Raw genomic sequence first — 229,886 nt, 5'->3', positions numbered from 1 at the left:
CTCCGACATCGAGCTGTTGACGCTCTACGTTGTCAAGGGCGTCGGTCTGCCTGAGAATTTGCCCGAGCACGACGTTGCCATCGTGGTCGCCTCCGATTCCGAGGAATGCCGCGAGGCGCTCGCCTCGATCGAGCAGGCCGCGCCGCACTGGCCGCGGCCGCTGCTCAATCGTCCCGATCGCATCGGCAACCTCGATCGCGACAAGCTGCATCGGCTGCTGGCCGGCGTGCCGGGTCTCGATATTCCCGCGACCATTCACGCGACGCGCGCGCAATTGTCAGATCTTTCGCGAGGGCAGATCGCCTGCCGGGACATCGCGGGTGAATTGCGCTTTCCGATGATCGCGCGGCCGCGCGGCTCGCATGCCGGCGTCGGACTCGCCAAGCTCGACGATGCGGCCGCGCTCGCAGCCTATCTTGCCGAGCGTGATGAGCAGGATTTTTTCGTCGCGCGCTTCGTCGACTATGTGAATCCCGACGGGCTCTACCGCAAATATCGTCTCGCGATGGTCGACGGCAAACCTTACGCCTGCCACATGGCGATCGCCGACCGCTGGGACATCTGGTATCTCAACGCCTACATGGCGTTCAGCGAGGAGAAGCGGGCAGAAGAAGCGATCTTCATGCGCGACTTCGATCACGCCTTCGCCGCGCGCCACAAAAGCGCGCTCGACGAGATGAGCAGGCGCGTCGGCCTCGATTATTTCATCGTCGATTGCGCCGAGAACCAGGGCGGCGAGCTCCTGGTGTTCGAGGCCGACAACACCGCTGTCGTGCACAACATGGATTCGCCGGCCGTGTTTCCCTACAAGCCGCCACAGATGCGCAAGATCTTTGCGGCGTTCTCGGCGATGTTGTCGCGGCATGCAAGAGCAGGCGAGGGGAGTGCAGCATGAACGAGATCATCCGCAACGCGCAAAGCTCCGTTGCGCACGCCTCGCTCGACCCGCAGGACTGGAGCGAATTTCGCGCTCTCGCCCATCGCATGCTCGACGATGCGATCGACGGCATCGCCAACGTCCGGGCGCGCCCGGTCTGGCAGTCGATCCCTGATAGCGCCCGCGCGGCCTTCAGGGCCGACGTGCCGCGCGAGGCGAGCGACCTCGCCGAGGTCTATCGCGAATTCGCCGATCACGTCGCGCCGTATGCGACCGGCAACGTCCATCCCGGCTTCATGGGCTGGGTGCATGGCGGCGGCACCGCGGTCGGCATGGTCGCGGACATGCTCGCGGCCGGCCTCAACGCCAATCTCGGCGGACGCGACCACATGCCGATCGAGGTCGAACGCCAGATCGTCGACTGGATGCGCCACCTGTTCGCGTTTCCGGACAGTGCGAGCGGCATTTTCGTCACGGGCACGTCGATGGCCAATCTGATGGCGGTGCTGGTGGCGCGGACGGCTGCACTCGGCACGCTGGCGCGGCAATACGGCATCGGCAATGACGGTGCGGTGCTGACGGCCTATACGTCGCAGGCCGCGCATGGCTGCGTCTCCAGGGCGATGGACATCGCCGGGCTCGGCACCGATGCGCTGCGCAAGGTCGGCGTCGATGCCGATCATCGCATCGACGTAGCCGCGCTGCGTGCGCAAATCACTGTTGATCGCGAGGTCGGCTTCAAGCCGTTCCTGGTCGTGGCGTCTGCCGGCACGGTCGACATTGGTGCGATCGACGACCTCAAGGCGATCGCAGAGCTGTGCCGCGAGGAGGGCATCTGGTTTCACGTCGATGGTGCTTTCGGTGCGCTTGCGATCTTCTCGCCCGAGCTCGCGCCGCTGCTCGGCGGCATTGAGCTCGCCGATTCCATTGCGCTCGACTTCCACAAATGGGGGCAAGTGCCTTACGACGCCGGCTTCCTCCTGGTGCGCGATGGCGAGCAGCATCGGCAGGCTTTCGCACAGCCCGCGGCCTATCTGCGCCGCGAGGCGAGGGGGCTTGCGGCGGGCGCGGTCTGGCCCTGCGATCTCGGTCCCGATCTGTCGCGCGGCTTCCGTGCGCTGAAGACGTGGTTCACGCTGAAGACATTCGGTACCGATCGGCTTGGTGCGACGATCACGAGAAGCTGCGCGCTGGCAAGATATCTGGAGGCCCGCGTAATGGCCGAACCGCGGCTGGAATTGCTGGCGCCGGTCAACCTCAACATCGTCTGCTTCCGCTATCGTGCCGATGATGCGGTCAATCGCGAGATTGTCGCCGACATCCAGGAGTCCGGAATAGCAGCTCCCTCGAGCACGACGCTGGACGGCAGGTTTGCGATCCGCGCCGCGATCGTCAATCACCGCACCGAGGAGGCGGATATCGACGCGCTGGTCGCGGCCGTGCTGGAGTTCGGCAGCCGGCGGTTCGCCGACGGAATGATCGAGGTCGAGGCACCGCCGCTCGCGGCGCAATAGCACTGGTGCATGGCTGAAACGACAACGGCCCCGGAGACGATCCGGGGCCGTTGTCGTTTGCGTCGATGGTCAGGCGGCGGAGCTCACGTCCTTGGCCGCTTCCGTCTGGGGATGGGTGGCCTCGAATTGGCTCCGCAGCTTCTCTTCATAGGCGATCAGCTTGCGGGCATCCTTCAGCGCCCGGTAGAGGTCGCCGTTCAGGATGTTGTTGTTGATGCCCTCGATGATCGGCCAGGCGCTCGGCACCGCGGTGACGATATCGCGCACCAGGTTGAAATAGGTGCCGTGCTGGCTCTGCGGATCCGGCGAGATGTACATGAGCTGGACCGCCAGATAGACGAGCTTCGCCGGCGAATCCGCGGTCTCCGGCGTGAGGATGTCGCGCTCGCGCAGGATCGGCACGTTGTCGCCGTCGATCAGGAGGCGCGCACGCTGGTCCGTGTTGGTAATCACGCAGTTGCCGACGATGATGCGTTCGTGCGGTCTGAGCTCGACCTTGAGGGCCATTGCCTGTTCTCCATCAACGCTTTCGTAACCGAGCGCTCGTTGCGGCCTATTAAGACGTGATTCTCGCTCGGAATTAGTTAACGAGCTGTAAATTCCAGCCGTTCACGCGGGAAACCGCAATATTTTCAAGGTCGTACCCTTGCGGCTGCGCGGCGATCTTGCGCGGCGTCCCCGGCCGAATCACGCGAAACCCGGCAAAGGCACGGATTTCATTTCATGTTTCGTTAGAGGTCTCGGCGCCACGGTCCGCCGGTCGCTGGGTCACTCTCGATCCAAGCAGACGAGTAACAGTTGCGTCGTTTACCAGAAAGGTAACAGAGTTATGTCAGGCATCGTCCTCTCCGCGTCGGTTCGCCAGAACCTCCTCTCCCTCCAGTCCACTGCTGATCTTCTCGCCACCACGCAGAACCGTCTGTCGACCGGCAAGAGCGTCAATTCGGCCCTGGACAATCCCACCAACTTCTTCACGGCACAGTCGCTCGACAACCGCGCCAGCGACATCAACAACCTGCTCGATGGCATCGCCAACGGCGTGCAGGTGCTGCAGGCTGCCAACACCGGCATCACCTCGCTGCAGAAGCTGATCGACTCTGCGAAGTCGATCGCCAACCAGGCGCTGCAGACCACGGTCGGCTACTCCACCAAGTCGAACGTCTCCGCCACCATCTCCGGTGCGACGGCCGCCGACCTGCGCGGCACGACCTCGTTCGCCAGCGCCACCGCATCCAGCAACGTGCTCTATAGCGGCGCGGCGGGCGGCACCACGGCGGCGACCGGCACCACGACGCTCGGCGCCAGCATCGGCGTCTTCGCGAGCACTGGCGCAACGACCGGCGCCGGCGGTACCACGACCCTGGAAGGCACCATCACCCTGATCGCCACCAACGGCACGAGCGCCAGCGGCCTGGCCGGCAACGCCCAGCCCGCCGACGGCGACACCCTGACCGTGAACGGCAAGACCATCACCTTCCGCGCCGGCGTCGCGCCGGCGGCGAGCGGTGTCCCCTCCGGTTCGGGCGTCAGCGGCCATCTCGTCACCGACGGCAGCGGCAATACCACCGTCTATCTCGGTAGCACCGGCACGCCTGCGACGCTTGCGACCGTCGACGATCTGTTGAGCGCGATCGATCTGGCCAGCGGCGTCAAGACAGTTGCCATCAGCTCGGGTGCTGCGACGATCGCCACCAGTGTCGGCCAGACCGCCTCGACCGTTGCCGGCGGCGCCGTCACGCTGAGGAGCTCGACAGGCGCGGATCTGAGCGTCACCGGCAAGGCCGACCTGCTCAAGGCGCTCGCCCTGACGACGTCCGTGGGCGGCGGCAACGCCACGGTCAACGTCAACCGGACCACGAGCTCGGCCTCGCTCGGTGCGACCATCGCGGACGGCTCGACGCTGAACGTCGACGGCCACGTCATCACCTTCAAGAACGCGCCGGTCCCGGGCTCGACCGGTGCTCCGAGCGTTCCGAGCGGTTATGGTGCGAGCGGCAACGTCCTCACCGACGGCAACGGCAACTCGACGGTCTACCTGCAGGCCGGCACGGTCAACGATGTCTTGAAGGCGATCGACCTTGCCACCGGCGTGCAGACCGCGACGATCAATGCCAACGGCACCGCGACCCTTGCGACCGCCACCGGCCAGACCAACTCGTCGATCAACGCTTCCGGCGCGCTGAAGCTCTCGACCGGCGTCAATGCCGATCTGTCGATCACCGGCACCGGCAACGCGTTGAACGTGCTTGGTCTTGCCGGCAACACCGGCACCTCGACCGCGTTCACCGCGGCTCGTACCTCCGGCATCGGCGGCATCGCCGGCAAGACCTTGACCTTCTCCTCCTTCAACGGCGGCACGGCGGTTGACGTCACCTTCGGCGACGGCACCAACGGCACGGTCAAGACGCTCGATCAGCTCAACACCAAGCTGCAGGCCAACAACCTGACGGCGACGATCGACGCCAACGGCCTGCTGACGGTCTCCACCACCAACGACTACGCGTCCTCGACCATCGGTTCGAGCGCCGCAGGTGGTGCGATCGGCGGCACGCTGACCTCGTCACTGACGTTCTCGACGGCTTCCAGCCCCGTCCAGGACACCGTTGCCCAGACCTCGCGTGCGAACCTGGTGTCTCAGTACAACAACATCCTGAACCAGATCGACACGACCGCGCAGGACTCCTCGTTCAACGGCGTCAACCTGTTGAACGGCGACCAGCTCAAGCTGGTGTTCGACGAGACCGGCAAGTCGAACCTGAGCATCACCGGCGTGACCTACAACTCCAAGGGCCTGGGCCTCGCTGCCCTGACCAGCGGCGTCGACTTCATCGACAACTCCGCGACCAACAAGGTGCTGGCTAACCTGAACGCGGCGTCGAGCACGCTGCGCTCGGAAGCCTCGAGCCTCGGTTCGAACCTCTCGGTGGTGCAGGTTCGTCAGGACTTCAACAAGAGCCTGATCAACGTGCTGCAGACCGGCTCGTCCAACCTGACGCTGGCCGACACCAACACCGAAGCGGCGAACAGCCAGGCGCTGTCGACCCGCCAGTCGATCGCGGTCTCCGCGCTGTCGCTGGCCAACCAGTCGCAGCAGAGCGTGCTGCAGCTGCTCCGCTAAGTCGCGGACGACATCGCAAGCAAGATCCGGCGGCGGGGCTTCGGCCCCGCCGCTTTCTTTTTTGCGCCGGCATCAGGTGCCGCATAACGAACCGGGAATGATGCATTCGAATGCAGCCAATTGCTCACTCTGAGTTATGGTTGACAAGTGGCAAATGGCTCGTCGCTGTACCAAAAAGCGTCATCCTATCATGACGATATGGGGGGAGCGGATCAGGCTCCGAACGTGCGTATGGTGAATCCGCGCAAGGACTGGTGCGACACGCTTCATGCTTTGTTAGCCGTCTGCGTTCACCGTCCCGGCATCGATTAATCCTAATCGAAGTTTGTTTGTTGCGTTGCGTACCAGAAGGGTAACACTCAATGTCCGGTATCGTCCTCTCTTCGTCGGTTCGTCAGAACCTGCTCTCCCTCCAGTCCACCGCTGATCTTCTCGCCACCACACAGAGCCGTCTGTCGACCGGCAAGAGCGTCAACTCGGCCCTGGATAATCCCACCAACTTCTTCACCGCACAGTCGCTCGACAATCGCGCCAGCGACATCAACAATCTGCTCGACGGCATCGCCAACGGCGTGCAGGTGCTGCAGGCTGCCAACACCGGCATCACCTCGCTGCAGAAGTTGATCGACAGCGCCAAGTCGATCGCCAACCAGGCGCTGCAGACCACGGTGGGTTACTCCACCAAGTCGAACGTCTCGACCACCATCTCCGGTGCGACCGCGGCCGACCTCCGCGGCACGACCTCGTTCGCGAGCGCCACCGCATCCAGCAACGTGCTCTATAGCGGCGCGGCGGGCGGCACCACGGCGGCGACCGGCACCACGACGCTCGGCGCCAGCATCGGCGTCTTCGCGAGCACTGGCGCAACGACCGGCGCCGGCGGTACCACGACCCTGGAAGGCACCATCACCCTGATCGCCACCAACGGCACGAGCGCCAGCGGCCTGGCCGGCAACGCCCAGCCCGCCGACGGCGACACCCTGACCGTGAACGGCAAGACCATCACCTTCCGCAGCGGCGTCGCGCCGGCGGCGACCGGTGTCCCCTCCGGTTCGGGCGTCAGCGGCCATCTCGTCACCGACGGCAGCGGCAATACCACCGTCTATCTCGGTAGCACCGGCACGCCTGCGACGCTTGCGACCGTCGACGATCTGTTGAGCGCGATCGATCTGGCCAGCGGCGTCAAGACAGTTGCCATCAGCTCGGGGGCTGCGACGATCGCCACGAGCGTCGGCCAGACCGCCTCGACCGTTGCCGGCGGTGCCGTCACGCTGAGGAGCTCGACAGGTGCGGATCTGAGCGTCACCGGCAAGGCCGACCTGCTCAAGGCCCTCGCCCTGACGACGGCCGTGGGCGGCGGCAACGCCACGGTCAACGTCAACCGGACCACGAGCTCGGCCTCGCTGGGGGCGGAGATCGCGGACGGCTCGACGCTGAACGTCGACGGTCACGTCATCACCTTCAAGAACGCGCCGGTCCCGGGCTCGACCGGTGCTCCGAGCGTTCCGAGCGGTTTTGGTGCGAGCGGCAACGTCCTCACCGACGGCAACGGCAACTCGACGGTCTACCTGCAGGCCGGCACGGTCAACGACGTGCTGAAGGCGATTGACCTTGCCACCGGCGTGCAGACCGCGACGATCAATGCCAACGGCACCGCGACCCTTGCGACCGCCACCGGCCAGACCAACTCGTCGATCAACGCCTCCGGCCAGCTCAAGATCTCGACCGGCGTCAACGCCGATCTGTCGATCACCGGCACCGGCAATGCGTTGAACGTGCTCGGCTTCGCCGGTAACACGGGGACCTCGACCGCCTTCACCGCGGCGCGGACCTCCGGCGTTGGCGGCCTCACGGGCAAGACCTTGACCTTCTCCTCCTTCAACGGCGGTACGGCGGTCAACGTCACCTTCGGCGACGGCACCAACGGCACCGTCAAGACGCTCGATCAGCTCAACACCAAGCTGCAGGCCAACAACCTGACGGCGACGATCGACGCCAACGGCCTGCTGACGGTCTCGACCACCAACGACTACGCGTCCTCGACCATCGGATCGACGGCGGCGGGTGGTGCGATCGGCGGTACGCTGACATCGGCACTGACGTTCTCGACGGCTTCCACCCCCGTCCAGGATACGGTTGCCCAGACCTCGCGTGCGAACCTGGTGTCTCAGTACAACAACATCCTGAACCAGATAGACTCGACGGCACAGGACTCCTCGTTCAACGGCGTCAACCTGTTGAACGGCGACCAGCTCAAGCTGGTGTTCGACGAGACCGGCAAGTCGAACCTCAGCATCACCGGCGTGACCTACAACTCCAAGGGTCTCGGCCTTGCTGCGCTGACCGGCGGCGTCGACTTCATCGACAACGCCGCCACCAACAAGGTGCTGACCAACCTGAACGCCGCGTCGAGCACGCTGCGCTCGGAAGCTTCGAGCCTCGGTTCGAACCTGACGATCGTGCAGGTCCGTCAGGACTTCAACAAGAACCTGATCAACGTGCTGCAGACCGGCTCGTCCAACCTGACCCTGGCCGACACCAACGTCGAGGCGGCCAACAGCCAGGCGCTGTCGACCCGCCAGTCGATCGCGGTCTCCGCGCTGTCGCTGGCCAACCAGTCGCAGCAGAGCGTGCTCCAGCTGCTCCGCTAAGTCGCGGACGACATCGCAAGCAAGATCTGGCGGCGGGGCTTCGGCCCCGCCGCTTTTCGTTTATCGCTCGAGGTTTTGAGAGGGCAGGCGATACTCCGAAAAGTAACCAGCGGTTATGGTTAATGGAGCGTAAGCGCAAAGAATTGCCAATGATTTCAGGCTGATTGCCATCTCGCTCCGCGTTTCCCACCCGCTTATGGTGAACCGGCGCTTATGCGGGCGATGTTCGTTTCACCCTTTGTTAGCCATGTCGCGGCACGCTGGCCCCGTCACTCGATCCGAAGCGATCGAACGAAGACGCGTAAGCCAGAAGGGTAAGAGTCATGTCAGGTATTGTTCTCTCTGCGTCGGTTCGCCAGAACCTCCTCTCTCTCCAGTCCACTGCTGATCTCCTCGCCACCACACAGAACCGTCTGTCGACCGGCAAGAGCGTCAATTCGGCCCTGGACAATCCCACCAACTTCTTCACGGCACAGTCGCTCGACAATCGCGCCAGCGACATCAACAACCTGCTCGACAGCATCGCCAACGGCGTGCAGGTGCTGCAGGCTGCCAACACCGGCCTGACCTCGCTGCAGAAGCTGATCGACAGCGCCAAGTCGATCGCCAACCAGGCGCTGCAGACCACGGTCGGCTACTCCACCAAGTCCAACGTCTCGACCACCATCTCCGGTGCGACGGCGGCAGACCTCCGCGGCACGACGAGCTTCGCCAGCGCCACCGCATCCAGCAACGTGCTCTATAGCGGCGCGGCCGGCGGCACCACGGCGGCGACCGGCACCACGACGCTCGGCGCCAGCATCGGCGTCTTCGCGAGCACTGGCGCAACGACCGGCGCCGGCGGTACCACGACCCTGGAAGGCACCATCACCCTGATCGCCACCAACGGCACGAGCGCCAGCGGCCTGGCCGGCAACGCCCAGCCCGCCGACGGCGACACCCTGACCGTGAACGGCAAGACCATCACCTTCCGCGCCGGCGTCGCGCCGGCGGCGAGCGGTGTTCCCGCCGGTTCGGGCGTCAGCGGCCATCTCGTCACCGACGGCAGCGGCAATACCACCGTCTATCTCGGTAGCACCGGCACGCCTGCGACGCTTGCAACCGTCGACGATCTATTGAGCGCGATCGATCTGGCCAGCGGCGTCAAGACAGTTGCCATCAGCGCGGGTGCTGCGACGATCGCCACGAGTGTCGGCCAGACCGCCTCGACCGTTGCCGGCGGTGCCGTCACGCTGAGGAGCTCGACAGGCGCGGATCTGAGCGTCACCGGCAAGGCCGACCTGCTCAAGGCACTCGCCCTGACGACCTCGACAGGTGCAGGCAATGCCACCGTGAACGTCAACCGCACCACGAGCGCGGCCTCGCTGGGTGCGGAGATCGCGGACGGCTCGACGCTGAACGTCGATGGTCACGTCATCACCTTCAAGAACGCGCCGGTTCCGGGCTCGACCGGGGCTCCGAGCGTTCCGAGCGGCTTCGGTGTCAGCGGCAACGTCGTCACCGACGGCAACGGCAACTCGACGGTCTACCTGCAGGCCGGCACGGTCAACGACGTCTTGAAGGCGATCGACCTTGCCACCGGCGTGCAGACCGCGACGATCAACGCCAACGGCACCGCGACGCTTGGGACCGCCACCGGTCAGTCGAATTCGACGATCAATACGTCCGGTCAGCTCAAGATCTCGACCGGCGTCAACGCCGACCTCTCGATCACCGGCACCGGCAATGCGCTGAACGTGTTCGGCCTGGCCGGCAATACCGGCAACGCGACCGCGTTCACCGCGGCCCGCACCTCCGGCATCGGCGGCATCGCCGGCAAGACCTTGACCTTCTCCTCCTTCAACGGCGGCACGGCGGTCAACGTCACCTTCGGCGACGGCACCAACGGCACGGTCAAGACGCTCGACCAGCTCAACACCAAGCTGCAGGCCAACAACCTGTCTGCGACGATCGACGCCAACGGCCTGCTGACCATCACCGCGTCCAACGACTACGCGTCCTCGACGCTGGGCTCGACGGCTGCCGGCGGCGCGATCGGCGGAACGCTCACCTCGGCGCTGACCTTCTCGACGGCCTCCAACCCCGTCCAGGATGGCGTTGCCCAGACGGCGCGTGCCAATCTGGTGTCCCAGTACAACAACATCCTGAACCAGATCGACACGACCTCGCAGGACTCCTCGTTCAACGGCGTCAACCTCTTGAACGGCGATCAGCTCAAGCTGGTGTTCGACGAGACCGGCAAGTCGAGCCTGAACATCACCGGCGTGACCTACAACTCCAAGGGTCTTGGTCTTGCTGCCCTGACCGTCGGCGTCGACTTCATCGACAACGCAGCCGCCAACAGGGTGCTGACCAATCTGAACGCCGCGTCGAGCACGCTGCGCTCGGAAGCCTCGAGCCTCGGTTCGAACCTCTCGGTCGTGCAGATCCGTCAGGACTTCAACAAGAACCTGATCAACGTGCTGCAGACCGGCTCGTCCAACCTGACCCTGGCCGACACCAACGTCGAGGCGGCCAACAGCCAGGCGCTGTCGACCCGCCAGTCGATCGCGGTCTCCGCGCTGTCGCTGGCCAACACCTCGCAGCAGAGCGTGCTCCAGCTGCTCCGCTAATAAGCAGCTGAAATTACTAAATAAAATCGGGCGGCGGGGTCATTTGCCCCGCCGCTCTTTTTTGCGTCCGGCGGCGGGCAGGGGCGTTCACCGGCGGTTAACCCTATCGATTAAACCGGCGTTAACCATACTTTAAAGGACACCTCCTAAAACTGGACAAAAGCCCGCTTTCGAGACCGCGCGGCCGATTCGTATCCGGTTCAAGAGGAAGACTCGCCAATGTCCAACATCGTTCTCTCGGCGTCCGTTCGCCAGAACCTGTTGTCGCTGCAGTCGACGGCCGACTTGCTGGCCACGACGCAGGAGCGGCTGTCGACCGGCAAGAAGGTCAATACCGCGCTCGACAATCCCACCAACTTCTTCACGGCGCAGGGGTTGGACAACCGGGCAAGCGACATCAGCAACCTGCTCGATGGCATCAATAATGGTGTCCAGGTGCTGCAAGCCGCCAACACCGGCATCACCTCGCTGCAGAAGCTGATCGACAGCGCCAAGTCGATCGCCAACCAGGCGCTACAGACTACGGTCGGCTACTCCACCAAGTCGAACGTCTCCACCACCATTCCCGGTGCGACGCCGGCCGACTTGCGCGGGACGACCTCCTATGCAAGCGCGACCGCCAAGAGCAACGTGCTCTATACCGGTGCTGCCGGTGGCACGACCCCGGTCACCGGAACCGCCGCACTTGGCGCCTCGCTGGGCTCGAGCGCCGGCACATTGGTCGGATTTGCGGCGACCGCGGCCGACGGCACCACCGTGCTCAGCGGCACCGCCACGCTGGTCGGCACCACCGCTTCCACTACCTTCGGCGCCGCGCCCGCGGATGGCGACACCATCACGGTGAACGGCAAGTCCATCACCTTCCGCACCGGCGTCGCTCCGGCCACGCAGCCGACCGGCTGGGGCCTCGACGCCAGCGGGCACATCGCCACCGACGGCAACGGCAATTCGATCGTCTATGAGGGAACGGCGGCGGCGCCCGCGGCGACCATCAACGACGTCCTCACCGCGATCGACCTCGCCAGCGGCGTCAAGACAGCTACAATCAGTGCGGGTGCGGCGACCATCGCGGTCAGCGGTTCGGCGGGTCCCGTCGGCACGCTTCAAGTCGCATCGTCCATCACCGGCGGCCAGGTCACGCTGAAGAGCTCGACCGGCGCCGATCTGAGCGTGACGGGCAAGGCCGACTTCCTCAACAAGCTCGGTCTGACCGCGGCGACCGGCGCAGGCAATGCAAGCGTGACCGCGAACCGGTCGACAACCGCCGGCTCGCTCGGCTCTCTCGTTCAGGACGGCTCGACGCTGAACATCGATGGTCACACCATCACGTTCAAGAACGCGCAGACGCCGCAATCGGCGGCGAGCGTCACGTCGGGTGGCGTCAGCGGCAACATCGTCACCGACGGCAACGGCAACTCGACGGTCTATCTCCAGAGCGCGACGTTGACCGACCTGCTCAACGCGGTCGACCTTGCCACCGGCGTCAAGACCGCGAGCCTCTTTAACGGCGCGGCGACCCTGTCGACCACTGCGGGCCAGATCCCGTCGTCCGTCAACAGCAGCGGTCAGCTTGCGCTCTCCACCGGCATCAACTCCGATCTTTCGATCACCGGCACCGGCAACGCCCTTAGCGCGTTCGGCCTCAGCGGCAACACGGGAACGGCGACCGCCTTTACCGCGGCGCGAACCTCCGGTGTTGGCGGTGTCAGCGGCAAGACCCTCACCTTCTCCTCCTTCAACGGCGGTACGCCGGTGAACGTCACCTTCGGCGACGGCACCAACGGCACCGTCAAGACGCTCGATCAGCTCAATGTGCAGCTTCAGGCCAACCACCTGACGGCGACGATCGACGCCAACGGCGTGCTGACGGTCACCACCGTCAACGAATACGCCTCCTCGACCCTTGGTTCGACGGCGGCGGGCGGCGCGGTCGGTGGTACGCTCACCGGCGTGCTCGCCTTTACCACTGCACAGCCGCCGGTTCAGGATCCCGTCGCGCAGACGGCGCGTTCGAGCCTGGTCAGCCAGTTCAACAACATCCTGGCGCAGATCGATACGACGTCGCAGGACTCGTCCTTCAACGGCATCAACCTGCTCAACGGCGACACGCTGAAGCTGGTCTTCAACGAAACCGGCAGCTCCACGCTCGGCATCAACGGCGTCGTGTTCAACGCGGCCGGCCTCGGCCTCAGCAATCTCGTTCCCGGCACGGACTTCATCGACAACGGCGCCACCAACAAGGTGCTGGCCAGCCTGAATGCCGCCTCGAGCAGACTGCGCTCGGAAGGCTCCTCGCTCGGTTCGAACCTCTCGATCGTGCAGGTGCGCCAGGACTTCTCCAAGAACCTGATCAACGTGCTGCAGACCGGCTCGTCCAACCTGACGCTCGCCGATACCAACGAGGAAGCGGCCAACAGCCAGGCGCTGTCGACCCGCCAGTCGATCGCGGTGTCCGCACTGTCGCTGGCCAACCAGTCGCAGCAGAGCGTGTTGCAGCTGCTCCGCTAATTTCGAGGCGCAAGATCGCCACACGATATATCGCGGCGGGGCTAACGCTCCGCCGTTCTTTTGAGGGAGATCGCTAAGACAAGATTAGCTGAGATCGACACGCATCACGCGAAGCGAATTTACATCGTGCGTGCGTGGATCTAGCGTTGCGCCGACGAAGAGCTCCGTGACCCGTAATTATCCGGAGGGCTTCCAAGCACAACACGTAAGCAAATCTTAAGCGGTGCTGCCTAGGGTTGGGAAAGAAATCCTTAAGCGCGTCCAACGCGCTAGGTAACCTCCAGGGTGTGATTGATGTCGAATTCCGCTGCCTCGGCTTATGCGCGTGTTGCAACAACCACCGCATCTCCTCGCGACATCGAGGCGCAGACCCTGCTCAAGGCCGCGAACAAACTCCAGGATGCGGTGAACAACGCCGATCCGCTCAGCGAGCAGACCATGCAGGCCCTGATGTTCAACCGCAAGCTCTGGACCATCTTCCTGAGCGAGGCGATGCGCGACAACAATCCGCAGCCGATCGACGTCCGGCAGAAGATCGCCAACATCAGCGTGTTCGTGCTGAGCCAGACCGCCGCGCTGCAGATGAGCCCGCAGTTCGATCACTTCCGTCCGCTGATCGAGATCAACCGCAATATCGCTGCGGGCCTGTCCGGACGGCCGTGACGAGGACACGTGATGGCCGGCATCGCGAGCATTTGCCAGCGATTGCCTCGGCCAGCTCAATACGCGATCGTCAGGCGCTGACGTCGGTGCTGAGCGGACGCGAGGGCTCGGACTTCATATCCATTGCATGGAAATAGGCCCGCCGGCGCAGCATCGCTTCGTCGGGGAACTGGTTGACCACCGCGTCGGTCCTCTCGTTGACGACCTGGAAGACGAAGGATGCGGCCGCCTGGTCGAACACGACCTGGCGCGAGACGTTCTCGTGGTTCGGCAGATCGTTGCGCACGGGCGCGCCCGTATCCGCCGCGGCGACCGTCTGGCGCACCGGAAGATCAGTCTGCACAGCCTCGTTCGCCGCCGCATTGGACGTCGTGACGATCTGCACGGGGGCCGGGATCCCCACCGGCCTGATGCTGAAATCTGTACTCATGGCAGCCTCCTGGTTGCCTAATGTGAGTCAAATCCCAACCCCTCTAATAACGCAACCATGGAACACCAGGACTGAAGACCCGGTAAGGAAACGTGACTAACCGCGCGACGATTTCGCCGCGCGGTTTTTCGTAAAATTGTCGCTTGTTCTTGTGGCGCTCAGCTCAGAGCGAGCGGCTGACCGCCAACGGCGTGATGTGGCGCGGACCTGGAGCTGCGCGGCGACCAGCGGCCGTATAGGTGTTCGGCACGTTGCGCTTCTGGAGCTCGGCATTGACGCCGCGCACGACGCTTTCGGAGACCGCGTGCGCGGTCGCGAGCACGGTGAGATTGACCTGGAGCATCGCGCGGAACGCATCGTGGTGGCGGTGCAGTGTCGAGAGCAGCTCCGGCGCGGATTTCGCAAGCTGCGCCTGGTTCGCCTTCAACTGGCTGACGGCGCCGACATAGTTTCGCCACAGCTCCTGCTTCTTGCTCTCGAGCGTCATCGCCTCGCGGACCTTGCCGGCGCGAACGAGCTCGGTCTCGCGCTCGATCAGTCCGAGCAGCGCGCTCATCGCATCCATCAGGTCTTCGGCGAGCTTGCGCGCCTCGGCGCTGCCGGGCGCGGTGTTCGGGCGCTGTTGCATCGGCTGACGTGAGGCGTTGAAATGGTTCATCTCGTTTGACCTTATGCCGTGCGGATCGTTTTCGCCTGCTGCATGATGAGGGTGCGGTAGACTTCGGTGGCGATGCCGACGCCGCCGGCCTTGGCGAAGTTCTTGGAATATTGCTCGGTCAGCATCGAGCGCCACACGCCGGTGCCGGGCGTGTCGCCGAACGGGCCTTCGCCTTTGAGGCCCGATGTCATCTGCGAGAACATGCTGTTGAGGAACATCGCCTCGAAGTCGGTGGCGGTCTTCTGCGCCCTGGCCTGCTGCTTCGGCGAGACCTTTTGTAGGGCTGCGGCGAGCTCGAAATCGGGCCGGCCGTTGCGGCTCTCGACCGAGAAAGCCGAGGAGGTGGCGAGGCGCGGTGTGCTGATCGTGCTCGCCTGCATCACATCACCTCGATGTCGGCTTCGATCGCACCGGCGGCCTTGATTGCCTGGAGGATGCTGATCATGTCGCGCGGACCGATGCCGAGACCGTTGAGGCCGTCGACGAGCTGCTGCAGCGAGACGCCGTCCTTGACGACGGCCAGCTTCTTGCCGTCCTCGGTGACGGTGACGCTGCTGCGCGGCGCGACCACCGTGCGGCCGCGCGACAGTGGGTTGGGCTGACTCACCTGTGGGCTCTCGGAGATGGTGACGGTGAGGTTGCCCTGCGCCACCGCGACGGTGGCGACGCGGACGTCGCGCCCCATCACGATGATGCCGCTGCGTTCGTCGATGATGATCTTGGCGGCAAGATCCGGGTCGACCTGGAGTTGCTCGATCTCGGTGAGAAAGGCGACGACGTTGCCCTTGAACTCGGGCGGGACCGAAAGCTGCACCGTGGAGGGATCGATCGGTTCGGCGGTCTTGACGCCGAGATAGTCGTTGACCGCGGCCGCGATCCGTTTGGCCGTGGTGAAGTCGGCGTTGCGCAGCGCCAGGCGCACGTTCGGCAGCCGATTGAGCGCGAACTCGATCTCGCGCTCGATGATGGCGCCGTTGGCGATGCGTCCCACGGTCGGAACGCCGCGCACGATCTTGGCCGCCTCGCCCTCGGCCTGGAATCCGGAGATCGCGAGCGAGCCCTGCGCCACCGCGTAGACATTGCCGTCGGCACCTAACAGGGGGGTGACGAGCAGGGTGCCGCCCTGGAGGTTCTTGGCGTCGCCGAGCGCGGAGACGGTGACGTCCATGCGCGTGCCTTGCGTGGCGAAGGCCGGCAGGTTGCCGGTGACCATCACGGCGGCGACGTTGCCGGTACGGATGGTGGCGCCGCGGATGTTGACGCCCATGCGCTCGAGCATCGCCTGCAGCGACTGCTTGGTGAAGGGGATGTTGTTGAGCGTGTCGCCCGTGCCGTTGAGGCCGACGACGAGACCGTAACCGATGAGCTGGTTCTGCCGCACGCCTTCGATATTGGCGAGGTCCTTGATGCGCGAGGTCGCAGCCGCCGGCGCGAGCGACAGCACCAGCGCTGACAGCGCCGCGCAGGCCACCCCAACAATCCTCACCCAACGAACGCTTGGCATCCTCTGCTCCCCAAGGATCCTCAAAGGGCTCCTCAAATCGGAAGGACCTGCACGACACTCCCATGACGAGCTGGTCCGGCGCTGTCCTTGCGAGCGCTGTGCCAACCCGGGGCGGCGGGGATAGGCCGCTGAATAGGTTGAATAAATCTGTTTCGACCGGTGTCAGCCGGCGTTGTCCCTGAGGAGCGAAACTGCCGCCTGTCGGCAGATTTTGCCGGGCCGTTTACGCGCCGTTAACCATAAGACGGCGAAGGTGACCGCATCGATCACCCGGATTCCCTCCGATGCGCATCTACGGACCGAACGGCACGACGCTTGGAACGCCGGCCAACCAGGCCAGGCGGACCGGCTCCGGCACCTTCGTGTTGCCCGACACCTCGTCGGCGCAGGAGACCCGGAGCGCTGCCGCACCGAAGGCGGCGGCCAACATCGACGGGCTGCTTGCGCTGCAAGGCGTCGAGGAGGACCCGGTCGAGCGCCGCAAGCGCTCGGTCACCCGCGGCAGGACCGCGCTCGACGTGCTCGACGATCTCAAGATGGGCCTCCTGGCCGGCAATCTCGACGCCTCGACCGTGATGCGCTTGCGCGATGCTGCGACGAACCTGAAATCGTCCTCCGGCGATCCCGGTCTCGATGCGGTGCTCTCCGAGATCGAGCTGCGCGTCGAGGTTGAGCTCGCCAAGGCCGGACGGGCTTAATCGTCATCCGTCACCCTGAGGTGCGCGCCCTGCAATGCAATTGCAGGGCAAGCCTCGAAGGGCGACGGCCCCGCTGAAGCATCTCGGCCGTGCATCCTTCGAGGCTCCCCATGGGACGCGTTGCGTCCCATGCCTCGCGCCTCAGCATGACGGGACTGCTATTGGATCTTCGCCGCACCCCTTACGCCGCTTCCTCCTTCTGCTGCGCGTCGTAGCGGCGCTGGGCGGCGAGAACGTCTTTCAGATTCTGCTCGGCCCAATCGCGCAGCGGATCGACTGCGCCGGCGAGCGTCAGCCCGAGCTGGGTGATCGAATATTCCACCGTGACTGGCACGGTCGCGATGGCATGGCGCTTGATCAGCCCGTCGCGTTCGAGCGATTTGAGAACCTGGCTCAGCATCTTCTGCGAAATGCCTTCGATCGTGCGGCGCAAATGATTGAAGCGCATCGGCTCCTCGCGCAGCAGCAGCAGGATCAGCACCGCCCATTTGTCGCCGATGCGATCAAGGATCTGGCGCGTGGGGCAGTTCGCTGCATAGACGTCGGGTTTCATCGTCGGTCCTCGGAATCCATGTTCGTCGCTTGCGCCACGCGTGGCGGTTACCCTTGCGTAATCAGGTAAGCACAAAGTGCTCTCTTAACACCAGCATTCTTTGCGATATCTAGTCACTGCTAGTTACCATAGAAGCAAAGGAGCCTTCCATGAAAATCGCAGTTGCCGGCGCCTCGGGTCGGGCCGGGTCGGAAATCACCAAGGAACTGTCCCGACGCGGCCATGCCGTTACGGCCATCGCCCGGAACCCCGAGAAGATCGCGGCCTTGCCGAACGTCACGCCGACCAAGGGGGACGTGCTCGACCAGGCGGGTCTTGCCAAGCTGTGGGCTGGGCACGACGTCGCCGTGAGTTCCGTGCACTTCCTGGCCAGCGACGCGCGGAAGTTGATCGGTGCGGCGAAGGACGCCGGGGTTGGTCGTTACCTCGTCGTCGGCGGCGCCGGCAGCCTCGAGGTCGCGCCGGGCGTGAAACTGGTCACGACTCCCAATTTCCCGGCCCAATATAAGGCGGAAGCGGAGGCAGGCTCGGCCTTTCTCGACCTCTTGCGGCAGGAAAAGGATTTGAACTGGACCTTCATTTCGCCGTCGGCCCTGTTCGTCGAAGGGGAACGCACGGCCAAGTTCCGCCTCGGCACCGATCAGCTTCTCGCAGATGCGAACGGAAAAAGCTGGATCACCTTCGCCGACTACGCCATTGCGCTCGCCGATGAGATCGAGCGGCCAGCCCATCTGCGGCAGCGTTTCACGGTCGGTTACTAGGCTTTCGGCGGTCCCCCGGGCCCTCCAGGATAAACCTTCCTGTGCAAGGGCTTGGGGGCGCCAGCCGGGGCTTCAGGGAAATATTGTCTGTCACAGGAGGCCACTATATAAGGCCCGGCTCAACGGACCCTGTTTCCGTTGCGAGTCGTTGATTAGACAGATAGGCCGCCCTTGGAAAAGTTGAAAAACTACCGACCGACCGAAAAAGAGCCTTTCATGAACGACCGGCAGAAGGAGTACTTCCGTTTGAAGCTCCTCGCCTGGAAGGATGAGATCCTCAAAGAGTCCAAGCTCACCCTGCAAGCCCTGCAGGAGGAGAACGTGAACCACCCCGATCTCGCCGATCGGGCATCGTCCGAAACCGACCGTGCCATCGAGCTCCGTGCCCGCGACCGCCAGCGCAAGTTGATCGCCAAGATCGACGCCGCGCTCCAGCGTATCGAGGACAACACCTACGGGTATTGCGAGGACACCGGCGAGCCGATCTCGTTGAAGCGGCTCGAGGCCCGGCCCATCGCGACGCTCTCGGTGGAGGCGCAGGAGCGCCACGAGAAGCGCGAGAAGGTCTATCGCGACGAATAGAGCCCGAGCCGCCGCGTGCGGCTCTTTTGTTTTTGGCTCACGGCGTCGCTTGAACGCCGCTGGTCCGGCGCGTAGATTCGCGCCGCCATGATGATTTGCACTCTCAACATCGCATCGGTCTTCTTCCTGGGCTGAGCGCAGGCGCCTCCGCCGCGGAGGCATTGCGTCCCGCAAGTTCGACTTGCGGCTTCCCAACCGATTGAGCCAGCCGGTTCCGCAGCGAGCGGGCGATGAGGGCTGGCGAGCCTTTGAGAGATCATCATGACTGCCAATCAACGCGCGTTGGACGACGCGCAAATAGCCCAATTCATCCGCGACGGCTTTGTCCGGATCGACAATGCTTTCCCAAGTGAGCTCGCCGAGGCCGCCCGCGCCATCATCTGGCGCGATCTGCCATGCAGCGAGCACGACCCAGCGAGCTGGACCCGGCCCGTGGTGCGGCTGCCCTATTATGGCGGCCCGCCGTTCGGGGATGCCATCAACACCGCCGTGCTCCATGCCGCCTTCGACCAGATCGTCGGGCAGGGGCGGTGGCGGCCGCGACGCGACGTCGGCACCTTTCCGGTGCGTTTTCCGCACCCGGACGATCCGGGCGACGACGGCTGGCATGTCGATCTCAGCTTTCCCGGCGAGGCCAGCAACCCGAACGTGACGCAGGATTTCTCGGCCTGGCGCGTCAACATCACCTCGCGGGGGCGGGCGCTGCTGCTGCTGTTCCTGTTCTCCGATGTCGGTGACGACGATGCGCCGACGCGGATCCGGGTCGGCTCGCATTTGCCGATGGCGCGCTACCTGGCGCCAGCCGGCGATGTGGGGCGGGCGCACATGATGCTGGAGCAGATGGGAGCTGATTGTCCGGTGGCGCTCGCGACCGGTGCGGCCGGCACGGTCTATCTCTGTCATCCCTTCCTGGTTCATGCCGCGCAGAAGCATCGGGGAACGCGACCGCGCTTCCTGGCGCAACCACCGCTGCATCTCGCCGAACCGTACCGGCTGGAGCGGAGCGAGGGCGACTACTCGCCGGTCGAGGTCGCCATCCGCCTCGCGCTTGGACGCATTTGACGGAAGCGATGGCATTGCACGCGGCGTTGTGGCGGGTTCCTGCGCCACAGCGCCGCTGTCGTCCGATGCCAATTGCCGGAATCGCGAAAAATGAATCGCGATCAATGGGCTAGAGTCGAATCCTGCATGCTCACGTGAGTTAGCATGAGAAAAAGCCTTCACTTCAGGTGCGGGAAGTTTTGCGAGTCGCATCAAGGAGATCGACCGGCATCTTGAGACGGCGGCGCAGCGGCTTCACGCATCGCTGCAATCAGCGTCTCGTTCCGCGCGGGGCGGGTGGGCCTGGCGCGCGGCTCCATAAAGACCGGACCAGCTCAATATTTCCTTAAGCGGCGGGAGCCCCCCGTATTCGGCCCGGCTGAGCGCCGACCAGCGCTTGTCAGGCGCGGACGGGGATGCTGAACTGAGCGGCAATGTTGCGTAGCGTGGGAGGCGGCGCCGATGGATAAGATTCTCGAAGCCGCAAAGGCGATCGCGCTGGCGCGTCGCAATCATGCGCCGCTCGCGGCGCTGGAGCGTCCCCCCATTGATGAGGCCGAGGGCTACCAGGTCCAGCGTGCGGTGCACGATCTGCTGCTGCCGCATCTCGGGCCGCTGGTCGGCTACAAGATCGGCTGCACCAGCCAGGTGATGCAGGACTACATCGGCATCCCGCATCCCTGCGGCGGCGGCGTGTTCCAGAAGGGCGTGCACGACACCGGCGCCAAGCTCGCCGCCTCCAACTATGTCCGGGTCGGGGTCGAATGCGAGATTGCGGTGCGGCTGAAGCGCGACCTTGCCGCCGGCGAGGCGCCGTTCACGGCCGAATGGGTCGGCGAGGCGGTCGAGGCCTATCATCCCGCCATCGAGATCGTCGATGACCGCTACGTGAAGTGGGAGGCGATGGGCGCCCCGACGCTGATCGCCGACGATTTCTTCGCCGCCGGCTGCGTGCTCGCCCCGGCGGTTCCGCGCTCGTCGGTGCCGGACCTGAAGGCGGTCAAGGGCCGCGCCATCCTCAACGGCGAGGAGGTCAGCCACGGCACCGGCGCCGACGTTCTCGGTCATCCGCACAACGCGCTAGCCTGGCTCGCCAATCATCTCGCCGCCGAAGGCAAGGGTCTTCACGCGGGACAGCTCGTGCTGACGGGCAGCCTGGTCAAGACGCTGTGGCTGAAGGCCGGCGACAAGGTGCGGATGGAACTGGACGGGCTGGGAGCGGTGGACGTGAAGTTTACCTGAGGGGCACCGGTAGTCCCCGTAGTCATTCCCCGCGAGGGCGGGGAATCCAGTACGCCGCGCTGCACCAGTACAATCACGAATATCTCGGAGTACTGGATCGTCCACCTTCGCGGACGATGACAGAGGGGTGGCTTGAATGCTGTACCCTCATCCACGTCATTGCGAGCGAAGCGAAGCAATCCAGAACCCCTTGGCGGAGCAATTCTGGATTGCTTCGCTTCCGCCTTCGCTCTTTGAGCTTCGGCGGACGAGCCGCTGGCAAAGACCGCGTGCGGCGACAGCGTTGCCAAAATGTCGCGAGCCTCTCTGATGATGTGCAGTTTCTGTCTCCATCCGACAGAGATATCTTGCGCCCGCCGGCGATCGGGTCTATGAGCCCCGTCCCATTCAACCTGTGCGTTCAACAATGAGGAGACCAGCCGTGAACAGTCTGTGGCGATCGACACGCTCCGTGCCGACGCTCCCACTGCGTCCGGCTGACAGTCATCCAATCATGTTGAACGACAATGGCACATTCATTGATTCAGCGCCGGCGGGAGGCCGAGCGCGCGCGGGTTGAAGCCTACGAGCTGTCGCTGCGGCATGTGTCGCAGCGGACGCGTCCTCCACCGGATTTCGAGACCGCGATCTACGAGGCCAGGCGTGGCTTCGAGGCCGACATCGTGCGCGATGCCGAGGCCTGGAAGCCGCGGATGAAGACTCGCGATGCCGCGCGTCTTCGTCTTGCCGCGGCTCGCTATCTCTTCGCGCGCTATCCTGTCGCAGAACATCTGGAGCAGATCTGGATCGACGGCGCGGGACTGGGCGCCGGCGAGATCCATTTGCGCAAGCGCTGGTATATCGCGGCGGCCGGCGGCGGTTCGCTCTACACTGCCGGTGCGGCCGAATGGCTGTCTCGCAAGGAGGTCCATGCGTTCCTCAATCCGTTGGGGAGCGTTGGCTTCGAGGCTGCGATCTGGCAGGCGATCGCGCGATCCTATGCGAACGATCCCGCCATTGCGATGCGGATCGCACGCACCAGAATCACGCAGACGCCGCGCGCTCAGAATCGCTTCTGGCGCGAGGTGGTGCGCTTCTTCTGCGCGCATCCCACCACGGTCGAGGACATGGATGACTTCCACGATTACCTCGCCGATTGCCACCGGCGTGATCCGGAGTACACCCTCAAGGGGCGTTCACTGATCTCGCTTGCTCGGCAGATGCGCGAATGGCATCGCGATCTCGATGCGATCGCTCGTATCGAGGCCGCACGCCGTCGCGCCGAGGCTGCGCGAAACCGTGCGCGTGGGCTGGCAGCAAGCCCCGAGCAGATCGAGGACCGTTGGCTCGGTGCAGCGATCGCGGACTGGTCATGGACCAAGTCGTCCAAGGACCGGGCCAAGCGTGAAGAGTATGTTGTGGTCCAATTGCGGACCGCAGCCGATCTCGTGGCCGAGACGCGGGGTATGCGCCACTGCGTTGCCACTTACGCGACAAAGTGCATTGCCGGGCATGCGTCGATCTGGTCGCTCCGTCGCCGTGCCTCGGGCGACGTCCAGCGGCTGCTGACCATCGAGCTGGATTCCCGTTCCCGGGCGGTTCAGGTTCGCGGGTTTGCAAACCGTCCGCCGCTCGCGGAGGAGAGCAAGATCCTGGAGCGGTGGGCGCAAGCACGCGGGATCATGCTGCTGTGAGAGTTGCCTGCGCCGCTTTTGCGGCGCAGGCAAAATACATGCGGCCCTCGCCAGGGGAGCTAGCGAGGGCCGCGTAGTACATCGTCGTTCGCGCCTAGGTTCACGAACACGATGTGGGAGCTCGGGAGAGACTTAGAAGGGCAGCAGCACGTCCATGACTTGCTGGCCGTAGCGCGGCTGCTGCACGTCCGTGATCTGGCCGCGGCCGCCATAGGCGATTCGGGCCTGCGCGATCTTGCTGGAATCGATGGTGTTGTCGCTCTGGATGTCTTCGGGGCGGACGATGCCGGCGACCACGAGCTCGCGGATCTCGTAATTGACACGGATCTCCTGCTTGCCCTCGACCACGAGGTTGCCGTTCGGCAGCACCTGGGTGACGACCGCGGCGACGTTGGTCTGCAAGGCTTCCGTGCGGTTGACCGAGCCCTTGCCGTCGCTGGAGGCGGTGGAGCCGGCGGTGAGGAGGCTGCCGGGCAGGATCTTGTTGGCCTGCGTGATCGTCTTCGCGCCGAGGAAGTCGGTGACCTGAGAGTTTTCCGAGTTGGTGCGGCTGCGCTGGGTCTCGTTGGCGATGTTGGCCTTGTCGGTGAAGTTGACGGTCACCGTGAGGAGGTCGCCGACCTGGCGGGCGCGCTGGTCCTTGAAGAAGGCGCGGCTGCCGTTGCGCCACAGCGAGTTCGGATTGTAGGAGGCGACTTCCGGCTTTGGCATCGGCATCTGCACCGGCTTGTAGCCCGGCTGCGCCGTCGGATTGTCGATCGCGGACAATTTCGGCTGCTCACCGATCTGCGACAGGCGGTCGATCGAGGAGCAACCGCCCAGCGCGCAACTGGCCAGCAGCAGCGCAGAGATCGCGATGCGACGAAGACGGTAAGCCGAACTGAAAGCGGACATGACGAACTCTTACTTGGCTTGAGCTTGCGAGACGCGAGCTTGCGGGATCTGGGCTTGTGCGATCTGGGCCGGCGAGGCGGGGGCCTGCACTAGGTTCCGGACGAGGGCTGCGGTGTCGACGGGGGCGGGCGCCTCATCGCGCTTGAGCGAGGAAGTCTGCTCGACCGCGGGCGCCATCGGTGCCGACTGGCTCGCGCCCTGGATCGTCACCTGGCCGCGGCCGGTGACGACGCCGGTCAGCGTCCGCTTGGATTGCACATTGAGCACGCTGACGGTGTCGCCCTCGGCGCCGCTCTCGATCGCCTTGCCGCGCGAGGTGAGATAGAGGCCGGGCACCTGGTAGATGATGGTGACGTTCTGATCGCGCACCACGAAATCGGGCTTGACGATGTCGGCGGCACGGAGCGGGGTGCCTGCGCGCATCGGCCGGCGCAACTGCATGCCGATGCTGCGGTCGCGCGAGGCGGGCTCGCCGGTGACCTCGGCCTTCGGCCGGCGTTCCAGCGTGACATCGGAGGACTTCAGCAGATCGAGACGCTCGATGTCGCGCGTCAGCACGGCCACTTCCACCGTCTCGATCGCGGTCCCGGTGAAGCGCAGCTTGGTCGGGGTCGGATTGCTGTCGTTGGCAATCTCGAAGGCGATGTCGAACCGGCCGCTGCGGGCGTCGTAGCGGGTTGCGACTGGCTGCAGCGTGCCGGAGTTGGAGGCATCCAGCCGCATCTCGGCGACGCCGCGGTCGAAGGTGACGGTGATATTGGCGGCGTCCCCGAGGCCGAAGCGGCGCTCGAGCGCCGAGGCGACGGCGGTTTCGAGATCCTTGTTCGCCAGCGTGCGGGCGAGGCGGGTGACCTGGACCTCCTTGAGGTCGCCGGTCATCACGCCGATCACCTGCTTTGCGCGGAGCACCGACAGCACTTGCGCGACCGTCAACGTGCCGGTGGTGCCGAGATCGGGCGAGCGGTAGACCGGGATCAGCGCGGCCGAACCGGCATTGTCGATGAGATCGCCGACCCGCACCACGTCCGAGGTCACGGTGACGCTCGCGCGCAGCGTCGGCGAGGCGATGAAGTCGTCCGCGGCCGCTGCCGGCAGGGCCAGCGCGAGCAGGGCGGAGATGGTGGCGAGGGTGGTGCGGATCATCGTCATTGCTTCAGTCTTGGCCTCAGCGGAACAGCGCTGTGGTCGATTGCATCATCTGGTCGGCGGCGCTGATCACCTTGGCGTTCATCTCGTAGGCGCGCTGGGCGGCGATCAGGTCGCTCATCTCCGAGACGACGTCGACATTGGCCTGCTCGAGGCTGCCCTGGGTGATCTTGCCGTAGCCCTCGGAGTTCGCGGTGCCGTCCTGCGGCGGGCCGGACGACGGGGTCTCGGTGAACTGGTTGCTGCCGACCGGCTGCAGGCCCGCCTTGTTGATGAAGCGGGTCACGCCGATCTGGCCGACGATCGTAGAAGTCGACGAGCCCGGCAGCGTCACCGAGACCTGGCCCTGCTCGCTCACGCTGATGCCGGAGGCGTTGTTCGGGATCGTGATGCTCGGCTGCACCGGGTTGCCCTGGGCGGTGACGACGCGGCCCTGATTGTCCATCTGGAAGGTGCCGTCGCGGGTGTACTGGTAGGTGCCGTCGGGCATCAGGATCTTGAAGAAGCCCTCGCCGGACATCGCGAGGTCGAGATCGTTGCCGGTCTGCGACAGCGTGCCCTGCGTCATGCTGCGCGGCGTGCCGACGGTCTTGACGCCGCCGCCGATGTCGACGCCGACGGGCAGGATGGTGCCCTGGTCCGAGGCCTGCGCGCCGACGCGGCGCACGTGCTCGTAGATCAGGTCCTGGAACGCCGCGGTCTGCTTCTTGAAGCCGGTGGTGCGCAGGTTGGCGATGTTGTTGGAGATCACCTGAACGTTGAGTTCCTGTGCCGCCATTCCGGTCGCTGCGGTGTGAAGCGCCTGCATGTCAGTTCTCCCTCAATCAGGCCGGAACGTCGGCGAGCTTCTCGATCGCCGATTTGTGGAGGTCGCTCTGCTGCTGGAGCAAGTTGGCGATGGCGGTGTAGCTGCGCATGACTTCGACCATGCGGGTCATCTCGCCGACCGAATTCACGTTCGACTTCTCGACATAGCCCTGGCGCACGCTGCTGGATTTGGCGTCGGGCTGCAGGGTGGCGGAGCCGGCGGCATAGAGATTGGCGCCGAGCTTGGTCAGCTTGGTCGGATCGTCGAACGAGGCCATGCGGATCTTGCCGCGGATCGAGTCGGTCTTGGCGGTGCCCTCGAGCACCGTGATGGTGCCGTCGGGCGCGACGTTGATGTCGTGATCGGTCGGCTGGAAGGTGATCGGGCCGCCGGTGCCGAGCACCAGATTGCCGTCGGGGGTGACAAGCTGGCCGGTCGAGTTGAGCGAGAACTTGCCGTCGCGGGTGAACATCTCGCCGCCATTGGCCTGCACCGCGAAATAGGCGTTGCCGTCGATCGCCATGTCGAGCGGGTTGTTGGTCGGCTCCATCGGCCCCTGGCCGATGTCGCGATAGGTGCCGCGGTCCTGCACATAGGAGACACGGCGGTCCGCGCCGATGAAATTGTCCTCACGCGCGTTCGAGTTGAGGTACTCCTCGAACAGCGAATGGTCGGCCTTGAAGCCGTTGGTGTTGGCATTGGCGACGTTGTTGGCGATGACATCCATCTGCCGTTCCAACGTCATCTGCCGTGACAAGCCGATCAGAAGCGCGTTCTGCATCGGAAATCTCCCCTGAGCGGATCTGCCATTTCGCTCTCCCAAGCGCCTTGGCGGACCCCGTGAACGAGACCGTCGGGTTCTCCCAAACCGTCGGGTCTCGGCCCTTTCTCAGCGAAAGCCGTGCCAACCTGGAAAACTTCGTAATTTCAGTGGCTTGCCAATTTCGAAGGGGCGCAGGAGGGCGGCAGAAAGGTTCTGTTAGCCATGTCTGCCCGGCAGATTTTTCCTAGTGGAGGCCCAATTGAAAGATTCCGTTAACCATTATTACCGTAGCGTTTGCCATGAAGAGGAGCGCATTGCGCCGGGGCATTTGTATCGCGTCCTTGTCTTAAGGCTTCGCTCTTTCGACCCCTTTGAGAGATCCGGGCGCGGCGACCATGGCAGAGAATGAAGCGGAAGGCGGCGCAGCTGCCGAAGGCGCGGAAGCCGTTCCGCCGAAGAACAAGCTCAAGCTCATCATCATGGCCGTCGGCCTGCTCGCCGTGCTCGGCGGCGGTGCTGCGACCTGGTTCTTCTTCTTCCGGCACGGCGACGACGAGCATCATGCCGAGGCCGCGCCTCCGCCGAAGCCGCCCTCCTTCGTCGACGTCCCCGACATCATGGTCAACCTCGCCGGCGCGCCCGGCGAGCGCGTGCAATATCTGCGGCTGAAGATCGTGCTGGAGCTGAAGGAAGAGAAGCAGATCGAGGCGATCAAGCCGACGATGCCGCGCGTCACCGACATCTTCCAGACCTATGTGCGCGAGCTGCGGCCCTCCGACCTCAACGGTTCCGCCGGCATCTTCCGCCTCAAGGAGGAGCTGACCAAGCGCGTCAACGCGGCGGTTGCCCCGGTCCAGGTCAGCGCGGTGCTGTTCAAGGAAGTCGTGATCCAGTGAGGACGCTGCGGAAGGTGATGGGCTAGCGTCATGGCCGGCAACGAGCAAATGGACCAGGATGCGATTGCCGCCCAATGGGAGGCGTCGCTCGATTCCGAGGATCCCGCCGAGGCCGCGAAGGCTGCGGCCGAGAACGAGCTGTCGGAGACCATGGCCCTGCAATGGGCAGCCATGGTCGAGGACGGCAGCCGCGATCTCGGCAGCGGCAAGAATTCCGGCGAGCGGGTGCTGTCGCAGGAGGAGATCGACAATCTCCTCGGCTTCACCGTCGGCGACGTCACCCTCGACGACCATTCCGGCATCCGCGCGATCATCGATTCGGCGATGGTCTCCTACGAGCGTCTGCCGATGCTCGAAATCGTCTTCGACCGCCTGGTGCGGCTGATGACGACGTCCCTGCGCAATTTCACCTCCGACAACGTCGAAGTCTCGCTCGACCGCATCACCTCGGTGCGCTTCGGCGACTACATGAACTCGATCCCGCTGCCCGCCGTCCTCACCGTCTTCAAGGCCGAGGAGTGGGAAAACTTCGGCATGGCGACGGTCGATTCCAACCTGATCTATTCGATGATCGACGTGCTGCTCGGCGGCCGCCGCGGCACCAGCCAGCTCCGCATCGAGGGCCGGCCCTACACCACGATCGAGACCGAGCTGGTCAAGCGGCTGGTCGAGGTGGTGCTGGCCGACGCCGAGCAGGCGTTCCGGCCGCTGTCGCCGGTGACCTTCACGATCGACCGGCTCGAGACCAACCCGCGTTTTGCCGCGATCAGCCGTCCCGCCAATGCCGCGATCCTGGTGCGCCTGCGCATCGACATGGAGGACCGGGGCGGCAACATCGAGCTGCTGCTGCCCTATGCCACCATCGAGCCGATCCGGGGCGTCCTGCTCCAGATGTTCATGGGCGAAAAGTTCGGCCGCGACCCGGTCTGGGAAGGCCATTTCGCCACCGAGATCGTCCAGGCCGAGATCGCCGTCGATGCCGTGCTCTACGAGGCTGACATCCCGCTCAAGCAGCTGATGCGGCTGAAGGTCGGCGACACCCTGCCGCTGGACATGCGCGCCGACGCCAACGTCACCGTGCGCTGCGGCGACGTCACGCTGACCGAGGGGCGGATGGGCCGGGTCGGCGACCGCGTCGCGATCCGCGTGACGAAACCCTTGCGCAAGCCAAGTACGACACTTGCGATGTTCGAGAAGGTTGACGAGCAGAACAAGATGATGGAGGCCCCATGAACCACTCCCTGGGAATGGCGATCGAGACGCTGGTGGCTATCCTGCTGATGCTGACGATCGTGTATTGCGTCATGCTCAACAAGCGGCTGACGCGGCTGAAGGCGGACGAGCACTCGCTGAAGGCGGTGATCGGCGAGCTGATCACCGCGACCGAGATCGCCGAGCGCGCGATCGGCGGGCTGAAGCTGGCGGTGCGCGACGTCAACGAGAACCTTGGCAGCCAGCTCGCCGCGGCGACGCAGATGTCGGACCAGCTCTACAAGCAGCTCGGCGAGGCCGACAACGTGGTGCGGCGGCTGTCCAAGATCGCGATCGCGGCGCGCCCTCCGGAAACGGTCGTTGCGCCCGCAGCCAAGCCGTCGACGGCGAAGGCGGTGGCGGCTGCGGCCGAAGCCTTCTCCGAGCGCCGACGATCCAATGGCCTTGCCGCATGAAGTCAGGGGTATGAAGTCCTTTCGTAACATCCGCGTCATCCCGGTCGTCCTGGTTGCCGTCGCAGGCCTCGCCACGCTGAAGGTGGCGGGCCTCGTGATCAATGGCGGCTATGTGTTCGACTACAAGCCAAACCAGGCCAAAAAATCCTGGGCGCAGGAGAATCTGAACTTCCCGACCGGCCGCGAGGAGCCGGAGATCATCACCGGCTCGACCCATGGCGCGCCGAAGGAGGCGCCCAAACCCGCCGCGCCCGAGACCAAGCCGGAAGGCACCGTGGTCAAGGTCGACGAAGCCCAGCCGCAGGTCTCGGCCTCCGAGCGCGCGATCCTCGAGCGGTTGCAGGCGCGCCGCCAGGAGATCGAGGCCCGCCAGCGCGAGATCGACATCCGCGAGAGTCTGTTGAAGTCGGCCGAGAAGCGCATCGAAGGCAAGGTCGAGGAGATGAAGGCGGTGGAAACCCGCATCTCCGCGACGCAGGCCGAGCAGAAGGCCGCCGAAGCCCAGCGCATGAAGGGCCTCGTGACCATGTATGAGGGCATGAAGCCCAAGGACGCCGCACGGGTGTTCGACCGGCTCGAGATGGGCGTGCTGATCGAGATCGCCTCGGCGATCGCGCCGCGAAAGATGTCGGACATCATGGGACTGATGTCGCCGGAGGCCGCCGAGAAGCTGACGGTCGAGATGGCCCGCCGTGCCAATGGCGGCGGCGATCAGTCGGCTTCGGCGGCGGAGCTGCCCAAGATCGACGGCAAGCCGACGCAAAAGCCGAATTGAGGGCGCGAGGCGAAGCGCGCTTTCGCGACCCGGCGCGTTGTCGCGTGGTCGTTCGACTGGCGCCCCGCGAGAGGCCTTGCGGGGTCTAGCTCGCGAAGACCTGTTGCACCCTGCGAACAGGCGGGCGCAACTGCTTCTCTACCTGAGGAAGAGTATCGGCCTGCTGCTTGATCAGCGCTGCCTTCGTGACGCGAGTCACGAGCTGCAGGGTGCTATGGCAACAGGAGCACTCGTATATTTTCAGGGCATATCCTCTGGCGATCGGAACGATCGCTACGACCGCTCTTGCCCTGCTACACACAATGCAACCGGCTTCTCCGCTCATTGATTACCCCCAAAGCTAACCAATGCGATTCGCATCGCCGAGGTCACATCTGAGTCAGAGTCGCGCGCGAACTGCAACGCCCCGAAGGTTGTGAGTGGGCGCGCTCAGCAACTCCTCAATGCGGCAGATCAAGCTCCCGTGGCGGATGCAGTCGAAGCTGGCGGCATCTTCTGAGACTGCGATGAGTTGACGCGCGCAGGTGTGAAGTGGCGTACAGTGGCGCTCAAGGCCCGGTCCTACGCTTTGGCTAGTCGCAATCGGCAGCGCAGGAGGAGGCCATGAACTACTCGTCCGCAGCAGAACGCGTCATCGAGGCCCTCAACCGGCTGCTCATCGCGGCGATGACATCGGCGTGGACATCCGCCCTCAGCCATCAGCATGCAGAGCCGCCAGAAGGCGACGACGGCAACGATGATGAATCTTCTCTCGACGAAGACAGCTCCTCGGCACCGGAAGGCGCCGGCAAGCAACATTGACGCCGCAATCGGCTTGAGGCCGTCACACGATCAGATCGTGCGACACATGGCCGTGAACGGTACCTGCCGGGAAAGGTGGATCAACATCGGACGGCGATGCTTCAGGCATGAATGCCGGCTCGGATCCATGGAATTCCCCAGCGTGCTCGTGATGACCGACGAAGTCTGAGAGATGATCCAACACTGCGCCGTGCAGTGAGCCTTGCGACGCGTCATCCCTGAACCGAAACGAGTCGCCGAGCTGAAGCGGATTGGCAGGCTTTGATCCAGACGCTTCCAGGGAGGGGTTGTGCTGGTCCGCCCCGCTTGAGAACGAATGGTTGGCACCGCCGGTCGATGACTTCAGGAGGCTTGGGTTCAGCAGGCTTGGGTTGAACGTCGTGTCTGCCGTTTCACCGCTGGTATAACCATGGGCATGAGCCGCCTGGGCGGCGCCTCTTGATGACGCGACGCCGTCATTCCCTGCATCGTGTCCGAGCGCAAGCCCGCTACCGGCGTGCTGTCCGGCGGCGTCGTGGGCAAAATTCAGCATGGCGACGTCAGGCATCTGGCCGCTTGCGACAACCGCGCCATTTTTGAACCCGGTCGGGTTGTTGAAGACAAAGCTGGCCTCGGTGAGTGGGATCACGTGCTGCACGATCAAAGACAGTCCGCTGGCTGAGGGAGCTGCCGTGTCGCTGCGGAGCGTTTCGGTCGCGAGCGTTTGCGTTTCGTCTGAACTGGACAAGCTGGAATATTCGGCCTGTCCGATCTGGTCCCAGTTCGAATCGAGGCTGTAGGTCGCCTCGGTCGATTGGATGGTCGAACTCTCTGCAGCGAGAAGCGTGCCGTCGGCGCTGCCGGAGTCGGACAAGCCTTCGGAAGTGATCGTCATCACGGCGGTCGCGTCACCCTGCGAGGTTGCGATGAGGTCGAGCAGATCGCCGGCAACCGCCGTCGCAGGTGCCGCTGCCGGCGCCGTGATGAAGTCCGACGCGTCGATGGTGGCGATGCCCTGCAAATGGATTTCGAGCAGACTGGAATCGCCGACGTGCAGGGTCTGGTCCGTTGAATTGACGTACACGATCGTTTCATTCGCCGCACTGTCATAGAGCCAGGCGATCGTATGTGCCGGCACGGCCGTGCTGGTTGAGCTCAATGCCAATATGGCGAACCCAAGCGCGCCCATGGCGGTCAAGTCGATCTTGTCCGCTCCCGATGCAAAGTCGGTGATGGTGTCGAACTGGCTTGCGTTGGAATCGGCTACGAACAAGTAAGCGAAACGGTCGTTCCCATTGCTGCCGGTGAGCTGGTCCGCACCAAATCCACCGGTTATGGTGTCGGCGCCGTTGTTGCCGTTGATGGTATCGCTGCCCGAGCCGCCGTAGATGGTGTCATCCCCATCATTGCCTTTGATCGTGTCATTGCCTGATCCGCTGTAGAGAACGTCGGCTTTACCAGTGCCGTTGACGGTATCGCTGCCGGCTCCCGCGTAGATGATCTGACCTGTGTCGCCGCCGCCGGCAATGGTTTCGCTCCCCGGCGTTCCATACACGTTGGGGGGATCGGAGATCACGGCAGATCCGGTGGCCAAATTATCAAAATCGTTCGGGTCTGCGTCGCTGGCGCCATGAATGGCGACGGTCACCGTCTGTGACGTACCGTCGATGGCAGTTATCGAGAAGGTGTCCGTCAAGGTGTCGCCGACATCGAGCGCCTGAACCACGGTGTTGTTGTTATCGAGGGTGTAAGTCCATACGCCGGCTGCGGTCATCGTGAAGGTGCCGTATCCGCCGTCACTCGCAGCCGGCGAGGAGACTGCGGTGAACGTGTTCGGAGCGTTGTCGACGTCCGTATCGGTGAGCGTGCCGGTCGCGATGGGAACGCCGGGTGAGAAAGTTCCCGCCTCCGTCACTGAGCCGGTCGTGGTGCCGGAAATGAGCGCGGCGTCGTTGCTGCCCTGAATGGTGATCGTCACCACCTGCGGCGTACCGTCGAGGGTCGTGACAGTGAAGCTGTCGGTGAGCGTGCCGCCGACATTGAGCGCCTGCACCGCGCCGCCGGCGTTGTCGAGCGTGTAGGTCCACACGCCGGCGGCGGTTATCGTAAAGGTGCCGAAACCGCTGATGCTTGCCTTCGGCGAGGTCACTGCCGTGAATGTATTGGATGGATTGTCGACGTCAGCCGCAAGCAGCGTGCCGGTTGCGCTCGGAGTGCCGGGCGCCGCGTTGGCAAGGCCTCCAGCCTCGGTCACCGAGCCGGTCGTCATGCCGGAAATGACGGCAGCATCGTTGGTGCCATGGATGGTGACCGTTACCACCTGAGCGGTTCCGTCCAGCGTGGTCACCGCAAAACTGTCAGTCAGCGTCTCGCCTGAATTGAGCGCCTGCACTGCCCCGTTGGCGTTGTCGAGCGTATAGGTCCACACGCCCGCTGCCGTCATGGTGAAGGTGCCGTAGCCCGCCTCGCTTGCCTTGGGCAAGCTGACGGGCGTAAAGGCGTTTGCGGTGGTGTCGACGTCGACGTCGGTGAGCGTGCCGGTCGCGATGGGTGTGCCGGGGTTTGCATTGGCGGTGCCGCCGGCTTCGATAACTGCACCGGTCGTCTCACCGGAGATGATCGCCGCGTCACTGGTCCCGTGGATGGTGATCGTCACCACCTGTGGGGTGCCTCCGATCGAGGTCACCGTAAAGCTGTCGGTCAGCGTCTCGCCGGCATTGAGTGCCTGCACTGCGCGGTTGGCATTGTCCAAGGTGTAGGTCCACACGCCGGCGGCCGTCATCGTGAAGGTGCCGTAGCCACCGGTGCTCGATGTTGGCGAGCTTACGGTCGTGAACGTATTGGGCGGATCGTCGACGTCGGTATCGGAAAGGGTGCCGGTCGCAATCGGCGTGCCGGGCGTTCCATTGGCGATGCCGCCAGCCTCGATGATCGAACCGGTCGTGGTGCCGGAGATGTTTGCGGCGTCGTTGACACCGTTGATGGTGATCGTGAAGGTCTGGGTGACGGAGGTGAGTCCATCGGAGACGGTGATAACGAAACCGTCGGTCGTAGGCGCCTTCAGCGCGTTGATTGCGGCATTGTCGGGCACGAACGTATAAGCGCCGCTCGTGCTGTTGACGTAGAGAATCCCGTAGGAACTTGTCTTCGACAGATCGTACGTCACTCCATCCAGAACCGTACTGCCGGCGCTGGCCCCGACGATGCCGAAGGTCAGATTGCCACCGCCGCTGGTGCTACTGGCACTGAAGGTTCCCGTCGTCGCCGTGAATGTGTCAAACACGACCGTATCGAGCTCGATTGGCCCAGCCCCGGTGCTGAGAGTCGGCGGTACAGGGTCCACCAGCGCGAAAGTGATGGGTGGCAACGTGGTCGGCAAGATCTGCAGCGTGGGCGCATCCGGCTGAATGAAATTGATCGGCTGCAGTGGCTGGGGTTTGACGAAGAAAGGCGTGCTCGAGCCACGGGGCCCTTGTTCTCCTAGATTGGCGAGCACATCCTGTTGGGCGGCGCGCAATTCCTCCATGCGAGCCGCCGTATTCGCAACCTGATTGACGCTGATGGTGGATCCCACCTTCTTGATGACGATCGTCTCGCCGGGATCTTCGACGATGATGTGTCGCGGGACCCGCTCCTTGGTCACGAGCTCAAATGCGCCGTGCGCAAGGTCCTTGTAGGTAATGGAGTCGTCATCCAGGAATGTGACATCCGGATCCGCGGCCTCGGCATTCTGCGCGGCCGAGAAAGTCAATGCTGCAAGTGTCAGCATCCCGAAACCGCCCGCGTGGCCCCGGGCGCGAATGCCTGCAATGGGCGTATTCAGCCGGAGCGCTCCGGTTTCCGCCAGCCGGCCCGGTACGAAACCGAAGCTCCCTCGGGTCACGTCGAACAAGGCTGCAGATGGCATGCCTTCGACGTCGAAGACGAACTCGCTCAGCACGACATGAGTGCCGCAGGCGATGTTGAAAAAAGTACCGTCGATGAAGCCAATTGTGATCCGCCCGTCGGCGTCGGTTTCCAGCACGTCGCCCCGGTAGATAGGCGCACCAGCTACCGCCTGTGTAGCGACACCGCTCGCTCGCGTAAGCGCACAGTAACCGACCGCAGTATGAATGTGGCCGATGAGCTCGACGGGCAGGGCCATGGTGGCCCCGTTATCAGCGTGGATGCCGGATGCAACTAACATGGCTCGACCTCGCCTGGGTGATCGATTCAGGCTCGGCGTGCTGCCATAATCCTGCTCGGGCCCTCGCCAAGGGACAAAATTTCCTGGGCGCTGGCAGCCCGAAGGCTTGCCCGCCGAAATAATCAAGTCTGATCGAGAGAGACGCATTGCGCGGGGGGACGGCGACGCGTACCGCCATTCCCGCCGTGCCCCCTCCCGCCAATGTGATTAAATTGACAAACGGAACGCATTTAATTTGTGGCGCTTGCGTAGCGCCGGAGATAAATTAGGCTGGTTAATAGAATTAAACAACAATTATATTTGCTATGGCTGCGCTACGCGGTTCAAGAAATGGGCCACCGATAGCGACAAGATCTTCTCAGAAAGGGGGGATCATGTGCAGACCTACGATAGCTGCTTTGGCGATTGGTCTTGTTTTGGCGCTTGCCAATTTCTCGCCGAGCGCGGCTCAAGCGCAGAGCGATTCCGCCAAGCCCGCCGTCGCGGCCTCATCGCCGAAACCGATTGGGAAGGTGGTGGTGGTCTCAGGCTCGGTCACGATCGAACATGCGGGCGCAGTGATTGTTCAGGCGAATGTGTCGAGTGACCCTGGCCGCACCAACACGGGTGATCCCGTATATCTTGGTGACGTGGTGTACACCGGCGCCGACGGCCGCGTCGGCATCAACTTTACCGACGGCAGCTCGTTCAATCTATCGAGCAACGCCCGTATGGTGCTGGATCATTATGTGTATGAGCCGGCCGGCAAGTCCAATGCGACTCTGTTCAATCTCGCCAAGGGAACGTTCACTTTTGTTGCGGGCGGGGTCGCAAAGACCGGCGACATGAAGGTCGATACTCCCGTCGCCACGCTGGGGATTCGAGGCACGACGCCGCATGTCGAGATTTCGGACGATGGGTCAGTCAAAATTTCGACCCTGATCGAAGAGGGCAAGAGCAAGCTCTTGAAGAAGCCGTCGACATCCGCGGCGCCGGAGCCCGATCGAAGCCTCAATCGGAGGCTCAACATCTGTCGGGGGTGCTGAGAAACTTGCTTGGCCCGAAGCCGCCGTGACGCCGCAGTGCCGGCCGGCACTGAGATCAGGATTGGCGCTTCGTTCGCCGTCGGTGTCGGACACTTGGTGTGGAAATGACCGCAAGAGCCAGTTTCATCAAGGCCGTGATGCTCATTCTTGTCCTTGGGCTGTCCAGTTCGTCGGGCTGGGCACAGAAGAAGAGCAGCTCCCTCAAGAATGTTGAACTGTGCAACGGCTCAGACCGCGTGTCACCCGAAGCTCGGATCGATGGCTGCACGGCGTTTATCGATGCGGGCGAGGGAGCCGTGAACGGCTTCGTTATCGCCTACAACAACAGGGGAAATGCCTATAGCGCCAAAGCCGACTACGAACGCGCGATCAAGGATTTCGTCGAAGCGACCAGGCTTGACCCGACTTATGCGAAAGCGTTCAACAACCTCGGCGTGGCCTATCTGAGAACGGGGGCGCGCGATCTGGCGATCGGCGCCTTTGAGGAGGCGCTCAAGCTCAACCCGAACTATGGCGCGGCTTTTGCCAACCGTGCGGCGGCCTACCTGCAGGGGAACGCGTACGACCGCGCAGCGCGGGACTATGACGAGGCAATTCGCCTTGATCCGAAGCTGGAGGCTGCGCGGAGCGGACGCTGTTGGACCCGAGCCGTCCTTGGCGCTCTGCAGGCTGCGCTGGAAGATTGCGATATCGCGCTTCGATCGGGAGCAAACAGCGCGGCAACATACGACTCGCGCGCTCTCATTAATCTGAAAATGGGGCAATTCTCCGCGGCGGTGGACGACTACAACTCAGCGCTGCGGTTGGCGCCCAAGCTTGCGAGCGCGCTCTACGGCCGAGGGATTGCCAGATTCAAGCTCGGCGACGCAGTTGGTGGCCAAAGCGATATCTCGGCGGCCAGAAAAATCGACGCTGGGATCGACGAAGCCTTTGTCCGCTATGGGGTGCCCGTGAAGGGACTGGCCGACCGCGACAGCACCGTCTTGCAGGTGTTAACGAAACCTTAACCATCGGCGTCTCAAATTCAGACCCGGCGGATCCGCCCACGCTCGATGCGGCACGGCGTGCTGCCTCCAAAGCAAATCAAGATATAGCATTAACAAGTCCTTAATTGGCGGGACCTACAGTCGACGGCATGGGCCGGCCTTGATGCCGGCATGGACCGCCGAACCGGAAGAAATGCCGCCAATGGCGCGAAAGGCTGCCGCTGGATTTGTGTCGCGAGCCCGCGCCTTGGCGCCGGGGCTGTCGCGTCATGTCCGAACGGCGGGCGCGCTGGCGGCCTGCCTGCTGATCGGTCTCGGTGCGCCTGCCCGGGCGGCCGATCCGATCAGGGGCGAGGCGAGCTTTTCGGCCGGCGGCGGCTTTGCTCGTCTCGTCATCAAGCTCGGCGAGGACGTCCCCTCCGAGGTGACGACGGCAGGCTCCATCCTCATCATCCGCTTCGACCGCGCGGTTGACGTTCCCGTCGACCGCGTTCCCGAAGGCGCGCCCGATTACGTCAACTCCGCGCGCCGCGATCCTGATGGCGGCGCCATCCGCCTGTCGCTGGCGCGGCGCGTCACCGTCAACACCATGAATGCCGGCGAGCGCACCTTCGTCGACCTGTTGCCGGAGGGCTGGAAGGGACCGCCGCCGAGCCTGCCGATGGACGTGGTCAAGGAGCTCGCCGAGCGCGCCCGCGTCGCCGAGCGCGCGCTGCGTGCCCAGCGCGCCGCGGCCGAGACCAAGAAGCGTCCGCAGATCCGCGTGCGGGCCTCGGTGCAGCCGACCTTCGTGCGCTTCGTGTTCGAGATGCCCGACGGCGTCGGCGTGTCCTCCGTGCTCAACGAGCAGAAGCTCACGCTTGCCTTCAACGCCAACCTCAATTTCGATCTGGCGGACGCGGTCGTCGCGGCGCCGCCGAACGTCGCCTCGATCAAGCAGAAGGCCGACATCGATCAGACCAATGTCGAGATCGCGCTGATCGGCGATTCCGACGTGCATTCGTTCCGCGACGAGAAGAACTACGTCGTCGACGTCTCTTTCCAGCCCGACAAGGGCAAGACCGCCGCGACGCCCGAGGCGGCGATCGCGCAGATGAAGCCTGCCGGTCACGGACCGGCGCCCGCGCCCGACAAGCCCGCGGCCGAGAAGCCGAAGGAGGCCCATCGCGAGATCGCGCCGCCGACCTCCGAGACGATCGCGCGCGACGCCAAAATCGACGTCAAGCCCGAGGTGAGGCCGGAAGCGCCCGCCGCGATGCCGCCCGCTGAAGCGCCGAAACCGGCGCCGGCTGCCGCCACTGAGGCTGTGCACGCTCCGGAAGCGCCCAAGGAAATGGCGAAGGAAGCTGCGAAGCCCGCGCCGCCGGTTTCCGAGGCTGCAGCCGCGCCGGCCAAGCCGGTGCCTGCCGAAGCGCCGAAAGAGGCCGTGAAGGAAGCCGCCAAGGCTGCGCCTGCCGAGGCGCCGGCCGCGCCGCAGCCCACCGTCGCCAGCGTCGATGCGCGCCGCGACAGCGACGGCTTGCGCGTGACGTTCCCGATTCAGGTCGCAACACCGGCGGCGGCCTTCCGCCGCGGCGACACGGTGTGGCTGGTGTTCGATACGCCGAAGCCGATCGACGTCGAGGCGATCCGCGCCAGGGGCGGGGCGATGATCGGCGAAGTCGGCCGCATCCCGCTCGACAAGGGGCAGGCGGTGCGTATCCGTCTCACCCGCCCGCTGGTCTACTCGCTGGCGAGCGAGGAGGTCGGCAAGAAGACCAACTGGCTCCTGACGCTCGCCGACAAGATCCAGTCGACGCCGCTGCCGCTGATGATGTCGCGCAACATCACCGACCCCGCGCTCGCCAACATCGCAATCCCCTTCGCCAATCCGGGCCTGCTGCACAGATTCACCGACCCCGACGCCGGCGACGCGCTCTATGTCGTCACCGCGCAGCGGCCGGTGCGCGGCTTCATCAAGCGGCAGGACCTCGTCGATCTCTCGCTGCTGGAATCCGCGCACGGCATCGCGATCCGGCCGAACTCCGACGAGGTCGGCGTCGAGGTCGGCGCCGACAAGGTGATCCTGGGCAAGAAGGGCGGGCTGACGCTGTCGCCGGTCGACATCTCGGCCGAGCGGGCGCCGACCGCAGTGCGCCCGATCTTCAGCCCCGAAGGCTGGCGCAAGGGTCAGTCGGACAACTTCATGACGCGTCAGAGCGACCTGATCACGGCGATCTCCAACGTCGAACCGGCACTGCGCTCGCTGCCGCGGCTCGATCTCGCGCAGTTCTACATGTCGCGCGCGATGTATCACGAAGCCAAGGCCGTGACCGAATTGATGCTGAGCGATCCGCTCAACAAGGAGGAGAGCGGCGCGCTGATCATGCATGCGATCGCCAGCATCCTGATCGGCCGGCCGGCGCAGGGCCTGAAGGACCTCGCCAATCCCGTGATCGGCAACAGCCACGATTCCCAGCTCTGGAAGGCGCTCGCCTATGCGCGCCAGGGCAAATGGGCCGATGCGCGCGAAAAATTCAAGAACGTCGAATTCGCCATCGCCTCGCTGCCGCTCGACATCCAGCGCATCGTGACGATGGACGCGATGCGCGCCTCGCTCGAGGTCAAGGACTATGCCGGCGCCTCCAAGCGCCGCAGCGAGCTCGAGGTGGTCGGCGTCTCGCCCGAGGCCGCACCCGGCTTCGCAGTGTTGCGCGGCCGGCTCGCCGAGGCGCTCGGCCACGACAAGGACGCGCTCGACGACTACAAGTTCGCGGCCGCCTCGGCCGATCGGCCGGCTGCGGCCGAGGCCAAGCAGCTCGAGGTCGCGCTGCGGCAGAAGCGCGACGAGATCAGCAAGGAAGACGCGCTGCGCGAGCTCGAGACCCTGTCCATGACCTGGCGCGGCGACGCGATCGAGGTCAAGACGCTCCAGATGCTGTCGCAGATGTTTGCCGAGAACGGGCGCTACCGCGACGCGCTCACCGCGGCGCGCACCGCGACCAGGCTGCAGCCGAACGCCGAAGCCTCGCGCCAGGCGCAGGATCTCGCCTCGGACCTGTTCACCAAGATCTTCCTGGGACCGAAGGGCGACGAGCTGCCGCCGGTCGAGGCGCTCGGGATGTTCTACGAATTCCGTGAGCTGACGCCGATCGGCCGGCGCGGCGACGAGCTGATCCGCCGTCTCGCCGACCGTCTCGCCTCGATCGACCTGCTCGATCAGGCCGCCGAGCTGCTGCAATATCAGGTCGATCACCGCCTCGAAGGTGCTGCGCGCGCCCAGGTCGCCGCGCGCCTGTCCATGATCTATCTCGCCAACCGCAAGCCCGACATGGCGATCACCGCGCTGCGCGCGAGCCGCATCAGCGATCTCTCCGGCGAGCTCAGGCAGCAGCGCCTGCTGCTGGAAGCGCGCGCGCAGAGCGACGTCGGCCGCCACGATCTCGCGCTCGACATCGTCTCCAACGTCTCCGGGCGCGAGGTGCTGCGCCTGCGTTCCGACATCTTCTGGGCGGGGCGGCGCTGGCGCGAGTCTGCCGAGCAGATCGAGCTCTATTACGGCGAGCGCTTCCGCGACTTCAAGCCGCTCAACGCGGTGGAGAAGAGCGACATCATCCGCGCCGCCGTCGGCTATGCGCTCGCCGACGACTCGATCGGCCTGTCGCGCTTCCGCGAGAAATACGCGCCGCTGATGAGCGAGAGCGCCGACCGTCTCGCCTTCGACATCGCCAGCAAGCCGGCCGCGGCCTCCAGCGCCGAATTCGCCGAGATCGCCAAGTTGGCTGCCAGCGTCGACACGCTCGACGGCTTCCTGCGCGAGATGAAGCAGCGCTTCCCCGACGCCACCGCCCGCGCCCCTGGCTCACCGCAGGCCAAGGAACAAGCCGACCACACCGGCTCGCTGCCGACGATCCCCGTCGTGCGGCAGATCAAGATGACGCGGTAGGACTGCTGCCCGCGCGAAGCGCGGCCCGCAACTCCGTCTCACCCCCCGTAACTCTGCACCAGGCTTCCGGCCACCAGCGACCAGCCGTCGACCAACACGAAGAAGATCAGCTTGAACGGCAGCGAGATCGTTGCCGGGGGCAGCATCATCATGCCCATCGACATCAGCACCGAGGCGACGACGAGGTCGATGATCAGGAAGGGCAGGAACAGCAGGAAGCCGATCTCGAAGGCGCGCTTCAGCTCGGAGATCATGAAGGCGGGGACCAGGATGCGCAGTGCGAGGTCATCGGGGGTGGCCGGCGGTGCCTCGCCCGAGAGATCCAGGAACAGCTTGAGGTCCTTTTCGCGCACGTTCTTCTGCATGAAGCCGCGCAAGGGAACGGAGGCGCGCTGCAGTGCGTCCTCGACGCCGATCTGGTTGGCGACGAGCGGGCGGATGCCGTCGTCGTAGGATTTTTGCAGGACCGGCCCCATCACGAAGAAGGTGAGGAACATCGCCAGCGCGATGATCACCGAGTTCGGTGGCGCGGTCGCCGTGCCCAACGCCGTGCGCAGCAGCGACAGCACGACCACGATGCGCGTGAACGACGTCATCATGATCAGGATCGACGGCGCGATCGACAGCACGGTGAGCAGCGCGATCAGCTGAATCGCGCGCTCGGTGACGCCGCCGCCGCCAGCGCCGCCGCCGAGATTGATGCTGATGTCCTGCGCATGCGCCGGCATCGCTGCCGATGCCGCGCCGATCAGGACAGAAAGAAAAAATACTCTACGCGGAAGGGACGGCAGCCTCACGAAGACGGCTTCGGACGGCCAAGCAGGGAGGCCATCTCGTCTTCGAGATTTTCAAAGCTGGTCTTTTCCGTGGCCGGCTTTGCGGGCGGGGCCGGTGGTGCCGGCGGCTCGCTGCGTGCGGCGCGGGGCGGCGGCGCAGGAGGTTCGGGCGCAACCGGAGGCGCGACCGTCTCGCCGGCCGGGCGACGCAAGGCTGCCTCCAGCCGCTGCGCCATCTCGGCGAGATTCTGCTCGGCGCTGGAGGGGGACGCGGCGGGAGCCGGCGGCGGAACAGGCGGAGCCTGCGGCACCGGCGGAGGAGGCGGCGGGGCAGGTGCGCGCTCGGCGCGCACCGGCGGCATCTTCGGCGGCTCACTCTGGCGCGGCGGCCGCGGCATCAGTGGCGGCTCGCTGCGCGGAACGCGCGGCGGCAGCGGCTCGGGCCGCGGTTCGCGCTCGGGGCGCGGCATCGGCTCGGCCGTGAAGCCGGCGAGGGGATCGCTGCGGCGTTCGGCCAGCGCGGGAGCGGGCCGGCGCACCTCGTCGGCGAAGGACGGGCGCGCGGGCCGCGGCGGCGGCTCGGGCATTTGCGGCTCGGGATGGTCGAGCAGTTCGGGCCGCGGTGCTTCGTCGGCCCAGCTGCTGGTATCCGGCATGGGCGCAAGCCGCGGCGGTTCCGCGGCGTTCGGACGCTGCGGAAGCTGGTCGCGGCCGGGCGCGGCGCGAACGATATTGGGTTCGACGACGATATCGGTGGGCCCACCGATCATCAGGAGATGCTCGACATTGTCACGCCGGACCAGCACCAGGCGGCGCCGACCGTCGACCGCGGCAGCGTCGATCACCGCGAGCCTGGGCATCCTGCCGCGCTGGGTGTTGGCGCCGACCCGGCTGCCGGCGAATCGGCGAACCAGCCAGGCAGCGACGCCGATCAACGCCAGAACGACGATGAACGCGACGATGAAGGTGATAGGGCTGCCTTGCATACTTGTCCCCGACAAATGGCGCTGTTCTCGTGCCCATGGTCAGACGCGCCAACCACCGGCTTAACGATGCCCCAAACTGCGATCTCTTAACGTCCCACGGCAAGTTTTGCCGTCCCCAACTCTTAATAACCTATGAATCGTCCGATCCAAAACGACTTCTTGGTCCGTGCATGCGCCGCCAAATGGTTGGGTTAATGCCATTTTTGGACGCGTAGAATCACGGGGCGCAAAATAGTGTCCCGCCCAGGGACACGCCGCGAGGGCGTCCTTAACCAGCTGTTAACCATACACGCGGCAAATTCTGCCTAGTTGCGGACCTCAAGGTTCGCAAGAGGCGCAAGGAGCCGCGACGATGTCCATCAACGACCTCCCGGTACTGTCGGCGCTTCGCACCAAGATGCAGTGGCACCAGGAGCGCCAGCGCGTCCTGTCCGAGAACGTCTCCAATTCCGACACGCCCAAATTCCGGCCGCGCGACCTGGTCGAGCCGAAGCTCGACAAGTCCGGGGCGGTCACCGGCTCGATGGGCCCCCTCGCGCTCGCCCGCACCAGCGGTTCTCACATGACGCCGTCGGGAGCCCCTTCCGGATTCGACCAGAACAGGAACGCGGGGTTCGAGACCCGCCCCGCGGGCAACGCCGTCAATCTCGAAGAGGAGATGATGAAGGCGGCCAGCAACCAGATGGACTACGCGGCGGCGACCTCGCTCTATTCGAAGAGCCTGCATCTGCTCAAGACCGCGATCGGCAAGGGCTAGCCGCATGATCCGGGAACAGAACAGCTAGAGGAGGCGCATCATGGCCAATGACAGCAGCGACTTTGCCCGCTCGATGGCGATCGCGACCTCCGGTCTGCGGGCGCAAGCCGGCCGCATGCGGGTGATCTCGGAGAACATCGCGAACGCGGATTCGACCTCCCAGACCGCGGGCGGCGATCCCTACCGGCGCAAGGTTCCGACCTTCTCCTCCGCGCTCGACCGCACGCTCGACGCGCAAGTCGTCACCCTCGGCAGGATCAAGCCCGACCAGTCGAACTTCCGCGTCAAATACGAGCCGAACAATCCGGTCGCGGACGCCAGCGGCAACGTCAAATATCCCAACGTGAACTCGGTGGTCGAGATGACCGACATGCGCGACGCGCAGCGGTCCTACGAGGCCAATCTCAACATCATCAGTGCGACGCGCCGGATGATCCAGCGCACGCTCGACATCCTCAAGAGCTGAACAGGACAATTGAGCCATGGCATCACCGACAATCGCGGCCAACGCTTATGCCAACCTCGCCCGGGTGCTGGAGAACAGCGGTGCCGGCAAAGCCACCGAGGCCGGCGGGCAATCCTTTGCCTCGATGCTGAAGGACGCCGTCGGCAGCGTCATGGAGTCCGGCCGCAAGTCGGATGCGCAGACCGTGGCGATGGCCTCCGGCAAGGCCAACGTGATGGACGTGGTGACGGCGGTGGCGGACACCGACGTCGCGGTGTCCACCCTGGTCTCGGTCCGCGACCGCGTGATCGCGGCGTATGAAGACATCATGAAGATGCCGATCTGATTTTGGCGAATGGTGAGTAGCGAATGGGGACGTCTCCGATTCGCCATTCGCATTTCCCGGCACGTCAGACAACCAATAGCGAGTATCAAACAATGACCGGACCCGAGACCCTCGACGTTGCGCGCGATGCGATCTGGACGATCGTGATCGTGTCCTCTCCCCTGATGGTGGTCGGTCTGGTGGTCGGCGTCATCGTGTCGCTGTTCCAGGCGCTGACGCAGATCCAGGAGCAGACGCTGATCTACGTGCCGAAGATCCTCGCCATCTTTGCCACGATGCTGCTGGCGCTGCCGTTCATGGCCGACGCGCTCCACGCCCACATGCTGCGGATCTCGTCGCGAATCATCGGCGGCTGAGGCAAGATGCGTCAATTATGCGCATCGACGTCTCGCTGCTGCCGGCGCTCGCCGCTTCCTTCATGCTCGCCTTCGCCCGGGTCGGTGCGATGGTGATGCTGTTGCCGGGGCTGGGCGAGACCAATATTCCGACGCGGATCAAGCTGTCGATCGCACTGCTGCTCACGCTGATCATCCTGCCGCTGCATCGCAACGCCTACCAGGTCGACATGGGCTCGCTCGCGCCGCTCCTGGTCCTGATGCTGCATGAGATCGCGATCGGAATCGTGCTGGGCGCGACCGCGCGCGTGACGCTCTCGGCGCTCCAGGTTGCGGGATCGGTGATCGCGCAGCAGATGGGGCTCGGTTTCGTCACCTCGGTCGACCCGACGCAGGGCCAGCAAGGCGTGCTGGTCGGCAACTTCCTGACCATCCTCGGGGTGACGCTGCTGTTCGCCACCGACAGCCATCATCTGGTGATCGCGGCGCTGAACGACAGCTACACGATCTTCTCGCCGGGTGAGACCATATCAAGCGGCGATGTGGCCTCGCTCGCGACGCGCGCCTTCGCCGCCGCGTTCCGCCTGGGCCTGCAGCTCTCGGGGCCGTTTCTGGTGTTCGGCCTGGTCTTCAACATCGGCCTTGGCGTGCTGGCGCGGCTGATGCCGCAGATGCAGGTCTATTTCGTCGGTGTGCCGCTCTCGATCTTCGCGGGCTTCCTGGTGCTCGCCGTGGTGCTCACGGCGATGATGGGGACGTATCTGGATTACTTCATCGGTGTCATGCACCAGTTGATGCCGCTGAGGTCACGGTAGATCGATGGCAGAAGACAAGGACCCAGAGAGTCAAACAGAAGATCCGACGCAAAAGCGTCTGGACGACGCGCTCGAACGCGGCGACGTCGCCAAGAGCCAGGAGATCAACACCTGGTTCATGATGGCGGGCGGCACGCTCGTGGTCTCGACCTTTTCGGGCTCGGTGGGCAGCGGGCTGCTGACGCCGATGCGCAACCTGCTCGCCAATTCCTGGATGATCAAGACCGACGGCAAGGCCCTGCTCGCGCTGATGCAGCAGATCGAGTTCGCCCTGCTCGCGGCGATCGGCGTGCCTCTCTTCTTGCTGATGCTGGCGGCGATTGCCGGCAACATGCTGCAGCACCGCTTGGTCTGGTCGACCGAATCCCTGACGCCGAAGTTCAGCAAGATCTCGCCCGGCGCCGGCTTCCAGCGCATCTTCGGCAAGCAGGCGGCGGCCAATTTTCTCAAGGGCATCGGCAAGCTGGTGCTGCTCGGCGTGGTCATGACCATGATCCTGTGGCCGGAGCGGCATCGCATGGAGGCGATGGTCAGGCTCGATCCGGCCGCCATGCTCGGCGCCAGCACCAGCATGACGATCCATCTGCTCGGTGCGGTGGTCGCCGCACTCGCGATCGTCGCCATCGCCGACTATTTTTTCCAGTACAGAAGCTGGTTCCAGCGGCAGAAGATGTCGCTCCAGGAGATCAAGGAAGAGTTCAAGCAGTCCGAAGGCGATCCGCACATCAAGGGCAAGATCAGGCAGTTGCGGCAGCAGCGCGCCAAGAAGCGCATGATGGCGGCGGTTCCCAAGGCTGCGGTGATCATCACCAACCCGACCCACTATTCGGTGGCGCTGTCCTACGAGCGCGGCATGACGGCTCCGATCTGCGTCGCCAAGGGCGTCGACAATCTCGCCTTCAAGATCCGGGAGATCGCGCGCGAGCACGACATCCCGATCGTGGAGAACGTGCCGCTGGCACGCGCGCTCTACGCCACCGTCGAGATCGACCAGGAAATCCCGACCGAGCACTACCATGCGGTCGCCGAAGTCATCGGCTACGTCATGCGGCTGAAGCGCGGATTCAGCGCCGGGCGAGGATAAAACACCCGAAAAGTACCGGAAATGGCCGTAATCTGGGAATCAGCGTACCTTTCGCCCCTGCTGCCCTTGCGCCTCAGGGTCCGATTCAGGCAGGGAGGACCCCACGCGCCCCGTAGCGCGTTGATTCTCTGCCGACAGGCTGCGCCAGCTCGAGAATGACCGCCGAGACCGACCACGACCTCACCCGCGAGCCCGTTGCGACGCACGAGCCGTCGCCGCGCTCGGGCAGCATTGCGCTGGTGCTGCTGGTGGCCGCCGGCCTCGTCGCCGTCGCCGTCGGGCTGATGACGCTCGGGCGCGCGCAGGCGCAGCCCTATATCCTCGGCATCCTCGCCGTGCTGGCGATGGTCGGCTTGTTCAACCTGTTCGCCTTCGCCGCCGGGATCATCCGTTTCGCCGACCGCAGTCTTGATGACCCGGTCGTGGGCCGCATCGCCGATCACGGGTTCGACGGCCTCGCCGTGACCGATGCGCGCGGCCACGTGGTCTATTCCAACGCCGCCTATCTGACGCTGACCGGCGCGACCGGTCCGCAAGACGTGCGCCCGGTCGAGCGTGTCTTCATCGGCAACCCCGACGTCTCCGAAGCCGTGTTCCGCCTGCTCAAGGCCGCGCGCGAAGGCAAACGGCAGCAGGAAGAGGTCCGCATCTCCGGCCAGGACGGCAGCCAGGGCCGCTGGCTGCGCATGCGGGTGCGCCCGCTCGGCACCGGCAAGCGCGAGGCGAAATACGCGGTGTGGTCGATTGCCGACATCACCCGCGACCGCGAGCGCCAGGAGGACGTGTTCCAGGAGCTCCAGCACGCCATCGAATATCTCGATCACGCGCCGTGCGGCTTCTTCTCGGTCAATCCGGCCGGCGAGCTCGCTTACGTCAACGCGACGCTGGCGAACTGGCTCGACTACGACCTCGCCGAGATCGGCTCGGGCGGCCTGAAGCTGACCGACATCGTCTCCGGCGATGGCGCCTCGCTACTCACCGCGATCGTGGCGGTGCCGGGCGAGGTGAAGACCGAGGTCTTCGACATCGACCTGCGGATGCGCACCGGCAAGACCATGCCGGTGCGGCTCTATCACAAGCTCGCCTTCGGCGCCGACGGCGCGCCGGGGCCGTCGCGCACGCTCGTCATCAGCCGCGCCCGCGACGAGCGCAGCGATCCTGATCGCGCTGCCGAAGTGCGCTTCATGCGCTTCTTCGACCACACGCCGATGGCGATCGCGACCGTTGACCGCGGCGGCAACGTGGTGCGGGCCAATGCGCGCTACGCCAAGCTCGGCCAAGCGCTCGGGCTCGACAGCGCCTCCAAGTCGATCTTCCGCGCGGTCAATTCGCGCGACCGGCACCTCCTGATCGCGGCCATCAACCAGGCCGCCGACGGCCAGGCCGACATCGCCCCGGTCGAGGTGGCGCTGGAAGGGACCAAGGAGCGCTGGGGCCAGTTCTTCGTCACGCCGGTCGATGCGGCCGAGAACGAGGCGGAAGCCGCCATCGTGCACATGCTCGAGACCACCGAGCGGCGCGCGCTGGAGAACCAGATCAACCAGTCGCAGAAGATGGAGACGGTCGGCCAACTCGCCGGCGGCATCGCCCACGACTTCAACAACGTGCTCTCCGCCATCATGATGGCGAACGACTTCCTGCTGAACGCCCACAAGCCGACCGACCCGTCGTTCCAGGACATCATGCAGATCAAGCAGAACGCCACGCGGGCCGCGACCCTGGTGCGGCAGTTGCTGGCGTTCTCGCGGCGGCAGACGCTGCGGCCGCAGGTGCTCGATCTCGGCGATGCGCTGTCCGATCTCGCCATGCTGCTGCGCCGCCTGATCGGTGAGAAGGTCAAGCACGAGACCATCCACGGCCGCGACCTCTGGCCGGTCAAGGTCGACGTTTCCCAGTTCGAGCAGGTGATCGTCAACCTCGCTGTGAACGCGCGCGATGCCATGCCCGACGGCGGCAAGCTGATCATCCGCACCGCCAACGTCACCGCGGAACAAGCGGCCAAGCTCGCCTACAAGGGCATGCCGGCCGCGGATTATGTCCGGATCGAGGTCGCCGATACCGGCACCGGCATTCCCGCCGACATCCGCGACAAGATTTTCGAGCCGTTCTTCTCGACCAAGGAAGTCGGCAAAGGCACCGGTCTCGGCCTTTCCACGGTCTACGGCATCGTCAAGCAGACCGGCGGCTTCATCTACGTCGATTCGGAGCCGGGCCAGGGCACCTCGTTCCATATCTTCCTGCCGCGTCACCATGCCGAGCCTGAAGCGCAGGTCGAGCTGCCGGCGGCTGTGGTCAGCGCGACCAGCGGCGCCGGCAAGGACGCCGCGGCGGCCGAGGCCAAGCCGCGCACCGATCTCACGGGGCAGGGCACCATCCTGCTGGTCGAGGACGAAGAGGGCCTGCGCGCGCTGAACGCACGCGGATTGCGCTCGCGCGGCTACACCGTGGTCGAGGCCGAGAACGGCGTCGAGGCCATGGAAGTGCTGGAGGAGCAGAGCGGCGCGATCGATCTCGTCGTCTCCGACGTCGTCATGCCCGAAATGGACGGCCCGACCTTGCTCAAGGCGATGCGGGAGAAGAACCCCGACATCAAGTTCATCTTCGTCTCCGGCTATGCCGAGGATGCGTTCGAGAAGAGCCTGCCCGAAGGCCAGCAGTTCGACTTCCTGCCGAAGCCGTTCACGCTCAGCCAGCTCGTGGCGGCGGTCAAGGAGACGATGGCGAAGCAGGGGTGAGGGTCGGCGGCGCACGCCGTTCGCCCCCTCCGTCATTGCGAGGAGCCCGCGACAAAATTGCGGAGCAATTTTGCGCTGGGGCGACGAAGCAATCCAGGGTCCTTCCGCGGAGGCAGTCTGGATTGCTTCGCTACGCTCGCAATGACGGGGAAAGAGCGGAAATCTCGGCCCAAAACCGCCGGTATCCCGCGACCACGGTTCCCCGACGCACCCGGCCAAGCCCCCGCCAAATATGGGCTTTTGCCACATCCCCGCGACTGAGGGCCGCAGCCATAGGTTCCGAAACCGGCTTCACTTTTCGGGAAGTCTGCCCATCTTAGGCGCACGTCCCCATGCCGGGGATTTGGGAAACGCACATGAATTTCTCGCTACGCTCCCGCAGTCTCTTCAAGACGATCGCTGTCGTGCTGGCGCTTGCGCTGCCGACTGCGCTGGCGATCTCGTCTGCCGACGCGCGTGTCGGCGGCGGTGGCTCGTCCGGTTCGCGCGGCTCGCGCACCTATTCGGCCCCGCCCCCGACCACGACGGCGCCCGGCTCGACCTCGCAGTTCAACCGCACCTATACCCAGCCGGGTGCAGGCATGAACTCGGCTGCTTCCGCGCCCGCGCGCGGCGGCCTGTTCGGCCGCGCCGGCGGCTTTATGGGCGGCCTCGCGGCCGGCTTCCTCGGCGCCGGCCTGCTCGGCATGCTGTTCGGCGGCGGCCTGTTCGGCGGCCTCGGCGGCCTGTCCTCGATCCTGGGCCTGATCATCCAGATCGCCCTCGTGGTGCTGGTGGTGCGGCTGGCGATGTCCTGGTGGCAGCGCCGTCACACGCCGCAGGCGGCCTATGCCAATGCCGACGCGGGCGCAGGTTCCGGACCGCAGCCGAACCAGCGCAGCGGCCTCGGTGGTGGTCTTGGCGGCTTCGGCTTCGGCGCGAACGCCAATAACGCGCCGCTTGAGATCAAGCCGGACGATTACGAGGCGTTCGAGCGCCTGCTCGGCGATGTCCAGACCGCATGGTCGAACGAGGACGTGGCCAAGCTGCACACGCTCGCGACGCCGGAGATGGTCTCCTATTTCGAGCAGGACCTCGCCCAGAACCGCGCGCGCAACGTCGTCAACAAGGTGACTGGCGTCAAGCTGCTGCAGGGCGACCTCGCGGAAGCCTGGCGCGAAGGCGAGACCGACTACGCCACGGTGGCGCTGCGCTTCGCGCTCACCGACAAGACGCTCGACCGCAACAGCGGCACGATCGTCGCCGGCAGCGAGCAGCCGGGCGAAGTCACCGAAGTCTGGACCTTTGCCCGACGGCCCGGCAGCGGCTGGGAATTGTCGGCGATCCAGCAGACCAACTGATTGCAAAGCGATTGAAGACAAGGGCGTCGTGCTTCCCGCACGGCGCCCTTTTCTTTTGTACCCCTTTCATCGCGGCATCGGAATAAGTGGGGGCGCATCGGGTTGAAATCAGGCGGCCAACGACAAACACAACGGGAGGACAAGATGATCCGTATCAAGAGATCCGTGACGATTTCAGCGCTCGCTGCGGCCTCGCTTGCATGCCTTGCGGCGCCAGCCGTGCAGGCACAGTCGGCCGACATGACGTTCTTCGTGACCTCCAATGGCCCGGGCAAGGGTGCCGATCTCGGCGGCCTGGAGGGAGCCGATGCGCAGTGCGCGAGGCTCGCTCAGACCGCCGGCGCCGGTGCCAAGACCTGGCGCGCCTATCTCTCGACGCAGGCCGCCGACGGCAAGCCGGCCGTCAACGCGCGCGATCGCATCGGCAAGGGACCGTGGCAGAACGCCAAGGGCGCGGTCATTGCCAAGGATGTTGCCGAACTGCACGGCCCCGCCAACAACCTCACCAAGCAGACCGCGCTCAGCGAGAAGGGCGAGGGGATCAACGGTATGGGTGACCAGCCGAACCGGCACGACGTCCTCACGGGATCGCAACCAGACGGCACCGCGTTTGCCGGTCCGGACGATCGCACCTGCAAGAACTGGACGTCGAGCACGCAAGGCACCGCGATGGTCGGCCATTTCGATCGCCGCGGCCTGCGCGACGACGAACCGTCAAAGTCCTGGAACAGCTCGCACCCCTCGCGCGGTCCCGATGGTGGCTGCTCGCAGGCTGATCTGAAGAGCACCGGCGGCGACGGGCTGCTGTATTGTTTCGCTGCGAATTGAGTTTGGACGCAACTCTCTCCACCCGTCATTGCGAGCGCAGCGAAGCAATCCAGAATCTTTCCGCGAAGGCGGTCTGGATTGCTTCGTCGCTTCGCTCCTCGCAATGACGGAGTGTTTGGTGGCGCCGTTCCGTCTCACCCTGCCGGAACTCCGAGCCACATGCTACATTGGTCCGTACGTGTTCACGCTCACGGACCTCTCTCATGAAATACGAGCTCTACTACTGGCCCGAGATCCAGGGCCGCGGCGAATATGTGCGGTTGGCGCTGGAGGAGGCGGGGGCCGCTTACGTCGATGTCGCGCGCGGGCCGCGCGGCACGGCTGCGATGATGAAGATGATGGACGCACACAAGGATACGCCACCCTTTGCGCCGCCGTTCCTGAAAGCCGGCAAGCTCGTCATCGGCCAGACCGCCAATCTCCTGCTCTATCTCGGCGCCCGCCATGCGCTCGCGCCGAAGACGGAAGCCGGCAGGCTCTGGGTGCACCAGCTTCAGCTCACCATCACCGACCTCGTGGTCGAGATCCACGACACCCATCATCCGCTCGGACCCTCGCTCTATTACGAGGACCAGAAGCCGCCGGCGAAGAAACGCACGGCCGATTTCTGGGAGGAGCGGGTGCCGAAATATCTCGGCTATTTCGAGCAGCTTCTCACCGAGAATGGCGGCGCCTATGTCACCGGCCGGCGGCTGACCTATGTCGATCTCTCGCTATTCCAGATCGTCGCGGGGCTGCGCTATGCCTTTCCCAAGCGCATGAAGGCGTTCGAGACAGACATTTCGGGCCTCGTTGCCCTGCACGACCGCATCGCGGCGCGGCCGAACATCAAGGCCTATCTGGCAAGCGAGCGCCGCATTCCCTTCAACGAGCAGGGCATCTTCCGCCGCTATCGCGAACTGGATGGCTAAAGCGTTTTCGAGCGAAGTGGACACCGGTTCGTGTCAAGAAAACGCGTCAAAAAAGAAACTTTAGCCGGTCCGGAGGGAGGCTGGCGGCAGCCCCCGTTCCGGACCGGCCGCTTCGGGCGCGATCAATCGCCCGAACGCGTCGTGGCCGGTGGGCGTCTGTAGACGCTGCGGCCCAGAGCGGTCGTCTGAATCATCGGGCAGAGGCGAGAGGTCATGCTCGTCGGGGCAGGGCGGCTTGCAGAACATCGTCGCGTCTTTCGTTGCGTTGCGTACCGCCGCTGTCTAGCGAAGTCCGCATTCCCAGGCGTCAGCCGTTCGGAGGAGGCAGCGCGATGCGCGCTCACCAAACGCCCGGCATCAGGCGATAGCGCACCCGCGCCGCGTAATCGTCATAGCCCGGCAGGCCCTCGCGCAAGGTGCGTTCCTCTATGCCGATGCGGATCGCGAACAGGAGGACCAGAATCGGGACCATCACCAGTCCCCACCACGAGCCCAGCAGCAACGGCACGCCGGCGAAGAACAGGACCATGCCGCTATACATGGGATGACGCACATGGGCGTAGGGGCCGGTCGAGATCACGCGTTGCGCGCGCTCGGCTTGCAGCTTGACCACGGGAGCAGCGAACGAGTTTTCGCGGAACACCCACATCGTGAACAATGTCGAGGCCAGAAACAGCGCGAGGCCGAACGCCTGAAGCGCGACCGGCATGTCAGACGATTGAAGGCGCCGGTCGACGCCTATCAGCACCAGCCAGGCCAGCATCGCGACGACGAAGACGCTCATGAACAATTTGTCGGCGGCGGGCTGATCCTTCTGCAGCACCGGCCGCAGCCGCTCGGCGAGCAGCGCCGGATCGATCCGGTAGAGCCACCAGCCGCAGAGCGGGCCGAGCAGGGTGCAGGTCGCGAGGAACACCCAGGCCGAGGGCCAGCGCAGCGTCCCTGCGGAGGCGAACAGCAGCGCGCCCATCGCGGCGGTGGTGATCGTGTTCTGCAGCAGCAGTCTGGCGATCATGCGCGGCTCCCCCGGCAATCTCGCACGATGTTGGCTTTGCTATCCGGCAAAGATAGGGCCAGACGTACGAAAGGCCCGATCGACCGGATCGGGCGCTTCAGCCTAGGCAAACCTGATCAGGCGAGCTGATCGATCCGCGTGCCCTGACCCGGCGGCAGCGGCGCGGGCGGCTGCGGCTTGTAGGTGGGGTCGGCGTCCTTGGTCTTGGTCTGATCGTCCTGCTGCTTGGTCGTATCGTAGCTCGGAACCACGATCGCGATCGGCGGCGGCGCAACGGTGGAAACCTTCATCCGCAAATCCTCACACACATGGAAGCAACTGACCCTGCGCTGCGAGGAGCGAAAATTCCTTCAAGGCAATCGTTAAAATGCGAGGGATTGGCGTGGCGGGAGCGCCGTGCTTGCGTCTCATCCGCGCGCTGCCAAAGGAGGCGACGAACCTCTCCCCGTCATTGCGAGGAGCCCTTGCGACGAAGCAATCCAGAATTTTTCCGCGGAGGGATTCTGGATTGCTTCCGCCTTCGCCAAGGCTTCGGCGGACAAGTCGCTACGCTCGCAATGACGGAGTATGTGGCCAAGTGCGTCGAACCAGATGTGTACCGTGTCCGCAGCAGTTACGAAGGAGGGCAACCCCGCCTATTCGTCCTTGCCGCGCGTGATCGCGATGGACGCATCCTTCTTGGTGCGGGTGCATTCCATGTTGAGTCGCCGATAGCGCATGCTGATCTTGTCGCCGCGCAGCAGACCCATCCGCTTGAGGCAGCGGGTCGCGCCCGTCGTGGTGTCGTCCTTGGTCACGGTGAAGACGATCGCCGCCATCGATCCCACCAGCGCATAGAATTCCGGCGTCGGCTTGCGATCGCCCTTGGCATAGAGCTCGATCGAATATTTGTCGCCGCGGCAACCCACGGACAGCTCCTTGGCCGCCGGGTGCGTCAGGTAAACAACGTTGGCCGCCCGGAAATTCACCTTGAGGCGATCGACCTGGTTCGCCAGCTCCTTGGCACTGTCGTCGCAGCGGTCGGCGCGTGCGGGCGAAATGAGGGTCACAAGGCCGGTGATGGCGGCGGCGACCAGGATCGCGCCGCGGACGTTCAAGTTCAATGTCATGATGAAAAGCCCCTTAGGGCGCGCATTCAAGCGTCGTCGGGCGCGAAGTGCAAGGGTGGGAACGGGCATTTCCACGTGCTGCGCCAATGCCTTCCCGAGCCCTGGCCGCGCGCTCTCATGCGTATCGGTCCCTTCCTTTTCCGTCCAAAATGGGCTTAGAACGCTTCTACGCGAGGGCCCGCGCGTGGCCCCAAACCCCGAGATTCGCCCATGAACGCTCCGACCGCCTTCCCCGACCCGTCAAAGCCCGTTCCGCCCTACAAGCACACCCCGCTGTTCCCGCTGGGCAAGGACGAGACGCCCTACAACAAGATCACGGCCGAGGGCGTCAGGGTCGAGAAGGTTCTGGGCAAGGACATGCTGGTGGTGTCGCGCGAGGCGCTGCGGGCGCTGTCGGAGGCGGCTTTCGGCGACATCAACCATTACCTGCGCCCCGGCCATCTGAAGCAGCTTCGCGCCATCCTGGAGGACGGCGAGGCCAGCCCGAACGATAAGTTCGTCGCGCTGGACTTTTTGAAAAACGCCAACATCGCCGCGGGCGGCGTGCTGCCGATGTGCCAGGACACCGGCACCGCGATCATCATGGGCAAAAAGGGTTGCAACGTCATCACTGACGGCGACGACGAGGCGGCGCTGTCGGAAGGCGCGCGCGATGCGTACCTGCGCCGCAATCTGCGCTACTCGCAGGTCGCGCCGCTCTCGATGTACGAGGAGAAGAATACCGCCAACAACATGCCGGCGCAGTGCGAGATCTACGCCGAAGGCGATGACGCCTACAAGTTCATGTTCATGGCGAAGGGCGGCGGCAGCGCCAACAAGAGCTTTCTGTTCCAGGCGACGCCCTCGGTGCTGACCAAGGACCGGCTGCTGGCTTTCCTGAAGGAGAAGATCCTCACCCTCGGCACCGCGGCGTGCCCGCCCTATCATCTTGCGATCGTGATCGGCGGCACCTCGGCCGAGCTCTGCATGAAGACGGTGAAGCTCGCCTCCGCCCGCTATCTTGACGCGCTGCCGACCCACGGCTCGCCCGACGGCAACGCCTTCCGCGACGTCGAGATGGAGAAGGAAATCCACAAGATGACGCAGAGCCTCGGCGTCGGCGCGCAGTTCGGCGGCAAGTACTTCTGCCACGACGTCCGTGTGATCCGCATGCCGCGTCACGGCGCATCGCTGCCGATCGGGCTTGGCGTGTCATGCTCGGCCGATCGACAGGTGCTCGGCAAGATCACCAGGGACGGCGTCTATCTCGAGGAGCTCGAGCACAACCCGGCGCAATATTTGCCGCAGGTCGAGCAGGCGCTCGGCGGCGAGGTCGTCAAGATCGACCTCAACCAGCCGATGAAGGACATTCTGGCGACGTTCTCGAAGTATCCGATCAAGACCCGGGTCTCGATGACTGGCACCATGATCGTCGCGCGCGATAGCGCCCACGCCAAGCTGCGCGAGCGGCTGGAGAAGGGCGAGCCGCTGCCGGACTACTTCAAGAACCATCCGGTCTACTACGCCGGCCCCGCCAAGACTCCCGAGGGCTACGCCTCCGGCGCGTTCGGTCCGACCACCGCCGGCCGCATGGATTCCTTCGTCGACCAGTTCCAGGCCGCCGGCGGCTCGATGGTGATGGTGGCCAAGGGCAACCGCGCCCCCGCCGTGCGTGAGGCCTGCAAGAAGTACGGCGGGTTCTATCTCGGCTCGATCGGCGGCGCCGCGGCGAACCTTGCCGAGCACTGCATCAAGAAGGTCGAGGTGCTCGAATATCCCGAGCTCGGCATGGAAGCGATCTGGCGCATCGAAGTCGTCGACTTCCCGGCGTTCATCATCATCGACGACAAGGGTAACGACTTCTTCAAGGAGTTGAATTTGGGCTGAAGCCGCGTTCCCCGGAGGCTGCGCAGCACCATAAGCGCGTTAACGCGCGTGTTCGACGCGCTATGGTGATGCGCTGCTGATCCGGGGTCCATCGGCGAAAGATGGGTCCCGGCTCTGCGGAGCAGCGCTATGCGCTGCACCGCGTCCGGGACACGAGAGCGGTGCTTGGTCGCTCTATTTCACTAACTGCAGTTCGTTACCTGATTGGAGCACAGCGCGCGCCACCAGCCGCGGACGCCGTCGTGGCTCTCGACCAGACCCCAGAAGCCGCTGCAGGCGAACAGGCGCTTCGGGCCGCCGTCACCATCGATCGGGCCGCCGAGCTCGCGCTGGGCCGGCATCCATTTCGCATCGACGAAGGGAGCCTGGAACAGCCCGCCCGCGCGCGTGTAGCCGTTGGCGTAGCTCGCGCCGACCTTGTTGGAGGCGACCCAGCCGCGCCCGGCATAGGGTTTGGGCGCGTTCCGCGGATATATCTTCTCGTCCTCGTAGTCCTTGCCCGGCGGCTTGGCGCCTTCGATCAGAAACCAGCCGTTCTTGAAGCCGATGATACGGAATTCGGTGAGCCAGCCGCCGTCGGGCGTGTTCTCGGCGCCGCCTAACTTCAAGCGGTAGGGCGGCGGCAGCGTGCCGAGCACGCGAGCCGTCGCTGACGGCTCGGCGCGCACGTTGAGGCCAGCAGGATCCTTGTCGACGGACCAGGCGCCGAGACTGCAGGGCTCGGTGCCCTCGGGCAGCTTTGCACGTCCGGCGGCGAGATCGGCGTGCAGCTTTGCGAAATCGGTCTCGTCATTGTCGGGATCGGGCTCCGCGCGCGGCTTCAACTCGGCTGACACGGCGCGTGTTGCATCCGGCGTCAGCGTGACCACGAGGGCCTGGCGCGCAGCGAACACACTTGCCGGTGTTTTCGGATCGTTCGACGTCGCCGGATAGACCGCGAGATATCCCATCGAGCCATCGGTTCGATAAGCGGCGCCGGCGACATAGCCTGCCGGGAGCAGGGCGAGCGCGCTTGCGCGCCACGCCGGTTCGGTGTCATCCGCGCGCGCCGCTTGTGTCGCGACGCACAGCATCGTCGCCGCGATGAGACGAAGCACGCGCATGATGTTGCGCGGCCTTAGGCGCGGGCGCCGGTGAACGGGAAGCTGCCCATCGGGCCGATGCCCATCTCGCCGTTGATGCTGTCGCCGGAGACGGTCCCGGTGAATTCGAGCGTGAGCGGCATCGGTTTGTCGATCGAGACCTTCCAGGAGACGTTGTCGCCGGAGACGGTGCCGTCGAAAATTTCGGTGGTATTACCTTCCGCCTGCTGCGTGCCGGTGAGCGTGCCGCCGGCGGCCTTCAGGCTCAGCGTGGTCTGGCGCTCGCCCATCGGCGTCGTCATGGTCAGATTCCAGTTGCCGTCTACGGCCATTCCCGTCTCCCGAACAAATCCCGGCGGACCGCGACGATCCGCGGCCAGTCCTTAAGCGAGCCTATAACCCAACTCGCAGCTCCTGCCTAACCCTGCGATAGGGCATTTAAGCGCGGGCTGCAGCGCGCCGGCGGCTGGTGACGATGAGCCTTAGAACGACATACTGCACGGCAAAGGCGAGGATCTTGGCACCGCCGGCCACCACCGTGAGATAGAAGGCCCACAGCTTCAGATCGCCCGTGGAAGCGACCACGATCATGCCGACGCCGATGACGAACATCAGCAGCGCCCAGGCATAGCCCGCAGCCGTCACATATTCCGGAACGGTCTCGACGACGATCGGCGGCATGTAGCGCAGCATCCAGCCGCGCTTGAGCATGATCGCGCCGATGGCGAAATGCGCAATCGAAGGCTTTGCCATCATGAAGCGGGGATCATTGGTCAGCAGAGTGATCCCGCCCAGTCCGACGACGAGCGCGAGGCTCGCATACGTCATGTAGTTGAGTTGCTGGCCCTTGATGCGGGCGTGGATCACCTGCGCGATCGCGCCGGCGATCGCCACCGACGTCGCCAGGATGACGTTGTCGGTGACGAGATAAATGACGAGGAAGAGGATGGCGGAGAAGAGATCGGAGCCGAGGCGGGCGAATACGTCCTTCATCGTCAATCCTGTTCAGCGGGTGTTGGGCAATGCGCGGGCAGGCGTACCGTACTTGATCTGGCGATACTCGGGATACCATTTTGTGAAGTAAATGGCGCTGTTGCGGGCGGCGAAGGCGACTGCAAGGCTCGACCAGAGCGGCAGGCCGGGGACGTAGAGCAGCACGAGATTGCCAGCCGCCATCAACAGCGCGGCCACGGTCCAGGCGCCGGTGATGACGTAATTGGCATAGAGAAAGCCGGGCATCGCCGCGGTCTCGGCCGGCACTGCTTCAAGCGCATATTGCAACGTGAAGGGACGGCGGACCAGCAGCGAGCCGAGCGAGATGACGAAGATGCCGATATCGACCGACAGCTTGACGCCGAGCGTTCCGAGCTGCGGGTCGAGCAGCACGAGGTAGAGGCCGATTGCGGCGAACACGATCGCCGAGCCTGCGGCCAGGGTCTTCACCGAGCGCCCGCGCGCCACATCGATTGCGACGGTGCCGAGGCAGATCGCGGAGGCCACGAACACGCTCATCGCGGCCGACGTCACCAGCATCAGGAGGCTGTAAGCGCCGTAGGGCGCAAGGATCAGGAAAATCGCCATTGCCTACCTCGGTCGGGCCGATCTTTACGATGTAAAGATCAATAATTCAGAGGCGAGGTCGGGTCAAGGGGAATCTTTACAGTGTCAAAATAACGTAGGCAACCTCCAAAAGATGAAGGGCGGCAACGGCCTGGTCGGACGCCTCGTCGGCCAATTCCGCCCAGGGCAGGCGCGACAGAATGGGGAGCGCGCAGGCGATCGCGAGGCCAAGGGCGAGCAGGATGCCGCCGTTGAAGATGCCGCCGTTGAAGATGACTTGGCCGCTCCGCCGCAGATGGATCACTTCGAATGTGAGCGCGACGCAGACCAGGGCGAGGATGGCGAGGAAGCCTGCGGTGATTGAGGGCATCTGGATACGGGCCTCTTTGGTGACACGTCCGTGCTGTGGCTCCGGGCGCGCGCCAAGTGGCGCGCCCCAGAAGGACGGGAGTTACTGCGCTCCCACCCAATTGCCGTGAAAGCCGTCGGGCACGCGGTGGCCGAGCTGCACCAGCGCGACGGGACCCGCTTCGACATCGGTGGCATTGAACACGGCGAGGTCGCTGCGGTTCTCCCGCGCCCGCCAGACCACGGCGAGCAGCCAGCCATCGCCCTCAGCCGCATCCTTCGATCGCTCGACGAACACTGGCTCGGAGATGGTGTCGCCGGCGGGCAGCAGATAATGGCCGAGACGCCTTCCGTTGCCGTCGACATGGACGACGCCGGAGAGCGCGCCGAACATCGGCTGGCGCGGATTGGCGCATGCGTACCAGCCGTGGCGATTTTTCAACCCGGCGTGGCGGTCGTCGATGCGCGGGAATTCGCCGGTGAGATCGTCGAGATAGGTCTGCTGGAAGCGATCGGTATTCCCTGAGAGATCGAAGGTCCAGCGGCAGTGCCGGGCGCGCGACTTCTCCGGATCGGTCGGCCGGCCGTCGGGATGCGGAAACAACGGCGCTTCCTCGAACTGCATGACGTCGGCGATGATGCGGTTGTCGTCCTCCCACGCGTTCATGATGTGGAAGACGTAGCAGGCTTCACCGCGAAACCAGACGATGTCCTTTGCCGCGCCGCTCCGCTTCATCACGCCGACATAGGCGCCCTTGTCCGGCTCCCAGGCATAGGGCGGCTGCCCGCGCATCGCGCGCTCCATGCTGCCGGTGATCGGCAGGATCGGAAACAGCACATGGTTCGCGGTGACGATGAAGTCGTGCACCATGCTGGCATAGGGCGCCTCGAACCGCTCGAAGCGAGTCGCCTTGCCGGCGGCATCGATCGAGCCGTAGGAGAGGGCAGGCGTCAGCGGCCCCGCCGCGTTGTAGCCGAAGAACACGAGCTCGCCGGTCACAGGATCGATCTTCGGGTGCGCCGTGAAGCTGCCGGCGACGCGGCCCTGGTAGTTGTGATAGCCGCGCGTCGCCAGCGTGCCCGGCTCGATCTCGGTCGGCAGATGCGCTTCTTCCAGCGCCAGCAGCTTGCCGGCATGGAAGATGATGTTGGTGTTGGCGACGCCGCCATCGGTGAGATCAGCCGGCGCGTCCGGCAGCTTGCGGCCGAAGCCGCCGAACAAAGCGCGGCCGGCATCGTGCTCGGCGAGCCATTTCGGCGTGCGGACCCAGCGGTTGCGATAGCTGGCGCGGCCGTTCTCGAGATGGAAGGCGTGCAGCATGCCGTCGCCGACGAACCAATGCGCGCCGGGGGAATCGAATTGCGGATTGGGACCGTTGCGATAGAGCACGCCGTGCAGCTCGCGCGGCAATTCGCCGATGATCTTCAGGAATGGCGCGTCCGCTTCAAACGGGATCGGCGCGATGTTGTTGCGGCGCTCGGCGACGGCGTCGTGCTGCACGGCGTATCCCTCCTAATCTTTACATCGTAAAGATCAGATAGCGCCGATTGCCGCATCGGTCAAGCGAAATCTTTACACTGTCAATATTGCGTCATATAGCTTGCAAATGGCCAAGACTGATCCCAAGAGCGAAACGGCGCGAAGCGCGCGTGCCCCCAGCAAGACAACGTCGAGTGCGGCATCGCGCCCAAGGCGCGGCTCGGCGAGCGCGAAGACCGAGTCGCCGTATCATCACGGCGCCCTGCGCGAGGCGCTGCTCCAAGCCGCCGAACGGGTGCTGGAACGCGACGGGCTCGCCGGTCTCACATTGCGCGCGGTGGCGCGCGAGGCGGGCGTCTCGCATGCCGCGCCGACCCATCATTTCGGCGATCTCACCGGCCTGCTCAGCGAACTCGCGGCCGTGGGCTTCCGCCAGTTCAACGCCGCGATGGCCTCGTCGTCCGACGCCGCCACCACGCCGCTCGCGCGCGCGCTGGCGCGGCCGAAGGCCTATGTCGCCTATGCGCAGGCGCATCCCGGCATGTACGGCATCATGTTCCGCACCGAGCGGCTGGATTATTCGAGACCCTCGCTGCACGAGGCCGCCGAAGCCTCCTTCGCGGGCCTTGCCAACGCCATCGGCATGATGCGGCAGGAGCAGATCAGCGAAGACGCGCTGACGCTGAACCAGGGCGCCGCGATCGCGCGCGCCTGGTCGATGGTGCACGGTTTCACCATGCTGCTGCTCGATGGACGGCTCGAGGACATCCTCGGGCGGCTGCCCGAGGGGACGACGGCCGAACGCCTGCTGGAGGCGATGCTGACGGCGCCCATCGCGGCGAAGCCGCCCGGCACCTGATCGCCACCGCGAAACGCAACCCTTGCCGTGGTCAGGCGTTGACGCCGCATGGCAAGAACACCGCGCGCGCCCTGGAAACGCTCGAATCCCCGCAAGCGGGCAGGCAAGGCCTCCAAGCATCTCAGTCCCGCGCAGAAATCGGCGGCGAAGGCGCGCGCCCGCCGCGCCGGCCGCCGCTATCCCAACCTCGTGGACAACATGCGCATGGCAGCGAAGAAGACTTCAAAGAAGAAGACCGCGAAGAAGAGCTCAAAGTCCAAAGCGTCAAAAGCAAAGTCGAAGGCTTCGGCGAAGAAGACGCGCAAGCGCACAGCGAAGAAGGCCAAGTCCCGGAAGCGCAGCGTATCCAGCCGCGAAAAAGATCCGCGCGGCGGCCTGACCGCGACGGGCCGCAAGGCGTTTGCGCGCAAGCAGGGCGCCCATTTGCGGCCCGGCGTCACGAAGAAAGAGTCGGAGATGACGCCACAGGAGATGCGGCGGAAAGGGAGCTGGGCCGTGCGCTTCTATGGTCGCACGAAACTGCCGCCGCTGGTCGATGCCAAGGGGCAGCCGACCAGGCACGCGCTGTCAGCGCATGCCTGGGGCGAGCCGGTTCCGAAGACGGTGGCGGCGGCACGGCGCATCGCGGCGAAGGGAGAGCGGCTGCTGGCGCGCTATCGGCATGCCAAGGCGAGAGGCTAGCGCATCGTCGCCAGCTCGACGGCGCGGCCGCGCGTGCCGATGATCTTCACCTCGTCCTTGCCGCAGGTAAAGCCTTGGGCGAAATCGTCCGCAGCCTTGCGCGCAAGCTCGTTGGCGGTGGGATTGGCGATCGCATCGACATAGGCGACGTGACAGACCGGGCTCGGCGGCAGCCGGGTCACGACCAGCATGGCCTTGGTGTTGGGCCGGCCCTGCTTGTCGGGATCGGCGTTATCGGCGATGTGCCAGCGCTGGATGATCGCAAACGGCTTTGGGCCCACGGTACGCCATTCGATCGTGGTCTCCGACGAATTGAACGGGGCGAACCAGACCTTGGCCGCCGGTTCCTCGGCCGCAGCCCTGCGATTGCGGCCGACCGAGACGATTTCGCGAAGATCGTCCTCGGCAATCAGCACCAGGAGGCCGTCCTTGCCCGGACAGACGCGCGTCGTGCTGCCGTCGAGATCGCTGGGCTTGCCGATCTGACGGCAATCCTTGGGCGCGGTCGAGGTGTATGTGCTGCCCACGGATTGGGCGGCGGCGCTGTTCAGGCCGATGCAGATCATCACGACAGCCAGGCCGATGCAGGTGACGTGGTTCATCATGAGGGCTTCGAGCGCAGGGAACTCCGTAGCATCAGACGTCTTCATTGTGGGCAAGGTTCAAACAGGTGTGCGATAGACCTGACAGCGGCGCGGAATCGTTCTAGAAGAGCGGCTTCGCTTGGGCTCTTCCAGCCTCGTTCGCGTCCTCCTTTACTTGATCATGTCAGCCATCTCCTCGCAAAAACCCTATCGCGTCGGCCGCTCCAAGACCGGGCTCGGCCTCTTCGCCACCAAGCCGATCAAGAAGGGCACCCGGATCATCCGCTATTTCGGACCGATCCTGGATTCGCGGATCCCCGAGCAGGACGACATCGAGAATAAGTACCTGTTCGAGCTCAATGGCCGCTGGACCATCGACGGTTCGGTGCGCAAGAACCTCGCCCGCTACATCAACCACTCCTGCCGGCCCAACGCCGAGTCCGACGTCCGGCCGCGCGAGCGCAAGGTCTTCATCCGCGCCATCAAGAACATCGAGCCGGGCGACGAGATCAATTACGATTACGGCACCGACTATTTCAAAGCCTATCTGAAGCCGATCGGTTGCAAGTGCGAGTCTTGCGAGAAGAAACGCAAGAAGCTGCGCGCCGAGGCGCGGGCCGAGCGCGCCAAGGTGAAGGCGCGCACGGAGCGCAAGGCGCAGAAGGCGGGCGCGAAAACCGCGTCCGTGAAAAAGAAGAAGCTGAACGGCAAGCACTTTGCCGGCAAGGTCGGCCGCGCCAAGGCGTAGCCGAGGCGCGATGGCCGCGACTGATGCGCGGCCAAGCCCGGGCCTCAAGCCGCCACAACGCTCGCACTTCTCCGCAATCCCACATATTGCAGCTCGGCGAACACGCCGGTGGCGATCGCCTGCGCGACGACCATGAGCGCGCCGGCAAGATTCGGCGACACCGCGCCGGAGAGCAGCAGCGCAATGCTGCCGACGGTCCAGGCCGCATTGCCGATCACGACCAGCAGCACGAGCGCCTTCGCCACCGAGGCCCGTGATGTCAGCCAGCCGACCAGCGCGGCGTAGGCGATCAGGAACAGGCCGGCCTCGCGCAGCAGCACTTCGGGCAGGTTGAACAGAGCAGCGAACGCGCTCGCGCCGAAAGTGAAGCCGAGGGCGGCAACGCCGCTGAAGATGGCGTCGGCCAACAGGGCGCGGCGCAGGAAGGTGGAAGCGTCGATCATCAGAAGTCTCCATGGTTGGGGTGGGCTCGGGGTGAAACTCAGTGCCATGCGCGCCACCAGGCGCGGAGCAGGCGGGCGATGCGGAACGGACAAAGGCTCCTGCCGACGCCGTGCTCGAAGGCTGTAACCTGCGCGAGCACGTAGTCGCCGGTCGAATGCACCAGCGGCTCCGGCATGTTGAGGCTGCGCGCCAGCATCCGCGTTGCGAAGGCCGTGGCCCAGGGAACAAGGTGGTCTGCGACGGTCCGGTAGAGCAGCAGCGCGATCATGGTCATCTCCTGTCGCCACTGAAGATGCGCCGGCCCGCGGGCCAATTCGATTACCTCGTGGGTAAGAAAGGCGCCTATTCAAGACGGTTCTAAATTGTTCGACGCTATTCGCGAGGTGCACAAAATCCCTTGAAAAACAATTGCTTCTACGTACATCGGTGTTCGTCACTGTTTGTTCTCATACGCCCCTAGTCATCCGATTTGTTGGCACTTTTGTTGGTATCTGTTGGTACGGGAAGAACAAACGTTCTTGGCAACTTTCGATATTCCGAATAAAAGGAAATCCAAAGCAGATGGCACGCAACAAGGAGGAGCACGCCGCTCCCGAACAGATCAGGACCGATGTCGACTGCCGCGTCGCCCGACCGAAGTTTGAGAACGGCGCGTGGAGAGCCACCAAGATTTCGGACGTGACTGGCGGCGGTCTCTATCTCTTGATCACGCCAGACCCGAACAGGCCGGGCAAGGCCGGCTCCAAGCTCTGGCGGATGGCCTATCGCTTTCACGGCAGGCAGAAGACCTACTCCATCGGGTCTTACGGAAACGGCAACGATGGCACCGTCTCGCTCGCCACAGCCCGCCAGAAACGTGACACCGCAAAGGCCCTGCTCGCACAAGACAGGCCGGTCGATCCCTCAATCGAAAAGCAATTCGAACGGCATCGCCAGGCAGCTGAACGCCCATTCGGCGCGTGGATCGACGAATGGCTTGCCGAGAAGAAAACCGAGAAGATCAAACGTGGCAGGCTTGTCACCGTGCGCAGTCCCGAAACCATCGCGCTACTCGAAAGATGGGCCGGCTACCTGAAGGATCGTTTCGGCAAGCTCTACCGGCCGGACATCAAGCGTCCTGACGTGCTTGCCTTCTTTCGGGCGATGCAGGCTGAGGGTAGGTTAGAGACCCGTGACCGGGTCCACAGTATCGGTGAGCAAGTCTGCGACTACGCCGACCTCGAAGGCGACGGCTACAATCCGTTCCGTGCCTGCAAGAAGCAACTCAGTGTCCACGTCTCGACACCACGCCCTGGCGTCACTGAGCCGCAGGATGTGGTTCGTCTCTTCAGGCTAATCATGCCGCCTTGGGAGAAGACGAGATTTGGCGATGTGGTCGGTGATGCCCTCCGGGTCGATGCGTTGACGGTCCCTCGACCCGGCATGATCAACGACATGGAATGGACCGAAATCGATTGGGATGCCAAGCGCTGGACCATCCCGGCGGCAAAGATGAAAACCGGATGGGACCATGTCGTGCCGCTGTCGCGGCAAGCCTTCACGATCCTACAGCGCGTGCAGCAGATCACCGGCAGTCGGCGCTACGTTTTCGCTTGTGCCAAAGACATACCGCTGTCCAGCAGAACGCTCTGTCATCGGCTGCGAACGCTCGGCATCGACACCAAGACCGAACATTGCGCCCATGGCTTCCGCACCACGTTCTCGACCCTTTGCCATCATGAGGAGGTCAATGAAGCCAAGGCGTGGGACAGCGATGTCATCGAACTACAGTTGGCGCATCTCGAAAGCGACTCTGTAAAGGCGACTTACAAACGGCATGGACCGCTGGCATTGATCGGTCCACGCACCAAGCTGATGCAGCATTGGGCGGACCGGATCGACAGCTTTGCTGATCCAAAAAAGATTGTACCGATCGAGGGAACCCATGAAAGATTGGCGAACTAGCTAGGTTAGAGCGCATCTCTTCATCCGCTCGGCTCGATGCGAGGGAGGCTCATATGATAGGCCTCGATCGAAGCGGCATCAACCATGGTCTGGCCCTCCATTTTGTAGGCGATGATTTTTCCCTTCTTGATGAGCTCGTAGGCCTTGGTCCGACCGAAACCGCCGCGCTCCAACGCCTTCTTCAACGGAATTAGAGTCCTTTTCTGAGGGGGCCCGTCTGTCGTTGTCATTGAAACCTTCCTCGTGTTCGACTGTTCATCCTTGTCCGCCGCCCAAGTCGGGACCGACATCGCGGTTCGCGCAAAAGCAAGCCGTCATCGTGCTTTGGAGCAGCGCGCCTGTCATCCGCCTCTGTGAACTTGGTTTCGACAGCCAGGTTCGCGATCGCAAGAGATGACGAATCCAACGGAAGAAGGCTCTGCGTCAATTCATGCAATCACAGCGTTGGCTCGTCATTCTAGTGAAAGTAAAGAAAGCTTCGAGCATTATGAGGTAACTGAAGGGGCCGAGCCTCATTGTGAGCCAGTGAGAATAGGAGAAGAAGAGAGGGATCATTTTCCGGTGACTGGCTTTTTGCGTCATCTATTGGTGTGACCAATTTAGTTGAACGCGCATCAAATCGCCCCTTTGTTGCTTTAAGTTGCTCAAGCTTGGCCAATGATGGATCGGGCTGGTGGACAATCGATCACGTTGTGCGATGTGTAACTAAGTATGCATATTTGGCTCAGCACGCCGGTCGCCTGTCCGTATTCTCAAGCGAACGTTGCGGCAGTATCGCGAAACTCGGATCTAGAACGGGTTTGGTAGCGAAGAGCATGATCGAGATTTCGTCGATGTCCGTGCAAGGCCTTGAAACATCGAGAGCCAGACCGCCAGCGGCCGCGCGATGCAGGCTGCCGCCCGAATGCTCTTCGTAAATGATCGGGCAGGATTTACGCAACGAATCTTCATGCGCAGCTTTGAGAAATCGCCCTGAATGGGTTTTTCAACCGATAGCCGTGCACGCATCTTGGAGACCGTTACATACGATGGGCTTTGAGTTGGTCGACGCCGTGCCATTCTCCCCGGAGAGCGCATCATTGCATTTTAGAGCGCAGTTCCGGCTTTGCCTATCGCTGCGAGGTTGGCGGAGAAAACGCAATCGCCCTTGCGTGCGCGCTCCGCGGTGATTCGATGCTCCAAATGATTTTGATAATGTTCCGGGTCGGGACCATGCTGGTCGGCAGCATTGTCCTTATATTCGAGTGGCGCGCACTGGTAGGTTATTGGCGCTTGAAGAGGCGATAACCCGCAAATTTCCCAATGGACGTGAAGTATGCCGCCTGAGTTACCTCCTCTCTTTGATCTAGCTCAAAGGGTATCGGCGTCCGCGGCGGTCCATCGGACCATGACTGAGCCCGACAAACAGACCGAGGGTAAGGAAGCCAAGCCGTCACGGTTCGGCGCGTCATCGAGGAGTACGCCGCCAACCTCCGCGAGATCATCAGGAAGCTACGCCAGAAGATGAACTAGGGCTTCGAGCCCTTGAGGGAGTAGGAACAACTGGATCAAATGGGGAAGCCGAATTGATTTTCTATTAGGAGCAACCCTTCGGCCCGTCGAACGTCGGGAACCATTACCGCACGGATCGTGGCTTTTATCGGTGATGAGAGCGCCGGTTTGCGCTCCCGCCTTCCTCTCATGGAAAGGAGCAGCGCCGTGCAGAAGGACGTCGTTTCAAACAAACCAAATCCCTCGAAGAGTGCCTTGCTGAAGAAGCAACCGAGCTGCGCAAGGTGGCGGCAACCCTTGCCCCTGGTCCCGAGCGCGATAGCGTGCTGCGGAAGGCCCGCCAGGACGTAACCGCCGCGCACGTGACCGAGTGGCTCAATTCGCCCGGCCTCAAGCCGCCGACTTAAGCGCTGCCGTTGTGCGGAAAGAGCTGATCGAGAGATGCCGCAAGAGAGCGAAAGATCGCCGCTCAAACGCTAGGTACGCCCGATGCGACTTTGATGAAGCTGCGTGGCTGGACCTCGCTGACGACTGGACCAGACTGGCGGAAGCCCTCGAGCACGAGGACGATCCCAAGTGGACCAACTGAACGACGGCTAATCGGACTTCCGACAGCCAGTGGAGCACGGTTATGCCGATCTTGCGTCTGATCGCGAACACCAATTTCACTCCCAAGCAACAACCCATCTTCAACTGGCCTTCAATCATGCCTTGAGGAAGCTCGGCCTGATAGATCGTAACGATCCCGTTTGTGAACTTGTCGCCAGGAGAATGATTGAACTTCACAAGCGCGGCGTCACTAGCGCCCCTGCGTTAGCCGAACTGACAGTCCGAGAAGTCGGGCCGGGTGGAGAGTGACACTCTAATCGTCCCACACGCGCTCTCCACAACTGCAGCTAAACAGGCGAACGGACCGGCCCTTGCTAGGATCGAGGACCGTTTGGACTAGCGTAGGGATGGTCCGGCACTTAGCGCACTTTGGTTCTGGGATATTCTTTTCAGATTCTGGGTGATTATTTTCAGCTTCTGACATCGGCGGTGTGTAGCACGATCGATCCCCTGAGGGGAGTGGACGGTCGCCCTTTGAGGCTAGGCTTCGGAACCTTTCAGGAAAGCACAATGCAACCTTTTCCATCGTCTTCTTCGGTTGGCTCGGCGGTCTGGCTGCCTTCATTGTCCTCGAAGGTTGCCTGCTTGCGGTCGATTGGTTGGTACCGAGCAAGGACGATGCTGCGGCCGTTGTCCGCTGACTTGACGAAACCGAACATGCAGCACAGAGGGAGTGAACATGTCGTTTTTGCTCCCCTTTCGGTGGAGGCCTGATTGGTCCGTTTCTAGCCCTTAGCTGACTTTCGCTCTTGGTCTCGCACTGTCCGCTTTCGAGAGTTGAGCCGATATTGGCGATGCGAGCTGCCGAGGGCGGCTTGTGGCCTTCAGCGACATTGGAAGATTGCTGCTTCTCCCCCGCTGATCGGGCTTGAGCGGACATCAGGCGGCGGCCGAGTACGCGGCCTAGTCATCCAGTTTTTCGGACGTGATCGCGCCGGTCTTGGCGTCGGCGTGAAATTCCATTCTCTGGCCATTCTTGACGCCTTCACCTTCCCATCGGCCGTCGTCGGCTTCTAATTTGGTCACCTGCGTATAGCCTGACTTGAGAGCCTTCTCGATCAATTCCTGAGCTGGCATCCAGTCCGGTCCCGGCTGATCGGCTCTCGCGAAATCCACCGCACCGAATGAAAGGGTGATGGCGAAAATAGCAGCCGCTCTATTCATGACAAAACTCCTGTTGTCTTACCGAGCCTCACTTCTTGTTCGATTTTTTCTTGGCTTTCGACTTTTCCTTAGCCTTGAGCACGTCCGCTTGGCTGCGATAAGCCTTGGCCATATTTAGGAAGTTCTGCGAGAGTTCGGCATCAGAGTAGGCCAGCGCCATGCGCTCAGCCGTTTTTGCCTGTTTCCGGAAAAACTTGGCTTGCTTCACCATCGCGCGCTCCGCCCCTCGCAGGAGTTCGAGAAAGCTTGTTGAGGCCGGGATCAATGGCATGATACCGCAGAAATCATAACACCAGGACGGGCCGAATGGGATTGGGATTATTTTCCGGAGGTGTAGCCTGCCCATTTTGTCAGCTTTGGCAAGACGAGGGCGGGCAGCAATCCGAGTATCGGATGACGATCAAAAGCCGCAACAGCTGCAATGCCGAACGACTCGCTAGTCATTTGCGTGGCCTGCCGGAGGTTGTTGAGTTTCGCATTACGCCCACCTGCGACTAGGACCCTTGATACGTTCCGGCGGTCTGGATGTCAGCTATTAGCCCCATGGCCATGCATTGTCCGCTTCCGGGCGGTGAGTGGAATAGCATCGTGGAGTTGCCCAGGGTCAGCCTTTGACCCGTAGCGGAACTCGCGTTTCCTGTGTTCGCCGAGCCTGTTGTGCTCACCAATAGGCGCGTTGTGACGCAAGCTCGCATCTGACGCGTACGGCGACGGATTGCTGCTCAACCACATCCTCGCTCTGGGCAGCGATGCAAGAAACAGCACGATGCAGACACACAACAGGACGATATCCTTGAACAGGAATTCGCCCGCCAAATTCCAAGCCATCGGATCGGACGACAGGCTCCACGTTACCACGCCGGGTGTCGTGAAGAAGAATGACCACGTGATGGCAAACGTAACAATGCCAAAAAACGAGCCAACAGCCGAGAGCATTGGATTGAATGCACCTGCCACGAGCAGCGCCGCAATCACAAACTCCGTTACGCCAAAGAAATAAGCCTCACCTCTCAAGCCGAGCACGGATAGCCAGGAGATGAAAGGACTGTTGATGATGAATTCGGCGATACCTTCTGCTGACTGAGGTGTAAACTTCTGCATTCCAAACGAAACGAAGATGACCACCATGACCCATCGCAAGAGGGCCAGCACCTTGTATGGTCCCGAACCGGTCTCGGCAACATTGAACGCTTCCTTCATCTATCCCTCGCATTCGATCAACGCGCTGTGTTCTTCCTCGTCACAGGCTACTGGCTAATACCCAGGCTCGATTGGCTCGTTACGCGCGGGTCCTTCGACGAAGGGTCACGATTTTGTGCGGATCAGGTGGGAATAGAAGTACGCCACGACCCGTAGAGCGGACCGCTTCTGGCCCTTAGCCGAACCATGGTAATCACGTCGTGATGTCCGTTATCGTCGGTAGAGCAGACGTGGGGCCGCTCTCGCCCGACGACCGCTTGTGACCCATATCGGACTTACTGCCGTTCTCAATTTGTATATCCGATGGACTAGGCTTACCCGGTAGGGGAACCGATCTTACCTTCCGGCGAGGTCAACCAATCGCTTAGATGCGCGCCGGTCTCAGCAATCCTGGCTCGCTTAAGCAAGCCCTCACGTTCCGCACCAGCGGGCAAGTGGCTGGGCCCGCTCTTTGACAGCCACCCAAGTAAGGGTGTCGGGAAAACCGTCCAATTTGATACTTAGCGGCATTGACAGAGCACGCGGTGTTTCGATGCTCCAAATGATTTTGATAATGTTCGGGGTCAGGACCGTGCTGGTCGGCAGCATAGTCCTCACATTCGAGTGGCGCGCGCTGGTAGGTTATTGGCGCTAACCCGCAAATCTCCCAATGGACGTGAAGTAAGACCGGACAGAGGCCGCCGAGCTAAGCTTGACCTGTGCGCGCGAGGGCGGCAGAGCGCGCAGGCAGAACGCTTTCATACATTTCCTTTCCAGATCAGCCATCGGTAGACGCCGAACACGTTGATAAGTGTCACCACCACGTTTTGCACCATCAGCGCATATTCCGCCGTTAGATAGCCGACGAGGATCCAGATCACCGATGCACCGCTCAGTACGACGAAGGCCCAGCCGGTAATGAGTGGCCGCGCCCGGGCAGCTAGGATCAGCCCGGCGCCGATCGTGCCGACTGTCGCCACCCAACGCAGGATTTCATCCATGACGCGTGTGCTCCCCGAAAGCCGACGTCGGAGCGTCGCTCCGCGATTTGCCTATACGGACGCAGTCACAGGCAGGCCGCCGGAGTGGAACTTTCCGTCTCGTGCGCCGACCACCATGCGAACCCCGCCCGAGCGACTTGGCCCCACAGTGGCGGCGGAAGGTCAGGGTACCACTGTGGTGATCCCGTGCGGTATCAACTCCGCTGCGCCGAGTTTCCATCAACCGGCGTGCTGGCACATTGCCCCGGGCTGCCGAAATGAAATCTGAGCCAAGGACTTATCTGCGCAACGAGATGATCGAATGAGCGCGGCTTCCGCTGTTAACCCCAAGCGGACCTTCACGGTGATGGCCGTTGAGGGCCGCTTGTGACCCAAAGCGGACATCGCCCTAGTCGGGAGGCGCTCAACATGCTTTGATGACCCCCAAAGCGAACGCCGGGGCAAGCAAATGCGGTACCTAGTGTTGGGCGCTGGAGGCACCGGTGGCTATTTCGGCGGCCGCCTCGCCGAGAGTGGGGCTGATGTTACGTTTCTCGTCCGCGATGGACGTCGCAAGAGCCTTTCTGAGCAAGGGTTGCGGATCGAGAGCCAATTCGGGGACGCACAAATAGCAGTCAAAACGGTGGTCGCGGCGGAGGTGGCGCCGGTTTATGACGCGGTGATCCTGACCTGCAAGGCATATGATCTCGATACTGCAGTCGCGGCAATCGCGCCCGCCGTAGCATCTAACGGCTATGTCCTTCCATTCTTGAACGGCATTGCGCATATCGACGTGCTGAATAAGAAATTTGGCCGGCACCGAGTGCTTGGTGGCACGGCAAAAATACAGGCGACGATCTTGCCTGATGGTGCGATCCGGCAGTTCAACGACTGGCGAACGCTTACCTTTGGCGAGCAATCGGGGGAGATGACGGAACGCGTGAGAGAATTGGCCACGCTGTTCGAGACTGCGAAGGGCGTGGAGGTCCTCGCGGTCGCCGATATCGTTCAACGAATGTGGGAAAAGCTGGTCCATCTCTCGACTGCAGCCGCCATGACCTGCCTCATGCGGGCAAATGTCGGCGAGATTATTCGCACCCCATATGGCCGGGACCTTTTTTTCGACCAGCTTCATTGCGGCGCTGCCATCGCTGCGGCCAACGGGCACGCGCCCAGCGCGGCCTTCATGAAATCGTGGGAGGACACGTTCTCCCAGCAGGACTCTATGTACTCCACGTCGATGTTGCGCGACATCGAACGTGGCGGGCAGACCGAGGTGGAGCACATCCTCGGCTTCATGCTTGGCAAGGCGGAGAAGGCGAAGATACCGTGCAACACGCTGTTGCTCGCCTACACCAACGTCAAGGCTTTCGAGCAACGGCGCGCCGCAGGGCGCTTGTCCTGATTGCTTTACCGATGTCCGGTTCTGGCCCTTACCCGAACCAAGGTAATCCCGTCGTGATGTCCGTTATCGTCGGCAGCAGACGCGGGGCCGCGCTCGCCGACGACCGCTTGTGACCTAAAGCGGTCGTTTTGATTTAAATCAACGCCCATCAACCGGCATCTCCTTTCTTGCTCCTGATGACGCAGTCACACAAGAGATTCAACGTCACGCTTGCGGTTCGTCGCGCGATGATCGCGACGAATGACCAGAAAGTGTTTCGCACTTATGGGCCGAACGGTAGCGCCTGGAAGTGCGAGCGCAATGGCGTCTCACCGCGCATGCTCTGGAAACTGCTCGCGAACGAACTGATAGAGGACGAGCCACAGAGGACAGTCACGACAGCCGCACCCGCAACCATCCGCATGCGCCTGACTAAGGTTGGGCTAGATATTTTAAAAGCGAGCTTAGACAGGAAAGCATGAGGCAATTACTGCCAAAGGGCTCAAATGATCTTCGACACGTGCGAGTCGGACTGCCGCAGGTGCCGGTATTAGCTGCAGACCATTTTCGCGTTTCGGTCGTGTCAGGCTGTTGTCAGCTTTCTAAGATTGAAAATTGGCTTCAGCTGCAGAGTGTTAGCTAGTTCATAATTTTGTGGTGCCCGCGAGCTTAAGCTTTTCGAGACAAACGCTCGGGAGGCAACGATGACATCCGGCTGGCTCATTGTCCTTGTGACGATCGCCTCTATCTCCTTTCTGACCGTTGTGACTTGATCATTCTTGGTGCTTGGTAGGCAGCTGAAGAGTATCGTCGAGAGCGCTCTGAAGGGGCGCCCACGGACCGACGCGACCTCATATTGGTCGAAGCTCGATTGGGTGCGGCATGGATTGCCCGAAGTGCGGCAGATTCAACCCAGAGGGAAAGAAGGTCTGCGGCGATTGCGGCGCGGCGCTATCCTTTCGCTGCCCCGCGTGCGGAGCCGACAATCCGAAAGGAAAGAACTTCTGTGGTGACTGCGGTGCGGCGCTCACGCCAACAATACTGCCGCAAGTCACGGCGGCTGCCGGCGCATCGACCTCGATAACGTCACGGGTCACCGAGCGTTCGAGCTTATCACCCGTACCAAGTTCTTCCGCCGAGCGCCGCCAGCTCACAGTTATGTTCTGCGACCTTGTCGGCTCGACAGCGCTTGCGACGAAGCTCGACCCAGAAGATCTACGGGACATAATCGCCAAGTACCGCGATAGCGTAGCGGCGGTCGTCCGCAAATACGGAGGAACCATCAGCCGCTACATCGGAGATGGCATGCTCATCCTCTTCGGCCATCCCTCAGCGCATGAGGACGATGCCGAACGCAGCGTGCGCGCTGCGCTTGAGATCGCCGCGACCAGGCATGTGCCTGGAGGGCCGCCGGAGTTCGAGCTGCGGGTTCGTCTTGGACTCGCGACTGGTCTCGTCATCGTAGGTGATCTTATCGGCAGCGAGGCTGCAGAAACACAGGCGGTCCTTGGCGAGACGCCGAACCTTGCTGCTAGGCTGCAGGCGCTCGCTGAACCAGATGGCGTGGTCATCGCTGAGGACACGCGACGGCTCATCGGCGGGCTTTTTGACTATGAAAACCTCGGCGCGGTGACTCTGAAAGGCTTTGCCGCCCCGGTGCAAGCCTGGCGGGTGCTTCATGAGGGAACGGCAGAAAGCCGCTTCGAGGCGTTGCACCCTTCGATGCTCGCTCCGCTGATAGGGCGTGAGGAAGAACTCGCGCGACTGGAGCGGGGCTGGGACCTTGCGAAGGCGGATAGCGGCCAAGTAATGCTGCTCGTCGGCGAGGCTGGCATTGGCAAGTCGCGCCTCGTTGCGGCTCTCCAAGAGCGTATCGAGCGCGAGCCGCACACCTTCTTGCGATATTTCTGCTCGCCTCATCATCAGGAAAGTGCGCTCTATCCCTTCACCGCTCAACTCCAGCGAGCTGCTGGTTTCGATCGTGAGGACGCGCCAACAGTGAAGCTCAAAAAGCTCCGGCTGCTACTATCCCCAGCATTGCCGTCCGACGAGGACGTGGCGATCCTGGCCGAGTTGCTGTCGATTCCCAGCGGTGACCTGTATCTGCCGGTTGCTGCTACGCCGCAACAAAAGAAAGAGAGAAGCTTCGCCGCTCTGGTCCGCCAGCTTGAAGTTCTTGCAGAAAAACACCCAGTCATGGTCGTGTTCGAGGACATGCAGTGGATCGATCCGAGCTCGCGCGAGCTGCTGGACCGGACGGTCGATCGCGTAGCAAGCTTACCAGTTTTGGTCCTGATCACCTACCGCCCCGAGCTCCAGCTGGTATGGAGCGGAAAGCCGCACGTCAGTTTGCTTGTGATGAACCGGCTGGACCAGAAAGCGGGTGCCACGCTGATCCGAAGCGTGGCCGGTAGCCGGACGTTGCCGACCGAAATTGTTAATGAGATTGCTGAACGAACGGATGGCGTGCCGTTGTTCGTTGAGGAATTGACCAAAGCGGTACTCGAGACAAGCAACGAGGGGATCCCGCGAGCCATCTCCTTCGCGCCGCTACCCGGACTTGCTGTGCCGGCCACGCTCCATGCTTCATTGATGGCGCGGCTCGACCGGATCGGCCCGATAGCCAAGGAAGTGGCGCAGATCGGGGCGGCCATCGGCCGCGAGTTCTCCTACGACCTGCTTGCCGCCGTTGTACAGCGATGCGACAATGAGCTGCAGGCTGCACTTGATCGGCTAATCAATGCCGAGCTCATGTTTGGGCGCGGCGAACCGCCTGACGCCAATTTCTTGTTCAAACACGCACTGATCCAAGATGCGGCGTACGGTACGCTGTTGCGCAGCCAACGCCGCGAGCTGCACGCCCGAATCGTGGGCGCGCTTGAGGAGAGGCTCTATAAGGGCATTCAAGAGCGACCGGAGATCCTAGCCCATCATTGCACGCATGCAGGTCTGATCGAAAAGGCGGTGTCGTATTGGCAGGAAGCCGGTGAGCGCTCAAAAGCTCGATCGGCAATGACAGAAGCAATCGCGCAGATGCGAAAAGCGCTCGATCTGCTATCCCATCTGCCCGATACCGCCGGACGCCAAGGCATCGAAGCCGACCTCCAGCTCGCTCTCGGCGGCGCACTGATCGCTGCGAAGGGACATGCGGCCGAAGAGACCGGCAAGGCTTATGCCCGGGCTCGCCGCCTTTGCGAGTTACTGAACGATAGGCCGAACCTGCTCAAGACGCTTTGGGGGCAGTTCGTGCACTATCATGTGCGGGGCGAAACGGACCGATCGCATCGCATCGCTGAGGAACTGCTAGATTTGGCCGGACGACAGAACGATGCGGCCATTCTTGTCGCCGGTCATCGGGCTGTCGGCGACAGCTGCCTTCATCGCGGGCAATTGGCCTTGGCGCGCGTCCATCTCGAGCGGGGGCTTGCCCTTTACGATCCGTCGCAGCAGCGCTCTTTGACGGCACTGTTCGCAGAAAACGCCCGCGTGGCGATGCTTTCGTTCCTCTCGCTAACCTATGGCCTTCTTGGATTTCCCGATCAGGCGCTTGTTCAGAGCAGTGAGGCAATCTCGGAGGCGCGCGGGTCGTCCCATCCAATCAGCCTTGCCTTCGCGCTGAGCGTCGCTTGCCGGTTGCATTTCGTCCTCGATGACGCGGGTATGGTCGCGCAACTGGCAGAGGAGCTAGTTGCGCTAACCTCGGAGCAGCGATTTGCCTTCTTTCTCGCGATGGGGACCGCCTATCGCGGTTGGACGATGGCCGAAGCCGGCGACGCCGAGGCCGGGGTGGATTTACTGCGACACGGCATCGAGGGGTTCCAGGCGTCCGGCGCAGCATGGACTCTTCCGTTCTACCTTGCGCAGCTCGCGGCAGCCGAGGCAAAGAGAGCACGATTTGAAACCGGCCTCGATCAACTCTCCGACGCCTTAGTACTAACCCAGAAATTGGGGGTGCGATGGTTCGAGGCCGAGCTGCATCGGCGACGAGGCGACTTGATGCTGACGGCTCGGCCGGACGCCGCGGCCGAGGCTGAGACCGAGTTTCGACGCGCCATTGCTATTGCTCGCCAACAGGAGGCGAAACTCTGGGAGGTCCGCTCTGCCGTCACTATCGCCCGACTCTGGCGCCGCCAGGGCAAGGGTGATGAAGCACGCGACCTTCTCGCCCCGGTCTACGATTGGTTCGACGAGGGCTTCGATGTTCGCGACTTGAAGAACAGCAAGGCACTCTTAGAAGAACTCTGCACCTAGCACGAAGCTATCTCCGAGCTCGCAGGCACGGCATCTCAATACCTTCACTCCTCACACGCAAGGTTGTGCATCGAGCTGCCCGGAGCAGGGGCAAGTGGTGAAATGCTCCATGAACGAGTCTGCGCGCTCACCAGCCGCGAAAATCGTGCTGCAGTAGCTAGGCGGCTATCTGGGGTATAGCGGACGTCGCGCCAACCTATTCGCAAAGGCAACTTGTGAACCCATCTGCGAAGTTGAGCATCGGCGGACGAAGGTCCGGTCATTACATTACAGCGCGCCCTGAGCTCAACCTGAGTTCTTCGCAGTTTGACCTTCAACGGACGTTTACCTGGGGTCGTTTCCCGCCAATTAACTTAAGGATATAATCTGGCCAGCCTCCAGTCGGACTGCTGCCAGGTTCAGACCAATGAAGCGGTGGCGCTCAGTCAGAATTATCTGCACGGTTGTCACTGCGGGCCTGCTGGGTGCCGGGGCCCTTGTCGTCGGCCAGTCACGCGTGCCGGCAGAAGCCATTGCATTCTCGGTAACACGTACACCGGAGCTTATGGAACGCGCGTGGGACCTGCCGGTGGCCTCCACATTCCACAGGAACGTGAACTGGCAATCGAATAGCTCTCGTTGCGGACCTGCGGCTGTTGCGAATGCGTATGGGGCACTCGGCGAGACGGCAAACACGGAGGGTAAGGTGTTGGCCGGCACCGGGCGGTGCTGGACGGGCTTATGCATCCTGGGTCTCACGCTTGACGAACTGGCCGAGGTGGCGCGGACCAACACGAGCCGCAAAGTCATGGTCTTGCGCAATCTCAGCGAGGACCAGTTTCTGGAACATTTGCGTCGCTCCAACGATCCTGGCCGACGCTACATCGTGAATTTCAATCGCGCGCAAATTTTTGGTGCTGGTGTTGGACACCATTCGCCCATTGGCGGCTATCTGGAAGCCGAAGATCTAGTTTTCGTGCTCGATGTCAATTCCAATTACCAGCCATGGCTAGTCGAGCGAAAGCGGCTGTTCGCAGCTGTGAATACGTATGATGGCGATAAGAAGCGCGGGCTGCTGCTGATCGAGTAATTGAAAATTCCTGCGACCCTGTCACGTACAACCCTGGGCTGAAGAAGGCGAACGAGGCGGTGGAGGACCAGGCGCGCCCATTAAAGTGTGCACGCCGAGCGTTGCTGCCCCTGCGGCGGCCAGCTGACTCCTTTGTCGCGCGAAATACTCAAGCGCAACATCGCGGCGGTCGCGTTCGGAAACAACTTCGAACCCTGCCGTGTTAAGCGCATTCCGATAATGCACGGAGGATGCGATCGCCTTGGTAGCCGAAGTGCCTGCCCATGGATGCGGATAGGACAGCTCGCCGTCGCCGGTTAACATCACGTCGTAGATGGCGAAGCGCGCACCTGGGCGCAGCACCCGTGCTATCTCTTCGAAGAGCGCCCTCTTGTCGGTGACATTCATTCCGACATGCAACATATATGCGGCAGAGAAAGACCCGTTTGAAAACGGGAGCGACAAAGCATTACCTTGTTGCAATGACACACGATCATGGAGATGAAGCCATCCGGACATTCCGGTTTCGATATAGTCGCGCATGCCAGTCACACGGCAGTCATAGCGGGCGGCGATTTGGTGGGTCCGCCAAGCCGACTGAACGTCGGCTGTTGGCCCACTTGGACCTCCCGTTAGGTCCGGTATTCCGCTGCTATCAGGGGCACAGCGGACCTCACGCGCCCGATTCCGACGAGGGCTGATGAGCAAATCTGGTTCACTGCGATTTTACGCAAGCGGCCTCGGCCAAGTAGCGGCGACCGAAAACCTCACCAGTGGCCGTTTACGGCCGAGGCCGTTGAAAGTCCGCCTCATCGAGCGACAAGGTCGGAGAGCCTTGATACCCTCGCGCCATCGGCGACGCGGGCATGCTGCCGCACCACAACCTCGCGTTCTCGGCCATAAGCGTCGCGGAGCATAATCAGAAACCGAGCCCGATCGGCTCGCGAAAGCGCTTGCCATCCTCGCCAAACCTGCTCCAGCGCGGTCATGGGCGTCTATCCTACTGAACTCCCAACCATATCTCACCGAACAAAATCGAAAAAGCCGCAGCCAGATATGCGGAAAGCAGAGAGGTTTATCGGAGCTGTTCATCCTTCGAGCGATGGGCCCCGAAGATCCAATTGAGAGCCTCGGGCGGCCGGACATCTTGACGGTACAAGTCCAGACGCAGGTCATCGTGCGTACCGTCTAGGCTAATCGTTCCTTCCCTAAGGCGGATCACGATTTGCACGTCCGCACCATCGGCTTGGAGACAGGCAACATTAGGCATCGACGCGCTGCTGATCCATGTGGAGCTTTGCCTCGTCTAACCACGGTCCTATTGCGGCAATTAGGTTTTCGGTTGCAGTCATGCCCGTTCTCTCCCCGATGAGGGTGCGGCCGTTGCAGCCCGCGGCACGCGATGCAACGCCTGACCTTAGACTTCGAAACGTAGGCCTTCGTTCCAAGCTCGCAGGGCCGTTTTCGGCTCGAAGTCTACCGATAGGCCAGAGGGTATTTCTTAATGGATCATCGCCGCCGCACGGCGCGACACGCTGGCTGCGGCCCGCGCGCGTTTGCTAGGCGATCTTCGTGGCCCCGTAGTTGCCCAGGTAAACCGCGTCTCAAGCTGCGCTTCGGAGGACCCGCCAAAGCGCCAACACAAATTTCCAGAGTGGCCGGGACGGCGCACCGTCCTGGCGATCCGGCGCGGCCGAGGGTACGTCGCCGTCCAATTCGGTCAGGCGCCCCACCATGCCTTCCAGCCGCGATGGTAGCGGGGTGAGATCGTCCGTGAGGGTGCCGCGAAGTCGCTCACCAATTTCGTTGCAGATCGCCCGACGATGCTCCACGGGCGCGGTCGAAGGGGTATCTGTCATGGCTGCCACCGGTGGCCTTGACGTGCACCGCCTCCTTGCCGTGCACGGATATCCTGCCGCCACCGTAGTAACGAGCGACATGCCACCTTGATCCCGGCTTCGCACTAATACCGCTGCTCCGAACGTCCAAAGTTCTCCGATCGGCAATCGGGCTCCCGTGCTATCATGCTCGCCCGCGTGGGCTTAGGGCAAGAAATGTCTACCTACCTGCGATTACAAACCGTCGATTTAAAGCCGGAAATGGTCAGCCGCATCACGGCAGCTTACGAGCAGGCGCTCCATACGCTTTGTGTCCAGGATCGCGACGACCCGCTCACGGAAATGGTCGCAAGCAAGATCATCAAGATCGCGCAAACGGAGGTCCTCGCCCCGGCACAAATTGCGACTTTGGCGATCAAGGAACTCGAAATGCGTTAGGCATCTTTGCCTAACGCGCTTGGAACTGAAACATTCCCGACTTCGGCAGGTTGGCTATTGGGCTTCGGGGCTTCGCAATATGCGAGGCACGCTATGACGCCTCTACCACCGGGCGAAGCAATTCTCACTGTCGGCATCATGAGCCTCACTGTCCTAATCGAGGTTGCGCTTTTCGCCTCGATCGGGATGTTCTGATAGACGCGCGCGGCGGTTTGGTCGGGAGGACGACTCAATCCCGGCCAACATTTTTGCATCGTTCGCAACCACGGACCTGCCCGCAACGGAACCAATTTTCAGCGAACACAATTGTCTTGTCGTCAGCGATGGGAGGATCATCGCCATGAGGATCAAATATCTCTCCGCGATTGTAATAGCTGTTCTTGCCGCTGGTACCTGGCTGGCCGTCAATTCTCTCGGCTCGCTGCCTACCGAAACGCAGTCCACGCCGAACACGCAAGTGGCAGACCGACTAGCTGCCTCGGTTGATCCATTCTTGCTTCGGTACGGTGGCTAACAGGCGGCGTTGCAGCCAACGGTGCTTGCATCCAGTGGTAATTCATTTCGCGCTGTGGTTGGATTTTTATTCGCGCAGCAGCGATCTTGAGTTGTTTGACGAAGTTTTGCTGAAACAGAAGGCTGCTATGCTAGATTTTAGGTAACTAGCCCTGTTCCGTTTTTGCACCGACAAGCAGGTCAGCTGATCATGCGTTGAAGATTGGCGCAGCCTGTGGATGGACTCACATCGGACAGCCATCGCTGGGGCTTAGATTATCCGAAAACCGGAATATCTCATAGCGATACTCAAACGATGGGGGCCCCCATGCCCGCCATAATCGACCTGCTCTATCGCGAATACTGCCGCGCCCGCCTGGCTGAAATGCGGAAACAGCTTCTGATTGCCAGACAAAGTCCTGAAGGCCTGCAAGCCGATTACGATCGTGCTGATCAGGATAGCGTTGGCAGGACAGACACGCAGCATGAAATCAATTACGGCGCGCCGAATTGAAGCGGCCGCGAGACATTGGACTTTCCTTGACGCCGTTGCGCTCGTCCCTGACCATTTTCGTTTGATGGCTCTCGGGGTTTGGTAGGCGGCGCACGGGTGCGGCGCTTGCGTCATGGCTACGCTGGCTGCGCTTGGGCACAGGCAAATGCGGCAGCCGTGAATTTCAAGTATGTCCTAATTCCCGCAGAGGCGCGGAGACGATCCGCTGGCATGGAAAGCACTTGTAGACCCGTACAGCCTGCCGATCCACGATTGCGTGCAACGCTCCTACCGGTACCATTTCACGGGTGCAATTCTCGCAGGCAGGAGGTGGCGGGGCGTTGCTGTCGTCTCGATTCAGCGACAAAGCGCATACCCAAAGCCGGGACCGGCGAACACTTGGGAAAAATACGGGTGGCAGAAGCCGCGGTTGGCACTTCAGGCATTGAAGGGAAACCGGACGGCGGACGCTGCTTGCTTTTGCCGCCGCTTTTTGACCCCAAGCGGACCTTGCTCGCCGCCGCCCCGCAAATGCAGCTTTGCCGCTCAAACAGTCTTATGACAAAGTGCTAGATTGTTCGCGCTCCGGCATGATCCTTGGAGGCACATGCGACGGCGGGAGTTCATCGCGGGTACGGCGATCACCGCAGCCCTGAGCTTCGCAAAGCCTGCTTACGCTCAGACCGATGCTCGGTCGCCGGGCATAAAACGGATCGCGATTGTCCATACCGCCGAAAAGCCCGAGGGAATGACTATCAACGGTCGCCTGACGTTCAAAGCCTATTTTGGGGAGTTGAAGAGGCTTGGCTATGTTGAAGGACAAAACCTGCTCGTGGACCGGTATTCGGCGCTCGGACAGTCCGAACACTATGGAGACTTGGCTCGCACAATCGTTGCCAGTCATCCTGATTTGATCATCTCGCTTTCCGGCCCGATTGCACGCCAGTTGAAGCCCCTGACCACTACAATTCCAATATTAGTTAGCAGCGGTGACCCGGTCGCCGGCGGAGTTGTGACGAACCTGGCCAGACCGGATGGAAATATCACTGGAGTGAGTGTTGATGCGGGATTGGGAGTATACGACAAGCGTCTGCAATTCCTTAGCGAGACGGTGCGAAACCTACGCAATGTGCGGGTGCTCATTCCTTCATCTGCGACGATGTTTTGGGAAACGGGTCTCGCACCGCTCCGAGAAGCCGCAGGCCGGGTTGGTATTCGGATTGCCGCTGTATTGCTCAGCGAGAAGCTCGACGGAGCAGCGTATGAGCGGGTGTTCGATGAAATGGAAACAGACCGCGTTGACGGTCTCATGGTTGCGCATCAGGGCGAACACCTTACGAACCGTCAACTAATCGCTGATCTAGCTGCCAAACACCGTCTGCCTGCTGTCTACCCTCATCGTGAATTCGTCGATGTGGGCGGTCTGCTGAGTTACGGCACTGACCTTGGGGACGCCATGCTTCGCCTTGCCGATATGACCGATCAAGTGATGAAAGGCGCAAAACCGGCTGGCATCCCGTTTTACCAGCAAATCAAATTCGAGCTGGTGCTCAATCGAACAACGGCAAAGTCGCTTGGGCTGGAATTTCCGGTGAGTTTGTTGGCTGTCGCCGACGAGGTGATCGAATAGCGCTTCATATCTGCTGCAGCGGCACTGGAGGCGGGCTTAGCGAGCGCTGCAAGTTTCAAGGATTGGGCGCAAGCCGGTTTGCTTTTAGCATACGGCGCTGACACCCGAGATCTCTTTCGCAGACCAGCTAGTTTCGTTGACAAGACATCAAAGGAGCAAAGCCCGCCGAACCGCCCGTCGAACAACCAATCAAGTTTGAATTGGTCGTCAATTGCCAAACTGCCGGAGCGCTCGGTCTGACCGTGCCACCGTCCGTGCTCGCCCGTGCCGACGAGATAATCGAATGAGCTCTGCGTGCATGAGTCAGTTGAGACACCTGAGTTCCGCTTAGCGGGTCGGTACGGACCTTGATTGCTCAGGCCAAGTTTTCGCCTTTTGACCCTAAGCCGACTTGGGCGACGGTCAGTGGCCCGCCTTAGATTTGCGAGTGGCTCAGTTTGAGTAAGTTACTCAAAGAATAATTACTTCTCGCTGCGTATCAAAAGATACAGAACCAAATCCAGGCTGTGTCATTATCCCTTCATCACGGACCGGACCTCGGCTTTTATCCGTGACGAGAACGCCGATTGCGCTCCCGCCTTCCTCCAATGGAAAGGAGCGCGTTATGACGGTCATTCGTCGGCGTCGTTTCAAGCAAACTAAGGCACTTAAAGAACGGCTTCTCGAAGAGGCTCACAAACTCTTGGAAGAGGCTAGGTTGCTGCCGCACGGACCGGTGCGCGACGCGGCATTAAGAAGAGCGAGGCAAGCAGAGACAGCCGCTCACATGGACGATTGGCTTAACTCGCCCGGCCTACAGCCGCCGAAGAAGGACGATCTCCCGGGGCCGACGTAAGGCCTCCGACCACGACGCTTTTTCAATCCAGCGGCGGCCGTTCTTGTAGTGTGGTAGCGGATGGACCGCGGCATGCTTCAAGAGCACTTAGCGATAGCGGAGCGCCACATTGCCCTTGGCGTGAAGCTTCTTGCCAAACAGGAAGCGCTGATCGCCGAGCTGGAACGGCATAGCCATGATACCAAGGGCGCAAGGGACGTGCTGGCCACAATGGTGGAAAACGCAGTCCCTCCATATAGACGACCGGGACCGCATCTTGAGGGAATTGGGACAGTAGGCCCCTTGATCTAGATCAAGGGCCACCAACGTCTCCGGTCAAGCTTGAGGCATGGATGACCCTAAACCAGAGGCACATGCCGCCCCCAAGCCGACGCGATTGGAAAAGGCCCGGCGCATCATCGAGGAGTACGCGGCCGAACTCGGCGAGATGATCAAGAAGCTCCGCCAAAAGCTGAATTAAGCCGCTTAGGTCGGAGCCAAGGCCCGCGCGAACTTCCGCTCATGGCCCGATGGCGAAGTTCGGTTTGGCTCAGATATGGTCTGCTGATCGGGGCACACCCGAAGTGACACGGCGCCGTTCAAACCGGCGCTTTTGACCCTAACCAGACGTCAGCTCGGCTAATACCTTCTTGCCCGCCCCTAAGCTAACCTCCGCTCCGTTTCGGCCGCGCCTCTTTGCGTCGGCCTCCATTTGCAAATGGCTGATCTCCCGACGTTCGAGAGTCCAATGCGGACGCAGAGTCTTTGCGCCTCGATTAAATGTGCGGTAGTAGGGAATGCAATCTATCGAAATTGAAAAAGGCCGCCGGTATATAGCCGGCGGCCTCCGCGCTAACGTGGTTTGCTGGGCGACGCGCAACTACAGATCGATGCTAACTGCGATATTGCGGCCCGTTAGTTCGGCAATCTTCATTCCGTCAGCCTGGATCTGCGCAAACTCCGGGTCCTTTGCCACGGCTTCCTGCACTCTGCCGTAGACTTCCCAATTGGCGTAGCGTGTCGAGACCAGCAACTCGCCTGCCCAAGGGCCAGTGTGGAAACGAGACAGCCGAAGAAACTCGGCACCGTGTTTCTCGAAGATTTTCTTCGCCTGCCGTACAATCCTGGTCATTCCTCGGCCTTGTCGGTTTTGAAGCGAGTGAATTGAACGATCGGCATTGGCTACCTCCATCGTGGTGTAAAATGTAAGAGGCATGTATCGAGCTAGGTTTGAGGAGCGAACCTCATCGCAATCTCGATGAGAGTTAGTCTTCATCACTTGATCTTGGTTCAAGCTCCATAAGCGACAACAATTCTGCCCCTTCCTTGACGGGTGGGCTCGCATCCATGCAGCCTGAGGCAGGTGAGCTGAAATCAGATCTGCCGCTCAGCCTAACTATTTGCCGGGATGGCGCAGGCGTTTGTTGAGGTTCGCCGCTTGACGAAGTCATCCTCGCAGGGAAGAAGGCCCAATGTCAGTATGCCTCCACCGAGCCTGACAGCGCAAAACGCACGAGCGGCTCTTAAAAATCGAGCTCGACGGCGGCGAGGACTTTTTCAACAGAATCGGCCCGTAGCTGACCTTTCACGCGAACCACAGTCGCGGCCGCTATTCGGCGTAGACCGGACCAGTCCTGAAAGAGGGTTGAAGTCGCAGCTTGACCCGTAGCGGGCACTGTCGAACAAAATTCGTCCCTCCGCTTCCTAGTTCGTTTCTAATAGACTCCGGTCGCTCGTAAGAGTTCTAATAGCGCGTTGCTCTACTTCACAATGGGAGGAACTCACATGAGAGAACTCTTGGTGATAGCGGGCTTGATTGCATTCTCATTGCCGGCGTCGGCGCAAGACACGCCGACGCGGGTTACGCCAGATGCGCTTACGTGGGCGGAGAACCCGGCCTTTCCGAAGGGCGTCCAGATTGCAACTCTTGTGGGCGACCCGACGAAAGCAGGGGATGTGGTCGTCTTGCGGATCAAGTTTCCCCCCAACTTTCAAATGCCGCCGCACACTCATCCCTATTCCGAAGTTGTGACGATCATCAGCGGCAACGTCGGGACCAGCCATGGCGAAAAATTCGAGAAGAAAGGCGAGCTGTTAAAGCCCGGCTCGTTGTGGGTTTATCCGGCAAAACACGCTCACTACGCCTGGACCGGAAATGAGGAGGGGATTCTCCAAGTTCAGTTCGTCGGTCCTGGAGGCATCGATTACATCAACCCAGCAGACGATCCGCGCAAGAAGTAGTCGCAGACCCAGCGTCTGATGCGACCCGGCGCTTCCGAAATCGAGGATGCGCACAGCTGACTCATGCCGACTCGTGGCCCGACCGGGAAGTTCGGTGCGCCTCTAAGAAGGTCGGCTTGTCAGGCAGACAGGAAATCGGCGGCCCCCGGTCCGACCGACGCAAATGACCCATAACGGAACTGGGAATCGCACTACGGATCGGATGACCATCGGCGCGTCGTCGGCTAGACTGGTTTCCCAGTTACCGAACCGGAACGGGTGTGGGCATGGCCCGGACGCTCGCCGCCATCGTCGCCGCCGACGTTGTCGGCTATAGCCGACTGATGGGTGACGACGAGGCGAAGACTTTGGCGGCGCTCAAGACGCATCGACGAGAATTGATCGATCCCAAGATTGCCGAGCACCAGGGCCGCATCGTCAAGACTACGGGCGATGGCCTTCTGATCGAATTCCAGAGCGTGGTCGAAGCCGTGCAATGCGCCGTCGAAGTTCAGAGCGCAATGCAGGATCGCAATAAGGACTTGCCGGATGACGGTCGCATCGAATTTCGCGTCGGCATCAAGCTCGGGGACATTATCATCGACGGCGACGATATTTATGGCGATGGCGTCAACGTCGCGGCAAGGCTCGAAGCGCTCGCATTAACGTATCCCTCCGGCGGCGACCGCCTTGTGTAGCTTGAGAGGCGGCCCGAGGATTTGACCTTAAGTCTAGCTTTAAGGTCACGTGGCGAATGCAGGTCAATGTGTTGGGCGCCGAGCGCCGGCGGCGATGGAGTTCCGACGAGAAGGTTCGCCTTGTCGAAGAGACCTTGCAGCCTGGCGAGACGGTCTGCGGCGTCGCGCGCCGGCACGGGGTGGCTCATAGCCTGCTGTTCACCTGGCGTCGACAAGCACGCCAGGGGCGACTGGGCGGAGATGCCGTGCCAGCTCTTGTTCCTGTCGAGATCACGTCTGTGGCGGCTCCGATCTCGAACGGCGCGCCACAACCAGCATCTTCACCGCCTGCGCAGCGTGCAAGGGCTGGAATCATCGAGATCGAGCTTGGCGGCTGTCGTGTTCGCGTTGACCGCGACGTGGACGTTGAGGCGCTGCAGCGAGTTCTTGAACTCCTGCGGCGACGATGATCCCGATTCCGAGCGGCGTCAGGGTCTGGATCGCGACCGGCCACACCGACATGCGGCGCGGCATGCAGAGCTTGGCTCTTACGGTTCAGGAGAACTTGAAGCGCGATCCCCATGCTGGCGATCTCTACATCTTCCGTGGTCGCCGCGGCGATCTGGTCAAGATTCTTTGGCATGATGGGTTGGGCATGTCGCTCTACGCCAAGCGCCTGGATCGCGGTAAGTTCATCTGGCCTTCGGCGTCAAACGGCGCGGTGTCGATCTCTGCGGCACAGATGGCTTACATGCTCGAGGGCATCGACTGGCGGAATCCGCAACTGAGTTGGCGACCGCAAAGCGCGGGCTGAGCGAAGAAATCTGCGGTTGCCGCCATTTTGGGGAGTCACATCGCTTCTAATCTGTGATTCACTGCGTCACATGGATGCCGACCGCAACGCTGTTCCGGATGACATTGCCGCCCTGAAGAAGGCGCTGGCAGTCGAGCGCGCCAAGGGTTTGGAGATCGCAGCTGAACTCGCGGTCGCCCGCGCGAAAGCGTCGGAAGACGAGGCGCTGATTGCACAGCAGAAGCTGCAGATCGCCAAGCTGAAGCATCAGATCTACGGCCAACGGTCAGAGCGTTCAGCGCGGCTAATCGAGCAGTTGGCATTGGCACTCGAAGAGCTGGAAGCCGACGCCACCGAGGACGAGCTTGCGGCAGAACGGGCGGTGGCCAAGACGACGACGGTGCGGGGATTTATACGCAAGCGCGCCGAGCGCCAGACCTTCCCCGAGCACCTTCCCCGGGAGCGGGTGGTGATTGATGGGCCTACGGCTTGTGAATGCTGCGGCAGCAGTCGCCTGCGCAAGCTCGGCGAGGACGTGACGCTGACGCTGGAAGTGGTGCCGCGCCAGTGGAAGGTGATCGAGACGGTCCGGGAGAAGCTCTCCTGTCGCGACTGCGAGAAGATCAGCCAGGCGCCGGCACCGTTCCATGCCATTCCCCGGGGATGGGCTGGCCCGAGCCTCCTGGCCATGATCATGTTCGAGAAGTTCGGCCAGCATCAGCCGCTAAACCGCCAGGCCGACCGCTACGCGCTGGAAGGCGTGCCGCTCGCACTGTCGACCATGGCAGATGCCGTTGGGGCGGTCTGCGCCTCGCTGGATCCCCTGCTGCGCCTGCTGGAAGCCCATGTCATGGCGGCCGAGCGCCTTCATGCCGATGATACGACCGTGCCGGTGCTGGCCAAGGGAAAGACCGATACGGGCCGGTGCTGGATCTACGTCCGGGACGACCGACCGTTTGGGGGCACGGACCCGCCGGCGGCGATGTTCTACTACTCGCGCGACCGCAAGGGCGAGCATCCCCAGGTGCATCTGGCCCGGTATGCCGGCATCCTGCAGGCCGACGCCTACGACGGGTACAACCAGCTCTATCTGGCCGGGCGCCAGCCCGGACCAATCCGGGAAGCTGCCTGCTGGTCGCATGGAAGGCGCCCGTTCTTTGCTATGGCCGACATCGAAGAGAACGCTCGGCGCAAGGCCGCCAGCAAAAAGGAAATCCCGCTGTCTCCGATCGCGATCGAAATGGTGCGCCGGATCGACGCGTTGTTCGAGATCGAGCGTTCCGTCAACGGCAAGAGCGCCGAAGAGCGCCTTCAGGTGCGGCAGACGCTGAGCCGGCCTCTGGTCGAGGATCTTCAGATCTATATGCGGGAGCAGCTCGCCAAGCTGGCCCGGGGGCATGACTTGGCCAAGGCGTTCAACTACATCCTGAAACGATGGGCGAGCTTCACGCTGTTCCTGGAGGACGGACGCGCGTGCCTCTCCAACAATGCCGCCGAACGAGGCTTGCGAGGCATCGCTCTTGGACGAAAATCCTGGCTGTTCTGCGGGTCTGATCGCGGAGGGCAGCGCGCCGCAGCCATGTACAGCTTGATCGTCACAGCCAAAATGAACGGCGTCGATCCGCAAGCTTGGCTGGCCGATGTCCTTGCCCGGATCGCTGCCCACCCAGCTCATCGGCTGGACGAGCTTCTGCCCTGGAATTGGCATCCGGCATCAGCGCTCTCCGCTCGAGCGGCATGACCACGCACGTCAACAAGGCTCATCCGTGCATTATCTCGACGGCGGAGCTTGGCTCACTTGTTACTTTATGGTGTTGAACATGAATCATCCCTCCAAGCTAAGCGCCGCCTTCTCGGGAGCGTTACGTACCTTCAGCTATTGGATTGCTGCTGGCTCCGTCGGGCATCCTCTTCTCGAAGGGATCGAATACCGCCAGGTAATGTTAGCAGAGCCGAGCTTGATGGAGCAGGCCTATGCGATCTTTGCGAACATCATCGAGTTGGATCAGCAGGGTATGCCCGTTAACGCGAAGTATGCGGAGCACCGTGCCGCCCAATGGATCCGGAGCTATTGCGACCGAGGGTTCCAAGTGATGCCGCCATTTGAGTCCTGGGAGCTCGAACTCAATGAACCACCACCGAGAGAAGACCCAAAGCCTTGGCCGACGGCGTGCGCACGGAAGTGAGGCAAATTGCACCCCGTCTGAATTAGCCGACTACGGCCTTCTCGGCGGGTAGGCATACTGAGAAGGGATCCAAATCTGCGGCGTTCAACGGATGGGTACGCATTAACGTATGTAGCTCGCGATCTCGGAGGAGGCGCGGCCTTAATCGATCGCGCGCTAGTGCTCAATTCCAATTTGGCCCAGGCGTGGTTTTGGGGTGGTTGGGTGAAAATCTGGCTAGGTGAGCCCGAGGCAGCGATCTCTCGCTTATCCGACGCGAGCCGCGCTCGGCGGCGCACTCCGCCGCCTCCGCGCCGCCGCAGTACAGCTCGCCGACGCCAGCGACCACGGCGGTACGAAGGCCCTTTATCTCCGCGATCCCGACGGCAACGGCGTCGAACTCTACTGGGATCGACCAGAAAAGGAATGGCCGCGCAATCCTGGCGGCTCGTTGAAGATCGTCAGCAAGCCGCTCGATGTCGAAAATTTGGCCGCGACCGGAGCGTCCGGCACCGATGTTCAGCAAGGATAGTCTGCGTCTGGACGAGAGAGGCGCTTGGCTGATCTGTCACTCTGAGGATTTGGTCGTCCCGTCAGCTTTGGGCCATAGCGGAATCACAAGCCGGCGATCCTCGGTCTATCGCCTCACCCCCCATCGCATCAGAACGTACGGGACAGCGAAACTGAGCACGACCAGAGCCGTTCCGAGGTTCTTCCATTCCCGAGGGCTATAGCCCCAGAGTACATACTCGACGTGAGACGCATAGTAGACAAGAGGGCATACAACGGCGAAGCCAATTACGCCGGCTAAGACTGCCTCGCGCGGCTCCAATACCTCATACCACTCTGGCTCTTTCATCGCCGGCCCTGGTAACGAGTACTTCTTGCGTCAATTACGATACGATATTCGCATGAATGTAGGCCAAATATGCTTGCCTTCAGGGTGAGCAGATCTAGTCCGTTATGCCTCACAGAGCGGAAGTCACTCCGACGAGGCGTCACTTCGCTGATGGGCCCATATGAGGAGTCATCAGTTGGAGAAAGCGAGGGAGTGGCGAAAATGAAACAAAAGCGCAAACTGCCGCCGCAGCCAGAGCACACGCTGCTCGCGACTGTGAAATCGGTCACGGTAAGTTACTACGTGGGAAACCACGGCGATGGTGTCTCCGACGAAGCCATCACCGATGTGCTTTGCGACATCCTTGCGATGACGCCAAATATGCCCGACAATCTCCGCAAGGAAGTGACCTGCTCGCTCATGTGCTCGCGCCAATATGGTCGCGCATGATCCTGACGAAAAGGGCTGGCCGAGCATTGGCAAAGGGCAGACCGTTCCGGAAATGCCTTTCTTACTCAACATGCGGCTCGGCAAGGAAGGAGGATTGTTCTCCGCCTACCTGCCCGAGGCTGCATACTGGGCGTTGCAAGCCGACTTGAAGAGCGGGCGGTTGAAGTTCATTGAGGCGAATTTCATCAGGCCGCGGCATGGCTATGGTGAACTGACGAGTATCTACTTCTCGGAAACCCCGCCGGAGAAACCGTGAGCAGCATCCGCAAGCATGGCCGTGCGGCCGCCACTTGCTCTTCGCCCCGGTAAATGGGTGCGAGCCGTTTACCGGCCAATACGCGAGCCTGCGGGGTCCTCCAATTGGCCTCGCTGACAGCGCACAGGCGGCGCTCCTATCAAATCAAACCGGAAAATCACCCGGGCGAAATATCCTCGAAGGGAGCGGTCGCGCGTCCCCGCCTCTCAAGGGCCGTGTCGGAGGACCCGCCAAAACGCGGATACGAAATTCCGGAATAGTGGGGGTCGCGCATCGGGCACGGCCGACGGTGCGTCACCATCCAATTCGGTTAGGCGTTTTAACATGCCTTCCAGATGCGATGGTAGCGGGTTGAGATCGTCCGTGAGGGTGCCGCGAAGGTGCTCACCAATCTCATTGCAGATCGCCCGGCGATGCTCCGGATGATCTAAATCGGGGGAATGGACCAGGGGCGCGGTCGGAGGGGAGTCCACCATGTCTGCCACCGTTGGCCTTGACGTGCACCGCCTCCTTTGCCGTGCACGGATATCCTGCCGCCGTGGTAACGCGCGACATGCCCCCCTTGATCCGGGCTTTGCACTGACACCGCCGGGCGTCCGAAGTTCTCCGATCGGCAATCGGGTTCCCATGCTATCATGTTCGCCCGCGTGGGCTTAGGAGGCAAGAAATGTCTACCTACCTGCGATTACAAACCGCCGATTTAAACCCGGAAATGGTCAGCCGCATCACGGCAGCTTACGAGCAGGCGCTCCATACGCTTTGTGTCCAGGATCGCGACGACCCACTCACGGAAATGGTCGCAAGTAAGATCATCAAGATCGCGCAAACGGAGGTCCTCCCCCCGGCACAAATTGCGGCTTTAGCGATCAAGGAACTCGAAATGCGTTAGGCGTCTTTGCCTAACGCGCCTGGAACTGAAACATTCCCGACTTCGGCAGGTTGGCTATTGGGCTTCGGGGCTTCGCAATATAGGCCGCAAACCGGACGCAGGGCTGCGCTTGCCACGACCACCGCCGCTTGTGACCCACAGCCGTCGCTCCCCGGTTGCCGGCACCTGTTCCGATGGCTTTGCGGTACTGGCTGCCCCAGTGCTAATTTGAATTTCGGCAGTGGCCTAAATCACTTAGGGAACAACTTATGATACATTGTCGCCTAATCTATGAAGGCAATTGCTAGGTGCGGAAGGTGCGATCAGCTGGACGAGAAGCTCCAGCACTACCGCAGGATTGCGAACGGGTAGGCGACAAGCTTACTACTGCAGCCCTCGAAAATCTGGCCGAGCAATACGCGGCCCAAAAACTGGCGATGCGCCCGAAGGCCGAGGAAGCGATCTATCGTCCCTAGCTAGGAGGGCGGAACACTTGGATTGAATGTACATTAATTAGCATGAACGGACCAATTCAGGGGATTGGCGTAATGGGTATCGAGCGTATGCACCCGCCGAGCTACTGGCAGATGCGAGCGGAGGAGTTTCGAACCAAGGCCGACAATTGCGAGCATCCTGAGACAAGGAAGAGCTTACGCAATGCCGCCAAGACCTACGAGGAACTCGCCCGCCGTGCCGAGCAGATCCGCACCGTCCAAGACGCAGCGGAGTAGGCGGTTAGGAACAGGGACGACTAACCTGTGTTAATCGGCAATGCCGAGATACTTTTTCAACGTTCATAGCGCAGAGCCGAGCTCCGATGACACAGGAGAGGATTTGCCGGACGACGAAGCGGCGTGGCACGAGGCTACGGCCTTTGTTGCTGAAGTCTTGAAGGACATCTACGGGAGGTTTCGCCCCGTGGCAAGAATGGTCGCTTGAGGTGACGGACGAAGCCGGGAGGCCGATCTTCTTCATCAACATTGGATCTAGGAAAATAAATTAAGGCTGCGTCAGCTTAACGGCCTCGCCGTTTTTAGAGGAATTCCGCTCGTGGCCCATCTGCGAAGTTGCGCCGCGGAGGTCCGCTCATCGCGCCAGAGCGGACCAGATTTGCTCACCTGAGTTCTTCGCATTTTGACCCATGGCGGACGTTCGCTCCCCGGAGCATCGCCCAGCCTCGAAGCATGTGGAATGTGACGGATATCACAGAGCCTCTGCTTGCCTTTCGGTAGGGTTATGCTAGGCTGCGCACATATTATCGGGGACTGTAATGGGCGCTCTTCGTTGGTTGTCTTTGTTCGTTTCCATCTGGCTCGTGTGCGGTTCAGCCAACGCCGAGCGTCGTATAGCGCTGGTGATGGGCAACTCGGCCTATAAAAGCGTACCAAAGCTCTCCAACCCGGCGAACGATGCCGCCTTGGTCGGCGGCATGCTCAAGAAGGCCGGGTTCGACTGGATCGACATCAGAACCGATCTCAATGCGGCCGAGATGCGCAAAGCCCTGCGTGACTTCGGCGGGCGAGCGCGAGATGCAGAAGTTGCCGTCATCTACTACGCTGGTCATGGCATCGAGCTAGACGGAACAAACTACCTCATTCCGACTGATGCGGCTCTTGAGACCGACAGTGACGTTTCTCGATGAGACGGTAGCGCTTGACCGAGCGCTGTTCGCCGTCGAGCCTGCCAAACAGCTTCGGCTCATCGTTCTGGACGCTTGCCGCGACAATCCCTTTGCCAAGTCCATGAAGCGCACGGTTGCTGCCCGTGCCATTGGTCGCGGTCTCGCCAAGGTAGAGCCGACCAGCCCAAATACAATGATAGCGTTCGCCGCGAAGGCCGGGTCTACGGCTTCTGATGGCGATTCCAAGAACAGTCCGTTTGCGGCAGCGCTTGTCGAGCGACTGCCAACACCGGGTCTCGACCTGCGCAAGGCGTTCGGCTTCGTCCGAGACGATGTTTTGAAGAACACCAGCTATAAGCAGGAGCCGTATGTCTACGGCTCGCTTGGCGGCGATGATGTGCCGCTAGTTGCAGCGAAACCGACAGCTACCGGGCCGCAGGCAAGCCCGGATGACGCTATTCGCCGGAACTACGAGCTTGCCCTGCAAACTCGGCACCCGTGACGGCTGGAACGTTTTCCTCGTTCAATACCCGGAGGGCTTCTATGCGGGGCTTGCCAAGGGTCAACTCAACAAGATCGCGGCGGAGGAGGCCCGCGCAGCGGCGGTCGAGAAGGCTCGGCAGCCCGTCACTACTCCGCAGCAGCAACCTCCTGCTACATCGTCCCAGCAGCCTGCTACGTCACCACAGCAGCCAACGCCACGAACGTAGTGGCAGCGATGTCAGCCTTTGGCCCTATGGCGAAGTTTGGCCTGGATCCGAAGTGGTCTGCTGATCGGGAGAGAGCCGACCGGTCCGGATCTTGCCTTGGCCAGGACCGGCACTGTGGTGTCATCTGCGTGGGTGCGCGCGGCTGCGAAGACGTGGCTCCGGATCGCATCGACCAGAGGCATCAGGGTTGCCGCGGAGGCACCTACCCAGTCCGCGAGCGTCGATACGTCAAGGTCGATGCCTTCACGCTGGTAGACGTTGCTCTGACGATGAAGCGGCAGGTGCAGGCCGTACTTGGCGAACAGAACATGGGCCAGCAGTTTAGGCCCTGCACGCCCGCGTGCAATCGGATGCGAGGGAGCTGGCGGCTGGATGATCGCTTCGCAGGCCCGGCAGACAAGCTCGCGCACGTGCTGGATCACCATCTTCCGCAATCGGCTGTCGCCGCAGCTCGTGCGGTTGAGGTATTATTAGAATAGCGTCGGAATGTCTGAACTGGCCCCTCGCGTCTCGCTGCAAGGCTTATGATCGTTCGGCCCTCGGAGGAGATGGAAGCGGCCCGCGTGGTCTTGCGACGTGAAACCAGATCACAACTTGCGTTCTCAATGTTGAAGCTGTGGCGGAGCCGGTTCCAGTGAGTCGCAAGCGAAATTCCGAAATCGCCTACGCCAAGGTCCGTTACGGTAGAGTTGCAGCTCTGTTATGCCCGAAGTGCGGTGCCACATTGCGACAAACACTTGAGTATTCTCACCGTCAGCGTGCTGCGAAATTTGGTAGCGGACGAGGCTCGGTTCCACTGTGTGCGTAGAGACGAAAAATTTGTCGGTAGCGAAGCAGCGGATGACTCTATCGTCCCCTTCGACGTCTCGGCCGTACTGCCGGAGTAAGTTGTCGGCGAGCTTAATAAGCTCCGCGACGGACGCCCGGTCGAGCACCGTGCTACTAGCAGAGCGTCGTCTAACCAGCCTTCTCGATGGCTCGATCACTGGGGACTGGGCGTAGCCCAACAGCGCGGCGATCTGTCGCGCGATGTACGTTGTCGCCCGCATCTTAGGCTCCCCGGAGCGATGACCAGACCCATACAACGTGTAACTGTGTTTGCTGTTCCGCCACCTTGAGATAGTATACTATTCTTAGTTGTGCGCCTTAAGAAGCAGTCCGACGTGGCTTGGGGCGTTGGTCTTTTCGTACTGCCGCCGGAGCGCCAATCTTCATTTCTACCGCAAATCTGACGCAGACGCTGGCAGTCCAGACGGCGCACGATGGCAAGGTTCACGGTGAGCAACGCTTAGCGCGAGGCGAGATACTGTTTACGGTCGTGCAAGCAGTAGGAGCTGTCCTGGCCCGAGGCGGTCGTTTTGATTTAAATCAACGCAAGCCAATTGGCATCGCCTTTCTTGCTATTGATGAGGCATTCGGAGCCCAAGAGATTCAACGTTACGCCTGCGGTTCGCCGCGCGATGATTGCGACGAATGACCCAGAAAGTGTTTCGCATTTATGGACCGAACGGCAGCTCATGGAAGGGCGAGCGAAACGGCGTCTCGCCGCGCGTGCTCTGGAAACTGCTCGCGAACGAACTGATAGAAGACGAGCCAATGCCCCGCCGGTCGTAGCCGCAACCATCCGCATGCGCCTGAGTAAGCTTGGGCTCGACACTCTAAAAGCGAGTTTAGACGGGAAAAATGAGGGGAGTACTGCGAAAAAGCTGATAACGCTCTTCGCCATGAGAGTCACTTTTGCAGCCGATCTATGCTTCAGTTCATATGCCCGCTCGTGGCCAATCAGCGAAGTTGCGCGTGGTCTAACGGAGATCCGCTCATTGCGGCAGAGCGGACGAGATTTGCTCAAGACAGTCTGAGCCTGCACTCAAACCCCTCAACCGCCCGGGTCGAAATCATTCTTGCGGTCGCCAGCGCCTGAGGCGGGGATGTGAGCACCGTCGGCGTCTGTGATCTCCTCAAGCATCGACGTGGTCAGCAACCACGGCAGAACGAAATGTGTAGCAGTAATGCTGTCGCAATTTGGCTTGCCATTTGGAATTTTACGAGCGAGATCAAAGTGTTTCTCGCTTCGTGGAGCTGGGGGGGCAGGCAGAAGTCTGTCGCGGATGGCGGATGCAACACTTTTGATCTAGCCACTTTCAATGAGCCCGACTGAACCGCTACGATGCCTTCACCAGAGAGCTTAGGAGCGCACATGAGACGGCGGGAGTTCATCACGCTTCTTGCCGGCGCGGCACCTCTGTGGCCGCTTGCGGCGAGCGCGCAACGTTCAGCGGCACCTGTTATTGGTGTGCTGTCGGTGGGTTCCCCTGACGTAGCGAGTCCCTATGACGCAGCATTCGAAAGAGGTCTTGCGGAGAGGGGGTACGTAGTTGGAAGAAACGTTACGATAGAGCGTAGGTGGGCACGAGGAAACCACAGTAGGCTTCTGGAGCTCGCTCAGGAGCTCTTGCATTTCAACCCAGCGCTGATCATCGGAGGGGGCAATGTGGTTGCGCTCGCGGCAAGGAAGGTAACTTCAACCACTCCGATCGTATTCATAATCGCGTCAGACCCCGTGAAGCTCGGACTCGCAAAGAGCTTCGCTCATCCCGGCGGCAACGCCACGGGCATATCTATGATGACAGCGAGACTTGTCCTCAAGCGTCTCGAACTGATCCAGGAGATGCTCCAACAAAAGGCTACCGTCGGATTTTTGGTAAACCCTGACAATCAAGACTTGCTTCAGGAAATTGACGAAATTGCCCGCTCGACCGGGCGGACCTTGAAAGTAGCCAAGGCGCGCAACCAAGATGAACTAGAACCCGCTTTCCGGCACCTTGTTAGTGCTCAAGTCGGGGCGGTCCTCGTCGGCAACGATGCGATATTTTTCAACCTGCGTGCGCAACTTGTCGCATTGGCTGATCGTCATTCGCTTCCGGCGTCCTATGAATTCCGCGAATTTCCGGCCGCCGGTGGCCTGATGAGCTACGGGCCGAGCCTTGTCGCAACTTTTGAAAAAGCCGGCACTTACGCCGCGCGAATCTTAGGAGGCGCTCGGCCGGAGGATTTGCCCATTCAGCAGCCCACGGAGTTCAGTTTGGTTCTCAACTCAGCAACCGCGCGCTCCCTAGGTATCAAAATCCCGCCATCACTGCTCGCCCGTGCAGACGAGGTGATCGAATAAGGCTCTACGTCCGATGTCGGCCTGCAGCGATCTTGTCGCGCGTCCGCCGACCTTCTGCTTTTGACCTTGGCTGTGTGAAAACGCCGAGATAGATGAGAGCGATAGAAGAAGTTGTTCGTCCAAGGCCGATCTAGCGCTCATGTTCGCAAGCGACTTCGAGTTAGACGGCGAACTGAAGAACGCTATTCTATCCGTCTTTCGCATTCTCGCGTTTTTACACAGCCAGGACCCAAAGCAGAACAGCTCCTCATCTTAGCGGCTTACGACGGGCAGTGTGACCTCGAGCGTCGAACCCCGAGGCCCTGATTTGGCAAGAACGAGGCGGCCCTCATACCTCCGATGATCGTGCGGCAGATCGCCAATCCCAATCCCATGCCCTCCGGCTTGGTCGTGAAGAATGGATCGAAGATGCGGTCCTCGTTCTGTGGGGCCACTCCGGTGCCGGTATCCTGAATGGACAAGAGAACGGTCCCGTTTCGCACAACCCGCGTGCCGATGTTCAATCGGCGGCCGTCGCGAAGGGTGGATGCCATCGCCTCGATGGCATTCTTGAGTAAGTTCAGAATGACCTGCTGCAACTGTACCGGATCGGCATTGACGAAGGATTCTTCGACCTCAAACTCCGTCATGACGATCACCTCGTTGGCTCGCAAGTCGTGTTGCAAAAGCCGCAGCACCTGGCCTACGACGTTGTCGATGCTGATCAGGGCGGGCTTGTCGATCGCATCCTTGAACAAGCTGCGAACGCTTGTGATAGTCTCGTTGACCCTTAGTCCGGCTTCTACGATTTCCCTGAGGATCGCTCTGACCTCTTCCAGCCAGGGACGGTGCGCGTCCAGCTCCCGCTGAGCGGTTTCTGCATTCAGTGGATCCAAGCGGCGAATTGATCTCATGAGCAATCGCGGCAGTGGCAGCATCGATGCTCACGAAGCGGTTTCCGCGCTCGCGGCGCTGCATCACCAAGGCACTGGCCAGCCGCGAATAGAGCACTGTCATTTCCGTGACCAGGACGGACAGCAGCAGGCAGCTTGCAACCAGGGCAAATCCACGAGCGGTGTACCAACCTACGGAAAATCGAGCAGCGCCCGCGTAAGCCGCAACCAAAAAGTTAGGAATCGCCGCGAACACTGTCATCATCAACCAGAGATCGAGCACCGTGCGCCTGCGGATGAAAAGCACCAGGAGTACGGTGCTCCCCAGTATCGTGAGGCCGATGTTGATTTGATTGCTAAGTCGCGTCTGCAGCATGAGACCCGTGGTGAAGAACTGCGGCAGATGCTGGACTTCGTCTATCGCCAGCCATGACAACAGAGCTATCGTTCCTAACACACATGCGAGCGTGATCGCGATGTCGGCCATTCTCCATTCTAACGACAGATTGCCTCTTTCCTTGAGCAGCGCATAGGCAAGAATGCTGAGGGGAAATGTTGTGTGCCAAAGCACGAAAAACCAAGCCGGCGTGGTGTAGGTGTCGCCGATAAGCCCGTTGGGTGCATAGCTGCCTGTAAAACTCAGTGTTTGCCGAAAGGCAAACGAGCTGGCGAAAATGTATCCGCTAGCAATGAGCAACAAAGCGCGCCGCGGCCGCACCCAATATTGAGCGAACAGGAGGGTTGCAGTCAGCAGATCTGCTGCACTCATGACCGTCTGAACAAGGGGAAGAAAACTATCTATCCGACCAATTTGTACATTCGCCAAGGGAGTGACAAACACCCAGACGATCAGCATGGCGGCCACGACAGCCAAGGCCACCGCTCGATGTCGTGGGGTATATGGCATCAAAGCGACCACCAGCGGCAGCTCGTGGTCTCCGGCTATCGTAAGTTGGCGCGGATTCGCGTTCACATCTCACCTTCGTGACGGATGTTCGCACCTATCGGATGTTTGAGAGGTGGCCAAATGTCTACAACGCCGCCGCTTCTGACCCATCGCGAACGACAAGCAGCAAAGCGCCGCGACGAAAAAGTTCGACTGCAGCTCTATCATTTGTTAAGGCTCGGGATAAAGTAGTAAGAGTCGCCGGTAGAGGCCGCTATGCAGGTGATCTGGTAATGATCCGCGTTCGTTTCCTGCGTAATGCGCAGGAAAAAACACAATGAATACGTCAGATGAGTGTCGGGCGCTGGCTGCGAATTATCGGCTGCGGGCCGCCGGCGACGCGGTGTCTCTGAGGAGAGCCGCTGTGTTGAGGAATATTGCAAAAAGCCTTGCGGCGCTCGCGAGCCAATACGAGATATTAGAGAGCATCATCGCGGAGGAGAAGCCTTAGAGAGGAGCAACGGGCTCTTCTGCTTATGGCCCAACTGCGAAGTTGCGCCGCATCTGCCGGACGTCCGCTCACCGCTCCTCAATGGACATCGCGCGATAGCACAGGGCGCTGGGCTCCGTTGCTTTTGGCACTCTCACGGGATTGACTGCCAAGCCAATGAGGAACAGGCTGTATTACGTCATCACCCGCCACCTGCCTTCAATGTTACCGCGAGAAGAACATCTCAAACTGAGCAAGGAAGCCGCGCTCGCGCTTCTGAGCGCAGGCCGTATGCGCGAGGCGGTTTCTTCGATGATGACGAATATCGTCAAGAGCCCGAGCAGCGCATTGCCTCATGAAATCCATGCATTCGGCATCTGTGCTGCTGCGGCTGGCGACACAAGGGCGGTGCGAGAATACATCGAAGGCTTTATCTGATATCTCTCAGCTCTATGTCAGCATTTGATCCGAAGCGACAAACTCGGTCGGGCGCTTTGATGTCGGCAATGAGGGGTAAGCCGGACGCGGCTTTGATCGCGCAGAACCGTCGCGATTGACCCATAGCAGACAGCCGACCAAGCCGACAAAGGCCTACGTGGCTGCTTTCGCATCCGGGCGCCTCGCAACGAGAATGTCGCCGATGGCCTGCAATACGATTTCGCGTCTTTGATTACGCAAACGGACCTGGTTGCGCACGATGCCCCGATCTGGCTTCGACTCCGAATCCCGTTTCTCCAAAGCGGTCACTTCAAGATCGAGCTCGTCTCCTGGGCGTACCGGATTCGGCAGCCGCAGCTCGTCCCAGCCCATTCCGGCAAGGATACGGCGCGGAGGCTGCAACTTGTTGGTTAACGATATGAAAATCGCGAACGTGTGTGCAGCGGATGCCGACAGTCCCGCAAAAACCGAACGAGCAGCAGCTTCCTCATCGAGGTGGAACGGCCGTGGATCGAACTGCTTTGCGAACTGTATTGTTTCGTCCTTGGAGACAAAATATGGGCCAGCCTTGAAGCTGTCGCCAACTTCGATTTCTTCAAAATACCTGCTGGTCATTGGTCAATCCTCCTGCACCATGGCCGCAATCCAACACCACGGTAGATTGTAAGACGGTTCAGGCGGCGGCACCAAATGGACTTTGGCAAGGAGGCCCGGGATGTCGCTTATTGGCCCGTGCTGACCTTAGCCTGAAGCGCAAGGGTGTCCGCTTCCGACAGGTGACCCGACCAAGTTCATGCTGGTCAACGAGGGCTGCCTTTGACCCGGAGCAGAAGTCAGCCTCCACATAGGTCAATTGTTGAACCAACACCTAATCGGCTCGCTTCCTACAATTAGCTCGGACAGAGCGGATGGAAAGGAGCGCTGAAATGCAAGTTCTCTTTGGCACTTCCGTTCAAGCAAGTACGCAAAGGATAGCGCTAAGATGATTGATGCAACGCCGGCAAAGTACGGCCACCGTTCGCCACTCATTGAGCACTCCGTAGCAGAAGCGTTGGCAATCGTCGAACGGGGCTGATCCGCTCTGTCAGCCCGTGCTCGTCGATCCAGGCTCCAATGCCAGTATCGCCGTTCGGGCGTGAATTATTCCCCGGCCTTGGTTCTGATAATGTACCGCTTTGATACTGCCGCCGGCCGGCCTCGTCAGATGTGAATTGGTTCACGTCCTGGCAAATGTTTTTGCTCGCCTCGCTCAACCTGAGCGGTCGCTTCTGCGACGGCGCAAGTGGCCTGTGTCGGCCTTGCACCGGCAGACCTCCTTCATGAAGCTGCCAAGGGTCGCCTTTGCCCCAGCGGTCCCTCTCAGGTTGGATCCGGAGCAAAATTGAACTAAGCTAACGGCCCCTTTGGGGACACCGCATGAAACGCCGACATTTCATGACGCTTGTGGGAGGAGCGGCATTGATTTGGCCGGCGCTGTCGCTTGGACAGCAATCGCCAAGGGTTTGGAAGATCGGGTATCTGGGATTTGGCGAAGCATCGAGCTGGGCGAGCGAAGTGAAGGCTTTCCGCGCCGGTCTTCGCGATCTAGGATACGTCGAGGGCAGGAATCTCAGAATTGATTTTCAATGGGCTGATCGAGTCGATCAAACCTTTGATCTCGCAAAGCAACTCGTCGACAGGAAGGTCGACATCATTTTCGCGCCTGCGTCCACCCAGGTAGGGCCCGCCCGGCGCGCAACTGCCACTATTCCCATCGTTTTCGCTCAGCACGCAGACCCGGTCGGGCTTGGAGACGTAACGAGCCTCCCGCGGCCCGGTGGCAATATAACGGGCATGTCCATGCTTCTCACAGAAGTGTCCGTGAAAGAACTCGAGATCTTGAAGGAAATACTTCCCGGTGCCAAGCGCGTCGGCTTGCTCTGGAATCCAACCACACCTTCGCATCCGACCGCTGTTGAGGCGGTCGATCGCGCAGCACGAACGCTCGGAGTGGAGCTCGTGCCTGCTTCAGCCAGCACCGTCTCAGAAGTTCAGGACGGATTTCAAGCCATGGCGCACAATCAATGCAACGGCGTTCTAGTCCTGTCATCGCCTCTATACACCGTGCAAGCTGAGCTGGTGGCCGAACTTCAAATGAAGCATCGGTTGCCTGCCATATTCGCAAATAGGGCCAACGTGAAGGCGGGCGGCCTGGCCAGCTACGGGGCGGATCTAGACGATCTCTATAAGCGTGCCGCCTTCTACATCGACAAAATCTTTAAGGGAGCTACGCCTGCTGAATTGCCGGTGGAGCAAGCTTCGAAATATTTCATGGTTCTCAACTCAAAGACGGCGAGGGCTCTGGGCGTCAATGTTTCCCCTATGCTGTTGGCCCGCGTAGATGAAGTAATCGAATGAGTCGCAAAGTTGCGATGCACGAGTCTGCTTGTGGCCCTTAGCCGAACGATGGTAATCCCGTCGTGATGTCCGTTATCGTCGGTAGAGCAGACGCGGGGCCGCGCTCGCCGGACGACCGCTTATGACCCCGTTGCAGAAGAAAGTCGGAGTTCTCTAAGCTCATGGCAGAGGCATTATTTGATTTAGATCAATTGGCCAATCGGTACCCGTCGAACTGTCGAGCCATGACGCCAACCGACGAACGAGGCCCAAACAGGGAGACACCTCCCGAACCTACGCGCCTTCAGGAGGCACGACGGGTCATCGAGGAATACATGGAAAGTCTGCGGGAGGTCATCAAGAAGCTCCGCCGCAAAATGAATTGAGGTGCTGTCCGTCCTAAGCCAATGGCCCAAGCGTCATTTGGTGCGGCGCAGTCAAGTCGCTCAATGACTTTGAAGATCAAATGCGTGCAGCTTTTTCCGGTTTAGAATGTTGATTTCGCGTTGGTTGATCTCAGTAAACTCGAGTACGCCGGCCCGACGCAGTCGCGACAATGCACGGGAAACAGTTTCAATGGTCAGCCCAAGGTAGTCCGCAATATCACGGCGCGTCATTGGCAAGGCCATCACGCCGGTAGGGATGCTTCGCTGATCCATTTCTATTAAGAATGCCGCGACGCGCTCGACGGCATCCTTGCGACCCAGAAGAAGCATGTGATCTTCAGCATGTTGCAGATTTTTCGTGGTTAGGCCGAGTAGCTCTCGCGCGAGTACGCTGTCACTCTGAGCAGCATCATCAAGCCTGTGGCGCTTCAGGAGCCGTACGGTGGTCTGAACTATGGCTTCTGCTGTGAACCGGTGGAAATCACCGTTCACCAATCCAAAGATGTCCCCAGAGAGATGAAATGCGCCTATTTGTCGCCGCCCATCATTGAGCATTTTGTAGCTCCGAGCGGCTCCTAGCTTGATCTGGTATATATACTCGGCAGGCTCTCCCTCGCCGAAGATTTCAGTGCCTTTTTGGTAGGTGAACTCGCTCAGGCAAACGAGCTGGTTCGAACTGCTCGATATACCGAGATCACTGAGCGTGGTTGGCCGATTAGTCCCATCGGTTGAAGTGCGCACAAACATCGGCCCCCCAAACGTGCATGCTCTATACATTTCAGAGGCTAGTTCACGCCTGTCCTTATAGTCATTGTACTAAAGGACAAGACCCGATTGCTGCGCTGTTTGAGAGAAGTCCGAGAACTCTCGTAGCTAAAGTTTGGGATCATACCTTCGCGGCTTTCGGCACAAGGCAGAAGATGGCGGCCGAGGGGATGGAAGACGTCTGGTCATTGATGAGGGGCCCGACGGTCGCGTTACTTTGAGCCTCGAAAACTTACGATACGCGCTCAAAGACGTCGTCCAGCCAAGCCAGTCCGAACGCAGTGATGCCACCTCTAACAAGCCCAACTGACGGACGGCGGACGTCTGCAATTGGCCCGATGGCGAAGTTCGGTTTGGCTCAGATATGGTCTTCTGATCGGGGCACACCGGAAGTGACATGGCGCCGGACGCGGCGGCGAGGTCAATATTATGATCAGTGGATTTCCATGTCCGCACTTCCGGCGTCGGCTGGGGCCCGCGAAATCCGCAATCGGCTTGGCCACGATTTTGGCCCGACGCAGTTGGACCATATCCGGCAACACGCGCCGCAACTGATACCGATCATGATCAAGTTCATCCATAACGATATCACCCCCGTGCTGGAGCAGCTGCGCATCCTCTGGACGACATCCAACGCGCGTCCATAATTTTACGCTGCCGCCGCGCGATCCTCTTTGTTGGCCCCGCGCATAGTCCAGATACCAGCGAAGGCGAACAGCGGACGATCCCCGCTAAGCGCGGACCAGACAACGGCCCTTCTTCTTGGTTTCGGGGTTCGGCTCCGAAAGTATGGGTCGGGAACTCTACTACTAGCAGCAGGGCATTGGGGCGTAGGCGCTACGAGCATCAAGCGTGGCGCGGCCGGCTTGTCAGAGTAGCCTATGCTCGGGGCTGCGCAGCGGTGAATGCCCATGAATCGCATTTTCCTCGCCATCATCGCTTTGACGTTGATATTACTTCTCGGCGCAATCAGCCGTCGTTGATCAAGTATGCTGACCTGTCTCACGACCGCACCGTTGGTTTCGTCGGCTCACGACAGAATAGCCGGCGAGAGCCCTCTGCTGCTCTTCTTGAGCAACATACGTTGCGGCGGGAACGAGGTGCAGTAAACCCTCGCTTATAATTCCTAGCGAGATCGGCCAATCTGGAAGATTGGGAAGTCTCAGGAACGGTCTCATCAGGGTGGCGTTTCTGCACAATAGGCTGAGGGAGTCATCGACACAAACGTTGGAGAACCAAAGATGGCAAACCCGCGTCCGGAAGAGAGATCGACGCAAAACATGGAAGAAGCAGCCCGCCGTACAGGCGAGAGGGCTGCGGAGCAGACTACGCGCATCGGGCAAGCGCGGCTGAAGCCGGCGAAGAAGTGGCACGGGCCAGTGCTGATATGCTCAAGCAAAATGTTGAGACGTTACAGCAGACCTGGCGCTCCAGCCTCGAGGCGGCGACCTCACAAATGGGACGGTCAAGCCAGCAATTTAGCCGCACGCTTGGCTTATCTGAAGAAGATGCGCAAAAGGAAACGGCGGCAACCGAACGGTCAGCTCGCAACGCGCAGACGCTCCTTTACAGTGGTACAGCCGCCGCCAAATTGATGGGGGAATGTCCCAAGAGTACCTCCAGATGGTTCGTCAACAATTTGAGAAGCACATCGAGCACTTGAACAGGTTGTGGACCTGCCGAACTCCACAGGACTTTGCGGCGGTGCAGAGTGACATGGTACGGGAGACAGTGGAGACCGCTCTGGAAAGCAGCCGTCGTATTGCCGACTTGTCGCTCAAAATGGCTGACGATACCGGGAAGCAGATTAAAAAAACTATGGATCAGATCCCACGCTAAGCAGGGCGGACTTGTTCAACGGAGAGAGCGGCAGGGGGCAAGCCGCTCTTGCCGCCCCGGCGAATTCAGCGCGATTTTCGTTTGCGCGTTCGCTTGCGACTGAGGCGTTTGGCACGACGCCGGGTGGAAGCTGCGGCTTCAGCGCGATCTCTGCCGGGGCGAACTCGGCGTCGGCGATGGACATTCCGGGGCTTCCAATACTCAAGGCCCGCAGTGATTGCGGACGTACCGGGTCACACCCTACCGCGCAGGGGTCGCCATCTCCAGTATTTAGTTAAAAAAGAGTTAAGATTGATCGGGCCGGCTTCAGGCCGACTGCAGCAAGGGCGTGCGGACGATCAGGCGGACGAGATCATCGCGTGACGGATCTCGACCTCGGCGGCTCATTGATTTGACTCCAGGTAAGATTGCCGGCGTTTGCCGCGGCCTTCCTTCGGTATTGCTCAACAATCTTGTCTCCCGATGCGCCAGCCATCAGGCTTGTACCGGCCTTCGCTGCCGCCAGCACTTTTTCACTTACCATGCGCTGGGCTTCACGTTGGGCCGCTTTGCCACCGCGCATCAACTTCGCTAGGCGCAGTCCGATCACGCGATTGCTTTCTAGCCCCAGCATCATCCAGTTCCACATGCTGCGATATTCCTAGCAAGGCGAATAACTTCGGATCACATCAACGACCACGGTGTGCGCGGTGTTCAAAGCCGGGTGGCTTGCTACGGCGATGGTTCTAGGTTTCCTCGAGGGCGCGTGCGGGGCCCCGGTTATTTTCGTCCTCGAACTGATTAGGAGAAGGCGAGAAGCGCCCTCGCGCCGGACAACTGCGCGCTCAGGATCATCAACGCGATAGGGAGCAGCGGCCTCTGCCGAAAGGAATAAACATTCCAAATCTTCTGAAATTCGCACTCCTTTTGCGGGTTCGCTCCACGTCCCGCTCATATTTGAACCGTTAAAGTGCTCGCGACGTTCTCCACAACTGGAGGAAGCGAGCACGTGCAAATGAGGACCAGATCGAAATGCGGGTACTAATCGTCGACGACCATCCCGTTGTCCTGACCGGCTGCCGGGCCTTGTTCGCTTCGGACCCTTCCGTCACGATCCTGGAGGCTTCCGATGCAAAGGAGGGCCACCGTGTGTACTTGCAGAAGCATCCCGACGTCACCGTGGTTGACGTGTGGCTTCCCGACCTTACCGGCTTCGAGTTGACCCGGCGAATCCGCTGGGATGATCCTGCCGCCAAAATAGTCATGCTCAGCGAGAGTGAGGATCCGGCGTTCGTGATGCGCGCTGTGGAGATGGACATTCAGGGATATGTCTCAAAGAGCGATGATCTCCGGCTCCTGGCCAAGGCCATTCGGAAGGTTGCAGCCGGGGAGCGCTTCGTCTCACCGCGTCTGGCGGAAGCGACGACGTTCGCGGGCGCGGCGATCAAGGCCAGTCCCTTGACGCAGATGAGCCCACGCGAACTTGAGATCCTGCGGCATTTGGGGCGTGGCGACCGCATTTCAGAAGTCGCGTCCGAACTCGGCATCTCCTATAAAACCGTTGCCAACACGACCTCCATGCTGAAGTCCAAGCTCGGCGCTAGAAATCACTCCGACCTGGTCCGGATCGCAGTCGAGATCGATTTGCACCGGTGACTGGGATTCTGCTTTTGGCAGTTTTCACGCAGCAGCGACATCGGAGAGAGTCCTGCTCACTGTTGGCACTTGAGCGGCACGACCTCTGACGCGCGCGCGCGACGGCGAAGAGGGCGAGCCATATGAAGTTATCCCCACGAACTGATTGAACTCATCGTCAGAAGCGTCCGCACGACCCCCATTAGACAATTTGGAACCCAATCGGCCGAGCGGAGTTAAGTCGCCGCTTCTCATGTTGTGTTGCGAGGCCGAGCGAGGGAAGCCCATGCGTCGCATTCGACTTGTAATAGCAGATCGACGTCCCATTGTTCTGCAGGGTTTTGCATCGCTACTCGGAGCGCAGCCCGATTTCGAAGTAGTTGCGTGCTGTCTTGATGGAGCTAGTTGCCTTGCGGCGATTCGTAGCTTGACGCCCGACGTGGTGTTACTGGAGGACGGGTTCACCGATGTAACCGCGTCCGATATCCTCGCTGTCGTGGACGACGAAGCCCTTTCCTCCCGGCTGGTGTTCTTCACTGCGACTGTCGCCTGCGGCAATCTTGCCAGGGCACTGGCGACCGGTACTTGCGGTGCGATTTCGATGAACGCCAAGCCAGAAGCGCTGGTGCAGTTCCTGAGGCTGGAAAAACCGGGGTCAGACCTGGCGAGTGTCGGCAACGAAGCTAATGGTATCGCCTCGTTCGGCAATAATGTTCTGGCGCTTCTGACCGTCAACGAGCGGACGATCATGGATCTCATCGCCGAAGGTTTGTCGGACAGTGAAATTGCTCGGGTGTTCGGTGTCTCTTTGGGGATCGTTAGGACTCACATCGACCACGCGCGCCAAAAGCTTGGAATCAACAGCCGGCACGAGCTCGCCGCGCTGGCACTGTCGCGCCGTTATGGCGCGATGAGTATTCTGACAGCTGCGATCCTGGCAGCGTTGGATGTTCGCCCGGTCACGCCGCAACCGAAAGTTCCACGATCAAGGTCGCAAATGGCGGCGCGGAGATCGTCACCTTTAAAATCAGCCGCAAGGAAGCTGTATCAGGTGGCACCCCGGCCAGAGGCGCGAGCAAGGACCGCGCCGGCGCCGCAACTGGGACGTCATCGTCGACCGGCAAACTCGTCGACCCCGTGGCCGAGGTTGCCGCGAGCCAATTTGCGCAGGCAGCACTCAACGCGCCGAGGCCGGGTTCGAGCAGCTACAGCATCTTCATGGTTGCAGCTTTCGCCGCCTTGATCTACGAGCTCGATGGTGTCAGCCACGCCGCGCAGGCGTTCGATTTCGGCGATGACATTGTCACTTCATCTACCGCAAGCGACGCCAACGGACTGACATCCGCACTTCCCGGCTTCGCAAATTCCGGCGGCACGGCCGTGTACGATAGGGCATTCGAGTTCGCCCAAGGCGATACAATCGCCACAGACGGCAGCGAGCTTTATGTCGGCAATGCCCATGGGGAGGATAGCGGCAGTGCCCGAGAAATTCCTATTCCCCGAGGTTCCGGAACCGTTGATGTTGTTGCGGCGGCCGCGAGCGAAGCCTCGCAAAGTGACCCAACGCAGACAGGCCGGGATAACGGATCAAATCAGGGAACCGATTTGCGCGCTTCCGACAACAGCTCCGAAGCCGCTAAGCGTGAGGCCCCGGGAGACGATTTAAATCACGGTCAATCGCAGAAGGCCCTGCATGAATCCGACAACGCCTCCGGAGCCGCCAAGGGGCACGCCAAGCATGAGGCCCCGGGAGAAGATTCGAATCGCGGACAGGCGTACGGCGATTTGCAGACTTTTGAAGATGGCTCCACGGCCGGCAAGCAACACGCACAGCATCCACAGGCAAGTGATTTAGATACTGGCAAACCGCAGCAGAATATACCAACGGCGTTGGTAAATTCTGCCAACGACGCACATTCGGCCTTGAAGATTAAGACTGAAGGAAGGGGCGGGCCTTCTTCCGAAAACGCAGATCAGGCCAAATCAGCCGTTGGGACCGAGCTTGGCGATTCCTTTCGTTTTAAGAGTGGCGCCGACAATACGTCTTCAGAAATGTATGACCTTCAACAACTGAGCCACGGAAATCGCAAAGCCTATGGAGATGGTCAGCATTCCGTTGCACGCGAGGGGCCGGAGCTGGTCCAGGATGCTGACGGAATTGTTATTGCAGATGCGCACCACGATCACTCATGGCACGCCAATCTCCATGCGGCTCACGATCTGATTGTTTAGCAATTCACTAATCCCACGGCCGGGTCGTGGTTCAAACGCTTTTTTGCCCTGCTGACATCGCAATGCGCAGTTGACGCGATCATCCCCGAGACGCTCAAGTGCTACGATGATGGAGGAATCGAACAGTAGGAAATCGCTGCATTCTGTCTAGTGCTCGACCTGTTCAATCATGCCGCCGCCGAAAGGCGAGCCGGCGCTGCAGAGCGGCACCTCCGATCAAGCGCCGACGGAAGTCCCAACCCCAAGCTTAGAGGGGCCCAGAAAACTTGACCTGGACGTGACAGAAAAGAAAAAGCCGCCCTGCGGCGGCCAGTTTCAGAAACTTCCTTCTTCTATTTATTTCTTGAGGGCGTCAGCGGCATCCCGCGCGGCGTCCTTCACGTCTCCTGCAGCGTTGTGGGCGGATCCCTTGGCCTTATCCATCTTGCTTTCGGCCTCCAGGTCCTTGTCGCCAGTAAGCTTGCCTGCACCCTCTTTGATCGCGCCTTTTGCCTTGTCGGCGGCGCCCTTTACATGTTCACGGTCCATGATCGTTATCCTTTCTTGCCCGAAGACGAACACAACGAAACCGTTGCGCGGTCGTTCCTGCGAGACGCGCACCTCTCGTGCACATCAAGATTTGGCCGTGCCGGCGGGCGAAGAACATAGATTGCGTTCGATCCTGCAAGCTTCTGCGTGAAATGTGTCAACGCTGCGGTCGCAAGTGTTCACCAGTGCGGAAATGTTCGGGATGCGCACGTTGATGAAGCGGCGGGGCCTGGGAGAAACAGCCACGCGATACCTATCTCTGGTATTGCTCATCGTACTGCCAGTTATATCGATACCTGCTGCCGCCCAGCAGAAAACCGAGGCGACGTCACAATCCGGTGTTGCTCAAAATGTGCAAACTGAAGCTGATAAAGGCGTAAAAGCCCGCAATTCCGGCAAATCCGGCTATGTTGGCGATCAGGACCTGCCTGGCGCGGCTTCTCATGCAGCGGGCGAGACAACCAACACGGGCGGACTACAACGGGTAGCAGTGCGCCAGTTAGTCAATCAAACATCATAGCTCGCAGGCCGACTACAACGCTTCCTTGAAGGATGGCTCTGCGCCAAAGAAATAGCCGCCTTTGACGACCGCCTTGGAAGAGAGATCGCCGGCCATCTGTCAGCGGCACCATGAACCAGCTATGAGCGAAGATATAGCGGGGAGAGAGGCGAAATGCTTCTTTGAAGTGGGCTTCAGTCTCAGCCCTGCGACCCATATACAGCTTGGCGCCGCCAATTTGCGCCTCGGCCAAATTGCAATCCAGCGCCAACGCTCTTTCAAACTCAGCGATGCCCTGAACCACGCGGTTGGTGCAGACTAGCACGCACCCCAAGGCCAGGCATAGGCACGCAAACTTTCGGACTACTTTCTATCCTGGTTCGAGCCCAGGCCTGGTCTCCAGTCGCTTGGGGCGTGTTCATCCCTTCTGGAGCACAGCCGACAAGCCTGGACCATCGTTCAAGATCGAAAAAACTTCCCGCGGCGACAGATGGGCAGCCGCCTTCTCGAAGCTATCGCTCGCATCGATCTTAGCGCGGCCGACCGCCAGGTTGGCGTCGATCATGTCGGGACGGGCGGCGCGAGGAGGCGGCAACTGCGCGAGGTGGAAGGCTAAGAGCGCGGCGCTTTCGCGCAGCTCCACCAAAGCGGGTTTGATGCCGATCTCCGCCACCGCGCCCAATTCGTTGGCCCGGAGCAGCACCGCAGGCGGCTCTCGGTCTTCAGGAGTGACAAACAGCTGGCTGGACGCGGGCTTGGCCGTCAGCGCTCCGATGGGAACGGCGAACAGCAGTCCAATGATGACTGGCGACATCCACAGCAGAAGGGGCAGCGAAACGGCGTATGCGCTTGCCGCCATCGCAATGCCGCACAAGGTCGGGATGCCGTACCTCCGATAGAGCTCGCGGCGCTCCACCGTGCCGTCGTCCCGCCTTTGCGTCTGCCAGCCGGCGTCGCGGCCGGCCAGAATCTCTACGACCGCGATCGATTGAAAGATCATCATCACTGGCGCCATCAATGCGGAGACGATCACCTCCGCGAAAACTCCGGCCGAGGCACGCAACGCGCCGCCGAATTGACGTCTCACCGAGCCTCGCATCCAAACGAGTGCAAGGCTGAGCAGCTTCGGCAAGAGCAGAAGTCCCATCGTTGCGACGAACACCCAAATGGCGAGCACGGGATCCTGGGCGGGCCAAGTCGGAAACAACGAGAAACCCTTCGGAAAATACTCCGGACGCACGAAGCGAGCCTGCAACGAGGTCAGCATCCCTAGCAGCAGGAACAGCAGCCACAGAGGTGCTGTCAAATATGCCCCGATCCCCACCATAAAATGCAGGCGCGACACCCAGTGGAGACCGCGAGCAGGCACGACAGCGAGATGCTGAAGATTGCCCTGACACCAGCGTCGGTCCCGCGCCGCGAAGTCGAGCAGCGAGGGTGGTACCTCTTCGTAGCTTCCGCCGAGCGTCGGCTGCATGTAGATGCCCCATCCGGCCCGCCGCATCAGCGCAGCCTCGACGAAATCATGGCTTAGGATGTGCCCACCGAACGGCTTGCGCCCGCGCAGCTGTGGCAGCGCCGCCGCTTCGGCGAACGCCTTCACCCGGATGATCGCGTTGTGACCCCAGTAGTTGCCTTCGGAGCCGTGCCACCAGGCGACGCCGGCGGCGATCATCGGCCCGTACAGCCGGCCCGCGAATTGCTGGACGCGGCTGAACAGACTTCGCGCGTTGACGATCATCGGGAGTGTCTGGACGAGCCCGGCGCTCGGATTGCTCTCGATGGCATGGACCAATCGGACAATGGTCTGCCCGTTCATGAGACTATCAGCGTCGAGCACGATCATGAAGTCGTAGACGCCGCCGAACCGCGTGATCCACTCGGAGATGTTGCCGGCCTTCCGGGCCGTGTTGTCGGCGCGGTGACGATAGTATAGCCGCGTTCCCACGGCCTGACGCAGCGCGAGCAGAGCTTTCTCTTCCGCGACCCAGATATCCGGATCAGTGCTGTCGCTCAGAACGTACCAGTCGAACAGCTTTCCGTGCGAGGTCGTCTCCAAGGATTCAAAGATCGCACGAAGCCGCGCGGCCAATCGATGCGGGTCTTCGTTATAGGTGGGAAGCAGCATGGCGGTGCGGCTTGTGATGGTCAGCAGTTCCGCGCCGGGCACCAAGGCGCCTTCGTCCCGACGATGGGCCAGCAGCACAAAAAAGCCGGCGAGTGAGGAGGCGAACGAAAACGCAACCCAAGCGAGCAAGACCAGGAAGATCGCCAGCACCATGGCTTCGAGGACCGTGACGCCGCCGACCTCCAGCACGCGATACATCTCGTACCCGCCCGCGCCCGTGAGCACGGCCGTCGAGAGCAGAATCAGGCCGCGCCGCCCAGCCATCGTGGTGGCAATCGGCGCAGGAGCACGGTCCGAGGCCGGGTTCTTTCCGAGGTCGCCAGGAGCCATCGGAAGCGGCGACTCGCGCGGCAGCAGGCGTTGGTTCGTGATATCGCCCCCTGTCGATCGCGTGGCTCGGCTCAGGGTGCCCATCGGTAGACCCAGACTTCGGACAAGGGCTTGTCGCCCTCGGTCAGAAACGCCCGCAGTTCGATCGGCTCTCCTTTCACTTGGCACTGGAAGCTCAGCCGCCATCCACCCGTATAGGGGTTGGGCTGCGTGACGATGTTCTTCACCTCGGACTTATCAGCCTTCACCACGCCTTTGACGCCGGCAGGATCGATGCCCTTCAGATTCTCACCGACCAGGTCGAGGACGAAGAGGCGCGTGTCCTCGCCCCTCGCGCCTATCCCGCTTCGCGTGAAGCGGGCGAGCGAATGCGCCTTCGGGCTATCCGGCCCCCAATGCAGTCGATAGGTGTAGTTGTGTTCGCCCTTGGCCTGAAGCGGGTTCTTTGGCCACCAGAATGCGGCGATGTTGTCGTGGACCTCTTCCTTGGTCGGGATCTCGAACAGCATGACGCCGCCCTCGCCCCAATCCCCGATCGGCTCCATCCAGAGACTCGGGCGTTTTTCGAAGCTGGACTCGATGTCCTGATAAGCGAAGAAATTTCGCTCTCGCTGCATCAGCCCGAATCCGCGGGGATTGAGATCCTTAAAGGTGCTGATCTGCAGATCGCGGGGGTTGCTTAGCGGCCGCCAGAGGCTTTCGCCCTTCCCATTGAAGATCGCAAGGCCGTCGGAATCGTGGACCGATGGCCGGAAGTCGTCGATGTCGTTGCGGTCGTTCGGACCGTAGAAGAACATGCTGGTCATGGGCGCGAGCCCGGCCCGCTGAACTTCGACGCGCGGGTAGACCGACATTTCGACGTCGAACACAGTGGTTTCGCCCGGCCGCACGGTGAAGCGGTAGCTCGCCGCGCAACTTTTGCTATCGAGCAAGGCATGGACGACCATCGAGGTCGCGCCCGGCGCCGGCCGCTCGAGCCAGAACGCCTTGAACAGTGGAAATTCCTCCCCCTTGGCTTCGCCGGTATCGATCGAAAGTCCTCGGGCGGAGAGCCCGTACGTCTGCCCCTTGGCCACGGCTCGGAAATAGCTCGCGCCCAGGAAGACGCAAACCTCGTCGTAATAGTCGGCGCGATTCAAGGGCACGTGGATGCGGAAGCCGGCGAACCCGAGGTCAGCCTCCTCGAACGCCGGGACCTTCTCGCCAAATGAAAAGTCTTCCTTGCGGTACTTGAGTTCGGTGGCCCTTCCGTCCACGACCTCGAAGATGGTCACCCGGTTTTTGTAGAAGAAGCCGCGATGGAAGAACTGCGCTTCGAACGGAAGTTTCTTACCGCGCCATAGCGCGCGTTCGGGCAGGAAACGGATGGAACGGTACTGATCGTAATCGAGATCCTTCAAGCCGCTCGGCAGCTTCTCGTCCGGCGCCTCGTGGGGTTTGCCCGCCAGCATACGGGCGAGGTCCCTCACGGTGGAGGGACCGAACGCGCCCTCCGGCAGGCCAGCAGCAGCGAAACTGCTCCGCGAAGCGAGCAACAACGCCGGCAGCAACGCCGACCCTCGAACAAGCTGGCGTCGGTTCACGGGTTCTCCTACTCGCTACTGCTGTTGCGGCCAAGCAACGGCCACCGCGCCCGCGAGTTCCACCCGACCGGCCATCCCTGGCGGGAAGCTGCCCAATCACGGGCGTCCGCCGGAAGCCGGGGTTCCGGGTGCCTCAAAACGAGCTCCTTGATCAAGTTCAACGGCTGCGCGCCGCGATCAATGCGGCAGGCGCCGCGATCGCGCGGGGTCAATTACCGCCAGAAACGGGACTCGCGCATGCGTTCGCGATTTGCCCGGTCTCTTGCTATCAACGTCCTTGACTTCCGACGCGGTCGCGCAGTCTGGCGTGAGGGCTGTCCACGGTAACAATGGCTGATGGCAGCCCCAACGGTAAGAGGGACAGAGGCCGTTGAGCCTGTAGTGGATCGATAACGGGCGCGGAACTGGCCGATTGCCAAGTTTCCAGTGCCATTCATCAACGTCTGATCAAGCTGCCTTGGCCCCCCTGCCAGCGGCCCCAGCTCCACGCACCTCTGGAGTTGGGGCTTTTTTTAACCGAGACTAGCGCGCACCTGTTCGAATGGATCCCTTCGCCAAGCTTGCAGGCACCAAAGTTAGGTCAACCGCGATCCTGAGCGGACATGTCGTTTCTGCTCCCCTTTCGGCGAACGCCTCTGACCTTCACGGATGCCCGCTGAGCGCCGCTTGACCCATTGCAGACATGCTCCCCTATCATCCTAAGGGAGTGGACGATGTGTACACTTTAGCACACTTTAAGTCAGCGGCCCATTCGGAGGAGTAGGCTCTTCTCATGGAAAGAGAACTTCGCCGCCTCGAACGGAACGCCCGTCATCAAGCAGCTATGTCTGCTGACGAGCGCACAAGGGCTGCACTACTAGAAATCGCTGAAGAATACCGTTTGCGCGCGGAATTCTTGGAATCGGGGAACCGCCAGCCGGGTTGACTCCCCCGCGCCTGAACAACACTATCTGCCATCATCGCCCGGTCCGTGGCTTCAATCGGTGACTGAGAGACCCGTTGTGCTCCCTCCTATTCAGATAGGGAGCAGAGGGTCATGCCGATTTCACGCATGGTTACGAACATCGATCTCACCGGCGAACAACAACACGTTCTTGAACTGGCCTTCAACCACGCCCTCCGCAAGTTGGAATTGGTAGATCGAAGCGATCCGCTCTGTGATCTCCTCGCCAAGAGGATGATCGAAATTCATATGCGCGGCGTTACTGATGCGGTAGCATTGGCCGAAATCACCGTTCGAGAAATCAGAGCGTCGAAACCGTAGGAACTCTTGGCCCGCGGCTCAGATTGGCCGCCTCCCTGGGGCCAAGCGCACGTCAGTCAACGTATCTCGTCTCGGTTAGATCGGTTTTGTAACGTGACGCCCCGCATTAGCGCGGGTAACCTCGCTCTATGAGCGAAACATGAGCAACCTCCTCGAACGAGCCGACGAAGCCATTGCTGAGAGCCGAAGGCTGCAAAGGCAGAACCAGTCCCTCATTGCAGAGAGCCGTTACTGGTTTCAGCACCGAGCGGGTGAAGGTCCACCCCCCAAGTAGTCCTGAGAGGACCGAGTGAAGGTCCGCTTGTGGCCCTGAGCCGAACAACGAACGCGCCGTCGCCACGTCGGCTGTTTAAGGGAGACCTGACCTTGCGCGAGTGCTGAGCAGCTTTTGACCCCAGCCGTCCTGCGCCACGCTCCGCATTTGCGACGCAGCATTTGCACACGCTGTGGGTACAACCATCGAAACGTGATACTCTGCGGAACCGGCGGGAGTTCATAGCGGGCACCGCGGCAATACTCGTTTCGCCAAGGCGTTCGGGGGCGCAGGGGATACCTCGGCGAATTGGTTTCCTCGGCGCTTGGGCGGATGAGCCGGCTAGCGATCCAGCTCACGCCGCATGGCTCAGGGGCTTGCGCGAGAAGGGCTGGATCGAGGGCAAGAACCTGCTTGTCGAATATCGTTATGCCCGGGATCGACTGCCAGCTTTAGCCGCCGAATTGATCGCTCTAGCTCCCTATCTGCGCGAACTGGTCCCTGGCGCCTCGAAGGTTGCGATCCTAGTCAATCCGGATAACCCCATACACCGGTTGGCATTAGCCGAGGAGATACCCCGCACAGCGCGAGGGTTAAGCATGGCTCTGCCGATTGTCGAGGCAACCAAGGCCGAAGAACTCGACACCGCCTTTGCCTCGGCCTCCGCCCAGCGCGCCGTTGCAATCATTGTCCTTGGCGATTATTTGACTGTTTTCGAGTCTCCGCGAGTGATCGCACTTGCGGCCGAACCTCAACTGCCCGCGATTCATCTCTTTCGGCAATTCGCCAATTTGGTCGTCTACGGTCCTGATTTAGCCGACATCTGGCGTCGTGCAGGCAGCTATCTCGATAAGATCCTCAAAGGCACCAAGCCTGCCGATCTGCCGGTAGAGCAGCCAACCAAACTCGAACTCGTAAGAAGACTGCCAAGGCGCTTGGCCTCACTGTGCCGCCCTCGCTGCTGAGCCGTGCTGACGATGACGAGGTGATCGAATGAAGCGCGGTTTGCTGCGATGCGTGAGTCCGGAAGTGGCCCATCGGCGAAGTTGCGTAACTTGCACGACAACAGCGCCCGTTACAGCGCTAAAATTTTTCGTCACCCTCCTGAAACTTTTTTGCTCGTGGCAGATTTTTTGATCGCCGCAGACATGGCGGCGGGGGCGCCTTCGGGGCCCCGCAATCAAGGCGGGCGCCGGAAGGTGTCCGGGGCCAGCTCGTATCCAACTTGCTCTTTGGAGGACTTGGCTATGAGGTATGATTGGACTCCCCTGTGGAGGTCGACCATTGGGTTCGACCACCTGTTTGACGTTCTCGACGAGGTCCAGCGGACCGCCGAAGAGACTTATCCCCCTTATAACATCGAGCGGCTCGACGAGAACCGCTTCCAAATCTCGGTGGCGCTCGCCGGCTTCTCACCGGACGAGGTGGGCCTTACGATGGAGCGGAATGTCCTGACGTTGGAAGGCCATAAGGCCGAGAAGGACGAGAAGACCTTTCTGCATCGCGGAATGTCGACACGATCGTTCAAGCGCCAGTTCACCCTGGCTGACCACGTCGAGGTCAAAGGCGCGCACTTCGAGAACGGTCTGTTGGTCATCGAGCTTCAACGCGAGATTCCCGAGGCCATGAAGCCGCGGCGCATCGCCATCGCTGGCGCAAGCGCCGGGCAAGTCAAGCAGATCGAGGGCAAGGCCGCCTGACCTACCCGCGGCTGGGTTCCGACCGTCGCCGCGCGGGTGCGCGGCCACCTTAATGCGTCTTATGATGGGAGGTTAGCCATGCGGACGACGCCCGCACGCGACAACGTCTTCGATTTCAATGCTCTTCTTCACCCCGGCGCGGTGTTCTCGCATCCGGGCGAGGTCGTCGCTGACCCGAATTTGAGTCTGGCCGAGAAGCGCGCCATCCTTGCGTCATGGGCCTCTGATGCCTCGGCGATCGCGTCCTGTCCAGCGTTACGCTCGCCGGACGGACTAACGGAGCCGGTTCATATCGACGAGATTCTGGAAGCGCTACGCGCGCTAGACGGAAACGGACCGCGCAACCCAAACCCGCCGGGGGTAAGCCGATGCGTCTGCGCTCGACCGAACGTTGCGCAGCGGCGTGAGCGAGGGTCTGCAAATGATTCCATGATTGACGTCACACAGTTGCTTCCAGGTCGCTTCTATTGGGTCCTTGTGCGCTCAAGCACGAAAACTCCCGAGTGGCAGCCGGCACGCTTCACCGGCGCTACTTGCCAAGGCGACGGCGCCACGTGGGACTTCATCGGCTTCAATCGCGACGTCGGTCATCATTTCGTCGAGGTCGTCGACATCGGCGCAGAACTACTGTCCCAAACGGTCGCGTTAAGATGCCTACGAAGCCTAGCGACAGCGCAGCTATCGATCCGCTGCGCGGATTCCCTATGTCTGTACAATCGCTGCGGCCCTGGCCTTTCTGCGGCGGTTCGGAGGTTTGAATCAACGGCGACATCGATCCAAAATTCGTAGTATGTAAGGAATGTTCAGCTTTCGGGCCCAATGCGCCGACCGTTAGGCAGGCGGCCGAGCGCTGGAACAAACGCATCAGCCCCTAAGGCGAAGTCAACCCTCCGGCTATCTAGCTCTCAATCAGCGGCCGAACAACCAGGCTTAGAGCGTGGCGGTCGCCGCTGCCGCGCGCTGTGCCAAGAGATCATCTCGTCCATCACCTGTTTGCCACGCGCAAATCCGCCAACGTGCCTGCTCCGCGCCGCTCAATCTCCGCATACGGGATTCAGCCGCAGCGATGTCCGCTCGTGGCCCGTGGCTGACCTTCGATTACGGCCCAGAGACGTCCGGTTTTGGTAGATGCCGAACTTCGTCGAGCGAGCTGCCGAGAGCTGGATTTGCCGCAAAGGCGACGTGATGCGTCGCAGTTTGACTGCGCCAACTTGCGCAACATCTTCTGCGCTTCGGCGACGAGCTTGGCGCAGGTCCAATGTCAGGACAGCTGACGTGCCACGCCGGCCAGGTCCGTCTCTGGTTTTTTCCGAGACGGAATTCCATAGTTGGCCTGAGTGAACAGGTCTAGAATGCGCGCCTCGCAAGGTTAGTTCTCGCGTGGAGGCAGGTCATGATGAAGACGCCATTCGCACTCGTGGCTACGGCTGTGTTGGGCTTTTCGTTTGCGCAACCTTCGTTGGCAGAATCGGACAGCGATCAGCTCGGCACGGTGCATTTCGAAACGTCGTGCAAGCCAGAGGCGCAGAAGCTTTTCGACCGCGGGATGCTGTACCAGCACTCGTTCTGGTACCGCGCGTCGCAGCACGCGTTCGGAGATGCTCTGAAGGCCGATCCGGAGTGCGGCATCGCCTATTGGGGCATTGCCCTCAGCCTCTTGTGGAATCCTCACGTTCCCACCCCCGCGAAAAACCTCGCCGAGGGCGCTGACGCGATCGCAAAAGGGAAGCTCATGGGCGCGAAGACCCAGCGCGAACGTGACTACCTCGATGCGCTCAGCGCCATGTACGCCGACCACGACAAGGTCGATCATCGTACGCGCATGCTGGCTTACGCCAAGGCCATGGAGCAACTTGCGCAGCGCTATCAAGACGATGACGAAGCGCAGATCTACTATGCGCTGGCCCTAAACACCTCGGCGTCGCCGGCCGACAAAGCCTATACCAACCAGCTCAAGGGTGCGGCAATCCTTGAGCCGATCGCAATACGTCAGCCCCAACATCCCGGCGTGGCGCACTATTTGATCCATCTTTACGATTATCCGCCAATTGCCGAGAAAGGGCTCGAGGCTGCGCGACGCTACGCCAAGGTCGCACCAGCGGCCGCACACGCCCAGCATATGCCGTCCCACATCTTTACCCGCGTCGGTTACTGGAAGGAGTCGATTGCTTCCAATATCGAATCGTCGCGTGTGGCGAGAGCGGACAAAGAGGGCCACGATCAGCTGCATGCAATGGACTACCTGGTCTACGCCTATCTGCAACTCGGGCAGGACGAGAAGGCAGCAGCCGTTGTCGAGGAGATGAAGGGGGTCACGGGCTTCACCGAGACTTTTATCGCCGGGCCATACGCGCTGGCCGCCTCGCCGGCACGCTATGCAGTGGAGCGCGGCGATTGGAAGGCTGCTGCGGCGCTTGAGGTTCGTCCCAGCCCGCTGCCTCACGTGCAGGCGGTAACCTATTTCGTGCGGGCGCTGGGCGCCGCCCGTGCGGGCGAACCAGAAGCCGCCAAGGCCGATATCGCCAAACTCGCCGAACTGCGCGACAAGTTGCGTGCCTCCAGGGACACCTATTGGGCGGAACAAGTCGAAATTGAGCGGCAGGTTGCGACGGCCTGGCAGCTTTACGCCGAAGACAAACGTGACGCTGCGCTGAACGCGATGAGTGCCGCCGCCGCTGCCGAGGACAAGACGGAGAAGCATCCGGTCACGCCGGGAGTGCCTAAACCGGCGCGCGAACTCTATGGAGAAATGCTGCTTGAGAGCGGCAAGGCCAATGAAGCACTTGGGGCATTTGAAGCAACGCTGGGGAAGGAGCCAAACCGGCTCGGCGCTTACGTAGGCGCAGCCAGGGCGGCGGAAAAGTCCGGCGAATCCAACAAGGCTCAGCAATACTATAACAAGGTCATAGCGATCGCTGATGCAGCCGATAGTACCCGAACCGAAGTTGCCGAGGCGCGGGCATTTGTGATGAAGCGCTGAGAAACGGGCACGTGAGGCATGGGAGCACACGTGAAATCAATATTGCTGGCGATCATTCTGGGCGCTCTTGCGAGTGCGGGACACGCTCAATCGCTCCAGCTTGTCGGATATTCCGGCCACCTCGGCGAATGGGAGTTGACAGCCACCGTCACGGAAGCGGGCTCCGACCACGTCATAAAGGAATACTCCGGACCATTGACGATGAAGCACGTCGGATTGTGCACTCAGGATGGTCCGGAGGAGAGGGTCGGCGAAATACGCCTTCGCATGTCAGTGTTGACATCGCAATTGAACGCGACGTTTTCGTTTTCTGGTGTCGAATGCACCTATAGCGGACGGCTGTCAGATTACTACACAGGCACAATGAATTGCCCTGATCAGCAGCCGGTTCCGCTCAAGCTCTGGGTAAAATAGTTGCGTCGGGAAATAGCCTGGTTCTTGGGGGAAGGAACGGGCACTGCGCTGATCGCGAGTTAAGAGAAGTCACACCTCGGCAGTTGCAGAACGGCGCGTCGGAGCGCTGACGAACGATTTTGCGATCGCATGTGCCCGGTCGATGAAAAGCTGAACAACCGGGCTGACGGTGCGGTTCTTCAAACGAAAGATGGCGATCGGCATTGGTTGGATAAGCAGATCGATCGGCAGCACCTTGAGCGAGCGATGCTGGGTGGTAAACCACAGCACCGAGTCATGGAGAATTGTCAAAAACCGTCCGGTCCCCAGCAAATGCAAGCGCAGCTGCGTCGAGAATGAGGTGATGCTCGGCTTGGGTAATTCCAAACCATGTGCGCAGAAGCCTTTCTCAATATATGAGTTGACGACACTGTTCGTGGGGAAAGATATCCAGGGGTTCGTTCATCAATTCGGTTAGCGTGATCTTGCGGCGGCGAGCCCATCGACTATCTGCACTTGCCACAAGGCGGAAGGCGTCCTGGCAGAGAACGTCCACGGCCACGTCCTCCTCGGACACTGGCTTGAAGAGGCGCCCCAGCAGCAGATCAACGCTGCGCTCCCGCAACTCTCGAAACTCCTGTTCGCCGGGCTGCGCTGCGATTACAGACACGGACACTTTGGGATATCGCCGGGACAGCTCATCGAGAACGGCAGGCACAAATCCGGCCATCAATGACTCTGGAACGCCGATCCGGACTTCTCCGGCTGTCGGATCGGCCAAAAATTCGATGTCTTTAATTCCTTGCTTCAGCTCATCGAAGATTACGTCCCCGCGCTTAAGTAATGCCCGAGCGTAAATCGTAGGCTCGACACCTCTTCGGCTTCGATCAAGAAGGCGTACTCCCAACGTGCCCTCCAGGCTAGCGATCGCCTCTGATACTGCAGGCTGAGACATTCCGAGATAAGCCGCACCCTTGGCCATACTGCCTCGGTGAACCACGGTAAAAAGGATGTGCAGGTCCCGCAATTTGAGCCGACGACTGAGGCGGCTCTCCCAGTTCAGGATCGGGCTGGCCATCGACCTTCCCTATACCGATAGAGGAAAATTCCCGGTTCTCTTTATATCAAATCGCGCGGACTATGCAGCCGCACTCTCGCGTGCCCCCGTTCAGCGAGGAGGAAAGCGCCATGAGCCGGCTTGGCACATTCGCATTGACCGCTATCGCGCTTCTATGGCTTGTCTTGCCCTCGGGCGATGCGGCCGGACAGCACGAAGCGTTAAAAGAGCAACTCGTCGGCACTTGGGCCTACGTGACGGTCGATGTTGTCCGTCCCGAGGGTAGTCGAGTGCCGCTGTACGGCCCAAACCCGTCAGGCCTCGCAAGCTTTGATGCCAACGGCCGCTATCTGCTGCTCACTGCCCGCACTGGCATACCCAAATTCGCTTCCAACAATCGCAATGAAGGCACCGCCGAGGAGAATAAGGCCGTTGTGCAAGGCTCAATTGCTCACTTCGTCTCGGAGAGAATGCCCACCTGCGGCGCGCCGATGCGCGCTTGCCACTGCCCGCGCGAGGCGCTGTGCCGCCACTGCTGGAGGCCGTAGGCCACCGCATCCGCGGCGCTGCCGAATTGATGAATCGCTGGCTTGAGCTCCCTGACGTTCTTCCCAAGCGAAGCGCCCATTGACTAAAGGCGGCGGGGTCGTGCGGATCGATTGTGGGATGCGGCTCGTGCAAATGTCTCGGCTGCGCCTCAATTCGTGTGTGTGCTGTTAAAACAGCGATTGTGAATGGTTGCTCTGCTTAGATCTGTTGACCATGAGGCGCCGTTAACTTTCGTTATGAAGCGGATCTTCGGGCGACAGCCGAAGTACGCAACGAGCATCCAAAACCGGGCGAGGTCGTCAGAGTAAACTGAGTAAGCAACTGGACAAGGCCAAGCTGGGCCGACATTCCTCGCCGCGCGCCTCTGCCCATTCAACGATCGTCCGAGATCAACCTTAGTTGTTGCATATCCTCATCAAATTAAGAAAAGAAACGCGATGGGATTTAAGCGCAGGCGGACCCTCGCAATAGCGGCCGGTTTGCAGCGAGCCGCTGCGCTCGATGCCCATAAACATGTATCTGGACTCAGTCGCTTCCTTGCTGCGATCGAAGCTGTTCGGGATCGGCAGGATGCTTCGGCTCCCATCTCCTCGATCACCGCAAGTCACTGCTGCTGGTGCATCGTGTCGTGCGCAATGAGGTAGCTCAGCATGTCCTGCATGCCGGTGTCGCTCGTCGAATTGTAGAGACGTCCGACGAGCGTGCGTCCGGTGGATTTGGCCGCGACGTTGCAATACATGTCGGCCCGAGATTGCAGCTGGCGTAGATGTGCGAGCAGTCGAACGGCACGCCTTCGCAATTGGCTGGGACCGACAGGCCGGTCGAGAGCAAATGCCGATGCAACATTCCCTCAACGACGACGCCTCGGGTCGTCACCGACTTTTAGCTGGGATGCGAAGACAAGTAGCAATCGGTTGCCCAGCAATCGACCTTGAATATCGACGAACGTCTTATGTATGCCGTGAGGAATCCAGGTTAGCAGTTTCGATGTCGGTCCTGATCTTGTCGCAGGCAAAGCTCGACAACGAAGAGGCGATAGCCAACCACGTTGAGGACTGTTTTCATTTGAAAACAGCCGCTAAATTATTGAACTTATTAGAAGGCATTTGAGCCCCTTTTCCAGACCCGCTTTGAAGTCATTGAAATCACGCAGGTGTTGGTTCCGCCATTCGGAGGTTCGATCCTTCCCGCAGCAGCCAGCCTCGAGGTCGCGGCTCTATCTTGTAGCTCCATCTCGCCGAGGTCTTGCACGCCGGACGTCGGCCTCGCGGTAGTCAATTGCGCGACGTCGGGGCAGCCAAGCTATAGGAACCGCCCGCCGGGGCGCCGGTTTCCACGTCATGAAGAAGCCCTTAGCGCCCCGTCCAAAAGCTGCACCCGGGCTGACGCCGGCTCTCGAGCGGAATATCCACGCTCTGGTCGAACGAAGGAAGCGCGAGCAATCCGACGCGTCTATTCAGCAAAAGGTCGCCGATGCGATTACTTCGTTCACCGGCAGCATGCAGTTTGTTTACCTGCACTTATTCGCTTTTGGATTTTGGATAGCCGCAAACCTCGGATGGCTTCCAGGAATTGTGCCATGGGATCAGAGCTTTGTAGTGCTCGCTATGATTGCCTCTGTAGAGGCAATCTTTCTTTCGACCTTTGTTCTGATCTCTCAAAATCGTATGGCGGCCGAAGCGGATAGAAGAGCGGAGTTGGATCTGCAGATCAGTCTCCTCACCGAACATGAGATCACGAAGGTGGTCGCGCTCCTGGATGAAATGGCCCGAAAAATGGAGATAGATTCCCGGCAGAACGAAGAGCTTCAGGAAGCCGCCTCAGATATCGCGCCGGAGCGCGTTCTCGACAAGATCGAAGAGAGCAAGGACTAAGCGGGCGCAACAGCGCTCCTGCCGCAAGCCGCCAGAGCCGGAATGAGCGCTTCTGGCTCTCAGCTGGCTATTCGGGACTGAGCAGGCTGCGCGCCGGACCTCTCTTTCGCTGCGCGAGAGCTGGCACGAGCGCCGGTGGCTCGCCCGCGATGCGCATTGCGAAATAGGCGATCGTGGCTTGAAGACCATCCTTCAGTGCCACCCGCGGGCGCCATCCCAACAGCCGCATAGCGGTGTCAATGACGGGCTTGCGGCGCTTTGGATCGTCTTTTGGCAGCGCCTCGAAGCGGAGCGGCGAGGCCGAGTCCGTATACGTCAGAACCTCTCGGGCTATAGCTTCGATCGTCACCTCGTGCGGATTGCCGAGGTTGCAGGGACCGGTCACCGATGAGGAGCTTTCCATCAGCAACTGGAGGCCTCGCACGAGATCATCGACGAAGCAGAAGCTTCTGGTCTGCGTACCGCCACCATAGATCGTAATCGGCTCCCCGCGCAGGGCCTGCACGATGAAGTTGGAGACGACACGGCCATCGTTCTCCAGCATGCGTGGGCCGTAGGTGTTGAAGATGCGCGCCACCTTGATCTCGGTCTCCCGCGTGCGGTTATAGTCGAACATCAGTGTTTCGGCGGCGCGCTTGCCCTCGTCGTAGCAGGCTCGTGGCCCGATTGGGTTGACGTTGCCGAGATAGGATTCCGGCTGTGGGTGCACCTCCGGATCACCGTAGACTTCGCTCGTGGAAGCTTGCAGGACGCGGGCACCCTTCCGGTGCGCGAGCTCGAGCAGGTTGATGGTACCGAGCACGCATGTCTTCATCGTGCCGACCGGATCCTTCTGATAATGCCGGGGCGAAGCTGGGCAGGCGAGGCTGTAAATGCGGTCAATTTCCCCGTCGATCTCGATCTCCTCCTGCACGTCATGCTCGATGAACCGGAAGTTCGGATGGTTCAGCAGTGGCCTGATGTTGTCGATGCTCCCCGTGAAGAGATTGTCAAGGCAGATCACGGCGTTGCCATGTTGCAAAAGAGAATCGCAGAGATGAGAGCCGATGAAGCCGGCACCGCCAGCAATGAGCGCGGTCGGCGAGCGGCGGAGCGTAGGAATGCGGGTCTGGAGTTTCATTGCAGGCTCTCTTCGGCGACTTGAAAGGGACGGCTGGCGGCAGGCCGCGAGGATTTGCGGCGGCGGTGCGCGGCTGCTTCGGCGTAGTAATCCTCCAGCTGGCAGGCCCGGTGATCGGCGGTGTGACCGGTCAGAACGCGTCGGCGAGCGCATTCCGCAATAGTGCGCCGACGCTCCTCGGGCATGTCGCGCAGGATCTCGATGACGTCGCGCGGGCTTGAGGCCAGCAGGATTTCCCGCGACGGTGCGAAGATTGTTTCGATACCCGGCCAATGGTCAGAGATCACGGGCGTGCCGCAGGCAGCGGCTTCGAACAGGCGAACGCTCGGCGAAAAACCCAGCGCACGCATGTCGGCGCGGGTCGCGTTGAGGGTGAATCGCTGTTCCGCATAGAACCCCGGGTGCTGTTTTGGCGCGAGGTGCTCGATCCGCACGACATTATCGGGCCAGACGATATCAGCGGGATATTGCGCCCCTGCGACCGCGAACTGCTCTGACGACAGCGTGCGCGCCGGGGACAGGAGCAGCTGTTCGAGGATGGACTGCCGGTCCTCACTATAGGTCCCGAGATAGCCGAGGGCCCATCTAACCTCCGCCTGTTGCGGAGCGTAAGCCACAGTGTCGGCGCTGCAATAGAGAACCCGGGCCATCGGGCTTCCATACCGCTCCTCGATCATGTTGGGCACGGGCCCGCCGGCGAATGACAGATAGAGGTCGAAGCGTGGGATCATTGCGGCTGACAGGTAGTTCAGGCCTTCGTCGAGCCTCGCGAGCGTTACGGGCGTGTCGATGTCATAGAACGCGGTGATTCCCCGCGCCTGACTCGTGATCCACTCGGAAACGGCAATGCCGTCGGGCACATAAGAACCGATGATGACGAGGTCGGCGCCCCGGATCAGCTTACCGAAGCGGCGAGGCACGTCCTTCAGCGACTGGTAAAGCTCGACCGTCCACGACGACGGCTTGGTCAGATCGCGATGCTCGCGATACCAGGGGACGTCGCGCTCGAGGAAGGTGACATGGTGACCACGTCGCGCCAGGCCCTCGATCAGGGCGCGATAGGTCGTGGCGTGACCATTGCCCCACGACGATGTGACCGAAAGACCGACGACGACGATACTGAGGTTCATTCTGCTGCCTCGATGCGCGAGCTGCTTCCGACAAAGAGTTGGTTGAACTGGCGGGCGCGATGCCAATAGGTGTGTTGGCTCAGGACGCGTGCGCGGGCACGGTTGGCGATCGCGGCGGCGCGATCGGCGCAGAGCGCGCTGAGATGGCCCGCCACCTCAGCTCCACTCGCAGCCACCAGCACCTCGCGATCCGGCTCGAGAAAATGGTCGATACCCGGCCATTGATCGGTGATCAGGCAGGCGCCGGCCCCGATCGCCTCGAACACCCGCGTCGGCGGCGAGAAGCCGTAGCGCGCCATGCTGTCGCGATTGACGTTGAGGGTGGCAAGTCCGGAGCCGAAGAAAGCGTTGTGCTCGCCGGTGCCGACATGACCGATCTTGCGGAGATTGCTTGCCGTGTCCTTGGTCTCCCAGCCGGAGCCGCCGAGCAGGAACGACTTGTCCGGCAGCGCGAGTGCGACGTCGAGAAAGAAGTGTTCGACCCGCTGTTCGCGATCAGGCAGGCGGTTTGCCAGCAGGCTGAGATCGCAGGCGAAGTTCGGTCTTGGCGGGAACGGAAAATGCGTCTCAGGATCAAGCGCGTTGTAGATAGGCACGCAGTCCCGCACGCCCATGGCGCGGTAAGCCGACACGACGCCGTCGCCGCCGCCGTAGGTCAGCACCATGTCGTAGGAGGGAATCGCACCGCGCAGATGATGGCTCGGATCGTTCGCCATCGCTTCGAGAGTGGCGGGGGCATCGACATCCCAGTAGATCCGTAGGGTCCGGGCGGGCAGGGCCGCAACCGCGATCTCCAGCTCCTCATCGAAGACGCCGACGCCGCTGGCCTTGATCAGCATGTCGGCCGATCGCGCCGCCGCATCGAGAGAGCCGCGCCAGCCATCGGACGTTGCGGGGTAGACGACGACCCTAGCCCAATCGGGATCGGCGATGTCGCGATGGGCCTGCCGCTCGAACGCGTCGGGCTCGAAGAAGGTGATGTCGTGTCCGAGCGCCGCAATCTGCTTGAGCATGCCGCGATAATAGGTGGCGGCACCGTTCCAGTAGGACGAGACGAGGCTGGATCCGAAGAAGCAGATCTTCATGCGGAGGCTCCACTGTATCGCAGAGGCCGGGACGAATCGTCAGAGGCGCGAATGGCCTCCACAATGCCCACGAGCTGTTGCGCGCGATGACGGCAAGTATGGCGCTCGCGGATCGTCCGCAGCCCCGCGACCAGCATGGCGGCGGACATTTCCCGATCATCGAGCACGGAACGGAGCGCGCGCTTCATCTCTTCGCCACTGGCGGCCTGGAGATAGGCGCCGTCAGGAAACAGGCCTTCCACGTCGGACCAGGGGGCCGAGACCAGGGGAATGCCGCAGGCGAGCGCCTCGAACACCCGAATGGTGGGGATGCCCGGAAGCGAGCGCACATAGGGCCCGCGAGGAACGTGAACGGTCGCGCGCGCTCCCGCGAAGGCGACCGGCGCCCAGTGCGCCGGCAGCCAGCCTCCATAGCGGATGCCCGCGGCCTGGATGGTCTGGAGAGCGGCATCAGAGTAGCGAACGCCGTAGACGCTCGCGCTCAACTTCAGTTCAGCAACGGGCTCGACCAGAAACTCGTTGAGTTCGGCGCTGCGTTCGCCGTCGCCCCAATTGCCGATCCAGACCAGATCGTCGGTGCGCTCGATATGCGGCAAGGGGTGATACATGGTCGTGTCGGCTGCCTCGTGCCAGGTATAAGCACGGTCTGCCCAGCCGAGATTCATGTAGATCTGACGAAGCACCTCGCCGAAGGCGAGCACGCCGTCGAACGCGTCGAGGTCGAAGTGCGCGAGCTCGTCCGGCGCGGTGACCGCCCGATGATGGGTGTCGTGGAACAGCAGCGTGAAGGGGGCGCCGTGCGCGCGGCTATATCCGATCTGCCCGATCACGTCGGGCGAATTCCATTCGTGCACGACGACGAGATCGGCACCATCCAGAGCCTCATCGAAATCGAGTGAAGCATCGTAGCGACGAATGGAGATGCCGGGGAAGAGCCGGCCGATGTCTTGCAGGGCCTGACTGCCGCTTTCGCGGATGGCATTCAACCGGCTCCAGCCATCGACCGGCTCGAACACCACGACCTCGTGGCCGAGTGCATGCAGCTCGCGGGCATAGCCGCGCAGGAAATGGGCGTTGCCGTTGTTCCAGCAGGAGGTGAATGCGTGGTAGAACAGAACGCATTTCATGCGCGCACCTCGATCTGACCGGCTTGCGTTGACCTGCGATCAGAGGCGTGCAGCCCCTCGTAGAGCTTGAGATAGGCGCTGGTCGTGCGCGCCAGGGAATAGGTCAGGGAATGTTCATACGCCGCGCGTTGCAGGCGCGTCCTTTCGAGATCATCGGCGCAGAGTTTGACGAGGATTCGGTGCAAGGCCTGACTGTCGCCGGCATCGAAGAACAGCGCTGCTCCGCTCCACAATTCCCGGAACGTTGGAATATCCGACAGCACGAGCGCGCAGCCGGCGGCGGCCGCCTCCAGAACGGAGAGGCCGAACGGCTCGTACAGCGCTGGGCTGACGAAGATTGCTGCGTGTCGGAGATGTTCGCGCAGGGCGCTGTGCGGCAATGGACCAAGCCAGGCGATGCCGAGGGGATCCATCTCGGCCGGGCCCGCGACCTCGACCGGCCAATCCAGTCCTGGCGCAGCCTCAGCCAAGACTTCGATATTCTTGGCACGATCCCACAGGCGGCCGGCCGCGAAGATCAGCTCCCGCTTTCGGCTTGGCGCGGCGCCAGCCGCAATCCCATTCCAGATCACGGCGCCGGGAGAGCGCGGGTGATAGATCTCAACGATGTCATCGTGAAAGGACTGGCTCGGGCAAACCCATGCCTGCGTATTGTTGAGCGCAGCGGCCACCCGGTCCGTGTAACGCGCCCATCGGGGCTCCCCGAGCCATGCCGAATCCTGGCAGGCCAGCGCCCATGAGTTGACGCAGGAATGCGCGACGAGAACGGTCGGCGCATGCCACGGCAGGGTTGCCTCCCGAAAACTGTTGAGGTGGGCGACGTCGGGCCTGAGCCTCGCTTCGAGGCCGGCGAGGACACGTTCGGCCTTGGGAAAGTCGCGTCCTTCCGGATCTTGCCACTCCAAAGCGAGGTCGGTTTCGACGAGGCGGACTCGAGAGTCGCGCAGCATCTCGCGCTGGTCGGCGCGCGCGGGCGGGCCCATGGTTGCCAAGGTAACTTCGGCGCCCGAGGCGGCAAGGCTCGCGGCGAGGGCGCAGGAATAGGTCCATACGCCCCCGACGGTGTCGGTCGTCATCAGGATTTTGATGTCCGCATCTCGGCTCATGGCGCCACCGGATGTTCGAGGGCATCGAGGGGCATCGGCCGATCGTTCTGAACGTCGCTGAACTGGTCGTACATTCCGAGATAATGCCGGTGCGCGCGCTCCCAGGCGAAATCGTCGGCTTCGCCCCACAGCTTTCGGTAATCCGGCGAGCCGGGATAAGGGTAGAGCGGGACTGGGTCGTTGGCCCAAATGCCGGCATCCTGCATCTTGCGGCGCCAGCGCTGCACCACGGGATCCTCGTCCTCGGGCACCTCGATCAGATTGGCCTGTACGAAGGGGACGTGGCGCCGGGCCTCGACCAGCCGGTCAGCAAGCTGATCGGTGGTCATCTTGCAGTTCTTGGCGAGCGCCGCCCGTCCCTCGACCGTGAGGCTCTCGATTCCAGCCTCGATCGAAACGCAGCCGGCGCGGCCGAGCAGCGCGAGCATGTCTGGCTTCCAGAGATCGATCCGCGTCTGCACGCCGAATTTGATGCCGCGCGTGCTCAGCCCTTCCAGCAGTTCTGCATTCGGAAGGAATATCTCGTCGATGAAGTAGATATATTCGACGCCTTGGCCGCGCAGGCTGTCGATCTCATCAAGGATGATCGCGGGAGGGCGCTTGCGGTAGGCGTTGCGGAAATTCTCCTTGGCGCAGAACGTACAGTTGTAGGGGCATCCCCGCGAAGCCTCGACCTCCGCGCCGGGGCCGACCGGCTCGGCGTCGAAACGGTGATGGTGGTGATGATGACGCCGGATCATCTCGTCCGGCCAAGCGAGCGCCGGCTGATCCCTGAACTCGACAGCTTGAGGACCGCCATTGACGCGGATTGAGCCACCGTCGGCAAAGCACAGACCGGGAAAGTCTCGCTCGCCGTTTGCGAGCCTCAACAAGGATCCTTCGCATTCGCCCATTACGACCAGGTCGACGCCGAGCTTCCTGAGCGCCGCCCGTGGGGTCGTTGAGCCGTGCGGACCTACTGCGGCCAGGACTGGCGCGAGATCCCGCGCCGCCGATGCGAGCTCCTGCGGAACGCGCAGCTCCGGTGGCGCGCAACGCCAGAACAGATAGGTCGGCGCCGTCGTGATGACGATCATGTCGGGCTCGAATGCACGCAGTTCGGCCTCGATGTCCCGCAACGACAGATCGAACATGTGCGCATCGAGCAACAGCGTCCGGTGCCCGGCCGCTCTCAGATAATGCTCGGAGATGCCGAGCTCGAGCGGAAGGTGGGAGGACCGGCACCCGAAATAGATGCTGCCGCCGAAATCCCAATTCGGATTGATCAGGGCGACGCGCCTCATGCCAGGGCCTCGCGGTTACCCCGAGCTGCTCCAAAACGACTGTCGAGCCAGGCGTGGAGCGAGCGGAGGCCCTCCGTCAGCGAAACCCGCGGTGCCCAACCGAGTGCGGTCGACAAAGCACGGTTGTCGGTGACGTACCAGGGCTGATCGCCCGGACGCCAATCGGCAAAGCTGTAAGCGATTTCACGACCGGCCAGTTCCGTGATATGGTCGATGAGCTCGCGAAGGCTGACCGCGTTGGCGGGCCCGCCGCCGAGATTGAATACGCGTCCCCGCGCTAGCGCGATGCGATCGAGCACCGCGAGCCAGGCCGCGGCGGCATCCGACACGTGCAAGGCGTCGCGAACCTGATAGCCATCACCATAGATCGTCAACGGCTTGCCGCGGATCGCGCTCAGCAGGAAGTGCGCGATCCAGCCCTGATCCTCAGTGCCGAACTGGCGGGGGCCGTAGATGCAGCTCATGCGCATCACCACGGTCTGGAGCCCGTAGACTCGCGCATAGTCATGGACGTACTGATCGGCGGTTCCCTTGGAGCAGCCATAGGGGCTGTAGAAGTCGAGGGGCGCGTTCTCGGAGATGCCGTCCGCCAGCAGGGCGCTAGTGGGCGTATAACGACGGCCGGTGAGGGCGATCTCACTGTCCTCGATCAGGCGGCCATAGACCTTGTTGGTGGACGCGAATACGATCGGCGCGGTGCTGTTGTGAAGCCGAACCGCTTCGAGCACGTTCAGGGTGCCGCGTGCGTTGATCTCGAAATCGGCAGCGGGATCGCTCACGCTGTCCGTGACGGCGACCTGAGCTGCCAAATGCAGCACGGCGCGGGCATCGCGTACGGCGTCGATCACCGGGATCAGCTCGCGGACGTCGGCCACTGCGATGGTGATGAGGTCGCCGTGCCTTGATTTCAGCCATTGCGCGTTCTCGCGCACGCCCGCGCGAGCTAGATTGTCCAGCACCAATACACGCTCGCCGCGCTTCGCCAGCCGGTCGGCAAGATTACAGCCGATGAAGCCGCAACCTCCGGTGATTAGCACGGGCCTGCTATCTTGCTCATTCATCACGCAACCAACCCTCGTTGTAGCAGCTCCTGCGTAGCCCGCTCGGCCTGGTCGTCGGCAACCTGGTCTGCGAGATAATCCGCGAGTTCCTCCAGGCCGTCCTTGAAGGACACATGCGGCTCGAAGCCGAGAAGGTCGCGCGATTTGCCGATGTCTGCGAAGCAGTGCCTGATGTCGCCGGCGCGGTATTTGAGCGTGATCTCGGGCGCGATATCGCTGTGTCCCATGACCTCGGCGAGGTCCTCGGCCACCGACAGGATGGTGCGGCTTTGGCCCGAGCCGACGTTGAAGACATCAAGCGCATGTTCGGCTTCCAGCGCGATGCGGCAGGCACGGGCGACATCATGCACGTGAACGAAATCGCGACGTTGCTCGCCATCCTCGAACACGAGCGGGGGGCGCCCGTTGAGGAGCCGCGCGGCGAAGATGGCAAGCACGCCGGTATAAGGATTCGACAGGGCCTGACGGGGGCCGAAAACATTGAAGAAGCGCAGCGCGACGGTCGGAATACCGTAAGCCTTGCCGGTGATCAGGCACATGCGTTCCTGTGCATACTTGTTCAGCGCATAGACGGAGCTGAGTGAAGGCAACTTGGTCTCCGGCGTAGCCACGGGCTCGAGCGGATGCCCGGCTGTGTCGCGCAACCCCCATTCCCCTCGGCGGAGCTGTTCGATTGATCGTTCGTCGCAGGCAACGACGCTTTGATCGGGCCTTCGATAGAGGCCTTCGCCATAGATGCTCATGGACGAGGCGACAACCAGCCGCTCGACGGGGCGCTTCGACAAGGCTTGGAGCAGTACGGCGGTGCCCAGCTCATTCGTCCGCACATAGGGCTCAATGTCGTACATGCTCTGGCCGACGCCGACGGCGGAAGCAAGATGCAAGACCATGTCGGCGCCGCGCAGCGCGTGGTCCACGGACACGCTGTCAGTGATGTCCCCAACAATGAGCTCGGCATCTTCGGTGAGATAGGAGGGACGCTGGCGGTTACTGCCGTGAACCTGCGGCGAAAGGTTGTCGAGCAGACGGACTTCGTAGCCCGCCGCCAGAAGAATGTCCGTCGCATGAGAGCCGATGAAACCCGCGCCCCCCATAATCAATACCCGCGTCATTCACCGCTCCGTGCAACCTTAAGACCGATCCGCTCAGATCGGTCGATGATGTCTGGTGAAGCGCACCTTGCTGACTGGTCGGATGACCCGCGCGCTGGTCACGTATGGACTCAGAAGCAATGCAAGGAATGTTCGTTCCTCGGAATTGTACAAACGAATATTTCTATAACCTGGATCAATAACCCAAGTGAATCGGTGTGCTGACGACGTCTAGAAATGCACCCCGTGAAGCGGCTGGGGCAGGTCAAGATGCCTTGCCGCGGTGGCGCCGATATCGGCAAAGCCGGCGCGGCGGCCGACGGGAGAAGAAGATTGCGTCGTCCAGGCCAGGATTGGCACCTGCTCGCGGGTGTGATCGGTGCCGCTCCAGGTGGGATCGCAGCCGTGATCGGCAGTGATGATGAGAAGATCATCGCTGCGCAATCGGGACAATAGTTCGGGCAGGCGATCGTCGAAGGCTTCCAGTGCCGTGGCATAACCGGTAACGTCTCGGCGGTGGCCGTAGAGCGTGTCGAAGTCGATGAAGTTGGCGAACAGCAATCCGCCATCCGCAAGGCTCGCCAGTCCCCTCAGTGTGGCATCGAAGAGCGCCATGTTGCCATCGCCGCGCAAGTTTCGCCCTGTCGCGCGATGAGCAAAGATGTCGTCGATCTTGCCGATGGTCGCGATGTCACGGCCGGCGCTCGCGGCGTGGTCGAGGATGGTGTTTTCAGGGGGCGGCACGGAAAAATCGCGCCGGTGCGCCGTCCGCTTGAAGTCGCTCGCGCTTGTGCCGACGAAAGGGCGAGCAATGACGCGGCCGATGTTGAGGGGATTGATCAGTCGTCTTGCGATTGCGCAAATCTCGTACAGCCGTTCGAGCCCGAAAGTCTGCTCATGCGCTGCGATCTGGAACACGCTGTCGGCTGAGGTGTAGCAGATCGGCATTCCCGTTCGCATGTGGCGCTCGCCGAACTCGGCGATGATCTCTGTACCGGACGCGTGGCAATCTCCATGGATCCCGGGTAGCCCGGCCTGATCGCACAATGCGTTCGTCAGATCCGCGGGAAAGCAGGGCTTGGTTCGGGGGAAATAGCCCCATTCGAACGGGACCGGCACTCCGGAGATCTCCCAATGGCCCGACGGTGTATCCTTGCCCTTCGAGATTTCGCTTGCGCAGCCAAATTGCCGGTGCTCGACCTGACCGTCCAGGCCCGGCGGCACGCGACCGTTAGCGAGGCTGCAGGCTTCGCCAAGGCCCAGCGAGACGAGATTGGGCAGATAGAGCGGACCCTCGCGGGCGTTGCTGTCGGCCCGCCCGGCCACGCAGGCGTCCGCGATGTGACCGACGGTGTCGGCGCCATCGTCGCCATAGCGTGCGGCATCCGGCGCACCGCCGATGCCGACGGAGTCCATGACCAGGATCAGCGCACGCATGTTGGCTCTCTGATGGGAGGATCGGCCGATGCTGGCGAGGCGGCAAGACCGGTCTTCGAGCAGTAACGATCGACCATCGATGCGCAGAAATCGGCGAATTCATTGACATCGAGCGGCGGGCTGGTGTGATGTGGCTCGATGCCTCGATGCTCGGGCGTGAAGCAGAACGTGACGGTGACCTGAAATTCCGCCAGCGTCTCCATCTGGCGGTCGAACCAATCTAGCGCATTCGGACGGAAACTGTCAGCCCATGACAGGCCAGTCCTGAGATGGGTCACGCCGAGACGGCGCATCCATTGCACGGCATTGTCGAGGCGGCGATCCTCAAAGTGAAACCACTGGCACAGACCCATGGCCGCGGCATAGGCGCAGAACAGATCGGCGGCCGCCTTCGGCGTGCCATCTTCGCGCAGCAGGCCCATGTGGAAATGCCTGTAATAGGACGAGCCCTCAGCTTCCTTGTGGCGCGTCGTGGCTTCCCATGCGGAGGGAAGGTCATAAAGGCTGTACCAGTGAATGCGCGGCGCGCGGCCGATCAGGAGCTCGGCGGTGCGCGACAGGCCCCAGGCCTGCACCTCTTCGGCGCCGAACGATGAGACGCCGACCTCGGTGACCCAGACGGGAAGCGCGGTGACCGCCTTGATTTCCTCGATCTTGGCCGGCCACTCGCCGATCTGCCACAGGTTCCAGTCGAGCGGAAAGCCGTGTACGGCGACCGCATCGAAATGGTCGAGCACGCCGCGGCTCTGCGTTTTGCGCATGAAGGAGGGGTCGATCGGCGAGATGCCGCCGAGCACGATGGGCAGCGCGGGCCGCGTACTGCGGATCGCCTTGCCGGCCGCAATGGCGAGGTCCGCGAACATGGACCAATCCGGATCGATCTGAAGGTCCCAATGTGATTTGTTGTTCGGCTCGTTCCAGATCTTGGCGGCCTCGATCATCAGCTAGTACTCCAGGATGGATAGACGGGACCGTCGATTTGGGGCCGATCGGTTCGCCTGCAGAGGTAGACTTCCTCCTCCGGATGGGCGGTGATCGCGAATCCGGCGCTGCGCAGCATGGCCTCGACGCAGGCCCGGTTCGGCACCCACCAATTGGTGGGGTCGTCGGCATATTTGTGCTCGATGAAGTGCAGCTTGGGATAGCCGGCGGAATCGAACTGGTCGGTGGTCCAGAAATCGTAATTCTTGTCGATCGTATCGACATGGCTGGTGCCGCGCTGCATCGACTGGAACAGCAGGAGATCCGTGGCGACGTGCTCATGGATGAGATCCAGCGCCAGCAGCGGATGACGCAGATGATAGAGCACGCCCATGAAGATCACGAGATCGAACTTCTCGCGGAGTTGTCCGACGTCGTAGGTCGACATCTGGCGGAATTCGATCCTGAGGCCGTTCACCTCGGCGGCGAAGCGCGCCTGAGCGAGGTACTCCTCGTCGGTATCGAGGCCAAGCACGCGCTCGGCGCCCCGCCGCTTCATCTCCATGGCGTAGAAGCCGGCATTGCAGCCAATGTCGAGTACGCTCTTGCCGTCGAGCCGGTCCGGTATGATTCCCGCGAAGCGGCGCCATTTCACGTTGGGATAGTCGCCCAGGAAGTGGGTGGGGGCGGTCGGCACACCGTTGAGGTCGAGATTGTGAAACCACGGCCCGAGCGCGTGGATGCGCCTGCGAATTTCCTCGCGCGTGAGTAGCGCTCTCGTCATGCAGTCGCTCCATTCTCCATTGCAGCGATCGGTCGAGTTCCATCCGCGGCGTCAGCCCGCAATCTCGATCGACTGTCGGCGCCTGTGCTCTCCGCAAGGAGCGCCATTGCCGTGCGATAGCCGCCGACGGTCCCGATATCGACATAGGACTCGCCTGCCTTGATCCCGATGCCACTGCCGCCGGCCTGGAGATAAGCATTGACCAACGTGCCGAAATATTCGTCCCGCTGGTCCCGGTCGATCCAGAGTGCGTGCAGTTCGCGGAAGCCGTGGGCAGACATCCTGAATGCGCCCCAGATCCATCGCGATGTCGGGTTCGGTTGCTTGACCTGGATCTCCCGCACGCTATCGCCGTCGAGCACGACGGCGTCGAAGAATTCCGGACTCTCGACGGGGAAGAGCAGGAAGGAGAGGTGGGTCTCGGGCAGCGCCCGCAAGGCGGCTTTTGGAAACCACACGGTGTCGGGCAGGCCGACGACGATGTCCTCCTCTTGGCCGACCACGGTACCGGCCCTGAAGACGGCGTCACATAGGCCGGATGCGTCGGGCTGGACGACATAAGCGAGCTGGGCACTGCCATAATGATCGCCGAAATATTCCAGAATGTCGGATTTTCCCGGCGAGATCACGAAGCAGATCTTGTCCGCGCCGCCGAGGATCAGGCGCTCCAGCAGATACTCAGAGACCGCGCAGGGCCGCTCGGTGCCATCGTCGCACCGGCTGCCGACGGGCAGCAACTCCTTGGAGAAAGCCAGCGGCTGGATACGACTGCCGCGGCCCGCGGCCGGAACGATGCCCCACATGTCAGGCCTCCTCGGATTGCTGGTAACGCGCACCGCTGGATACCGCCTGCTCGAGCAGCGCCACCAGCTCGCGCGCCCGTATGTCGGATGTATGCTGATCCATCGTCCGCTCATAGGCGTATCTGGCGATAGTTTGGAGCTCGGCGCTCGACATCGCCAGCACGGCCAAGGCGTCCTTTGCGCCGCAAGCGATCAGGATCTCCCTGCCGGGCGTGAAGAACTCTTCGATGCCCGGCCAGTCGTCGCTCAGGAGCGGGACACCGCAGGCCGCGGCCTCGAACAGACGGCCGGAGGGGCACCAGCCCATTTCAGCCATGGCTTTGCGCGTGACGTTAAGGGTCAGGCGCGAGGACGCGAAGAACGGCGCATGCTCCGATGGCGGCAGATGCCGCACGAAGTAGATGTTTGGCGACCACGGAAAGTCGTCAGGATATTGGGCTCCGCCGATCAGGAAACGCAGGTCTTGCCGCGCTCGTGCCGGTTCGACGAATAGCGCCTCGAGCCCGTGTTGGCGGTCTTCGGAGTAGGTGCCGAGATAGGACAGATCCGCGCGGTAGTGCGGTTGAGGCGGCACCGGTCGATGAATATCGCTATCGACGTGGCCGTATAGAGGGCGGATGTCGCGGGCGCCGAGCCGCTTGCGGAATTCGTGGATAACGCGCGGTCCGCCCGTGAAGCTGAGGACGAGCGGGAAATCACGTAGACCTCGCGCCCCGATATAAGGAACGGACGTTCCTGCCATGAGCCGGGCCAACGTGATCGGAGTGTCCAGATCATAGAAGACGGGAACGGCGCGCCCTTCGGACATGATCAGGTCGGTCGCCGCAATCGCGTCGGGACAGTAGGACGTCACGATCGCGATATCGGCATCTCCTATGTCGCTGCGGGCGAGGGAGCGGGTCTCCTCCCAATTCGAGAACAGCTGCAGTTGGCCGCCCGGCAATTCATTGTAGTCCCGGGCGCCGGCATAATAGGGCACGTCGCGCTCGTAAAAGACAACAGTGTGGCCGAGACGCGTCAGATGCTTGCAGAGGCCGCGCCAGAGTGTGGCGTGGCCGTTGCCCCAGGAGGACGAGATCGTCAGTCCAAAAATGACGATCTTCACGCCAACACCCGTTGGTTGATCCCGGTAATCCTGAACCCGCCTCTGTCAGCGCTGAGAGTGCTGATGCTGGATGGATCGATCTCGATCGAGAGGAAGTCGTCAAGACGCCTGCGTGCGTAATGCAGCAGCGCCGCACGGATCGGCTCGGCATGACTGACGGCGATGACGGCGCCAGTCGAATGGTCGTTGCGTAATTGCTCCAAATGGCGGACGACACGATTCTGGAGCGACCGCATGCTCTCGCCTCCGGGTGGGCGGGTGCTGCCGCGCCGCCTGTTCCAGCGTGACCATCGCGGATCCCTGCCGAGTTCCTCGAACGATCGTCCGGTCCATTCGCCATAGTCGAGCTCGTCGAGCGCGGGGACGATCTCGATCGGCGATCCGAAGTGCGCCGCAAGAATGGAGGCCGATTGCATGCAGCGCCGCTGTGGGCTCGACTGGATCAAGGCAGGCTGCGGACTGACGTTGGTCGCACAACGCGCGACTTCCTCGCAACCGATGTCATCAAGTGTGACGCCGTTCATCCGGCCGCACAACGTGTGGCCGAGCAGGGCGTGGTGACCATGGCGGACAAGATGGATGATCCCGACCATTAGCTGTACGCCTTGTCGTCGATGAAGGCGCGCGTCCGCCGTCCAGCCTCTTCGTCGGTGAACTGCTGCGGCGGCGATTTCATGAAATAGCTCGAAGGGCCGGTCAGGGCGCCGCCCTGGCCGCGGTCCATGGCGAGTTTTGCGCAGCGGACCGCGTCGATCACGACGCCCGCCGAGTTCGGTGAGTCCCACACTTCGAGCTTGACCTCGGCGCTCAGCGGCACGCCGCCGAACGTCGTGCCTTCGAGTCGGATGAAGGCGAGCTTGCGATCGGTCAGCCAGGGTACGTGGTCGCTCGGCCCGACGTGAATGTTGTCGGGATCCATCGGGACGTCGAGCTGGCTGGTGACCGCCTGGGTCTTGGATATCTTCTTCGAAGTCAGCCGCTCGCGTTCCAGCATATTCTTGAAATCGGTGTTACCGCCGACATTAAGCTGATATGTGCGGTCCAGCCGCACGCCGCGGTCGCGAAACAGATTGGCAAGCACGCGGTGCAGGATAGTCGCGCCGACCTGGCTCTTGATGTCGTCGCCGATGATCGGAAGGCCGGCATCGTCGAACCGCCGCCGCCAGTCCGGATTTGAGGCGATGAAGACAGGGATGCAATTGACGTAACCGCAGCCGGCTTCGATCGCGCGTGCCGCATACCATTCGCTTGCGCGTTGTGAGCCGACGGGCAGGTAGGACACCAGAACGTCGGTGCGCGACATCGCCAGGACTTCCGAAACATCGGCCTCCGGCACGTCAGCGACCGGAACGTCATCTTCGAGATAATGACCGATGCCGTCCATCACCGGGCCACGTTGAACAACCACGCCAGTCTGATCGACATCAGCGAAGCGATGCGTGTTGTTTGGCTTGGTAAAGATGGCATCGGCGACGTCGCGCCCGACCTTGCTGGCGTTGACGTCGAAGGCCGATGCGATCTGGATATCGTTGATGTGGTACCCGCCGAGGTCGACGTTCATCAGGCCGGGCACAGGCTCGTTCGACTTGGCGTTCCGATAGTAGGTGAGACCCTGGACGAAGGAGCTTGCGCAGTTGCCGACGCCGACGATACCGACGCGTACGCGCCGCCTGTCCTGAAGACGGGAGTGCATGGACGAAAACCTCCGGAAAAACGCGTGGCGTCAGCGTAAGTAGGTCGGCGAACGTGCCGGAAGGTATGTTCGTTCCTGCGTCCAAGCCACTATGCCTGCGCGCGGATCGATTCCGGGCAAGAAAATACACCGGGCTTAACCTGGGATAGAATCCGGGGCTGCATGAAAGGAACGAAGATCATCTTGGATGAAGATGAAGAAGATGCAGGTCGTCTCGCATTAGCCGTGTCGCGCCGTAAAGAACAAATCTTGCCGACCCGCGTTTCACGGCAGATGGTTCGATGCTATGCCGTGACATTGCCGGACCTACCAACACGCGAGGTGCCGCATGACATCCAAAACCCAGAGCAGCGAAGCCCAGCAGACCACCGACCACGCCGCGATCCGCAAATGGGTGGATGAGCGCAGTGGCCAGCCGGCGACGGTCAAGGCAACCGAGGAGGACGGGCATGCCGGCATCCTGCGTATCGATTTCGATCCGCCGGATGAGGGACTCGACCGTATCGGCTGGGGCGAATTCTTCGAGAAATTCGATCAGGCTGATAATGCCTTCCTGCACCAGGACCGGACCAGCGACGGCAAGCTGAGCTGTTTCCACAAATTCGTCCGCCGCTAGCCGGATCGCCGGCGATGGCGAACGACTGGGTGGAGGCGATGCGCGCGGGCGATTTCGCGCGCGCCTGGGCCATTAACGACCGCGATCTGGCAGTGCTGGCATATCCGCCAAAGCACACCGGCCCGCGTCATCTCCAGCGGATCTGGCGTGGAGAGCCGCTCACGGACAGGCACGTGCTGGTGCGCTGCTACCACGGGCTCGGCGACACCCTCCAGTTTCTGCGCTTCATGCAGCCTCTCCGCGACTTGGCGCGCAGCGTCACGGTCTGGTGTCAGGCCGGACTGTTGCCGCTGGTGGAGCGCACGACAGGCGTCGATCGCGCACTTGCGCTCCATGAGGGGACGCCCGAAACAGATTTCGAGGTGGATATAGAGATTATGGAGGTACCGCACGCTCTCAAGGTCGGACGAGAGCAAGTCGAGATGCCCGCGCCATATTTGACCCTGCCGGCAAGGAGCACGCCTGTTTCAGTCGACGGCGAAGTTCTGGCCGTCGGCCTGGTCTGGGAAGTTGGCCAATGGGACAAGCGACGGGCGATTGCGCCCGCAATGCTGCGACATCTCGCTGTCCCTGGCGTAGCGCTTCACTCGCTTCAGAGGGATGCGCCAGCTGAAGATCTCATCCGGATCGGCGCGTGCGACATCAGTACGCCGGACATCCCGACCCTCGGCCATCTTCTGTGCCAGCTCGATCTGGCCATTTGCGTGGATACCATGGTCGCACATCTCGCGGGCGCACTCGGATGCGAGGCCTGGGTGCTGCTGCACGCCGACTGTGACTGGCGGTGGCCGTCATCAGGGTGCCGTTCACTTTGGTATCCGAGCTTGCGGTTGTTTCGTCAAAAGGCGGCCGGCGACTGGGGCGCTGTGATCTCTGAAGTGGCCGAAGCATTGCCGGGGCGTGCGAACTGCAGCAAAGGGTGGTCGCATAAATACCGTCAGGCCGGCACGACGGCGGCTTTAGCCGATTCCAATTGGGCCGGCCGCGCGCTTTGATCGCGCGGCCGGATGCCGAGATAGTCGGGCTCGAAGCCCGCCAGCCGAACCAGCCCGGGCCAGTCCGAGATCACCAGAGTCTTGCCCTGCCATTTCAACAGGTTGCCTTGCCGTAATTCCTGGATGGTACGGTTGGCGTGGACGGGAGAGATGCTGCAGGCCGCGGCGAGGTCGGATTGGGTGAAGGGCGAAGACAACCTCAAATCCTTGGCGAGCCCGACATTTTGCAGTCGCGTGGTGATCTCGCAGAGCAGGTGGGCCACTCGTGTCAACGCATCCCGGCTGCCGAGATTGATCGTCCAGTTGCGCTGTATGGCGTGGTCACGAAGCAGTATCAGCAGCAGGGTACGCGACAACGCAGACGAGCGAGCTGATAGTTCGCGGAAGAAGCGATGTGGCACGAGCGCGACAACGGCGGGGCCGAGCGCAATGAGGTTGCCGTTGATGCGGGGCCGGTAGAGTGTCTGGAGGTCAGCGATGTCGCCGGGCACAGAGATCGATGTGATCTGCCCGTTTGCTCGCTGGGCATCCTGCCAGGACAGATAACCCTGGAGCAGCACGCAGCATTGATGGCTGTCATCGCCGTGGCGCAGGATCGCCTGATGTGAATTGAGGTGCGCGATTGTGCTCGGCATCTCTGCCAGCAGATCGAGATCGTGGGCGGTCACGTCACCGAGACTCGCCAGGTGATCGGCGAGCCTGGAAAAGGCAAATCCAGTCTGCATTGGTCTTCCGATCGCCCGCGCCTCCACCAACTCTGACTCAAATGGAAAAGGGCAGGCAATAACCTGTGATACGGTCTATCGATTCATGCGTATTCGACCTTCGACGATCTTCAATGTTCCCACTGAAACGAGATCACACTAGGAGGCCGCTGCAAGCCACGCGAAAATTTATCTACGGGTCGCTCGATCTTTAACAATGTTTAATCTCCCCCGTCCCCGTTGCCTTAGTCGGGGGTCTTTCAGTGGAGGCGGCTTCGATGTTAGACACCGATACGACGGCGATTTTGCGCGCCATGCTCGAGGAAGTTGCGAAAGCATCTCCCGTCGCGAGATTGGTGCCCGGACTCACGTGGCCTCGAAGCTTCTGCTCTTGACGACCTCAGGCAGGCCGGTTCCAGGGCTTTGTCCGAAGCCTCCGTCGCGCGGAGGTAAAGGTGAGAGGAACGAGCGTCCTATCTGGAAATTTGAGCAAGGTCTCCATCGGAAGACGCTCATGCACGAAGTTGATGCCTCCTCACTCACTGCTACCCTGACGAGGGCCACGGACGACATCTGGATCGTCGACGATGCACCCATCAGTGCAGCGGGCTTGCGCCTGCCTGTTCGCATGACGGTCATCCGGTTGTCGAACGGCGACCTTATCCTGCACTCGCCGGTGCGATATTCGCGAGCTCTGCGCGATGAGCTGGAACGTCTGGGTTCGATCGAATATTTGATGGCGCCGAACGTTGCGCATTGGACGTTTTTGCCTGCTTGGCAGAGAGAGTTGCCGCAAGCACGGACCTTCGCGGCGCGCGGACTTTCGGCGCGGAAGCAGGCACGCGAGGCCGGCCTTCGCATTGATCGCGAGCTTGGCGAGACCACCCCTGAAGAGTGGGCGGTCGAGCTCGAGACCGTCTCGTTGCAGGCCCCGATATTTTCCGAGGTGGAGATATTCGACAAACGGAGCCGCACATTGGTCCTGACGGATCTCGTGCAAAATCTCGATCCTCATCATCTTCCTCCCTCAAACCAGACCGCCGCAAGCCTGCTTGGCATCGCCAAGCCGGACGGGATGGCACCGATCTATTTGCGGATGTTGTTGCGCCTGGGCGGCCGTTCCGTCCAAGCCGCGGCAGAGCGGCTCGTGGGCCTTGCGCCCGAGCGGGTCATTTTTGCCCACGGCGACTGGTTCGAAAACGGCGGCACACAGCGTCTCGGCCGGTCACTGCGATGGCTGCTTCCTAGGAGCACTTCGCGATCGCCGACCCGGTCAATGGCAGGCACGCGCGTGGTCATTACGGGGGCATCCAGCGGAATAGGCCGGGCTGCGGCGCTGGCATTTGCGCGGGAAGGGGCGAGCGTGGCGCTCGCCGCGCGGCGCGGCGAGGTCCTGAGTGGCCTAGCGGCGGAGTGCGAGGCGCTGGGAGGCCGCGCCGTGGAAGTCCCGACCGACGTTAGCGATGCCGAAGCGGTGCAGCGACTGGCCAGGCAGGCGGAGGACGCCTTCGGCGGGATCGACGTCTGGATTAACAATGCCGGCACGGGTGTGTTCGGCGCCTACCAGGACGCCGATCTTGCACTTCATCGCCGTACTGTTGAGGTCAATCTGCTGGGAGCCATGCACGGCGCCTTCGCAGTGCTTCCGATCTTCCTGCGCCAGAAGCGAGGCATCCTGATCAACAATATCTCGCTTGGGGGATGGGCGCCGACACCGTTCGCTGCGGCCTATACCGCAAGCAAGTTCGGCCTGCGGGGATTCACGGCAAGCCTGCGGCAGGAGCTCGGGGCACATCCTCACATCCATGTCTGCGGTGTGTTCCCGGCGATGGTGGATACGCCGGGATTCGTCCACGGCGCCAACATGTCCGGGAAGAGGCTCGATCCGGGCCCGTTGTTGTACCAGTCCGAAGACGTTGCCCAGACCTTTTTGAACTTGGTTCGCGCGCCACGCGATGAAATGGCCGTCGGGTGGCCGGCCCGTGCCGGTCAGATGGCCTACGCCGTGGCGCCGAAGCTGACCGAGGATTTGCTCGGAGGCGCCTTCCGGTTTCTCTTGTCGCGCGCGCGACGGGCTCCGATCAGCGAGGGAAGCATGATCGAGGCATCTCCGCCGGGCACGTCGGTCGACGGAGGTTGGCTGGCGCGGAAGCAGCTTCCGCCGGCTGGGGTCATCAGCACAGGGCTAGCTGTGCTTGGAATAGCAGCGTGTGCGGCCTTCGCAGCCTTGGCAGTTGCTCGTCCGCGCCGGCAGAACAGGATAAGACGTCGCCGAGCATACACGCATCGTACCGACGGGCATCATGGCAGCGCGTAGGCCCGCACGTAGTCACCGAGCTTGGTGCCGAACGAGCCGTGCCCGCCATCGACCGTCACGACATATTGCTTGCCGCCTGCCTCATATGTCATCGGCGTGGATTGACCGCCGGCGGGAAGGCGATCCTGCCAGAGCTGCTTGCCGTCGCGGACGTCGAACGCCCTGATGTAGTCGTCCATCGTCCCCGTGATGAAGACGACGCCCCCCCCCCCGCGGTCACGGTCGGTCCGCCCAGCATGGGAACCCCGAGCTTGAACGGCAGCGGGAGCGGGGCCTGGTCGCGGATCGTGCCGATGCGGTGCTGCCACACCACCTTATGCGTCTTGAGGTCAATGGCGGCGATATTGCCCCAGGGCGGGGCAAGGCAAGGGATGCCGAGCGGCGACAGGAAGATGCCGAGATCGATGCCGTAGGGTGCGCCATACATCGGCTGCACGCCGAGCTCGGTGCCAGGTGGATGCGCCGCGTTCGGCGCGGCGGGATTGTCCTTCTCGCGCGGCACGAGGCGCGAGACGAAGGAAATGGATTGCGGATTTGCGATGGCGATCTGGCGCTGCGGGTCGACTGCGATGCCGCCCCACTCGAACATGCCGAAATCGCCGGGGAACACCAGCGTGCCTTGCTCCGAGGGTGGCGTGAACGGTCCCTCGTAGCGGAGACGCCCAAACTTGATGCGACAGGCCAGCTGGTCGAACATTGTGCTGCCTCACATCTCCGCGCCCGTCAGCACGCCGGGCGGACGGAAGCTCAGCCCCGAGAAGGGTTGGGTAGGAGACAGCCTGTCGCCGGGCGCGGCGCCCTGCGGCACCGGCTTCTCCGGCGCGGGCACCAGTTGATGTCCGTCGCGAGGTCGAGCACGAAGATGTCGCCGGTCTTCGCCGGAATGTAGATCGCAGGCGTGGTGCCGCTATTCGAACGCAGATCGACCAGGCTCGGCTGCGAGGGCATGTCCATGTCCCAGAGATCGTGATGCACGTTCTGGAATGACCAGCGCAGCTTCCCGGTCGTGATGTCGAGTGCGATCAGCGCTGAATCGTAGCGCTCCTTGTCAGGCGAACGGCCACCGCCCAGATATCCGGAGAGCTCGAGCCGAGCGGGATATAGACGAGCCCGAGATTTTCATCGACCGCCGAGATGCTCCACGAATTCGGTGAGCCCGCCGTGAAATGGTGTGAGGCCGACGGCATCTCGTTCGGATCGGGATTGCCTGCGTCGAAGGCCCAGATCAGCCGTCCCGAATAGATGTCGAAGCCGCGGATCACGCCTGACGGGACCTTGTCGGAATAATTGTCGATGACGGCACCACCGACGATCAGCACCTTGTCGGTCACGACAGGCGGCGAGGTGCCCTCGTTGAAGCCGAGCGTCTGGACCTCGCTACCTTCCATCTGCCCATGATCGCCGAAGCTGGCACAAGGCAAGCCACTCTGCGCATCCAGCGCAAACATCCGGCCGTCATTGGTCGGCACGAAGATGCGTTCCAGACAATCACCTGGCGCCTGGCGCCGTCGGCCGTCACGGCGCCAGGCTTCGTGGCGTGATAGGACACGCCGCGGCAGGTCATGTGCTGGAAGGCCTTTGTGCTGGACCTGTGGATCGAACTTCCAGCGCAACTGGCCGGTCGCCATCGAGCGCGAACACGATCTGGTGCGGCGAGCAGGTGTAGAGCAGGTCACCGATCTTGAGCGGCGTTGCCAGGTTGGTGATCTCGTCGGGATCATCAGGACCCCTGTGATCGCCCGTGCGGAATTCCCAGGCGAGCTTGAGATGCTTTACATTGGCTATAGTTATCTGGGAGAGCGCGGAATAGCAACCGCTGCCGCCATAAGCCGTCCAGTCCGCGCCGGCGGTGGGCGGGGCTGCTTCGGAGGAGACAACGGCGCCGGTGTTGCGCTGTCCGCGATGGTGCCGGCAAGGTCGTGACGATCGCGCGTCAGGGAGAAAGCGAGCACGCCGGCGGCCACGATCGGCACCAGGCCGCGCGCCCATCGCGCGGTCCGCATCCGCGGTATCAGGCGGCCCGCGATGAACGGCAACAGCAGCCAGACGCCCAATGGTGCAAGCACGTCGCCGCGCGGCGCGAGCGACCAGAAATCCAGCCCGGCTTCCCAGATCGCCCACGCCAAGGTGCCGAGCAGCAGCGGGCATAGACCCGGAGCGCCTCGGCACGCCGGCGCGCGAGCAGCCAGCTCGTGAGGAGGAGCGTGATGCCGGCAACGAGATAGTAGACGGAGCCGCTAAGCGCCGCGAGCCACGCACCACCGGCAACGAGACCAACTCCCATGATGGCGACGACCACAACGGTCATGGCCAGCAACGGCGTATCACGGAACAAGTTTGCAGAGCGGGATGTGGAGTTCATATGGTCTACTTCAGCGTATAGAGAAACGCGGCGATATCGCGCGCGTCCTTCTGCGAGATTCCCATTTTCGGCATGGCGTTGCCGGGCAACGCACGCTGCGGATCTTCGATCCAGTCAGCCATGTTGTCCGGCGAGTTCTGGATATAGCCGGCGATGTAGGTGCGCGTGCCGATCCGGTGCAGAGGGCGGGCCGACATTGCCGTCGGCACCAGCAATGCCGGGAATGTCATGACAGGTGCCGCATTGATATTGCTTGACGAGGTCGCTGCCTCGGCGCGCATCCCCGGTGAAATTATCGGGGCCGGCGGCCTTGCCCGGCTCGCAGGCAGCGGCAGTCACGGCGAGCAGCGCGACGATTAGCAATTGTGTCGTTGGACGGACCATCGGCTGCTCTGCACTCCATCAGGGCTTTTGGCCGAAGTTGAAGGTCTTGGTGGCAGACCATGGATCGGTCGTCGAGACCTGCTCGCTCGGGACCTGCTCCACCTCAGGCGACAGGGGATTTGCCGAGAAAGTGCGGCCCCATTGCCGGCTTGGGTCGTTGCTGATCTTGCCGATATAGGTCACGAGGTCCCAGATCACGCTGTCGGGCAGCACGCCGCCCCACGCCGGCATGCCATTGGGCCGACCCTGATAGATCGACAGATAGATGTTCTCGGGCTGAGAGCCGTATGTGAAGAGGTTGTTGCTCAGCGCCGGTCCCATGCCGCCGCCGCCATTCGGAGCATGGCAGCCGACGCAATTGAAATTGACGAAATAGGTCATCCCGCGCTGCTCGGCATTGGGGTCGCCCTGGACCGGGTTCTTGATCACAGGCGGATCCGGCTGTGCGCCCGGGAACAACGTGGTCACGGGGACCTGCATGAATACACTCGGCCTGCCGTTGCCAACGCTGCCGCCGAAGTTCGGCCGCGGCGCCAGCGTCGGCATCTGCGCCTCCTGGGATTGCGGCAGGGTCTGCTGGGCGAGCACTGCGGTGTTCGGCACCACCGCCAGTATTAGCGATAACGCGCTCGCGCGCAGTGGTAAAGCAGACATCACTCGTGTCCTCCCGAGGCCGACACGCGCTCGTCGAACAGAGGTACGCCGTAGCTCCGCAACAGTGCAGCAATGTCGGATCGATGTGCGTCGATGAACGCGTTCAGCTGGTCGCGCAGTGCGTGGTCGCCCTTGCGAACGCCCATCGAAATGGCGAACTGGAATTGTTGAGGTGCGAAGCGTTCGCCGTCCCGGATCGGGGCGACCGACAGCGGCACCTTGGAATGCGCGGCGAAATAGCCGCCCAGCGGACCCCAGGCGGCGGCGACGTCGATCTCGCCGCGTTCGACCGCCTCGATCAGGCGCGCAGGCGGATCGGCCTGACGATAATCGCCATAGATCGGGTATCCCCGGACATTGTCGACGATTCCGAGCTGGCCAAGCGCCTGCGCCGGCGGCGGGTTGTTGCCGTCGTCGCCGACAAGATGGACGCCGATCGTCAGACGATGCAGGCGGGGATCGAGCAGGGACGAGAGATCGAGATGCTCGTCCTGGCGGCTCACGAAAACATAGGTCGAGCGATAATAGGGCTTTGTGGTCTCCACAAGCTCATAGCCGGCCGGCACGCCCATCACGACGTCGCATTTGTCGGACTTGAGCGTGTTGCGGACGAAACCGCGACGCTGTGCCCACCAGGTGTAGGATACCGACCGCCCCAACGCTTCAGCCACCATCGAGGCGAGCTTGTTCTCGAAGCCCGCATCCGTGTTGTTGGAAAATGGCAGATTATTCGGATCGGCGCAGACACGAAGCTCGCCATTCGGCGCGGCAGATGCCGGCGAGGCGATCCCGATCAAGCCGGCGAGGGCAAGAGCGAGAGCAACAGTGAGGGCGGCCCAATCACTGCTGAGGCGCATGGCTGCCGTCCTGATTGCTGGTGCCGCCGAGCTTGAACACCAGAAGCTCGCTGCCGCCTGCGGTGTAGAACGGCAAGTCCTGCATGGCACCGGCGAAGCCGAGAGCGCCGTTGCGCACCCGCTGATCGACCTCTGCATTCGCGACCGCGCCAGGCCAGCCGCCGACGCCTGAAAGGATTGCGATGTACTGCTGCCCATCCGAGCCGCGGTAGGAGATCGGTTGGCCGATGAACCCGGAGCCTGCCCGAAACTGCCAAAGCAATTTGCCTGTTTTTGCGTCCACCGCCTTGAACAGGCGGTCCATCGTTCCGTAGAACGCGACATCACCCGCCGTCACCAGCGCGCCGCTCCAGACCGGCAGCTTCTCGTGGATCTCCCAGACCTTTTTGCGCGCGACCGGATCCCACGCCATGAACTCGCCGCGATGGCCGCCCGGGCCGGCATACATATCGACGTCGGCACCGACATAAGGCGTACCGGCAATGTAGCCGACCTGCGACGCCTTGAAGTTCATGCAGAGATGCTGATGCGGAACGTACAGAAGCTTGGTGCGCGGTGACCAGGCTGAGGGCTGCCAATCCTTGGCGCCCGGCGCAGTCGGGCAGATATCCTCGACCGTCTTGCCGACCAGCGGGGTCTTCTCCTCATTGGGGATGATCTTGCCGGTCTTGAGGTCGACACCCTTGTAGGCGTTGACGAACTCATAGGCGTCCGCCGAGATCACCTCGCCGGTGGCCCGATCCATGACGTACATGTAGCCGTTGCGCCCGGGGTGGATCAGCACCTTGCGCGGCTGGCCATTCAGTTCGAGGTCGACCAGCACATTTTCATTGATTTCGTCATGGTCGAACAGATCATGTGGGTTGACCTGATACGCCCATTTCGCGTGCCCGTTGTCGGGATCCCGCGCGAAGATGGTGGTGCTCCAGAGATTGTCGCCGCTACGCTGGTTCGCATTCCACGGGCTGGGATTGGCGGTGCCGTAGTAGATCAGGTTGAGATCGGCGTCATAGGAGATCCATCCCCACATGGTGCCGCCGCCGACCTGCCAGCGGTCGGCGGGCCAGGTCTTGACGCCGAGATCCTTGCCTTTGAGATTGTCGTAGAACGGCTTGAAGTCCTCGCCGATCAAGACGTCCTTGTCGGGGCCGGTGGTATAGGCGCGCCAGGCTATGGCTCCGGTGTTCTCGTCAAGTGCGGTGACCCAGCCGCGCACGCCCAGCTCACCGCCGCTGTTGCCGATGAGCACCTTGCCCTTCACGACGACGGGCGCCATCGTGATGGTCTCGCCCTTGTTGATCTCACCCAGCTTGGTGTGCCAGAGCTCCTTGCCAGTCTTGGCATCTAGTGCGACCGAGTGATTGTCCAGCGTGTTGAGGAAGATCTTACCGTTGTCGAAAGCGAGCCCGCGATTGACAACGTCGCAGCAGGCAACGCCTGCCGCGGCGGGTTCAGGCTTCGGTGCATACGACCATTTCAGCTCGCCCGTCGTCGCATCCAGCGCGAACACGCGGTTCGGGTACGGGCCCGCATAGGGGCTGACCACATACATGGTACCGTCGACGACGAGAGGTGCCGCTTCCTGACCGCGATCGACCCCCACGGAGAACGTCCAGGCGAGCCGCAGGCCTGAGGCGTTGCTGGCGTTGATCTGGTCGAGCTCGCTATAACGGGTGTTGGCGTAGTCGCGCGCAGCCATCGGCCATTGGCCAGGATCCTTCATGCGGCTGGCGAGATCAGTCTGCGCAAGGCTGGGTGAAAGCAACGCAAGGCTCACGCAGAGCGTACTCGGTATTCCCCACAGCAACAGCCTGAGGCCGAACATTAACATGAGTGAAGATCTCCACGGCATTGAGGAGGCCGTGCCGCGTTGCAGGCCGGATTGCAGAACGTACAAACGTTGCGGGCGTGCTTGGTTCCTGAGTGCTCAAGAGGGAGCTATCTCACGACATTTCCCGATACGCCCGCGCCGAGGTCGACGGCAATCTGATCCTCCTTGCCATTGCACTTGGGATGACCGAAACCCGACGGGCTTTTGCCGTCCGGACCGATGTCGTAGATAATCGCATCTTTCATGTTCGGGCTGACGCCGGCCGGAACGTGATCGAGGCCGAGGAAGTGGCGCACGCGCCAGGCCACATTGTGATCCGCACAGGAGCTGTCGCCACTGACGCCGAGCGCGCCGGCGATGCCGTTTCCGTCGTAGAGCGCCAGCCCGCCTCCGAACACGATCGTGCCGCCGACCGGCTTGCCAACCATCGGATCATGAGCGGTGCCGAATTCGTCCGGTGTGCCCGCGTAAATGACCTCAGGAGACGGCGGGTTACCGAGAGCCGCACCGAACAAGAAGCCGCCGGGCTGGGCGCCCGCATAGAGATTGGCGGTCGCCATCGCCTTGTCCTTCAGGCTGAAGGCGTTCGCCGTGTTGGCCTTTTCGGCGGCGATGGCGCGGCTGCCGAGCCATTGCTCGTCGACCTTGCTGCCGCTATAGGCGACGGCACAGACCACGCCTTGCCGGTTCACGACAGCAGCCCACTCGTTGTTGTCGAGGCCGCCATTGCTGGGACCGCCGCCGGGCTTGACGCTCTTCTTCAAGATGTCCGCGAGCTGATCATGGTCGACCGGACACGACATTCCTGTGCGCGGCTGATCTTGCGCGCTTCCGCCTTGCAGCGTCGCAAGGGCGGCCGCGATGATAACGGTCGCTCGGACGGTTGGTTTGCCCATATGGCCTCCACGCGATGGTCGAGAGTCAGCTGGCGAACGTTGCATCACAGCTGCGGTTCCTATGTTCGCCCTGAGTCCATGATTCAGCCGGCGTGCCGGGCCACCGGCATGGAGGAGCGCGCAGGAATCGTGATGAGCCACCGATAGGCGAAGAACAGCGCAGCGCCGGTGTAGAGCATCCCCATGGGCACCCACATCAAAATGCCCGCGAGCTGCTGATCCTCCAGGGGAGACAAGTCGAACTCGCCGGCAAGCGCGCCTTGGCCCGGAATCCATGTGCGCGTCGACAGCGTCAACAGCGCTCCGAGCACACCGGAATGAAGGACAGTGACGAACAGGCAAGCGATCGCGATGCCGTCCCGCAGCCGCAGGCTGCGTCCGACGCCGCGGCCATGGAAAAGCACCCACCAGAACAACAGCGCGGTGGCAAAGAAGCTGATGTGCTGAAGGCGGTGAATAGCAGTACTTTCCAGCGCCCTTGCATAGAGCGGCGGCGCATGCCAAGCCCAGAGCGCCAAACCATGCAGGGCCGTCGCGCTGACAGGATGGCTGACGGCAGCCCAGGGCTTGGCTACCATTGGCCAATTCAGGAAGCGACCTGCAGCCGGACGCAGCGAGGCGGGCAAGCTCCACATCACCGGCCCGTTGATCCGCGCGTAGGCCATCAGCGGCGCGCCGACCACCATCAGCAATTCGTGCTCGATCATATGCGCGGTGAACAGGCGCTCGCCGAGCCAATGCAGCGGCGAGGTGAGGGCGAGCGCGACGATCAGCCAGCCGGTCCAGAAGGCGCCGACCTGACGGAAGCTGACGCCGCGGCCGCCGCCGGCATGGCGCCAGAGCCGTTGTGTGCCGATGTAGAAGGAAATACCGACGACGTAGAGCGGCGCCAGGAGCCAGGGATCGGAGCTCCAGAGCGAGCCTGTGTCGACCTCGGAGATGCCGTGCGCTGACGCAGGCGTTGCCAGCAGGCCGAGCAGTATTGCCAAGAGGCTCAGCGCAGGCATGGGCTGATCAACAGCGAGGCCGCGAGCTGGTCCGCGATGACCAGCGCGAACAGAACGCCGGAGCCGACGCCGAGCCAGGCCATGAACGTCCGGGGGCCACCGCCATGCGCATCGCTCCATTCCGCACCGGCGCCACGACGGACGGCACGGGCGGATATCGCGGTGCCGGCCAGGGCAATGCCGGCGAGCACCGCGCTCATGATCGCACCGCTGAACCTGGTCGACTCGCACGAGAAATGCGCGAGCGTGTAGATCCCCTGCAGGTTGATACCCCAAGCCAAGGGGCCGAGCGCGACGCCGGCCCAATAAAGCAGTTTCGTATGTCGTTCCGTATCGGTCATAGGCGTGGTACCCAGTCGAGCAGCGCGTAGAGCGGCAGCCAAGCCAGCACGACGAAGTTCCAGTAAAACACGTTGTCGGTGACGTCGCTGAACTTGCGTGGCTTCGCGTGCCGCGTGAACATCAGCACCGTCAGCACCACGGTGTCGCCGAGATCGGTGACGAGATGTGTCGTGTGCAGCCCGAGGATCAGCCAGACGATCGATCCGTAGGCGGAATTGTCCCAGCGCGTGTTGAGATGGGCGAATTCGAACCCGCGCAACACCAGCAGGGCGATACCGATCAGCGACATCACGATCAAGCCTGTGCGTACCCTGGCAAGATCCTGCCGGTGCGCCGCGCGGTTGGTCATCTCGTTGGGGATGATACTGAGGAGATAGACGATGACCTCGGCCGTGCCCGGCCAGAGATCGGGCGGGGGAGCGCCAATCGGCCAGTTGGGGTTGACGGCGTAGAGATAAAGATAGGCACCGATGGCGAGGGCGAACCCCATGCCCTCCAGCGCCATGAAGCCCATGGCGCCCCACCACGGACCGCTTCGGGGACCGTAACCATAGGTCGGCAAGTCGCCGACATTGCGGACGATGGTCTGCCTCACTCCTCGTCCTCCTTGTGGCCGGCGGGCCAGAACCAGCCGATCAAGGCGACCGCCATTGGTGGGGTGCCCCACAGCACGGCCCACGGCGTAAAGATCGAGCCGATGAAGAAGACGGTCGTCGCGATGGCTGTCAGCAGAGGCCAGATGCTCGGTTCGGGAGACGCCTCGCGGACCTGCGGCTCTGCTTCGGCGAGCGACGTCAGCAGCACCTCACGGCGTTCCACACTCAGACCTGCGACCACCGGCATGCTCTCAGTGTCGAACCACAGGGGATCGCGATGCTTGACGACAGGAATGCGGTCAAAATTCTGCGGCGGCGGGGGTGAGGATGTCGCCCATTCCAGAGTCGAAGCATCCCAGGGATTGTCTCCCGCCAGCGTGCCGCTGCGAAGACTCTGGATCACGTTGACGAGCAGCAGCGCGAAGCTGAGCGCGAATATGAGGGCGCCGCCGCTGGAGAGTAGGTTCAAATGCGCCCAGTCCATATCCGCGGTGTAAGTGTAGACGCGCCGCGGCATCCCGATCAGTCCGAGGATGTGCATCGGAAAAAATGCGACGTTGAAGCCGACAAAGGCGAGCCAGAAATTCCAGCGTCCCAGCCTCTCGCTGAGCATCCGGCCGGAGATCTTAGGAAACCAATAATAAACGGCCCCGATCAGCGGGAAGACGGCGCCGCCGATTAGGACATAATGGAAGTGGGCGACGACGAAATAGGTGTCATGCACCTGGGTGTCGATCGGTACCGAGGCGACCATCACGCCCGACAATCCACCCATGACGAAGATCAATATGAATCCGATCACGAACAGAAGCGGCGTGCGGTAGACCGGGCGACCGTCCCAGAGCGTGGCCAGCCAGCAGAAGATCTGCAGGCCGCTGGGCACCGCGATCAGCATGCTGGAAGCCGTGAACAGGCCGGCGCCGAGCTGCGGCAAGCCCGTGACAAACATGTGGTGGACCCACAGGCCGAACGACAGGAAGCCCGTTGCGATCAGCGAGAGGATGACGACAGGGTAGCCGACTACGGGACGTCGGGCAAACGTTGCGAGGATCGCCGAGACCATGCCGGTGCCGGGGATGAAGATGATGTAGACCTCGGGATGGCCGAAAAACCAGAACAGATGCTGCCAGAGCAGGGGATGCCCGCCCGACGAGGAATCGTAAAAGCGCGTGTTGACGAGGCGGTCGAGGATCAGCGAGGTCGATGCGACCATGATGGATGGCATGGCGAACATCACCAGGAAGCTGGTGACCAGCATCGCCCAGACGAAGAGGGGAATACGGTCGAGCGTCATGCCGGGCGCGCGCTGCTTGAAGACGGTCACGACGATCTCGACGGAGACCGCAAGCGCAGCCACTTCAGTGAAAGTGATCATTTGCGCCCAGACGTCGGGCCGTTTGGTCGGTGTGTACTGCAACGAGGACAGCGGGACATAGGCGAACCAGCCGACATCCGGCCCCACGTTAAGGGCGAATGACAACCAGAGGAAGCAGCCTCCGAACAAGAACATCCAGTAGCTGAAGGCATTCAGACGTGGGAAAGCGATGTTCCGGGTTCCAACCATCAGCGGCACGAGGTAGACGGCGAAGGCCTCCATCACAGGCACGGCGAACAGGAACATCATCGTCGAGCCGTGCATGGTGAAGATCTGGTTGTACTTGTCCGCCGAGAGAAACGTGCTCTCGGGTTTGGCAAGTTGGACGCGCATGAGCACCGCGAGAATTCCGCCGAGCAGCAGAAATGCGAATGCCGTGACGATGTAGCGGCGTCCCACGACCTTATGATCTACCGACATCAGCGCGCCGGAAAAGCCGGATGGCGTGCGCCAGATGCTGTCCATGCGCGTCGAAAGCTGAAGGCCATTCAGCGAGTCATCACGCAACTCGCGTTGCTCGGCCACCATGCTCACTTGAGCTGCTCCAGATAATGAATGATCGCGATGAGCTCGCCCGACTGCAGCGGCATCCTCGGCATGTTGTTTCCGGGCTTGATGTGCTGCGGATCGGCAATCCAGGCGCCGAGGGCAGCCGAGGACATCGGCAGCGTTCCGGCTGCGACCGTCGTCCGGCTGCCGATATGCGTGAGATCTGGGCCGAGCTGGCCGCCGGCGAGCGTGCCGCGGATCGTATGGCAGAGCGCGCAGCCTCTTGCGCGAAACAGCTGCTCGCCCTGCTTGCCGAGCGGGTCGGTCGGGCTGGTGCCGCTCTGGTTTTCATGATCCCGCCAGCGCCCGTACTCATCGGGCAATAAAGCGAAGACGGCGAAGGCCATATGGGCGTGCTGAAGGCCGCAGAACTCAGCACACTGGCCGCGATAGACGCCGGCGTTTTTCGCGGTGAATTGAAGCTCGTTCTTCTGCCCTGTGATCAGATCCATCTTTCCGGTCAGGCTCGGCACCCAGAAGCTGTGGATCACGTCGGCGGATTCAAGCTCGACTTTCACCGGCTGGCCGGTCGGAATGCGGATTTCGTTCGCGGTCACGAAGCTCTGATGGGGGCTATCGTCCTCGTAACGAACTTCCCACCACCATTGATGCCCGATGATCTTGAGGGTGAGCGCATGCTCGTCCTTGGCGAACACGGTGCGCTGGCCAGCGTAGCTGACGATCGAGAGACCGAGCACGATGATGAGGGTGGCGAGCCCCAACCCGAAGACGACGTGACCACTGGTCCGTTCAAAGCCCTGGTGCAGCGCGAGGGGCTGGACGGCCGAGCGCTTTCGGCGCAGCAGGCCGACGCACAGCACGACGACGACTGCGGTCCAGACGACAGCTGCGACAATCAGGAAGATGAACAAAGTCTGGAGAATGTGGTTGGATTGAAGTCCCTGCGGATCGAGCGCCGACTGCCGGCCGGCGCAAGCGGCCAGCGGCAACGTCGCAAATGGCACCAGAGCCGTTCGCATCCGGACAGGCATCGATGTTCGCCGTGCTCCCTTGTTGGAGGGCGAACCGGTCAAACCTATGAAGGTTCCTATTGCAGCGAGGCGGCCGGTTTCTCGAGTCAGAAGGGCCAGCCCCTGGCTGCGATGAAGATTGCCCCGTCAGCCACGGCCATCAGGAGCAAGACAAGGACTATGGCAATCATCGCTCCGGGCTGGGCGATCGCGCGAAGGTCTTCGAACATATATCGTCCTCCGCGTTCGATCACCTTGCCATCAGCTTTTGTGGATCATCGCGGCGTTGCGTTGCTTCGATGTTACGGTCAAGCTGGGCGTTCGCTACGGCGCAAACTGCGAGCATGCTGCCGTGGTTCCTAAGCGCGGGAACGCGGCGGGGTGTCAGGAGAGTGCTGTGATCAGAATTGGGGTCATCTCGGAGACGCACGGGCTCCTACGGCCAGAGGTGGCGCATTGCCTTAACGGAGTCGCGCATATCATTCATGCCGGCGATATCGGTGCCGAGCAGGTGCTCGAAGGGCTTCGCAGGATTGCGCCTGTCACCGCGATTCGGGGGAATGTCGATATCGGCGATTGGGCGCGGGACTATCGGGATGCGGAGACCGTGCGTCTCTGCCGGTACGACTTCTACATCCTGCATGATCTGAACGAACTCGGGAGCAAACCTGCGCCTGAGGGCGCCGCTGCCGTGATTTGCGGTCATTCGCACCGGGCGAGCGTCAAGACGATTGACGGGGTTCTTTATCTCAACCCCGGGAGCGCCGGCCGCGACGCTTCAAGCTCCCGATCAGGCTTGCGACGCTCGATCTCGACGAGAGCGGCGAGCTTCGACCGATCGTGCACACGCTCGGTGGGTCCTAGCGGCGACATCGGGCGCTTGGACCAAGAGGTGTGACTTCAGGTCAGGAACGCTTGCGGTCGCCTTCCGTTGTCGGCGTAAACTCCGGAGCCGCTCCCGGGCCGATCTGGCCCCCCTCATTTCGTCGACCGTGCCGAGAACTCCGTCAAAAATTTCGGCAAGCAGGTGCCGATGCAGCGCGCCGGAAAGCCCTCCGAGCTTGCGGTAGGGGTATTTGCCCGACGAGCCAAGCTGGATTCGAAAAAACCGAGGGATGTCGCGGACGGCCGCCAATCCATTGATTCCATTGTCCCCGGTTACTGTGCATCGGGTTGTTTTCGCGCTTTTATTGCTGCAAGCCGATCGATAGGAACCGCACGGACAGGGAACGGTTGCTTCGAACCTGCCACACGAGGTTTCCCATGGACCTGAAAGACGCTTCCGCAATGACCGAAGCATCCGGCCTTTCTGATGATCCCAGCGTTGGAAACGCCTCGGTAGCAACCGGCGCCCGGAGAGCGGAAACGCCGCGGCATGGACCACCTGCGAAGGCAGCCACAGCGCTCATCGCCCAGCAACTGCGGGACATCGCCATGGCCGCACCGCTCCGGTCCCTGGCCGCGGCATTCGTGATCGGCGTTATGGTCGCGCGCCGACGCTAGGCATCCGATGCATCGTCGACTGCATCCTGTCGCTCGCCGGGCGGCGAACCGATGCGTCTTCGATCGGTAGATCGTTGTGCCACGACCGAGCAAGCCGAGTTAGGAACATCTCTCCCGGCGACATGTTTTCGAGGCAGTCAGGGAGAACAGCATGGATCAAAACGACCAGACCATCGTTCGGTCACGGCAGAACAGCGCAGTCGGCTGGATGGTCGGCGCAATCTTCGTCATCGCGGTCGTCGCGGCCGTCTTCTTCTACAATGGACGCGATGTCGGTCATCAGACCACCACTACGACTCCGAACAACGCCCCGAGCGTCACGACGGGCTCGGCCTCATCCAGCAAGTGAACGCGCGCTACGCCGTTTCGAGACCCGAACTGAAAGACGAGGAAGAATTCCCTTGGGGACCGCGCCAGCAAGGGCGCCTTCCGCAATCAGTGAGAACGCTGTCACGATCTCGGCTGCAATGGGGCCGCTCCTCATAGCATCGGGTTGTGGATCGTCGTCCTGTACGGGGGAGCGCCAATACTGTTCTCGATCACGCAAGCCGCGCTCGCCGCGTTGATTCAGCGAAGGAACCTCGCGGACTTGTCGTGCTTATCAGCGGAGGAGGGATTCGCCCCGGCGAGTGAAAATACAGAGCTTCGGCAGCAGATGGCCAGCGCATCGCTGGCGCAAACTGTCGAAGTGGTCGCGATTAGCCGATACTCAACCCACGATCCCCCACAGAGTTGCAGGAAGTCGTGGTGACCCAACCGGACCGAAAAGGAAATCGAGAAGCGCACCTATGAAATATGGGAGCGGAAAGGCAAACCTGAAGGCAGGCGACGAAGAATTCTGGCAGTTGGCGGACCACGAGTTGCGAAATGAGGACAAGTCATAACTCCTCGGCACCCCAGACAGCCTGTAGAGAACAGCCTGTAGAGAGGAGAGCGCTTACCGAATGTCTCATTTCGCAGCAGCCGAAACCATATTGCTGTACTTTGTGCTGCCCCTTTGGCTATTGGCCGGCTTTGCTGATTACCTTTGCCATCGCGCTTCTCGGATTGAGATAACGAGCGGTTATAAGGAAACTCTGCTTCATCTATTGATGTTGATCGAGCTGGCGATACCTATGCTGGCGGCGATTTTTTTGGAGATTAACGCTCTTATTATCGCGACTATGATCGCGGGCTTTGTTACGCATCAGCTGACAGCCCTCTGGGACACAACATTCGCTAGCCATAAGCGGCTCATCACGCCCATCGAACAGCAGGTCCATAGTTTTCTTGAACTGATGCCCCTCATGGCGATGGTCATCGTAATTATCTTGAACTGGCCGCAATTCCTTAGCCTCTGGGGGATGGGGTCTGAGCCCGCACGCTACGAACTCGTCTTGAAGCGAGAGCCATTACCCTGGACCTACGTGGCTGCATTCTTATTCGCAGTCCTGCTGTTTGAAGTCCTTCCCTATATGGAGGAATTCGCTCGAGGTTTGCGATCGCGGAACAGGGCTTAGCTCCGAACGCGGAGGACCATCAATGAAGGTTGCTGTCATCGGAGGAACAGGACTATTGGGATCCGCGATCGTGGCTTACCTATCCTCGCGCGGCCATTCAATTGTTTCTATGAGTAGAAGCGTGGATTTTGGGGGTCCGAGTGCTATCTCGGTCGACCTTAACCAGGCAACGTCTCCGTCTTATTGGCTGCCCCACCTCGATGGCGTAGAGGCCGTAGTGAATTGCGCCGGGGTACTCCAAGATAGCCCAAAGGATTCCACGTCAATGGTCCATCATCAGGGCATTGCGAATCTTTTTGCCGCCTGTGAGCAACTCAAAATCCGCCGCGTCATCCATTTCTCCGCAATCGGGGTAGACCGGCAAACTCCCAGCGCGTTTTCAGAAACCAAATTATCTGGCGACAAGGCCCTGATGGGCCGTGACCTCGACTGGATCATCTTGCGACCGTCTGTCGTGATCGGTCGGGCGGCCTATGGGGCCAGCGCGCTCATGCGGGGCCTGGCAGCCCTTCCGGCTTTGCCGGTGATGCCGAACACGGGACAGCTCCAGATCGTCCTGCTTGAGGACGTCGTGCAAACCGTGCAGCATTTTCTGGAGCCCGGTGCGCCCACACGGACAATTGTCGAACTGGTCGGCCCGCATCGCCATTCTTTCCCCGAAGTCATCGCACTGATCCGCCGTTGGTACCGTTGGCCTCCGGCGCACGAGATCCGCTTGCCGAACTTTGCTTCAAGCGTGATGTACAAGTTCGGTGACATTATATCGCTTTTGGGCTGGCGGCCTCCCGTACGGAGCACTGCCGAGCGGGAGATTAGGCGAGGCGCGGTCGGCGATGTTGGAGACATGCGGCGGCTTGGGCTGCATCCAAAAGGACTTCCGGAGTTCTTCGCCTCCGAACCAGCTTCAGTGCAGGAACGCTGGTTTGCGCGGATGTACTTGCTTAAACCAGCGATATTTATCGTGTTGTCTCTATTCTGGATCTCGACCGCCTTTGTCTCGCTGGGGCCGGGCTGGGGCTACGGTCTGGGTCTCATGGGCGAGGGCGGTGTCGAAGGAACGAGTGCGGCGCTCACGGTGATCGCCGGCGCATTATCCGATCTGCTGATTGGACTCGCGATTGCCTATCGACCAACCAGCCGGTACGGGCTCTATGCCGCCATCGCGATCTCCTTCACTTACGCGATCATCGGGACCATCCTTGTGCCGCGCCTATGGGCCGATCCTCTGGGGCCGATGTTGAAAATCTGGCCGATTATCGTCCTGCATTTCGCCGCGCTAGCTGTTCTTGAAGATCGATGATGCTGTACTTCGTTCTCAAATACTTACATATCGTCGGCGCTGCGGTCTTACTTGGCACAGGATCCGGCATTGCGTTTTTCATGCTTGCAGCTCACCTCGGCGGAAAGCCCTCCGTCATCGCGGGCGTCGCCCGAATTGTCGTGATTGCGGATTTTATCTTCACAGCCACCGCTGTCGTTGCACAGCCCGTCACAGGCTCGCTGCTTGTGCTGCACGTCGGCTACTCCTTCTGGGAAGGATGGATCATTTGGTCGATCGTGCTGTATCTCATCACGGGGGCACTATGGCTGCCCGTTGTTTGGATGCAAATCCGCCTGAGGGATCTTGCCTCAATCGCAGCGGCAAAAGGCTCGCCTTTGCCGCCTGAATATCACCGAATGTTTTGGCTGTGGTTCGCCTTCGGCATTCCAGCGTTCACTGCCGTAGCCGCTATACTCTGGCTGATGATAGCCAAACCCCAACCTGCGGTTTTTTGAAAGATGGGAGCAATTGCCGAGCTAGACTCAGGATTTCGGTTTTTCTATGCCAATTTGCTGCAGCCGCCGCGACACGCGCAGACCTGGCACTGGGGCATCACGACCATTGGGCCGCCCGACAACACGGCTGCCGACGAGGGACTCACCCGGTTTTTCTCGACATTCGCCAGCTTCTTGATCGCGAGGAATAGAGCCGCGCGGCAGCGGCGCTAGCGTGTTGATCGCAATGCCTATCGAGGGGGAGGGGAGGCGGTAGGAACCTACGCGGCCGCGAAGGCTTGGCACCTCACCAAGGGTCCGGTCGAGGTACAGGATGAGCGAGGCACCGAAGTGTGCGACACGCCTCTCGAACCAGCCACCACGTGCGAAGATGACCTTTGCTGCGGGAGGCAACGGTTTACCCGACCCAAAGCTCTTAGCTCGAAGCGGACGATGTTTGGGCCAAATCGCCGGCCAGCCATTGTCCCGCGACGTACCCGATCTCCGTGAGATATTGTTTCTTCAGTCCGGGATCGTGGACGCTCCCATGCGCGCCCGCCGCCACCCTGTTGGTGGCCGAACCGAACAGCGGATCCATCGCGCGAAACACGATCCACATCAGACAGTCTTCGATGAGATCGAATGGCTTGCCGGTCACGTGCGCTTTCAGATGCGTGACCAGTCGCTGAGTTTCTGGCAGCGTCGGCTTCAATGCGTTCAGCCGCGCATCAAGCAAAATCTTGTCGGCATCGTAGGTGGGGCCGGGTTCCATGGCGATCAGATAGTGGCCGGAAGTCAGGTTGGGCGCATGGGCGGTGTTCGAGAAGCTTCGTGGCCTCGTCATCACATCTCTGACGGCGCTGGCGCGCCGCTACGCCGCACCATCCGCCCACGAAAGGCCAACACCGAAGCATTGCGCCGATTCCGGGCAGACGATGATGTGACGATTCAGCCAACAAAAGAGTCCATAGGAGAGGCGGCGTACGCCCGGCGGCAAAGCGTCGGGTTGGCTGTTCGAGGCTCTCATGCTTGGTCGTAGCGGCGATGCGCGAGGGCTGCTGCCGCACGCTTCTCGTAGTAGGGCATTCCCAACCGACGTGCCGCCTCGTAGGTCTGAATGAAGCAGTCCTCCGCGTCTGGCGCATCGCCGGCACTCCGCAGCGTCTCGGCTAACTCGAAAAGGGCTTCCGTCTTGTGTCCGTACTCTTCGTCGGCCTGGTCGACGGCCTTGCGTCCGACACGGATTGCATCTTCCAGCCTTCCGATGGTGCGATAGGCGACACCCAGGCCGATCCGCATGAAGGTCCTGCCGTAGGTGCCGGCTGCGTCGTAGATGCGGTCGTCGAAGCCCCTTTCGAGCAGTGCCGCAGCCTCGAAGGCTTTGCCATTGCGCGCGAGCGCGCTACCGAGCACTCCGGTGCACATGGCCAGCGTAGTCGGCACCTTGTAGGTCAAGCAGTGCTGCACAGCCGCGCGGAGCAAAGCTTCCGCCTTGTCGAGCTCCCCTTCCTCGATCCAGATTTGCCCCTGGACAGTGTCGATCAGTACACGTGAGTACGGGTGGTTGACGTTCGATAGAATTTCATAGGCCTTCGCGCAAGTTTTGTGCCCACCTCCGCGATCGCCGAGACGCCACAGCGTGCTGGCATAGAACGAGTACACGCTGATGATCGGGATGGCAGCCCATCCGGGTGGGACAGAGTGCTCGGCCAATTCGGGCTCGTAGTCGGCGAGCACGATACTGGCTTCCGCGGCTGCCTCGGTATACCGCCCGAGCGCGTGAAAGTTCATCAGGCGTGTCTGATGCGCCCCCATCATCATGTGGCGCCGTTGCGCAAGGCGGGCGGCGTCCAGCCCTCGTGAAGCGTGTTGCAGACTTTGGTTGAAGCGCCCGCGCATCCAGAGAAACAACGCCGTTTGGTTCGAAACCGATGCGCGTGCGGGTTGGTCGTTCAGTTGGGCCGCGATGGCTTCGGCGCGCTCCATGTTCTTGAAGATCTCGTCGATCTGCCCGAGCGCCATCATGGCGCCGATGGCTTCCAGCCGAAGCGCAAGTTCCAGGGCTTGTGCCGTCGACTCGTCCCCGGCGTGACGGGATGCTTCAACGCCCAGCTCGAACAGTTGCAGGGCCTCCTGATTGGCTGAGCGCGAGATGGCGCGCACCATCGACCTGACCGCGAATCTTGCGGCATGCTCCCATTCCTCGCCCTTGAAGGCGTGATGAGCAAGCGCTGGCGCGGCATCCGCGTCGCCAGCACCTGGTTGCGAATGCAAGACCAGAAAGGCCTGTCGGTGCAGCGCCTTGAGGCGGCCGCGGGTAAGGGTTCCGAGCACGACATCCCGCACCAGTGCGTGACGGAACAGGAACGCGCACGACTTGGATGAACTGCGCTCTTGATCGGGTGTCGTCAGCAACCCGGATGAGAAGCAAAGACCTAGCAATTCTTCCGCACGCGCAAGATTCACCCCCTGCATGTCCGCGATCAGTTCCCGCGTGACGGGGTCACCCAGAACGCTGGCGGCCTCCAGTGCCGACTTCGCGGCGTCCGGCAGCCTGTCGACCCGCGCACTGATCACGGCGGCGATGGAGCCCGGGACCCGCAACTCTCCGAGAGGCCTTCGCAAACGGTATGCGCCCGGGATCCCTTCGAGCGATCCGTCATCGATCAACGTGATGACCAGTTGCTCCAGAAAGAAGGGATTGCCGTCGGCACGACGGATCAGCTCGCTGGTCACGTCGCGCGCGGAAGGATCATCGCCGAGCAAAGCACGGGCGAGGATGAGCATCTCGCCGTCTCGCAGGGGGCCGACCAGATGTTCTGCGAACCACGGAGCCTTTCCCCATTCATGCTGGAAATCCGGCCGATAGCTGACACAGACCAAGATCCGAAGCCCCTGGAGCTTGGGAAGCAAAGCCTCGAACAGCCGCTGGCTTTCGCGATCGGCCAGGAAGACATCCTCGAGCACCAGCACGAAAAGGCCTGCCTGCAGACGACGGCGGACGAGCCACAGCAGGGCGTCGCCGATGCGGCGCCGCCTTTGTGACGGATTCAGTGCCAGCCATGCTTCTGCTGGCGCTTCCAGTCCGAGCAGGTCACTCACCGCGGCCAGATGCTCTGCACCTTCGGCGGGCCACTTCGCGACCAGGGCCTGCATCGCAATTTGCTTCACTTCGGTCACGCCAGTTCGGGGCAGGCCGATCATGCTCGCGATCAGGTCGGCGGCGGTGCTGTAAGCTCTCGTGCTCGCATACCCCCAAGCCTGGGTGATGCAAACGTCCACACCCTGGGTCAAGAGCGCGCCCGTCCAGTCGGCGATCAGTCGGGACTTCCCGATCCCCGCATCGCCTCGTAGTGCGATCAAGCACATCTCGCCCTTTTGAGCCATCGCGACGGCCCCCTCCAACACCTGCAATGAACCTTCGCGTCCGACGAGAGGCGCCCATCGCTGCTTTCTCGTCAAAGGCGCGGCCGCCGAACTTTCGGTTCCGACTACGATTTCATGGAGCTCGATCCGGGCAGCCAATCCTCGTACAGTGCGCTCCCCGACTGGCCGCGTGTCGATCTGCTGCGCTACCAGGCGTTGCGTCGAGGCGCTAATCAGTATGCCGCCCGGGGGCGCCAACTTCTCCAGCCGCGACGCGATGTGGATGGTCTTGCCGTCCGCCCCGTAGTGTGACCACTGGTACTGCCCGACGATGCCTACCAGCACCTCACCGGAGTTGATGCCGATGCGAATCTTGGGGCTGGGGACGCCGCGCGCTTCGTAGCCGGGAATGGTGGCCCGCTGCATCTTGAGCCCAGCCATGCAGGCCCGCAAGGCATGATCTTCCTGCGCCAACGGAGCACCGAATAACGCAACAAGACCGTCCCCGAGCAATTGGCTGATGGTGCCTCCAAAGGTTTCGACCGCGTCGACGAGTTGGTCGAGTGCCTTGCCGAGGTATTCCCGAGCCTCTTCCGGGTCTACATGCTGCAACAGGGAGGTCGAGTCGCACACGTCGACGAACAGGGCGCTCACCTGCTTGTTCTCCGTCAACATCTGCGCTGTCCGCGACCTGGAGCGATGCTGTCGTCGAAGAGATGACTGATCGCGAGCCGATCCGCCGGGAGGTGGGAGCGGAGAAGGCTTTTCGGCGGTACCTTTGAGGCTGGCGCCGCATTGCGGGCAGTACCGGTGCTTGCGGGCGACGCTGGTTGAGCAAACGGGACACGTAGGCATGGCTGGGCATACTCATCGAGGGCTTCAACGAAAAAACGGACGCGCATGGGCGTGATCATCGTTTCCTTCAGGAGATTCTCGGTCGTGTGGTCTTCTATTGGCCGTTCATCGGCAGCCTAGGCATCAGAGCGCAATCACGGAATCTCTCAACGTTCCCCGATGCTGAAAAGAGATGATGCATTTTCGGACTTCGCGAGAGCGAACCTGCACAGGGCGCAATAGCGGGAGAGCCCAGCGCGTTTTCGTTCGACGAAATTCGAGCCGTTAACTTTCAATAGATTACGAACATTCTCCGACGCCTATAAATATAATGGGACCAAGAAATATAGCCCGTCTACCTTTCGAGCGGATCGAGCACAAGCGCTGCTGTTGAACGTCTCTAACGAGATTGTCGCGGGGGCATGCTTATTCCGACCGCAAGACGTCGACCATTCCCTGGCGCGAGAGGTTTGATCCGAACATAAGGAGGCTCCCTTGGATCAACCAGCGACAATATACGCTTCTACCAACGATTGAAAAGAGTAAGTTGCTGGGGCGCTCTTATAAGCCCTTACCTACGGCCTCCGACTTCTTGAGGTCCCACGGAAGCTGCGTCAAATGGGTCATGTGGCTGGCCTGCCGAAATCGCGAGCGCATAGGCGGCAATGCCATTGGTTGGGAAGTGTGCGCCGCACCACGACCGATGCGCATTCTTAGCTGGATTGCTGGATATCCTGACCAACCAACGGGCTATCTGGGGTTTGCGAAGCTTTGCGTTGGTCGAGGGCACGGGGGGCTCGCGTCCGGGGGATGTCTCGGGCTTTCGCCCTTCGACAAGCACTAATTAGGTGGGATGCAAATAATCGATGCCGCAAAGCTAATTACCTATCTTCGTAATGCTCACCGGGGAGACCTGACGGAAGTGACGGAAAGTGAGTACGTCGTCGCTTCGCTGGTCCGCGGAAGCCCATTCTCAATCCGCCTTAGGGTCGCCGCGATAAAAGCTGGTCTGGTGGGAGCAGCCGCAGGGAGAACTCAGGGCCGGCTTGTATCGCTTGCCCAGGTTGTCTGGCTCTGCTCGAGTCGGGTTGCACGCGTCCGGACTAGCCCGTCAGGAGGAATTAAGCGGACACCGAATCGCAGCCCTTGGGATAACAGATTATCTTTCCGTCAAAAATTGCGCTCACGCGAGGCAGCTGAAGGAGCAGGCCGCTTTCGCAACGTGGCCCTTCTCTTTCCGAATATTGAGTTTCGTATCTCGCCCGCGACGAAACACGGCAAGGGCATCAACCTGCATCTATTGGTATCCCAGACGACCCAGAGCACGTGATTCATATTGAGGAAGCTCTTGGGCAGCTCTGATTTGAGTATAAGGCTGATCGCAAGTTCTATTGCACCGAACCGTCCTTGATCGCCCTCGGACAAGCCTTTGATGAGCGGCTTACAGACAGGCGTGCCGCCCTTGCGGAAGGCGTGAACCAGTTCAAAGTTGAGTTTCGTCAATTTAAGCATTGGTATCGAAATCAGCCTTGCTGAAGAACGCTTTGATCGCTCTTGATGCCGGCGAGCAGGATGGAGCAGCCGGCCTTCAGCACGACAGCGGTTTCGCGGCATTGCGCGAGGAGCTCTAACCGACGTGTTAACCGCGTTAACCTCGAAATTCTGGTCTCCGGCTGGTGAGGGGCGAGCACGTGTCAACCGTCACGTTAACTCTGTCAACCGTGTCAACCTAACTTTTGGAGTGCTCCGGCTAGCGCGAGAGCGGGGTGCAATTACCCGCGAGCGATCTAAAAAGCCGGAAGGACCCGTGGCGCACCCCTCGGCCCAGATGCGTTGCAACATCCTGCGAGCCAACTTTTCTTTAATACTGCGACTGGCCGCCTCAAGCATTGTGGCTGATCGGCGCGCGGGTTCGACTCCCGTCCTCTTCATTTCGGATGCTGCCGGCCTTGTAGAAAGGCCAAGCGCAAGTCAGCGCCCCGATATCCAATGGAAACGCATCCGCTGAGCACGGTCCGGTCGGGCGGAACTCACGATGCATCCTGCTCGTTCCCACCCTTCTGTTGTTTCGTCGTCCGGCCATGACCCGAAAATCAACCCTGCCTAATCGCCTGCAGCCCATGCTGGCCACGCTGACCGGTTCACCGTTCGACGATCCCAATTGGGTATTCGAGGACAAATTCGGGCTTGCTCACAGACCGACGTTCGATCGAGTGCCACAGCGAGCCTTGAGCTGAATCAAACGATCGGCGGCTGTGAGTGCTGTCCTAATTAAGACATCGGGATTGGCAAATTAGGACCCCCAATGTGGGTGCCTATTTCGAGTAATATAATCCTCAAGCGGCCAGCGTTAAGATTAGAGGGGTGTTCGGGCTCAAAGCCCTCCAGCCCCGAGCCCGCAGCGCAGGCGGCCTCGCCATTGGTAACAGCGTTGGCGGGGCCGCTGCTCCATGGAGCACTCTCAGGGAGAATTGGACGCCGCCTTACGTCTAGAAACCAAATTGAAAGAGGCCGCCAACTCAGGCGACCTTACTTGCTAATGTGGGGATACGAGCGCGGCCGCTGAACGCCACCAAGCAGCGGGCGGCTAGGGACCAGAGCGTTATGGCGATCTCTCTAATGACACTCAACGCCATGCGCTGCACCACCGTTCCAAGCCGCAATTTTAGAAAGTAGACGCTCGTAACCGCTCCGGCGATCAGTAACGCGCCACCAAACATCGCAATGGCAAAACAGACGCGTGCCGGGATTGAATACGTATCGAAATGAGGCTCTCTGAGCATGCGGCTCCTCCTGGTTGGAGTGCAACCGGCGGTTCTCTCAGTGGAACCAGTGAATTCCCTTTATGGGACGGAGTCGAGTCAATTCGGTTCCGCGGTGCATCGATCATGTTCATCTGACCGAAACGTTCGCATTCGCCAAGCGGAAAGGTCTGGCTGATGCCTCCACACCACTCGCATCCCGTGCTGCACGCGAACTTAGTCGCGGCTACGTGGTGTCCGTAATTCTACGGCCGTTGCGCACCCGCAATCTTTGGCATCTACTTCAGATTGATTTTATGACGATCCGATTTTCAGACGAGGGCGCATGAGCGTCAAAGCCATGATGGCAGCCATCCTCCACGACCAGATGACAGCGCGCGGCGTGGATTCGCTATCGCGCTCCGACTATGAGGAAATCGTAGAACTGCTGATCGAACAGCTCAGAGAGCTGGAGTTTAGCTTGGCTGCTCGCGAACTAGCTGACAAGGGGCCTCAGTAGTCCCATATCGAAGGTCTGACACCGCGCCTTCATGATTGGTCAACGGCGACGACTCAGCGTATCGACCTGCCTGTGAAGTATGCTGATAGCCGCCGTTACGCAGATCCCGAAGTCGCAGCCCGCGAGCTGATGGAAATCGCCGCCGCCATCGAGCCTGTTCAAGACGGCCGCATCCATATCGAGAAGATCAACGCGCCGTTCATGTATCAGCGCGGCGGCAGTGGCCCGGAATTCGGCGCTGGCATCAATCTGGCGGTCGAGCGCGGCTGGCTCGAACTGCACGAGAGCGGCACCTACGTGCGGCTGAGCAACAGAGAGGCTCTCGACTGAGGGGCATCAGTTCATTTTGCGGCAGAGACTCTTGATAATCTGCCGCAGCTCGTCCGCGTACTCTTCCATCACACGAAAGTGCCTCCTCAGTGTTCGGAAGCGTTTCCTTCCTCGTGGCTGTTGCGAAACGTGGTCATGCAGCTAAGACCCCAGCAAAGAAGGCGGCGAAAAAGCGCAAGGCTGGTTAACGTGCCCCGCGCTCGTCCTTCAGCCCTGTATTCCCACCCGTAGCATATCCGCTCCCACCGGAAAGGACTGGCTCCACGGATCAAGCATGACGGCTACCGGATGGTGGTGATCCGCGAGCGCGACCGCGTGCGCCTGAAAACCAAGGACGGGTACGACTGGACCAAGCGCTTCCCGTGGATCGTCAAGGTCGCGCGCAAGATGCGGCAGAGCCACTTTGTGATCGATGACGAGGCGGTGGTACTCGGTGTCGATGGCATCTCCGACTTCGATGCCCTGCATTCGCGACAGCAGGACTACGAGGTGCAGCTCTACGCCTTCGACATGCTGGCCAGCGATGGCGACGACCACCGCAAGCTGCCGCTATCGATGCGCAAGGCAAACCTCGCGCGGCTGCTGGCACGCAGGCCGGAGGGCATTTTCGTTGCGGACTATGAGCAAGGTGAGATCGTTCGGGGCCGCTTGCAAGATGGGCCCGGAGGGCATGGTTTCCAGGCATCGCGAGCGCGCCTACAGTGCGGGGGTGTTGCACGCACTGGGTCAAGGTCAAGAACCCGAAGCATCCGGCTTACAAGCCGTTGCAGGATCAGTTCTGACAAGGTCCCCGGCACCAGACATCGGACAGCTCGCCGGAAGCACCAGCGGCCTCCGCAACACCACGAGGCGATCGACGCTCAGGCCGTTCATGGCCGTCATCTTGTGCAGCCACGCTGACGTTTATAAATTTCATTATCCGTCCGTCATTGTTGAACCTTTGGAGGAATTCCGGGACCCACGTCCATTGGGGCTGGGAGCGGAGATTTCCTATGACCAAGCATCGTACGATCACTGGGTTTGTAGCTGTTGCTCTCGTTGCTGCCGCGACCACCGCAGCCACCATTGGGTCACACTCGTCCTCTGCCGACCGTGCCGCCTCGAACACGATGGCGATCGGAGAATTAACATCCGCTGCAGGCATGCTCCCGACTAGTGAATTCGATGACCAATCCGTGGTGTTTTCGACTAAGCGCTAGCTAGGGCATGTCCGCTTAAACCCGCACGGCAGTCAGGGCGCGTATGAGGTCCGCTGTGCCCCTGATAGCGGCGCAATATCGGACCTCACCAGAGATCCGAGTTGGGCCAAAATGCGAAATCGCCGACGTCCCAGCAAATCCGTCAGGGCAGCTGTCATTTCGATTCGCCCGTAGGAGTAGTCCCACCATTTGACGCACACGTCGTCTCGCGTACAAATGCGGCGGGAGGACCTGTCGACCATGGGGATCAGTTCGGATCGAGCGGAGGTTATCGGCGATACTCGCGGCCGACGTGTCCGGATATTCACGACTTATGCACGAAGACGAAGAGGCTACGCACGCTAAGCTGATGGCGCTTCTCGCCAGCGGCGTCGAGCCCGCAATCGAGGAACACGGCGGTCGCATCGTGAAAAACACCGGCGACGGGTTCTTGGCAGAGTTTCCAAGTGCCGTCGAAGCAGTTCGGGCTGCGATGCAATTCCAAGCTCGCGTCCGCGAACTTACCAATGCCGACCGGGAGGACAGCCGTATCGCTTTTCGGGTGGGCGTCAATATTGGTGATGTAATCGTCGAACCCCACGACATCTTTGGGGATGGCGTCAATATCGCGGCACGGCTTGAGAGCGTCGCAGCTCCCGGCGGCATCTGCATCTCCTCGGCTGTTTACGATCAAGTCCAAGGCAAGATCGGCGATAGGTTTGCCGATCTCGGCGAACAGGAATTTAAAAACATCGGCCGCCTGGTTCGAGTTTACGCCGTAATGGATCAATTCAGCCCAGCGACACCGTCTCAACGCGTGGGTTCGCCACCTCGCCTTTCCATCGTTGTGCTGCCCTTCGCCAACCTCAGCGGCGATCCGGAGCAGGACTACTTTGTAGATGGTGTGACCGGGAGCCTCACCACAGATTTGTCGCGCATCAGTGGCTCATTTGTTATCGGCCAGCACACCGCGTTTAGCTACAAAGGCAAATTGGTCGATGCCCGGCAGATTGGTCGGGAATTGAATGTTCGCTACGCGCTTGAAGGTTCGGTGCAGCGTTGCGACAATCGTCTCCGGGTGAATGTTCAATTAATCGATGCCAAGACGGGCAATCACCTGTGGGCCGATCGCTTCGACAAGCCCATCGCCGATCTGCTCAACATGCAGGACGAAATTGTAGCCAGGATTGCTCGGACATTAGATAGCCAACTCATTGTTGCCGAGGCGCGTCGCGCAGCAAGAACGTTGAATCCCGATGCCATGGATCTCTATTTCCAGGGCCGTTATTCTTGCAGTAGGGGAGCAACGCTCGAGAATTTGACAGAAGCTCGCAGTTCTTTTGAACGGGCTCTGGCGGCTGATCCACAAAATGTCGACGCCATGAGCTGGAGCGCGTTGGTCGAGACCGCGCTTGTCGCGGCATTCCTGACCGACAGCGGGCCTTCGTATCTGGCCGCGGCAGAGACCATGGTGCTAAGGGCGCTCCGCCTCGCTCCGGACCATGCCTGGGCACATTTCACCTTGGCTATGGTGCTCATCTATACGAACCGAACGGCGCAAGGCGTGGCTGAGTGCGAGCGAGCCTTGGCCCTGGATCGCAATCTGGCTGACGCTCACGAGATGATGGGTCAAGCTAAATTCTATATGGGTTGCGGCGCAGATACCGAGTTCCACGTCAACGAAGCACTGCGCCTTTCCCCTCGCGATATCTCCGCCTTCCGATGGATGAATACGGCGGGCTTTGCGAAGCTGCAGATCGCAGCAGACGCTGAAGCGGCCGCTTGGTGTGCGCGAGGAATCGAGGCCAACCGAAACTATCCGCTGCTGCATTTCGGGTATGCTGCAGCACTCGCGCTTCTTGGGAGGCTGGACGAGGCGCAAGTGGCCGCGAAAATGGGCCTTGCTCTTGATCCAACGTTTACTATCCGTCGCTTAAGAAATATTCCATTTCGCGGCGATGCAAAGTTCGTTGCTGGAGCCAAGCGCATGGTTAAGGGATTGCACATCGCCGGAGTACCGGAGGGGTGATGTCCGATGTGGGTAACAAGCGGCGGTCCGGCGCTCGCATACGGCAGGTCCGCTCTACCCTTGATACCAGACCTCCCTACGCCAAAGACACCGGTCCGATCCCCAAGAGCGCGCGCGATAATCGGGGCGCTGCGAACGACCCTGTTAGTCGCCGGAGGCGTGGCTTTCAGCTGCATCATTGCCTCTGACTTCAGAATGGAAAAGGCAGACGAGGACGGCACGGATTGTTTCTCAGCAATCGGGTTGTCTCTCAGCAATGGGCCATTTGCTGGAATTCCATAGGCCTCGTGCAAGCGATAGACGGGCGACCCTAAATGGCTTTCGGACGATCATGGGCAAGTCCATTGGGCGATCGAAGGGCACAATGGACAATCACTCTGAAGGAAACTCCACAGCCGGTGACCCCACACGTCTGACTACCAGTTTTTCGCTTAGCTGGGATTCGAGTTTCACGCGGTAGGAGCAAGCTGAAATTCATGCTCCGCTTCCATGCAAGTGTCGCTATCGTTCGAATTGATGAGTTCAAGGCGGGTCAGAGCAGCTCCGCCTGTGCGCGGAGCTGCCATTGTCGGCTTGCATTGACGTGCAGGACATCCGCTCCTCCACACCAACAACGACAGGATGCTGAAAAGACATCGACTTCCTATAGATCAACGGGGACGTCGCGCAAATAGCTACGGTGAGTAGCTACGAAGATGGGCCGCGGCTTACCCAGACTTCCTGACTTCGAATATCCACTGACAACGGATGAGATATTACTGCCAGCAATTTCGACAGCTTCATGAGCTCGCGACGCGCGTCCGCAAAGTGCCGAAGACCGGCTCAGGCCCGCTAACGGTTCGCCGAATTCCACTCTGCGCCGATAGTCATGAAGCAACTGCTCCTGTCTAAATTTCCGCTCAGCGAATTCCATCTTGGCCTTCAGTTTCCGTCTCGCCAAGTCTCCCTCTGCACCAATCTTTTGGACGTTGAAAGCTCGCGACGAGTGGCTATTGCGATGCTCGGTGCGCTCATCTTGGAGCACGTTACGCGGGATCGCGAAAGACAGCCGCCCGGCGCGCGATTTGAGCGCGCGGGCCAACCGCAGAACCTTCGACCTGCGCGCGCGGCTCAGCCTTTGATGACAATTTCTCACGGGGGTGTAGCCTGCGTCTCGGGCGGAGCTTGATTCGTCATGCTGGAAGCTATTCTCATGCTGCTGGGAATTGGAGCCGTGGCCCTTCTGCTTATTGCGTTTTGGGGACTGCATAGGCACGTGTGAGCGGGCCCGGCGTGCTTGAGGAATCTAACGGTGGACGCTAGCCGGTTCACGATTGGCGAATTGTCTCACGGTCTCAAAAGAGCGCTCGGAGGGCTCAGCAGTCCACTCTCTCAGTTGCCGTAGAGACAGCAAAATTGCTCTTCACCCGTCGTCTTGATGAGGGAAACCACCGTTACGAGATCCGCATCTCGACCTTTGTGCACTTCGACGTAATCCGCGCCGGCGCCAGGCGTTCTGCCGATTGTCGTGGATCGGCGATCATGCATGGATCGTTTACCAGCCCCAATGCTCCCGCGGCCGATCCAATTGCGGGTAAGTGCGCCGGAGCAACGACGAAGGGCCGCAGGAGCGCCTAAAAGCTTATAGGACGTCTCCTGCGGCCAGCGCCGGCACGTTCCGCACGATCGGCGCGGCACTGCGAGTGCTCGTACAGAGGCTGGTCAGCGTGAAGGGCAGGGGCCCGTCAATCAGGTGATTTTAATAATTGGGAGGCTTGTCTTCCCGCTTGAGCAGTCCCAAACGCCGTTCAAGCTCTTCCTTCTTGGCTACGAGTCTCGCGGCAAGAATGTCATTGACGACCGCATGGAGTCGCCAAAGCTCTTCGAGAGACATGCTCTCAAACGGCTGTCCTTCCATGAATCCCCCCGACTCACGAATTGCCCATAGCTTGGGCTTACGAGGGGCAGATAAACTTCGGGGTTGTTTCGCGGAGAGTTACCTACACCTGCGGCGCCGACCTAGCTTCTTGGAAGCTGAACGACTCGACCTTGACCGCGAGCGGCGCAACTGAGCTTGCGCTAATCGGTTTCGCAGGACACCTAATTCAGCCATTTGACATTCGATAAGTACGATACGTTGGTGCAGAGCAAAAACGGCATTGAAAGTTCGATCGGAAATACTCATCACGGCCTCAACACAAATGGACTGAAAATATTCCGACAATCATAGCATTACGACAGTGGACGGGCACAATTGCAAGGCGAATTCTTGAGCAATGCGCCCGACGCCGTTTTCTCGAGAAAGGAACACTGGGCGGACTGATGCTTGAACCGGCGCGCGCCCAAGCCAGCCCGTTGGCGTTGCCAGTGGATGGCGCGGCCACCGCCGATGACGAAACCATTCAACGCCATCGGCGAAGTCGTCCGGAAACAGGCAAGGTTGTAGGTTGACGACATCAGACGCGGGGAGGCCACCATGCTAGTCCTGATGAGCCTGATTTGGCGACGACTTGCCTACACAATGCTGATCGGCATGCGATCCAACCTCGTACGTCAGTGAAACGAGAGGCGGCTGTAGGTCAGGAAGCCACTATGCCCAAACAGGTCGTGAAAGCTATCTGCTCTTTGGCAGTTGCGTGCCGGTCGCTTTCGGCACGGTAGCGTTGGTTGCGCAAAATGGCACGAACGCCCACCTGTCTCAAAAAAGTAACCTGTTCGTGCTCAGGTTGATGTAGCGGGCTAGTCACACTGGTTATCGGAAGCCTGAATTCGCGAAGCTTCTGACCGTAGTCTTCCAGCAAACCGTCGGCGGCGGCCCTTGATGCATGGTGCGGCCGATGTGAAATGGATCATATTGCGAGCCAGAAATGTCGCGATAGGATCATTCCACCGGGGCTGGCTGTATATTTCACTTAGATCTTTTCACCCGGTGTCTTTTGACCACGCGAGATCGCAGCGACAACATCGCTGCGGCCTTAGTGCAGGCCGGCTTTGTTTCCCTCGCTGCAAGTTCTAGGTTTTTCTGTACCGACAATTTGCGGAATCCAAATTGCCGTGGAGGACGATTATGCCCAAGGAGAATTGCCTGATTGTTCGTGCCGCCGGGAAACGACTGGACCTGTTACGAGGCGAGGCCGCCCGCATCGCCAAGGGAGCTAACGCCGGCTGGTGGACCGACCGAGCGGAGATCGGCACCAGGTTCTGCTTTGAAGATTCTAAGTCAAAAGAGCTGTTCGCACTCACCTGCGACAGCCTCGGCATCACCTGTCAGGACGGCTAATCCATTGAAAAACCCGCCGGCCTGGAAGCCGGAGGTGTTTGGACTGCAGACCAGACCGGACAGACCATGAGCAGTTGCAGCATGAAGACTCGCCAGCTGCGAACGGGAGGCCGGGAGTTGAGGCGGTGACCCACAAAGGGAAGCGGGATTGTGTCAGCGACGATCTGGACGCGCCTGGAGGGGCACGACTTTGTCCATGTCGCTGTGACCGGAGCGCCGGCTTTGCAGCTTCACCACCTGCTCAAGTTCGAGAGCCTCTATGGCGAGATCATCTGCCAAGCGTTCGAAAAGTGCGCGCCTTTGCGAGTCGCTGGTTCGCCTGCTCATAAGGGCCATATCCGCGGCGTCGGCACGGAGTTTGTCCAATTTTTCCCTGAGGTCTGCCACGGTATCGGCCCCGTCCTGGAACCACCTCGTCATGTGGTGACGGGATGCAGGTCAACGGGAACAGGCTATGGGTTCTTCCTTAACCGATTGTTAGGCCGACATTCATCAGGGCCGAGATGTGAACGATCGCCCGCTAGCTTTGCCGAGCGCGGGTCTGCGGCTATTTCGCTCAATCCTTCAGTGCGCACGTGGTCACGAGCAGCATGGTCCGGCTGCATTGCCAATCGGATCCCAACATTGGTTCATTGACTCCACGAGGAGTACCGATGGCCATAGTAGTACCAGCGGCCATTAGAACAGCGATGGTCAGCGCGAGCGTTCGATAGGTTGTCAAGTTCCACTTCATTGCGCTTCCCTCCAGTGGAAGCGCCCATGCTACGCGCAGAGATACCTCCCGCTTGTGAACTACTTCACACGGCATTTCTCAACAGTCATCACAGTCGCGTGCAGCAAGCCCGCCGCGTGGGCCGGCGGCACTTGAGACTAGTCCGCTTTCTTACACAACTTGCCGTCGAGACAGCAAAATTGCACTTCACCCGTTTTGGCCAGGGAAGGGGCCACCTGCTGCGACAAAGACTACGGTTTCGGTAGTGCTGACTCGACCATTGTAAACACCGTAGTATTTATTCGCGCCGGCGCAAAAAACCGTGCACAATCAATAGAGTTGACAAGACACCCCTTCCGCGGAAAGGGCCCCCATCGAGAGCCAGATCTTCAGTTCATCGAGAATTCTGGCACTCCGCGATCATTCTGTAGGTACGTCGCAATTGTCGCAATTGGAGGGTACGCGGTCCTCAGCCGAAAGCTTGAAGGTAGCCCATATCAACTGGTCGCATTGCCGTCGCGCTAGGGCAGTGACGGCGGGTGCGAACCATCGAGCGACCGGAGCGGCGGGCTCCTGATCTCTTACGGTATTTGAACATACGCGCAACCAAGGTCGTAACGGCAGTCTTGACCACGCCGTCGGTGCTGATCAGCCGATGTCTCCGATAAATCGCCCAGAGCGCGAACGGTTCAAATTATTCTGTGAATTCAAGACCCCAAAAATGCGGCGGGTATACCGTCGGCATTTGTCCGTCAGACTTGAAGATTTGTGCTTGCAAATCAACGACGATACGATGTCCGAAATAATTGAGTGGGAGTAAGGCAATCGGCTGGTAACGCGCGCTTTAGCGTAGCTTCGTGTGGTGGGTCTCACTCGCATAAGAGCTGTTCGTCCCGACTTAACTCGAACGAGCTCAGCGTTCCAGTGCGTTTTTGCTGGCGGAGTACCGCGTCGCACCACAGCGTGCAGAAGAGCTGGAGCTGCTAAAAAGGCCTGCCGCGATTGGCGTTGTGCCTACGAACTTAGTTTTCTCGCACAGCGCTGAGGCGTACCGTTTGCCGCCCTGCATTACTTTCCTGTCAGGGCGAACAATCACATTCTGCCGGTTCGATTGCCGCCGAGACTGGTCGAACCCTTGTGGTCGCTCGCCGAGTGGTCGCATTGGCGCCTGTTGCGACCGGCCTATGATGAACAGCGCCGAGCCCTAGGGCTTCCGCACACCAGAACTCGTGCTTGCCCGCGGCATCGTCGAGTCCAAGGCTTTGGAAATTCAAGCCTATGACAAGGTGTTCTTTCCCGGGCTTGAGGCGGAATGGAGCTGGGGGAGGCCGTTGGTCGGCACGATGACCTTGGAATCCGCCACTGACTTCGATGATTCCGTGGTTTCCTGGATCGGCGCCGGCCGTCGGCCAATTTACTTCGGGTTCGACAGCATGCTAGTCGACAGGCCGGCCGAGACCGTTGAGATGATCGCAAATGCGTGCCGGGAAGTCGGCGCGCGTGCGCTGATCTGTTCTGGCGTGCTGACCCTTGGAGGCACGGCCCCGACACGAGACCTCATGATCTGCCCTCGGTCAATCACGCTAGGATGCTACCGCGCTGCCGCGCCATCGTTCACCACGGCGGCTCCGGCACTACTGCCTCCAGCGTGCGCTCCGGATTCCCAACTCTTATCCTCTGGATCGGCGCCGACCAACCGATATGGGGGCCACAGATCAAACGCCTGGGGGTAGGTACCTCACGTCGGTTCTCGGTAACTACGGTGGAGACCCTTCGAGATGACCTGCGAACCGTGCTGGAGCCAGGATGCCTCACTCAGGCGCGCGAGGTGAGCAATCAGATGACCCCGCCGAGCCTAAGCTTGACGGCCACCGTAGCGCTTCTCGAAGGGCTGGCCGCCACGGGCGCGTGATGTTGGTCTCAGGCGCTGCGCTCGAAGCATGGGCTGCGAGCTGGTACGGAATGCGATCTTCGATGATCGCAGGACCTTATGTGGCTGCTCGAAATCAAAGGTTGCCCTCGCCAACATGGACTTGAGCGGCGTGCCGCCTCTAGGGCACTTCCCTCAATCCGCTAACTTTCGATCGAGATCCGATCGCGACGTGGCCGGCGTCCCAAAAACCCCGTCGTAGATCACGAGGTGCCCTTCGATGCCGACGGCGGCAAGCGCTTCAAAGACGTCGACGATGCGGCCACCTCTCGGGGGCGCATCTCGACGTGCGACGGCGTCTTCTCGCGAGAGGATGGCTAAGTACGTCGAGGAGTCGGGCGATTTTCGGTGTCCATGCGCAAGCTCCACGTTTTGCGTGCTGCTCAGAGCTTGGACCGAAGTCCCGCGGAGGGCTGCTTGTCCCCGTCCAATCAGATAAGTGAGTTCGGACGGACGTTTCAAAACGCTCTGGAGCCCTCTCGTTCCACTTGGCGTCTACCATCTCACCAAGTACAAATCGCGCTAGAAGGGTCAAGCTACTTGACGTGTTTCGTATGGGTGACCAAAGCCGCTGTGATTCCGTGGCACCCGCAACTCGCATTTGAACCTGCCGACCGCTCGCGTCACTACTAGTCAAGCCGTGGTGGGAGCCGACGCTCCCTCAGTCCTCAGCTTTGAACGAGCCAGGCCAGCAACAGGAGAAATTGCGATGGAACGCGCGCCGCAACCTCCGCCTCAATACCCGCCGCCCGGTCCCGTCGAAAAGATGCCCAATTTGGCCCCGGAACGACAGTGCGCGCCACTTGCCAAGGTTCGCAGCGCCGACGTCTTTCCCTACCAGGCCAATGAAGTTGCGACGTCCCGCACCGAGGTCGGCCACATCGGTGCGGACGTTAGTCTGGTCCCGCCGGTGGGTGCCTGCCAATATCTCATCATCTGAGATTTCGGCGTCGACTGGCGGCATCTCAAGACCATCGCCAAGCGCGATCCACTGCTGGCAGCGCAGCTTATGCGTTTCGAGACTGACAAGTCACTGAAGTTTCAGATTATCGGATACAGCGACAGCACCGGCAATGAACGGAACAACATTTTCCTGCGCACGGGCCGGGCGAGGAATGTCTTTCACTTGTTTGGCCCTAGCGCCGGCTCGCGCGTCTTCTCCGTTCAGCCAGCTCCACACTACGAGTACCTGCAAGACAACACGACAGTGATCAACAGGGCCGCCAATCGGGCGGTGGTCGTCGAAATCTTCGTTGGCGGCGGAACGATCTAGCCACCTTCCGACAACAAGCAGGGGGGAGTACCGGGTTGAACGATTTGTGCGGCCGATCACACTTGCACGCAGGCTGGCAGAATCTCCGTTAGTTGAGCAAAGCATCTCTATCGTTGACTCGCTCTTCCGTTCACGAAAGCACCGGTTCCTCGACGGAGTGGAACCAACAAGTCTGTTCAAAAAAAGCGGCGTTACCGAACCCGACCGCCTTTCGCTGTGACCAATAACGAATTGCCAGGTGCGAAAGCCCAGCACTCACCAAGGTGCGAGGCCGTCGGCGTTCATGGTCTTAGTCTGAATGCCACTTGCGCGTTAGAAACTGAGGAGGGAGATATGGCGCCGCTGCCCATCGATCTGATCAAGCCGTTCCTGCCGCCTGGAACGACGCCTCGTGCGCAGCGCGACGACTCGCCTTCCGGCCGACCCAGATCAGACAGGGAGAGAGATCCCAAGGTCGTATACGAACGTGATCTCGGCGATTACGGCTGGAAGCTGCTTGATGGCGTGTACAAAGACTACGAGGCTCAGATCAAGGTGTGGAAGAACGCATTCAAGGATGTCACGGCCGCTTACGCGACCGCCGTAGCCATGCGCGCGAAGACATTCACAGAGGTTGAAGAGCAGTACAAGGCAGACGCGGCCCGTTTCGCTTTCATCTTTTCTCTTGTGACGAGCGGAGCGATGACATTCCTCGGTGCTTGGGTTCAATATAAGTTCGTTCCAAGCTTCACCGTCCGGAAATACAAGTGGGACTTGGCTTCCGTGATGCAGATGAATGAACCTCAGACCCTCGACCGATTTTCAAAGATGCAGGCCGCAATATTTGGCAACCTTGTCAAGGACGTTGGCAAAGAAATCGGCAAGAAATTTCCAGCCCCGGATCGCAGGGGCTCCTATCCCATGGATCAACCGTCTGTTGCGGCAAATATGGACGCAGACTTCAGCAGGCTCGTTGACGAATCAGCCGAGGTTGTTCTGTCCCAACTGAGGGACGTTCAAATGTGGATGAACCAAGGGACCGAGTTCGGCGCAGCCTGGTTGGCGCGCGAAAAGGGCAATGTCGAACAAGCGAGAACGGCGGTCCGCCAGCACATCGACACGATCCGAATGCGATGGGCCGCCGAGTGGGAATTCTTCGGCAAGATCCCGGTGAAGATTGCACGCCATTTTCTGGCCGACCATTACGAGAGGGCGCTCTGGGCCGACTACATCCATGAGGTCTTTGATCGCGCGATGGCGGCTATGAGCAAATCCTCGCGCTACAAACGACGCGTTGAGGAGCTGGCAAAGGCCGGTCTGAGCGATCTCGAGCAGCTAGAAAACCTGGAAGAGGATTGGCGGGAAGGATTCGGTCATCATAACTGGATCGAATCGCCGATCGTCAATCGGTTGAAAGAACTTAACGTTGTCTTCGCCGAAACAAACAAGGGTTCGCTCGACCAGGCAAACCGGATGATCGACGGGTCTCCAAGGCCCGAAGCGCGCGTGAAGGGTGCCGTAGATACCGGCAAGGAAATTGACGAGATTTATGGTTGGGCGGACATGTTTCTGATGGGCGTTCGCGACACGACCGCGCATCGGTTTTTTCCCGAGTCGAAGCCTCGACGTCTGGATCCCTTACCGTCGTACAGATGATGCAACTGTGCCACGTTACAACCCATACGCGGTGTTGAGATCTTGCTGGCGCTTTCGCTGGGATCGTCGGCGGGCCCGCCTTTAATGCGGCAATCGCGGATCCTCGGCGTGAGAGTCTTGTAGGCGCCCGATCCGCTTTAGCGGGCGCCCTTCGGCTTCGAGCCGAGCAAATTGTGCGTCCCACTGATGCTCACCGTTCCCGAGCACTCGAATCCGCCGAAAATTCCGCAGGAGCCGGTGACCGTGACGCGCAAGTCCTTGCGCCGGTAGATGTCGGCCGAAATGCCCAAGCGCGAAAAGTCATTCGCACTGTTCGGCAGGATGAGGTCGATATGTTCGGCTGCCCAACGCGGCAGATGTGGGTTGCTCTTCCAGAATAATTCGTTGCCGGCGTGGTGCGCGAAGTTCGGCCCGACCGTGAGGGCGCCGTCTGCGCCCTCGAATACGAAGCCTGTTTCGTCGATGTGGACGTTGACCCGATCGGGCGCCACTGCGAAATGCAGCGAGGTAATGTCTTGCGGTTGCGGGTCCTTACCGAATTGCGAGCTGTAGGCGTCGCTCCACTGTCCGCGGTCGCGTCCAAGCCCGAAGCCGTGCCGGCCGGGGAGGTCCCGCGTTGAGAGTGGCCTGTCGGACAGCTTCGGACGCCAGATCTCTCGAAAACCCTTGCCGATCGTCGCAGCCATCGACAGATCGAGGGCCCAATGCGATGATTTCTCCGGGCTGCGCCCCTCGGCGAAAGCGTCGAATCCGTCGGGTGTCTTGGCGATGCGTAGCTTCTTGATCAGGTCGTACCAGTTCGTTGGCAGGAAGGTGACGCCATCGAGTGTATTCGTTGCGGCCGCCACGCCGTACTGCTCGAGCTGATGCCTGATGTAGGGCTTTTCGTCATAAAGGCGGACATCCGGGTTGCGACCGGCGAAGTATTGCGTCAGATCGATCTGCGGGCGAAACATGGTCAGCCGCGCCGCGATCTTGCGGAAAGTGTCGGTCGTCGTCGGGTTGCTGGTCATCGCAGGGCCGCCCTCCGCGGGCAAGACTAATCTCAGATTGGTCTGCCCCAAGCGGGGCGGGTTCAAAATTTAGTTCGCTCAATTGTGCTGCCGGCAGCCTAAGTCATCTCCAATGACCGAGTTCCCGTCACGCTGACGCATAGACTGTTTGAACCTCCCAACCGGCAGCGCCGACCACGTTACATGGGGTGGTCTCGACAGCGAGGACAATCCAATGTCACTGCGGAGCAAGGTGTTCGACGTGCTCAATGGCCCAGCGGTCGCACGCATTCGGTTCCGGTTTCCGATCCGCGGCAGTCACGTGACGATAGCACCGCAAACGTTCCATCATGTCGCTCGCGCCATCCGGTTGGGACAAGTCACCGTCCGGGTTCCGACCGATCTCGCGGCCGGTGTTGCTGCGCAATATAACGACGTCGCGCGAACGCGAGCCGACGGTACTGCGGTTGCCGCGAATACTCTTGAGGTCGTATCTGCGACGGGGCGGATGGATGGGGCTTATATCGTCCACGAAGCCCTGCATGCCGCTTACGATCTCTTGCGCACCGGTCTCGACGCCAATGCGGAAGAGGCGTCCGCCTACGTCTGCACGGCCCTCTATTGCCGCATGACGGGCCTGCCCCGACCTCGCTGGGCCAACGGGCCGATCTATGCAAATGCCGCAGAGGTCGCCCGAACGCTGCTGTCGCAATATCAGAAGGGTGATCCTGGAATTCCGTGGGTCGGCGAAAGTGAATGGCGAATGCTGCGCGCCGGCGTTGGCCTTAATGGTGTCTACACCAGCGGTCCGGCCGGCATTGTCACTGGATGGCTTCTTGGCCAGCAATACACTCACGACGGCTGATCGACCTAAGCTGTTTTTCCGTTAGAGAGCAGGAGCTCTCGCCTCCATGCCGTGACCTCTTTCTCGGGCAGGCCAACCCGCTGGACCCTCAGGCGCCCAGCAAACCCAGCTTGCCGACCATCGCAAGCGAACGCTGAACGCTTTCTCGTGTTGACAGCAGCAACGGCTCCGCGGGGTGTCCGGCGCTATCCCTCTGATCCATCCGGATGGTCTCGCCGAATCTTTTGGTCATTTCGGTCGTGATCTGGTCGATGGTCCGGGTACCGTCGAGCAATTGCACAAAGTCCCGGGTTCGGTCATCCTCGAGCTGCACCGTCTGATGGAGAAGGTTGGTGACCAGGGGACCTGTCTGCGCTTGCTTGCGGGCGAGAAGACTCGCCTGCGGACGGTCCGACGCGCCTTGCAAAAGGAACGGCCGCGACAGCAGGAAGGAGACCTCGCCGCTGCAAGCCAGGATGAACATCGCCTCAGTCAGCGCCCTTCTGTCATCATCTGCCATTCGGCCACCAAGCAGTGCCCGGGCGCCAGCGAGCAATTCGTCAAAGGACAGTGCGCGAGGCCAGGTGCGGCCGAGACACAGGTGCGCGGCCTTCAGGAGCGGATTGGTCACCTTAATCGTGCTACCGTCCTGATTCTCGAATTCCATCGCTGAATCGTCGGTCACGCAGGCGTCCGGATCAACCGGGCTCGTCGTGCTCAGCAAATGAAAGCGGGTGATGAATTCGAGGTCGATCTGGCGGGAGAGCGAGACGTCGTCGTGGCAGAGCAGGGTACGGCGAAAGCCGTTCCCGTCGATGAAATCCTGATACTGGTCGCGCGCCATGAACTCGCTGTCCGGGAAGCGTTGCAACGTCGCGCGCACCTCCTCGGAATAGCCTGCCAGGTTGCGTCGCGAGAAATCGGCGTCACTCAGATATTGCAAGCCACAGGAGCCTGCGCGCTCGACAACTTCGTGCAGCAGGAATGCCTCGGCGCCGTCGTCGAGATCGTCGTGAAACAACAGCTCGTCGGGAGACTTGAGGACGCGGTTGTACTGGTCGCGCATGACCGCACCGTGAACCGAGGTAACCTTCGAGCCCTCACTCAGGAACTTCAGGATTGCGCGGGCCTGTCCTACCTTCTCTTTCATGCTGGTGAGGCGGCGGGTGTGGTACCGCATCATGTCGCGGGCCATGTCCCGCATGTGCGAGAACGGGTGCGCATTGTAGCTGACATAGCAGACCCCTTGCGGCGCGAGGTTCTGCTTGAATATCATCATCATCTTCTCGCGCACTGCCGGCGGCACCCATGAAAACACGCCGTGGGTAATTATGTAGTCGAACTCTCCGAAATTTGCGTCGACATCCATGATGTCGCGGTGCAGGAGTTCGATGTTGCTCAAGCCCAAGGCTGCGATATTTCGTTGACCGCGCTCGATCGTTACGCCGCTCAGGTCGACACCGACGAATTCGCTGGCCGGATATTGAAAGGCCATCGGCAACAGATTGCCGCCAACGCCGCAGCCGAGCTCCAGCACCCGGCAGCGTTCCACCCGAGCGGGTTGCATGCCATAAACCGCAGCGATGGTTGCGAGATGGTTCGGATGAGTGAGGCCGTAGACGTGGCCGGGGTAGAAGACCTCGTCATATGGTGTGGGACCGGTGCTCGCGGGGCGATGTTCGGTTTGAATGTTCATCGTCCTCAATTCCACAAATATACGAACTTGTCGTTTTCGATCGAGACTCGCGCTTGCTTGACCTCTTCCTTGGCGAGCGACTTGCTGAGGAATTGGCGCGACAGCTCCGGGAGCAAGGTGTTGGTGATGATGTTGTCGATCATGCGCCCGCCGGAATCCGGATCGTTGCAGCGTGCGACAATGTGCTCGACGACGACATCGTCGTAGCTGAAGGCCGCGTTATGATTGTCGCGGAGCCGCCGTCCGATCCGGTCGAGCTGCAATCGAGTGATCCCGGCGAGCATCTCGTCCGACAGCGGGAAGTATGGGATCGAGACGATGCGTCCGAGGAGTGCTGCGGGAAACACCTTCAACAATTCCGGTCTCAGCATCTTGGCGAGCTCTTCCGGCTCGTTGCGATACTTGGGGTCACGCGAGAGGCCCATGATCAGATCGGTGCCGACATTGGTCGTCAAAATGATCAAGGTGTTCTTGAAGTCGATCCGCCGGCCGTTGCCGTCCTCCATGGTCCCCTTGTCGAACACCTGGAAGAATATCTCATGAACGTCGGGATGGGCTTTTTCCACCTCGTCGAGCAGGATGACACTGTAGGGCTTGCGCCGCACCGCCTCAGTTAGGCGGCCGCCCTCGCCATAGCCGACATAGCCGGGAGGTGCGCCCTTCAAGGTCGAAACGGTGTGCGCTTCTTGAAACTCCGACATGTTGATCGTGATCATGTTCTGCTCGCCGCCGTAGAGGGTCTCGGCAAGCGCCAAGGCGGTTTCCGTCTTGCCCACCCCGGACGGTCCGGCCAGCATGAACACTCCGATTGGTTTCGACGGGTTGTCCAGTTTGGCTCGGCTGGTTTCGATTCGCTTGGCGATCATCGTCAGCCCATGGGACTGGCCGACCACACGGCGGTTGAGAATCTCCGGCAGCTTCAGGACAGTTTCGATCTCGTCCCGCATCATCCGGCCGACCGGGATGCCGGTCCAGTCGGATACGACGGACGCGACCGATTGCTGATCCACATGGGCATAGACCATCCGCTTTTCCGGATTGATGCCCTCTAGCGTCTCGAACTTACCGCGCAGCTCCGCGCGTCTGGAAGCTGGGTCCTCGCCTTCCTTGGCCTCCGACAGGATCTCGCGAATGCTGCGGATGTCCTTGACCAGCACCTGCTCGGCGGCCCAATCGGCCTCGTGGTGCGCCAGCTTGTCCTTCAGAGCTGCGATATCGTTGTCGATCGCGGCAATGCGCTCGCTCTTCGTGATACCGAGGTCAGCGTCGTTGACCAGCGCGGACCGTTCAGCCTCGCGAGCGGTAATCGAAACACGCGTGTCCTCGATCAGAGCCGGCGTCGCGCTCTGGCTGATGGCCACACGTGCCGATGCGGTGTCGAGTAGGCTGACTGCCTTGTCCGGGAGCTGTCTTGAAGGAATGTAGCGGTGCGAGAGGTTGACGGCTGCAACGATCGCGGCATCGGAGATGCGAACACCATGGTGCTTTTGCATCGGACCAAGAAGTCCGCGCAGCATGATGCAACAGGTCTCGACGTCGGGTTCATCGATCTGGATCGGCTGGAAGCGTCGTGTGAGAGCGGGGTCCTTCTCGATATACTGGCGATACTCCGCCCATGTGGTGGCGGCGATCGTACGGAGCGTGCCACGAGCGAGGGGAGGTTTCAGGAGGTTGGCCGCGTCTCCCGTGCCGGCCGCGCCTCCGGCTCCGATCAGCGTGTGGGCTTCGTCGATGAAGAGGATGATGGGAGTGGGTGAGTTTTGGACCTCATCGATCACCGAGCGCAGACGCTGTTCGAACTCGCCCTTCATCGAAGCGCCGGCCTGCATCAGGCCGATGTCGAGCGCGCAGAGAGTTACATTGCGTAGCGGTGGTGGTACATCGCCAGCGGCGATGCGCTGCGCGAAGCCCTCGACCACGGCGGTCTTGCCGACGCCGGCCTCGCCGGTGAGGATCGGGTTATTCTGCCGCCGGCGCATCAGCACGTCGATCAATTGGCGGATTTCGTCGTCCCGGCCGAGGATCGGATCCATCTGGCCTGATCTGGCCTTGGCGGTGAGATCCTGGGCAAACCGGGCGAGCGGCGTCGTTCCTTTGGGACCTGTTTGGTCCGCACCCTCCGTACCGGCGCCGACCAGTCCCGAGCCGTCCATCGGCCGCATGGTCTCCTCATCGGAGCCGGACCAGATCGCGCGGCGCTCGGCGGCCAGTGCATCGACGTTGACCTTCGCGAATTCCTGCGAGAGATTGTTCAGGGCACGACGGACATCGTTCGACTTCAGGCCTGCCACAAGCAGATGGCCGGTGCGGATCTGAGTTTCGCCGAAGAAGAGCGTCGCATAATGCCAACTCCGATCGAGGAGATCGATGACCGAATTGGCGACACCTGGCATGTCGGTCTCGTTCTTGCGAAATCCATTGATGACTCCCGCAATGTCCGACAACAAGCGCGGGCGGTCGAGCTTGTAGTGATCCAGGGACAGGCTCAGATCCGTGCGCTCCTGCTGCAGGATATGAAACAGCCAATGCGCGAGCTCCACATTGCGGTTACCGGCGCTCTTGGCATGGCGCAAAGCCTGTATGAAGGCATCATAGCCGGCCCGGTTCAGTTTCCCCGTTACAGCTTCCAGGCTGATGTCTGTCACGGCGGCCCTCCTGCTCAATTCCTCCGCGGTGCCCGGCACCATGCGGAAAATGCTTCAAATCCCTAGTGTTGTGGCGGTCGGTGCGGTGGATAGGTTCAAATCGCAGCCGCATCGACCGCGCGACGGGCCCTCAGGCGCTCACCGAGCTGAAAGCGGGCATCGCGGCGAAATTCTTCCGTCGAGCTCCAGTTCGGCGACACCCAGGTGGTCCAACCAAGCCGACCGCTCTGCCCAAGCCTGACCGGGACAACCTCTCCCGAGGGAATGGCGAGTTCCACCTCCCATTCGAGTTCATCGCCAATGTAGAAGAACACGGCGTCTGCCAGTGGCTCCGACAGATTGGGTGTTTCGGTCGGCAGGAACTGCTCGTACTGAGTAAAGTTCTTGACGAAGACTCGAACCCTGATCTTGTCCTCAACGCTGAAGACGCGTGAGCCCAGAAGGGCGTCCCGGCCGAGCCTCGCATGCGTCCCGCCGAGACGGCTGCAGTGACTCGGATCGAAGGAGAGCCAAGTTCCGACAAATTCGTCGATCTCGACCTTGACGCCGAACAACCCCTGCAGAAATCGCGTCAGCCGTGACGCGCACTTGGCCCTGGGAGCGATCAGACCGGCGAAGCTGAGCTTCGCCATGTCCGGTACGGTGTCCCGATCGACGAAAACGTCGGAGCCGAGACCAGCAAAGGAGCCGACATAGGCGATGAAGCGATCCTCTGCCGGCCTGTCATGCTGCGCGATCGGTCGCGCGTCGGCCCAGGCGCGAAAGAAGAGTTGCAGGAAGCGTCCGTTGAGGAGGTCGAGGAAACGCGGGAATGCGTCGTCCCGCATGAGCCACCAACCAAGGCTTTCGTCGGTGGTCGCAAGCGGCAGTGCGCCCTGTGGTCCCAGGAGGCCGAGAAACTTGACGAGTATCCGGAGCCGGCCGGACTGGTCATCGACCGCCGCGAGGTTGGAGGCGGGGAACTCCAAATAGGGCACTTGGCCGAGGTCGACGTATTCTTCTCGCCGTGTGGCACTGTCACCGATCCGCGGCCGATCCGGATTGGCCCGCTCGAGCTGGCGCAACGTATTGAAGAAATCGAACCGCCAAGGCTCGGCCTTCATCTCTTCGATCAGCGTCACAGCGGCCTCCGTGTGCCCATGCGCGGCGGCCACCGCATGATCTCACCGCGTTCCGGCGTCGAGATCACCGTCTGCGTGAACGTATTGAAGCCCGAATAATCGGCGAAGAAACGCTCCAGCACAGCGCCGAGCAAAAACACCCCGCTGCCTTCAAATGCTTTCTCGTCGAGAATGACGGTGATCTCCAGACCACGTGCCGCGCCGCTGCCCGCGCGCTCACGCACTCGCCGTACCACCGGCCGGCTTTCAATGCTGCGCACGCCGCGGATCTTACGTTCTGTGGCGTCGTCGAACTGGTCGGCGAACAAGGACAGCATTTCGCGCAGCGCTCCGGCATTCTTGCCGCCGCCGCGCTCGACGAGGCCAAGATAGTTCAGGCTCAGCATGTTGATGAGCCGCCAGCTGACAATCCCGCTATTGGCGATCTCGCTGCGGCTGCGCAACTGGGCAACCACCGGCTCGCGCGGTGGGGTGGGACCCGCGACGCATATGAGATCGAGGGAGGTATCATCCAGCAGGCGGAAATCGGCGCCGCCCTGGCCGACCGGCAAATGCTCGGTCAAATGGCGATTGGAACACAATGCCCGGACGCTGAGTTCGGCAACCGGGCCTTCGCCACTCAATTGACCGGGCTCGAGCAGTGACAGGAACATGTCCGTCCCCGTGTAGTCGGAGGATGCGCCGTACGTCTTCTCTTCCACGGTGCGGCGCCGAGGCAACCGGCGCACCGTGAAATAAAGCCCTTCGACCGATCCGCTGGTCCGGTCGACAGCCGCCGAATACAGCGGACGCACCGGCCGCTTGTCCTTTTCTGCCGAAAAGTGGGCGTAGACTTCGAGCACTTGGTGGGGCTCGTATTCCAGATAGCGGCTGCGATCCGGCACCACATGGTACTCGTGCGTATTCGACTTGACGACGATGCGATCGCTCGTCTTCTCGAACAGGTTTATCGCTGGCGCCGTATAGAGCATGAAGATATCAGGACGCACCGCGGCGGCCAGACGGGAATTATGTTCATCGAAGGCAAAGACGATGTCGATCGATTTGCTGCGCAGCCGTGGCATCACGCTGCGCAGTCCCGTCAGGTTGATGCCGAGGAACTTACGCGGGAACATGAAATATTCGCGCAGCAGTTCCGAACCGCGAAACACCCGATTGTCGCTGGGAAAGAGCAGCTCGTTCTCGTCGAAGCCGATCTGCTGCACGCAGTCATCGGGTGCACCGGTCACCACCGGGTCGCCGAAGTCGTCGAGATGGCGGAAGTAGACGCCCCGGCAATTCGAGATCAACTGCTCGTAAAGCGCGATGGCATCGGATTCCGCGCCGGACAGATAGATCGGGAGTTCGCTGACGCGGCAGCCTGCAAACCAGGTTTCCGGCTTGGTCCGGTTCTCTGCGCCCGGCGGTTCCTCATCGAGCCGAGCCGCAGTGCGATGCGTCAGTGACAGTCTCAGTCCGGCGATGACGTCGCTGCCGACCGAAATCCCAAGCGCTTGCAGCGCGCCTGCAGTCGAGAAATACTCGGCGCCCGTGACGTCGAACGGCCAGAGCGCAATATCGCGGCAGAGTCGAAATCGGCAGGAAAGACTTCGCTCTCTTTCGCGATAGGTGGCGTCGAAATAGGCGCCGCGAGCGATCTTCTTGCCATCGCGCAGCGCCGGGTCGGCATAGGATGGTCGTGCCGTGACCAGCATGGCCGATGGGGTAGGGGCGAGGTAGTTTGGAACCAGCTGCTCGAGCAGGTTGGCCGTGAATTCCGGAAATTCATGCTTGAGTTTGAGCTGAACACGGGCGGCGAGAAACGCTGCGCCTTCGAGTAACCCGGTGATCATCGGATCCGACCGATCCCGAACCAGGCCGCCCAGGCGCTCCGCGATGCCAGGATATTCTTCGGCGAAATCGCCGGCCTGCTCGTAGAGCAGCGACAGTTCGCGGTTGTAGAAATCCAGGAATTCGCGATTCATGCTACAGTCGGTTGATCTGAATGTCGCCGCTGTCGAGATCGACGTCGGCGACGAATTCCACAGGGACGTTGAGCGGCTCGGTCTTCAGGTCTGCGTGAACGATGAAGCGCAGCTTGAGTTGTTCGGGGCCGACCGAGCCGTCGCGGCGGATCCGGATCGACTTGCGATCAAGCCTCGGTTCATAAGTCGTCAGCGTTGCGCGCAGCGCGTCGGTGAGTTCATCGTCGGTGACCTCGTCGATCGATCTGTGGGCGATATCGGGGAAGCCGTAGTTCAGGATCGACGTTCGCACGCAATCCCGGCCGTTCAGGTCCAGGATCGATTCCAGAGCGATGGTATTGAGGAGCGTTTCGAGGTCATGCGAGACCTCGCGCCGCAGCAGGGTTTCTGAGATCGGAAAGCGACCCGCGCTGCGCCGCCCGGCAATGACCCGTTCACCGAACTCATCGCGCAAATTGAGCTTCTTGCGCGCATCGCGCGCTTCATGGGCCGAGCGAAACGCCAGCATCAATGGAGGAGAGAGCCGATCCCTCTTTGGTGCAATGGTCATTTACGGTCCCCATGACGCCTGACTCAAACGGCGCCTGGCCCAAACGCATCGACAGGGCGCTAGTCGATCTCCGAGGTCGCTTCAGCAGGCGTCGACTTACGATGGGCCGGCCAAAAGCTACGGATCAAAATTGCAACGCTGGCGCCGGTTCGCGCTGTTCGCAACCGGCGCCAAGCAGAGGCCGAAAATCAGGCCCATTCCTTGTTGGCTGGCACGTCCCAGCCGAACGTCGGCGAAGTTCCGCCAGCGCCTTTCTCCGTTTGGGTCCTGTAGGTCATCTTGACCTTCGCGAAGTTCAGGCTGACGTTTTCGGTGAGACGGTCCTCGCCGTGCGATCCGCCCGTCGATACGCTGCTGACCATGACGTGTTTCATCTCGATCTTGAGATATTCCAGCGGATTTTCTCCGGCCTTGCGGACAGTGAGGATCGCGGTGTCGATGTGCTTGCCATTGGCGCAGACTTTGAAGAGTTCCGGCGTGGCTTTGTCGACGAAGTGCGTGAAGTGGAGATCCTGAATGCTGACCTTGCCGGCGCCGCCGCCCGAGCCGCTGTGGAATGTGCCGGTCTGACTCTCGCCGAACGACCAGCTCAAGATATCGATTTCGTCCTTGTGCTTGTCGTCCAGCGACTCGCCTTTAATCGGATCGAGTTTCAGGAAGATGTCGACAGCCATAGCATAGTCCTTTCAAAATTCTGCATGTTTACGGTTGCGATGCTGCGGCGTCATGAGCTGGGGCCCGGCAGGCGCGAAACCAGACTGAGGCCGACGTCCATCGCCTCCAGTTGAAAGTGTGGACGAAGAAAGAAGCGCGCGTTGTAGTATCCCGGGTTCTCCTCGTTTGCTATGACCTCTACCTTCGCAGCGGCCAGCGGCTTGCGCGCCTTCTGAGCTTCTGACGACAGGGCTGGGTTGGCATCAACGTACTCGTTGATCCAGGTCTGCAGCCAGACCGTCAGCTCATCCTTCTCCTTCATGGATCCGATCTTGTCGCGAACCATGCACTTCAGATAGTGCGCAAAGCGAGACACAGCGAACATATAGGGCAGTCGTGACGACAGGTTGTCGGACGCGGTTGCATCCACGCCCTTCTCGCCAAAATATTTCTTCGGCTTGTAGAGCGACTGGGCACCGATGAAGGCGGCTTTGTCGGTGTTCTTGCGATGGATCAGCGGGATGAGGCCCGCTTTTGCAAGTTCGTGCTCGCGGCGATCGCTGATGGCGATCTCGGTCGGGCACTTCAGGTCAACGCCCCCGTCATCGGTGGGGAACGTGTGCGTCGGCAGGTTGATAACTTCTCCGCCGGACTGCACGCCGCGGATGCGCGTGCACCAGCCGAACTCCTTAAAGGCGCGATTGATGTTGACGGCCATCGCATAAGCGGCGTTGATCCAGCCATATTTGTCGCCAGTGTGTCCGTCCGTCTCCTCCTCGAACGCGAACTCTTCCACGGGCTCCGATTTCGCCCCGTAGGGAAGGCGACCCAGGGCGCGCGGCATGCACAGACCGAGATAACGCGAGTCATCCTGATCGCGCAGCCCCTTCCAGGCGGCATATTCCGGCGTGTCGAACACCTTGCCGATGTCGCGTGGGTTGGACAGCTCGGTCCATGAATCCATTCCCATCAGTGTCGGCTCGGCGCCGCTGAAGAAGGGAGCGTGAGCGGCGCCTGCGATCTTGCTGAGATCGCGCAGCAACTGCACGTCAGTGGGCAGGTGGCTGAAATAGTAGTCGCCGATCAGGCAGCCGAACGGCTCGCCGCCCAGCTGGCCGAATTCGTACTCATAGATTTGCTTGAACAGCGGGCTTTGGTCCCAGCGTGCATCGGGGTAAAGCCGAAGGTTCCGATACAGCTCGTTCTTCGAGACGTTCATCACCCGGATCTTGAGGTTGGCGTCGGTCTCGGAATTGAAGACGAGGTAGTGGAGGCCGCGCCAGGCACTTTCGATCGCCTGGAACTCGGGCGCATGGAGGATCTCGTTCATCTGCGCGGTCAGCTTCTGGTCGATCCGCGAGATCATTTCCTCGATGGTGTCGATTACGTCGGACTTGATGACGCTCGTGTCTTTCAGCGCTTCCTGCACGAGCGTGGATACCGCATTTTCGACTTCGGTCGCTGCGCGTTCAGTGCGCGGCTTGAAGCTTTGCTTCAACAAAGCGGAAAATTCGTCGGCCTCGACGGTGCCGACCTGGGTGCTGGTACCTTTTTGAACAGCTTCTTTTGCCATGGTCCCCATCCTTCCCTTAGCTCTCAGTGCCAGGTTCGCTCGGTTGGCTCGCTCGGTCCCGTAGCGCGGCCATCAGTTGAGGATCGGTGAGAAGCTTCTTCAACTGGTCCTCGGCGGCTACCTTGCCATCCATGTAGCGCAGCAGGTTGGCAAGCTGTTCGCGCGCCTCGAGCAGCTTGGCAGTAGCCGGCACCTGACGGGCGACTGCCACTGGTGTGAAGTCGGACATCTTGTTGAAGCGCAGGTTGACGGCGAGCTTTTCGTCCGACCCGTCGGTGAGGCGATTGGCGACGCGTGCCGTCACACCGGGCTGGATTGCAGCCATGCGGTTGTCAAAATTGTCCATGTCGAACTCGAGGAATTTGCGTTCCTCGACCTTCGTCTTCTCGACGCCCGGGTTGTTGCCGGAGAGGTCCGAAAGGACGCCCATGACGAACGGCAGTTCTATCAGGCGCTCTGCGTCGTAGGGATCTTCGTATGTGATATGCACGCGCGGAGCGCGGTTTCGGCGAATGAATTTTTGACCGCTGTCTGTAGCCATGGTGTCCTCACTACGAAATCGCTTAAGACGCCGACACGGAATCGACTGGCGCTTTGAGTTGCGGTCGGCAAACAGCCTCGTGTCCAGTTAGTGCCCTCAAGCGAAAGCTCGGTTCAATGTGACCTGTCGATTGTTTTAAGCGTTCCTTCGGGTAAAACATCATTCAAAAGGCTGATAAAATCACGTTGCGCGAGCTCTCGCGCGCGATCGAGCAAAAGAGGTACGGGGCTGGATGGCTCGGCGCTTCGGAAGAACGACGCGACTTTTGCCATCAGGCCCAATGCCTGCGCTCGGTTTTCCGCTGAAAATACAACGTCTTGATCGTTGCTGTCGGTGCCCGCGGAGGGTGGGGCAGCAAGTTCCGCCATCCGTTCGATCGGCAAGTCGAAGACCTTGTCGCGCCCGATGTTGATCGCGGCGCTCTCCACGTGCGATGGCACGAGCATCCGCATGACCTCGATAAACGATTTGCCGATCATCTCCTGTGCCTGACGCACCAGGAGCAGCGCCGGGTTGGATGGTTCCATTCGGGCAAAGTAGTCGGTCACTGCTGCAAGCGCCGCGGAGGCTTGGGCGGAAGAAGCTAACTCCCCGGATGTGGCCGGCTGCGCCTCTGTCTCCACGGCTTCGGTGCTCTCCGCGCTTGCCGCAACCACCGCCGCCGGATCGCGCAACGTGACCAGACCTGCAAGCCAAGCGGCCATGCCGTTCGCCAGGCCGGACACTCTGTCCAGGCTGATGGAAGGACCCCTGTTCAACTTTTCGTGCCAAGCCTGCTTGATGCCCGAGATTTCGGCAGCGACTGCGGAGCATCGCGCGCTGGTTGCCTTTAGAATACCGAGATCGGTCTCGCTGACGATGCGCTCGATGGTTGCAACATCGGTCCCGTCGGCGTCGCCAGCGCCCGCGGGAATTTCGCCCATTGCAATTTGATAGGCACGGTAGGTCAGGGTGCCGTATCTGCGGTTCTCGATGAGGGGAAGGAACTGCAGCGGGTTGATGACCGTCGGGAAGACGTCGAGCGATTCAACCGTAACGGCGCGAAGCGCGTAGTCGCCATCTTCGCTTCTTGGATGCACTGCTTCCCACTGCTCGTTCAGCAGCAAGTTGGTTGCCTTCAGGTAGCAGAGGAAACCGTCGAGATCGCGATTGAGAATGGAAAATTTGGCCAGCAGCATGTTCAGGCGCAGATCGCGGGTACGCGCAAGAAGGGATTCCGCGGCGGCAAACTGTCGGGCAAAATCGACCGCCTTCGGATCGAAGCGCCCACGCTCTCCATTGGCGTTGACGACGTCAAAGAACGACATCGGGAGCAGAGATTCCGCACCTGCGAAGAAGTTGAGATACTCGACGTCCCCTGTGGCGTCGAGATCCGGCCCGCAGGGATCGTCAGCGGAAATGGGCTGCGTCAGTAAAGCGACATCAAGCATACGAACCCATCCAACCACCCGATCGCGTCCCGCTGCTTGCCAATGACGACTTGCGGATCATGCAGCGGATTATGATCCGATCGTCTCTTGTAAGTGAGACACCTTCTGATCCCGGTTCATTCCCGAGATCATGCCATTTTTGCGTGAACCGGCAAGCTCTTGTAGTCGACTACTTGATAGCGGGGGTGGCTCTTTGGGCCATTCGGGTGGACGCGTGAAGGCTTGCGCCGGGGCGGGCTTGCCAACGCAGCAAGTGGCGCGCAGGATTCAGTGGCTACCATATAGCGTTTGATCAGCTCTCCGCGGCGGGTCATTCGATCGGAGGAGGGAGTTTAGGCGCCACATGGGCCAGCTTAGTCAGGATACCCGTCTCTGCGAACTCAAGACGCCTCTCGGCAAGGACGTTCTGGTTTTTGCCGGATTCGAGGGCTCGGAAGGTCTCAGCGAATTGTTCGAATATCGTATCGAGTGTCTCAGCGAAGATGCCGATCTCGACTTCGATCGCGCGATCGGTCAGCAGTGCACGTTGACGATAAAGCTGCATGAAAAGGAGCGCGAGTTCAGTGGCATTCTGACGGAGGCTCAGTGGCTCGGGGTGAAGAACGACTATTTCAGCTACCGGATCGTGCTGAGACCCTGGTTATGGTTGTTGTCGCGCACCACCGATTGCCGGATCTTTCAGGACAAGAAGGCGCCTGACATCATCAAGGAGGTCTTCAATGAACGCGGCTTCACCGATTATGAATCCAAGCTGACCGAAGAGGGCTCCTGTCCGAAGCTCGAATACTGCGTTCAATATCGCGAAACTGACCTGAACTTCGTCTGCCGCCTGATGGAGCAGCATGGCATCTACTACTTCTTCAAGCATGAGGGGGGTAAGCACACGCTCGTGCTGGCGGACTCCAAATCCTCGCACAGCCCGATCGGCGGCCTCGCCACGATCCCCTACATACCGCTGACTGGAGCCGATCGTCGCGGCGAGCAGCATATCTGCGAGTGGGTTTCGGAGCGCCGGTTTCGTACCGGCAAGATCGAGCTCAACGACTACAATTATCAGAAGCCCAACGCGAAGATGATCAGCGACGCCAAAGGCACCGAACATTACACCCGATCGGAGATGGAATTTTACGACTTTCCCGGTAAGTTCAAGGAGAAATCGGACGGTGAGCGCTACGCGAAGATTCAGCTGCAGGCCGAGCAGGCGATGGATCGTCGGCGGCGTGGCAACGGCGACGCCGTTAACCTGTTCCCGGGAGGGTTGACCAAGCTCGAAAAGCACTCAAAGGAATCGCAAAACATCGAGTATCTCGTGGTGCGCTCCACGCATTCGTTCTCGATCGAATCCTATCGCACCGGCGGTCCGAGCGACGCCGGGCAGCACGTCTATTTCGGCAGCTACGAGTTTCTGCCGAGCGATCGGCCGTTTCGAGCGCTGATGATGACGCCCAAACCAAGGATCAACGGCATCCAGACCGCCAAAGTGGTGACCAAGGACGACAATTCGAGCGAGGAAATCGACGTCGAGTCGCTCGGCGAAATCTATGTCCGCTTTTTCTGGGATCGCAAGAAGAAGCGGTCGTGCCGATTGCGCGTGGCCCAGGTCTGGTCCGGCAAGCGCTGGGGCGGTCAGATCATTCCGCGTGTCGGACAGGAGGTCGTTGTCGAGTTCCTGGAAGGGGATCCCGACCGGCCCCTGGTGATTGGCACCGTGTACAATGACGAATACAAGTTGCCTTACGACCTGCCGTCGAAAAAAACGATTGGCGGCTTGAAATCGGACTCCACCAAAGGAGGCGGCGGCTTCAACGAGTGGAGCTTCGAGGACAAGAAAGGATCCGAGAAGATCACGGTGCATGCCGAGAAGGACCACGATGTGACGGTCCGCGACACCGAGACAAGGACCATCGGCGAAGCGGCATTTGGCGGCGACACCCGCAAGACGACGCTCAAGAATGGCAATGACAAACTCGATATCGAATTGGGCGGTCAGCACGTCACGCTGGCCATGGATCAATCCGTCAATGCAGGCCTCAGCATCACGCTGACGGCCAATGCGACCATAACCCTGCAGGTGGGTCCCAGCCAAATTATCCTGACCCCGGGCGGCATCATCATTAACGCGCCGACGATCGCGATGACGGCGCAGGCAGCCATGGCGCTATCAGCCGGCGGTCCGTTGGTCGCCCACGGCACTCCAACCCTTGTCGGCTGATGGTTATGGGTCAGGCTCGGTTCGGTACGGTTCAGGATCTGCTTCAAGCCTATCCCATGGCGCGCTATGATATTGGCAAGGCCGAGGCCGACAAGCCATCGCTGGATTTCCTTCAGGAGGCCGCCGACGCGGGCAACTGGCACCAGGCCGTATCCTTCTGCGCCTACCTGCTCCCCCGTCGTGTGGCCGTCGCGTGGGGGTGCCGCTCGCTGCGACGGATGTTCGACCATTTCGACGCCGACGACAGCAGGTCGCTGAATTTCGCCGAGACCTGGGTCCACCAATCGGATGAGCAATCCCGGAACAAGGCCCTGGCCGTCGGCAATGCCAACGACCCCGAGCAGCCTGCAACATGGCTCGCGCTGGCGGCCGGCTGGTCTGGGGGAAGCGTGGTTCCCGCGGAATTTGCACCGGTTGAAGCCAAGCCCGATCAAGCCGCGCGGGCTGTGCGGGCTGCCGTGCTGATCGGCCTTTGCCGGCTTTCCCGTGACTCCCGGGACCGAATAATGACGACGTGCCTGAAGGATGGTATTCAATTGGCACGCGGCGAACCGCGCCCTCCACGCTAGCGAGACGACGTGATGGTGCTTCGCTTCAATATCGAGAATGAACCGAATCTTCCGGATGGCGGACCTGTATCATTTACGGTCTCCGGCAGGCGTTCGGTCGATATTGGCCGGGACCGTCACCTCGACTGGACGCTGCCGGATCCGGCGCGGACGATTTCCGGCAAGCATTGCGAGGTGCAGTTTCGCGACGGCGGCTATTGGCTGCACGACGTCTCGACGAACGGCACTTTTCTCAACGGCGCCGACCAGCGCATGCGAGGGCCGCACCGCCTGCGCGACGGAGACCGGCTCACGATCGGCCATTACATCATCGCCGTTTCGCTCGAGGATGACGCCGGCGGGCGCGCACCAAACCATGAGGCGCAACACCAAGGATCTCTCGTCCAGCAACACGCCGACTACGGTGAGCTCTGGACCGCAGGTCGGGACGTACCTCCGCCGATCGACCCGCAGCAATTGAAGAAGCCGCGTGAGGCTGCGCGGCCCGTGAATCCGGAGTTTCTCGATTGGGCGGCCAGCGTCCCGGCACCGGGTGTGGATCCCGTCCGACGTTCGTCACCGATGCCTTCCTATCAGCCCTCTACGCAGGATGACATGAGCTGGGCGGCCGGTCCGGTTGCCGCCCCGAGACCGCAGGTCGAGCGACCGCCGGCGGTGCCGACCCCGCGCCGGCCGTCCGTGTGGACGGATGACGAACCCGCCGTTGCCCAGCCGGCGCAATCGCGGCAGCATGCGGAGGCGTCCCACCCGCCGCAGGCGCCAGAGGATGAACCCGTCAGGGCCATGGCAGCCGGCGGCGTGGAGTTCACGCGGATGGTGGCGCGCGCTGCCGGATTGCCCGACAATTTCTTTGCTCACCAGAGCGATGCTGAACTCGCCGAACAGCTTGGCATCATCTTGCGCATGACTGTGGATAATCTAATGGCGCTGCTGCAGGCGCGAACCCAGGCCAAGCAGCTGACACGCAGCACCAGTCAGACCACGATTCAAGCCATCGAGAACAATCCGTTGAAGTTCTCGCCGAGCTCGGAAGAGGCCTTGCGCATTCTGTTCGGACCACAGACGCGAAGTTACCTCGATGCGCAACGCGCTTTGGCGCAGGCCTTCGGCGACCTCAAATCACATCAATTGAGGACGTATATGGCGATGCAACACGCTGTCCATGAGCTGATCGCCGATATCGACCCCACGCTGATGGCGCGCGAACTGGAGCTTCAGCGCGGCGCAAACTCCTGGTTCGGAACGAACAAGAGCAAGCTCTGGGACGAATTCCTGGCGCGTTGGAAGGCGCGTCTCGGCCGTGACGGCGGCGCGCCGATCGAGATCTTTATGTTGCATTTCGCCGACTATTACGACCGTGCGAATAAAGCTGATTCAAAGTGACCGACTGGCGGCCGTGCGGTCGCTGCAATTTGTTGAGTGGATGCAGGAATGTCTTGGTACAGCAAGGTTTTTTGGTCGGAAGGTCTGTTTCTGCGACCGCATCATTTGCAGCAGAACGACCGCTACATTGAGCATTTGCTGGAAAAGCGCGTTCGCTACACCACGCCGTACCCTTGGGGCTTCGCCCAGCTGGAGATCGACAAGGATCTTACCGAACAGAGCAAGTTCGCGGTGCGCAATGCGTCCGGCGTCATGCCGGACGGCACGCCGTTCGATATTCCCGCGGATAGCCCGATGCCGGAAGCGATCGAGGTGCCGGCAACGGCTGCGGGCCAGATCGTCTGGCTGATGATGCCGGTGGCGGCGCCAAATACCCGCGAGGTCGACGAGGACCGGACCGATAGCGCCAGTCGCTATGTTCGTACGTCGGAGACCTTCATCGACTCGACCTCGGCGCTGCGCATCGAGGAGGAGATCGACATCGCCTATCCACGGCTGTCGTTCGAGCTGCGCAAGACCAGCAAGCCGGGATATATGGGCCTCGGCATAGCGCGCATTCTGGAGGTGCGCGACAAGAACATCCTGTTCGATGACAAATTCGTGCCGCCGATGCTGGTCTGCGCCGCGCACCCGATCATCGAGGGTTGGCTCAACCGGGTCATCGGCTGGGTCGAGACCAAGCTCGACGAGCTTGCGCGTTACGCGGTCGATCCGTCGTCTGGAGGCGGCTTGCAAAGCGTCGACTATCTGGTGTTGCAGGTGCTGAACCGCACCATTCCCGTCCTGACCCATTTCCAGCGTTCCGGCAGCGTGCATCCTGAGCGGCTGTACGAGGAACTGCTGAGGTTCGCGGGTGAACTTGCGACATTTGCGACGGCCGAGCGCCGCGCGCGCAACTATCCGACGTACGATCACGACGATCTCGAAAACGTGTTCACGCCCCTGGTGAGCGACATCCAGGATTTCCTGAGCGCGCGGCTCGGCCGGCGGGCGATCCGTCTGGAGATCATCGAACGCGCTCAGAACGCCTTCGTATCGCCGATCCGGGATCGGGCGCTGTTCCGAACCGCGACCCTGGTGCTGGAGGTTGCCGCGCGGCGACCGCTCGTGGAGATCCAGAACGATTTCCCGCACCTGTTCAAGGTCGGGCCGAACACGAAGATGAACGAGATCGTGCACGCAAACCTGCCGGGTCTGACCCTGGTGCATTTGCCGACGCCGCCACCGCACATCCGTGCCATCACCGATCACGTCTATTTCTATCTCGACCGCAAGTCGCCGCTATGGCCTGAGTTCAGCACGGCGGCCTCGATCGGGATGCACTTTTCCGGCGACTGGCCGGAGCTCGAGCTGTACATTTGGGCCATCCTGGAAGACAGGCCATGAGCGACAGGGACAAGCCGGTCAATCCTTTCGGTCGGGGCGAACGGACGATCATTCGTCCCAACCCGGGCGGGAAGTTGCCGTCGGCGCCGACCCCTCAGCCTCCGGCGGGCGAGTTGCCTGCGGCACGTCCGGCTTATTCGCCTTCGCCCGTGCCGTCGCGCGACACGCCAGCACCGCCGTCGTTTTCTCCCGTCCCGCAGGGCTCGAATTACGCCGCCCCGCCGGTCAGCCATCCGACCGAGGAATGGATCTCGACGCCGGCGCAAAACCAGACGCCACAGCCTCTATTGCCGCCGGGACCGCCGCTGCGCGTTGACGATCTGGTCGCGCCAAATGCCAATCCGGTGATGCGCGCTGCGGGCCCGTTGCTCCAACTGCTTGGCCGCCTGCGGGTGGCGCTCATGCGTGCGTCATTCGCCAGCCTGATGGAGCAGGTCGCAGATGCCATCAAGTTCTTCGAAAAGGGCATCCGTTCAGCGGGCATTTCCGAGTATCAGGCCAATACCGCGAAATACATCCTGTGTGCGACGGCCGACGATATCGTGCAGCACATCCCGACCGAGGAGCGGCACGTTTGGACACAGTATTCGATGCTGAGCCGATTCTTCGGCGAGCGGGTCGGTGGAGTCCGCTTCTTCGAGATTCTCGACCATTTGAAAGTTGATCCGTTGATCAACTATCCGGTGCTCGAACTTCAGCACGCCTGCCTGGCGCTCGGCTTCCAGGGCATTCACCGTACATCGGCTGGCGGGCTTGCGAACCTGCAGCTGGTCCAGCGTAACCTTTACGAATTGCTGCGCCGGGTCCGGCCCAAAACGATGAGTGACCTGTCGCCCAATTGGCGCGGGCAGGCGCTGGCGAGCCGCCGGCAGCGTTTGCGTGTTCCGGTCTGGCTGGTCGCGGCTGTAGTTGCGGCGCTGCTGACCGGGTCCTATTTCGTGCTACGGACGCTTTTGGCCGGCCGGGCGGAGAATGCTGCCGAGGTCGCGCTCGCGCTCCATCCGGACGGTCCAATCGAACTCAAGCGCCGGGTCATTGCACCACCGCCACCGCCACCACCTCCGCCGCCGCCAGACCGCATCACCCAGTTGCAGCGCATCCGAAACGCCTTGGCGAAGGAGAACACCGCCTGCGCCATGACGGCGGACCAGACTGCGAGCTTCATCGTGATCAGGGTTTGCGACCTCGCGTTGTTCGCCTCGGGTCAGGCGACCATCCTCGACGGCTTCAAGCCGGTCGCGCTTCGCGTCGCGGCAACGCTCGACAAGGAGCCGGGACGCATCCGGGTCGTCGGCCATACCGACAGTTCACCGATCCGCACGGTGCGCTTCCCGTCGAACTTCGAGTTATCGGTCGAGCGAGCCAAGGCGGTGGCCGCCGCACTCAAACCCGGCATGACCGATGGTTCGCGCGTCGACATCGAGGGTAAGGGAGCCGATGCGCCGATCGCCAGCAATACGACACCTGAAGGGCGCGCCAAGAACCGGCGGGTCGAGATCTTTATCGAGCGCAGTGAATAGGCAGACACCGCGGGCTCTCGCGGTTTGCGACAGGTACGGTTAGATGCTTGCCAAGGACATTATCCGCATCATTCTCTACGGGGTCGGGCTCAGCTCGCTCGGAGCGGTGATCTACTTCGCCGGTCCCTTCATCGCATTCGGTGACTGGCGGCCGCTCGAGAACCATATTGTCCGGCAGATCGCTATTCTGCTGCTGACCACGGCCGTGGCGGCTGCTGTCGGTCTCAATCTGTTCAAGCGGCGCAAGAATGCCAAGGAGATTGCCGACGGTATCGCAGGTGCGGATCAGCCGGTCAGCGACGAGCCGGTGCTCAAGGAGCGCATGAAGGATGCGCTCGCGACGCTGAAGACCGCCAGTGGCAACAAGTCGGGCTATCTCTACGATATACCCTGGTACGTCATCATCGGCCCGCCCGGCGCCGGCAAGACCACGGCGCTGGTCAATTCTGGCCTCAAATTTCCACTCGCGCGCGGCGCGACGCCGGCGGCGATCGCCGGGGTGGGTGGTACCCGCTATTGCGATTGGTGGTTTACCGACGAAGCGGTACTGATCGATACGGCCGGCCGCTACACCACCCAGGACTCCAACAGCAAGGCCGACAAGGACAGTTGGCTGGCGTTCCTTGATATTCTGAAGAAGAGCCGGTCGCGCCAGCCGATCAACGGCGTTCTCGTCGCCATCAGTATCGAAGACATCCTGACGCTACCGAAGCAGGAGCTCGCACTCCACGCTGACGCCATCCGGATGCGCCTGCTCGAGCTGCACCAAAGGCTGAAGGTCAGCTTCCCGGTCTACGCGCTCTTTACCAAGGCCGATCTCGTTGCCGGGTTCACCGAATATTTCGCATATCTCGGCGAGACTGGTCGCCGTCAAGTCTGGGGTGCCACGTTCCAGACCGCAGACAAGAACCAAAATCTGGTGGGGCAGGTCCCGGTCGAGTTCGATCGTCTGCTGGAGCGCCTGAGCGAGGAAACGCTCGATCGTCTGCAGGACGAGCCGACGCCGCAGCATCGTGTGCAATTGTTCGGTTTCCCGGCGCAGATGGCGCGGCTCAAACCCCAGATTCACGACTTCCTCAACCAGATCTTCGAGCCGACGCGCTATCATGTCAATGCGAACCTGCGCGGGTTCTACTTCACGTCGGGCACACAGCAAGGCACGCCGATCGATCAATTGATCGGATCGTTGGCGCGTACGTTCGGCGCGGAGGAGGTTGGTTCCGGGTCCTATTCGGGCACAGGCAAGAGCTACTTCCTGGCAGATCTGATTTCCAAGGTCATCATCGGTGAGGCCGATTGGGTCTCGACCGACCGTGCCGCGGTACGCCGTGCACTGATCCTGAAGACCGCGGCGCTGTCGTTGATCGGACTGGTCTCGATAGGGCTGATCGCAGCCTGGCTGACGAGCTACAAGCGCAATTCCGATTTGATCGCGCAGAGCCTGCAGGCGGACGGGGAATATGCGACAGCCGGAGCGCCACTTATCAAGGAGACGCTGATCGCCGATCGCGATCTCGACAAGGTGCTGCCGCTGCTCTACCGGCTGCGCAATGCACCGGCGGGCTATGCATCGCGCAACGAGTCGGTGCCTCTGTCGGCCCGCTATGGCCTCAGTCAGCGCGCCCGGCTGCAATCGCCTGCGAATGCAGCCTATCATACGGCGCTCGAGCGCATGTTCCGGCCGCGCCTTCTGTATCGCCTGGAAGAGCAGCTCAACGCGCGCATCAACGAGCCGGCCTTCGTTTACGAGGCGCTGAAGGTCTACCTGATGCTTGGTGGTCTGCAGGCGCCGGATCGTCAGCTGATCCGCTCCTGGATGCATCGTGACTGGGCGGACAACCTCTATCCCGGCGCGACCAACGCGGAAGGTCGACGTCTGCTCGACGACAATCTCGCTGCGATGTTCGACCTCGAGACCGAGCAGCCGCCGCTGGTCGAACTTGACGGCCGACTGATCAAACAGGCCCAGAGCTCCCTTGCGCGCCTCAGTGTGTCGCAACGCGCCTACGAGTTCTTGAAGTCGGAGGCGCGTGCGTCGACGGCCGGCGATTGGATCGCCAGCCGACGCGGTGGTCCGGACATGGCCGTCATGTTCGAATCCACGACGGGGCAACCGCTCGAGGCCCTGCGTGTGCCCGAGTTCTTCACCTATAACGGCTTCCATCAGAAATTCGTGGCGCGGCTGCCCGGACTGTCGGAGCGGATGAAGCGGGAACGCTGGGTTTTGGGCGAGGCCGGTCAGCAGTCGGCCGTCGACCAGCAATACGATAATTTGGCGGGCGATCTGCTCAGCATCTATTCCAACGATTTCGTGACGACCTGGCGAACGGCGCTCGGAAGCTTGCGTCTGAAGAAGCTGCTCGCTGACAAACCCAAATACGAGGTGCTGCGGGCGCTTTCTGCGCCGACCTCACCGATGCGGCAGATCCTGGAATCGGTTCGCGACGAAACAACGCTGACAAAGGAACGCCCGAAGACGGCGGGGAATTCCGTGGCACCTGCGGCGGCCGCCGTTCCGCCGGCCCCCGCACTCTTCACCAACGCCCAGGACGGTCCCCTTGGCGCGACAATCGAGGCCCAGTTCAGACCTTACCACGCCGTGCTCGAAGGCGAGAGTACCCGCCGCCCGATCGACTCGACCATTGCGAACCTGAACGACATCGCGCAGAGCCTCACGCTGATCATCGAGAATCCGCAACTGACCGCGCAGGCGGCTGCCGCGCTTCAGACCCAGGTCGCAGCCCTTCGCAACAATGCCTCGCGGATGCCTCCGCCGTTCTCCGACATGCTGCGAGCGGCGGCTGCTGAGTTCGAAGGGAGCATCGCAGCCTCGACCGCGGGACAGATTCTGCAGACGCTGCGCGATCAGGTCACGCCTGCCTGCCAACAAGCAGTGACCAACCGCTATCCGTTCGTCCGGGGCAGCACCCAGGAAGTTCCGCTCGCGGACTTTGCCAAGGTATTCAGCCCGAACGGGATCATGGATAGGTTCTTCGCCCAATATCTCGCCCCTTACGCCGACACGTCCCGGCCGGAGTGGGTCTGGCGGAAGGAAAGTCCTGTTGGACGGTCGTTTTCTCCGGATACGCTCAAGCAATTCCAGAACGCTGCCCATATCCGGGATGCCTTCTTCCAGACGGGCGGGGCCGTGCCGGCGGTATCGTTCGCAATCCGGCCGCCCGGTTCAGCCGGACCGGGTGTGACCGTTAAGACCGAGATCGGCGGTACCACGATTACGAGCCCGACCAGTCCCGGACCAGCGACGACATCGTTTTTCGGCGGTCCGCAGCCTGCGCCTGCGCCTCAACCGCAGAACAACGCGCCGACGACGGTCTTATGGCCCGGGCCGTCGCCGCGAACGGCGATTTCCGTGAGCAACGACACGGGTCCGCCTTCCGTTCTCGAGCGAACCGGTCAATGGTCGTTGTTCCGGATGCTGGAAGCAGGTTCATTGGTGGCGAAGGCGGAAACTGCCAGCGCGACTTTCATCGTCGCCGGACGCGAGCTCCACTATCAGATCTCAACCGGATCGTTGCGCAATCCTCTGAACATGTCAGTGCTCCGCGAGTTTCGCTGCCCGACGGGAATATGACCATGCGTTGCGGTTTATTCGGCAAGATCGGCGCAAAACGCGACTTTATCGCAATCGCGACCCCGCGCAGCTTCCTTGAAGCCTGGGAGCCCTGGCTGCAGGCTGCGCTGTCCGCAAGTCGCCACCGACTGGGCGCAGATTGGCGGCAGGCTTTCGTGACCGCACCGGTTTGGCGATTTTGGCTCGGCGCCACGATCTGCGGCAGCTCGGTCACAGGGGCGATCATGCCATCGCTCGACGGGGTCGGGCGGTACTATCCATTGACGCTGCATGCAGCCGCGCGCGAAGGCGAGGTGTTGCCTTCACCGAACATCGATCCGCAGGATGAATGGTTCGGGCAAGCGGAGGCGTTTCTGCTTTCGACCTTGGATCAGGCCGCAACCTTTGAGCAGATATCCGATGCACTGGATCGTCTTGAGGCGCCGCGATTGCAAGAGGCTGCGGCCTGCGACCCATCGATCACGTTGCTTGGTACCGGCGCAGTAGCAAGTGGTCCGGCGGCCGATGCATTCCCGGGAATGTTTGCAGCGCTTTGCGCCGCCGCCCCGGAAGTCTACGCCGCGGCCAGCTTCTGGTGGACGGCCGGAGGCGAGGGGTTTCCGTCAATGGCGCTAAGCTACCGCGGATTGCCGGATCCGTTTCACTTCGCGATGCTGTTGACCGGCGATCTTGCCTCGGCGGGACGGGATGACGCGCGATGACACACGTCCCAACCTCATTCGATGTCGGCAGCGTCACTCACGCCGGACGGGTGCGAGAGCGTAACGAAGATTCATTCCTGGTACGTACGGACGTCGGCCTCTGGGCTGTGGCCGACGGGATGGGTGGTCACGAGGCCGGCGATCTCGCCAGCCGCGTTGTGGTTCAGTCGCTTGACGCGATCGGATCGCTGGAGTCCGCTGCCGATCTGCTGGCGGAATGCGAGGTGCGGCTGTTCAGCGCAAACCAGCAGATCCTGGCGCTCAGCCAGGAGCGACAGGGGGCCACCGTCGGGACCACGGCGGCGGTTCTGCTCGTTCGCGACGGCTATTATGCCTGTGTATGGGCGGGCGACAGCCGGGTCTATCTGATCAGTCGCGGGATCATCAACCAGGTGTCGCACGATCATAGCGAACTTGAGGAACTCATCGCCGAGGGCGCGCTGTCGCGCGAAGACGTGAAGGATTGGCCGAACAACGCCATTACGCGCGCGGTCGGCGTCGCCGATGATCCGGAGTTCGAGGTGGTGACCGGCCCGGCCGCGCCGGAAGACATCTTCGTGATCTGCAGCGACGGCTTGACGAAGCACGTGCAGGACGAGGAGATCCTGCAGCATGCGGCGACGCGGCGCGCACAGGCTGCTTGCGATGACATGCTCGCGCTGGCTCTTGATCGCGGCGGCCTCGACAACGTGACGATCGTCATCGTGCGCCTGCTGGCGCCACAATCACGCGAGCCAACAAGATCGCCGCTCGATTGGAAGCCACAATCATGACCCCAAACGATCCGTTCCGATCGTCCTACAGAGGCGTGCCGACCGGCACCCGCCTCAACGGCATCTACGAGATCGAAGCGGTGATCGGCGCCGGCGGCATGGGTGAAGTCTATAAATGCCGCGAGATCCAGACTGGATCGCCTGTTGCGGTCAAAATGCTGCTGCCCGATATGGTCGAGAACGAAGCCGCTCTTGCGCTGTTCCGTCGAGAAGCCGCAGCGCTTCACAATCTGCCGCACGATGCGATTGTTCGCTATTTCCTGTTCACGGTGGAGCCCGTATTACAGCGGCCGTATCTCGCGATGGAGTTCGTGAACGGCCGCTCGCTCTCGAACATGCTCGATGACGGCCCCTTGACCCTCGAGGCGCTGATCAAGTTGATGCAGCGCGTCGCATCGGGGCTGCATGCCGCCCATGAGCACGGCATCATCCATCGCGACGTTTCGCCGGACAATATCATCGTGCCGCTCGACGACGTCAGGCGGGCCAAGCTCATCGACTTCGGCATTGCCCGATCGACCCAGCTGGGGGACAAGACCATCATTGGCTCGGGCTTTGCCGGAAAGGACAATTACGCATCGCCGGAACAGGTCGGACTCTACGGCAACGAGGTCACGGCCAAATCCGATGTCTACAGCCTGGGGCTCGTCCTGTTTCACGCGCTGACCGGGCAAAAGCTCGACATGGGCGGCAGCCAGTTTCAACTGGTGGAGAAGCGCCGGCGCGTACCCGATCTCGGAGCCGTGGACATGCGCATCCGGCCTTTGCTGGAGCGGATGCTGCAGCCTGATCCGGCATTGCGTCCGAGCATGGCGGAAGTCGCGAACTGGACGCCGGGTGGTTCGGCGGAGACATCAGCTACGCCATTGTACGGATTCGATCCGCTGCGGCGACCGGAAGGTGAGGCGCCGACGCCACCGGACCGGCTGCCGGTACCGGCGCGCGGGCGGGGTCATCTCTGGTACGGGGCGGGCGTGGCATTGATGCTACTTCTCGTCGGCGGAGGAGGATATGCCTTTTACAAGCTGATCTGGTCGGGGCCGGGCACCACGGTGTTGCCGCCACCTCCGAAACTTGCTGGGACCCCGGCGCCGCCGAAGGCCGAGCCAGCTGTCCCGCAGGTGGGACGCCAGGAGCCGGTCAAGCTGCCGGTGGCGCCTGCGGTTACGACGCCATCTCCAACACCGGATGGGGTCGGGCGAGCCGATCGCATCCGCAAATATGTGGCGCAATATTCCGGCGGCGACTGCTTCTTCATCCTGCCGGTGGCCGTCAGCCAGAACGCCGCCGTCATCGAAGGCTTCGGCGCCTCGACCGTCCCATTCGACACTTTTGACAAGGCGTTCCGGCGCGAGCAGGGCTTCGAAGCTTCCGTTGGCGTCAGGCAGGTGACTCCCGCGCAGTGTCCAGCCGTCAAGTTCTTGAGAGAGGTCGGGAACGAACAGGCGCGAGCGCCGCGCATCAATCTATCGGCGACAGAGCTGAAGGCCGACGAAACCCTTAGCGGCACAATTGAGAACTTCGCCAACCGCGTAGTGGAACTGCTGATGGTGTCGGATCGTGGCGAGGTCCAGAGTCTGACTTATCTTCTGAAGCCGGGCATCGACTCGCTTTCGTTTGCCCTCCCGCCAGCACGCGGCAGCGGTCCGCAACTGCTGTTGGTGGTGGCGACCCCGCAGGTCCTGGATTCCCTGCGCCAGCCGAAGCCGACCCCTGCCGACACGTTTTTCCTTCAGGCGCTCAGCGAGTCTCAGCGGAACAAAGTCGCCATCGTCGCAGCCGCACGTTACGTGCTGCTCACGAACTGATCGGCATGCTCAAAACGTTCCGATGACCAGGATCTTCAGATCTGCATCAGGCGTGAAATCGTTGGCGGTATATTCAAGCGTGCTGCCGGTGGAGGAGGTTTTGAGCCGCCCTGGACAGAAACTCACCAGGCGATCGCTGCCGCCCGGTTCGATCGTCAGCTTGAACGACCGGATCGGACCTGCCCAATTTGATCCGGTTTTCAGGACGTATGATATGCGCCGCTCCTGCAGCTTGCTGGTGTTGGCCTGATTGCTGCCTGCGCGCTTGTCGAGTTCTGCGAGGAACGCGTCCTGAATGCAGTACTCTTTCCGGTAACGCTGGACTTCCTGACTGAGGGCGCCGCTGCGACGCAAGCCGGAGCGCAAGATCGTGTCCGGACTAGTGCCGACACTCGGCCGATATTGGTGTTCAACGGTCACCTTTTTCGCGGCCGGAAATACCTGCTGACGGACTGCCGAGGTCTTCAGGACCCAGCCGGGCGCATATTGCTGGCGGCCGTTGTCGCTCCTTCCAGCAGGCAGCAGAAGTCCGTCGTCTACGAGCTGGGTTCGGATCGCATCGGGCAGGTCGGCTGCCCGGATCTCGCGGCTGCCGATCGGCAGCAGCGGCACTTTCAGTTCGCGCAGCAAGGCACTGACATCCTTGTTGCCAACCATGGCTCGCTGATCAATGGTTAGCGGCGTCGGGTGGCCGTCGACCTTGGTCGTGAAGTCGACAAAGTTGACCGGATCATCTGACGGCAGAGCAATGTTCTCGGCCTCCGAGAGGTCGATGTCGGGCAGCGGAAAGGCGACAGTCATGGTGACCGGCTTGGCCGTGACATTGGTGAACTGGTAGCGGACCGTGACGCTGTCCAACGCGATACGAAGGTTCTCGCTCTCCATGGCAACGTCATTGGTGCGTACGAATTGGAGCCCGCCGATGGATAGTTCCGCGGCTGAATCGTTGGCGCGGGCCGGCCACACCGTCGCAACCAAAAATGCCAACATCAAAGCCGGTGTTCGGAAGGTCAGTGGGGCAGAAAAGCCGTTCACCATGCTTGTCTCCATGTGGCGGCGCAGCATATGGTCGTAGCGCAGGTGCGCCTCATTCGATCGGCTGATAAAGATCGCCCCACTCGGATTTCCAGACCCCTTCCGGGTCGCAGACCACGATCGCAAGCTTCAAATCGTTCGCCAGTCGGATCGCCCCACGAAAGGCATCCTGTGCCGGCAATTGTGCGCTGGTCTGGTCGGCGGTCAGTCGCCCTCCGCTCACTGCCGCCGGCAGCACGATTGCTCCAGAAGCGCCGTCATTGTCGCGCTTCAGGACGAGTGTGATCGCGTCGGGCTGGACTTCATTCACTTGCTCAAATCTGTTCCGGGCCATAGTTTGCACCGCGAGTTGGAGAAGGTTCGGACGATCACCGTCCAGTGATGGAATTGAACGAGATTGAGAGTGCTCACCACTAATTGAAGCGCCGCGTTACCGGCATCTGGGATTAGTCGATCTGACGCGGCGATTGGTTCGGGATACATTGAGAACATGCTTCGTCCAAAGCGTTTTATCTGGGCCGTCATCGTTGGCGCTGGCATCTGCGGAACCCAGGCGCACGCCGACGATGCCGTCGTACGCAGCTTTGGCGACGGTTCGGCTGCTTCTATGGTTGGCATTGTGCCGGCCAGCGAGGACGTAGAACTCGCGGGTCCGCAAGCGATCAGCGCCGACGGGCAGGGAAATCTGTTTGTGCTTGATCAGGTTAACGGCCGCATTCTTCAGTTCGATCCCAAGCAGCCGAATTCTGATCCAGACATCCTCAAGATGCCCAAGGACGTCCAGCCGACAGATCTTGTCGTCCGCAACGATGACATTATGGTTTGGGACGGCGGCGTGCGGACGCTGAAGGCGGCGGCGGGACAATCCACGCGCGGACTCGGCGACGTGATCCAGCTCGAGGAAGTCTCGACTCGTGGTGTGGACGATCGGCTTGCCGTCTCCGCTTTCTCCCAGATGGGGTCGCAGGCGCCCGGCAGCGCAGCCGACTTGCTCGACCAGAATACCCGCGCAGCCATCATCAAGACGACGCGGCAGCCCGACCGGCAATACGTGGCTTCACGAGGCAAGGGCTCCGTGATCGCGGATCTCATTCCGGACAAGGGCAATGCGAGCGTGCGGGTCGAGATCCAGACTATGGTTTCCAACGAGACGATCGGTCAGCTCGCCCTCCGGGTTCGCAACCAACTTGGCGCGGTGGAATTTCTCGAGATCGACAACAGCGACCGCTTTTATGTGCTGGCTGAAGACGTTCCGCCGTCGGGCAAGAACCCCTCCACGTTCGTGGCGCGCTACGCCGCGAACGGCCGTCTGGAGGGAATTTATGAGCTTCCCCTCGAAAATGCGCCGTTGACCAGACGGTTCGTGACGGTCTCGGGGGACGGCGACGTCTATTTTCTACGGACCAAGCCCGATGGCATCGACGTGGTCGGCGTCGGTTTCAGGCCTCTCAATAACGTGTCGATCATCGACGTGCGGCCGTCGCGAACGGCAAATGCGCCTGCATCGCAACCCAGTTTCAAATTCGACGCCTCGGCCGCGGTGAGGCCGTCCAACCGACAACAGGCGATCGAGACCGCGTTTGCGTTCGAGGGCATCCAGTGGAAGCTGACGCAGGCGAACTACGGCAGCGATCCCGACAGCCAGTGCAGCGGCTTCAGCCGTATCCGGCGACCCTGGTATTTGCAGGGCAAGGTGAACCAAGAGGTGCGCGGCGTACCCTATTGCTGGGGCTGCCACGGTTCGCTCGCGAACTTCCGGCAGCGGATCGAGAGCGGAATGCTGGCTGGCAATGTGTGCACTCGCAACGCGCCGCGACCGGATGTGGCTGGCGTCGACTGTTCGGCATTCGTCAGCGCCACGTGGGGGCTCTCCGTCCACTACACAACTGCCGCAATTCCCGCGATTGCAGCCCCGGTGGCAAATCCGTGGGACCTGAAGCCTGGCGATGCGCTGAACAAGCCGGGCTCGCACGTGATGTTGTTCCTGCGATTCACGCCCGATCGCAAGGCCGAGGTGATGGAATCCTCGACTGGCGGCTGCAACGGCCGCGTCTGCCGTAACGTCTATCCGCTGGCGAGCCTGCTCTCGCGCGGCTACGTTCCGGTCCGCTTCAAGGCCTTCGCGGATGACCAGGCAACGGTTTCTGCAAACGCCTACCACGAAACCGAACCACCGGCGGGGCGCAAGACGGCAAGCAAAGGGCGCTGAACCGGCCGTGTCGTTCGCGCTACAAAATGATTAAGCGGGATGTCGAGGTGGATTACGATGCGAATGCCCAAGCGACTTGGTTGGAAGATCAGGCGGCTATGCGCAACGATCGGTCTGGCCGGGTCGATCGGACTGACGGCCCCGCAGGTGCATGCTGCCGGCGGCTTGGCGATCAGCAACCCGGAGGGAGCTGCGGTACGCGCGCTCGTCATCGGGATTGATGACTATCAGCACGTACGCAAGCTGAAGGGCGCGGTCGCCGACGCCACCGACATTGTCGGCAGCTTGAAGTCGATGGGGGTCGGAGACATCGTCGAACTTGCGAACGCGCAGGCCGACAGGGCGAGCGTTTTGCGCGAAATCAGCGCGCTGGTGGAGCGGACCGGAAACAACGACCTCATCTTTCTGTCGATCGCCGGTCACGGCACCCAAGAGCCGGAGCGCGTCAAAGGCTCGGAGCCGGACGGGATGGAAAACGTGTTCCTGCTGCCAGGTTTCGCAACCACGCCGACCGGCTCAGTCGAGCGCATTCTGGGGAGCGAGTTCAACCACTTCATCCGGCAGTTCGAGCTGCGCGGAGCGAAGGTGATCTTCGTGGCTGACACCTGCCATGGCGGCGGCATGGTGCGCGATATCGATCCGCGTGCCGCGGAAATGAGCTTCAGGCAAGTGCCGCGCTATACATTGCTGGTCGACGAACTGAAACCGGTCTCTGACAGCAACGATCCGAAGTCCGAACTCGACCTCGACCGCACGGCATTCCTTGCCGCGGTGGACCGTTACACGAAGGCGCCGGAAGTCCGCATTCCCGGGGTCGATGGCCTCCGCGGGGCTCTCAGCTATGCAGTCGCGCGTGCCGTGGAAGGGAGTGCGGACATCAATCACGATGGGAAGGTGACGCTGAAGGAGCTCTTCAGCAATGTTCGGCAGGTGGTCTACCAGCTATCGGACCAGCGTCAGAACATCGTGACGATATCATCGCCGGCCCAGGCACCGGACACCGAGGTTGCCTTCGGCTTGACGCGCGGCGTCGTCTTGATTCAGGGGCCGGCCGCAAGAGCAGCCTCTGGCTCTGCCGGGACCGGCGCGCCAGCCGAGGCACAGGCGCCGCCGCCGCCGGCTATCACGGCCAAGGCATCCACTGCTCCGAGCCTCGCCGCGGCCCCGACCAAGGACCTTCCGATCGGTCAAACGCCGCCGCTTCGCCTCGCTTCGCCCATCCGGCTCGCGGCGCTCGACGGCAAGACGAGCTACTTTGCGAGCGTGACGACCAAGGATATTCCCGTGCAGGCCGTCCAGCCGACGGACAACCCGGATCTCATCTGGGATCCCATGTCGCACGATGTGATCGCATGGGGCGACGTGGTTGCGTACGGGATGGACATTGCCAGCCTATCAACGGTCGTTGACCGGACGGCGGCGATACGTGAACTCAAGCGCATCGCGGTTCGGTCGCCTCAGATGATGCGCATATGGCCGGACGACCGCCAGCAGCGTGCCGGCCAGACCGTCCAGGTTGACCTGTCTGATGTGGCATCGCGGGCCGTGTTGTTGTTCAATGTGTCCGGTGATGGCACCATCCAGATGTTGTATCCGGTGGGCTCCGATCCTGCATTGGTCCGATCGGCGAACTTGCGGCTGCCGCTGAAGGTCGGTGAACCCTTCGGTGCGGAACAGATTATTGCAGTGACCTCGCAGCAACGCATGGGCGAACTGGAGACAGCCTTGATACAGCTCAACCGGCGTCGCGCCTCGGGGCAGATGATCAAGAGCCTCGAACGCTACTTGCCCGTGGACGCCCGGATCGCCTCGATCGGCTTCTTCAGTGCTCCCTAGGGGAGAGCAGAAGCTGCCCAGTTTGCGAGCGATCCGCCGGCAGGGACCGCGGCTCCCGGTACTTCTGCTCCCGCTACTGGTTGGTGGCGGACCTGTCTGCGCGGCACCGCTGCCTTGGGCGTCGCTGCCTACTGGCATGCACGCACGGCTTTGGTCGGTTCAGGCGGCGCGTGGCCAATCCAACAGTGCAGGGGTGTCGCTCCAGATCCTGCCGGGCCAGACCGTCACTCTCGGCAGCAAGGTGTCGTTCGGCGTCACCGCCAGGAAGGCTGGATATCTCATTCTAGTCGACATCGATGCGGAAGGACGGATGTCCCAGATCTTTCCGACACCCGAACTGTTGGCGCAGTCGGACGGCCGCGAAATCAATCTCGTCAAGCCTGGCGTCGAATTTGTCGTTCCGAGCCCGGCCGCACGGCAGAGAGGTTTTGAGTTTGTCGTCGCACCGCCGGCTGGATCTGCAGTGATGATCGCCATCTTGAGCGAGCGACGCGTCCATTTGCTTGATTTGCCGGACTTGCCGCGCAAGCTACAAGATCAAGCCGCAGCGTTGAGCTATCTATCGGCCTGGACCAGTGAGTTGCGCGTGCCGGACAACGCCAGCGGAAGGCTGTTGCCGAACAATTGGTCGTTCGACGTCAGACCCTATTCCATCAAGTGAGCTCGCGCGGATACGCCGCGAGGTCAAAGCTTGCTGAGGCGGCTGAAGAAGCCGCCACGGGCGATCATGTAATGAATGTCGTTGGGGAAGGGAAATGCGCTGCGAACATTGGAAATCGCGCGTTGGAGAAACTCACCAGTCGATGATGCGGACTTCTGCTGCGACCGTGGTTGGTCAGCGACCTGAGGTATCATGAACCGATCAACAAAAGCTTCGTCCAGATCGTTGACTCTGACCATCTGACCGAATGCCGGGAACAGATCGTAGTGACCTACGGTCACGCGGAGGTTCTTGAGGGCAGGGCGCTGAGGCTGCGCTCGATTGCCGTCGGAGGTCGCCAGCCCGCGGCCTATCAGATCCAACTTCACGGACTGCGGCAGCGTTGAGGGACCATAAACGATCTCTAGCGCAGTGCCGCTCTGCCCAGACAGCCACTGGTACCAGAAGGTCGCATCGTCGGGTCGCGCCTTGGCCCCGTAAAGGCAGTCAAATCCCCAACAAGCACTCAGCTTGGCCTGATACTTTCCGAGAGTTCCGACCAGATTGCGCATGCCGTTGCCGCCGCCGGAGTGGCAGGCGATGATGATTTTGCCAATCTGGAGTTGAGGAATGGACGTCGAAGAGCCTCCCAGGAACTTGGCCAGAGCTCCGAGGATTTCCTCGAGGTACCGTTCCCCCCAGTTCGACGTGGCCAGATCCTTGACGCTGTAATTTCCAGCAAAGGCGTCGCCAACGGCATATTCATATCCCAGGAACGGCGCGATGAGCACGACGTCCTTGCCGGAATCCCGAACCTGTTCACGAAGGCGCGCTGGATCGTTGTGAAACAGGAATTCATGATCTTTGACGTAGAAGCCATGCAGCCAGATCACGATATCCAGTTTGGTGGTAGTCGTTAAGTGCTTTGGCGGAAGATATACCGCCGTCGGCTTCATGCCGGGCGCCAGCCGCTTCGTACAGAGAGTCACTCCTGGAAAGGACTTGGCGTCTTTCTGTTCGAACTCGCACGCCACCACGAAGGTCGCTCCGCATCGACCGGGTCGGGCGTGGACTTGGGCCGACCCGATGTTACATGTGATTGTCCGCCAGATCCTCGATAGGCTTCCTGTGACGGCTGCCGAATTCGCACCTTGCTAATTGCAGACTTCGACATTCCCGGTGTTGCCGCCGGGACCTCCCCCGCCCCGGTAGTCGAGGTGGCAGCCGCGACGGACCTGGCGGCACAAATATGCGTCGCAAACGACCTGGCCGCTGCCGCCGCTGGACTTCGCGGTTGCCTGTCGCCGCGGAACGTCCGCCACGGGCTCGGATATTTCGCGACGCGAACGGTCCGCACGTGACGCACCTTCGTTCGCGTTGCGCTTGGCAACGGGCTTCTTCCCGCGCCGCTTCTCGCATTCGTTGTCATCGTTGAGGAACGAGCCCTCGGCGCAAGTGATCCTGACGCACTGGTCGCCACTAGCCTTGTAGCCATGATCACAGATCACGGGACAGACCCGGGCCGGCTTGAGCTTGATCGCGTCAAGCGCATCGAGACTTGCGAGCTTGGTATCGAGTTTTGTTCCCGCGTACCGGTTGAACAGACTCAGCGAACGCTGTGACGCCGTATTCCAGCGGCCATCGACGGCACCGGTGAAGCAGCCGACGCGGTTTAATTCGCCTTGGACCGACTTGGCGATATCGGCTTTTGCGATATCGGTCTGGCGCGGCTCGGCGGTCAACGCCGCGAGCCTGGGCGGGCTGTTGGCGTCGGCGGACATCGCTGCTGTGGAACCATCCGCAGCCGTGCTCCCAACTGCCGGCTTATTCTCGGAAAGCGCAGCAACGATTGTGGATTCTGATGCAGTTCGTTTCCGTTCCGCTTCAGTAGCTTGCTCAAGCGCAGTTTGCTTCGCTTTCTCGGCGGCTACACGGGCCTCTTCGGCAGCCTTCAGATCGGCAGCGGCTTTCTCCCGCTCGACACGCTGAGCCCCCTGGGACATCAGGCGAGCCTGTTCCTGCTCGGCCTGCTGCGCCTTCGCTGTTGCCGCGACGCGTGCCTCTTCGGCCTCGAATTGATTCAGCTGCAGCTTGGCGAGGTTTGCATAATATCCGTCCGGATGCTGGCTCAGGAATGCGTTGAGAGCAGGCTTGTTGCGCAGCTGCAACGCCAATTCGTAGTCACGGCGGATTTCGGACTGGGGATTGGCAGCTTGTGCCGGCTCTTCTGCCTTGGCGACCGGAACAAGCGCAACGTCTTCGCCGCCCAGCGAGCCGTAAACGTAGGGCTCCTGCCGGTTGCCCGTGGCTTGCAAGACGTCATCGCGCACGAATCCGAAGGCCCTGCGCAAGTCGAGCCCAGGCTTTGCGATGTATTTCACGAGAGCTGTCGCGTACGGACTGTTCTTGCTGTTGCCGTCCAATGCAGTCAGTCCGGCTTTCGCGGCAAACGCGATCAGCGTGTTTGAGACGGTGGGCTCGACCCTGGCGAGCCCGCGGCTGATGGATCGCGAGGCAACGGTCCGTTTCATCGAATCCGCGAACGGATTGTTCCGGCACGCATCGACGATCACGACGCGCAGCTGCTTTGCGGGCTCGATCGCCAGCAAGACGCGGTCGAGCGAAAATGCCTCGTCGTAAATGTCGGTGTCCCGCTCGAGCCTGGCGTCTGTCGGGATCAGATAGTTCGTTCCGTCAATCTCGATCCCGTGGCCCGCATAGTATACGACGGCAATGTCGGCGTCGCGGGTCTGATCGGCGAACTCTCTCAGAGCCCGCCGCATATCTGCCGCGGCGAGGTTGAGCCGGGAGTCGACCACGTCGAAACCTGCGCTCTTCAAGGTCGCGGTGATGGACGCGGCGTCGTTGGCCGGGTTCGGGAGCAGGGGAGCATTCTGATAGCTGGAATTGCCGACCACCAGGGCGACCCGCTTGATGGCCCAAGCCGGCTGACAGGTCAGGAACAGCGCAGCAGCAAGGAGAAGACAAACTTGGAGGTGCCTGTACGTTCTCATGGCGAAACACCCGCATCTGCCCGAAGGATAGTAGTCACGTCGCTAAAACGGCCGCATAGAACGCGATATTGCTCATCAAGCAATTCTTACGTTATTGGCGGCCACCCATCTGCGTACACTAACAGTTCGGAGGCTGATCCATTCCTTATATTGTCGTTGCCCAAAGCGAACGCGTTCAAGTTCGCACCCAAAGTTTCGGACGACCACGGGCCCAGCCAATAGGGCAATCCGCGGCCGCGTGAGTTTCAAGCTACTGATTTAATTATCTATTTTTTCGCCTCACCATCGTCCCGTCGAAACGGAGGGGGTGGGACCGTTTGAAGCAAAATTTCGGGAGCGCGGCGTGAAGGGCGGGAACCGACCTCCGGCCCGGAATGGAGCAACCGAATAGGGCTTTCGGACGATCGGAGCGATTAAGCCAATGTGTCCAGAAGATCAAGGACCTCAGACAGAGGAATCACCGCAGCTTGATCTTGAGGTCGTTCTCCAGCATCAGTTTCAGGAGAATAGCACCAAGGAGATCGTAGTAATCCTTCTTCTTTCGAACCGACCATTCTTTGGCGTCACCGTTCCAATAGCGCGAATCCGCGTCGGAGAGGCGACCGCGTAGCAGAAGGAAGAGGCTTTTCTTGTCGACAGTATTCAGCCGAGAGCCCTGCAGGCGGCCCAGTCGAAGTCCGAAATTATGGAGCTTGCGGAATGTTTCGCGCTTTTCGGGAAAGACGTTGTCGAGCGGAGGGTAGGCGAGCGGGGGATAGAAGTCGCTGACCGTCGCGGACGACCAACCGTCGGCTTGCATGACAAAGGATGAGCAAAATGCACCGAAGAAGTGTCGCCTCGATTTGTATTGCAAGGCATCGTTGTAAGGTGCACCCAGCGCAACGAATGGACCGACGAGAGTGGCGAGCGTACCGACCGCGATCATTCCACCTTCGGCAAGCGCACCAAGTGGAATTTCCGACATGCTGATGCCCATGTCTGCAATGCCATAGACATCCAGCGCCTTGGATATCACATCGTATGCGTTCTGATCGCTGTATCCGGGAGCGCTAACTACACCCACGCCCTTTGTGCCGGTGATGGCGATCGCGTCTTGATAGTACATCGGGTCCGGAAGAAAGATGTATCCCGGGTCGGCGTCGTCCGTAAAAGCCCAGTTCCGACCTCCGTCGAGACTATGGCGGCAACCGACATATTCGCGCAGGTACCAATTGACCTGGTCGGTGTAGAAGCGGTCGAGCGGGCTGAGGCGAAAATTGATCCAGATGATGTCGTGCTCGGAGTACTGATGATGGTTTCGGGCCGCCAGGGTGAACCAGGTCTCTCCGGTCCTGACTTTGTACTTGGTGGTGTTGGCAGGCTGAGTCCAGGGCTGCAGCGGCTTCAGGGGGCGCCTTTCGTTGCGCAACGGCTGCACGGCCATCCTATATCTCCAGATTTGAACCCATCGAGACGTCCGGTCGCCAACCAACTTCAAGCAGGGGCTTGCAGCCTTGCTCTTGGTGCGGTTCTACTTGGACGACGTTCAATAGCCGTCTGTTGATACGGAGGTCGTCATTCGATCGAATGATATCTGGACGCCTTGCCCGGTTCGGAAGGCGCAGTGCAAATTGCCGCGTTTGGCGGAATGAATTCGAAAATCGACTTGGAGACCCTCATGCCCATTCCAGTGAAAATTTACATCACGCCATTTGCCGAAAAGGGTGTTCTGGAGCCCGTGAAATGGGATTGTGATGCCGCCAAAAAGGCTCTGGATGTGGTGAACAAGATCTGGTCGAAGGCCAAGATCACTTTCGTGATCAATGATTGCCTGACAGACAGGCCGCTTGACATGGCAAAGAACGCCCGCGGCAACGACAAGCAGGTGCTTGATGTTCTCAGCCTCCGCCATGCGGCCGATAATGCGATCCACGTTTATCTGGTCAATCCGATTCCAAACCTTTCTGCAGGCGGCGGCTCATACCTTCATGGCGATCCGGAGCCGGCCAGCTTCGTGCAGTGGTATGGCAACGACTTTGCCAGTGGACGCGCCTGGGCCCATGAACTTGGCCATCTGATGGGTGTCGACCACGTCGAGATAGACTATACCAACGAGAGACAGGCGGCGGCGCTGAGCAGCAACCTCATGACGAAGGGCCTGAACGTGGGCAGCGAGTTGACCAAGCAGCAAATTGAAACAGCCAGGGGCTCTAAGCTCGTCAAGCGGTTTGGCGGCTGACGTCGCCCGGATATAGTTGATTCTTTTCCAGCGGTGAGCGCGCCGAAGGGACGGGTGTTCACTGCGGTGCTCAACATTTGCTTGGTACGGCAGCAACATATGGAGCCGAGATCGAGAAAGTGGAGCGCGCCGCATATGTCCGGCGCCACCACGGATCCCTCGGTACTTTTGGTATCTAGGCAATCGTTTTCAAATACAGGCTCGGATCGAAGTATTTGCTCGCCGGCGTGAAGTCCTTGATGCCCGCATTAGCCATGAAAAAGTCTGTCGACTGCTGCAGCCAGTTGGTGACGGTCCCGTCCGAGTACATCCGCTTCCAATCCTTGGATGTGAACATTTTCTGAGCTTTGAAGGACTCGTTGATGTCGGACAGTGGCGTCTGGCTGTAATGCCCCTTTTGCAGCTTCTCCATCGCCTCGTTGCTGTTCGCGACGATATAGTCGTTGGCATCAGCCCAGCCGCGAATCAGCTTGGCCAGGGTTTCCTGGTTGGGTTCATAATAGTCGTTCGCCGCAGCCCAGCCGCCAATTATGGCCGCCTTTGGATAATAGGCTGACGCATCGGCCAGCATGGTCGCGCCCGGCACCTTGTCGCGGACGGTGACGTTGAACGGCACCCAGAGCGCCACGGCCGGCACGGCGCCGGAGATGAAGGCGGTCACAGCCGCTGGCATGGTCTGGTTGACGAGCTCGACCTCCTTGGGATCGACCTTGTTGGCCCGCAGCGCGGTGTCGAGGAACACGTGCGCCGTCGTGCCGGTCGCGGTCGCGATGCGCTTGCCCTTCAGTTCCGCGAACGACTTGATGCCCTGATCGCCGCGGACCCACAGCTGCGCGGTTGCGACCTCGATGTCGTTGATCAGAAACACCTTGCCTTGGCCGCGGGCCGGGAAGTTCGAGAGGACGGCGCCGGTCGCCAGCACGTCGAGGCTGCCGCCGATCAAAGCCTGGAAGATTTCGAGGCCGGTGTTGAACTGCCGCAGTTCCAGATCGAGGCCTTGCTTCTCGAAGGACCCACGGTCCATACCGGTCCAGATCTGGCCGTCGACGGCGACGGTGTGGAGATAGCCGACCCGGACCTTCGTCTTCGCTTGCGCGATCGCCGGTGCCGAGGCCGTGAAGGTGCCGAGCGCAAGGCCCGCCGTCGTGGTCAGAAATTGCCGCCGATCCATGATGTGTCCTCCGTTTTGCTTGTTATTCCGAGAATGAGACCGGACGCATCTGCGCTTGCTGGGCGCGATATTCGTCCATCACCAGTTGCCTGATATGGCTTCGCAGTTCCGCGAATTCTGGCCGCTCCTGGATCGACTCGTCGCGCGGGTAAGCGAAGGGAACGTCGATGATCTCCTTGATCCGCGCCGGCCGCGCCGTCACCACCACGATGCGGGATGCGAGGTAGATCGCCTCCTCGACGGAATGGGTGATGAGCATGACGGTCTTGCCTTCGGTCTCCAGCACCTTGAGCAGAAGGTTCTGCATGTTGGAGCGGGTCTGGGCGTCGAGCGCTCCGAACGGCTCGTCCATCAGGAGAAACTGCGGCTTCACCGCATAGGCCCGCGCGATCGCTAGTCGTTGCCGCATGCCACCGGACAGATGCTTCGGATAGGAATTGGCAAAGTCGGACAGGCCCATCAGGCCGAGATAGTGATCGCAGATCGCATCGCGCTCGGCGGTGGGGGCATGGTTGGCGTTGAGCGTCAGGCCGAAGGCGATGTTCTGCTTCACCGTCAGCCAGGGGAAGACGCCATACTCCTGGAAGATGACGCCGCGCTCGGGGCCGGGGCCGGCGACGGGACGGCCGTCGAACAGGACCTTGCCGGTCGTCGGCTTCTGGAAGCCGGCGAGCATGCTCATCATCGTGGTCTTGCCGCAGCCGGACGGCCCGATCACCGCGATGAAGTCGCCGTCGTTGATGTCGTAGCTGACGTCCTCGACGACGTTGAGACGACCCTTCGGCGTCTCGAAGGACAGCGACACCTTGTCGAACTGCGCGCGCTTGTTCATGCGATGGCCCGATCCTGCCAGACCAGCAGCCGCGCGGTGATCTTGCGCAGGATCAAATCCATGATCAGCGCGATCAGGCCGATGCAGATGATGCCGACATAGATGACGTCGAGCAGGAAGTAGGTCGAGGCATTCTGGATCATGGCGCCGAGCCCGCGCTGCGCCGCGATCAGCTCGGATGCGACCAGCGTCGCCCAAGCGACGCCCAGCGCCACGCGCAGCGCCGTGAGAATGTGCGGGACGGTGAGGGGAATAATGACCTTGCGAAAGATCTCGGTCTGGTTGGCGCCGAGCGTCTGCGCCACGCGGATGTAGAGCGGCGTGATCTGGGAGACGCCCTCATACATCACGATCACGCCGGAGAAGAACGATGCGTAGAACAGGATGACGAGCTTTGCGAGCTCATCGACGCCGAAATAGACGATCACCAGCGGGATCAGTGCGATCGGCGGCAGCGCGCGAAAGAAGTTGATCATGGGGTCGGCGAAGGTGCGGGCGGGGCGATACCACCCGAGCAGAAATCCAACCGGCACGGCCACCAGGATGCCGAGCGCGACGCCGAGAAAGACGCGCCGGGTCGAGGCGAAGATGTCGATCAGCAGGCCTTCCTTGGTGAGAAGCTCGAAGAATTTGGCGGCGACCTGGTGCGGCGCGGGGATCAGAGAGACGTTGACGAAGCCGCTCCAGCGCACGGCGTACCAGAGCAGGATTGCACCGATCCACGGTATCAATCCGAGACCGAAGCGTCTCAGGCCAGCTCCGTTCATTCGACGCGTCCACCCAGATTGCGGTTGATGTTTTCAAAGGTCATATTATAAATAGGATGACCATACAAGTGGCGCCTTTGGTAGGCGTCGCAGGCTTTCCCGCATGACACCGCAGTCTTTCACCATCCCAAGCGTCCAGGCCTTTGGCTATCGCTACCCGCTGACCGCGCCCGTCATCACATCCTTTGGGCGGATGAAGGATCGGCCGGCCGTCTTCGTCCGCGTCGAGGACGGCGATGGCAATATCGGCTGGGGTGAAGTGTGGTGCAATTTTCCAGCACCGGGAGCCGAACATCGTGTTCGGCTCGTCAACGAGGTGCTTGCGCCAGCTCTGGTCGGATTCACCGCCTCCGAGCCGTCCGCCGCGTTCGAGCATCTGACGAAGGGAACCTGGGTGCTTGCGCTGCAATCCGGCGAGACCGGCCCGTTTGCGCAGGCGATCGCCGGCATCGATCTCGCCGTCTGGGATCTCCACGCGCGCCGTCAGAGGGTTGCGCTGTGGAAGCTGCTCGGCGGGGCGGTGCGCACGATCAAGGTCTACGCCAGCGGCATCAACCCGGTCGGCTCCGAGCGGACGGCGGAAGCTGCGCTCGGCCGCGGTTACCGCGCGTTGAAGCTGAAGATCGGCTTCGATCCGGTAACCGACCGCGCCAATCTCGCCGCGCTGCGCCGTCTTGTGGGCGAAGGTCTGCTGGCCGCCGACGTCAATCAGGGCTGGACCATTGCGCAGGCATTGGAGCTCGCGCCGCAACTGGAGCACGTCGGTCTCGCCTGGCTCGAGGAGCCGATCCGCGCCGATCGTCCCCGGCGGGAATGGGCGCAATTGCGCGAGGCCAACCGCTTTCCGCTCGCGGCCGGCGAGAACATCGCGAGCCATGCCGGCTTTGCCGAGCTGCTGCGTGAGCCGGTGCTCGGTGTCGTCCAGCCGGACATCGCCAAATGGGGCGGGCTGTCGGCTTGCGCTAGCATCGCGCGCGATATCCTTGCGTCGGGAAAGATGTTCTGCCCGCACTATCTCGGCGCCGGCATCGGCCTTCTGGCATCAGCGCATCTTCTCGCCGGCGTCGGCGGCGACGGGTTGCTCGAAGTCGACTGCAATGAAAACCCGCTGCGCGACCGCTTCTGCGGTCCGGTGCTCGACGTCCACGACGGCATGATCACGCTCGGCGACGAGGCAGGTCTCGGCATCACGCCCGATCTTGCCGCCATCGAACAATACCGGACGATCTGATGCCAGCACGCGGCTACGACTACATCATCGTCGGCGCGGGCTCGGCCGGCTGCGTCGTTGCCAACCGGCTGTCGGCCGATCCGTCGTGCCGCGTGCTGTTGCTGGAGGCCGGCGGATCGGATCGGAATTTCTGGCTGAAGCTTCCGGTCGGCTACTACCGGACCATCTACAACGAGCGATTCTCGCGCCTGTTCAGGACCGAGCCCTCGGAGGGAAGCGGCGGTCGTGCCATCGGTTGGCCGCGGGGCCGCGTGCTCGGCGGCTCGTCCTCGATCAACGGTCTGATCTTCATCCGGGGCCAGCACGAGGATTTTGACGATTGGCAACGCCTCGGCGCCGATGGCTGGAGCTATCGCGAACTCCTGCCGTACTTCCGCCGCTACGAGCGCTATCGCGGCGGCGAGAGCCAGTTTCATGGCGGGCTCGGGGAGTTCGAAGTCTCGGACCTTCGCAACGACAATCCGGCATCGAAGGCCTGGGTCGAGGCGGGTGTAGAGTTCGGCCTACCGCGCAATCCCGACTTCAACGGCGCCACGACGCTGGGCGTCGGCACCTACCAGCTCGGCATCGGGCGGCACTGGCGGACCAGTTCGGCCTCTGCGTTTCTGCGTCCCGTCGCCGGCCGTCCCAATCTCACCATCATCACCCATGCGCAGGTCAGCAGGGTCGTTTTCAACGGTCGCGTCGCCACCGGCGTCGAGTGGATCAGCAAGGGGCAGGTTCACAGCGCGACGGCTGATCGTGAGATCATCCTGTCCGGCGGCGCGCTGCAGTCGCCGCAGATCCTCCAGCTCTCCGGCGTCGGTCCGGCCGATTTGCTGCGCGAGCTTGGCGTTCCCGTCGTTGCCGATTCTCCGGACGTCGGCGCCAATCTCCAGGACCACTATCAGGCCCGGCTGATCGTCCGCCTCAAGGAGCGAATCTCGCTCAACGATCAGGTCCGCAATCCCATCGAGCTTGCCAGGATGGGCTTGCAGTGGATGCTGGCGGGCAGCGGTCCGTTGACGGTCGGCGCGGGGCAGGTGGGCGGCGCAGCCTGCACGGAATACGCAGTCGGCGGAAGGCCGGACGTGCAGTTCAACGTGATGCCGCTCTCGGTCGACAAGCCCGGCGAGCCGTTGCACAGCTATTCCGGCTTCACCGCCTCGGTCTGGCAATGCCACGGAAAGTCGCGCGGACGGCTTGCGATCCGCTCGACCGATCCGTTCGAGCAGGCGCGTATCGTACCAAACTATTTTGCCGAGGAGATCGACCGCAAGACCATTGTTGCAGGTCTGAAGATTCTGCGCGAGATCTATCAGCAGAAGGCCTTTCGCCCGCTCTGGGATATCGAGATGGTGCCGGGTGAGGCAGCAAGGGATGATGCCGGACTGTGGAATTTTGCGCGCAACACTGGTGGCACGGTGTTTCACTGTGTCGGGACCTGTCGCATGGGGCGGGATGCGCAGGCCGTGCTCGATCCGCAGCTGCGCGTGCGCGGCGTCGAACGGCTGCGTGTGATCGACGCGTCGGTGATGCCGCAGATCACCTCGGCGAACACGAATGCGACCAGCCTGATGATTGGCGAACGCGGTGCCGCACTGGTCATGGCTTGATCGCGCGGCCTGAATTCCGGAGGGCGAGATGGAATTGAGTTCCGATAGTCACGTCCCCAAATACGCGCAGATTGCCGACATCTTCAGGCAGCGGATCGCACGCGGCGTCTGGACCCAGGGGTTTCGCCTGCCGGCCAACGAGGAACTGGCCGCCGAGTTTGGCGTGTCGCGCGTCACGATCAGGCAGGCAGTGGAGCTGCTCGCCCGCGACGGCGTGATCGAGGCACAGCAGGGCCGCGGCACCTTCGTCACAGGGACCGTGCGGCAGGATCGCTGGCTCAAGGTCGAGACGACGCTATCCGATCTCGCCGACATGTACCGCGACACTTCGCCCGAGATCATCAATATCTCGGAAAGCCGCACCAATGCGCCGCTGCTTCCCGGCGACGGCAAGCCGGCCGAAAAATATGTCTTCATGCGTCGGCTGCATTCGCGGGAGAAGCAGCCGTATTGCGTCATTTCCATCTATCTCGACGAGAAGATCTTCCGCAGGTCACCGAAGCGTTTTCGCAACGAGACCGTGATTCCGATCCTGAACGATCTCAGGGATCCCGCCATCGCCAGCGCGCGCCAGACCCTGACGATAGGTGCCGCGGACATCGAAGCCGCGCGGCTGCTGCGCGTGCCGCTGAATTCGCCGGTAGCAGAAGTCCGCCGCATCTTCACGACCGCGGACTGCACCGTGATCTATCTCGGCGAAGTCACCTATCGCGGCGACTTCGTGCGGATCGACATGGATCTGCGGCCCTAGCCCTCTCAACGCGAGAACAGTTCCTGGTTCCGGCGCTCGAGCTCCTCCCCGTAGGTGCGCAGGACGTGGGCTTCGCTTAAGGTGCCGATCGTCGCGCGATGATCGGTGCGATCGACGACCGCGAGCACATCGGCCTCGCTGCGTTCAAAGGCCTTCAGGATCTCGCGCACCGGCGTGGTCGGGAGCAGGCACTCATCCTGTTGCTGGGCCAGTGACCCCAGCTGCTCGTCGTCCTGGTTGGCGACGGAATGCAGCGTCGCGGCGGGCACGATGCCCGCATAGATGCCGCTGGGATCGCGGAGCACGATCTGGCGAACTTGTGCCGGCGAGAACAGCTTTTGCGCCTCGCCGATCGGCATCGTCGTCAGCGCGTTCTCGAAGTCGGTGCGCATCAGCGAAGCCGCGCTCATCTGCCGGACCCAGCCGATGTCTTGCGGGCCGCGGATCACCTCGCCGCGCAGATGGAAGCGCCATGTGGCGAAGCTGTAGCCGAACAGCTCGCGCACGATCAGCGCGCAGACCGACGACGCGACCACCGCCCCAACGGTGACGGAGAAATCGCCGGTGATCTCGAGCGCAAGACACACCATGCTGAACGGCGCGCCAAGGACGCCCGTCCCGAGTGCAGCGAGCGCCGCGATGGCGGCCGTGCCGGGTTGAAGCGCCAGCGTGGGAAGAGGGCCCGTCAGCACGATGCTGTAGAGCTGCCCGATCAGCGCGCCCAGCAACAGCGAGGCGAAGAACAGGCCGCCGCGGAAGCCGGAGTCGAGCGAGATAGCGGAGGCCAGGATCTTGAACACGATCGTGGTCGTGAGCAGAAGCCAGGTCGGATTGCTGACCAGGAGGATCTGCATCGCGCCGTGACCGGCGCCGAGCACAGTGGGCGTCAGCAAGGCGAGGCCGCCGAGGAGGAGGCCGCCGAGAATTGGGCGCAGGAAGCCCTTGAACACCGTGATGCGCTGAAAGCAGCGCTCGGAGAATGCGACGGCGAGCATCACGAGGATGCTGACGAAAGCGCAGATGATGCCGATCAGCACGGTTTGCCCGATCATCTCGACGGAGACCGGCGAGGGGAAGCCGGGCACCATCAGGAAGGACTGGTGCGTCAATTGCCGCGCGACGAGCCATGCGGTGACGGCGCTGGCGATGACCGGCACGAGACCGGCGGACGTATAGGCGCCGAGCACGACCTCGAAGGCGTAGAAGGCGCCCGCGAGCGGTGCGGAAAACGCGGCGCTGATCGCCCCCGCGGCGCCGCAGGCCACCAGTAGCCGCATGTCGTTGCGACGGGCAGCCAGGCGCTGGCCGACATGGGAGCCGAACATCGAGCAAATCTGGTTATAGCCGGCCTCCAGACCGACCGATCCGCCGAACCCGTTGGACAGCAGCGTCTGGATCGAGATCAGCAGGCTGCCGCGAAAGGACACCCGGCCGCCATAGAGCGCATTGGCCTCGATTGCGTCGGCGAGCTGCTGTCCCTTCACGCGCCGGGCGAAATACAGTCCGATCAGCGCGAGCACCAGGCCGCCGATCATCGGCACGAGCAGCGTGCGCTGCCAGGAGATCACGCCGGTGGCGCTGAGATGTGCATCGAAAGGAATGTCGAACAGCAGGGCGTGAGAAACCTGGCTGAGGCTCGAGATCGCAGCCACCAGCACGCCACTGAGCAGTCCGACGACGATCGCGACCAGCACAAGGCCGATCTCGCGATTGCGCACGAAGTTGCGCAGGAACAACGGCAGCAGGCGGATGCCGGGAGCCGCGGCCGGCTTCGCAGGATGTGATGCCGGCGCCATCCTAGGCCGGATCCCGCAGCGATTCGGCGCGCACGACGCGGAAGCCGATATTGCTGGACGCGGAGTCGGGCGTGTTGGAGCTTCGCGCCGCGACGCGGTAGCGATTGCAGTAGGATTCGTGGCAGAGGAAGGATCCGCCGCGCATCGACCGGTTGGGAGCAGGCTCGCGGTTCAAGGGATCTCGCGATGGCGTGAGGCGGTGATAGCTCGGGGAAAAATAGTCTTCGCACCATTCCCAGACGTTTCCGGCGACATTGTGCAGGCCATGTCCGTTGGGCATGAAACTGTGAACCGGCGCCGTACCAAAATAGCCATCATCGACAGTATTGCGGTCGGGAAAGTTGCCCTGCCAGATATTGCAGCGATGCTCGCCCCCGGGCTTCAGCTCGTCGCCCCAGGGGTAGGTGGCCCGGTCCAGTCCGCCGCGCGCAGCCATCTCCCATTCCGCCTCGGTCGGCATGCGCGTGCCGGACCATCGGCAATAGGCCTGTGCGTCGTTCCAGGAGACGTGGACGACGGGATGATCGAGCCTGTCCAGGATGCTGCTCGCAGGTCCTTCCGGCTGCGCCCAATAGGCGCGCGTCACCGGGACCCACCATGGCGTTTCCTGAACGCGCGTCGTGCGGGCCGCACGTGTCTCTTCCGGCAACAGCCCGTCGAAGACAAAGCTCCAGCCGTAGCGTTCGGCATCCGTCGTGTAGCCCGTGGCCCGGACGAAGTCGCCGAATTGCAGATTGCTCACGGTGTGGCAGGCAATGGCAAACAGCGACAACGTCACCAGCCGTATCGGGCCTTCGCCGTCCTCGACGAAGCCGATACCGGCGGATCCCATGTGGAAGGTTCCGCCGATCAGCGAGCTCCAGCGGCGCAGGATCGGAGTTGAACTGGGAGTGATCGCCGCTTGCGCATCCTCGCCCATCGCCGGCCCGCTGCCGGCGGCGCGCTGGGTGCAACAGTGTGAGCGATCCCCGGTCATGTCCTATTTCTGCTTCTCTTCCTCCCAGAAGGCTGTGCCGCCTTCCGCCTTCATCAACTCCAGAATCTTCTCGCGCGGGATCACGCCGCAGCGATTGGCCCATTGCTGATACTGCGCCGTCATCTCGCGGACGCGATCCGGATGCTGCGCGGCGAGATCGTTCATCTCGGTGCGGTCCGTCTCCATGTCGTAGAGCTCCCAGGGGCCGGGATACTTCCGCACCAGCTTCCACTTGCCGACGCGAACGGCCGCGTTGCCCTCGTGCTCCCAGAACAGCGGGCCACGATTGCCATAGGCCGAGGCGAATGACGGCACTAGGCTCTCGCCTTCGCAGGGCAGGATGGCGTTGCCGTTATACTCCTTGGGATAGGTGGCGCCGGTGACGTCGAGAATGGTTGCCATCACGTCGGTGAGCTGGCTCGGATTGTGCCGCAGGCCGCCTCTCTCGGAAATGCCGCGCGGCCAGT

At 61.5% G+C, this 229,886-nt stretch carries 201 protein-coding genes and 9 pseudogenes (2 of these 210 cut by a window edge); 112 read left to right on the top strand and 98 right to left on the bottom strand.

What is annotated here, in order from left to right; genetic code table 11:
• Together GGD62_RS07905 and GGD62_RS07900 are read left to right on the top strand one after the other, a co-directional pair.
• Positions 1–895: the 3' portion of a hypothetical protein gene (locus GGD62_RS07905; protein WP_183707869.1), read on the top strand. It extends 359 nt beyond the left edge of the window; the window shows 895 of its 1,254 coding nt (coding positions 360–1,254); the start codon falls outside the window, past its left edge; the stop codon is at positions 893–895.
• Complete coding sequence (locus tag GGD62_RS07900; RefSeq protein WP_183707867.1) at positions 892–2,391, top strand: aspartate aminotransferase family protein; 1,500 nt, start codon at positions 892–894, stop codon at positions 2,389–2,391. Before GGD62_RS07905 ends, GGD62_RS07900 begins: the two co-directional genes overlap by 4 nt.
• A 69-nt stretch (positions 2,392–2,460) precedes the next feature.
• Here the strand turns inward: GGD62_RS07900 and flbT are convergent, their stop codons facing one another.
• Positions 2,461–2,898: a flagellar biosynthesis repressor FlbT gene (flbT, locus tag GGD62_RS07895; protein WP_028144338.1), complete on the bottom strand. Its 438-nt coding sequence runs from the start codon at positions 2,896–2,898 to the stop codon at positions 2,461–2,463.
• A 322-nt stretch (positions 2,899–3,220) separates the two neighbouring features.
• Here flbT and GGD62_RS07890 point away from each other — a divergent pair, with 322 nt between their 5' ends.
• The 5 genes from GGD62_RS07890 (at position 3,221) to flaF (ending at position 13,943) form a co-directional block, all read left to right on the top strand.
• Positions 3,221–5,509, top strand: coding sequence for a DUF1522 domain-containing protein (locus tag GGD62_RS07890; protein WP_183707865.1), 2,289 nt, complete (start codon positions 3,221–3,223; stop codon positions 5,507–5,509).
• Positions 5,510–5,871: 362 nt separating this feature from the next.
• Complete coding sequence (locus GGD62_RS07885) at positions 5,872–8,160, top strand: DUF1522 domain-containing protein (protein ID WP_183707863.1); 2,289 nt, start codon at positions 5,872–5,874, stop codon at positions 8,158–8,160.
• Positions 8,161–8,483: 323 nt separating this feature from the next.
• Entirely contained in the window at positions 8,484–10,772 is a 2,289-nt protein-coding gene (locus tag GGD62_RS07880) for a DUF1522 domain-containing protein (RefSeq protein ID WP_183707861.1), read from the top strand.
• A 219-nt stretch (positions 10,773–10,991) separates the two neighbouring features.
• Positions 10,992–13,280, top strand: coding sequence for a DUF1522 domain-containing protein (locus tag GGD62_RS07875; RefSeq protein ID WP_092262745.1), 2,289 nt, complete (start codon positions 10,992–10,994; stop codon positions 13,278–13,280).
• A gap of 294 nt (positions 13,281–13,574) precedes the next feature.
• The gene (flaF, locus tag GGD62_RS07870) at positions 13,575–13,943 is read left to right on the top strand and encodes a flagellar biosynthesis regulator FlaF (RefSeq protein WP_008554779.1); all 369 of its coding nucleotides are present in this window, start codon (positions 13,575–13,577) and stop codon (positions 13,941–13,943) included.
• 70 nt (positions 13,944–14,013) lie between these two features.
• Here flaF and GGD62_RS07865 read toward each other — a convergent pair whose 3' ends face one another.
• The 4 genes from GGD62_RS07865 to GGD62_RS07850 form a co-directional block, all read right to left on the bottom strand.
• Positions 14,014–14,373 carry a hypothetical protein gene (locus GGD62_RS07865; protein ID WP_018321837.1) on the bottom strand — a complete coding sequence of 120 codons (360 nt, stop codon included), beginning with the start codon at positions 14,371–14,373 and terminating at the stop codon, positions 14,014–14,016.
• 163 nt (positions 14,374–14,536) lie between these two features.
• The gene (locus GGD62_RS07860) at positions 14,537–15,031 is read right to left on the bottom strand and encodes a hypothetical protein (protein WP_183707859.1); all 495 of its coding nucleotides are present in this window, start codon (positions 15,029–15,031) and stop codon (positions 14,537–14,539) included.
• Between the two features lie 11 nt (positions 15,032–15,042).
• A complete protein-coding gene (gene flgJ / locus GGD62_RS07855; RefSeq protein ID WP_018321839.1) occupies positions 15,043–15,411 on the bottom strand; it encodes a flagellar assembly peptidoglycan hydrolase FlgJ in 369 nt (122 codons plus the stop codon).
• On the bottom strand, positions 15,411–16,535 hold the full coding sequence (locus GGD62_RS07850; protein WP_026202627.1) for a flagellar basal body P-ring protein FlgI: 1,125 nt from the start codon (positions 16,533–16,535) through the stop codon (positions 15,411–15,413). The genes flgJ and GGD62_RS07850 overlap by 1 nt, the downstream gene beginning before the upstream one ends.
• Before the next feature lie 284 nt (positions 16,536–16,819).
• On the opposite strand from GGD62_RS07850, the gene GGD62_RS07845 reads away from it, so the two are divergent.
• Entirely contained in the window at positions 16,820–17,233 is a 414-nt protein-coding gene (locus GGD62_RS07845; protein ID WP_183707857.1) for a flagellar assembly protein FliX, read from the top strand.
• Between the two features lie 181 nt (positions 17,234–17,414).
• Here GGD62_RS07845 and GGD62_RS07840 read toward each other — a convergent pair whose 3' ends face one another.
• Positions 17,415–17,786: a helix-turn-helix domain-containing protein gene (locus GGD62_RS07840; RefSeq protein WP_018321842.1), complete on the bottom strand. Its 372-nt coding sequence runs from the start codon at positions 17,784–17,786 to the stop codon at positions 17,415–17,417.
• 149 nt (positions 17,787–17,935) lie between these two features.
• On the opposite strand from GGD62_RS07840, the gene GGD62_RS07835 reads away from it, so the two are divergent.
• The 5 genes from GGD62_RS07835 to GGD62_RS07815 all read left to right on the top strand — a co-directional run bounded on the left by GGD62_RS07835 (position 17,936) and on the right by GGD62_RS07815 (position 23,085).
• Positions 17,936–18,547 carry an NAD(P)-dependent oxidoreductase gene (locus tag GGD62_RS07835; RefSeq protein WP_183238605.1) on the top strand — a complete coding sequence of 204 codons (612 nt, stop codon included), beginning with the start codon at positions 17,936–17,938 and terminating at the stop codon, positions 18,545–18,547.
• A gap of 216 nt (positions 18,548–18,763) precedes the next feature.
• The gene (gene dksA, locus GGD62_RS07830; protein ID WP_008554760.1) at positions 18,764–19,129 is read left to right on the top strand and encodes an RNA polymerase-binding protein DksA; all 366 of its coding nucleotides are present in this window, start codon (positions 18,764–18,766) and stop codon (positions 19,127–19,129) included.
• A 261-nt stretch (positions 19,130–19,390) separates the two neighbouring features.
• The gene (locus GGD62_RS07825) at positions 19,391–20,191 is read left to right on the top strand and encodes a phytanoyl-CoA dioxygenase family protein (RefSeq protein ID WP_183707855.1); all 801 of its coding nucleotides are present in this window, start codon (positions 19,391–19,393) and stop codon (positions 20,189–20,191) included.
• A gap of 441 nt (positions 20,192–20,632) precedes the next feature.
• Positions 20,633–21,412 carry a 2-keto-4-pentenoate hydratase gene (locus GGD62_RS07820; protein ID WP_179737824.1) on the top strand — a complete coding sequence of 260 codons (780 nt, stop codon included), beginning with the start codon at positions 20,633–20,635 and terminating at the stop codon, positions 21,410–21,412.
• Between the two features lie 506 nt (positions 21,413–21,918).
• Entirely contained in the window at positions 21,919–23,085 is a 1,167-nt protein-coding gene (locus GGD62_RS07815; protein WP_183707853.1) for a PcfJ domain-containing protein, read from the top strand.
• A gap of 132 nt (positions 23,086–23,217) precedes the next feature.
• On the opposite strand, the gene flgH is transcribed toward GGD62_RS07815, so the two are convergent.
• The 4 genes from flgH to flgF are packed head-to-tail and all read right to left on the bottom strand — an operon-like array spanning position 23,218 to position 26,714.
• The gene (gene flgH, locus GGD62_RS07810) at positions 23,218–23,979 is read right to left on the bottom strand and encodes a flagellar basal body L-ring protein FlgH (protein ID WP_018321847.1); all 762 of its coding nucleotides are present in this window, start codon (positions 23,977–23,979) and stop codon (positions 23,218–23,220) included.
• A gap of 9 nt (positions 23,980–23,988) precedes the next feature.
• Positions 23,989–25,122: a flagellar basal body P-ring formation chaperone FlgA gene (flgA, locus tag GGD62_RS07805; RefSeq protein ID WP_183707851.1), complete on the bottom strand. Its 1,134-nt coding sequence runs from the start codon at positions 25,120–25,122 to the stop codon at positions 23,989–23,991.
• A 22-nt stretch (positions 25,123–25,144) separates the two neighbouring features.
• On the bottom strand, positions 25,145–25,933 hold the full coding sequence (flgG, locus tag GGD62_RS07800) for a flagellar basal-body rod protein FlgG (RefSeq protein ID WP_018321849.1): 789 nt from the start codon (positions 25,931–25,933) through the stop codon (positions 25,145–25,147).
• Positions 25,934–25,949: 16 nt separating this feature from the next.
• Positions 25,950–26,714: a flagellar basal-body rod protein FlgF gene (gene flgF / locus GGD62_RS07795; protein ID WP_018321850.1), complete on the bottom strand. Its 765-nt coding sequence runs from the start codon at positions 26,712–26,714 to the stop codon at positions 25,950–25,952.
• 377 nt (positions 26,715–27,091) lie between these two features.
• Between flgF and fliL the strand changes: the two genes are divergently transcribed.
• The 5 genes from fliL to GGD62_RS07770 all read left to right on the top strand — a co-directional run bounded on the left by fliL (position 27,092) and on the right by GGD62_RS07770 (position 30,835).
• Positions 27,092–27,592 carry a flagellar basal body-associated protein FliL gene (fliL, locus tag GGD62_RS07790; RefSeq protein ID WP_183707849.1) on the top strand — a complete coding sequence of 167 codons (501 nt, stop codon included), beginning with the start codon at positions 27,092–27,094 and terminating at the stop codon, positions 27,590–27,592.
• A 30-nt stretch (positions 27,593–27,622) separates the two neighbouring features.
• Positions 27,623–28,825, top strand: a complete 1,203-nt coding sequence (fliM, locus tag GGD62_RS07785; RefSeq protein WP_018321852.1) for a flagellar motor switch protein FliM — start codon at positions 27,623–27,625, stop codon at positions 28,823–28,825.
• The gene (locus GGD62_RS07780; RefSeq protein ID WP_018321853.1) at positions 28,822–29,259 is read left to right on the top strand and encodes a DUF6468 domain-containing protein; all 438 of its coding nucleotides are present in this window, start codon (positions 28,822–28,824) and stop codon (positions 29,257–29,259) included. The genes fliM and GGD62_RS07780 overlap by 4 nt, the downstream gene beginning before the upstream one ends.
• A gap of 10 nt (positions 29,260–29,269) precedes the next feature.
• Complete coding sequence (locus GGD62_RS07775) at positions 29,270–30,034, top strand: MotE family protein (protein ID WP_018321854.1); 765 nt, start codon at positions 29,270–29,272, stop codon at positions 30,032–30,034.
• 603 nt (positions 30,035–30,637) lie between these two features.
• Entirely contained in the window at positions 30,638–30,835 is a 198-nt protein-coding gene (locus GGD62_RS07770) for a hypothetical protein (protein WP_018321856.1), read from the top strand.
• A gap of 22 nt (positions 30,836–30,857) precedes the next feature.
• On the opposite strand, the gene GGD62_RS07765 is transcribed toward GGD62_RS07770, so the two are convergent.
• The gene (locus tag GGD62_RS07765) at positions 30,858–35,000 is read right to left on the bottom strand and encodes a VCBS domain-containing protein (protein WP_183707847.1); all 4,143 of its coding nucleotides are present in this window, start codon (positions 34,998–35,000) and stop codon (positions 30,858–30,860) included.
• A 398-nt stretch (positions 35,001–35,398) separates the two neighbouring features.
• On the opposite strand from GGD62_RS07765, the gene GGD62_RS07760 reads away from it, so the two are divergent.
• From GGD62_RS07760 to GGD62_RS07750, 3 genes are all read left to right on the top strand, one after another.
• Complete coding sequence (locus GGD62_RS07760) at positions 35,399–36,025, top strand: FecR family protein (RefSeq protein WP_312009933.1); 627 nt, start codon at positions 35,399–35,401, stop codon at positions 36,023–36,025.
• A 104-nt stretch (positions 36,026–36,129) separates the two neighbouring features.
• Positions 36,130–37,032 carry a tetratricopeptide repeat protein gene (locus GGD62_RS07755; protein WP_210317776.1) on the top strand — a complete coding sequence of 301 codons (903 nt, stop codon included), beginning with the start codon at positions 36,130–36,132 and terminating at the stop codon, positions 37,030–37,032.
• Positions 37,033–37,213: 181 nt separating this feature from the next.
• Positions 37,214–40,936, top strand: a complete 3,723-nt coding sequence (locus GGD62_RS07750; protein ID WP_183707843.1) for a tetratricopeptide repeat protein — start codon at positions 37,214–37,216, stop codon at positions 40,934–40,936.
• Positions 40,937–40,974: 38 nt separating this feature from the next.
• Here GGD62_RS07750 and fliP read toward each other — a convergent pair whose 3' ends face one another.
• Together fliP and GGD62_RS07740 are read right to left on the bottom strand one after the other, a co-directional pair.
• Positions 40,975–41,733 (bottom strand): flagellar type III secretion system pore protein FliP, encoded by a 759-nt coding sequence (gene fliP, locus GGD62_RS07745; RefSeq protein WP_018321860.1) that lies wholly within the window; start codon positions 41,731–41,733, stop codon positions 40,975–40,977.
• Complete coding sequence (locus GGD62_RS07740; protein ID WP_183707841.1) at positions 41,730–42,698, bottom strand: flagellar biosynthetic protein FliO; 969 nt, start codon at positions 42,696–42,698, stop codon at positions 41,730–41,732. The genes fliP and GGD62_RS07740 overlap by 4 nt, the downstream gene beginning before the upstream one ends.
• A 352-nt stretch (positions 42,699–43,050) precedes the next feature.
• Between GGD62_RS07740 and flgB the strand changes: the two genes are divergently transcribed.
• From flgB to GGD62_RS07690, 10 genes are all read left to right on the top strand, one after another.
• A complete protein-coding gene (flgB, locus tag GGD62_RS07735) occupies positions 43,051–43,455 on the top strand; it encodes a flagellar basal body rod protein FlgB (RefSeq protein ID WP_183257179.1) in 405 nt (134 codons plus the stop codon).
• 40 nt (positions 43,456–43,495) lie between these two features.
• A complete protein-coding gene (gene flgC / locus GGD62_RS07730) occupies positions 43,496–43,921 on the top strand; it encodes a flagellar basal body rod protein FlgC (RefSeq protein WP_018321863.1) in 426 nt (141 codons plus the stop codon).
• 16 nt (positions 43,922–43,937) lie between these two features.
• Complete coding sequence (gene fliE, locus GGD62_RS07725) at positions 43,938–44,246, top strand: flagellar hook-basal body complex protein FliE (protein ID WP_018321864.1); 309 nt, start codon at positions 43,938–43,940, stop codon at positions 44,244–44,246.
• 92 nt (positions 44,247–44,338) lie between these two features.
• On the top strand, positions 44,339–44,602 hold the full coding sequence (gene fliQ / locus GGD62_RS07720) for a flagellar biosynthesis protein FliQ (RefSeq protein ID WP_018321865.1): 264 nt from the start codon (positions 44,339–44,341) through the stop codon (positions 44,600–44,602).
• 17 nt (positions 44,603–44,619) lie between these two features.
• Positions 44,620–45,396, top strand: coding sequence for a flagellar biosynthetic protein FliR (gene fliR, locus GGD62_RS07715; protein WP_018321866.1), 777 nt, complete (start codon positions 44,620–44,622; stop codon positions 45,394–45,396).
• Between the two features lie 4 nt (positions 45,397–45,400).
• Entirely contained in the window at positions 45,401–46,480 is a 1,080-nt protein-coding gene (flhB, locus tag GGD62_RS07710) for a flagellar biosynthesis protein FlhB (RefSeq protein WP_018321867.1), read from the top strand.
• A 155-nt stretch (positions 46,481–46,635) separates the two neighbouring features.
• Positions 46,636–49,215: a cell cycle histidine kinase CckA gene (cckA, locus tag GGD62_RS07705; RefSeq protein WP_183707839.1), complete on the top strand. Its 2,580-nt coding sequence runs from the start codon at positions 46,636–46,638 to the stop codon at positions 49,213–49,215.
• Positions 49,216–49,547: 332 nt separating this feature from the next.
• Positions 49,548–50,555, top strand: a complete 1,008-nt coding sequence (locus GGD62_RS07700) for a Tim44 domain-containing protein (protein ID WP_183707837.1) — start codon at positions 49,548–49,550, stop codon at positions 50,553–50,555.
• 144 nt (positions 50,556–50,699) lie between these two features.
• Positions 50,700–51,383, top strand: a complete 684-nt coding sequence (locus GGD62_RS07695) for a hypothetical protein (protein ID WP_018321870.1) — start codon at positions 50,700–50,702, stop codon at positions 51,381–51,383.
• A gap of 203 nt (positions 51,384–51,586) precedes the next feature.
• The gene (locus GGD62_RS07690; RefSeq protein WP_183707835.1) at positions 51,587–52,294 is read left to right on the top strand and encodes a glutathione S-transferase; all 708 of its coding nucleotides are present in this window, start codon (positions 51,587–51,589) and stop codon (positions 52,292–52,294) included.
• 340 nt (positions 52,295–52,634) lie between these two features.
• Here GGD62_RS07690 and GGD62_RS07685 read toward each other — a convergent pair whose 3' ends face one another.
• The 3 genes from GGD62_RS07685 to GGD62_RS07675 form a co-directional block, all read right to left on the bottom strand.
• Positions 52,635–53,309 (bottom strand): isoprenylcysteine carboxylmethyltransferase family protein, encoded by a 675-nt coding sequence (locus tag GGD62_RS07685; RefSeq protein ID WP_179737840.1) that lies wholly within the window; start codon positions 53,307–53,309, stop codon positions 52,635–52,637.
• A gap of 116 nt (positions 53,310–53,425) precedes the next feature.
• The gene (locus tag GGD62_RS07680; protein ID WP_018321873.1) at positions 53,426–53,599 is read right to left on the bottom strand and encodes a hypothetical protein; all 174 of its coding nucleotides are present in this window, start codon (positions 53,597–53,599) and stop codon (positions 53,426–53,428) included.
• 345 nt (positions 53,600–53,944) lie between these two features.
• Positions 53,945–54,418, bottom strand: coding sequence for a hypothetical protein (locus tag GGD62_RS07675; protein WP_092262688.1), 474 nt, complete (start codon positions 54,416–54,418; stop codon positions 53,945–53,947).
• A gap of 210 nt (positions 54,419–54,628) precedes the next feature.
• On the opposite strand from GGD62_RS07675, the gene GGD62_RS07670 reads away from it, so the two are divergent.
• Positions 54,629–56,284, top strand: coding sequence for a fumarate hydratase (locus GGD62_RS07670; RefSeq protein WP_183707833.1), 1,656 nt, complete (start codon positions 54,629–54,631; stop codon positions 56,282–56,284).
• A gap of 182 nt (positions 56,285–56,466) precedes the next feature.
• Here GGD62_RS07670 and GGD62_RS07665 read toward each other — a convergent pair whose 3' ends face one another.
• The 6 genes from GGD62_RS07665 to GGD62_RS07640 form a co-directional block, all read right to left on the bottom strand.
• Positions 56,467–57,387, bottom strand: coding sequence for a hypothetical protein (locus GGD62_RS07665; RefSeq protein WP_018321876.1), 921 nt, complete (start codon positions 57,385–57,387; stop codon positions 56,467–56,469).
• 14 nt (positions 57,388–57,401) lie between these two features.
• Positions 57,402–57,698, bottom strand: coding sequence for a hypothetical protein (locus tag GGD62_RS07660; RefSeq protein ID WP_018321877.1), 297 nt, complete (start codon positions 57,696–57,698; stop codon positions 57,402–57,404).
• Between the two features lie 106 nt (positions 57,699–57,804).
• Positions 57,805–58,359: an inner membrane-spanning protein YciB gene (locus GGD62_RS07655; RefSeq protein WP_018321878.1), complete on the bottom strand. Its 555-nt coding sequence runs from the start codon at positions 58,357–58,359 to the stop codon at positions 57,805–57,807.
• Between the two features lie 12 nt (positions 58,360–58,371).
• Positions 58,372–58,947, bottom strand: coding sequence for a hypothetical protein (locus GGD62_RS07650; protein ID WP_183707831.1), 576 nt, complete (start codon positions 58,945–58,947; stop codon positions 58,372–58,374).
• Positions 58,948–59,023: 76 nt separating this feature from the next.
• Entirely contained in the window at positions 59,024–59,296 is a 273-nt protein-coding gene (locus GGD62_RS07645) for a hypothetical protein (RefSeq protein ID WP_092262675.1), read from the bottom strand.
• Positions 59,297–59,377: 81 nt separating this feature from the next.
• Positions 59,378–60,775 carry a carotenoid oxygenase family protein gene (locus GGD62_RS07640; RefSeq protein WP_092262670.1) on the bottom strand — a complete coding sequence of 466 codons (1,398 nt, stop codon included), beginning with the start codon at positions 60,773–60,775 and terminating at the stop codon, positions 59,378–59,380.
• 106 nt (positions 60,776–60,881) lie between these two features.
• On the opposite strand from GGD62_RS07640, the gene GGD62_RS07635 reads away from it, so the two are divergent.
• Both GGD62_RS07635 and GGD62_RS07630 read left to right on the top strand, forming a co-directional pair.
• Positions 60,882–61,613 (top strand): TetR/AcrR family transcriptional regulator, encoded by a 732-nt coding sequence (locus tag GGD62_RS07635; RefSeq protein WP_092262666.1) that lies wholly within the window; start codon positions 60,882–60,884, stop codon positions 61,611–61,613.
• 48 nt (positions 61,614–61,661) lie between these two features.
• Positions 61,662–62,294: a DUF6321 domain-containing protein gene (locus tag GGD62_RS07630; protein WP_092262659.1), complete on the top strand. Its 633-nt coding sequence runs from the start codon at positions 61,662–61,664 to the stop codon at positions 62,292–62,294.
• Here GGD62_RS07630 and GGD62_RS07625 read toward each other — a convergent pair.
• On the bottom strand, positions 62,291–62,896 hold the full coding sequence (locus tag GGD62_RS07625; protein WP_183708232.1) for a hypothetical protein: 606 nt from the start codon (positions 62,894–62,896) through the stop codon (positions 62,291–62,293). The genes GGD62_RS07630 and GGD62_RS07625 overlap by 4 nt on opposite strands.
• A 163-nt stretch (positions 62,897–63,059) precedes the next feature.
• On the opposite strand from GGD62_RS07625, the gene GGD62_RS07620 reads away from it, so the two are divergent.
• Positions 63,060–63,626 carry an SET domain-containing protein gene (locus GGD62_RS07620; protein WP_183707829.1) on the top strand — a complete coding sequence of 189 codons (567 nt, stop codon included), beginning with the start codon at positions 63,060–63,062 and terminating at the stop codon, positions 63,624–63,626.
• A gap of 44 nt (positions 63,627–63,670) precedes the next feature.
• Here the strand turns inward: GGD62_RS07620 and GGD62_RS07615 are convergent, their stop codons facing one another.
• Together GGD62_RS07615 and GGD62_RS07610 are read right to left on the bottom strand one after the other, a co-directional pair.
• Positions 63,671–64,069 (bottom strand): hypothetical protein, encoded by a 399-nt coding sequence (locus tag GGD62_RS07615; protein WP_183707826.1) that lies wholly within the window; start codon positions 64,067–64,069, stop codon positions 63,671–63,673.
• Positions 64,070–64,107: 38 nt separating this feature from the next.
• Positions 64,108–64,338 carry a hypothetical protein gene (locus tag GGD62_RS07610; RefSeq protein ID WP_177237518.1) on the bottom strand — a complete coding sequence of 77 codons (231 nt, stop codon included), beginning with the start codon at positions 64,336–64,338 and terminating at the stop codon, positions 64,108–64,110.
• Positions 64,339–64,631: 293 nt separating this feature from the next.
• On the opposite strand from GGD62_RS07610, the gene GGD62_RS07605 reads away from it, so the two are divergent.
• Entirely contained in the window at positions 64,632–66,014 is a 1,383-nt protein-coding gene (locus GGD62_RS07605; protein ID WP_183707824.1) for an integrase arm-type DNA-binding domain-containing protein, read from the top strand.
• Between the two features lie 20 nt (positions 66,015–66,034).
• Here GGD62_RS07605 and GGD62_RS07600 read toward each other — a convergent pair whose 3' ends face one another.
• The 6 genes from GGD62_RS07600 to GGD62_RS07575 all read right to left on the bottom strand — a co-directional run bounded on the left by GGD62_RS07600 (position 66,035) and on the right by GGD62_RS07575 (position 71,458).
• A complete protein-coding gene (locus tag GGD62_RS07600; protein WP_143109171.1) occupies positions 66,035–66,199 on the bottom strand; it encodes a helix-turn-helix domain-containing protein in 165 nt (54 codons plus the stop codon).
• Between the two features lie 2,412 nt (positions 66,200–68,611).
• Entirely contained in the window at positions 68,612–68,773 is a 162-nt protein-coding gene (locus tag GGD62_RS07595) for a hypothetical protein (protein WP_183707823.1), read from the bottom strand.
• Positions 68,774–69,017: 244 nt separating this feature from the next.
• Positions 69,018–69,278: a PepSY domain-containing protein gene (locus tag GGD62_RS07590; RefSeq protein ID WP_183707821.1), complete on the bottom strand. Its 261-nt coding sequence runs from the start codon at positions 69,276–69,278 to the stop codon at positions 69,018–69,020.
• A gap of 28 nt (positions 69,279–69,306) precedes the next feature.
• Entirely contained in the window at positions 69,307–69,489 is a 183-nt protein-coding gene (locus GGD62_RS07585; protein ID WP_179737866.1) for a hypothetical protein, read from the bottom strand.
• A 317-nt stretch (positions 69,490–69,806) separates the two neighbouring features.
• Positions 69,807–70,478 carry a YkgB family protein gene (locus tag GGD62_RS07580; RefSeq protein WP_246800011.1) on the bottom strand — a complete coding sequence of 224 codons (672 nt, stop codon included), beginning with the start codon at positions 70,476–70,478 and terminating at the stop codon, positions 69,807–69,809.
• 737 nt (positions 70,479–71,215) lie between these two features.
• Positions 71,216–71,458, bottom strand: coding sequence for a hypothetical protein (locus GGD62_RS07575; protein WP_183707819.1), 243 nt, complete (start codon positions 71,456–71,458; stop codon positions 71,216–71,218).
• Positions 71,459–71,906: 448 nt separating this feature from the next.
• On the opposite strand from GGD62_RS07575, the gene GGD62_RS07570 reads away from it, so the two are divergent.
• From GGD62_RS07570 to GGD62_RS07555, 3 genes are all read left to right on the top strand, one after another.
• A complete protein-coding gene (locus GGD62_RS07570) occupies positions 71,907–72,842 on the top strand; it encodes a 2-dehydropantoate 2-reductase (RefSeq protein ID WP_183707816.1) in 936 nt (311 codons plus the stop codon).
• A gap of 861 nt (positions 72,843–73,703) precedes the next feature.
• A complete protein-coding gene (locus GGD62_RS07560; protein ID WP_183707812.1) occupies positions 73,704–77,072 on the top strand; it encodes an adenylate/guanylate cyclase domain-containing protein in 3,369 nt (1,122 codons plus the stop codon).
• Between the two features lie 406 nt (positions 77,073–77,478).
• Complete coding sequence (locus tag GGD62_RS07555; RefSeq protein WP_183707810.1) at positions 77,479–78,141, top strand: phytochelatin synthase family protein; 663 nt, start codon at positions 77,479–77,481, stop codon at positions 78,139–78,141.
• 21 nt (positions 78,142–78,162) lie between these two features.
• On the opposite strand, the gene GGD62_RS07550 is transcribed toward GGD62_RS07555, so the two are convergent.
• Complete coding sequence (locus tag GGD62_RS07550) at positions 78,163–78,663, bottom strand: methyltransferase domain-containing protein (RefSeq protein ID WP_183707808.1); 501 nt, start codon at positions 78,661–78,663, stop codon at positions 78,163–78,165.
• 1,511 nt (positions 78,664–80,174) lie between these two features.
• Between GGD62_RS07550 and GGD62_RS07545 the strand changes: the two genes are divergently transcribed.
• From GGD62_RS07545 to GGD62_RS07535, 3 genes are all read left to right on the top strand, one after another.
• Entirely contained in the window at positions 80,175–80,396 is a 222-nt protein-coding gene (locus GGD62_RS07545) for a hypothetical protein (RefSeq protein WP_179737219.1), read from the top strand.
• Between the two features lie 820 nt (positions 80,397–81,216).
• Positions 81,217–81,402 carry a hypothetical protein gene (locus tag GGD62_RS07540; RefSeq protein WP_183707806.1) on the top strand — a complete coding sequence of 62 codons (186 nt, stop codon included), beginning with the start codon at positions 81,217–81,219 and terminating at the stop codon, positions 81,400–81,402.
• 586 nt (positions 81,403–81,988) lie between these two features.
• The gene (locus GGD62_RS07535) at positions 81,989–83,011 is read left to right on the top strand and encodes an ABC transporter substrate-binding protein (protein WP_183707804.1); all 1,023 of its coding nucleotides are present in this window, start codon (positions 81,989–81,991) and stop codon (positions 83,009–83,011) included.
• Between the two features lie 1,694 nt (positions 83,012–84,705).
• Here the strand turns inward: GGD62_RS07535 and GGD62_RS07530 are convergent.
• On the bottom strand, positions 84,706–84,957 hold the full coding sequence (locus GGD62_RS07530; RefSeq protein ID WP_246800010.1) for a hypothetical protein: 252 nt from the start codon (positions 84,955–84,957) through the stop codon (positions 84,706–84,708).
• A gap of 653 nt (positions 84,958–85,610) precedes the next feature.
• Between GGD62_RS07530 and GGD62_RS07525 the strand changes: the two genes are divergently transcribed.
• The 13 genes and pseudogenes from GGD62_RS07525 to GGD62_RS07470 form a co-directional block, all read left to right on the top strand.
• On the top strand, positions 85,611–86,066 hold the full coding sequence (locus GGD62_RS07525) for a cupin domain-containing protein (protein WP_179737229.1): 456 nt from the start codon (positions 85,611–85,613) through the stop codon (positions 86,064–86,066).
• Between the two features lie 266 nt (positions 86,067–86,332).
• Positions 86,333–86,707: pseudogene (locus GGD62_RS07520) on the top strand (adenylate/guanylate cyclase domain-containing protein); the annotation flags it as partial.
• Positions 86,708–86,799: 92 nt separating this feature from the next.
• Positions 86,800–87,192, top strand: coding sequence for an IS66-like element accessory protein TnpA (gene tnpA / locus GGD62_RS41820; protein ID WP_183707800.1), 393 nt, complete (start codon positions 86,800–86,802; stop codon positions 87,190–87,192).
• Positions 87,189–87,536: an IS66 family insertion sequence element accessory protein TnpB gene (tnpB, locus tag GGD62_RS07510; RefSeq protein WP_183707798.1), complete on the top strand. Its 348-nt coding sequence runs from the start codon at positions 87,189–87,191 to the stop codon at positions 87,534–87,536. Before tnpA ends, tnpB begins: the two co-directional genes overlap by 4 nt.
• Before the next feature lie 70 nt (positions 87,537–87,606).
• Positions 87,607–89,256 carry an IS66 family transposase gene (gene tnpC / locus GGD62_RS07505; protein ID WP_183707796.1) on the top strand — a complete coding sequence of 550 codons (1,650 nt, stop codon included), beginning with the start codon at positions 87,607–87,609 and terminating at the stop codon, positions 89,254–89,256.
• 25 nt (positions 89,257–89,281) lie between these two features.
• Positions 89,282–89,701 carry a hypothetical protein gene (locus tag GGD62_RS07500; RefSeq protein ID WP_210317760.1) on the top strand — a complete coding sequence of 140 codons (420 nt, stop codon included), beginning with the start codon at positions 89,282–89,284 and terminating at the stop codon, positions 89,699–89,701.
• A 220-nt stretch (positions 89,702–89,921) separates the two neighbouring features.
• On the top strand, positions 89,922–90,212 hold the full coding sequence (locus tag GGD62_RS07495; protein WP_183707794.1) for a VOC family protein: 291 nt from the start codon (positions 89,922–89,924) through the stop codon (positions 90,210–90,212).
• A 528-nt stretch (positions 90,213–90,740) separates the two neighbouring features.
• A complete protein-coding gene (locus GGD62_RS07490; RefSeq protein ID WP_179737235.1) occupies positions 90,741–90,968 on the top strand; it encodes a hypothetical protein in 228 nt (75 codons plus the stop codon).
• Positions 90,955–91,224, top strand: a complete 270-nt coding sequence (locus GGD62_RS07485; RefSeq protein ID WP_183707792.1) for a hypothetical protein — start codon at positions 90,955–90,957, stop codon at positions 91,222–91,224. The genes GGD62_RS07490 and GGD62_RS07485 overlap by 14 nt, the downstream gene beginning before the upstream one ends.
• Before the next feature lie 667 nt (positions 91,225–91,891).
• Entirely contained in the window at positions 91,892–92,113 is a 222-nt protein-coding gene (locus GGD62_RS07480; RefSeq protein WP_179737239.1) for a hypothetical protein, read from the top strand.
• A gap of 527 nt (positions 92,114–92,640) precedes the next feature.
• On the top strand, positions 92,641–92,823 hold the full coding sequence (locus GGD62_RS07475; protein ID WP_179737242.1) for a hypothetical protein: 183 nt from the start codon (positions 92,641–92,643) through the stop codon (positions 92,821–92,823).
• A gap of 40 nt (positions 92,824–92,863) precedes the next feature.
• Positions 92,864–93,031 (top strand): DUF6894 family protein, encoded by a 168-nt coding sequence (locus GGD62_RS41815; RefSeq protein ID WP_409333934.1) that lies wholly within the window; start codon positions 92,864–92,866, stop codon positions 93,029–93,031.
• 331 nt (positions 93,032–93,362) lie between these two features.
• Positions 93,363–94,336: pseudogene (locus tag GGD62_RS07470) on the top strand (caspase domain-containing protein); the annotation flags it as partial.
• A 182-nt stretch (positions 94,337–94,518) separates the two neighbouring features.
• Here the strand turns inward: GGD62_RS07470 and GGD62_RS07465 are convergent.
• Positions 94,519–94,854 (bottom strand): annotated as a pseudogene (locus GGD62_RS07465) (transposase); the annotation flags it as partial.
• A gap of 1,736 nt (positions 94,855–96,590) precedes the next feature.
• Here GGD62_RS07465 and GGD62_RS07460 point away from each other — a divergent pair.
• Entirely contained in the window at positions 96,591–97,592 is a 1,002-nt protein-coding gene (locus GGD62_RS07460; RefSeq protein ID WP_312014251.1) for an ABC transporter substrate-binding protein, read from the top strand.
• A gap of 260 nt (positions 97,593–97,852) precedes the next feature.
• Here GGD62_RS07460 and GGD62_RS07455 read toward each other — a convergent pair whose 3' ends face one another.
• Together GGD62_RS07455 and GGD62_RS07450 are read right to left on the bottom strand one after the other, a co-directional pair.
• The gene (locus GGD62_RS07455) at positions 97,853–98,221 is read right to left on the bottom strand and encodes a sensor histidine kinase (RefSeq protein WP_179737246.1); all 369 of its coding nucleotides are present in this window, start codon (positions 98,219–98,221) and stop codon (positions 97,853–97,855) included.
• Positions 98,208–99,437: an MASE4 domain-containing protein gene (locus tag GGD62_RS07450; protein ID WP_183707790.1), complete on the bottom strand. Its 1,230-nt coding sequence runs from the start codon at positions 99,435–99,437 to the stop codon at positions 98,208–98,210. The genes GGD62_RS07455 and GGD62_RS07450 overlap by 14 nt, the downstream gene beginning before the upstream one ends.
• Before the next feature lie 250 nt (positions 99,438–99,687).
• Between GGD62_RS07450 and GGD62_RS07445 the strand changes: the two genes are divergently transcribed.
• Both GGD62_RS07445 and GGD62_RS07440 read left to right on the top strand, forming a co-directional pair.
• Positions 99,688–99,861 (top strand): hypothetical protein, encoded by a 174-nt coding sequence (locus GGD62_RS07445; protein ID WP_179737250.1) that lies wholly within the window; start codon positions 99,688–99,690, stop codon positions 99,859–99,861.
• A 156-nt stretch (positions 99,862–100,017) separates the two neighbouring features.
• Positions 100,018–100,278 carry a hypothetical protein gene (locus tag GGD62_RS07440; protein WP_183707788.1) on the top strand — a complete coding sequence of 87 codons (261 nt, stop codon included), beginning with the start codon at positions 100,018–100,020 and terminating at the stop codon, positions 100,276–100,278.
• A 153-nt stretch (positions 100,279–100,431) separates the two neighbouring features.
• On the opposite strand, the gene GGD62_RS07435 is transcribed toward GGD62_RS07440, so the two are convergent.
• Positions 100,432–100,893, bottom strand: a complete 462-nt coding sequence (locus tag GGD62_RS07435; protein WP_183707786.1) for a MaoC/PaaZ C-terminal domain-containing protein — start codon at positions 100,891–100,893, stop codon at positions 100,432–100,434.
• A gap of 801 nt (positions 100,894–101,694) precedes the next feature.
• Between GGD62_RS07435 and GGD62_RS07430 the strand changes: the two genes are divergently transcribed.
• Entirely contained in the window at positions 101,695–102,675 is a 981-nt protein-coding gene (locus tag GGD62_RS07430) for an ABC transporter substrate-binding protein (protein WP_183707784.1), read from the top strand.
• 425 nt (positions 102,676–103,100) lie between these two features.
• Here GGD62_RS07430 and GGD62_RS07425 read toward each other — a convergent pair whose 3' ends face one another.
• Positions 103,101–103,787 carry a helix-turn-helix domain-containing protein gene (locus tag GGD62_RS07425; protein ID WP_183707782.1) on the bottom strand — a complete coding sequence of 229 codons (687 nt, stop codon included), beginning with the start codon at positions 103,785–103,787 and terminating at the stop codon, positions 103,101–103,103.
• Positions 103,788–104,143: 356 nt separating this feature from the next.
• On the opposite strand from GGD62_RS07425, the gene GGD62_RS07420 reads away from it, so the two are divergent.
• The 3 genes from GGD62_RS07420 (at position 104,144) to GGD62_RS07410 (ending at position 105,644) form a co-directional block, all read left to right on the top strand.
• Positions 104,144–104,452 carry a hypothetical protein gene (locus tag GGD62_RS07420; protein WP_183707780.1) on the top strand — a complete coding sequence of 103 codons (309 nt, stop codon included), beginning with the start codon at positions 104,144–104,146 and terminating at the stop codon, positions 104,450–104,452.
• A gap of 740 nt (positions 104,453–105,192) precedes the next feature.
• On the top strand, positions 105,193–105,468 hold the full coding sequence (locus tag GGD62_RS07415) for a hypothetical protein (RefSeq protein ID WP_183708255.1): 276 nt from the start codon (positions 105,193–105,195) through the stop codon (positions 105,466–105,468).
• Positions 105,408–105,644: a phasin family protein gene (locus tag GGD62_RS07410; protein ID WP_179737259.1), complete on the top strand. Its 237-nt coding sequence runs from the start codon at positions 105,408–105,410 to the stop codon at positions 105,642–105,644. The genes GGD62_RS07415 and GGD62_RS07410 overlap by 61 nt, the downstream gene beginning before the upstream one ends.
• Here the strand turns inward: GGD62_RS07410 and GGD62_RS07405 are convergent.
• Positions 105,622–105,828, bottom strand: a complete 207-nt coding sequence (locus tag GGD62_RS07405; RefSeq protein WP_179737205.1) for a hypothetical protein — start codon at positions 105,826–105,828, stop codon at positions 105,622–105,624. The two genes, GGD62_RS07410 and GGD62_RS07405, sit on opposite strands and share 23 nt — an antisense overlap.
• A 168-nt stretch (positions 105,829–105,996) precedes the next feature.
• Positions 105,997–106,272: a hypothetical protein gene (locus GGD62_RS07400; RefSeq protein WP_179737261.1), complete on the bottom strand. Its 276-nt coding sequence runs from the start codon at positions 106,270–106,272 to the stop codon at positions 105,997–105,999.
• A gap of 383 nt (positions 106,273–106,655) precedes the next feature.
• On the opposite strand from GGD62_RS07400, the gene GGD62_RS07395 reads away from it, so the two are divergent.
• From GGD62_RS07395 to GGD62_RS07385, 3 genes are all read left to right on the top strand, one after another.
• The gene (locus GGD62_RS07395; RefSeq protein WP_179737263.1) at positions 106,656–107,279 is read left to right on the top strand and encodes a response regulator transcription factor; all 624 of its coding nucleotides are present in this window, start codon (positions 106,656–106,658) and stop codon (positions 107,277–107,279) included.
• A 406-nt stretch (positions 107,280–107,685) separates the two neighbouring features.
• On the top strand, positions 107,686–108,501 hold the full coding sequence (locus tag GGD62_RS07390) for a LuxR C-terminal-related transcriptional regulator (RefSeq protein ID WP_183707778.1): 816 nt from the start codon (positions 107,686–107,688) through the stop codon (positions 108,499–108,501).
• A complete protein-coding gene (locus GGD62_RS07385; protein ID WP_183707776.1) occupies positions 108,396–109,490 on the top strand; it encodes a hypothetical protein in 1,095 nt (364 codons plus the stop codon). The genes GGD62_RS07390 and GGD62_RS07385 overlap by 106 nt, the downstream gene beginning before the upstream one ends.
• Positions 109,491–109,826: 336 nt before the next feature.
• Here the strand turns inward: GGD62_RS07385 and GGD62_RS07380 are convergent, their stop codons facing one another.
• Positions 109,827–110,018, bottom strand: coding sequence for a CsbD family protein (locus GGD62_RS07380; protein ID WP_179737269.1), 192 nt, complete (start codon positions 110,016–110,018; stop codon positions 109,827–109,829).
• A gap of 202 nt (positions 110,019–110,220) precedes the next feature.
• On the opposite strand from GGD62_RS07380, the gene GGD62_RS07375 reads away from it, so the two are divergent.
• The gene (locus GGD62_RS07375) at positions 110,221–110,538 is read left to right on the top strand and encodes a hypothetical protein (RefSeq protein ID WP_179737207.1); all 318 of its coding nucleotides are present in this window, start codon (positions 110,221–110,223) and stop codon (positions 110,536–110,538) included.
• Here the strand turns inward: GGD62_RS07375 and GGD62_RS41810 are convergent.
• The 3 genes from GGD62_RS41810 to GGD62_RS07360 form a co-directional block, all read right to left on the bottom strand.
• Positions 110,522–110,821 (bottom strand): hypothetical protein, encoded by a 300-nt coding sequence (locus tag GGD62_RS41810; RefSeq protein WP_179737272.1) that lies wholly within the window; start codon positions 110,819–110,821, stop codon positions 110,522–110,524. The genes GGD62_RS07375 and GGD62_RS41810 overlap by 17 nt on opposite strands.
• Before the next feature lie 114 nt (positions 110,822–110,935).
• Positions 110,936–113,059 carry a glucans biosynthesis glucosyltransferase MdoH gene (mdoH, locus tag GGD62_RS07365; protein ID WP_183707774.1) on the bottom strand — a complete coding sequence of 708 codons (2,124 nt, stop codon included), beginning with the start codon at positions 113,057–113,059 and terminating at the stop codon, positions 110,936–110,938.
• Positions 113,047–114,558, bottom strand: coding sequence for a glucan biosynthesis protein G (locus GGD62_RS07360; protein WP_179737276.1), 1,512 nt, complete (start codon positions 114,556–114,558; stop codon positions 113,047–113,049). Before GGD62_RS07360 ends, mdoH begins: the two co-directional genes overlap by 13 nt.
• A gap of 1,036 nt (positions 114,559–115,594) precedes the next feature.
• Here GGD62_RS07360 and GGD62_RS07355 point away from each other — a divergent pair.
• The 6 genes and pseudogenes from GGD62_RS07355 (at position 115,595) to GGD62_RS07325 (ending at position 121,169) form a co-directional block, all read left to right on the top strand.
• Entirely contained in the window at positions 115,595–115,822 is a 228-nt protein-coding gene (locus GGD62_RS07355) for a hypothetical protein (protein ID WP_179737278.1), read from the top strand.
• 630 nt (positions 115,823–116,452) lie between these two features.
• Positions 116,453–117,040: an ABC transporter substrate binding protein gene (locus GGD62_RS07350; protein WP_246800009.1), complete on the top strand. Its 588-nt coding sequence runs from the start codon at positions 116,453–116,455 to the stop codon at positions 117,038–117,040.
• 282 nt (positions 117,041–117,322) lie between these two features.
• Positions 117,323–117,775, top strand: a complete 453-nt coding sequence (locus GGD62_RS07345) for an Hsp20 family protein (RefSeq protein ID WP_179737541.1) — start codon at positions 117,323–117,325, stop codon at positions 117,773–117,775.
• A gap of 78 nt (positions 117,776–117,853) precedes the next feature.
• Positions 117,854–118,182 (top strand): annotated as a pseudogene (locus GGD62_RS07340) (hypothetical protein).
• A gap of 986 nt (positions 118,183–119,168) precedes the next feature.
• Positions 119,169–120,755: a lipopolysaccharide assembly protein LapB gene (locus GGD62_RS07330; RefSeq protein WP_183707772.1), complete on the top strand. Its 1,587-nt coding sequence runs from the start codon at positions 119,169–119,171 to the stop codon at positions 120,753–120,755.
• 30 nt (positions 120,756–120,785) lie between these two features.
• Positions 120,786–121,169 (top strand): hypothetical protein, encoded by a 384-nt coding sequence (locus GGD62_RS07325; RefSeq protein WP_179737282.1) that lies wholly within the window; start codon positions 120,786–120,788, stop codon positions 121,167–121,169.
• A 69-nt stretch (positions 121,170–121,238) separates the two neighbouring features.
• Here GGD62_RS07325 and GGD62_RS41500 read toward each other — a convergent pair whose 3' ends face one another.
• Both GGD62_RS41500 and GGD62_RS41495 read right to left on the bottom strand, forming a co-directional pair.
• The gene (locus GGD62_RS41500; protein ID WP_312014257.1) at positions 121,239–121,562 is read right to left on the bottom strand and encodes a hypothetical protein; all 324 of its coding nucleotides are present in this window, start codon (positions 121,560–121,562) and stop codon (positions 121,239–121,241) included.
• Complete coding sequence (locus GGD62_RS41495) at positions 121,558–122,226, bottom strand: LysR family transcriptional regulator (protein WP_283813270.1); 669 nt, start codon at positions 122,224–122,226, stop codon at positions 121,558–121,560. Before GGD62_RS41495 ends, GGD62_RS41500 begins: the two co-directional genes overlap by 5 nt.
• Positions 122,227–122,336: 110 nt before the next feature.
• Between GGD62_RS41495 and GGD62_RS07315 the strand changes: the two genes are divergently transcribed.
• Complete coding sequence (locus GGD62_RS07315) at positions 122,337–122,753, top strand: lipocalin-like domain-containing protein (protein ID WP_179737294.1); 417 nt, start codon at positions 122,337–122,339, stop codon at positions 122,751–122,753.
• A gap of 456 nt (positions 122,754–123,209) precedes the next feature.
• Here the strand turns inward: GGD62_RS07315 and GGD62_RS07310 are convergent.
• Positions 123,210–123,612: pseudogene (locus GGD62_RS07310) on the bottom strand (manganese catalase family protein); the annotation flags it as partial.
• A gap of 482 nt (positions 123,613–124,094) precedes the next feature.
• Between GGD62_RS07310 and GGD62_RS07305 the strand changes: the two are divergent.
• Positions 124,095–124,628, top strand: a complete 534-nt coding sequence (locus GGD62_RS07305) for a DUF1003 domain-containing protein (protein WP_179737296.1) — start codon at positions 124,095–124,097, stop codon at positions 124,626–124,628.
• A gap of 67 nt (positions 124,629–124,695) precedes the next feature.
• Here GGD62_RS07305 and GGD62_RS07300 read toward each other — a convergent pair whose 3' ends face one another.
• The 15 genes from GGD62_RS07300 to GGD62_RS07230 all read right to left on the bottom strand — a co-directional run bounded on the left by GGD62_RS07300 (position 124,696) and on the right by GGD62_RS07230 (position 140,374).
• Positions 124,696–125,748: a UDP-glucuronic acid decarboxylase family protein gene (locus GGD62_RS07300; protein WP_179737299.1), complete on the bottom strand. Its 1,053-nt coding sequence runs from the start codon at positions 125,746–125,748 to the stop codon at positions 124,696–124,698.
• A complete protein-coding gene (locus GGD62_RS07295; RefSeq protein ID WP_179737301.1) occupies positions 125,745–126,878 on the bottom strand; it encodes a glycosyltransferase in 1,134 nt (377 codons plus the stop codon). Before GGD62_RS07295 ends, GGD62_RS07300 begins: the two co-directional genes overlap by 4 nt.
• Complete coding sequence (locus tag GGD62_RS07290; protein ID WP_179737303.1) at positions 126,875–127,963, bottom strand: glycosyltransferase; 1,089 nt, start codon at positions 127,961–127,963, stop codon at positions 126,875–126,877. The genes GGD62_RS07295 and GGD62_RS07290 overlap by 4 nt, the downstream gene beginning before the upstream one ends.
• Positions 127,960–129,090, bottom strand: coding sequence for a glycosyltransferase (locus tag GGD62_RS07285; RefSeq protein WP_179737305.1), 1,131 nt, complete (start codon positions 129,088–129,090; stop codon positions 127,960–127,962). The genes GGD62_RS07290 and GGD62_RS07285 overlap by 4 nt, the downstream gene beginning before the upstream one ends.
• Positions 129,087–130,196, bottom strand: coding sequence for a glycosyltransferase family 4 protein (locus GGD62_RS07280; RefSeq protein WP_179737307.1), 1,110 nt, complete (start codon positions 130,194–130,196; stop codon positions 129,087–129,089). The genes GGD62_RS07285 and GGD62_RS07280 overlap by 4 nt, the downstream gene beginning before the upstream one ends.
• The gene (locus GGD62_RS07275) at positions 130,193–131,479 is read right to left on the bottom strand and encodes a TIGR04295 family B12-binding domain-containing radical SAM protein (RefSeq protein WP_183707770.1); all 1,287 of its coding nucleotides are present in this window, start codon (positions 131,477–131,479) and stop codon (positions 130,193–130,195) included. The genes GGD62_RS07280 and GGD62_RS07275 overlap by 4 nt, the downstream gene beginning before the upstream one ends.
• Positions 131,476–132,540: an NAD-dependent epimerase/dehydratase family protein gene (locus tag GGD62_RS07270; RefSeq protein WP_179737311.1), complete on the bottom strand. Its 1,065-nt coding sequence runs from the start codon at positions 132,538–132,540 to the stop codon at positions 131,476–131,478. Before GGD62_RS07270 ends, GGD62_RS07275 begins: the two co-directional genes overlap by 4 nt.
• Entirely contained in the window at positions 132,540–133,652 is a 1,113-nt protein-coding gene (locus GGD62_RS07265; protein WP_183707768.1) for an NAD-dependent epimerase/dehydratase family protein, read from the bottom strand. Before GGD62_RS07265 ends, GGD62_RS07270 begins: the two co-directional genes overlap by 1 nt.
• A gap of 210 nt (positions 133,653–133,862) precedes the next feature.
• Positions 133,863–135,068 carry a phosphopentomutase gene (locus GGD62_RS07260; RefSeq protein WP_183707766.1) on the bottom strand — a complete coding sequence of 402 codons (1,206 nt, stop codon included), beginning with the start codon at positions 135,066–135,068 and terminating at the stop codon, positions 133,863–133,865.
• Positions 135,056–136,009 carry a beta-xylosidase gene (locus GGD62_RS07255; protein ID WP_183707764.1) on the bottom strand — a complete coding sequence of 318 codons (954 nt, stop codon included), beginning with the start codon at positions 136,007–136,009 and terminating at the stop codon, positions 135,056–135,058. The genes GGD62_RS07260 and GGD62_RS07255 overlap by 13 nt, the downstream gene beginning before the upstream one ends.
• Positions 136,009–136,773 carry a TIGR04290 family methyltransferase gene (locus GGD62_RS07250; RefSeq protein ID WP_183707762.1) on the bottom strand — a complete coding sequence of 255 codons (765 nt, stop codon included), beginning with the start codon at positions 136,771–136,773 and terminating at the stop codon, positions 136,009–136,011. The genes GGD62_RS07255 and GGD62_RS07250 overlap by 1 nt, the downstream gene beginning before the upstream one ends.
• On the bottom strand, positions 136,770–137,576 hold the full coding sequence (locus tag GGD62_RS07245) for a sugar phosphate nucleotidyltransferase (RefSeq protein WP_183707760.1): 807 nt from the start codon (positions 137,574–137,576) through the stop codon (positions 136,770–136,772). Before GGD62_RS07245 ends, GGD62_RS07250 begins: the two co-directional genes overlap by 4 nt.
• A gap of 1 nt (position 137,577) precedes the next feature.
• Complete coding sequence (locus GGD62_RS07240; protein ID WP_183707758.1) at positions 137,578–138,681, bottom strand: glycosyltransferase; 1,104 nt, start codon at positions 138,679–138,681, stop codon at positions 137,578–137,580.
• Positions 138,678–139,274, bottom strand: a complete 597-nt coding sequence (locus GGD62_RS07235; protein WP_183707757.1) for a histidine phosphatase family protein — start codon at positions 139,272–139,274, stop codon at positions 138,678–138,680. Before GGD62_RS07235 ends, GGD62_RS07240 begins: the two co-directional genes overlap by 4 nt.
• Positions 139,274–140,374: an inositol-3-phosphate synthase gene (locus GGD62_RS07230; RefSeq protein ID WP_183707755.1), complete on the bottom strand. Its 1,101-nt coding sequence runs from the start codon at positions 140,372–140,374 to the stop codon at positions 139,274–139,276. Before GGD62_RS07230 ends, GGD62_RS07235 begins: the two co-directional genes overlap by 1 nt.
• Before the next feature lie 328 nt (positions 140,375–140,702).
• Between GGD62_RS07230 and GGD62_RS07225 the strand changes: the two genes are divergently transcribed.
• On the top strand, positions 140,703–140,990 hold the full coding sequence (locus GGD62_RS07225) for a hypothetical protein (RefSeq protein ID WP_183707753.1): 288 nt from the start codon (positions 140,703–140,705) through the stop codon (positions 140,988–140,990).
• Between the two features lie 14 nt (positions 140,991–141,004).
• The gene (locus tag GGD62_RS07220; protein ID WP_246800008.1) at positions 141,005–141,985 is read left to right on the top strand and encodes a hypothetical protein; all 981 of its coding nucleotides are present in this window, start codon (positions 141,005–141,007) and stop codon (positions 141,983–141,985) included.
• On the opposite strand, the gene GGD62_RS07215 is transcribed toward GGD62_RS07220, so the two are convergent.
• The gene (locus GGD62_RS07215; protein WP_183707751.1) at positions 141,928–142,710 is read right to left on the bottom strand and encodes a Crp/Fnr family transcriptional regulator; all 783 of its coding nucleotides are present in this window, start codon (positions 142,708–142,710) and stop codon (positions 141,928–141,930) included. The genes GGD62_RS07220 and GGD62_RS07215 overlap by 58 nt on opposite strands.
• A gap of 493 nt (positions 142,711–143,203) precedes the next feature.
• On the opposite strand from GGD62_RS07215, the gene GGD62_RS07210 reads away from it, so the two are divergent.
• Entirely contained in the window at positions 143,204–145,006 is a 1,803-nt protein-coding gene (locus GGD62_RS07210; protein ID WP_183707749.1) for an SDR family oxidoreductase, read from the top strand.
• Here the strand turns inward: GGD62_RS07210 and GGD62_RS07205 are convergent.
• From GGD62_RS07205 to coxB, 11 genes and pseudogenes are all read right to left on the bottom strand, one after another.
• A pseudogene (locus GGD62_RS07205) lies at positions 144,991–147,368 on the bottom strand (membrane-bound PQQ-dependent dehydrogenase, glucose/quinate/shikimate family). The gene GGD62_RS07210 and the pseudogene GGD62_RS07205 sit on opposite strands and share 16 nt — an antisense overlap.
• A 5-nt stretch (positions 147,369–147,373) precedes the next feature.
• Positions 147,374–147,649 (bottom strand): cytochrome c family protein, encoded by a 276-nt coding sequence (locus tag GGD62_RS07200; protein WP_246800007.1) that lies wholly within the window; start codon positions 147,647–147,649, stop codon positions 147,374–147,376.
• 121 nt (positions 147,650–147,770) lie between these two features.
• Positions 147,771–148,406 carry a cytochrome c gene (locus tag GGD62_RS07195; protein WP_092258751.1) on the bottom strand — a complete coding sequence of 212 codons (636 nt, stop codon included), beginning with the start codon at positions 148,404–148,406 and terminating at the stop codon, positions 147,771–147,773.
• A complete protein-coding gene (locus GGD62_RS07190) occupies positions 148,406–149,263 on the bottom strand; it encodes a substrate-binding domain-containing protein (RefSeq protein ID WP_183707747.1) in 858 nt (285 codons plus the stop codon). Before GGD62_RS07190 ends, GGD62_RS07195 begins: the two co-directional genes overlap by 1 nt.
• The gene (locus GGD62_RS07185; protein ID WP_092258757.1) at positions 149,247–151,094 is read right to left on the bottom strand and encodes a methanol/ethanol family PQQ-dependent dehydrogenase; all 1,848 of its coding nucleotides are present in this window, start codon (positions 151,092–151,094) and stop codon (positions 149,247–149,249) included. Before GGD62_RS07185 ends, GGD62_RS07190 begins: the two co-directional genes overlap by 17 nt.
• 107 nt (positions 151,095–151,201) lie before the next feature.
• The gene (locus GGD62_RS07180; protein WP_092258761.1) at positions 151,202–151,990 is read right to left on the bottom strand and encodes a heme-binding protein; all 789 of its coding nucleotides are present in this window, start codon (positions 151,988–151,990) and stop codon (positions 151,202–151,204) included.
• Between the two features lie 83 nt (positions 151,991–152,073).
• Positions 152,074–152,997 carry a cytochrome c oxidase assembly protein gene (locus tag GGD62_RS07175; RefSeq protein WP_092258765.1) on the bottom strand — a complete coding sequence of 308 codons (924 nt, stop codon included), beginning with the start codon at positions 152,995–152,997 and terminating at the stop codon, positions 152,074–152,076.
• Complete coding sequence (locus GGD62_RS07170) at positions 152,985–153,338, bottom strand: hypothetical protein (RefSeq protein WP_092258769.1); 354 nt, start codon at positions 153,336–153,338, stop codon at positions 152,985–152,987. The genes GGD62_RS07175 and GGD62_RS07170 overlap by 13 nt, the downstream gene beginning before the upstream one ends.
• On the bottom strand, positions 153,335–153,934 hold the full coding sequence (locus GGD62_RS07165; protein WP_092258772.1) for a cytochrome c oxidase subunit 3: 600 nt from the start codon (positions 153,932–153,934) through the stop codon (positions 153,335–153,337). Before GGD62_RS07165 ends, GGD62_RS07170 begins: the two co-directional genes overlap by 4 nt.
• A complete protein-coding gene (gene ctaD / locus GGD62_RS07160; RefSeq protein WP_177237235.1) occupies positions 153,931–155,838 on the bottom strand; it encodes a cytochrome c oxidase subunit I in 1,908 nt (635 codons plus the stop codon). Before ctaD ends, GGD62_RS07165 begins: the two co-directional genes overlap by 4 nt.
• Positions 155,839–155,840: 2 nt before the next feature.
• Positions 155,841–156,839 (bottom strand): cytochrome c oxidase subunit II, encoded by a 999-nt coding sequence (coxB, locus tag GGD62_RS07155; protein ID WP_246800022.1) that lies wholly within the window; start codon positions 156,837–156,839, stop codon positions 155,841–155,843.
• Positions 156,840–157,227: 388 nt separating this feature from the next.
• On the opposite strand from coxB, the pseudogene GGD62_RS07150 reads away from it, so the two are divergent.
• The 8 genes and pseudogenes from GGD62_RS07150 (at position 157,228) to GGD62_RS07120 (ending at position 161,608) form a co-directional block, all read left to right on the top strand.
• A pseudogene (locus GGD62_RS07150) lies at positions 157,228–157,694 on the top strand (metallophosphoesterase family protein).
• Positions 157,695–157,781: 87 nt separating this feature from the next.
• Positions 157,782–157,896, top strand: a pseudogene (locus tag GGD62_RS41805) (NAD(P)-dependent oxidoreductase); the annotation flags it as partial.
• A 197-nt stretch (positions 157,897–158,093) separates the two neighbouring features.
• Positions 158,094–158,333: a hypothetical protein gene (locus tag GGD62_RS07145; protein WP_183707742.1), complete on the top strand. Its 240-nt coding sequence runs from the start codon at positions 158,094–158,096 to the stop codon at positions 158,331–158,333.
• Positions 158,334–158,484: 151 nt separating this feature from the next.
• The gene (locus tag GGD62_RS07140; RefSeq protein ID WP_183707740.1) at positions 158,485–158,682 is read left to right on the top strand and encodes a hypothetical protein; all 198 of its coding nucleotides are present in this window, start codon (positions 158,485–158,487) and stop codon (positions 158,680–158,682) included.
• Positions 158,683–159,105: 423 nt separating this feature from the next.
• Positions 159,106–159,204, top strand: coding sequence for a DUF2934 domain-containing protein (locus GGD62_RS40745; protein ID WP_312014256.1), 99 nt, complete (start codon positions 159,106–159,108; stop codon positions 159,202–159,204).
• A 73-nt stretch (positions 159,205–159,277) separates the two neighbouring features.
• Positions 159,278–159,832: a hypothetical protein gene (locus tag GGD62_RS07130; protein ID WP_092258792.1), complete on the top strand. Its 555-nt coding sequence runs from the start codon at positions 159,278–159,280 to the stop codon at positions 159,830–159,832.
• A 22-nt stretch (positions 159,833–159,854) separates the two neighbouring features.
• The gene (locus GGD62_RS07125) at positions 159,855–161,132 is read left to right on the top strand and encodes an SDR family oxidoreductase (RefSeq protein WP_179737346.1); all 1,278 of its coding nucleotides are present in this window, start codon (positions 159,855–159,857) and stop codon (positions 161,130–161,132) included.
• Complete coding sequence (locus tag GGD62_RS07120) at positions 161,132–161,608, top strand: DUF2269 domain-containing protein (protein ID WP_092259296.1); 477 nt, start codon at positions 161,132–161,134, stop codon at positions 161,606–161,608. The genes GGD62_RS07125 and GGD62_RS07120 overlap by 1 nt, the downstream gene beginning before the upstream one ends.
• Before the next feature lie 415 nt (positions 161,609–162,023).
• Here the strand turns inward: GGD62_RS07120 and GGD62_RS07115 are convergent, their stop codons facing one another.
• Both GGD62_RS07115 and GGD62_RS07110 read right to left on the bottom strand, forming a co-directional pair.
• Entirely contained in the window at positions 162,024–162,431 is a 408-nt protein-coding gene (locus tag GGD62_RS07115; RefSeq protein WP_092258800.1) for a hypothetical protein, read from the bottom strand.
• Between the two features lie 179 nt (positions 162,432–162,610).
• On the bottom strand, positions 162,611–165,628 hold the full coding sequence (locus GGD62_RS07110) for an adenylate/guanylate cyclase domain-containing protein (protein ID WP_246800006.1): 3,018 nt from the start codon (positions 165,626–165,628) through the stop codon (positions 162,611–162,613).
• Between the two features lie 2,240 nt (positions 165,629–167,868).
• Between GGD62_RS07110 and GGD62_RS40740 the strand changes: the two are divergent.
• A pseudogene (locus tag GGD62_RS40740) lies at positions 167,869–167,970 on the top strand (DNA ligase); the annotation flags it as partial.
• Positions 167,971–168,306: 336 nt separating this feature from the next.
• Here the strand turns inward: GGD62_RS40740 and GGD62_RS07105 are convergent.
• A complete protein-coding gene (locus tag GGD62_RS07105; RefSeq protein ID WP_183707736.1) occupies positions 168,307–168,570 on the bottom strand; it encodes a hypothetical protein in 264 nt (87 codons plus the stop codon).
• Between the two features lie 304 nt (positions 168,571–168,874).
• Between GGD62_RS07105 and GGD62_RS07100 the strand changes: the two genes are divergently transcribed.
• The 9 genes from GGD62_RS07100 (at position 168,875) to GGD62_RS07070 (ending at position 181,394) form a co-directional block, all read left to right on the top strand.
• Entirely contained in the window at positions 168,875–169,048 is a 174-nt protein-coding gene (locus tag GGD62_RS07100; protein ID WP_183707734.1) for a hypothetical protein, read from the top strand.
• A 129-nt stretch (positions 169,049–169,177) separates the two neighbouring features.
• Positions 169,178–169,378: a hypothetical protein gene (locus GGD62_RS07095; protein WP_210317759.1), complete on the top strand. Its 201-nt coding sequence runs from the start codon at positions 169,178–169,180 to the stop codon at positions 169,376–169,378.
• 288 nt (positions 169,379–169,666) lie between these two features.
• Positions 169,667–170,278: a hypothetical protein gene (locus GGD62_RS07090; protein ID WP_312014250.1), complete on the top strand. Its 612-nt coding sequence runs from the start codon at positions 169,667–169,669 to the stop codon at positions 170,276–170,278.
• 555 nt (positions 170,279–170,833) lie between these two features.
• Positions 170,834–172,585 (top strand): adenylate/guanylate cyclase domain-containing protein, encoded by a 1,752-nt coding sequence (locus GGD62_RS07085; RefSeq protein WP_312014255.1) that lies wholly within the window; start codon positions 170,834–170,836, stop codon positions 172,583–172,585.
• Positions 172,586–175,631: 3,046 nt separating this feature from the next.
• Positions 175,632–175,844: a hypothetical protein gene (locus GGD62_RS07080; protein WP_018319114.1), complete on the top strand. Its 213-nt coding sequence runs from the start codon at positions 175,632–175,634 to the stop codon at positions 175,842–175,844.
• Between the two features lie 2,300 nt (positions 175,845–178,144).
• Positions 178,145–178,468, top strand: coding sequence for a glycosyltransferase (locus tag GGD62_RS41800; RefSeq protein WP_409333933.1), 324 nt, complete (start codon positions 178,145–178,147; stop codon positions 178,466–178,468).
• A gap of 784 nt (positions 178,469–179,252) precedes the next feature.
• Positions 179,253–179,426, top strand: coding sequence for a hypothetical protein (locus tag GGD62_RS40735; protein WP_246800005.1), 174 nt, complete (start codon positions 179,253–179,255; stop codon positions 179,424–179,426).
• 69 nt (positions 179,427–179,495) lie between these two features.
• A complete protein-coding gene (locus GGD62_RS40730) occupies positions 179,496–179,759 on the top strand; it encodes a hypothetical protein (protein ID WP_246800004.1) in 264 nt (87 codons plus the stop codon).
• Positions 179,760–180,092: 333 nt separating this feature from the next.
• Positions 180,093–181,394 carry a hypothetical protein gene (locus GGD62_RS07070; RefSeq protein WP_183707728.1) on the top strand — a complete coding sequence of 434 codons (1,302 nt, stop codon included), beginning with the start codon at positions 180,093–180,095 and terminating at the stop codon, positions 181,392–181,394.
• Between the two features lie 137 nt (positions 181,395–181,531).
• Here GGD62_RS07070 and GGD62_RS07065 read toward each other — a convergent pair whose 3' ends face one another.
• A complete protein-coding gene (locus GGD62_RS07065; protein WP_177237209.1) occupies positions 181,532–182,407 on the bottom strand; it encodes a hypothetical protein in 876 nt (291 codons plus the stop codon).
• Between the two features lie 232 nt (positions 182,408–182,639).
• Here GGD62_RS07065 and GGD62_RS07060 point away from each other — a divergent pair, with 232 nt between their 5' ends.
• Positions 182,640–183,251: a hypothetical protein gene (locus tag GGD62_RS07060; RefSeq protein ID WP_312014249.1), complete on the top strand. Its 612-nt coding sequence runs from the start codon at positions 182,640–182,642 to the stop codon at positions 183,249–183,251.
• 88 nt (positions 183,252–183,339) lie between these two features.
• Here GGD62_RS07060 and GGD62_RS07055 read toward each other — a convergent pair whose 3' ends face one another.
• The 9 genes from GGD62_RS07055 to GGD62_RS07015 all read right to left on the bottom strand — a co-directional run bounded on the left by GGD62_RS07055 (position 183,340) and on the right by GGD62_RS07015 (position 195,404).
• Positions 183,340–184,926 carry a methyltransferase regulatory domain-containing protein gene (locus tag GGD62_RS07055; protein ID WP_183707724.1) on the bottom strand — a complete coding sequence of 529 codons (1,587 nt, stop codon included), beginning with the start codon at positions 184,924–184,926 and terminating at the stop codon, positions 183,340–183,342.
• A gap of 5 nt (positions 184,927–184,931) precedes the next feature.
• Positions 184,932–187,571, bottom strand: a complete 2,640-nt coding sequence (gene tssH, locus GGD62_RS07050; RefSeq protein WP_183707722.1) for a type VI secretion system ATPase TssH — start codon at positions 187,569–187,571, stop codon at positions 184,932–184,934.
• 95 nt (positions 187,572–187,666) lie between these two features.
• Positions 187,667–188,725 carry a type VI secretion system baseplate subunit TssG gene (tssG, locus tag GGD62_RS07045; protein ID WP_183707720.1) on the bottom strand — a complete coding sequence of 353 codons (1,059 nt, stop codon included), beginning with the start codon at positions 188,723–188,725 and terminating at the stop codon, positions 187,667–187,669.
• The gene (gene tssF, locus GGD62_RS07040; RefSeq protein WP_183707719.1) at positions 188,689–190,656 is read right to left on the bottom strand and encodes a type VI secretion system baseplate subunit TssF; all 1,968 of its coding nucleotides are present in this window, start codon (positions 190,654–190,656) and stop codon (positions 188,689–188,691) included. Before tssF ends, tssG begins: the two co-directional genes overlap by 37 nt.
• 1 nt (position 190,657) lies before the next feature.
• A complete protein-coding gene (gene tssE, locus GGD62_RS07035; protein ID WP_244550710.1) occupies positions 190,658–191,164 on the bottom strand; it encodes a type VI secretion system baseplate subunit TssE in 507 nt (168 codons plus the stop codon).
• A 230-nt stretch (positions 191,165–191,394) separates the two neighbouring features.
• Entirely contained in the window at positions 191,395–191,880 is a 486-nt protein-coding gene (locus GGD62_RS07030) for a type VI secretion system tube protein Hcp (protein WP_092258832.1), read from the bottom strand.
• 50 nt (positions 191,881–191,930) lie between these two features.
• Complete coding sequence (gene tssC / locus GGD62_RS07025; RefSeq protein ID WP_177237211.1) at positions 191,931–193,433, bottom strand: type VI secretion system contractile sheath large subunit; 1,503 nt, start codon at positions 193,431–193,433, stop codon at positions 191,931–191,933.
• A gap of 16 nt (positions 193,434–193,449) precedes the next feature.
• Entirely contained in the window at positions 193,450–193,974 is a 525-nt protein-coding gene (gene tssB / locus GGD62_RS07020; protein ID WP_092258838.1) for a type VI secretion system contractile sheath small subunit, read from the bottom strand.
• A 113-nt stretch (positions 193,975–194,087) separates the two neighbouring features.
• On the bottom strand, positions 194,088–195,404 hold the full coding sequence (locus GGD62_RS07015) for an ImpA family type VI secretion system protein (protein ID WP_183707716.1): 1,317 nt from the start codon (positions 195,402–195,404) through the stop codon (positions 194,088–194,090).
• 343 nt (positions 195,405–195,747) lie between these two features.
• On the opposite strand from GGD62_RS07015, the gene GGD62_RS07010 reads away from it, so the two are divergent.
• Genes GGD62_RS07010 through GGD62_RS06970 form a run of 9 tightly spaced genes read left to right on the top strand, consistent with a single transcriptional unit; the run spans position 195,748 to position 209,348 of the window.
• Positions 195,748–197,616, top strand: coding sequence for a type VI secretion system Vgr family protein (locus GGD62_RS07010; RefSeq protein WP_183707714.1), 1,869 nt, complete (start codon positions 195,748–195,750; stop codon positions 197,614–197,616).
• Between the two features lie 56 nt (positions 197,617–197,672).
• On the top strand, positions 197,673–198,185 hold the full coding sequence (locus tag GGD62_RS07005; protein WP_244550696.1) for a DUF6931 family protein: 513 nt from the start codon (positions 197,673–197,675) through the stop codon (positions 198,183–198,185).
• A gap of 12 nt (positions 198,186–198,197) precedes the next feature.
• Entirely contained in the window at positions 198,198–199,568 is a 1,371-nt protein-coding gene (gene tagH, locus GGD62_RS07000) for a type VI secretion system-associated FHA domain protein TagH (protein WP_179737374.1), read from the top strand.
• Positions 199,569–199,616: 48 nt separating this feature from the next.
• Positions 199,617–200,954, top strand: a complete 1,338-nt coding sequence (gene tssK / locus GGD62_RS06995) for a type VI secretion system baseplate subunit TssK (RefSeq protein ID WP_183707712.1) — start codon at positions 199,617–199,619, stop codon at positions 200,952–200,954.
• On the top strand, positions 200,951–202,474 hold the full coding sequence (gene tssL, locus GGD62_RS06990; protein WP_183707710.1) for a type VI secretion system protein TssL, long form: 1,524 nt from the start codon (positions 200,951–200,953) through the stop codon (positions 202,472–202,474). Before tssK ends, tssL begins: the two co-directional genes overlap by 4 nt.
• Positions 202,475–202,517: 43 nt before the next feature.
• The gene (gene tssM / locus GGD62_RS06985; RefSeq protein ID WP_183707708.1) at positions 202,518–206,066 is read left to right on the top strand and encodes a type VI secretion system membrane subunit TssM; all 3,549 of its coding nucleotides are present in this window, start codon (positions 202,518–202,520) and stop codon (positions 206,064–206,066) included.
• A complete protein-coding gene (tagF, locus tag GGD62_RS06980) occupies positions 206,063–206,767 on the top strand; it encodes a type VI secretion system-associated protein TagF (RefSeq protein WP_092258861.1) in 705 nt (234 codons plus the stop codon). Before tssM ends, tagF begins: the two co-directional genes overlap by 4 nt.
• A complete protein-coding gene (locus GGD62_RS06975; protein WP_092258864.1) occupies positions 206,764–207,540 on the top strand; it encodes a PP2C family serine/threonine-protein phosphatase in 777 nt (258 codons plus the stop codon). Before tagF ends, GGD62_RS06975 begins: the two co-directional genes overlap by 4 nt.
• Positions 207,537–209,348, top strand: coding sequence for a serine/threonine-protein kinase (locus tag GGD62_RS06970; RefSeq protein ID WP_179737386.1), 1,812 nt, complete (start codon positions 207,537–207,539; stop codon positions 209,346–209,348). The genes GGD62_RS06975 and GGD62_RS06970 overlap by 4 nt, the downstream gene beginning before the upstream one ends.
• A 9-nt stretch (positions 209,349–209,357) precedes the next feature.
• On the opposite strand, the gene GGD62_RS06965 is transcribed toward GGD62_RS06970, so the two are convergent.
• On the bottom strand, positions 209,358–210,386 hold the full coding sequence (locus GGD62_RS06965) for a DUF4424 domain-containing protein (protein WP_246784201.1): 1,029 nt from the start codon (positions 210,384–210,386) through the stop codon (positions 209,358–209,360).
• Between the two features lie 49 nt (positions 210,387–210,435).
• Positions 210,436–210,717: a hypothetical protein gene (locus GGD62_RS06960; RefSeq protein WP_177237213.1), complete on the bottom strand. Its 282-nt coding sequence runs from the start codon at positions 210,715–210,717 to the stop codon at positions 210,436–210,438.
• Between the two features lie 156 nt (positions 210,718–210,873).
• Here GGD62_RS06960 and GGD62_RS06955 point away from each other — a divergent pair, with 156 nt between their 5' ends.
• The 3 genes from GGD62_RS06955 (at position 210,874) to GGD62_RS06945 (ending at position 215,089) form a co-directional block, all read left to right on the top strand.
• Entirely contained in the window at positions 210,874–212,592 is a 1,719-nt protein-coding gene (locus tag GGD62_RS06955; RefSeq protein ID WP_183707706.1) for a hypothetical protein, read from the top strand.
• Positions 212,593–212,649: 57 nt separating this feature from the next.
• The gene (locus GGD62_RS06950; protein ID WP_244550700.1) at positions 212,650–214,428 is read left to right on the top strand and encodes a caspase family protein; all 1,779 of its coding nucleotides are present in this window, start codon (positions 212,650–212,652) and stop codon (positions 214,426–214,428) included.
• 136 nt (positions 214,429–214,564) lie between these two features.
• Positions 214,565–215,089 carry a DUF4384 domain-containing protein gene (locus GGD62_RS06945; RefSeq protein ID WP_244550711.1) on the top strand — a complete coding sequence of 175 codons (525 nt, stop codon included), beginning with the start codon at positions 214,565–214,567 and terminating at the stop codon, positions 215,087–215,089.
• 23 nt (positions 215,090–215,112) lie between these two features.
• On the opposite strand, the gene GGD62_RS06940 is transcribed toward GGD62_RS06945, so the two are convergent.
• The 3 genes from GGD62_RS06940 to GGD62_RS06930 form a co-directional block, all read right to left on the bottom strand.
• On the bottom strand, positions 215,113–216,024 hold the full coding sequence (locus GGD62_RS06940) for a hypothetical protein (RefSeq protein ID WP_210311219.1): 912 nt from the start codon (positions 216,022–216,024) through the stop codon (positions 215,113–215,115).
• 198 nt (positions 216,025–216,222) lie between these two features.
• Entirely contained in the window at positions 216,223–218,082 is a 1,860-nt protein-coding gene (locus GGD62_RS06935; protein WP_092258885.1) for a caspase family protein, read from the bottom strand.
• A 457-nt stretch (positions 218,083–218,539) separates the two neighbouring features.
• Entirely contained in the window at positions 218,540–219,505 is a 966-nt protein-coding gene (locus GGD62_RS06930; RefSeq protein ID WP_092258888.1) for a hypothetical protein, read from the bottom strand.
• A 234-nt stretch (positions 219,506–219,739) separates the two neighbouring features.
• Between GGD62_RS06930 and GGD62_RS06925 the strand changes: the two genes are divergently transcribed.
• Positions 219,740–220,300 (top strand): hypothetical protein, encoded by a 561-nt coding sequence (locus GGD62_RS06925; RefSeq protein WP_183707702.1) that lies wholly within the window; start codon positions 219,740–219,742, stop codon positions 220,298–220,300.
• A 175-nt stretch (positions 220,301–220,475) separates the two neighbouring features.
• Here GGD62_RS06925 and GGD62_RS06920 read toward each other — a convergent pair whose 3' ends face one another.
• From GGD62_RS06920 to GGD62_RS06910, 3 genes are read right to left on the bottom strand one after another with little or no spacing between them, the layout of a single operon-like run.
• Positions 220,476–221,471 (bottom strand): ABC transporter substrate-binding protein, encoded by a 996-nt coding sequence (locus GGD62_RS06920; RefSeq protein WP_092258891.1) that lies wholly within the window; start codon positions 221,469–221,471, stop codon positions 220,476–220,478.
• Between the two features lie 22 nt (positions 221,472–221,493).
• The gene (locus GGD62_RS06915) at positions 221,494–222,303 is read right to left on the bottom strand and encodes an ABC transporter ATP-binding protein (RefSeq protein WP_179737394.1); all 810 of its coding nucleotides are present in this window, start codon (positions 222,301–222,303) and stop codon (positions 221,494–221,496) included.
• Positions 222,300–223,070 (bottom strand): ABC transporter permease, encoded by a 771-nt coding sequence (locus GGD62_RS06910; RefSeq protein WP_179737396.1) that lies wholly within the window; start codon positions 223,068–223,070, stop codon positions 222,300–222,302. The genes GGD62_RS06915 and GGD62_RS06910 overlap by 4 nt, the downstream gene beginning before the upstream one ends.
• A 103-nt stretch (positions 223,071–223,173) precedes the next feature.
• Between GGD62_RS06910 and GGD62_RS06905 the strand changes: the two genes are divergently transcribed.
• From GGD62_RS06905 to GGD62_RS06895, 3 genes are read left to right on the top strand one after another with little or no spacing between them, the layout of a single operon-like run.
• Entirely contained in the window at positions 223,174–224,301 is a 1,128-nt protein-coding gene (locus tag GGD62_RS06905; protein ID WP_183707700.1) for a mandelate racemase/muconate lactonizing enzyme family protein, read from the top strand.
• On the top strand, positions 224,301–225,896 hold the full coding sequence (locus GGD62_RS06900; protein ID WP_179737400.1) for a GMC family oxidoreductase: 1,596 nt from the start codon (positions 224,301–224,303) through the stop codon (positions 225,894–225,896). Before GGD62_RS06905 ends, GGD62_RS06900 begins: the two co-directional genes overlap by 1 nt.
• 28 nt (positions 225,897–225,924) lie before the next feature.
• Positions 225,925–226,647: a GntR family transcriptional regulator gene (locus GGD62_RS06895; RefSeq protein WP_092258906.1), complete on the top strand. Its 723-nt coding sequence runs from the start codon at positions 225,925–225,927 to the stop codon at positions 226,645–226,647.
• A 5-nt stretch (positions 226,648–226,652) separates the two neighbouring features.
• On the opposite strand, the gene GGD62_RS06890 is transcribed toward GGD62_RS06895, so the two are convergent.
• The 3 genes in view from GGD62_RS06890 to GGD62_RS06880 are tightly spaced (at most 3 nt apart) and all read right to left on the bottom strand, a layout consistent with a single transcriptional unit that may run on beyond the window.
• A complete protein-coding gene (locus tag GGD62_RS06890) occupies positions 226,653–228,443 on the bottom strand; it encodes a chloride channel protein (protein ID WP_183707698.1) in 1,791 nt (596 codons plus the stop codon).
• A gap of 1 nt (position 228,444) precedes the next feature.
• Complete coding sequence (locus GGD62_RS06885) at positions 228,445–229,419, bottom strand: formylglycine-generating enzyme family protein (protein ID WP_179737404.1); 975 nt, start codon at positions 229,417–229,419, stop codon at positions 228,445–228,447.
• A gap of 3 nt (positions 229,420–229,422) precedes the next feature.
• On the bottom strand, positions 229,423–229,886 hold the final stretch of the coding sequence (locus GGD62_RS06880; RefSeq protein ID WP_179737406.1) for an arylsulfatase. Its footprint extends 1,180 nt past the window's final position; 464 of the gene's 1,644 nt are visible here — the last part of the coding sequence; its start codon lies beyond the right edge, outside the window — the gene reads right to left on this strand; the stop codon is at positions 229,423–229,425.

The organism is Bradyrhizobium sp. ERR14 (genome assembly GCF_014198235.1).
Taxonomy (GTDB): domain Bacteria; phylum Pseudomonadota; class Alphaproteobacteria; order Rhizobiales; family Xanthobacteraceae; genus Bradyrhizobium.
This window is presented reverse-complemented; position numbering and strand designations above follow the sequence as displayed.

Excerpts from the sequence above, each read along its gene's own strand:
- GGD62_RS07900 (WP_183707867.1), top strand. The coding sequence starts at position 892 with ATGAACGAGATCATCCGCAACGCGCAAAGCTCCGTTGCGCACGCCTCG.
- flbT (WP_028144338.1), bottom strand. The coding sequence starts at position 2,898 with ATGGCCCTCAAGGTCGAGCTCAGACCGCACGAACGCATCATCGTCGGC.
- GGD62_RS07890 (WP_183707865.1), top strand. The coding sequence starts at position 3,221 with ATGTCAGGCATCGTCCTCTCCGCGTCGGTTCGCCAGAACCTCCTCTCC.
- GGD62_RS07885 (WP_183707863.1), top strand. The coding sequence starts at position 5,872 with ATGTCCGGTATCGTCCTCTCTTCGTCGGTTCGTCAGAACCTGCTCTCC.
- GGD62_RS07880 (WP_183707861.1), top strand. The coding sequence starts at position 8,484 with ATGTCAGGTATTGTTCTCTCTGCGTCGGTTCGCCAGAACCTCCTCTCT.
- GGD62_RS07875 (WP_092262745.1), top strand. The coding sequence starts at position 10,992 with ATGTCCAACATCGTTCTCTCGGCGTCCGTTCGCCAGAACCTGTTGTCG.
- flaF (WP_008554779.1), top strand. The coding sequence starts at position 13,575 with ATGTCGAATTCCGCTGCCTCGGCTTATGCGCGTGTTGCAACAACCACC.
- GGD62_RS07865 (WP_018321837.1), bottom strand. The coding sequence starts at position 14,373 with ATGAGTACAGATTTCAGCATCAGGCCGGTGGGGATCCCGGCCCCCGTG.
- GGD62_RS07860 (WP_183707859.1), bottom strand. The coding sequence starts at position 15,031 with ATGAACCATTTCAACGCCTCACGTCAGCCGATGCAACAGCGCCCGAAC.
- flgJ (WP_018321839.1), bottom strand. The coding sequence starts at position 15,411 with ATGCAGGCGAGCACGATCAGCACACCGCGCCTCGCCACCTCCTCGGCT.
- GGD62_RS07850 (WP_026202627.1), bottom strand. The coding sequence starts at position 16,535 with ATGCCAAGCGTTCGTTGGGTGAGGATTGTTGGGGTGGCCTGCGCGGCG.
- GGD62_RS07845 (WP_183707857.1), top strand. The coding sequence starts at position 16,820 with ATGCGCATCTACGGACCGAACGGCACGACGCTTGGAACGCCGGCCAAC.
- GGD62_RS07840 (WP_018321842.1), bottom strand. The coding sequence starts at position 17,786 with ATGAAACCCGACGTCTATGCAGCGAACTGCCCCACGCGCCAGATCCTT.
- GGD62_RS07835 (WP_183238605.1), top strand. The coding sequence starts at position 17,936 with ATGAAAATCGCAGTTGCCGGCGCCTCGGGTCGGGCCGGGTCGGAAATC.
- dksA (WP_008554760.1), top strand. The coding sequence starts at position 18,764 with ATGAACGACCGGCAGAAGGAGTACTTCCGTTTGAAGCTCCTCGCCTGG.
- GGD62_RS07825 (WP_183707855.1), top strand. The coding sequence starts at position 19,391 with ATGACTGCCAATCAACGCGCGTTGGACGACGCGCAAATAGCCCAATTC.
- GGD62_RS07820 (WP_179737824.1), top strand. The coding sequence starts at position 20,633 with ATGGATAAGATTCTCGAAGCCGCAAAGGCGATCGCGCTGGCGCGTCGC.
- GGD62_RS07815 (WP_183707853.1), top strand. The coding sequence starts at position 21,919 with ATGGCACATTCATTGATTCAGCGCCGGCGGGAGGCCGAGCGCGCGCGG.
- flgH (WP_018321847.1), bottom strand. The coding sequence starts at position 23,979 with ATGTCCGCTTTCAGTTCGGCTTACCGTCTTCGTCGCATCGCGATCTCT.
- flgA (WP_183707851.1), bottom strand. The coding sequence starts at position 25,122 with ATGATCCGCACCACCCTCGCCACCATCTCCGCCCTGCTCGCGCTGGCC.
- flgG (WP_018321849.1), bottom strand. The coding sequence starts at position 25,933 with ATGCAGGCGCTTCACACCGCAGCGACCGGAATGGCGGCACAGGAACTC.
- flgF (WP_018321850.1), bottom strand. The coding sequence starts at position 26,714 with ATGCAGAACGCGCTTCTGATCGGCTTGTCACGGCAGATGACGTTGGAA.
- fliL (WP_183707849.1), top strand. The coding sequence starts at position 27,092 with ATGGCAGAGAATGAAGCGGAAGGCGGCGCAGCTGCCGAAGGCGCGGAA.
- fliM (WP_018321852.1), top strand. The coding sequence starts at position 27,623 with ATGGCCGGCAACGAGCAAATGGACCAGGATGCGATTGCCGCCCAATGG.
- GGD62_RS07780 (WP_018321853.1), top strand. The coding sequence starts at position 28,822 with ATGAACCACTCCCTGGGAATGGCGATCGAGACGCTGGTGGCTATCCTG.
- GGD62_RS07775 (WP_018321854.1), top strand. The coding sequence starts at position 29,270 with ATGAAGTCCTTTCGTAACATCCGCGTCATCCCGGTCGTCCTGGTTGCC.
- GGD62_RS07770 (WP_018321856.1), top strand. The coding sequence starts at position 30,638 with ATGAACTACTCGTCCGCAGCAGAACGCGTCATCGAGGCCCTCAACCGG.
- GGD62_RS07765 (WP_183707847.1), bottom strand. The coding sequence starts at position 35,000 with ATGTTAGTTGCATCCGGCATCCACGCTGATAACGGGGCCACCATGGCC.
- GGD62_RS07755 (WP_210317776.1), top strand. The coding sequence starts at position 36,130 with ATGACCGCAAGAGCCAGTTTCATCAAGGCCGTGATGCTCATTCTTGTC.
- GGD62_RS07750 (WP_183707843.1), top strand. The coding sequence starts at position 37,214 with ATGGCGCGAAAGGCTGCCGCTGGATTTGTGTCGCGAGCCCGCGCCTTG.
- GGD62_RS07740 (WP_183707841.1), bottom strand. The coding sequence starts at position 42,698 with ATGCAAGGCAGCCCTATCACCTTCATCGTCGCGTTCATCGTCGTTCTG.
- flgB (WP_183257179.1), top strand. The coding sequence starts at position 43,051 with ATGTCCATCAACGACCTCCCGGTACTGTCGGCGCTTCGCACCAAGATG.
- flgC (WP_018321863.1), top strand. The coding sequence starts at position 43,496 with ATGGCCAATGACAGCAGCGACTTTGCCCGCTCGATGGCGATCGCGACC.
- fliE (WP_018321864.1), top strand. The coding sequence starts at position 43,938 with ATGGCATCACCGACAATCGCGGCCAACGCTTATGCCAACCTCGCCCGG.
- fliQ (WP_018321865.1), top strand. The coding sequence starts at position 44,339 with ATGACCGGACCCGAGACCCTCGACGTTGCGCGCGATGCGATCTGGACG.
- fliR (WP_018321866.1), top strand. The coding sequence starts at position 44,620 with ATGCGCATCGACGTCTCGCTGCTGCCGGCGCTCGCCGCTTCCTTCATG.
- flhB (WP_018321867.1), top strand. The coding sequence starts at position 45,401 with ATGGCAGAAGACAAGGACCCAGAGAGTCAAACAGAAGATCCGACGCAA.
- cckA (WP_183707839.1), top strand. The coding sequence starts at position 46,636 with ATGACCGCCGAGACCGACCACGACCTCACCCGCGAGCCCGTTGCGACG.
- GGD62_RS07700 (WP_183707837.1), top strand. The coding sequence starts at position 49,548 with ATGCCGGGGATTTGGGAAACGCACATGAATTTCTCGCTACGCTCCCGC.
- GGD62_RS07695 (WP_018321870.1), top strand. The coding sequence starts at position 50,700 with ATGATCCGTATCAAGAGATCCGTGACGATTTCAGCGCTCGCTGCGGCC.
- GGD62_RS07690 (WP_183707835.1), top strand. The coding sequence starts at position 51,587 with ATGAAATACGAGCTCTACTACTGGCCCGAGATCCAGGGCCGCGGCGAA.
- GGD62_RS07685 (WP_179737840.1), bottom strand. The coding sequence starts at position 53,309 with ATGATCGCCAGACTGCTGCTGCAGAACACGATCACCACCGCCGCGATG.
- GGD62_RS07680 (WP_018321873.1), bottom strand. The coding sequence starts at position 53,599 with ATGAAGGTTTCCACCGTTGCGCCGCCGCCGATCGCGATCGTGGTTCCG.
- GGD62_RS07675 (WP_092262688.1), bottom strand. The coding sequence starts at position 54,418 with ATGACATTGAACTTGAACGTCCGCGGCGCGATCCTGGTCGCCGCCGCC.
- GGD62_RS07670 (WP_183707833.1), top strand. The coding sequence starts at position 54,629 with ATGAACGCTCCGACCGCCTTCCCCGACCCGTCAAAGCCCGTTCCGCCC.
- GGD62_RS07665 (WP_018321876.1), bottom strand. The coding sequence starts at position 57,387 with ATGCGCGTGCTTCGTCTCATCGCGGCGACGATGCTGTGCGTCGCGACA.
- GGD62_RS07660 (WP_018321877.1), bottom strand. The coding sequence starts at position 57,698 with ATGGCCGTAGACGGCAACTGGAATCTGACCATGACGACGCCGATGGGC.
- GGD62_RS07655 (WP_018321878.1), bottom strand. The coding sequence starts at position 58,359 with ATGAAGGACGTATTCGCCCGCCTCGGCTCCGATCTCTTCTCCGCCATC.
- GGD62_RS07650 (WP_183707831.1), bottom strand. The coding sequence starts at position 58,947 with ATGGCGATTTTCCTGATCCTTGCGCCCTACGGCGCTTACAGCCTCCTG.
- GGD62_RS07645 (WP_092262675.1), bottom strand. The coding sequence starts at position 59,296 with ATGCCCTCAATCACCGCAGGCTTCCTCGCCATCCTCGCCCTGGTCTGC.
- GGD62_RS07635 (WP_092262666.1), top strand. The coding sequence starts at position 60,882 with ATGGCCAAGACTGATCCCAAGAGCGAAACGGCGCGAAGCGCGCGTGCC.
- GGD62_RS07630 (WP_092262659.1), top strand. The coding sequence starts at position 61,662 with ATGGCAAGAACACCGCGCGCGCCCTGGAAACGCTCGAATCCCCGCAAG.
- GGD62_RS07625 (WP_183708232.1), bottom strand. The coding sequence starts at position 62,896 with ATGAACCACGTCACCTGCATCGGCCTGGCTGTCGTGATGATCTGCATC.
- GGD62_RS07620 (WP_183707829.1), top strand. The coding sequence starts at position 63,060 with ATGTCAGCCATCTCCTCGCAAAAACCCTATCGCGTCGGCCGCTCCAAG.
- GGD62_RS07615 (WP_183707826.1), bottom strand. The coding sequence starts at position 64,069 with ATGATCGACGCTTCCACCTTCCTGCGCCGCGCCCTGTTGGCCGACGCC.
- GGD62_RS07610 (WP_177237518.1), bottom strand. The coding sequence starts at position 64,338 with ATGATCGCGCTGCTGCTCTACCGGACCGTCGCAGACCACCTTGTTCCC.
- GGD62_RS07605 (WP_183707824.1), top strand. The coding sequence starts at position 64,632 with ATGGCACGCAACAAGGAGGAGCACGCCGCTCCCGAACAGATCAGGACC.
- GGD62_RS07595 (WP_183707823.1), bottom strand. The coding sequence starts at position 68,773 with ATGTTCGGTTTCGTCAAGTCAGCGGACAACGGCCGCAGCATCGTCCTT.
- GGD62_RS07590 (WP_183707821.1), bottom strand. The coding sequence starts at position 69,278 with ATGAATAGAGCGGCTGCTATTTTCGCCATCACCCTTTCATTCGGTGCG.
- GGD62_RS07585 (WP_179737866.1), bottom strand. The coding sequence starts at position 69,489 with ATGGTGAAGCAAGCCAAGTTTTTCCGGAAACAGGCAAAAACGGCTGAG.
- GGD62_RS07580 (WP_246800011.1), bottom strand. The coding sequence starts at position 70,478 with ATGAAGGAAGCGTTCAATGTTGCCGAGACCGGTTCGGGACCATACAAG.
- GGD62_RS07575 (WP_183707819.1), bottom strand. The coding sequence starts at position 71,458 with ATGGATGAAATCCTGCGTTGGGTGGCGACAGTCGGCACGATCGGCGCC.
- GGD62_RS07570 (WP_183707816.1), top strand. The coding sequence starts at position 71,907 with ATGCGGTACCTAGTGTTGGGCGCTGGAGGCACCGGTGGCTATTTCGGC.
- GGD62_RS07560 (WP_183707812.1), top strand. The coding sequence starts at position 73,704 with ATGGATTGCCCGAAGTGCGGCAGATTCAACCCAGAGGGAAAGAAGGTC.
- GGD62_RS07555 (WP_183707810.1), top strand. The coding sequence starts at position 77,479 with ATGAAGCGGTGGCGCTCAGTCAGAATTATCTGCACGGTTGTCACTGCG.
- GGD62_RS07550 (WP_183707808.1), bottom strand. The coding sequence starts at position 78,663 with ATGCGCGACTATATCGAAACCGGAATGTCCGGATGGCTTCATCTCCAT.
- GGD62_RS07545 (WP_179737219.1), top strand. The coding sequence starts at position 80,175 with ATGTCTACCTACCTGCGATTACAAACCGTCGATTTAAAGCCGGAAATG.
- GGD62_RS07540 (WP_183707806.1), top strand. The coding sequence starts at position 81,217 with ATGCCCGCCATAATCGACCTGCTCTATCGCGAATACTGCCGCGCCCGC.
- GGD62_RS07535 (WP_183707804.1), top strand. The coding sequence starts at position 81,989 with ATGCGACGGCGGGAGTTCATCGCGGGTACGGCGATCACCGCAGCCCTG.
- GGD62_RS07530 (WP_246800010.1), bottom strand. The coding sequence starts at position 84,957 with ATGACCAGGATTGTACGGCAGGCGAAGAAAATCTTCGAGAAACACGGT.
- GGD62_RS07525 (WP_179737229.1), top strand. The coding sequence starts at position 85,611 with ATGAGAGAACTCTTGGTGATAGCGGGCTTGATTGCATTCTCATTGCCG.
- tnpA (WP_183707800.1), top strand. The coding sequence starts at position 86,800 with ATGCAGGTCAATGTGTTGGGCGCCGAGCGCCGGCGGCGATGGAGTTCC.
- tnpB (WP_183707798.1), top strand. The coding sequence starts at position 87,189 with ATGATCCCGATTCCGAGCGGCGTCAGGGTCTGGATCGCGACCGGCCAC.
- tnpC (WP_183707796.1), top strand. The coding sequence starts at position 87,607 with ATGGATGCCGACCGCAACGCTGTTCCGGATGACATTGCCGCCCTGAAG.
- GGD62_RS07490 (WP_179737235.1), top strand. The coding sequence starts at position 90,741 with ATGAAACAAAAGCGCAAACTGCCGCCGCAGCCAGAGCACACGCTGCTC.
- GGD62_RS07485 (WP_183707792.1), top strand. The coding sequence starts at position 90,955 with ATGGTCGCGCATGATCCTGACGAAAAGGGCTGGCCGAGCATTGGCAAA.
- GGD62_RS07480 (WP_179737239.1), top strand. The coding sequence starts at position 91,892 with ATGTCTACCTACCTGCGATTACAAACCGCCGATTTAAACCCGGAAATG.
- GGD62_RS07475 (WP_179737242.1), top strand. The coding sequence starts at position 92,641 with ATGGGTATCGAGCGTATGCACCCGCCGAGCTACTGGCAGATGCGAGCG.
- GGD62_RS41815 (WP_409333934.1), top strand. The coding sequence starts at position 92,864 with ATGCCGAGATACTTTTTCAACGTTCATAGCGCAGAGCCGAGCTCCGAT.
- GGD62_RS07460 (WP_312014251.1), top strand. The coding sequence starts at position 96,591 with ATGCCTTCACCAGAGAGCTTAGGAGCGCACATGAGACGGCGGGAGTTC.
- GGD62_RS07455 (WP_179737246.1), bottom strand. The coding sequence starts at position 98,221 with ATGACGGAGTTTGAGGTCGAAGAATCCTTCGTCAATGCCGATCCGGTA.
- GGD62_RS07445 (WP_179737250.1), top strand. The coding sequence starts at position 99,688 with ATGAATACGTCAGATGAGTGTCGGGCGCTGGCTGCGAATTATCGGCTG.
- GGD62_RS07440 (WP_183707788.1), top strand. The coding sequence starts at position 100,018 with ATGAGGAACAGGCTGTATTACGTCATCACCCGCCACCTGCCTTCAATG.
- GGD62_RS07435 (WP_183707786.1), bottom strand. The coding sequence starts at position 100,893 with ATGACCAGCAGGTATTTTGAAGAAATCGAAGTTGGCGACAGCTTCAAG.
- GGD62_RS07430 (WP_183707784.1), top strand. The coding sequence starts at position 101,695 with ATGAAACGCCGACATTTCATGACGCTTGTGGGAGGAGCGGCATTGATT.
- GGD62_RS07425 (WP_183707782.1), bottom strand. The coding sequence starts at position 103,787 with ATGTTTGTGCGCACTTCAACCGATGGGACTAATCGGCCAACCACGCTC.
- GGD62_RS07420 (WP_183707780.1), top strand. The coding sequence starts at position 104,144 with ATGGCGAAGTTCGGTTTGGCTCAGATATGGTCTTCTGATCGGGGCACA.
- GGD62_RS07415 (WP_183708255.1), top strand. The coding sequence starts at position 105,193 with ATGCTCAAGCAAAATGTTGAGACGTTACAGCAGACCTGGCGCTCCAGC.
- GGD62_RS07410 (WP_179737259.1), top strand. The coding sequence starts at position 105,408 with ATGTCCCAAGAGTACCTCCAGATGGTTCGTCAACAATTTGAGAAGCAC.
- GGD62_RS07405 (WP_179737205.1), bottom strand. The coding sequence starts at position 105,828 with ATGTCCATCGCCGACGCCGAGTTCGCCCCGGCAGAGATCGCGCTGAAG.
- GGD62_RS07400 (WP_179737261.1), bottom strand. The coding sequence starts at position 106,272 with ATGTGGAACTGGATGATGCTGGGGCTAGAAAGCAATCGCGTGATCGGA.
- GGD62_RS07395 (WP_179737263.1), top strand. The coding sequence starts at position 106,656 with ATGCGGGTACTAATCGTCGACGACCATCCCGTTGTCCTGACCGGCTGC.
- GGD62_RS07380 (WP_179737269.1), bottom strand. The coding sequence starts at position 110,018 with ATGGACCGTGAACATGTAAAGGGCGCCGCCGACAAGGCAAAAGGCGCG.
- GGD62_RS07375 (WP_179737207.1), top strand. The coding sequence starts at position 110,221 with ATGCGCACGTTGATGAAGCGGCGGGGCCTGGGAGAAACAGCCACGCGA.
- mdoH (WP_183707774.1), bottom strand. The coding sequence starts at position 113,059 with ATGGGCACCCTGAGCCGAGCCACGCGATCGACAGGGGGCGATATCACG.
- GGD62_RS07355 (WP_179737278.1), top strand. The coding sequence starts at position 115,595 with ATGCCGATTTCACGCATGGTTACGAACATCGATCTCACCGGCGAACAA.
- GGD62_RS07345 (WP_179737541.1), top strand. The coding sequence starts at position 117,323 with ATGAGGTATGATTGGACTCCCCTGTGGAGGTCGACCATTGGGTTCGAC.
- GGD62_RS07330 (WP_183707772.1), top strand. The coding sequence starts at position 119,169 with ATGATGAAGACGCCATTCGCACTCGTGGCTACGGCTGTGTTGGGCTTT.
- GGD62_RS41495 (WP_283813270.1), bottom strand. The coding sequence starts at position 122,226 with ATGGCCAGCCCGATCCTGAACTGGGAGAGCCGCCTCAGTCGTCGGCTC.
- GGD62_RS07315 (WP_179737294.1), top strand. The coding sequence starts at position 122,337 with ATGAGCCGGCTTGGCACATTCGCATTGACCGCTATCGCGCTTCTATGG.
- GGD62_RS07305 (WP_179737296.1), top strand. The coding sequence starts at position 124,095 with ATGAAGAAGCCCTTAGCGCCCCGTCCAAAAGCTGCACCCGGGCTGACG.
- GGD62_RS07300 (WP_179737299.1), bottom strand. The coding sequence starts at position 125,748 with ATGAAACTCCAGACCCGCATTCCTACGCTCCGCCGCTCGCCGACCGCG.
- GGD62_RS07295 (WP_179737301.1), bottom strand. The coding sequence starts at position 126,878 with ATGAACCTCAGTATCGTCGTCGTCGGTCTTTCGGTCACATCGTCGTGG.
- GGD62_RS07290 (WP_179737303.1), bottom strand. The coding sequence starts at position 127,963 with ATGAAGATCTGCTTCTTCGGATCCAGCCTCGTCTCGTCCTACTGGAAC.
- GGD62_RS07285 (WP_179737305.1), bottom strand. The coding sequence starts at position 129,090 with ATGAAATGCGTTCTGTTCTACCACGCATTCACCTCCTGCTGGAACAAC.
- GGD62_RS07280 (WP_179737307.1), bottom strand. The coding sequence starts at position 130,196 with ATGAGCCGAGATGCGGACATCAAAATCCTGATGACGACCGACACCGTC.
- GGD62_RS07275 (WP_183707770.1), bottom strand. The coding sequence starts at position 131,479 with ATGAGGCGCGTCGCCCTGATCAATCCGAATTGGGATTTCGGCGGCAGC.
- GGD62_RS07270 (WP_179737311.1), bottom strand. The coding sequence starts at position 132,540 with ATGAATGAGCAAGATAGCAGGCCCGTGCTAATCACCGGAGGTTGCGGC.
- GGD62_RS07265 (WP_183707768.1), bottom strand. The coding sequence starts at position 133,652 with ATGACGCGGGTATTGATTATGGGGGGCGCGGGTTTCATCGGCTCTCAT.
- GGD62_RS07260 (WP_183707766.1), bottom strand. The coding sequence starts at position 135,068 with ATGCGTGCGCTGATCCTGGTCATGGACTCCGTCGGCATCGGCGGTGCG.
- GGD62_RS07255 (WP_183707764.1), bottom strand. The coding sequence starts at position 136,009 with ATGATCGAGGCCGCCAAGATCTGGAACGAGCCGAACAACAAATCACAT.
- GGD62_RS07250 (WP_183707762.1), bottom strand. The coding sequence starts at position 136,773 with ATGACGAGAGCGCTACTCACGCGCGAGGAAATTCGCAGGCGCATCCAC.
- GGD62_RS07245 (WP_183707760.1), bottom strand. The coding sequence starts at position 137,576 with ATGTGGGGCATCGTTCCGGCCGCGGGCCGCGGCAGTCGTATCCAGCCG.
- GGD62_RS07235 (WP_183707757.1), bottom strand. The coding sequence starts at position 139,274 with ATGGTCGGGATCATCCATCTTGTCCGCCATGGTCACCACGCCCTGCTC.
- GGD62_RS07230 (WP_183707755.1), bottom strand. The coding sequence starts at position 140,374 with ATGCACTCCCGTCTTCAGGACAGGCGGCGCGTACGCGTCGGTATCGTC.
- GGD62_RS07225 (WP_183707753.1), top strand. The coding sequence starts at position 140,703 with ATGACATCCAAAACCCAGAGCAGCGAAGCCCAGCAGACCACCGACCAC.
- GGD62_RS07220 (WP_246800008.1), top strand. The coding sequence starts at position 141,005 with ATGGCGAACGACTGGGTGGAGGCGATGCGCGCGGGCGATTTCGCGCGC.
- GGD62_RS07215 (WP_183707751.1), bottom strand. The coding sequence starts at position 142,710 with ATGCAGACTGGATTTGCCTTTTCCAGGCTCGCCGATCACCTGGCGAGT.
- GGD62_RS07210 (WP_183707749.1), top strand. The coding sequence starts at position 143,204 with ATGCACGAAGTTGATGCCTCCTCACTCACTGCTACCCTGACGAGGGCC.
- GGD62_RS07200 (WP_246800007.1), bottom strand. The coding sequence starts at position 147,649 with ATGCGCGCCGAGGCAGCGACCTCGTCAAGCAATATCAATGCGGCACCT.
- GGD62_RS07195 (WP_092258751.1), bottom strand. The coding sequence starts at position 148,406 with ATGTCTGCTTTACCACTGCGCGCGAGCGCGTTATCGCTAATACTGGCG.
- GGD62_RS07190 (WP_183707747.1), bottom strand. The coding sequence starts at position 149,263 with ATGCGCCTCAGCAGTGATTGGGCCGCCCTCACTGTTGCTCTCGCTCTT.
- GGD62_RS07185 (WP_092258757.1), bottom strand. The coding sequence starts at position 151,094 with ATGTTAATGTTCGGCCTCAGGCTGTTGCTGTGGGGAATACCGAGTACG.
- GGD62_RS07180 (WP_092258761.1), bottom strand. The coding sequence starts at position 151,990 with ATGGGCAAACCAACCGTCCGAGCGACCGTTATCATCGCGGCCGCCCTT.
- GGD62_RS07175 (WP_092258765.1), bottom strand. The coding sequence starts at position 152,997 with ATGCCTGCGCTGAGCCTCTTGGCAATACTGCTCGGCCTGCTGGCAACG.
- GGD62_RS07170 (WP_092258769.1), bottom strand. The coding sequence starts at position 153,338 with ATGACCGATACGGAACGACATACGAAACTGCTTTATTGGGCCGGCGTC.
- ctaD (WP_177237235.1), bottom strand. The coding sequence starts at position 155,838 with ATGGTGGCCGAGCAACGCGAGTTGCGTGATGACTCGCTGAATGGCCTT.
- coxB (WP_246800022.1), bottom strand. The coding sequence starts at position 156,839 with ATGCGAACGGCTCTGGTGCCATTTGCGACGTTGCCGCTGGCCGCTTGC.
- GGD62_RS07145 (WP_183707742.1), top strand. The coding sequence starts at position 158,094 with ATGGACCTGAAAGACGCTTCCGCAATGACCGAAGCATCCGGCCTTTCT.
- GGD62_RS07140 (WP_183707740.1), top strand. The coding sequence starts at position 158,485 with ATGGATCAAAACGACCAGACCATCGTTCGGTCACGGCAGAACAGCGCA.
- GGD62_RS07130 (WP_092258792.1), top strand. The coding sequence starts at position 159,278 with ATGTCTCATTTCGCAGCAGCCGAAACCATATTGCTGTACTTTGTGCTG.
- GGD62_RS07125 (WP_179737346.1), top strand. The coding sequence starts at position 159,855 with ATGAAGGTTGCTGTCATCGGAGGAACAGGACTATTGGGATCCGCGATC.
- GGD62_RS07120 (WP_092259296.1), top strand. The coding sequence starts at position 161,132 with ATGCTGTACTTCGTTCTCAAATACTTACATATCGTCGGCGCTGCGGTC.
- GGD62_RS07115 (WP_092258800.1), bottom strand. The coding sequence starts at position 162,431 with ATGACGAGGCCACGAAGCTTCTCGAACACCGCCCATGCGCCCAACCTG.
- GGD62_RS07110 (WP_246800006.1), bottom strand. The coding sequence starts at position 165,628 with ATGTTGACGGAGAACAAGCAGGTGAGCGCCCTGTTCGTCGACGTGTGC.
- GGD62_RS07105 (WP_183707736.1), bottom strand. The coding sequence starts at position 168,570 with ATGCTCAGAGAGCCTCATTTCGATACGTATTCAATCCCGGCACGCGTC.
- GGD62_RS07100 (WP_183707734.1), top strand. The coding sequence starts at position 168,875 with ATGAGCGTCAAAGCCATGATGGCAGCCATCCTCCACGACCAGATGACA.
- GGD62_RS07095 (WP_210317759.1), top strand. The coding sequence starts at position 169,178 with ATGGAAATCGCCGCCGCCATCGAGCCTGTTCAAGACGGCCGCATCCAT.
- GGD62_RS07090 (WP_312014250.1), top strand. The coding sequence starts at position 169,667 with ATGGTGGTGATCCGCGAGCGCGACCGCGTGCGCCTGAAAACCAAGGAC.
- GGD62_RS07080 (WP_018319114.1), top strand. The coding sequence starts at position 175,632 with ATGCCCAAGGAGAATTGCCTGATTGTTCGTGCCGCCGGGAAACGACTG.
- GGD62_RS41800 (WP_409333933.1), top strand. The coding sequence starts at position 178,145 with ATGCTACCGCGCTGCCGCGCCATCGTTCACCACGGCGGCTCCGGCACT.
- GGD62_RS40735 (WP_246800005.1), top strand. The coding sequence starts at position 179,253 with ATGCCCAATTTGGCCCCGGAACGACAGTGCGCGCCACTTGCCAAGGTT.
- GGD62_RS40730 (WP_246800004.1), top strand. The coding sequence starts at position 179,496 with ATGCGTTTCGAGACTGACAAGTCACTGAAGTTTCAGATTATCGGATAC.
- GGD62_RS07070 (WP_183707728.1), top strand. The coding sequence starts at position 180,093 with ATGGCGCCGCTGCCCATCGATCTGATCAAGCCGTTCCTGCCGCCTGGA.
- GGD62_RS07065 (WP_177237209.1), bottom strand. The coding sequence starts at position 182,407 with ATGACCAGCAACCCGACGACGACCGACACTTTCCGCAAGATCGCGGCG.
- GGD62_RS07055 (WP_183707724.1), bottom strand. The coding sequence starts at position 184,926 with ATGAACATTCAAACCGAACATCGCCCCGCGAGCACCGGTCCCACACCA.
- tssF (WP_183707719.1), bottom strand. The coding sequence starts at position 190,656 with ATGAATCGCGAATTCCTGGATTTCTACAACCGCGAACTGTCGCTGCTC.
- tssE (WP_244550710.1), bottom strand. The coding sequence starts at position 191,164 with ATGCTGGCGTTTCGCTCGGCCCATGAAGCGCGCGATGCGCGCAAGAAG.
- GGD62_RS07030 (WP_092258832.1), bottom strand. The coding sequence starts at position 191,880 with ATGGCTGTCGACATCTTCCTGAAACTCGATCCGATTAAAGGCGAGTCG.
- tssC (WP_177237211.1), bottom strand. The coding sequence starts at position 193,433 with ATGGCAAAAGAAGCTGTTCAAAAAGGTACCAGCACCCAGGTCGGCACC.
- tssB (WP_092258838.1), bottom strand. The coding sequence starts at position 193,974 with ATGGCTACAGACAGCGGTCAAAAATTCATTCGCCGAAACCGCGCTCCG.
- GGD62_RS07015 (WP_183707716.1), bottom strand. The coding sequence starts at position 195,404 with ATGCTTGATGTCGCTTTACTGACGCAGCCCATTTCCGCTGACGATCCC.
- GGD62_RS07010 (WP_183707714.1), top strand. The coding sequence starts at position 195,748 with ATGGGCCAGCTTAGTCAGGATACCCGTCTCTGCGAACTCAAGACGCCT.
- GGD62_RS07005 (WP_244550696.1), top strand. The coding sequence starts at position 197,673 with ATGGCGCGCTATGATATTGGCAAGGCCGAGGCCGACAAGCCATCGCTG.
- tagH (WP_179737374.1), top strand. The coding sequence starts at position 198,198 with ATGGTGCTTCGCTTCAATATCGAGAATGAACCGAATCTTCCGGATGGC.
- tssK (WP_183707712.1), top strand. The coding sequence starts at position 199,617 with ATGTCTTGGTACAGCAAGGTTTTTTGGTCGGAAGGTCTGTTTCTGCGA.
- tssL (WP_183707710.1), top strand. The coding sequence starts at position 200,951 with ATGAGCGACAGGGACAAGCCGGTCAATCCTTTCGGTCGGGGCGAACGG.
- tssM (WP_183707708.1), top strand. The coding sequence starts at position 202,518 with ATGCTTGCCAAGGACATTATCCGCATCATTCTCTACGGGGTCGGGCTC.
- tagF (WP_092258861.1), top strand. The coding sequence starts at position 206,063 with ATGACCATGCGTTGCGGTTTATTCGGCAAGATCGGCGCAAAACGCGAC.
- GGD62_RS06975 (WP_092258864.1), top strand. The coding sequence starts at position 206,764 with ATGACACACGTCCCAACCTCATTCGATGTCGGCAGCGTCACTCACGCC.
- GGD62_RS06970 (WP_179737386.1), top strand. The coding sequence starts at position 207,537 with ATGACCCCAAACGATCCGTTCCGATCGTCCTACAGAGGCGTGCCGACC.
- GGD62_RS06965 (WP_246784201.1), bottom strand. The coding sequence starts at position 210,386 with ATGGTGAACGGCTTTTCTGCCCCACTGACCTTCCGAACACCGGCTTTG.
- GGD62_RS06960 (WP_177237213.1), bottom strand. The coding sequence starts at position 210,717 with ATGGCCCGGAACAGATTTGAGCAAGTGAATGAAGTCCAGCCCGACGCG.
- GGD62_RS06955 (WP_183707706.1), top strand. The coding sequence starts at position 210,874 with ATGCTTCGTCCAAAGCGTTTTATCTGGGCCGTCATCGTTGGCGCTGGC.
- GGD62_RS06950 (WP_244550700.1), top strand. The coding sequence starts at position 212,650 with ATGCGAATGCCCAAGCGACTTGGTTGGAAGATCAGGCGGCTATGCGCA.
- GGD62_RS06945 (WP_244550711.1), top strand. The coding sequence starts at position 214,565 with ATGCACGCACGGCTTTGGTCGGTTCAGGCGGCGCGTGGCCAATCCAAC.
- GGD62_RS06940 (WP_210311219.1), bottom strand. The coding sequence starts at position 216,024 with ATGAAGCCGACGGCGGTATATCTTCCGCCAAAGCACTTAACGACTACC.
- GGD62_RS06935 (WP_092258885.1), bottom strand. The coding sequence starts at position 218,082 with ATGAGAACGTACAGGCACCTCCAAGTTTGTCTTCTCCTTGCTGCTGCG.
- GGD62_RS06930 (WP_092258888.1), bottom strand. The coding sequence starts at position 219,505 with ATGGCCGTGCAGCCGTTGCGCAACGAAAGGCGCCCCCTGAAGCCGCTG.
- GGD62_RS06925 (WP_183707702.1), top strand. The coding sequence starts at position 219,740 with ATGCCCATTCCAGTGAAAATTTACATCACGCCATTTGCCGAAAAGGGT.
- GGD62_RS06920 (WP_092258891.1), bottom strand. The coding sequence starts at position 221,471 with ATGGATCGGCGGCAATTTCTGACCACGACGGCGGGCCTTGCGCTCGGC.
- GGD62_RS06915 (WP_179737394.1), bottom strand. The coding sequence starts at position 222,303 with ATGAACAAGCGCGCGCAGTTCGACAAGGTGTCGCTGTCCTTCGAGACG.
- GGD62_RS06910 (WP_179737396.1), bottom strand. The coding sequence starts at position 223,070 with ATGAACGGAGCTGGCCTGAGACGCTTCGGTCTCGGATTGATACCGTGG.
- GGD62_RS06905 (WP_183707700.1), top strand. The coding sequence starts at position 223,174 with ATGACACCGCAGTCTTTCACCATCCCAAGCGTCCAGGCCTTTGGCTAT.
- GGD62_RS06900 (WP_179737400.1), top strand. The coding sequence starts at position 224,301 with ATGCCAGCACGCGGCTACGACTACATCATCGTCGGCGCGGGCTCGGCC.
- GGD62_RS06895 (WP_092258906.1), top strand. The coding sequence starts at position 225,925 with ATGGAATTGAGTTCCGATAGTCACGTCCCCAAATACGCGCAGATTGCC.
- GGD62_RS06890 (WP_183707698.1), bottom strand. The coding sequence starts at position 228,443 with ATGGCGCCGGCATCACATCCTGCGAAGCCGGCCGCGGCTCCCGGCATC.
- GGD62_RS06885 (WP_179737404.1), bottom strand. The coding sequence starts at position 229,419 with ATGACCGGGGATCGCTCACACTGTTGCACCCAGCGCGCCGCCGGCAGC.